Below are 230,686 nucleotides of genomic sequence, written 5' to 3' on the forward strand. Positions count from 1 at the left end.
CGGCTCTACCCCTGCGGCATCGCCACGGCATCGCCACGGCTACGCCGTAGACTTTCACCGTGGTCTCCTGGCCGCGAAAAGCAAGCCGGACCAGGAGTCCCCCGCCCGAAATGAGGGGCGGGCGTGCACCGCATACCAGCCCGCATCCACCGGGTTGGAGCTGGCGTTGCCTGAAGAGGCGTAACGACACCGGTTCCTCTCGTATACCTTCCCGTCTCGCTCACCGGGCCCGACCCATCCGGCAGTCCTGAATCGGCCCGACTTTGTCGAGGCTGCTCCCACCGGTTCTCGGTGATCCCCGAGAACGGCTGCCTCCAGCTTCACCCCACCGCTACGACGGCGAAGCGACGAAGGTCTCCCACCTCCATTCGTAACAACAGCGCCTCGTGGCGCACTGCTCTATGGCAACAATCCGGCACACCCACGGACCCCGCGTCATACCCGTCTACGGGCTCACCCGCACCAATGTGAATAGACGTCACCAAACGGCACCACAATTCTCACCCCTCGGCCCGCGGAAGATACTCCCGCATCAGCTACACCTCTGGCACCCAAGGCTAGCGCCGTGAGCATCGGCTCACGGTGTGTCATGTAGCAGGCGGGCTCGTTGTTGATGAACCGACGTGAATGGGAAGACTTGCGGTGAATGTGGTCAAGAATTCGAACAGTCTCGCACCTCGCAGCGATTCTGCTCTACGAGCTGCGGCGACGGGCAGGGAGACCGCCGACGGCGGACACGGAGACGGCCATGACCATGTCCATCGCCAGGCTCTCCGCGCAGTCGGGTCTGAGGTACCTGTTTAAGACCACGATGATGGATGACGTCTCGCCCGCTCCCCCGGACGCCACAAGCTACTACATGAAGGCCGGCACACCCCAGGGGCGCTGGCTCGGAAACGGTCTGGGCGGCATCACCCGAGCCCGCGGCGACCCAGTCACCGAAACCGATGCCAAAGCCATCTTCGACGAAACCGTCCATCCGGACACCGGCGCTCCCCTGGGCCGCCCGCACGGCCAACCCACACTCGTCCAAAACAGCCAGGGACAAGCCAGCACGCGCCGCGCTGTCGCCGGATTCGATCTCACGTTCAGCGTCCCCAAATCCGTGTCCGTACTTTGGGCACTGAGCCCCAGGTCCATCCAGGACCAGATCCTGCAGACCCACCACGACGCCGTCAACGCGACGCTGGACTGGATAGAAGAGCTCGTCATCCACACCCGCGCGGGACGCAACGGCGTCGCGCGCCTCGACACCCGCGGGGCGATCGCGGCGGCGTTTGACCATTGGGAGTCACGGGCCGGGGACCCGCAGCTCCACACGCACCTGGTCATCGCCAACCGCGTCCAACGGACCACCGACGACGCCTGGGGCACCTTGGACTCCCGGACCCTCTACAAGGCCGCCGTCGCTGCCAGCGAACACTACAACGGACTGCTCTTCGATGCCCTCCACCGCCAGCTCGGGACCGACACCGACATCCGCGAGCCCGCAGCCACCACGCATAACCCGAGTGCGCAGCTGACCGGCGTCGATGACAGCCTGATCCGCGAGTTCTCTCGCCGCTCCCACCTCATCGATCAGGAAACCGACCGCCTCGTGGCCGCATGGACCGCGACCCACGGCACTCCCCCAACGACAACAACCACCATCAAGCTCCGCCAGCAGGCAACCCTCTCTACACGAACCCCCAAAGCCAAGACCATCGCGCCCCTGCACCAACTCTCCGTACAGTGGCAGGCACACGCCGAAGCCAAGGGCTTCGACCCCCGACTCGTGCTGGCCAACACCGTCCGAAGGTCACGTACTGCCCCTTTCCGCTCGTCAGACTTCACCGCCGAGTGGGTGGACGCTGTATCGTCGCTCACCCGGGAGCGCGTCGCCACCAAGCGCGCCACCTGGAACCGGTGGAACCTCCTCGCGGAAGCCGAACGGGTCTGCGCAGCGATCCGCTGCCACACACCGGAAGACCGCAACGCCCTGATCGACGCCGTCGCCACCGCCGCCGAAACCCAATCAGTCCGGCTCAACCACTGCCGCTACAGCGTCCCCGCGGACGCGCAGCCCGATCTGCGCCTCGGGAAACAGAGCGTCTTCGACTTCCACGGTTCCCTTCTCTACACCGACGCGTCGACCGTTGCCTGCGAGGAAGCCGTTATGGCGGCAAGGAACGACGGCGGCGGGCCGGCCATCCGCGCGACCGTCGCCCTGGAGGCACTCGCCGGATACCGACACCACGGCACCTTCGGGCTGCATCAAGATCAGCGGGCTGCCGCTGCTGAGGTACTGCTCAGCGGCAACCGGCTCGACGCCGTCGTCGGCCCGGCCGGCACCGGCAAGACCACCGCGCTCGGCGCGGTCAAGGCAGCGTGGGAAGCAGAATTCGGAAGCGGCAGTGTCGTAGGGCTGGCACCTGCGGCTGCGAGCGCCGAGGTTCTTGGGCGGGAGCTGTCGATGGTCACGGAGAATGTCGCGAAGTGGCTGTTCGAGTCAGTTGGCGAGGGGGCCAGCCACCGGGCCGAGCGGTTCTTCGCCGCCGAAAAGCGGCTAGGTAACTCTGTAGCGAGCAATACCCGTCTGGCGCAAGAAGCCACCCGCTTGGCGGCCGAGCAGAACCGATGGCGGTTCCATCGGAACCAGTTGGTCGTCGTCGACGAAGCCTCCATGGTCTCGACCTTTCAGCTGTCCGCCTTGGTGCATCAGGCCCGGGATGCCGGGGCCAAGGTCCTGCTGGTGGGCGATCCCGGGCAACTGGACGCCATCGACGCCGGCGGTGTTCTCGGCTGGCTGGACCGGCAGGGCAAAACCGCCCGGCTGAGCACTATCTGGCGGTTCGAGCATGCCTGGGAACGGGCGGCGTCGCTGAAACTGCGCGCCGGGGACTTCGCGGCCATCACCGACTACGACGAGCACCAGCGGATCCGCCATGGCGAGTATCTGGACATGGTCGATCAGGCCTACCTGAGGTGGCAATCCGATATCCGGGCGGGAAGGTCGTCGATTCTCATCGGGGCGGATAACGATACCGTCGGTATGCTCAACGAACGTGCCCAGGCCGACCGCGTGATCCAGGGTCATGTGGATGCCGAACAGGCGGTCCTTCTGGGCGACGGAATGCGTGCCGGGCGCGGTGACATGATCATTGCACGCCGCAACGACCGCACAGTTGCCGACAGCAACGGTGACTTCATCCGCAACGGGACCCTGCTCGACGTCGTACGTGTCGGCAGGCGCGACGGCTCCCTTACCGCGGTCCGCAGGGACACCGGTGCCGCCGTCACGCTGCATCGAGACTATGTTGAGTCTGCAGTGGAGCTGGGATACGCGACGACCGCCCACCGATCGCAGGGGCTCACGGTGGACACCGGCCACACCGTCGTCACCCAAGGACGTCTCACACGCGAGCTTCTCTACGTCAGCATGACCCGCGGCCGTTCAGGCAACCACGCGTACGTCAGCGAAAACGACCCAACCGACCACGAACCGCTGGAGCCCTCCTTGCAGCCGCAATGGCAGGAGATCCTCGCCGAAGTGCTCGCGGCAGAAGGCGCCGAACGAACCGCTCACGAAGTCCGCAACGCCGAACAGTCCAGCGCCGATAGCCTGGAACGGCTCAGCGCCGAATACGACTACCTCGCCCAGATCGCAGCCGCCGAAGACCTGACAAGGTTCATCAAGGCGCGCACTCCGGAGATTGATGAGGTGTTGCAACAATCCCCCTCGTGGGGCGCGGCCGTCGCAGCCTGGCGCCGAGCGACGGCGGCCAGCCGGCCCGGCGCTCAGCGGACTGTCACGGCCGCTTTGGAAACAAGCGGCGACGCAAAGGACGTCGCAGCTGTTCTGCACGCCCGGCTCGTCAATTTCTCATCCCGCGTGCCAGCCGGCGATCGTGCCGTCATCCCCGAACCAATTGATACGAACCGGCCCGACCTCGCTGACATGATCAACCAAGTAACCCATAAGATCAGGCAGCGGGCCAAGCAAGTCGCGTCGGCCGCTTTGACGCAGGACACTGAGTGGAAACGAAGACTCGTCGAAGCGCTCCCGCCGAACGTGACCGCGACAGACACCGCCCGCCTGGTCGTCAGGGTTGCCATCTACAGGGACCGCTGGGGTGTCGACGACTCACCCCTCCCTCTGGGACCTGCACCGGCGGACCATGATTGGGAACAGTCATCGCAGTACGAACAACTCAAGCGCGTTGCCGACCGAGCTTCGTCCCAAGCCAACCGGCAACAACGACCCGGCCAATGGCTGGAAGATTCGGTCTCCCGACAGGTCAGCCCCATTACGGTCGGTTGGCAGCTCTGACATCAAAATCACTCTGCTCCTCCGCACGGTCATGCCGTCTGCACCTTTGTCTCCCATGAAGTTGGAACAGAGCCTGGCCGTATGTCAGGTGACCAAGACCACGGAGACTCCAATGACGACGACGCCAAATCGCAAGCAGCCCGTCGAGGTTGACCAACAGTGGCTAACCCCGAAGGAGATCTGCGCACAGCTACAGATCCCCGAACAGACCTTCTACCAGTGGCGAGCCAAGCACATCGGGCCACACGCATACCGCATCGGCAGGCACCTGCGAATCAGCCAAAGCGACTTCGTTGCCTGGCTGTCACTGCACGCAGAGCCGTAACCGGCCCAAAACCTGCACGCGATAAATGAGCAGGTACCCACTGCCCCTCGGAACATGGGGTCTCATCCGCACTGACCGGGCAACAGCAAGAAGTTGGCGAGCACGGGCCAGATACCGGGACCTCGACGGGCAAACGCGAAAAATCGAAGCCCGCGGACCATCCGCCGCAGCGGCACGGCGAAATCTCCAAATCAAACTGCAAAAAAGGCAGACCCAAGGCAACGCCGTCATCAGCGCAACAGACCAGATCCGCGACCTCTCAGAGGTCTACCTGGCAGAGCTGCAACGCTCGGACAAGGCATCGCGGACCAAAGACAAGTACGCGTTCAGCGTCAAGAAGTACATTCTGCCTGGAATCGGCTCTGTCCGCATTGGAGAGACCACGCCAGGCGTCGTGGATCACTTCATTCGAAATGTTGTCGACGCGGCCGGCCCGGCTACGGCCCGCACTTGCGGGGCCGTGTTGTCGTCGATGTTCAAAATCGCGCTGCGCCACGACGCTGTGAGCATCAATCCGGTCCTAGGTATCTCTATCCCGAGAAGTCGGGCGGCAAAGCCTCAAGCTCTGGATCCTGAACAGTTTCTGGATCTGAGGACCAAGCTCATTGCTTGGGAACAAGGATCGGTGCTTGGCCGCACGAGGTCCCAGGAACTCCACCAAATCGCCGACGTCCTCATCACCACCGGCCTACGGCCAGGCGAACTGTTCGCACTGTCCTGGGCTGATGTCGACCTCGAGGCAGACCCACCGACCGTCCATGTCCACGCCACGGTCATCCGTACTTCCACCGGGGGTGTCACCATCCAAGACCACCCAAAATCCGAGCACGGATTCCGCTACGTGACCATACCGCCAAATCTCGCCGAGTCGCTTCGAAGACGACAGCTCAGGCAACGCAGCAACGCCACTGGGAAGCCCTTGGACTTAGTCTTTCCCTCATCCACAGGAACGGTGTGCGATCCGAACAATGTCGGCAAGACCTGGCGCAAAGCGGCTGACGAAATCGGATACTCGTGGGTGACGTTCAAAACGTTCCGCAAGGCCAACGCGACTCTCATCGCACGGACCATGGGCGCCGAAACGGCCGCGTACCAGGCAGGGCACTCCAAGGTGTCAATGACTCGAAAGCACTACGTCGAGGAATACAAAGAAGCGATCGACACACGGGCCGTGCTCGGCGCCTTCGACGCAGCCAACGGGGGACTAGGAGCACCTGGCAAGACCGGTCTCCAAATCTGATTCAGGTGAGTTAAAGGTGAGTCCGGCACCAAAAAGTTCAAATGGCTCTGACCAAAAGCAGTAAACCCGCAGGTCAAAGCCAAACTAAGAGCCCCCTGTCGGATTCGAACCGACGACCCCCGCTTTACAAGAGCGGTGCTCTGGCCAACTGAGCTAAGGAGGCGCGCCCCGGCAGGCCGGAGCTGGTTGCCCCGGCAAGCCGGGGCTGGTGCGCGCAAGCGCTAGATAAGGGTAGCCCAAGACCTCCCGCCCACGGAAATTCCAGCGGGCAGGAGGCCTAGGCCTCGATAACTACTTCTTTGCTGCGACAGCTGCATTCAGGACGGTCATGAAGTCCGCCTTGTTGTCCCATTGCTGGCCGTCGATGAAGACCGTGGGCGTGCCGGAGATCCCGATATTCTTGGCCTCCTGGGTGACCACCTTGACGAACGGCCGGTACGTCTTGTTGTCGATGCAGGAGTCGATGTTGGCCGATCCGGCTTGGGTGGCCAACTTCTTGAGGTCGTTGTCCGAAATGCCCGCACTGCCCTCGGCGGGCTGCTGGGCGTACAGCAGGTCCACGAGTGCCGAGTACTTGTCAGGTGACGTGTTCGCCACACATGCTGCGGCGTTGGCGGCGCGCGAGGAGTAGTTGGTGCTGGAGCTGGCGTCCAGGAAACCGAACGGACGGTACTCCAGAGTGATCTTGCCGTCGTTGCGCAGCTGGGTCAGCTGCTGGCTGTACGTGGTCTCGAAGTTCTTGCAGATGGGGCAGATGAAGTCGATGTAGGCCACAACCTTGACCGGTTTGCCAGCTTCAGCCTCGGCGCCGGGAGCGGTCACGGTGGCGGGCGCGGTGGCCGGGGCCGACGGAAGCGACGCGAGGCTAACGGTGCCGGCGGCCACCTTCGTCACATCGGTGCCCTTCAGCAGCGTCACGCCGCCGTGAACGTTGGCGTTGGCCGGCGTCGGGCCCTGATCGGCGATCGGGGCATTGTTCGCAATGTTCTGGGTGACCACGAGGGCAATGACCGCGAGGATCGCCACGACGGCGACCACAATGCCCCATCCGATGAGCAACTTGTTGCGCTTGTCCTTCTTCAGCTGAGCTTCGCGGATCTCGCGGGCCTTTTCGCGGGCCTGGGCGGTGCGCTCTGCCTTGGACAGGCGTGGTTCGTTTGCGGGGCTCATCAGTTCCTCGTGATTGATCGACGGCGTTGGTTGTAGCAATGGCAACGGGGCCAGTTTACGGGAGAAGACCGGCAGCTTTGCTGGGGTCTTCGACTCCAGTCTGAGGAACGAGCAAGTGTCGTTGATGATTCCCGCCGGTAGGGTGGGAGATGAGTCACAAGCAACCCCAGGGGGCAGCAATGCAAGAAACGGCAAGCGAAAAAATCGACAGCGCACCCGAAGGCAAACAGGCTCCACCGACCCGGAAACACGATTTCATGGTGGTCTCCAACCGTCTTCCCGTGGACCGCTACCCCAGCGATGAGGGGGAAAACAGCGAAGAAGGTTGGCGCCGCTCCCCCGGCGGGCTAGTGACTGCCCTCGCGCCGATGATGACCAAGACCGACGGCGCGTGGGTGGGCTGGCACGGCGCCCCGGACGAAGCGTTGGAACCCTTCAGCCACGGCGGCATGGACCTGATTCCCGTGGACCTCAGCACGGACGATGTTGAGCTCTATTACGAAGGCTTCTCCAACGCCACCCTCTGGCCGCTCTACCACGACGTCATTGCCCCGCCGGAGTTCCACCGAACATGGTGGGACAGCTACCGCCGGGTCAACCGGCGGTTCGCCGACGCTGTCATCCAGCACGCGGACCAAGGAGCCACTGTGTGGGTACAGGACTACCAGCTCCAGCTCGTGCCAAGTATGCTCCGCCAGGCGCGCCCGGACCTGCGCATCGGCTTCTTCAACCACATCCCGTTCCCGCCTCCGGAGATCTTCGCCCAATTACCGTGGCGCCAGGCCATCATCGAAGGCCTGCTCGGCGCTAACCTGGTGGGTTTCCAGCGTCCTAGTGACGCGGCAAACTTCATGCGCTCGGCACGCCGCTTCATTGGCGCAAGCGTCAAACAGCAACAGATCCACGTCAAAGGAACCGATGGCCGGATCACACATATTGCCCGCGCACAGGCCTTCCCGATCTCCATCGCCGTGGATCAGATCAGCGAACTCGCTGAGCGCCCGGACATCATCGATCGTGCCCGGCAGATCCGCCAGGACCTCGGCAACCCCAAAACCATCCTCCTGGGCGTGGACCGCCTCGACTACACCAAGGGCATCCCCCATCGTTTGAAGGCCTTTGAGGAACTCCTCAAGGAAGGACGGCTCACCGTGGAGGACGCCACACTGATCCAGGTGGCGAGCCCCAGCCGCGAGCGCGTGCGGCAGTACAGACTCCTGCGTGAAGAAATTGAAGGCACCGTGGGCCACATCAACGGCAGCTACGACACGATGCAGAACACCGCCGTTCGCTACCTCCACCACAGCTACCCGATCGAGGAGATGGTGGCCCTGTACCTCGCAGCCGACGTCATGCTGGTGACGGCTTTGCGCGACGGCATGAACCTCGTCGCGAAGGAATATGTCACAGCCCGTACCAGCAACACGGGTGCGCTGGTCCTCAGTGAATTCACGGGCGCGGCCGATCAACTCAAGCAAGCACTCCTCATGAATCCGCACGACATCGACGGGCTGAAGAACACCATCATGAGGGCCGTGCACCTGCCCCCGAACGAATCCCGCCGCCGGATGAAGTCCATGCGGAAACAAATCCTCGACCACGACGTCGATCATTGGTCGGCCGAATTCCTTTCGGCCTTAGCAGAAACCGTGGTGCGCGATGACTCCTGAGACAGCAGCTACTCCCCCGCTGAGCCTGACGCCCGAACTGCTCGACGCCGTCCGCAGGATCGCCCGGACCGATCAGCTCTTGGTGGCCATGGACTTTGACGGCACCATTTCCCCGATCGTCGACCACGCCGACGCCGCGCGTCCGCTCAAGCGCTCAGCCGCCGCTTTCGCTGAACTCGCCAAACTACCGAGGACGACGACGGCGCTCATCTCCGGTCGGGCACTGGCCAGCCTGCGGGCGGTCGCCTCCCCTCCCGAGGCAACGCTGCTGATTGGCAGCCATGGCGCCGAGGCCTGGATGGGCCCCGGTTCGGCGGAACTCCAACTGGACGACGCCCAAAGGGATCTCCTTGCCGAAGTCCGCGAGGTCCTGGCCGGAATCTCGCAGGAAGCTCCGGGGACCGTCCTCGAAGACAAGCCTGCCGGCGTCGTACTTCACACCCGGCGAGCCGACGATGATGTGGCGGAGGACGCTGTCGCCGCTGCCCGAGCGGTCCTTGAAGATCGCCCGGGAGTCTTCCTCAAAAACGGCAAACGGGTCCTCGAGACCTCGGTGGTGCACTCCTCCAAAGGCGAGGCCGTCGAGTTCCTGCGCCAGGCCACCTCCGCCACCGGGATCCTTTTCGCCGGCGACGACGTGACCGACGAGGACGCAATCGCCAGGCTTGGCGCCGGCGACGTCGGGGTCAAGGTCGGGCTGGATTTCACCCAGGCCGAGTTCCGCGTCGAGGCCCCTGTCCACGTCGCCGAACTCCTGGAAGCGGTCCTTCGCGAACGTCGCCGCGAAGTCTCGGGAGACTCATCTCACATGTGACATTCGTAACATTTAGGCGAATACCCCGAGCTACTGCCATACTCTAGGTTGTGATGTGGCGCACAACTACCGTGCGGCGTCACTCAGTCTCCCTTGCCCGGGCCTAGCCCAGGGCGGGGAGCCCAACTGAATAAACATGAACCATTCACAACGGATCGTCCGGCACGTACCTGCCGGTGAAGGGATTGATAACTGTGGCAACAGTTACTTTTGATAACGCTACGCGTCTGTACCCGGGCACAGATAAGCCCGCCGTCGATAAGCTCAACATCGACATCGCCGATGGCGAATTCCTGGTCCTTGTTGGACCTTCCGGTTGCGGTAAGTCCACCTCCCTGCGCATGCTCGCAGGCCTCGAGGATGTAAACTCCGGCCGCATTCTGATCGGTGACCGCGACGTCACAGACGTCCCGCCGAAGGACCGCGACATCGCAATGGTCTTCCAGAACTACGCTCTGTACCCGCACATGACGGTTGCGGACAACATGGGCTTCGCACTGAAGATCGCCGGCGTCTCCAAGGAGGAGCGCGCGGAGCGTGTCCGCGAAGCAGCCAAGCTTCTTGACCTCGAGCTTTACCTGGACCGCAAGCCGAAGGCACTCTCCGGTGGCCAGCGTCAGCGCGTTGCCATGGGCCGCGCAATCGTCCGTAACCCTCAGGTCTTCCTCATGGATGAGCCCCTTTCCAACCTGGACGCGAAGCTCCGTGTCCAGACCCGTACGCAGATCGCATCCCTGACCCGCCGCCTCGGTGTTACCACGGTCTACGTGACCCACGACCAGGTCGAGGCCATGACCATGGGTGACCGCGTTGCCGTTCTCAAGGACGGCCTGCTGCAGCAGGTAGATACCCCGCGCAACCTGTACGACCGCCCGAAGAACGTCTTCGTTGCCGGCTTCATCGGCTCGCCTGCCATGAACTTGCTCGAGCTGCCCGTCGTCGACGGCGGCGTCCAGTTCGGTGGCACCGTTTACCCGGTACCGCACGATGTCCTCGAAGAGGCACACGGCAAGACCGTCACGCTCGGTTCCCGTCCGGAAGACCTCGAGACCGTTGGTGCCGGCGAAGGCCTCGAAGTTGAGGTTGACGTCGTCGAGGAGCTCGGCGCCGACGCCTACGTCTACGGCCACACCACGCTTGACGGCAAGAGCCACGACATCGTGGCCCGCGTCGACGGCCGCCGCCCCCCGATGAAGGGCGAGTCCATCTTCGTTCGTCCGCAGTCGGGCCACGTGCACTTGTTCGACACCAAGTCGGGCCTGCGCCTGGGCGACTAGTCCCCACCAGTCCCCTAACCTCGCTCCGCTTCGGCCAGGGAACCCTGCCAGCGTGGGCCCTAATATCGAAGCGACGGCGGCCCTTCCGAGTGGACGGGCCGCCGTCGTCGTTAACAGCAGCCTCCATACGGAAGAATTGACTCCATGACCGAGCAAAGCGGTGCCAAGTGGCATGACGAACCCACCGACTACGCGCAGATCGGCAAACTCCCGCGCACCGAGGCTGCCAGCGCCAATGACATTGCTCCGCCGGCGGGTGTGATCGGATCCCTCAACATCACCGCCGCTGCAGCGGATCCCGAGCTACTGGACCTGCCCTGGCACATCGCACTCGAAGACTGGCCAGCAGCGAACCTGGCCGCCCTGCCGCGCGGTATTTCCCGGCACATCGTCCGTTTCGCGCACTTGGCCGGCTCCGTCATCGCCATCAAGGAAACGTCCGAGCACGTTGCCCGGCACGAATACCACATGCTCCGGAAGCTGGCACGAATGGATGTGCCTTGTGTCGAGCCGGTCGCGGTCATCACCGGCCGCACCACTGTTGACGGCAGGCCCCTGAACCCCGTGCTGGTCACCCGGCACCTCAAGTTCTCCATGCCGTACCGGGCGCTCTTCTCCCAGATGCTGCGCCGTGACACCCTCACAAGGCTTATCGACGCCCAGGCGCTGCTGCTGGTGCGCCTGCACCTGATCGGTTTCTATTGGGGCGACGTTTCCTTGTCCAACACCTTGTTCCGCCGCGACGCCGGCGCGTTCGCCGCGTACCTCGTGGATGCCGAGACGGGCGAGCTGTACCCCGATCTGTCGGTGGGCCAGCGTGAGTACGATCTGGAGATCGCCCGCGTCAACATCGCCGGGGAACTCATGGACTTGCTCGAAGGCGGCCTGATCGAGGAGAAGGTGGACCCGGTGGCAACGTCGGAGCTCATCATGGACTCGTACCGCCGGCTTTGGGCCGAACTCACCGAAAAGGAATCGTTCGAGCTCGGTGAACGCTGGCGCGTCGGAGCGCGCATCCGCCGCCTCAACGAACTCGGCTTCGACGTCGAGGAATACGCCATCAAGACCACGGCGGACGGCTCCACCATCCAGCTTCAGCCCAAGGTCGTCGACGCCGGCCACCACCAGCGGCGGTTGCTCCGCCTCACTGGCCTGGACGCCCAGGAGAACCAGGCCCGCCGGCTGCTCAATGACATGGATTCATTCCGGGCGGACAACAACCCGGACATGGACGAAGAAATCAGTGCCCATACCTGGGTCAGCCAGATCTTCGAGCCCATCGTCCGGTCCATCCCGCGCGACCTCGCAGGCAAGCTTGAGCCGGCGGAAGTGGTCCACGAAGTCCTCGAACACCGCTGGTACATGAGCCAGAAGCAGGACAGCCACATCCCGCTGGCTGAAGCCGTGCAGTCCTACTTGGACACCATCCTGCGCCACCGGCGCGACGAGGCTGCCATCATGCTCAATCCGGACACGGCGATGCTCAAGATCCTTGTAGCTGAAACCGAGGAATCCCGGTACGACGAGGACGAATACCCGGATTCCGACGACTAGCGCTGAGGTTCAGGGCTCCAACGTCTGCGAGAGTCCCCTAAGCACCGGTTCACGCCCGAGCTCGATGTGGGAGTACGCCAGGGTGTAGGCGAGATCGGCCTTGCCGCCGAGGATGGCGTTGCACAGTTCCATGTGCTCGTCGCGCTGGAGTTCGTTGCTGCGGTTGTGCGCGAGCCCGAAGATCCAGCGCATGCGGCCGAACAACGGTTTGACCGATTCGATCAGCAGCCGATTGCCGGACAGCCGCACGATTTCGGCGTGGAACGCCGCACTGAGGCGCACGACGTCATCGGTCCGGTCGTCGTCGATCGCTTGCCTTGTGTCGTCGAGGAGTTCCTGCAGGCGGCCGCCCGGTTCGCCCGCCGCGACGCGGACGGCCGCCATGCGGGCCGCGAACGTTTCCAGGCAGAGCCGTACGTCGAAGAGTTCATTGACGTCGGTGAGCGTCAATTGGCGCACCACTGCGCCCCGGCGAGGGAAGGTTTCCACGAAGCCATCCTGCTCGAGGCGTTGGATGGCTTCCCGCACGGGGATCCGTGAAACGTTGTAGAGCTCGGAGAGCTCCCGTTCGCGCAGCCGCGCGCCCTGTTCGTATCTCCCCGCCACAATTCCCTCAAGAACCAGCTGGTAGACCTGTTCGGCCAGGGCTTCGTCGTCGCGGGTTGTCAACGTTTCGGGCATCGGCTTCGGCCACCCTTCCCTTCCCCATCGTCTTGCGTTCCACCCGAGCATACACGGACGGAAAGAGAGCTTTTTGGTATTCCAGATAGTGCGATATTTGTGATTTACATCCCATCAAACCTGCTCTAGTCTATTTTTGGTATACAAAAAATCCGGAGTCCGCTCCTTGGATCATGAATCGAGCACCCCCGTTGACCCAGCTACAGTCCACCGTCGAAGCTACGGCTGCGAGTCCATCCCCCAGTACGGCCCCGAATAGACCCACCGCCGAGGCGCGATCGCTTCTGGCCACCGCGTGGTTGCGGATCCGTCGCAGCAAGATCGCCTTGTTGAGCCTCTGCGTGGTGGTGGCCATCATGTTGTTCGCCATCCTCGGCCCGCTGCTCAGTGCCATGTCAGGCAACGATCCGTTCACGTCCAACACCAGCCCCGACGTCTTGGACGACCTCCAGACTCCCGGGCTGCCGCTCCCGGGATACATGTACCCCTCGGCCAGCCACTGGCTGGGCGTGGAACCCGGACTGGGCCGTGACCTGTTTGCACGGCTCGCCTCAGCCGCGGGCTACTTCGGCGGCAAGACGGACGCCATCATCAGCCGGATCATGGATCTCTTCCTTGCCTTCCCGCACCTCCTGCTGATCCTTTCGCTGACACCCATCCTGCAGTCACGGTTGCGCGACACCCCGCTGGGCCAAGGCAGCTTCCTTCCCATGGCTTCGCTCGTGATCATTCTGGGCTTCTTCGGCTGGGCATACCTCGCCCGCATCGTGCGCGGCCAGCTGCTGAGCCTCCGCGAGCGCGAGTTCGGGGAGATCTGCCCTCGCCGGCAAACCCACCCAGCGGTTGCGTCTTCCGCACCCGGTGTCCGTTGTTCGGCACCCTGGGCGCGGAACAGCAGCAACGCTGCATTAGCGAAGTCCCGAGACCAGCCAGCGCGGCTGCCCCGGCCTGCCATCACGCAGGTCTGGAATCTGCAGCTCTCGCTGGTGTGCAATAGATCCAACATCAAAGGAGCAATACATTGAACACCCTGATTCGCGCCGTCCGCCCCTGGGGACAAGCATTGAGCGACGTCCTCATCACGGACGGCAAGATCACCGGCGTCGAAGCCCATGACCCGGCGCGAGCGGTTCCTGGCACCACATCCGTCGTCGAGGGCCGCGGCCGCATCCTCGTGCCGTCGTTCTCGGACGTCCATGTGCACCTGGACTCCACCCGCATCGGTCTTCCGTTCCGTGAACACACCGGCGGCCCGGGCGTATGGACCATGATGATGAACGACCGGCAGAACTGGCGCAACGCCGAGATCCCGCTACAGGAACGGGTCAACAACACCCTCGGCCGGATGATCGCTCGCGGCACCACCCGTGTCCGTTCTTATGCCCAGATCGACGTCGATTGCCGCCTCGAGCGTTTCGATGCCGTGATGGCCGCCAAGGAGCAGTTCAAAGGGCAGGCCGACGTCGACATCATCGCGTTCCCGCAGGCCGGCCTCCTCCTTGAGGACGGCACCGTACCCCTCATGGACCAGGCACTCAAGGCCGGCGCCAATGTCATGGGCGGCATCGACCCCTGCAGCCTGGACCGCGACCCCGCCCGCCACCTGGACATCGTCTTCGGACTGGCCGAAAAGTACCAGGTCCCCATTGATATCCACCTCCACGAGCCCGGTGAGCTCGGCGTCTTCAGCACGGACCTGGTCATCGAGCGCACCCGCGCCCTGGGGATGCAGGGCAAGGTCACCATGTCCCACGCGTACCAGCTGGGCAGCGTCTCCGAGGCCACCACGCGCCGCCTCATCGAAGAGTTCGCCGAGCTGGACATCTCCATGGCGTCCGTGGCGCCGGGCTCCGCCGGAGTGGCGGGCCAGCTTCCCATCCCGCTGCTCGCCGAAGCCGGCGTCCGGATGGGCTTGGGCGAGGACGGCCAGCGCGACTACTGGTCCCCCTACGGCAACACCGACATGCTCGACCGCACTTGGCAGCTCGCTTTCACCCACGGCTTCCGCAAGGACGAGCTCATCGAGCACTGCCTCGCGATCGCCACGGTAGGCGGCGCCAGCATCCTTGACCCGTCCGCCACCCGCCTGAAGGGCACGGCACACCGCCCCGGCGTCGAGGTCGGCGACCCCGCCGAACTCCTGCTGCTCGACGGCGAAACGGTCGCCTCCGCCGTCATGGACCGCGGCACCGACCGCACTGTCATCCACCGCGGAAAGGTCGTGGCAGAGCAGCTCGAGCTCGTCTAATTTCCGCACAAAAAAGTGGCCGGTCCCTCGTGCGAGGGACCGGCTCTTTGTTTAAGGCTTAGCGCCCGACGACGGCGCCAGCGTCTGCCCAACTAACTAGCATTTGTTGTCGTTATGGGGGCTCATAACGACAACTACTGCTAGTCAGATGGGCCGAGTGGGAGGCCCGTGCGTGATTTGGTTTGCGCCCTGCCCCCCTGGCTAGCGCCCGACGGCGGCGGGCTCGCCAAGGTGCTCCATCTCGGCGGCTGCCACCGAGACGGCGGGCCCGCGCACGGCGAGGAAACCGGCCACCGCGAGCAGCACCGCTTCCGCGGCCAAGACCCAGAAGGGAACGTCCCAGCCTCCGGACCACTCATGCAGGAATCCCGCCCCCAACGGCCCCAGGGAGGCCAGCGCGAAGCCCCAGCCCTGGCTCATGGCGGATAGGCTGCCGGCGCTCTCTGCCCCTGCCGAGCGGATGACCACCAACGCCATTCCCAGCCCGAAGCCGGCGCTCTGGGCGATTCCCAACAGGCCGACCATGAGGAACTGCAAAGCTACGGGCGCCGTCAGGACTCCTATCAAAGCCGCCGCGACAAGAAGTCCGAGGCCAGGAGCCATGACCTTCAGAACCGCGCGACGCCCAGCGAGAACGGGAGCCAGCAGGCTAGCGGGCAGCCCTGCGACGCTGAACCACGCCAGGAGCCCTGCCGCGTCGGCCGCCGTCTGGCCCTTCGACACCAGGAACACCGCGAGCCACGAGGTAACGGCGAAATACAGCATGGCTTGCAGCCCGAAGAATGCGGTCACGGTCCAGGCCGTCCGTTGCTTCCGCAGCGGGATGGTGCCGGCTTCCCGCGTGGCGACGTCCGCCGTCGTCGTCTCCTGTAGGCCAGCGCCCGACGCCGCTCCGCCGGTCTCGCCGGTCTCGCCGGTCCCGTCGGGACGCCGGGCTGTTTGACCGGCGCGGTGGATCAGCGCGGCCCCTAGCAAGGCGGGGACGGCCCAGACGGCCAGTGCCCCGGCGAGGCTTCCGCCGAGCGTTTGCTGCAGCGGCTGGACGAGCCCGGCGCCGAGCGCCGCCCCCAGCCCGAAGCCCATGGTGCACAGCCCCGTCCACCATCCCGTACCGCGGTTTGCTTTGACGATCTGTGGCGCCAGCACGCTGGCAGTCATGATGGATGCTCCTGCCAGGAAGGTTCCGGGCAGCAACAGTCCGGGCACGAGTACGCGGACAAGCAGCGCGGCGGCCAATGTCAGGAGTGCCGCCGCAACGGCCCTGCCAGTCCCCAGGCGACGGGCCAGCCATGGACCGCAAGGAGCCGAGACGCCGAACGCAAGTACAGGCAAGGCTCCAAGCAGCGGCAGTAAATGCGCGTCGAGTCCGAACCCTGCCTGCAGTTGCCCCATGGTGCCGGCGATGGTCGTAATGGCAGGACGGAGGTTGATGGAGACAAGCGCCAGGGCAACGAGTACCCACGCGGTCCTCCGACCGGCCTTGGCGGAAGTACCGCGGCGCGGCGGCTGTGCTTGTCCCATTGATTGCCTCCCTGGCCCCAATTTGGTATACCAAATAAGATTAGGGGCATCCTTGGGCAAAGTAAACTGCGATGAAAATAGCAGATATGTGTGACGCGAGATCTTGGCGATCAGATTTGGAATACCAACGGCTTAGATGGCCTTGCCAGGGTTGAGGATTCCGGCTGGGTCGAAAAGCTCCTTGATGCGATGCTGCAACTCGCGGATGGGCCCGGGCTGCTCAAGGCCGAGCCAGCGGAGCTTGTACTGCCCCACCCCGTGCTCGCCCGTGATGGTTCCGCCCATCGCCAGCGCGGCATCGATGGAGTCGTCGAGGGCCTTGTTGAGTCGGGTCATGGCGTCCGCGTCCACTTCCATGTCCACCCGGTCCACCCAGAAGGTGGGGTGCAGGTTGCCGTCGCCGGCGTGGGCCACCACCTTGAGCCGGACATCGTGGGTAATGGCCATGGCCTCGAGCGCGGCCACGTAGTCGACAAGCCGTGACCTCGGAACGGCGACGTCCTCGCCTACCCGGTATTCGTTGTCCACTTCGTCGCCTCGACTCGACCGCCGCATCTCAATGAGCCTATCGGCTTCCGCATTCGATTCCGCCGTCACGGCGGCGCCGCCGGCAGCGAGCACTTCCCGCACCAGCGCTGCCTCGGCGGCAGCTCCGAAACCGTCTGTCTGGATCAGCAGCAGCGCCTGTCCACGTTCTCCGAGGTCCGAACCGTACAGTTCGTCGAGCTGGGCCAGCGTTCCGGCGTCGAGCATTTCCATGATGGCAGGCTGGACGCGTGCCCTTCCGACAGCCAGGACGCCGGCCGCGGCACCGCGGAAGTCCGGATAGAAGGCCGCCACGGTCTGTACCTCGCGGGGCAGGTAGCGCAGGCGCACCGTCACGCCCACCACGATCCCGAGGGTGCCCTCCGAGCCCACAAACAACGCCGTGAGATCGTATCCGGCCACACCTTTGAAGGTCTGGTGCCCTGTGTGGATCAGCGAGCCGTCGGCCATGACGACGTCGAGCGCCAGCACAGAGTCCCTGGTCACGCCGTATTTGGCACAACGCAAGCCGCCGGCGTTCGTGGCCACATTGCCGCCGATCGTGGACATTTTGTAGCTCGCGGGATCCGGCGCGTACATCAGGCCGTGTTCACCCGCTGCCGCGTTGAGGTCAGCGTTCACCACGCCAGGTTCGACGACGGCGGTCTCATCATCCGCGTTGAGCTGCAGGATGCGGTTCATGCGTTCCAGGCTGAGTACGATGCACCCCTGGCTGGCATGGGCGCCGCCGGAAACCCCGGTGCCGGCGCCGCGGGCAACAATCGGAACCCCGTGCTTGGCGCAACTGCGCACCGCATGCTGCACGTCTTCAACGCATTCGGCGAACACCACAGCCAGGGGCAGCTGCAAGTCCAAGACTGGTCCCAGGTCTGCCGCATAGCTCGTGCGTGTGTCTTCGTCGACGGCGATTTGCCCTGGAGCAAGGGCGACCGCTAGCTCATCGATGAACTCGTGAGGGCCTTTGCTCTGCTGGATCTGCCCAGAGTGCGGAATCCGCCGGGCCATGACGATCTCCAACCTCGCTTTGTCCTGCGGATACGGCCGGCTTGCACCGGTGTATTCAAATCCATGCCGCTCATAGAACGCCTTCGCGCGGGCGTTATCCTCGTGGACCCCCAGTTCTATCACGCCGGCTCCAAGCTCCGCGCCTGCTACTGCGCAAGCTTCATCAAGCAACTGGTCGGCCAGGCCCAAGCCTCTGTGTTCAGGTGCAACGTAGACGCTGATCAACATAGCTTGTAGAGCCTGGGAAGGATCCTGCGGCTGCTTGACGACCACGCGCATGAGTCCACTGATCCGGCTACCGTCAGTACCGTCATCCGCCACGAGGGTGATGCTCGAGTCGCTCGACATCGTTGCTGCGCGCTCTTGCCATTGAGTGTCAGTCTGGCGCCGAGCGGCCGCGAGGCTCTCGACGTAGGCCATCGGGGTGTCCGACAGCATCTCCAACCGAACGTCGCGAAGCAACCGCCAGTCAGCCGCTTGCAGCCGACGGATTCTATTCACTGCCGCCGCCCATGAACCGGACATAGCGATCAAGAACTCCCGGCCAGTCAGCCGCGTAGTCTGCACGGGTCTGCGCTGGGTGTTCGGCGCCTTCCCAGCCGTCGTGCACCAGGCGAACTTCAGTGCCTCCGTCAACAGCCCGGAAGGCGACTCGAAGTTCCGTAGACCACATCGCGGTACGCCCCGGATACCAGCTCGCATGGAAGGACAACGGCGGCTGCCAATCGTCGATCGTGCCCCAGATCGAGGTACGTCCGTCATCAGCTGTCTCCAGGATCAAATTCTCCTCGAACTCAACGTGCGAACCCGCCCCGTAGACGCTGTGGTCCTCCATCGGCCACCAAAGATGCGGGTGATCAGTGAAGCCCTTGAAAGCATGCGCCACCGGCGAAGGCACGACGACGGTGCACACTACCGGGTCCAGCTCACCGGATTGCTCCGGCTGGGGTTCGGAGTCCGGCGCGAGGTGACTAAAGAGGCTCTCCATGTGCACCAACTTTACCGCCCAGCGACCCCCGCGACTCCGGGCGCGACGCGCTCCCCGCAAACGCCCGCTCACATATAACCGGTTCTGACCGGACGCCGGCTCACATATGCCGGGTCCCGGCCGGACGCCGGCTCACATATGCCGGGTCCCGGCCGGACGCCGGCTCATTTCTGCTGGGGGTGGGTGGGGGCAGGGGGGGCCGCGGTCCGCCTCAAGGGTGAGCGGGGGTGTGGCCCCGAGGGAGTGTCGGAATAACGGTGGATCCGGGGTTGGCCTGACACGCCGGGCTTTGCCTGGCGGGGAGGACTGATCATGAGCGAGACCATGGGTCCCATGGCGACTGAGGTGGATCAGCAAGAGTTGGCGCAGCAGCTCCTGTCCCAGGCCAAGGAACAGGGGTTGGAGCTTGTCGGCCCAGGCGGGCTGTTGAACAAACTGACCAAGAACGTCCTGGAGACCGCTCTGGAAGCGGAAATGGACGAGCATCTGGGATACGGGAAGCACGAGGTGGCAGGTCGCGGGAGCGGGAACTCACGCAACGGCACCCGTACCAAAACCGTGCTGACCGAGATCGGACCGGTGGAAATCGACGTGCCCAGAGACACCGGTTCCACGTTCGATCCCCAGACGGTGAAGAAGCGACAGCGCCGGCTGACCGGTGTGGACGAAATCGTGTTGTCCTTGAGCGCGAAAGGTCTTACAACCGGGGAGATCGCCGCCCACTTCGCTGACGTGTTCGGCGCGAAGGTTTCCAAGGACACCATCTCCAGGATCACCGAGAAGATCGTCGGGGAAATGAGCGAATGGCAGAACCGGCCCCTGGACCGGGTGCTCCCGGCGATGTTCATCGACGCCATCCATGTCAAAGTCCGCGATGGGCAGGTCACCAACCGGCCCATCTATGTCGCTATCGGTGTCACGACCAACGGCGAACGGGACATCCTGGGGCTGTGGGCCGGTGACGGCGGGGAAGGAGCGAAGTTCTGGCTCGCGGTACTGACCGAGATCAAGAACCGGGGCGTGGAAGATGTCTGCATCATCGTCTGCGACGGCCTGAAGGGTCTGCCGGAAGCAATCAATACCGTCTGGCCTCTGGCCGTGGTCCAGACCTGCATCGTGCATTATGCCGACCTTCGGATTATGCCGATGTGGTCGCGGGATCCTTTGCGGGACAGGGGTCTGACGCTGGCGAGGTCGGCATAATCAGAGCCCTTCGAGCCAGGCGATGAGGCTGTCGGGCGGCTGGTATCGGCCGGCCCGGCCGGTGGGTGGTTTGGTTCTGGCCAGGGCCTTCTCCTTGAGTTCGAGGTCTGCGTGTAGGTAGATCTGCGTGGTGTCGACGCTCTCGTGACCGAGCCATAGCGCGATCACGCTGGTGTCGACGCCGGCGTGCAGGAGCCGCATGGCACAGGTGTGCCGGAGCACGTGTGCTGTGATCGTTTTGCCCTGCAGTGATGGGCAGGCGGCGGCCGCTGTGCTGGCGTAGTGGGCGATTCGGTGCTCGATTGCATCGTGGCTGAGCTTCGCGCCGCGGAGGGTCGTGAACAGGGGGTTGTTGGGGTCGCCGTGCTGTTCGTTGATCCAGCCGCGGAGGACGGTGATGGTGCCGCTGGTCAGCGGGGTGATCCGGTCTTTGCGCCCTTTGCCGTGGCAAGCGACGTGCGCGCCGGTGCCAAGGTGCACGTCAGCGCGGGTGAGCCCGGTGATTTCGGAGATCCGTAGCCCGGTCTGAACGGCGAGCAGCAGCAGCGCGTGGTCGCGTCTGCCGGTCCGGGTGGTTCGGTCGCAGGCGGCGAGAAGCGCATTGATCTCGGCCTCTTTCAGGTAGGTGATCAGGGCCCGGTCGAAGCGTTTTGGCGGGATTGCCAGCACCCGGGCGATGCTGGCGGCGTGCTCGGGGTGGGCCATTGCGGCGAACCGGAACAAGGAGTGGATCGCGGCCAGGCGGGCGTTGCGGGTGCGGATGCTGTTGCCCCGGTCGTGTTCGAGGTGATCGAGGAAGCCGGCGATCAACGGTGCGTCGAGATCGGATAGATCCAGTGCTGACGGCGTGAGCCTTGTCTGTGCCGAGGCGTATCCGAGCAGCAGCCGCAGGCTGTCGCGGTAGGCGGCAACTGTGTGTGCGCTGGCGTTCCGCTGCCGGATAAGGCGGTCGGTGAAGAACGCTTCCAAGGTCGGGGCGAGGGCGCTCATGACCGGCCTGCTGACTGGTCGGCGAGGTATGCGTCGAGGCGTTGCCCGGCGAAGGCCATGAGCTCGGGCGATGCGGATAGATACCAGTAGGTGCTGGCCGGATGGACGTGGCCCATCCAGGTGGACAGCAGCGTCAGGCGGGTCTGCCCGTCCTGGCCTGCTGCATAGGCGTCGAGCATCGACCGCACGGCGAAGGAATGCCGAAGGTCGTGGATGCGGGGCCGGCATGACCCGGATCGCGGTCGCAGACCGGCGAGACGGGACAACTGCTTGAACGTGTGGTGGACATTGCAGTAGATCAGTCTGGTTCCCGCCGTGGATACGAGCAGAGCCGACGTCCCGGTCGACGGGGCAAGCCGATCACGCAGCTGCTGGTAGCCGCGCAGCTCGTCTGCTGTCGTTGGGTGCAGCACCAGCGCTCTGGTCTTACCGAACTTCCCAAACCGCACCAGGAGCCGCCGTTGCGTGAGGTCCAGGTCATCTTGGTTCAATGCGATCGCCTCGCCGACGCGGATGCCGGTCACGGCAAGCAAACCGATCAGCGTCGAGAACGTGGCCCGCCGCAATGGGGTGCGTAGCGTGGCCGTCGCGGCGATCAGCCCTGCGATCTCGGCGTCGGAATACAAGTACGGGCTCGCGCGGTGCGGCCGCTGCGGCAGCATGTCCGGGGCTGGGACCTGATGCACCGGATCGAGGGTGCGCAGGTAGGTGGCGAAGCCACGAACCACCGACAACCGATAGGCGTGCCAGTTAGAGTCTGCGTTGGCAGGCAGCCGCGACCAGTCCAGCGCCGCCTCGGTCGTGACGACATCCGCGCCGGCCTGCTCGAGATGATCGAGGAACTGGCGGAGCAGCTTCTCCGGCCGGGCCAACCGGTAACCCAGCGCACGGCGCAGCCCCAGGTAGTCAGCCAATTGCTCATTCAGAAGCCGGCTCATGACAGACCACTGGCCGGGTCGACGGGCCAGGGCCGGACCAGCACGGCCAGAGCCGCGTGGTCGACCTTGGCATAGATCGCCGTGGACATCGCTGACCGGTGCCGAAGGACCTGCCCGACTTCGGTCAGCGGGGCGCCGCTGCGCAGCATCGCGGTGGCAGCGGTATGGCGCAGCCGGTGGGCGTGCATTCTGGGGAGCCCTGCGCGTTGCGCGCCGTCGAACACGATCATGGTCACGCCTCCGGTGGTCAATGGCCGGTGCGGGGCGTGAACACGAACGAAGACGTTGCGTCCCTCGGCGTCGGCAGGTCTGCCCCGGCGAAGGTAAGCCGCGATCGCCGCGCCGATCTCATCGGGCAGTGGCAATCGTTCGGACCGGTTGCCTTTCCCCACTATCACCACCTCACCGCGGCGCCAATCGATATCGTCCAACCCGAGAGCTGCGACCTCGCCAGCGCGCAGGCCCATCCGCGCCAGCAGCAGCATCACTGCGAAATCGCGCCGACCGACCGTGGTGCGCCGATCGCAGCCGGACAGCAAACGCCGCAGTTCGTCAGGCTCGAGTCCTTTCGGCAAGGCTGACAGCCGCCAACCCGCCACCGACGGCACCGCTGTGGCCAGCGACATGGGCACCTGGCCGGTGACATGCAACCAGCCCAGCAGCGACCGCAACGAGCACACGATCAACTTCGCCGACCCGACAGCCCGTCCGGGACAAGCAGTCCGCACGAACCCGGTGACGTCAGCTGCGGTCAGGCCGGCAAGGTCGAGCACCTCACCGCGCAGGCGACCCGCGACGAAAGGCCGCACGCAGTCGACGTAGCCGCGAACCGTGCCCTCGGTAAGACCCCGCTCACGGAGCAGCCAGCCGCGGAAGTCGGCCAACAACTCCTCCACCGGCCCCAACGGAACCTCACGCGGGACAGGCAGCACTCCAAGCGGAACCAGGTAGTCCAGCAGCGGCTGCAACGCCTTGACCGACCGATATTCTCGATAGCCAGCTCCACGTCTCTCGGCCAGGTAACGGTCAAGCACCACCCCATTCAGATCGCCTAGACCGACGCCCGCACCCTGCATCCAACGGTCCAGATGCGCGACGAAACAGACCTGCTGCTCGGCCGAGGCCCGCGAATACCCTTGTCGAAGCAATTGCCCGGCGAACCCTTCGACGTGCGGCTCCAAGGGTCCCCGCACGAACGACCGCAATACCTTGACCATGACGTTCTCCTCTCCACGACGGAAAGGCAAGCATGGATCAGCGCACTGGATTATGCCGACCTTGCCAGGGTCGGGCCCTTGTCCCGCAAAGGATCCCGCGACCACATCGGCATAATCCGAAGGTCGGCATAATGCACGTTATGCCGACGTCGGCATAACGTGCATCTGGTGCGGAACACCTTCCGCTACGCCTCAAGGAAAAGCTGGACCGAAATGGCCCGGGACCTCCGCCCGGTCTACACGGCACCGTCCGAGACCGCGGCCAAGGAACGCCTCGGAGAGTTCGCCGGTAAATGGGGCAAGCAGTACCCGGCGATCATCCGACTGTGGGACAACGCCTGGAGCGAGTTCGTCCCATTCCTGGATTACGACGTGGAGATCCGGCGGGTCATCTGCAGCACGAACGCCATCGAATCCCTCAACGCCCGCTACCGTCGCGCGGTCAGGGCCCGGGGACACTTCCCAACCATCCCGGCCGCCCTGAAATGCCTCTACCTGGCCACCCGGGCACTGGACCCCACCGGGCGAAGCAGAGCACGATGGATTGCACGATGGAAACCGGCCCTGAATGCCTTCGCCATCAGCTTCGAAGGAAAACGGACACTCCCGGCCCCGACCCTGTTATGTGAGCCGGGGTTGGTGGAAACCGGGTCATAGGTGAGCAGGCGTTCGTGGAAACCGGCCCATAGGTGAGCAGGCGTTCGTGGAAACCGGCCCATAGGTGAGCAGGCGTTCGTGGAAACCGGCCCATAGGTGAGCCGGGGTTCGTGGAAACCGGCCCATAGGTGAGCCGGGGTTAGTGGGAACCGGCCCATAGGTGAGCCGGGGTTAGTGGGAACCGGCCCATAGGTGAGCGGGGGTTTGGGGATTTCCCGCCCATAGGTGAGCCGGGGTTGGTGGGAACCGGGTGATAGGTGAGCGGGGGTTTGATATCCCAAACCCCCGCTCTCCTATGTGTCCCCGTTCGGAAACCCCCGCTCACGTCAGCCGGGCCGGGGTTAAATCCGGGGGTGGTTAAATGGGTCAGGCCCCGACACGTGGTGTCGGGGCCTGGCCGTTAATGGTTGTCCGGCGGTGTCCTACTCTCCCACACCCTCCCGGGTGCAGTACCATCGGCGCTGTGGGTCTTAGCTTCCGGGTTCGGAATGGGACCGGGCGTTTCCCCCACGCTATGACCGCCGTAACCCTGTTACCCGTCCCCGCAGGTGCGGGGTGGGAAGACTGGTTACAACATTGTGGTGTTGTTGTTCAGTTGTTTGGTTCCTGGAGCAACGGGTTTGTTGTTCGGGAACCACATAGTGGACGCAAGCAGTGATCGTGTTTGTGTGGTGTAAGTTGTCGGCCTATTAGTACCGGTCAGCTTCAACAGTCTTTAGTCCTGTCTTCCACATCCGGCCTATCAACCCAGTGGTCTGGCTGGGGGCCTCTCACACACGAGGTGTATGGAAATCTCATCTTGAAGCGAGCTTCCCGCTTAGATGCTTTCAGCGGTTATCCCATCCGAACGTAGCTAATCAGCGGTGCACTTGGCAGTACAACTGACACACCAGAGGTTCGTCCGTCCCGGTCCTCTCGTACTAAGGACAGCCCTTCTCAAATTTCCTGCGCGCGCAGCGGATAGGGACCGAACTGTCTCACGACGTTCTAAACCCAGCTCGCGTACCGCTTTAATGGGCGAACAGCCCAACCCTTGGGACCTACTCCAGCCCCAGGATGCGACGAGCCGACATCGAGGTGCCAAACCATGCCGTCGATATGGACTCTTGGGCAAGATCAGCCTGTTATCCCCGAGGTACCTTTTATCCGTTGAGCGACGGCCATTCCACAATGTACCGCCGGATCACTAGTCCCGACTTTCGTCCCTGCTTGAGATGTCTCTCTCACAGTCAAGCTCCCTTGTGCACTTACACTCGACACCTGATTGCCAACCAGGCTGAGGGAACCTTTGGGCGCCTCCGTTACTTTTTAGGAGGCAACCGCCCCAGTTAAACTACCCATCAGGCACTGTCCCTGACCCGGATCACGGGCCGAAGTTAGATGTCCAAAGTGACCAGAGTGGTATTTCAACGATGACTCCACCCGAACTGGCGTCCGGGCTTCAACGTCTCCCACCTATCCTACACAAGCCACTCCGAACACCAATACCAAACTATAGTAAAGGTCTCGGGGTCTTTCCGTCCTGCTGCGCGTAACGAGCATCTTTACTCGTACTGCAATTTCGCCGAGTTTATGGTTGAGACAGCGGGGAAGTCGTTACTCCATTCGTGCAGGTCGGAACTTACCCGACAAGGAATTTCGCTACCTTAGGATGGTTATAGTTACCACCGCCGTTTACTGGGGCTTAAATTCTCAGCTTCGCCTTGCGGCTAACCGGTCCTCTTAACCTTCCAGCACCGGGCAGGAGTCAGTCCGTATACATCGTCTTGCGACTTCGCACGGACCTGTGTTTTTAGTAAACAGTCGCTTCCCCCTGGTCTCTGCGGCCCCGATCCCCTCCCACCAGCAAGTGGTGTTCAAGGTTGGGGCCCCCCTTCTCCCGAAGTTACGGGGGCATTTTGCCGAGTTCCTTAACCATAATTCTCTCGATCGCCTTGGTATTCTCTACCTGATCACCTGTGTCGGTTTGGGGTACGGGCGGCTGGAACCTCGCGCCGATGCTTTTCTAGGCAGCATAGGATCACCGGATCCCCCCATGACGGGGGTCCCATCAGATCTCAGGAACGTCATCAAAGACACAGCGACGGATTTGCCTATCGCTGACCCTACATCCTTAGACCGGGGCAACCATCGCCCGGCCCGGCTACCTTCCTGCGTCACACCTGTTAATACGCTTACCTCCCGGGATCAGGTCCCGCGCTCGGCCAAAACCCGCACACCACAAGGGTGATTGGGCAGGCTCCGGGCGGTTAGTATCCCCCGCTTGGCATGGGCGGTCCTTCGCCGGTACGGGAATATCAACCCGTTGTCCATCGACTACGCCTGTCGGCCTCGCCTTAGGTCCCGACTTACCCAGGGCAGATTAGCTTGACCCTGGAACCCTTGATCATTCGGCGGACGGGTTTCTCACCCGTCTTTCGCTACTCATGCCTGCATTCTCACTCGTGTAGGCTCCACCGCTGGTTTACACCGCGACTTCACCGCCCACACGACGCTCCCCTACCACTCCAGACGACTGAACCACGAAGGCTTGTCTACTATCTGAAATCCACAACTTCGGCGGTGTACTTGAGCCCCGCTACATTGTCGGCGCGGAATCACTTGACCAGTGAGCTATTACGCACTCTTTCAAGGATGGCTGCTTCTAAGCCAACCTCCTGGTTGTCTTCGCAACTCCACATCCTTTCCCACTTAGCACACGCTTAGGGGCCTTAGTTGGTGGTCTGGGCTGTTTCCCTCTCGACTATGAAGCTTATCCCCCACAGTCTCACTGCTGCGCTCTCACTTACCGGCATTCGGAGTTTGGCTGACGTCAGTAACCTTGTAGGGCCCATCGGCCATCCAGTAGCTCTACCTCCGGCAAGAAACACGCAACGCTGCACCTAAATGCATTTCGGGGAGAACCAGCTATCACGGAGTTTGATTGGCCTTTCACCCCTACCCACAGCTCATCCCCTCCATTTTCAACTGAAGTGGGTTCGGTCCTCCACGACGTCTTACCGTCGCTTCAACCTGGCCATGGGTAGATCACTCCGCTTCGGGTCTAGATCACGCCACTACACTCGCCCTATTCAGACTCGCTTTCGCTACGGCTACCCCACACGGGTTAACCTCGCGACGTAACACTAACTCGCAGGCTCATTCTTCAAAAGGCACGCCGTCACAACTACAAGGTTGCTCCGACGGATTGTAAGCACACGGTTTCAGGTACTGTTTCACTCCCCTCCCGGGGTACTTTTCACCTTTCCCTCACGGTACTGGTCCGCTATCGGTCATTAGGAAGTATTTAGGCTTATCAGGTGGTCCTGACAGATTCACACGGGATTTCTCGGGCCCCGTGCTACTTGGGATCCTCTCCAGGCGGCACACAACATTACGGTTACGGGGCTAACACCCTCTCCGGCCGGCCTTTCAAGACCGTTCACCTATGTCCATGCTCTCACCCCACCGGTCCGGCAGAACCAGTACGGAAAGTCCCACAACCCCGCCCATGCAACGCCCGCCGGCTATCACACATGGAACGGTTTAGCCTCATCCGCGTTCGCTCGCCACTACTAACGGAATCACTCTTGTTTTCTCTTCCTGCGGGTACTGAGATGTTTCACTTCCCCGCGTTCCCCCCACGCACCCTATGTGTTCAGATGCGGGTCACCAGATCACGCAAGCGCGTCTGGCGGGGTTTCCCCATTCGGACATCCTGGGATCACCGTTCGGTTATCAACTCCCCCAGGCTTATCGCAGATTCCTACGTCCTTCTTCGGCTCCTAATGCCAAGGCATCCACCGTGTGCCCTTAAAAACTTGACCACACAAGATCAAAAAACTTCTCGAGAGAACCACAGAAACCGCCACACCGCACACCCCGAAGGATGCACACCACGGCCGGATCCAGGTTCATAAAAAGAAATTGCTGTATGACACGAACCAAACCCGAAGGCCGGCCCGTATCAGATGCTCGCGTCCACTATGTAGTTCTCAAACAACAACCCCGTACCACACCCCCCCGCACCCGGCCACCCCCGCCACCAAAGACGAAGAACAACCACGAACGCACGAAGACCATGCAGCCAGGAAACCAGAAACACACAAACCCGCACCACGGAAACCACGCAACCCTCACAGGCCACGCACCCCACGCCACGGCCCTGTTGCCTCAGGACCCAACAGTGTGCCAAACACGAAAACCGGCCACCCCCCACCCGCACCGTTCCAAGACACTCAAAGAGCATCCGTACTAGGGGCGGACAAGAACCAACCGGCCGCTATCTGCTGATATTCCACCCATGAGCACCCACCGCAGAACAGACGCCTGCGCAATGGGCTTTGCTTCCACACACCCCCCAACCAACCATGCGGCCGGACAGGGAGCGATAATGGTGCTCCTTAGAAAGGAGGTGATCCAGCCGCACCTTCCGGTACGGCTACCTTGTTACGACTTAGTCCCAATCGCCGGTCCCACCTTCGACGGCTCCCCCCACAAGGGTTAGGCCACCGGCTTCGGGTGTTACCAACTTTCGTGACTTGACGGGCGGTGTGTACAAGGCCCGGGAACGTATTCACCGCAGCGTTGCTGATCTGCGATTACTAGCGACTCCGACTTCATGGGGTCGAGTTGCAGACCCCAATCCGAACTGAGACCGGCTTTTTGGGATTAGCTCCACCTCACAGTATCGCAACCCTTTGTACCGGCCATTGTAGCATGCGTGAAGCCCAAGACATAAGGGGCATGATGATTTGACGTCGTCCCCACCTTCCTCCGAGTTGACCCCGGCAGTCTCCTATGAGTCCCCGCCATCACGCGCTGGCAACATAGAACGAGGGTTGCGCTCGTTGCGGGACTTAACCCAACATCTCACGACACGAGCTGACGACAACCATGCACCACCTGTAAACCGACCGCAAGCGGGGCACCTGTTTCCAGGCGTTACCGGTTCATGTCAAGCCTTGGTAAGGTTCTTCGCGTTGCATCGAATTAATCCGCATGCTCCGCCGCTTGTGCGGGCCCCCGTCAATTCCTTTGAGTTTTAGCCTTGCGGCCGTACTCCCCAGGCGGGGCACTTAATGCGTTAGCTACGGCGCGGAAAACGTGGAATGTCCCCCACACCTAGTGCCCAACGTTTACGGCATGGACTACCAGGGTATCTAATCCTGTTCGCTCCCCATGCTTTCGCTCCTCAGCGTCAGTTAATGCCCAGAGACCTGCCTTCGCCATCGGTGTTCCTCCTGATATCTGCGCATTTCACCGCTACACCAGGAATTCCAGTCTCCCCTACATCACTCTAGTCTGCCCGTACCCACTGCAGAACCGGAGTTGAGCCCCGGTCTTTCACAGCAGACGCGACAAACCGCCTACGAGCTCTTTACGCCCAATAATTCCGGATAACGCTTGCGCCCTACGTATTACCGCGGCTGCTGGCACGTAGTTAGCCGGCGCTTCTTCTGCAGGTACCGTCACTTTCGCTTCTTCCCTACTGAAAGAGGTTTACAACCCGAAGGCCGTCATCCCTCACGCGGCGTCGCTGCATCAGGCTTTCGCCCATTGTGCAATATTCCCCACTGCTGCCTCCCGTAGGAGTCTGGGCCGTGTCTCAGTCCCAGTGTGGCCGGTCACCCTCTCAGGCCGGCTACCCGTCGTCGCCTTGGTAGGCCATTACCCCACCAACAAGCTGATAGGCCGCGAGTCCATCCAAAACCGCAAAAGCTTTCCACCACCACCGCATGCGCGGAGCAGTCGTATCCGGTATTAGACCCAGTTTCCCAGGCTTATCCCAGAGTCAAGGGCAGGTTACTCACGTGTTACTCACCCGTTCGCCACTAATCCCCCCAGCAAGCTGGAGATCATCGTTCGACTTGCATGTGTTAAGCACGCCGCCAGCGTTCATCCTGAGCCAGGATCAAACTCTCCGTTGAAGTAAAACAAAAACAGACACAACCACAACCACCGGAAATAACGGCAGAAGAGCTGCACAAAATTTGAAACCAGCTGTAAAAAACCAGCCCCACGCCACCAAAGCGACACAGAACCAGCCAAAACAACCAATTCATATAAAATAAATCGGTATCAACAAACTTGGCACACTATTGAGTTCTCAAACAACAGACACACCCGGCACCACCCACACCCCACAGGGTCCAGGATCGCTCCGGAGCAACTTTTCAAACTTACCGGCTGCTTGCCTCCTAGTCAAATCGGCGTTCTTGACTTGATCTTCACGAGGAACTCAGTCAACTTCACCGATCTCCACTGGGGAGCAGCGCGGGTACTAACTATACCACCAGTTCTCCGGGGAGGCAAAAGCCCCGCCAGGCGGCCTGCTGCGCTTCAGCGGTCGTCCGCTAGATCCACGCAAAGGGCCCGGAAACTCAAGGCTTCCGGACCCTTCACCTCAGACAAACACAACAACTACCCCACAGGCGTGAACCAAGAAGCTCCGAGCGGCGGCAAGGTGACGGTCAGTGCCGCAGGCAATCCTTCCGCCCCGGGTGCGGTGGCAAGCAGTTCGCCGCTGTTGATCACGCCCGAGCCTCCGTACACCTCGGCGTCAGTATTGAGTACTTCCTGCCATGCGCCGGCGGACGGGACGCCGAGCACATAGTTCTGGTGCGGGCCTCCCGAGAAATTCACGGCGCACACCAGGGGGTTGCCGTCGTTGTCCCACCGGATAAAGGTCAGTACGTTTCGGTCCGCGTCCGCGCCGTTGATCCACTGGAAACCGCCGGGCTCGTTGTCCCGGACATGAAGGGCCGGCGTCGAGCTGTACAGCGTGTTCAACTCGCGGGTGAGCAACTGGAGTCCGCGATGCGCCGGAATGTCGGCAAGGAACCAGTCGAGCCCGTGCTGTTCGGACCATTCGGCCTCTTGGCCGAATTCGGTGCCCATGAAGATGAGCTGCTTGCCCGGGTGCGCCCACTGGTAAGCCATGAACACCCGGAGGTTGGCAAGCTGCTGCCACCGGTCGCCGGGCATCTTGCGCAGCATCGATCCCTTGCCGTGCACTACCTCGTCGTGGCTGATGGGCAACAGGAAGTTCTCCGTGAAGGCGTAGACCATGGAGAAAGTCACCGTACCGTGGTGCCAGCGGCGGTTCACCGGGTTTTCGGAGATGTACTTGAGGGAATCGTGCATCCAGCCCATGTTCCATTTGAGGCCGAACCCCAGGCCGCCATGGTTGGTCGGCGCGGTAACGCCCGGGAACGCCGTAGATTCTTCGGCGATGGTCACTGCCCCGGGGTGGGTCTTGTAGATCGTGGCGTTGACCTCCTGGAGGAAGGAGATGGCTTCCAGGTTCTCGCGTCCACCGTGGACATTGGGGAACCACTCCCCTTCCTCGCGCGAATAGTCCCGGTAGAGCATGGAGGCCACTGCGTCCACCCGGAGCCCGTCGATGTGGAATTCCTCAAGCCAGTACAGGGCGTTCGCGACCAGGAAGTTCCGGACCTCGGTGCGGCCGAAGTCGAAGATGAGCGTGCCCCAGTCCGGGTGCTCACCGAGCCGGGGATCGGAGTGCTCGTACAGCGGTTCGCCGTCGAAGCGGGCGAGGGCCCAGGCGTCCTTCGGGAAGTGCGCGGGGACCCAGTCCAGGATGACGCCGATGCCCGCTTGGTGCAGCGAATCAACGAGGAACCGGAATTCGTCCGGATGCCCGAATCGAGAGGTCGGAGCAAAGTAGGACGTGACTTGGTAGCCCCATGAACCGCCAAAGGGGTGCTCGGCCACTGGCATGAACTCGACGTGGGTGAAGCCAAGCCATTTCACGTAGTCCACGAGGTCCTTGGCCAGCTCTTTGTACCCCAGGCCAAGGCGCCAGGAACCAAGGTGGACTTCGTAGACGCTCATGGGTGAGTTGTGCGGGTCCTTGTTGGCGCGCGCCGTCATCCAGGCGTCGTCCTTGAAACGGTAGCTGGACTCCACCACGCGTGACGCGGTCAAGGGCGGAACTTCGGTGCCGAAGGCCAGCGGATCGGCTTTCTCCACCCAATGGCCGGCCTTCGTCAGCAGCTCGAATTTGTAGCACGCCCCTGCTACAACGCCCGGGATGAAGACTTCCCAGACTCCTGAAGAACCGAGCGAGCGCAAGGCGTGTTCACGCCCGTCCCAAGAGTTGAAGTCGCCCTTGACGCGGACTGCCTGTGCATTTGGCGCCCAGACGGCGAAGGAGACGCCGTCCACATCGCCGAGCGGGGAGCGGTAGTGCTGGACGTGGGAGCCCAATGTGTCCCAGAGCCGTTCGTGCCTGCCTTCGCCGATGAGGTGCAGGTCCACCTCGCCGACGGTTGGAAGGTAGTGGTACGGATCGTTGATCGTCACCGGCGCGGAATCGCCGTACACGACGTCGAGGCGGTAGTCCGGAACGTGGCCGTGCTGCAGCGGTTCGAGGACCGCCACCCAGATCCCGTCGGTCTCGTGGGTCATCGGTACGGAACCGGCTTCGGTGACCACGGTTACTTCCGCCGCGAGGTGCTTGACGGTGCGGATGGTGACGTGACCGTGGTCGTCAAGGTGAGCGCCCAGCACCGAGTGCGGGGCGTGGTGCGCACCGGCGGCCACCCGGCCCAGGGTTGCGGCGTCCACATACAGCGGGACTCGGGGCCGTTCGGTACGTGCTGAGCCTGTCATTTCCTTACCTTCCGATGTCGCCACGGCATCCGTGCCGGGGCTCGTGTTTCCGAGGAGCTGCCGCGAAGCATTGACCGGAATGGGCAACCAGTCCGGCCTGTTCCGCAGCTCGTAGATCACCTCGTACAAGGCCTTGTCCAGCCACAATGCCACAAACAGCGGCGAGCGGCGGTCAATAGTTCCAGGGGTGATGTCGCTGTAGCCTGCCAGGAAAGCCTCGGCGCAGTCGTCAACCCACGTGGCGGGAACCCGGGCGCCCGGGTTCTCGCGGATGGCCGCGCCGGCGGCGTAGTCGAACGACCGCAGCATCCCGACGACGTCCCGCAGGGGAACGTCGGGAATATTACGGTGTTCGATCGGCCTCAGGGGTTCGCCTTCAAAGTCCAGGATCGCCCACCGGGCCGGTTCTCCCGCAGCGCCAGGCACCAAGAGGATCTGGCCCAGGTGAAGGTCCCCGTGAATGCGCTGCAGCGTCCCGGCCTCCTTCCCCGACAGTTGCGTCAGGAGTGCCTCGAGCTGCTGCTCATGGGGCCCGACGGCGGTGCCCGCCTCAGCCCACGACTGGCGGACGCGCCGGGCTACTTCGGGCGCGATGTCCTGGCCCGGGACGCGTTCCCGGACGGTTCCGAGGGTTTCCGCGAGCCGGAGGTGCACGGTGGCGGTCGCCTGGCCCAGTTGCCGGGCTTCGGCTGTAAAGTCGCTGCCCGATGCCGCGGCGTCGACGGCGAGGCGCCAAGCGTCCTGTCCGCCGGCAAGGAATTCGTGGGCAACGGCGAAATCCGCCGAGGCCGTGCCATGGCGACCCAGGGTTGTCCGTACCTCCCACGTTCCCGTAATCCATCCAAGGGTGGACGGCACTTCCTTCGTACCGGCCGAGGTCAAGGCCGCGCCCACCTCCACCTCGGGGTTCTTGCCGACCGACACGACCCGGAAGATCTTCACGATCGCCGCGGACACGCCGTCGTCGACGATCACCGAAGTGTTGGACTGCTCGCCGGAAGAGACTCGCACGGATCCTGAGGCAGAGGGCAGCCGCAGGCTGCCAGGCACGGTATGTCCGCTCGCGGTGCACTCCCCCTCGCCGGGCTCGGCGGACGCCTGACCCCGGATGAGATCGAGCCATACCGTCACAAAGTCAGGATCGTGGGGCGCGTCGTATACCCAGATAGCCGGATCCTGCTCGCTTGTTCCACCGATCTGGCCCACCAAGGCAGGTGCCAAAGCGGCCGAGGGCGCGGAACGAAAGCTAAGCGGTACTTGGATGATGTCGGTCTGCCTCCCGCCGTCGGCCGTTGCGTAAGCGACGGACAATAGCTGGACCTCCGAGCCTGTGCCAAAGGCGGGCGCGGAAAGGACGAACGAACCGACGAAATCCAGTTCGAATAACCCTGCCTTGACCGGAAACCAGCGCTGCCGGGGCAGCCATTCCTTGAGCAGGGAGGCCAGAACCGTGGTGGGCGCCATGAGACTCATCTCAGCCTTCGATGGAGAGCACTGGGATGGCCTGGGTGTACGGCGAGGAGGCGGTGGAACCCGCCGAACGTATCCGAAGCCAGAAGAAGTCGTGGCTGCCGAGCGTGAGGGTCAGGGAGCCATCGGCGCCGATTCCCGGGAACGGTTGGCCTCCGAACACATCCCTCAAGCCTCTTCCGGCATATTCAGGGATATCCAGAGTGGTAGCAACCGGATGCTGAGACAGGTTGAAAACGCACAGGATCGATTCGGCGTCCTCGCCTTCCGGATTGTCCTCCCGGAGTTCGCGCAAATAGGCAAGGACCACTTCATGGTCTGCCGGAACGTTCCGGTAGCCGCCTAGCCCGAAGGCCGCGTGGTTCCTCCGGACACTCAGGATCTGCCGTGTCCAGCGCAGGAGCGATCCGGAATGGGCCGCTTCGGCCTCGACGTTCGCCATGCTGTAGTTGTAGACCAGCGACTGGATGACGGGCAGGTACAGCTTTCCGGGGTCGGCGTTGGAGAACCCTGCGTTGCGGTCCGGGTTCCATTGCATGGGCGTGCGGACGGCGTCGCGGTCGTCAAGCCAGATGTTGTCTCCCATCCCGATTTCATCCCCGTAGTACAAGAAGGGGCTGCCCGGAAGGGAAAGCAGCAACGCGTTGATCAGTTCGATCTCGGAGCGGGAATTGTCCAGCAGCGAGGCAAGCCTGCGCCGGATCCCGATGTTGGCGCGCATCCGCGGGTCCGGGGCGTACCAGCCCAGCATGGCGGCACGTTCGTCGGAGGTGACCATCTCCAGGGTGAGTTCGTCGTGGTTGCGCAGGAAGGTGCCCCATTGGGCGCCGGCCGGGATTCCCGGGGTGTCCCGCAGCGTCTCGATGATGGGGGCAGCCTTCTGGTCACGGAGCGCATAGTACAGGCGCGGCATGATGGGAAAGTGGAAGGCCATGTGGCATTCCGGTTCTTCCTCCGTGCCAAAGTACTCGACGACGTCGTGCGGCGGTTGGTTGGCTTCGGCGATGATCACACGCCCCGGGTAGTTCTCGTCCACCATCTTCCGAAGGTCCCGCAGGAAACCGTGGGTCGCCGGCAGGTTTTCGCAATTGGTGCCCTCTTCCTCGAAGAGGTACGGGATGGCATCTGCCCGGAATCCGTCAATGCCTTGGTCCAGCCAGAACCTGACGACGTCGTGCAGGGCCTCGACGACCTTGGGGTTTTCGAAGTTCAGGTCGGGCTGGTGGCTGAAGAAGCGGTGCCAGAAGAACTGCCGGCGGATCGGATCGAACGTCCAGTTCGACTCTTCCGTGTCCACGAAGATGATGCGCGCGTCCTGGTACTTCTCGTCGGTGTCACTCCACACGTAGAAGTCCCCGAACGGACCATCCGGATTCTTACGTGACTCCTGGAACCAAGGGTGTTGGTCCGAGGTGTGGTTCAGCGGGAGGTCAATGATGACCCTGACGCCCCTCGCGTGGGCTTCGGCCACGAGCCGCTTGAAGTCGCTGATGGTGCCGAACTCGTCCAACACGGATGTGTAATCGGAAATGTCGTAACCACCGTCGCGCAAAGGCGAATCGAAGAACGGCGGCAGCCACAAACAATCCACCCCGAGCCACTGCAGATAATCCAACTTGTCGATCAGTCCGTGGAAGTCACCGGAACCATCGCCATTCGCGTCCGCGAAGGCCCTCACCAGAACCTCGTAGAAAACAGCCTTTCGATACCAATGAGGGTCATGTTGAAGACCCGGGGCGTTCAGCTCGAAAGTGTTCTTCGGCGTGAAGTACTGATTTTGACCCTGCGGATTAAAGCTCACTAAGGCTACCTCCGGATATTGAGAATGTGTGCCGGTTCTTGATGGGCGTCCAGTCGGACGTAGTTGTACTCGCCCCACTCCCAGCTTTCGCCGCTGACCAAATCATCCACCCAGAATCGTCCGTTGGCGGTGAAGTCGGATGGATCCAGCGAAAGAGCCGAGAGATCCAGGGTCACGGTGCTTTCCCTGATGCCGTGGGGATCGACGTTGACCACGATGATCAAGGTGTCCTTGCTGCCGTCAGGCAAGGTCTTGTGCTTGGAGAACACGATGGTGGCGTCGTCAGTGCTGTGGTGCAAAGTCAGGTTCTGCAGGTCGCCCAGGGCGGGGTGGGCCTTCCTGATGGCGTTGAGCCGCGTGATGTACGGGGCGAGGCTGTGCCCGGAAGCGGCCGCGGCATCCCAGTTGCGGTCCTTGAACTCATATTTCTCGTTGTCGATGTACTCTTCGGCACCGGGACGCGCCACATGCTCGTACAGCTCGAATCCGGCGTACACGCCCCAGAGCGGGCTGGCCGTCGCCGCCAAAGCGGCGCGGATGCGGAACGCGGCCGGACCGCCGTATTGGAGGTATTCGGTGAGGATATCCGGGGTATTGACGAAGAAATTGGGTCGGAAATACGCCGGGGATTCGTGGCTGACCTCCTGGAAATACGATTCCAGTTCGGTCTTGGTGTTCCGCCACGTGAAGTACGTGTACGACTGTTGGAAACCTGCCCGGCCGAGAGCGTGCATCATCGCGGGGCGGGTGAACGCCTCGGCGAGGAAAACGACGTCGGGGTACTTTTTGTTGACCTTGCCGATCAGCCATTCCCAGAACCACACCGGTTTGGTATGGGGGTTGTCCACGCGGAAAATCTTCACGCCGTGGCTCACCCAGAGGAAGACAATGCGCAGGATTTCCTTGGAGAGTCCAGCGGGATCGTTGTCGAAGTTCAGCGGGTAAATGTCCTGGTACTTCTTGGGCGGGTTTTCGGCATAGGCGATGCTGCCGTCAACCCGAGTGGTAAACCATTCCGGATTGGTCTTCACCCAGGGGTGGTCCGGGGCGGCCTGCAGCGCCAAGTCCAGAGCGACCTCGAGGCCCAGCTCATTGGCGCGGGCCACAAACCCGTCGAAATCCTCGAACGAGCCCAATTCTGGGTGGATGGCGTCGTGGCCGCCGGCTTCGGAGCCGATGGCCCACGGCGAGCCCGGATCCTGCGGACCCGGGGTCAAGGTGTTGTTGCGTCCCTTGCGGTGCTGGAAACCAATCGGGTGGATAGGCGGCAGATAGATGACGTCGAAGCCCATGTCCGCAACGGCGTCGAGCCTTTTGGCCGCCGTCGTGAAGTTGCCTGAAGTCCACGTTCCCGTGGTGGGATCGAAAACGGCACCTTCGGAGCGGGGAAAGAATTCGTACCAGGCCCCGCGGCCGGCGAGGTCACGCTCCACGAGGAGCGGGTATTGTTCCGAGACGGTCACGAGTTCACGGATCGGCTGGCGCTCGACGACGGCCACGACCTCTTCGCTGAAGCCGGCGGCAAGGCGCTCCTCGTCAGTCTTCGAAGTATCGGCGAGGCCTTCCGAGGCAGCGCGAAGGATTCGCTTGTCCGCCGCGCTTCGGGCGCTTTCGCCTGCCGCTTCGGCGAGCAGCGCGACACCCTCGGCGAGCATGAGCTCCACATCGATGCCGGCCTCGACCTTCACTTCCGCGTTGTGATGCCACGTGCCATAGCGGTCGTGCCAGGCTTCGATTGCGAAGGTCCAGGCTCCGGGCGTCGTCGGAGTCAGCAGGCCCTCCCAGCGGTCCGTTCCCTTGCCACGCTCACCCGGGGCCGGGGCGAGCCGGACACGTTGGCGTTCTTTGCCTTTGGGGTCCAGCAGGACGGCGCTCACCCCCAGCTGGTCGTGGCCCTCACGGAAGACCGTGGCGCCAACCACCAAATCTTCACCAGGCAAGGCCTTGGCCGGGAACCGGCCTTCCTCGATCACGGGCTGCACGGCCGTGATGGGGAATCTGCCGAATCTAAGACCTTCGGTGATACCGGCCTTCTGCTTGGACTTGGACGCTGAGCTGGATCGCGGTGCTGCAGTAGTGGTCACAACCTCGACGTTAGCGAGAAAAATCACATTTTGCGAAGAGGTACCCCAGACTCTTCCGCGCAATGTGTCATTTACCTAAAAGAAACCGAAAGCTGTTCCTGCCGTCCACCGAGTGGATTAGTGTGACGCTCGTGAAGGCAATTCGAAGGTTTACCGTCCGTACACTGCTCCCCGAGCCGATCCAGCCACTGGCGCGTCTCGCGATGAATCTGCGCTGGTCGTGGCACCGGCCTACCCGTGAACTCTTTGCGAGCCTTGACCAGGAATTGTGGGAGGAGAGCCGTCACGATCCAATAAGCCTCCTCGGGTCAATCAGCCGCGATCAGCTGGACCAACTTGCTTCCAACAATGAACTTGTAGAGCGTGTGCAGCGTGCGGCGGCGAATCTGGACCGGTATCTGAGTGAGCCGCGCTGGTACCAGGGCCTGGGTCCGGATGCTCCGGCGTGCATCGCGTATTTCTCGCCTGAATTCGGGATCACCGAGGTGCTTCCGCAGTATTCCGGCGGCCTGGGGATCCTGGCCGGTGACCACCTGAAGGCCGCTTCGGACCTGGGCGTGCCGCTGATCGGCGTCGGGCTGCTGTACCAGGCGGGCTACTTCAAGCAGTCCCTCTCCCGGGACGCCTGGCAGCAGGAGACCTACCCGGTCCTGGACCCGGACGGCCTGCCCCTGACACTGTTGCGCGAACCGTCCGAAGACGGCACCGGCAAGCCGGTGACGATCTCACTGCCGCTGCCCAACGGACGCAAGCTCAACGCGCACATCTGGCGGGCCGACGTCGGGCGCGTGCCGCTGCTGCTGCTCGATTCGAACGTCCCGGCCAACGACGACGCCGCGCGCGGGATCACGGACCGGCTCTACGGCGGCGGCGGTGACCACCGCCTGCAGCAGGAACTGCTGCTGGGCATGGGCGGGGTGAAGGCCCTGCGCGTCTACCAGCGCCTCACCGGCACCCCGGCCCCGGAAGTGTTCCACACCAACGAAGGCCACGCCGGGTTCCTGGGCATCGAACGCATCCAGGAACTCATGTCCGCCGAAGCCCCGCTGAGCTGGTCCGAGGCCCTCGCCGCCGGACGCGCGTCCACGGTGTTCACCACCCACACCCCCGTCCCGGCCGGCATCGACCGGTTCGAGGCCGTGCAGATCAGGCACTTCTTCGACGCCGGCCTGGCCCCGGACGTCCCGGTGGAGAAAGTCCTGGACCTGGGCCGGGAAAACTACGACGGCGGCAACCCCGCGGTCTTCAACATGGCCGTCATGGGCCTGCGCCTGGCGCAGCGGGCCAACGGCGTGGCCAAACTCCACGGCGTGGTCTCCCGCGAGATGTTCTCCGGGCTCTGGCCAGGCTTCGACCACTCCGAAATCCCCATCACCTCCGTCACCAACGGCGTCCACGTACCCACCTGGGTGGACCCGCGCATCTCTGCCTTGGCCCGCCAGCAGTTTGGAAGCGAGGCCGAGGCCATGGGCCGCTGGGATCTCGCCTACAACGTCAGCGACGAGGACGTGTGGACGCTGCGGCGTCAACTTCGCGTTTCCCTCGTGGAGGATGTCCGGCGTCGGCTCCGGGCGGCATGGAAGAAGCGCGGGGCGGCCGATGCGGAGCTGGGCTGGACGGACACCGTGCTGGACCCGGACGTGCTCACGATCGGTTTCGCCCGGCGCGTGCCCACCTACAAGCGCCTGACCCTGATGCTCCGGGACCCGGCACGCCTCAAGGCGCTGCTGCTGCACCCGAAGCACCCCATCCAGCTGGTCATCGCCGGCAAGTCCCACCCGGCCGATGACGCCGGCAAGAAGATGATCCAGGACCTGGTGAAGTTCACCGACGACCCCGCCGTGAGGCACCGGATCGTGTTCCTGCCCAACTACGACATCGCCATGGCCCGGACCCTGTTCCCGGGCTGCGACGTGTGGCTGAACAACCCGCTGCGGCCCCTGGAGGCCTGCGGCACCTCCGGGATGAAGGCGGCCATCAACGGCTCCCTGAACCTCTCGGTGCTGGACGGCTGGTGGGATGAGATGTACGACGGCGAGAACGGCTGGGCGATCCCGACCGCGAACAACGACGCGTCACCGACCGAACGCGATGACATCGAAGCCGCCGCGCTCTACGAGCTCCTCGAGACCCAGGTGGCACCGCGCTTCTACGGCTCCACGGTCTCCGCGGACGCCGGCGCGGCCGGGCCCTCGCAGTCGGGCCCGGAAGCCGTGCCGACGCACTGGGTGTCCATGATCAAGCACACCCTGGCCCACCTCGGCCCGGCAGTCTCGGCCGACCGGATGCTCCAGGACTACGTCAACACCCTCTACCGCCCGGCAGCGGGGTCAGGACGGCGTGCCGTGGCTGGCTTCTTCAAGGAGGCGAAGGAGCTGGCGGCGTGGACCACCAAGGTCCGCAACGCCTGGCCGCAGCTGATCGTGGAACACGTCGATTCCATCGGCGTCTCCGAAGAACCCCAGATCGGCGACACCCTCCAGGTCAACGCCTACATCGCCCTCCACACCCTGACACCGGACGACGTCAGCGTCGAGGTGGCCTACGGGCGGGCTGAAGAAAGCGATGAGTTGGAGGACATCACCGTGGCCGAACTGAGCTCGTTCGAGGACCTCGGCAACGGGCGCCACCTGTTCACCGGGTCCATCCTGATCAACCGCTCCGGATCGTTCGGCTACACCGTCCGGGTCTTCCCGAAGCACCCCTCCCTGGCCTCGAAGGCCGAACTGGGGCTGATCGTCAACGCGTAGCGACGAGCTGGCCGGACGGGCATCGCCCGCCCGGCCAGTCGAGCTACTGCTGGAAGACCGCTATGACGGCGAGGTCCCGCCCGGAGTAGAACTCGGCGTCTTGGAGGATCTCGCAAACCAACCCGAAGGACCGGTCTGTCCGGTAGGCCGCCGGGACCTGCCAAATCAGGGTGACAGGTGATTGGTCGTCCTCGGACACACTGTCTGCGAAATCGTGGAGTGAATCGTTGAGCGCATCCAGGTCCACCCCGTCGTACTCGGGGAAATCGAGCACCTGGCCGAACACTTCCAGGACGCCCTCCTTGTTTGTTGCCGGCGGCACCATCACGGTGCGGCGGCCGGCGTCGGACACTTGTTCCTTTAGTTCTTCCAGTGTCCACGTGTCTGCCGAATAGATTTTCATGGTTCCTAAGTGCGGTAGATGTTGATGGTGTTGCCTTGGACGACTTCCCGTTCGCCTGCCGCGACTAGCGCTCCTTGCCTACGGTCATTGAGCTCGGAGGTTGTCAGCCTTAGTTCGAACATCCGGCTGCCAGCCCCGGATTCGGCGACCAATTTGGGCAAGACAACTTTCTGGTCATCCTTGTTCCCGTTGATCACGAGCAAGCCCCGGTAGGCACCGCCTTCCGAGCTCACCAAGAGTTGCACAACACGCAGCGAGGGATCGTGCCACCGGGACGCCGTCATCGGCTGGCCCTCCTCATCAAACCATTCCAGGCCCGTTCCCTTGTCCGGGAAACCTTCGTCCTGGGCGTGCAGGAACTCCTTGCGGAGCCGGATCACCCGCTTGGTGCTCCGCAGCATGTCATGCGATTCGGGTGTCTGGGTCCAGTCGATCCATGTCAGGGGGTTGTCCTGGCAATAGGCGTTGTTGTTTCCCTGCTGTGTGCGTCCGAGCTCATCGCCGGCAGTGATCATGGGTACGCCGATGGAGATCATCAAGGTGGTCATGAGGTTCCGTTTGGAAAGGGCACGGGCCGCGAGAATCCTCTCGTTCTCCGTTCGTCCTTCGAATCCGTGGTTGTAACTACGGTTGTCGCCGTGGCCGTCGCGGTTTTGTTCGCCGTTGGCTTCGTTGTGCTTGCGGTCGTAGGACACGAGGTCGGCAAGCGTGAAACCGTCGTGGGCGGTGATGAAGTTGAGGGAGGCGAGCCTCGAGCGCCCCGAAGGTTCAAAGACCCGGGCGGAGCCAGTCAAGGCGTCCGCCAGGACCCCAACGTTGCCGCCGGACATCCCGGCGTCGGCGGCGCCCCGGTCAGAGAGCCAGAAGCGGCGCACGCCGTCGCGGAAGTGATCGTTCCAGTCCACCCAGCCCTTGGGGAACCGTCCGGTCTGCCAGCCGCCGTAGCCCACATCCCATGGTTCGGAAATGAGCTTGGTCTTGGAGATCACCGGATCTTCCGCGATGCGCTTCAGGAAAGGGTGCTCGGGATCGAACTCGTTGCCGGCATTGCGGCATAGGGTCACGGCAAGGTCGAAGCGGAAGCCATCGATGTGGAATTCTTCCGCCCAATAGCGCAGCGATTCAATCGCCAGATCCACTACCTTCGGTTCGGCAAAATTGAGGGTGTTGCCGCAGCCCGTCGTATCGAGGTAGCGGCCGTGGGCATCATGACGGTAGTACCGCTCCTCGCCCAGACCCCTGAAACTGAAGGTGTCTCCGTCAGGCCCGCCTTCCGCCGTGTGGTTGTAGACGACATCGAGGATCACTTCGATCCCCGCCGCATGCAGGAGCTTCACCATGCCCTTGAATTCGTCCTGGACGGCGTGCGGGCCGGCCTGCTGGGCCGCCTGCGTGGCGTAGTCCGCATGCGGCGCAAAGAACGCTGCCGTGTTGTAGCCCCAATAGTTGGTCAGGCCCAAGTACTGCAGGTGCTGCTCGTCCATGTGGAAGTGGATGGGCAGCAATTGCACAGCAGTCACTCCCAATGAGTGGAAGTGCTCGATCATGGCGGGGTGGGCCATCCCCGCGTACGTGCCGCGGAGGTGCTCCGGGATATCCGGATGCAGCATGCTTTGGCCCCGGACGTGAGCTTCGTAGACAATGGTGTCCCGCCACGTCGTGCGCAACGGGCGATCGTCACCCCAGTCGAAACCCGATTCCATCCGCACGGAGGTCAGCAGTTCTCCGCGCTGGTGCACCGCCCGACCGTAGGGATCGAGCAACAGCTGCTCGGCGTCGTCGGCGTCAAAGTCCGGGGCAGGAACGGACAGTGGGAGCGTGTCCTCGTGGACTGCGGCGCGGAAGCCGTACCGGGTGCCGGGCGGCAGCCCGTCGACAATCCCGTGGTGAACGCCGTCCTCAAGTTTGGGAAGCGTGTGGATCTTCCAGGAGTCGCCAGGGGCCTTGTAAGCGATTTCGACTCGAGTAAGTCCGGGGGCCCACACAGCGACGTTGACCCGGTCCGGAGAAGGGGTGTCGCGGTCGGCTTTCCCGGGCAACGGAACACTCAGCCCGAGCGGCGACGGCCGCGAGGCGTCCACTGTAGATGCTGTGTCAAAAATCGGCATAACCATTACTTGAGAGTTTAGTCTCCGACGCCAATTCTCCCCCGCCCGCGGCCCATATGACAGTGCCCATGCCCGGCGGTCTGAACCAGGCCGGCGGCCAGTACGAACGCAAACAGGCCGCTCACCTGCTGAAACGTCGAACCATTCGGCTCGTTGCGCTTTTTGTGAAACCTGTCGTTTGAGCGGATTGTGTCGATTGCGCCGAATACGCCCGCTGCCCGCGGCTGGGTTCGTATCCTCGGCGCGGTCGTTGCATACTTTGGCTATACACCAATGTGGAGGTAATTGTGCGAATCGCCCTTGCTCAACTCATCAGCGGCCGCGAGCTGGCAGACAACCTGCTCCTGTTGGAAGGCTACGCCCGCCGGGCAAAAGAGGGCGGCGCCGAGCTCGTGGTATTCCCGGAAGCGACCATGCGGGCGTTCGGGAATTCCCTGCTCGACATCGCTGAGCCCCTGGACGGGCCGTGGGCCAGCCAGGTGCGGAAGATCGCCCGGGATCTTGGAATCGTGATCGTGGCCGGAATGTTCACCCCCGGGCTGGCCTCCGACGGCGGCAGCAATGGGAAAGTCCGGAACACGCTGATCGCCACCGGGCCCGGGGTGGACACCAGCTACGACAAGATCCACCTCTTCGACGCCTTCGGCTTTGCGGAATCGGATACCGTCGACGCCGGCACCGATCCGGTCACGTTCGACGCCGGCGGCCTCACCTTTGGCCTGGCCACCTGCTACGACATCCGTTTCCCGGCCCTCTTCACCGCTAATGCCGACCGCGGCGCCGATGTGAATATCGTGTCCGCTTCCTGGGGTGCCGGGCCTGGGAAGGCGGAGCAGTGGAAGCTGCTCGCGCGGGCCCGGGCGATCGACACCACGACCTTCGTGCTGGCTTGCGGCCAAGGCGATCCCGCGAGCCAAGGCCGTGAACCCAAGGGTGCAGCGCCTACCGGAGTGGGGCACTCGGTGGTCGTGTCTCCCCTGGGGAACGTGCTGGAAGAGCTCGACGCCGAACCGGGCCTCTTGTTCGCAGAGCTGGACGCCGCCGTCGTCAAGGAAGCGCGGGTCAAGCTCCCGGTCCTGGCGAACCGACACGACTTCTAACTCCGACTTATAAAGCGAACAGCAACGCCCGCTCACCAAAAGTAGTGAGCGGGCGTTGCTGTATTTGGCGCTATAAGTGAGCGGGCGTCCGTTGGAAACACCGTATAAGTGAGCGGGCGTCGGCTGTGCCGCCACCCAACCCGCTACTTCGTGGCGCGCTGCCTTGAGACCTCGTACAGGGAGATGCCCACGGCCATGGAGGCGTTGAGCGATTCCATGGCGGAGTCGATCGGGATGGAGATGATCTGGTCGCAGTTTTCGCGGACCAGGCGGCTGAGCCCCTTGCCCTCGGAACCCACGACAATGCACACGGGATCGGTGGCCAGGGCGAGATCCGGCAGCGAGACATCGCCGTCGCCGTCCAGGCCCAGCACGAAGATGCCCATCTGTTTGAACTGCTTGAGCGCGTTGTTCAGGTTGGCCGCCCGGGCAACGGGGACGCGGACCGCCGCGCCGGCGCTGGTCTTCCAAGCCGAAGCGGTGACGCCGACGGAGCGGCGCTCCGGGACAATCACGCCGTGGCCGCTGAAGGCGGAAACGGAGCGGATGATGGCGCCCAGGTTGCGTGGGTCGGTGATGCCGTCGAGCGCAACGAAGAGGGGCGCGTTGGGGATGTACCCCTTCTTCCACTTTGTGACCGTCTCTTCGGCAAGGTCGTAGGCGTCCTGGTATTCGTACGGCGGGATCTGCAGAACGAGGCCCTGGTGGACGGCGTCTTCGGTCATGCGGTCCAGCTCGGGCTTACCGGTTTCCAGCAGCGGGATGCCACGTTCGGCAGCGAGCTTGAGGGACTCCTTGACGCGGTCGTCCATCTCGATCCGAATGGCAACGTGCAGTGCCTTCGCGGGGATTCCGGCGCGAAGCGCCTCCACCACGGAGTTGCGTCCGGTGACGACTTCCTCAGTAGCGCGGCCCTTCGGGCCTGAGCGGGCGCCCGGGTTGGAGCGGCTGGTGCCCCCGGCCGCGCGCTTGGCCGCGGAGCGCTCGGCAAGCTGCTTGCTCTTGTACGCCTTGTGGTACTCGCGGTCCTCAGCCTTGGGGGTTGGACCCCTGCCTTCGAGGGCCTTTCGACCGTGGCCACCGGTTCCGGTGGTGGGGCCCTTCTTGCTCTTGACAGCCCGGCGACCGTTGTTGGCCATGAATTCCACCCTTGATTGTGTTGAGTACGTCTGCAATCAAGTCTACTGAATCAACTTAAATCGGGACGACGGCGCTTTCTCAATCCCTCTTGAGGCTCCAGCTGGCTCCATCGGCGCCATCCTCGACGGCGATACCGGCTGCCGCGAGAGTGTCGCGGATCGCGTCGGAAGCCGCCCAATCCTTGTTCACCCTCGCCTCGGCGCGAGCCTGCAACTGGGCTTCCACGAGGACCTCAAGGGCCTGGGCAGTCTCGGAGTTCTCCTGGACTTCGCCGCGGACGTCGTTCAATCCAAGCACGGTGGTCATGGCCATCACTGCCCGGAGCGCCTGCTCGGCCCCGGCGTCGTCTCCGGACGCCAGAGCGGTGTTCCCCGCCCGGACAGTCTCATGCAGCGCGCCGAGGGCCTGCGGGACGTTGAGGTCGTCATCCATGGCAGCAGCAAAGGCATCCGGAACGGGGCTCGACTCAGGGTGCGCGGCGAAGTCGCCACCGAACTTCTTGGAAGCCTTCGCAACAAAGCCGTAGATCCGCTCTACGGCCGCCGCAGCCTCCTGGAGCGAGGTGGGCCGGTAGTCCAGGACGGAGCGGTACTGCGCCTGGCCAAGGTAGTACCGGACAACCCGCGGACTGGCGAGCTCGAGCATTTCCGAGGGGCTCACTGTATTGCCCACGGATTTGGACATCTTTTCGCCCTCATACGTGACCATGCCGTTGTGCAGCCAGAAATTGGCGAATCCGTCACCGGCGGCCTGCGATTGTGCCATCTCGTTCTCGTGGTGCGGGAAGCGGAGGTCCAATCCGCCGCCGTGGATGTCGAACTGCTGGCCCAAGTACTTCGTGGCCATGGCGGAGCATTCAAGATGCCAACCCGGCCGGCCCGTTCCCCACGGCGAAACCCAGCTCGCCGTCGTCGGCTCCCCGTCCTTGTAGCCTTTCCACAGCGCGAAGTCGCGCGGGTCGCGCTTCCTGCTGCTGAATTGAGGCTCGACGTCGGCGGCTCCCTGCATGTCGTCGATGTTCTGGCGGGTCAGCGAGCCGTACTTGCTCCAGGAGCGGACGTCGAAGTAGACGTCCCCGGAGTCGTCCAGCGCAGGGTAGGCATGGCCGCGGTCGATGAGCCTTTGAATGAGGGCGTGCATCTCCGGGATGTGGCCGGTGGCACGAGGCTCATAGGTGGGGCGGGAAACGCCCAGGACATCGTAGGCCTGCTCGAATTCCTGCTCGTAGCGGTAGGCCAGGGCCCACCACTCTTCCTCGGCCTTGGCTGTGGGTTCCTCGGCCCAGTCCGGTCCGAAGGACTGCGCCGACTTGGCGAGGATCTTGTCGTCGATGTCCGTGACGTTGCGGACAACAGTGACACGCAGGCCCCGGTATTCAAGCCAACGGGTCAACTGGTCGAAGGCGATCGCGGAACGGACATGCCCCACGTGCGGCATCCCCTGCACCGTGGCACCGCAGTAGTAGACGCTGGCCTTGCCGGCTTCAAGGGGAACGAAGTCGCGGACTTCGGCGGATGCAGTGTCGTAAAAGCGCAGGGTCACCGCTCCAGATTAGCGGATGCGCACCCTCTGGCTTCGTTGCCCACCATCTACCCCTGTTGAGGCGCTATTTAGGCGCTATCGCTTTGGGTCGCTGCGGGCACGGCGTACACGAGGGCCGTGGCGACAGCGGAGATGCCCTCTCCCCGCCCCGTGAAACCCAGGCCATCGCTGGTGGTTGCCGTGACGCTGACGGAAGCTCCTGCGGCGGCGCTGAGGACACGCTGCGACTCCTCACGCCGCGGCCCGAACTTCGGCCTGTTGGCAACGAACTGCACTGCCACGTTCCCGATCTCAAAGCCGGCAGCCCGGACAATCCTGGCCGCCTCCCCCAGCAACTTCACACCGGACGCACCTGCGAATTCGGGACGGTCGGTGCCAAAATGCGTGCCGAGATCACCAATGCCGCAAGCGGAGAAGAGCGCGTCAGCGGCTGCATGGGCAACGCAATCGCCGTCGGAATGCCCGGAAAGTCCGCGCTCGCCCTTCCAAAACAGCCCGCCGAGCCATAGCGGCTGCGGATCGTTGTCGGGTGCGTAGGCGTGCACGTCCACCCCGATGCCTGTGCGCGGCAGAATCATGGCCGCGTTCTTCGGGCCTGCCATCAGCCTTCCACCCAGCGGACTCCGAGCGGCCCTTCCAGCAGGCCCTCCGCAATGATGAGATCCAAAGGCGTGGTGATCTTCAGTGACTGGCTGGCACCGCGGACCGCGTGGACCGGCACGCCCAGGAGCTCGACCAGCATGGCGTCATCCGTGACTGCCGCCGACTGCTCGTCGTCGAACGTGGCGGCCGCCGCGTGGGCGCGCAACAAAGTCTCAAAGTCGAATCCCTGCGGAGTCTGCACCGCACGAAGTTGTTCGCGCGGGGCGGTGCCGGTGACGATCTCCGGCGCGATTCCGGCGTCGTCACCGTCAGTTTCCGCAACCATCTTGACGGTATCCACCACCGGAATGGCGGGGATGACCGCTTTGGCGCCGGACGAGAGCGCCACGGCAACCCGGTGGAAGACCCGCTCGGGAGTCAGCGCGCGCGCGGCGTCGTGAACCAGGACAGCGCGCGTTCCTTCGAGGACCGCCCCAAGGGCGGCGCGGACCGAAGCGGCACGGGTGGATCCGCCGTCGACGACGGTAATCAGCGGGCCGTCAGCGCCCAGTTCCTGCCGGAATTCCTCGCACAGCTCGCGCAACTCCAGGTCCCCTGCGGGGACGGCCACGCAGATCTGGCGGGCAACGTCCGCCGTCGCGACGCCGCGAAGGGCATGCGTGAGGATCGCTTCGCCGCCCAGCGGCACTTTTGCCTTAGGCATGCCGTAGCCAAGCCGCTCACCGGAGCCTGCCGCAACGACGACGACGGCGGTGGCCTCGCGCTGGGATGGTGTAGTCATGCGCCCAAGCCTACGTGGTGGCCACCCGCCCAACTAGCTGGCAGCAAATGTCGTTTTGGGCGCCCAGAACGACATCTATTGCTAGTCAGTTGGGCTTTGGAGCTAGTCAGTTGGGCTTTGGAGCAAAAGGAAACCCCGGCAGCAGGTTGCTACCGGGGCTCAAATCTTTGAATCTCTGTTAGGAAGCCAGAACTTCGTCGAGAACGCTTGCGGCCTTCTCTTCGTCGGTCTTCTCAGCCAGTGCCAGTTCTGAAATCAGAATCTGACGGGCTTTGGCCAGCATTCGCTTTTCACCTGCGGAAAGGCCGCGATCGTGATCACGGCGCCAAAGATCGCGGACGACCTCTGCAACCTTGATGACGTCGCCGGAAGCAAGCTTCTCCAGGTTTGCCTTGTAGCGACGGGACCAGTTGGTGGGCTCTTCAGTGAACTCGGCACGGAGAACGTCAAATACGTGCTCCAAGCCTTCCTTGCCCACTACGTCGCGGACCCCAACAAGGTCTACGTTTTCTGCTGGAACTTCAATGGTCAGATCACCCTGAGCCACCTTGAGCTTGAGATACATTTTCTCTTCGCCCTTGATAGTGCGCATCTTGATTTCTTCAATTTTTGCTGCACCGTGGTGAGGGTAAACTACTGTCTCGCCGACCTCAAAAACCATGTGGACTTTCCCCTTTCCCGCAGACCAGTTTATCACGCTTAAGGCATACGATTGGCACGGAAAGGGGTCCTGAGCCCTGTAAATACGCGGAAAATGGCCTTTTCGGACCTCCGGCACCCTCTTGACGGGAGGGCATAAAAGTGCATTGGACGCAGCGTTCCGGATGAGCCTACTCCTTCTGGAGGGCCGCCACAATGGTGATCGGAATCCTTGTTCCTGCTAGTTTGCCGATAGGCTATGGCTGAAAAGTGTTCCAATGACTCTTAGAGGAGTACGTGTCGTGCGCATTACTGCGATGAACCGTGTCCAGCGCGGCAAACTGGCGATGGCGGCGGCCGCCATCAGCATCGGTCTCTTGTCCGTGACCGGCTGTGGCTATATCAACCCCCAGCAGACCAACGAGCAGTACTCTCCGTCTGACGGCGTCAGGGAAGACCTCGGTTCGCTTCAGCTGCGCAACATGCTCATCGTCTCCACGGATGCCAACAAGCCGGGACGCGTCATTGGTGCCGTGTTCAACACCTCCTCGAGCGATGCAACCCTGACCATCAGTGGTGCCGGCGGGTCACAGGCGACCATTCCGGTCAAGGCCAAGTCCCAGACCTACCTCAACGAGACCACGGACGCCGCGGTTCTGAGCACGAGCGGCGGAGCCCCTGGCTCCATGGCTTCCGTGACCATCAAGACCGGCTCCGATTCCCGCGCCGTGCAGTTCCCGGTCCTGGACGCTTCCTTGAAGGAATACGCGAAGTACCTCCCCACCGCTTCCGCTTCTCCGAGCCCCTCGGTCAGCGGTTCCGCCACCCCGAGCAGCAGCGCAACTCCGGGCAGCAGCGCGACCCCGACTCCGAGCGCAAGCGCCACCGGCCACTAGGCGGCCGGCGGCCTGCGCCGCTTCGGTCGGCAATACGCTGGATCCTCGAAGACAAAAAGGAAGGGCTCCCGATGGGAGCCCTTCCTTTTGCTGTAGCTTCTTACGGCTCGAACTTGTAGCCCAGGCCCCGAACCGTCACGAGGTAGCGGGGAACCGAGGGGTCCGGCTCGATCTTGCTGCGCAAGCGCTTCACGTGGACGTCCAGGGTCTTGGTATCGCCCACGTAGTCGGAACCCCAGACGCGGTCGATCAACTGCCCACGGGTGAGCACACGGCCCGAATTGCGAAGGAGCATCTCCAGGAGTTCGAACTCCTTCAGTGGAAGCGATACCTGTTCGCCGTTGACGCTCACCACATGCCGCTCGATGTCCATCCTCACCGGGCCGGCCTGCACGGTGGAGGTGATGAGCTCCTCCGGCTCGCCTTGCCTACGCAGCACGGCACGGACGCGCGCAACGAGTTCCCTGGAGGAGTACGGCTTGGTGACGTAGTCGTCCGCGCCAAGCTCCAGTCCAACTACCTTGTCGATTTCCGAGTCCTTGGCCGTCAGCATGATGACCGGGACGCTGGAGCGTTGGCGCAGTTGCCGGCAAACCTCAGTGCCAGGAGTTCCCGGAAGCTGCAGGTCCAGCAGGACCAGGTCGGCCCCGTTGCGGTCGAACTCCACCAAGGCATCACTGCCGTTGTCTACAACCTGGACATCGAAGCCTTCTTTGCCCAATAGGTAGGACAGAGGGTCGCTGAACGACTCTTCGTCCTCCACGATCAGAATCCTGCTCAAGCGCCAGCTCCTTGCTCTAGGGCGCGCACAGCGCCCGTCGATTGAATCACGCTTCGGGGCTTCGCCCCGGCGTCGTCGTCCTCCTGGCCTTCCATTTCCGGAAGGCGGATGGTGAAAGTAGAACCTTGGCCGGGCTGGGACCAGACGGTGACCTCGCCGCCGTGGTTGGATACCACGTGCTTGACGATACTCAGGCCCAAACCCGTTCCCCCGGTCTGGCGGGACCTCGCCGCATCCACGCGGTAGAAGCGTTCGAAGATGCGTTCCTGGTCTTCGGGGCTGAGACCCTCGCCCTGGTCTGTGACGGAAATGGCCACCACGCCCTCTTTGGCGCGGACCCCCACTCCCACACGGGTGTTTTCCGGCGAATAACGAATGGCGTTGTCGATCAGGTTCCGTAGGGCGGTCACCAACAGGTCCTGGTCACCGAACACCATTGTTTCCGTTCGGCCCCCCACGACGATCTTGATGTTCTTGAGCTCGGCCGGGAGCTGCGAGCGGTCCACGGCCTCGGAGATCACCGTGTTGATGTCCACGGCGTGCCCTTGCTGTGCCACGTTGGCTCCCTGAAGCCGGGACAGCTCAATGATGTCCTGCACCAGCGCGGCCAGCCTTGTCGATTCCTTGTGCATGCGCTTCGCGAAGCGACGCACGGCTTCTTCGTCGTCGGGGCTTGCCTCGAGCGCTTCCGCCAGAAGGGAGATGGCGCCCACTGGCGTCTTGAGTTCATGCGAGACGTTCGCGACGAAGTCGTTGCGGATCTCTTCGGTGCGGGTGATTTCGGTGCGGTCATCGGCCAGCAGGACGATATATTCCCACCCGAGCATGGCTGCCCGCACCTGCACCACGATGGTTCCCTTGCCCAGTGGGCCGCGGGGCAACTCGTAGGTCTCTTCCAGGATCACGCCGTCGCGCCGCACCTTTGCGGTCATGTCCAGCAACTGCTTGTGCACCACGGTGTGGCCTCTCACGAGGCCGTAGGCGTAGGCCGCGGGACTGGCCCGGACGACGCCGTCGATCGCGTCCACCACGACGAAAGCGCGCCCGACGACGGACAGCACCTCCGCGGCTCCCTCCGGAAGCAGCGGCTCGGTCACGTCCAGGTCAACGATCTTTCGCTGCCGTTCGCTGAGCCTGAACGCGAGCACGCCAAAGACGCCGCACGACAGGCCGACTAGACCTGCGATGACACCGATGAGCACTGGATCCACGGATCTAGCTTATGCGCTCAAAACACTGCAAAATATGGAACGGTCACCAAACAGCCCCGATTCAGCTAACGTTCACCTAAAGGTGCGCAATCGTTCATTGACCACTGCCACCCTTACTAGTTGGACCGTAGTTAGCTGTGATGATTTTCGCGCCGCCAGAAGGGTGCGGAGGAGATTTCCAAGGAGAGGACGCCACCGTGCGCAAGGTTTTTCAGGAGGAGCTCATCCAGGTCGGTGAGGACCTCATTGAGATCTCAAAACTGGTCACTGAGGCGATCCAGAACGCGACCACCGCATTCGAAGGTGCCGACGTAGATCTCGCCCAGGATGTCATTGCCGCCGATGCCCGGATCGATTTCCTGCAGAACGGCCTCGACGAACGGGCCATCGATATCTTGGCCCTCCAGGGCCCTGTGGCAAGCGATCTCCGGATGATTGTCGGTTCCCTGCGGATGAGCGCATCCCTTGAGCGCATGGGTGACCTCGCCCGGCACGTGGCCCAGCTGGCCCGTTTGCGCTACCCGGCCACGGTCATCCCCGAGCAGCTGACGGCAACGTTCAAGGACATGGCCCGCCTCGACCTTGAAATCATCCAGAAGGTCACCCTGCTCCTGGAGTCGCGCGACCTGGAAGTTGCCCGGGACATCCTCAAGCTCAACATCAGGGTGGACGATCTGCACTTGAGCGTCTTCAGGGCCATCGCCGATCCCGCTTGGGCCGAGACAGCCGCCACTACCGTGGATGTGGCCCTCGCCAGCCGCTACTTCGAGCGCTTCGCGGACCACGGCGTCTCGGTTGCCCGCAAGGTGACCTACCTGGTCACCGGTGAATGGCAGCCGGAAGGCTTCTAGCCACGCTCAACGAACAACGACGGCGGCCGGCCCACCTCGCGAGGTGGGCCGGCCGCCGTCGTTTTCTCAAGAGCTTATTTCTTGCCTTGGGCAGCTACAGCCTTGATGGACTCTGCCGCGGCCTCGGGGTCGAGGTAGGTTCCACCGGGGTTGATCGGCTTGAAGTTTTCGTCCAGGTCGTAGACCAACGGGATGCCCGTCGGGATGTTCAGACCGGTGATGTCTTCGTCGCTGATGCCGTCCAAGTGCTTGACGAGGGCGCGCAGGGAATTGCCGTGAGCCGTGACCAGGACTGTCTTGCCAGCCTTGAGGTCTTCCTTGATGTCTGACTCCCAGTACGGCAGGAGACGGACCAGGACGTCCTTGAGGCACTCGGTGCGCGGCAGGGCGTCCCCGAGGCCCGCGTAGCGCACGTCGTTGACCTGGGAGAACTCACTGTCATCGGAGAGGGCAGGCGGCGGGGTGTCGTAGCTGCGGCGCCATTCCATGAACTGCTCTTCACCGAACTCGGCCAGGGTCTGGGCCTTGTCCTTGCCCTGCAAAGCGCCGTAGTGGCGCTCGTTGAGGCGCCAGTCGCGCTTGACCGGGATCCAGCCGCGGTCGGCCTTGTCCAGGGAAATGTTCGCGGTGTTGATGGCCCGCTTGAGCAGGGACGTGTACAGGATGTCCGGGAGAACGTTGTTCTCGACCAGGAGCTCTCCGCCGCGCGCTGCTTCCTCGCGGCCTTGGTCGTTCAGGTCGACGTCCACCCAGCCGGTGAACAGGTTCTTGGCGTTCCAGTCGCTGTGGCCGTGGCGCAGCAGAATCAGCTTGTAAGTCATGGTTTTCATCCTAAGCGATCAGGCCTGGTCGTTGCCGGGCGTTACGTCGCAACGCGGGGTCACTTAGCGCCGATGTTTGCCGGCCGGATGGGCCGTAAGTGACCCCGCGTTGGAGGATAAAGTGGGACGGTGGTGCAAAAAGCGGAGCGGGTGCAGGGAAGGCGCGGTAAACCAGTCGGCAACATCACCAGGGGCACCACCAATCCCAACCGCATGCGCCGTCTGGACCGCTGGTTGGCGGGCCCGCAGGGATGGCGGCTACGCTCCGCCGTCGACCCGTTGGTAGTGGACCTCGGCTACGGCGCTTCCCCGGCCACCGCCGTCGAACTCTTCGAAAGGCTGCAGGCAGTCCGCCCCGATGTCCGCGTGTGCGGGATCGAGATCGAGCCCGAGCGCGTCCGGGTCGCGAAATCCCTGGAAAGGCCCGGGCTCAGCTTCCACGTGGGCGGTTTCGAGGTTCCTGTTCCAGGCAATCCCGTGCTGGTGCGGGCTTTCAACGTACTGCGGCAATACGAGGAATCGGATGTGGCCGGGATCTGGGCGCTGGTGCAGTCGCGGCTGGCACCGCAGGGATTGTTCATCGACGGCACGTGTGACGAAATCGGCCGCAGGGTGACGTGGGTTGCGTTGGATCCGGACGGGCCCTTGAGCTTGAGCCTGTCCATGCGCTTCGGCGGTTTCGAACTTCCCTCCGACGTGGCCGAACGCCTGCCGAAGGCACTCATCCACCGCAATATCCCGGGGGAACGCATTCATGCTTTCCTGAATGCGCTGGACCAGGCCTGGTTGGAAGCCGCACCGCTCGCGTCCTTTGGCAGCAAGCAGCGGTGGACCGCCATGTGCCGATCAATGCGCGACGCCGGTTGGCCCCTTCAGGACGGAACCTCGCGCTGGCGCTTGGGGGAACTGACCGTCGGCTGGTCAGCGGTGGCCCCGGCTTAGGGAGCCGGTGGGGCCCACACCGGCAGGGTTCCCTGAGCGAGCTTGCGAGCTTAGGGAACCGGTTCGGCCCACACCGGCAGGGTTCCCTGAGCGAGCTTGCGAGCTTAGGGAACCGGTTCGGCCCACACCGGCAGGGTTCCCTGAGCGAGCTTGCGAGCTTAGGGAGCCGGTGGGGATCACCAGGGACCGTACGGCCCCTGGTTCCGGCCGCTGTTCCCGATTTCCTTCACCGCAGGACGGACGTCCGCCAAATAGACACACGCTGCCGTGACGGCTGCGATGCCAAAGATGCCGAAGCCACCGCCGCCACCGAGGAGGGAAAGGCCGCCAATCACCGCGGCGACGCCGGTCAGTGCCAGCCAGAAGGTCTTGGTGCGCTTGGATGCCGCTTCAAACGACGAGGGTTTGTGGCGCAGGCAATCGACCAGCGCCCACAGCTCCAAAGCGAAGGCAACCAGTCCCAGAATGAACCAAATTCCATTCTGGATGTTTGAAATCAAAATTTTTCCGTCCACGCCCACAAGCCTAGCGGTCAAGCGACTTGAGCGCTTGCTCCAAATCCGCCCAGAGGTCTTCGACGTTCTCGATCCCGACGCTCATCCTGATCAGGTTGTCCGGCACGCTGAGCGGTTCGGCGGTGTGCCGGCGTCGGCGTTCGATGAGGGATTCGACCCCGCCAAGCGACGTCGCGGGGATCCACAGCTGCAGTGCACGAACCAGTTGATCTGCTGCGTCGGCACCGCTCCGGATTCCGTCTCCGGCCAACTGGATGCACAGGATGGAGCCGAAGCCCTTCATCTGGGACTTGGCACGCTCATGGCCGGGATCGGTGGGCAGGCCCGGGAAGCGGATCGACTCGACGCGCGGGTGGGTGCTCAGCCGCTCGGCCAACGTCGCGGCAGAAGCTTGCGAGCGCTCGATCCGGAGTGCCAGCGTGCGCAGGCCTCGGAGCGCGAGCCACGCCTCGAAGGGGCCCGCGATGCCGCCGTGGATGATCCGGTGGTGAAGGAGTTCCGCTCGCAGCTCCGCATTCGAGGTCACCAAGGCGCCGAGTACGACGTCGGAGTGTCCAGCCAGGTATTTGGTCACCGAATGGAGCACGACGTCGGAGCCCAGACTGAGGGGCTGCTGAACCAGCGGCGTGGAGAAGGTGTTGTCCGTGACCACGATGGCGCCGGCTTCATGGGCGGCGGTGGCCAGTGCCCGTACGTCTGCGATGCCGAGCATCGGGTTGGTGGGGCTTTCAATCCACAGCATGCTGGCGGGTATTCCATCGGCGGGGGCGAGCTGCGCCTTGACGGCGTCGGTGTCCGCGATATCAACGGTCCGCAGTTCAAGGATGCCCTTGGCCGCGAGTTCGGTGGCCATGACGAGCGATCCTGCGTAGCTGTGCGTGGGCATGACCAGGACACCACCGGCAGGCACGAGCGACAACGCGGAACTCACTGCGGCCAAGCCCGAGGCATAGAGCAAACCGGGCAGCTCGGCTCCTTCCAGCTGGGCCAGTGCTTCTTCGAACGGATCCCACGTGGGGTTCGCATAGCGTCCGTAGCCGCGGTCGCCGTCGCTCAGTGCTCCTGTGCCGAAATACGTGGAGGACAGAACAATGGGCGGGTTGACGGGTTGGTCATGGCTTCGTTCGGGACGGCCTGCCGCCACCACCACAGTGTCAGGGGACAGATCTGCGGCGTGTTCTCGGGAAAGACTCATTGCCCCAGCCTACGGCGCGGGGCGCGGGCGTTGGAAAGGTGTTACGGCTCCGTCCCGTCGAGCGGCAGGTTCGGTCCCGCGCAGGTGGGCAAGCGCCGTCGTCGGGCACTGTCAGAGTTCCTCTGTACGCTTAGATCCGTGACTACGCAGCGCCTCAAGCAGGACCAGAGCCCTACGCCGGACCAGCGCCCAGGACTCTTCATCGCCTTCGAAGGCGGGGACGGGGCCGGCAAGTCCACGCAAGCCGCCCGATTGGCTGCATCGCTCGAGTCCCTCGGCTTTTCGGTGCTGCGCACCCGCGAGCCCGGGGGCACGCCGATCGGCGAGAAGCTGCGTTCCTTGGTGCTGGACCACGGCCACGGCACTATCGACCCCCGGACCGAAGCCCTGATGTTCGCCGCATCCCGGGCTGCCCACGCAAGCCAGGTCATCCGCCCGGCCTTGGCGCAGGGTTCTGTGGTGATCACGGACCGCTATATCGACTCCTCCGTCGCTTACCAGGGTGCCGGCAGGGACCTCGGGACCGTCGACGTCAGGCGGCTCAACGAATGGGCTACCGAAGGCCTCGAGCCGGACCTGACAGTGCTCCTGGACGTCCACCCGGGCGACGGCCGGGACCGCAGAACTGCCGGAGACGCTACCGAGGACCGGCTCGAATCGGAACCGGACGATTTCCATGCCCGCATCCGTGCGGCGTTCCTGGAACTGGCGGAGGCCCACCCGGAGACGTACCTCGTGTTGCCCGCCAAGGACGCCGTCGAAAACCTCGCCGCGCAGATCCTCCGGCGTGTGCAGGACTTGCTCGGGAGCCGCGCATGAGCGTCTGGGACGAGCTCCAGGGCCAGGCGCCCGTCGTCGCACAATTGCGCGCCGCCGCCCAAGGCGAAGGCCTCACGCACGCATGGTTGTTCACCGGACCACCGGGTTCAGGCCGTTCCAACGCGGCCAAGGCATTCGCCGCGGCATTGAATTGCGAACAGGATGACGTCGCACTTCGCGGCTGCGGAGAATGCGCATCGTGCCGGACCATCCTGGGCGAAACCCACTCCGACGTGACCTTTGTCCGCACGGAGAAGGTCACCATTACCATCGACGAAGCCCGCCAGTTGGTGTCCAAGGCAGGCGACCGGCCGGCGACGGGCCGTTGGCGCATCATCGTGGTGGAGGACGCGGATCGCATGGCCGAACGCACCACCAACGTGCTCCTCAAGGCCATCGAAGAACCGACGCCCCGGACCATCTGGATGCTTTGCGCGCCGTCGCCGGCCGATGTGCTGGTCACCATCCGCTCGCGTTGCCGCCCGGTGAGCCTCCGGATTCCGCCGGCTGCCGACGTCGCCGCCCTGCTGGTGAGGCGCGACGGCGTCGACCCCGCCATTGCGGACAGGGCCGCCCGCGCTGCCCAAAGCCACATCGGAATCGCGCGTCGGCTGGCCCGCGATCCCGAAGCCAGGGAACGCCGGATGGAGACTGTCCGTTTCCCGCTGGGCCTGCGGGGCGTCACTGCCGCCGTGATGATGGCCGAAAAGCTGGTCAAGATCGCAACGGATGAGGCCAACAGCTCCAACGACGAACGCGACGCCGCCGAGAAGGTCGCCCTGCTCGCGAGCCTGGGCGCTCCGGAGTCGGGCACCCTGCCGCCGTCGATGCGCAGCCAGGTCAGGCAGCTTGAGGACGACCAGAAACGCCGTGCCAAGCGATCCATCACCGATTCCCTCGACCGCACGCTGACCGATCTGCTGTCCTTCTACCGGGACGTCCTGGTCATTCAGCTGGGGAACGCCGTCGAGTTGGTCAACGTTGAACTCAGGAGTGAGCTGGAGGGCTACGCGGCCAGCTCCACGCCAGAGATCACGTTGGCGCGCATGGATGCCATCAACAAGGCGCGAGTGCGGATCACCACGACCAACGTGGCACCGCTGTTGGCCGTCGAGTCCATGGCGAGCAGCCTGATTCAGCAATAGCCGGATAGTTTAGAAATACAGCACGCTTCCCCAGCCTGAGGAGAAACGCATGACCCCCGCACGACGCCGGCCCGCCGGGTCCAGTTCCAGGACACGGTTCCCCTCACTGCGGCGGGCTGCAGCGGCAGTGGCTGCCACGGCCACCGCGAGCCTTCTGCTGAGCGGCTGCGTGTTCTCTGTACCGGCGCCCAATGATGGCGCCAGCAACGGGTCCGGTAACGTCAGCACCCCGGACGCGTCCATCGCAGCCGCAGCGCCGGCAGGACTGGAGAGTTTCTACTCCCAAAGAGTGAACTGGACGTCCTGTGAGCAGGGATTCCAGTGCGCCAACATCCAAGTGCCGGTGGACTATGCCAAACCCGATGGTGGCAGCATCTCCATCGCCGCCATCCGGCTCCAGAGCCAGGGCACGAAGAAAGGCTCGCTGCTGGTGAATCCCGGCGGCCCCGGCGCTTCGGGCTATGACTTCGTCAGGGACGCGGCGAAGACGCACTTCACTAGCAAGCTGCGGTCCAGCTTCAACCTGGTGGGCTTCGATCCCCGCGGCGTCAAGCGGTCGGCGCCGGTGACGTGCCTCAGCGATGCCGAACGGGACGCTTCCCGCGAGAAGGTCTACAACTATGACACTGACCAGGGCGTCGCCGCGGCGCTGGCCGACACGAAGGCCATGAATGCCCAGTGCGTGGAAAAGTCCGGTCCCACGCTGCCGCACATTGACACCGCCAGCTCCGCCAAGGACATGGATATACTCCGCGCCGTGCTGAACGACGCAAAACTCAACTACCTTGGCTTCTCCTACGGAACCGCCCTCGGCGCCACCTATGCGTCATTGTTCCCGAACAACGTCGGCAAGCTCGCTTTGGACGGCGCAGTGGATCCGTCCCTCAATAACGAGGACCTCACCGCGGGGCAGGCCGAGGCGTTCGAAAAGGAGCTCCGCACTTACGTCGCGGATTGCCAGGCAAAGTCCGGATGCCCCATGACCGGCAGCGTCGACAATGGCGTGCAGCAGATCCAGAACCTCATCGCCGACGTCGAGCAGAATCCCAAACGCGCCAAAGACGGACGGCTTGTCACCGGGGCTACGTTCGTCAGCGGTATCTTCACCCCGCTCTACGACAACGAATCGTGGCCTGTCCTGACCCAGGCTCTGGTGGCCGCATTCAAGGGCGACGTGTCGCTCATGCTTCGGATTGCCGACTTCGGCGCGGACCGGGACCCGAACGGCACCTACACGTCGAACACCTCGTTCGCGTTCAACGCCATCAACTGCCTTGACTACCCTATGGTCACGGATACGGCCGGGATGCGTTCCGAAGAAGCGCGCTTGAAGCAGCTCTCCCCCACCTTCGGCTATTACTTCTCCTACACCGGCATCAACTGCAAGGACTGGCCCTATAAGCCGGTACACGCGCCTGCTCCCGTGAAGTACACCGGCAGTGCGCCGATTGTAGTCATCGGAACCACTGGGGACCCCGCAACGCCTGTCGCCTGGGCTGGTTCGCTGCGCAAACAACTCGGCAATGCTTCCCTCGTGACGTGGAAGGGCGAAGGCCACACCGCCTACGGCCGCTCCAACCAATGCGTGTCCGACGCCGTGGACAACTACTTCGTGGATGGGAAGGCGCCTTCGGACGGGACTATGTGCTGAGTGTTTTGGGGGCGCGGCAACCGAAGTGTTGTCCCGGCGTCGATCCCTCTTGATGGCCCGGGGTTCGAAGTGCGTCTTGCCGTCCAGCTCAACGATCAAGAGGCGCTCGACGACGAAATCGACCTCCCCAACCGCACCCAGCAGCGTAGGTGGCGGATTGACGGCTTCCGCGTGGCAGACATCGGACCAAAAGTGGTAAATCGTTGAGGGACCGGCGCTAGAGCCGTGCGGCGTGGGGCTCCAGCAGCGCGGGAAGGTTCTTGACTGAGGGCACGACGGCGGTGGCGCCGGCCGCGCGCAAAGCCGCCTCGGAGTGGAAGCCAGTAAGCACGCCCACCACGGCGGAGGCGCCGGAGCGAACGCCGGACAACATATCCGAGCTCGTGTCCCCCACGACGACGACCTCGCGGACATCGTCCAGGTCAAGGGCCAACACGGCCGTGAGAATCATGTCCGGGTAAGGGCGACCGCGGCCGGCGTCAGCGGGGCACAGGCTGAGATCCGCCTTCCCCATCCACCCCAGCGACTCAAGCACCATGTTCTGGGTGTGCCGGCCGAAGCCCGTAGCAAGGCAGACTTTCACGCCGGAGTCCCGCAACCAGTCGATGGTTTCCTCGGCGCCTGGAATGGCCCGGACGCCGCCGTCGGCAATCAGATCGTCGTAGGCGCGTTCGAAAGCCTTGTTGGCTCTCTCGGCCCGTTGAGCTTCTTCGAAAAGGTGGCTGAAAACGGTCAGCTTGGAAAAGCCCATCGTGTCCCGGGCGTAGCCGAGCATGCTTTCGAAGCGGGGCGAACCAGGCTCGACGCCGGTCTCCTGCAGGGCGAGGGACATAGCACGCTCTGTAAGACCATCGTCGGTAATGGTGGTGCCCACCATGTCCAAGACAGCAAGTCGGAGCCGCTGCGCACGATGTGCCCCGGCGTCGTCCGCGTTGATCCTCTTGCCGCTGTCCATGCTCATGGCGCCCCTTCGCTGGTTGATGACCGAAATCGTGCGGCCACGTTAGTCCGCCCAGCTTGCCCCCGGTCCACGACGGCGGCCTGAACCCGGCGCGACGAGCGGGTGAATTCCGCAACAACGGCGCCACGGTAGCTCCGCACGGGGCTGTTTTGACCCGGACGAGGTGACTCTATTAGAGTTGTATCTTGCGTGATTCAGCCGGTACCCGGCCGATAACGCGGTGCTTCCTTAGCTCAGTCGGTAGAGCGTTTCACTCGTAATGAAAAGGTCATCAGTTCGATTCTGATAGGAAGCTCGAAAAGAACCCCGTATTCCCACTTGTTCAGCGGGAATACGGGGTTTTTCGTTGGCTTGAGGAAAGCCCGGAACACCGGCAGGGCACACTTACGCTTGGCCCGCGTATCGATTCGTGGCACGAGTCTAGACTCGGCCGCCTATGCCCAAGTAGGCATGTGCCGCGCGTTCTTTGTGCGCATTCCTTGCGGTGATTGGCCATGCTTAGGAGATTCAGAACGGGATTAGTCCTGCGCTGCCCAATCAGTGCTGCTAAGAAAGCCCATCACCGGATGCCTTCGAAGAGCCCTGATCCCGGCCGGAGACCCGACTACGAGGAGCCCGAGCGGCAGGTCGCCACTGTGAGCAGTCACAGTGTCCCCGGACCATAGCCCGGCAGGGTCGACGCGGAGAACATAGTTGCAGTAATTCCCCGTCAAGGTGCATTCGCTCGTGCGGGACTTACGTCTATGAATGCGAGTACGCACCCTATATCCTCCGATCAACGTCCACTTATGGGGGAACACAATGAAACGCTGTGGGTTGTGGCGATGCCTGGTTCTATCGATACTTCTCACCACCCTGTTGACATCATGCGGCGACAAGGTCACGGACGGACCGGCAGCTGCGGAGTCAACGGCGAAATCAACCGGCTCAATCCTTGGTTCTACACCCAGCCCCGGGCCAGACGGTGGCACCGTAGCGTGCGTTGACTGGGTCCGGTTCGAGACCGCTCAGGGCCAATATGACAAGGCCAGCATGGTGCTGATCGGAAAGTCTGTAAGGCAGGTCGGCATGAGCAGCATTTACGGTTCAAAGGCCACCACCCACCTTGTTGAAGTCGAGCAGGTACTCAAGGGGAATCCCGGACGGGAGAACCTGCGCATTTCCTCGATGCCCCCGACCTGCTCTGGAAGCGACTCGTATCCGGACGGCGATCCGCTCGACACAGTTGAAAGAGTCATCATTTTTGCGACCAAGGAGGGCGGCGAGTGGTTCACCATGACCCCCGCACAAGGAGTCTTGCCTTTCCCGCAAGGTGCGGAGCTTCCCTTTCATTAGTGACTAGCCCGTGGGCCACGGACTAGTAATCTCAGCTAATCAGCTCAACACGGGCCGGCGTCCGTTAGAGGATCCCATACCGTCCGGAGCTTTGGTCCAGGAGCGCTGGCCGCCCATGATGTCACACGAACATGCGGCAGGATTCGCGTTGACGAGAATCTGCCTCGTGCCAGTTTCGACGGGGTAAATATCGGCGCCGCCGTCGGTTTTCCCATGTCATTCCGTCCGGAGTGCGAGTGGGGGCGGTTTGGCGAACGACGCCGACAACGGGCTGAATCGTTCCCCGCCGCCGTTGCCGTGGACCAAACTGGCGTCGGACCCGTCCGCAAGACGCAGCAGTGGCGGCCTGCGCTCATCGCGGAAGTTCGGGATGGCTGGCTTACTGGCGGGTCTCGAGCTGCCGACGATCCAGTGCGTCAGGTACTGGAGAAAGCGCAGCCCAGAGGTCTGATTCGCTGGCTTGAAGTTCCGGTGGCAGATGCTTCTCGGGAAGGCGGCGGCGTCTGGCGCACGGGCGCATGGAACCTTCGAGATACTCAACGGCTGCTAGCAACAGCGCAGAAGAGACTCCGCTCGGACCGTCGGGCCAGATAGTGCGTGCTTGGCCGGATTGTTCCAGGTCACCAGCCCTGATCCCGATGTCGACGGCCTGCTCGACGCTCAAACGCATAGCGCGTGAGGCAAGACCAGGCTCGCCCAGCCGCCAAAGTTCGCGTGCGACCGATAGCGGGGTGCTCGTGATCGTAAAGGAACCCATGAAGTCAATGATCACCAATTTTCTCGGTATGGGGGCGCATTTCGCAGCGACCTATCCACGGTCAGATGCATATGAGGGTTTCGTCGGCTTCTTGCTGCCGAGCCGTTGCGTCATAGGCTGTCGGAATGAGTGTCCACGCAGCGCAGGCAGCTCTCTTCTACGAAGAGATAGTCAAGAACGGTGAGGTGTTGGGGATCCGCGACGCAGTTGGCATCCCGGCACCGGTCAGCGGGGACGGTGAGCGCAGCATGCCGTTCTGGTCCCTTCGGAGCCGGGCGGAGCAGGTTATCGCGAATATTCCGGCCTACGGAGGTTTCGAGCCGATGGCGATTCCCTTCGACGTGTGGCGTACGCGATGGATCGACGGTCTCGAGGGTGACGGGATTCTCGTGGGCCTCAATTGGACAGGAGCTCGGGCGAGCGGTCATGAGTTTGGTGCTGCGGAAGTGCGCATCCGACTTGGCGCCATCGAGGACAAGGCATGAACGTGGACAACGGGCCGAAGCGATGCATGGACCGCGCTGGCCGTTCTCCACTCCACTACGCGGCGCTGGAAGACGATCCCGAGGCGATAGGGTCGTTGTTTGCCGCGGGGTCATTGCCTGACGTTGTGGACCGCCAAGGCTTCACACCGCTTCATCTCGCGGCACAGGAGTTTGCCCCTGCGGCGGCTGCCGCTCTGATCGATGCAGGGGCAAAGGTCGACGCGGAGAACGTCTTCGGCAACACACCACTTTGGATCGCCGTCTTCAATTCCAAAGGTCGAGGCGAGCTGATCGGGCTGCTCCGCTCCCACGGCGCTGACCCGCTGCACGTCAACGCGAGCGGCCAAACGCCGGTCGATCTGGCGAGGCTCATCGGCAACTACAACGTAGCGCAGTACTTCCGGGACATACGTGAATAACCGCCAGAGCATGCCGGACATCGCTTCCTCATTCGCACTCCGGTTTCAGCCCTTGACGATGGACATCGGCAAGAGGCCCCCCGGCGCGGACGGGGCGATGCTGTCCAGCTGCCATCCATCCGGGGATGCCCGGAACGTAGCTGTCTCCGATACCGAGTAGCCCGACGGGACGTTGCTTGGCCCGTTCGCCGCCGATGCCTGGTGTTCTTCGGTCAGTTCCTTGAAATGGACGCTTGCCGTCGACCCGGTCACCTCCACGGATTCCGCGGTGATCTTCGTCGTGAAGTCCGAGTACCAGAAGCCCTTTGACTTGAACCCGGCCTTTGACCGGGCCACCACCGGAAAGTCCCGCGCGCGCTTGGCACGGTACGCCGTCGTCGTCTGCGCATCCGTCAGGCGGGGAGCCGGTGGAACATCCAGGACGGTGCCGTTCCGGTCCTCGACGGCGGTCTGGATGATGGCCGTGAGCTCGGAGGACGACGGGCTAGGCAGCGATGAGGTCGGTCCCGGTGTGGGCTGCGGCCCGGCCGACTCCTGGCACCCGGAGAGGGCCAACCCCAGCAGCACGGCGATCGCGGCCCCAGTGCGCGGACGCTTCATCCTTGGTCCCCTCGCTGATGTCCCCACAGCCTACCGGCGTTTCGCGAATTCAATGCGTATGTAGCCGAGCTCATCACGTGGGAGGACGGCCGTCACAACACCGCCCCGTCCGAGGGACGCTCCAACCCCGCACACGAGGGGGTCAGTGTCGATCTCCACACCTTGCACTTCGACGCCGTCAATCCGTACGGCCGCCTCACGGTTGGTTGGAGGTCGTCTGGCGTCCCCGGCGAATCGGTCCCAGGCAATACCTCCGGGCCAGTCGCGCCGGTAGCGATTGATGAGGATATGGTTCATGTGTTCAGCCAGCACCCGGGCAGGGGACGAGCGTTCGGAAGGGTCTCGGTGCCAGGTGGTCCGTACGGCCTCCCAGAGCTGGGGGTACCTCATGCGTTGAACCCCTTCAACCAGCCAGACCGGCCGCGGCCAAGGCGGAATGTCTTCGATCGACCTTCGCGTCTGCTCGTCGAGCTCAGCTAGGTTTATCGGGTCGGATCGGTCAGCGGGATTGCGCCACAGTGTGTAGGTGATGCTCGCCGACATCTCGTTGTATCCGCGGGAATCCTGCCCGTACTGGATGCCGACCATATCCGGATCTTCCAGCGAAGGCTGGGGCACAAGTCCCATGACGGGAATGGGCATCAGTTCCAGACGCCGGGCCTGCTCAAGACGCGGATCCGGTGCGTCCTCGGGGATCACTCCGTCGAACCTCACTTGCCGATTGTGCGACGGCCAAGAATGGTTGGCAATACCGCCTTGCCATTCGGCCTGTCGCTGGAGTGACCGAATGACATACACATTCAGAGGTGGCCTTTCGATCCCCGGACGGTTCGGGATCCAAGGGCCATGGGTCATACTCACCATGTGCGCCTCGCAGCTTGAGTTCCGCCCCCGATCCCGGTGGTGGGCGCGCCACTTCTGCCCTTGGCGGCTCGAGCGTTCGGCCGTCCTCGAGATCTATCCAGGGCGTCCGCATTTCATCTTTTCCTGGACTCCGGTGAACTTCCTCGCCAAGGAGAACATGCCGTGGATATTTGTGGCCGAGTGGCCGGAGGGGGTCCTTGGAGCCGCGGACGAGCTTTCCTACCCCGTCCGGCATCAAGAGTAGGTACTTCCCTTTCAATGCTCCGACACACCAGAGGATTCCCGGCCTGCAGGCATGCTTGCACGCCATATCGTAGGCTCGCCTGACACCATTCCAGGCGAAAGAACAGACCTCATGAGCAGTGTTCCTCCCCCTCCCGAAAAGCGCTGGCCGTCCGACGCCCCGCAGATACCTAACCCATACGCACCAGTCCAGCCACGCGCTCCGTTCAGCAAGGCGGCAATAGCGGGTTTCATCATCAGCTGCGTCGGGCTTTTCGTCTTTGCCATGGTGGGCCCGCTCGGGACCGCCATCTCAGGCCTAGGCTTCCGGCGGGCCAGAGAGCGCGGGTTGCGTGGTCGCGGGTTCGCCATCGCGGGCATGATCATCGGTGTCGCCGATCTTGCGTTCTACCTCATCGCGCGGTACCTCCTTCATCCGTGATGCACAGCTGGCCATGTGGCCCTATTTGCCCGCATCCTGCCCGTAGGGTTTGTGTACCCGTGGCCAGGACTTCGGCTGCATGAAGTCCACGAAGCTCCGTGAGCTCGCCGAAGCCGTTGAGACCCGGGGCAAGTAGGCTGCCCGGCGCGCCGGTCGCTTCGAAGTCCAGGCAACAGGATAGAAAAGATGGGCGGGAGCTATTGGCTTCCGCTTGTCGTTCCCCTTTCCGAGGGACAGACTTCCGAGCTCCCGAACACCTGAGGGTCATGAACTTCCGCAATCGTCTCGCCCTGCCCGCCGCATTCCTCTTTACTGCATTGGCCCTCAGTGGATGCCAGCAGGGAACCCACCCCGCCGAACCGATGGCCAAGTCCGCGTCGCCGGCAGTTCCTCAGGCAGTTGCGGCGGCTGGGAACACACCCTCCGGTGCGGCGGCTGCAGCCGTGAAGTCCATCCACTCCCCCGGCGTGGTCGCTACCGACGAGCAGCTTGCCGCCGGACAGTGCTCCGCCAAAGTGGTCGACGCCGCTACTGGCGAGTACCTGCCGGACCCCGAGTGCACTCCGGGGGCCACGGATCCAGCGGTTACCCAGGAGAACATCGACTCGACGATATGCATAAGCGGCTATACGGCTACGGTGCGCCCGCCCGCTTCGAACACGGACAAGGTGAAGGCCGAGAGCCTGCGCGAATACGGCCAGGTCGCAATGAAGACCACGGAATACGATCACCTGATCAGCCTGGAGCTCGGCGGCACCAACTCCGTGTCGAATCTGTGGCCTGAGCCGAACAAGTCGAGCGCCACGGGCACCACAAACCCGAAAGACGCGGTGGAGAACACTCTGCACAAGGCCATCTGCGCTCACAAGGTCACCCTGTCAGCTGCCCAGGAGGCGATCGCCCACAACTGGGTCACTGCCGTCAAAGACCTCGGTTTGTAGCTGCGCGAAGCGCTGACTCCGACGATCAGGGTCGGCAGCTGGGGTATAGTCTCCCCATGCTCTCCATGCGCCGATTTACTTGCCCCCGACCGGGTTCCGGTCGCGAGGGCTCTCAGGCGCGCGCCTAGGTCCTGGCGCTGGATTTGAGTCGGGGGTGGAACCCGCCACTCAAATCCGAACATTAGGACCAGCAATGCCCACTTATCTCAGTCCCTCCGAACTCAACGATGCTTTGACCATCCGGGATCTCTCAAATCCGGACGGCGGGCCGCACGCAATGCAAACACTCTTGCAAGGAGCCATCGACGCGGTCGGCAGCAAATGGGGTGTGCCTGAACGGATCGTTCGACACAGCCCGCTGGTGAGCGTGGCCGACAACTACGACCGCCTGGGGTTCAACGAATCGGACGTGACCAGGGATCAAAGATACTCCCGCTACGTCAGTCCTACAGTGATGCTCCGCAGCCATACCTCGGCTTCCATCGACGAGCTCTGGGCCATCCCCGGTCTTGTCTACCGGCGCGATTCCATCGACCGCACCCACGTCGGCACTCCACACCAGGTGGACTTGTGGCGCGTCAGCTCCCGGGAGCACCTCGCCTCCGACGACCTGAAGAAATTAATCGCCGCCCTCGTGCAAGCGGTCCTTCCGGGGGCGCAATGGCGCGCGGTTCCGGCAGTTCACCCCTACACCAGGGAGGGCTTGCAGGTCGATGTACTCATGGACGGGGAATGGCTTGAACTCGCGGAATGCGGGCTTATGGCCCCGCATCTGTTCTCCGAGGCCGGACTCGACCCTGCAAAATGGTCGGGGCTGGCCCTGGGGATGGGCTTGGATCGGGCCCTGATGCTTCGAAAAGGCATCCCCGACATCAGGTTGCTCAGGTCCACGGACAAAAGAATCGAACAGCAGATGCTGGACCTGTCTCGATGGAAACCGGTCTCGCAGCTGCCCTCAATCCGAAGGGACATCTCGATCGTCGTTCCCGCAGACTTGGACGCCGAAGTGCTTGGAGACCGGGTGCGGACAGCCCTAGGTGAGCAAGCCGAAGACCTGGAAAGCGTCGAGCTCTTGGCGCTGACTGAATCCGGAGAGCTCCCCGCGGCAGCGCGGGAGCGGCTCCGCATCCGCGACGGACAGGCCAACGCCCTCATACGTTTGGTGCTTCGTCCCCTCACCCGGACCATGACGGATCCACAGGCCAACCAGATCCGGGACATTGTTTATCTAGCCCTGCACGAGGGGCCGGCCAAGGAGCTCATCGCGGGATAGAGCACGAGCGGTTCGCTCCGAATGATGCCGGACGCCGAAGGATGTGCCGCTCATCCGGCAGCGGCCGGGACTCGATCCTTGGGTGTTCTACCAAGGAGTTCCCCGAAGGTCGATCGGTCCGGCGGACCACGATGCGGTGGTCTTAGCGGCGGAGCAGATCAGGATCGGAGTATCTGCGGATTCGATGACCGTGGTTCCGTCCAATCGTGAAAGGCACCGCTCTCGCGCTCGGACACGCCGCCAACCGCAGGACTCGTAGAACGTTGCCAAGTCTTCATGACAGCCGAGGTAGGCGAAATCCACGGAGTCTGACGAGACGCAGCGGCCGCCTGGGTCAGTAGCCGCGAGCTCATGCCTGGGACGCGTGCCGGTAGGAGACAATGGCGAATGTGAGGACCCCGGTGACCTCCGCGATTGCCCCAGGGTTCGTCAAGGAGGAAAGAGGCTGCAGAACCCGTAGGCCAAATTGCCCGCACTCATCACAGACGGACCGGACTTGAAATCCAAACCCGAAGCATGCTTAGTATGTAGTAACGGCCGGATCGATCGGCTGCCGAACCAGAGGAGGAAACACCATGGGACTAGGCGACAAGATTGAGAACGCTGCCGAGAAGGCTGGCGGCAAGGGCAAGGAAGCTGCCGGTAACGCCACAGGCGACGAAAACCTGAAGGCGGAAGGCCAGGCCGACCAGGCCAAAGGCGATTTGAAGCAGGCCGGCGAGAAGGTCAAGGACGCTTTCAAGAAGGACTGACCTGACCGTCTAGCGAAGGGCGCATCCCATCAGGGTGCGCCCTTCGCTGTGCCCGCCACTTGATTCCGGAGGCCACTCGAGCGAAAACACTCCGCACACTCACTATTCATGGACGCCGGGCGTCCTCACCGGTATTGTGATCTGCACCCGGCTCTTGCTGACCCGGGAGCTGCGTCAATGGGGTTGCAGCGGAATCACATCTGGGGGATCTGATGACGACGCTGGTACAGTCCGAGGGCGAATTACACCTTCAGGCAGAGGTGAGCACCGCTTCCGACGCGGACGGCGGTGGGGCGTGGTTCAGTTCAGAACATGAAAATGTCAGGGTTGATGACACTGGTGAAGGGGTACTCCGGATCACTTTGCGCCCAGGCCGCCGGATCACCGCAGAGGACGGAGCGCTTATCCGGGAGAGATACCTGGCTCTGACGGGCGGAACGGGCGCCGCGGTGCTGCTGCAGGTCATCGGCGTCGAGTCCGTCAGCCGCGACGCCGTCCGATTCTTCAGTGAGGCCGCCACCATCACGGCCTTTGCGATCCTGGGCAGCACCCCCGTGGACCGTGTCATTGCCCACGGCAGGCACGGACTCCCCGCACCGCAGTGCCCGACCCGGTATTTCTCCGACGAACTAGAAGCCCTGGGTTGGTTGCGCGAACTGCGTGCCGAGCGCGTCCCGGAACTTTCGGAGGACTGAGAGGCACCGGACATCACCTGGTTACCGTGCTGATGCCGCGAAGTGCGGCACCAGCACGGCGTTCAAACTCATCAGGGACCGCTCCGCGTGGAGCGGACCTAAGCGTGGGGCGGACCTAAGCGCCCCCGGTGTGGGCGACGAGGTCGTCATACTTGCCCGCCAGGACGTCTTCGAAGTACACCGACGTCCCGAGAGTTGCCGACACATAAAGCGCCCGCACCGTGGCCAGTGCCGCGGTTGCTTCCTCGACTCCGACCCGCGGATCTCTTCCGAACCGGATGGCTTCCACGACGTCGGCATACTGCTTTTGGTGCGCGGTCTGCAGGTCGTCTGATCCGTCGATGTTGGCTGAGGCATCATGCGCCCCGACCTCAAGTTCGGACTGGTTCCCGGCCCCGGCCATGCCGTAGGAAGATTCTCCCTCTACAGGAGCGTTGTCTGAGGCGTGGAAATACTGCAGCCGATCATTGTCGACAACAGCCGAGCCCTTCTCGCCGTGGACCTGGATCCGGGCGGTGAGTCCGGGATAGGCCGCAGTGGTGCAGTGGATGACTGCCAGGGCGCCCGAGGCGAAGCGGACGGTAGCAACTGCTGTGTCTTCCACCTCGATGCGCTCGTGGGCAAGCAGCGCAGTATGGGCCTGGATCTGAACAGGGGTGCCCAGGAACCAAAGAAGCAAATCAACACTGTGAACGCCTTGATTCATGACGGCCCCGCCGCCGTCGAGCTCCCAGGTGCCCCGCCACTGGCCGGAGTCGTAGTAGTTCTGGGCCCGCCACCACGCCAGCGAAGCCACTCCCGAGGTGATCCTGCCGAAGCGTCCGGACCGGACCGCACGGGCGACGGCGACGCTGGCCGGATCGAATCGGTGCTGGCTGATCACCGAAATGACCTGCCCGGTCGCGGCAGCCGCCGCATCGGCAACGCGCCTGGCGCTGGGCAAGTCCACGTCGATGGGCTTTTCGATGATGACGTGCTTGCCGGCATTCAGGGCCTCAACTGCCAGATCGGAGTGCAGACCGCTTGGCGTACAGACCGCGACAAGGTCGATGTCGGCATCCTTCAGTGCCGCAACCAGCGACGAATACGTCGCCGGACGCGGGTTGTGCAGCTCATTCTCGACCGAGTCTGCCAGTGCAGCCGCGGCTGGCCCAACCGGGTCAACGAGGGCGATGAGCTCCAGATCCTTGTTCTCGGTGATGACCCGGGCATGCTGGCGTCCGATGACTCCGCAGCCGACGACGGCGGTGCGCAGCCGACGGTTGGGCGTGGTTGCTGTGTTCGAGGTGGTCATTTGGTGCTAACTCCGGCTTCAGCGAGGAGGCGGTTGAATGCGCGGCCCGCAACTCCGAACGCCGCAGGTCCGGAAAACCCTCCGAGGTGATGGGTGTTTGCCAGGTGGGGCTCCAAGGACGCGAAGCCTTCGAAACCGTCCGCCTTCAATGCGTTGATGGTTTCGCGGAGTTGGCCGTCGCCATCCCCCGCCGGCATCACCAGGCGGTCATCGGCTCGGGCATCCTTGACTTGCAGATATTCCAGGTAAGGGCGAAGCATGTCGTAGGCCTCGCCAAAGGGCTTGACACCTACCTGAACGAAGTTCGCAGCGTCCCAGGCAACCCGCAGCGCCGGGGAATTAACGGTCGTAATGATGTCCAGGACGCGTTCAGGCGTGTCGCCGTAGATGTCCTTTTCATTTTCGTGAAGGAGTACGACGTCGTGTGCCTGGGCCTCCGCGGCCAACGCACGCATCCGCACCATGACGGCGTCGCGGATGTCTTCGGCGGCGAGGCCGTCCTGTCGATAAAACGAGAAGATCCGGATGTAACGGGTGCCCAGGATCTTCGCGGCACGAATGGCCGCGTGGAGGCGGTCCACCTCGAAGGCGACAGGCGTGGTGATGTCCACTTTGCCTATGGGAGAGGCAATCGCGGACACGCCCATGTTTTGCTCGCGCAGTATTTGGTCCAGCCGGACGAGGTCCTCTTCGGACATCTCGACGATGTTGGTGTCCCAAGCGCTGCGGACTTCGATGTGGTTGGCGCCCAAGGCCTGCAGAACTGCGATCTGGATGAGCGGGTCAGCGCTTATTTCGTCGCCGAATCCAGACAGGGTCCACTGGGTTTGCTTGACGGTCACGTCGTTTTCTCCTTGAGGTAATGCATGGGTGGCAGCCGGTGTGGCTGGCCTACTTGACACCGCCGGCGGTCATGCCGCCGACGAGGAATCGTTGGAAGATGAGATAAAGGATGACCACCGGGGCGGCACAGACCAAGGATGCGGCCATCATTTGGCCGTAAAGGGGAAGCGCCCCGCCCTCCGCGGAGGAACCAAAGATCTGCAGGACAACCGCAACGGTCTGGGTGTTTGGACGGGTGAGGACCGAGGCGAACATGACGTCGTTCCAGCCGAGCAGGAAGGAAAAGACGCCGGCAACCACCAACCCGGGCCAGCTGAGCGGGAAGATGATCCGGAAAAGGACCCCGAGGGAAGAAGATCCGTCGATGCGGGCTGCTTCCTCGAGTTCCTTGGGCAGGCCCCTCAGGTAGGTGACCATGACCCAGGTGGAAAACGGCAGCGCAAATGTCAGGTACGCGAGGAAAAGGCCCCAGTAGGTGCCGATGACCGTGATTCCCAGATAGTTGCCCGCTGAGGCGAAGAGAACAAACACCGGGAGCAGGAGCAGTCCGCCCGGAACGCTTTGAAGACCGATGAGCCCGCGCAGAATGCTGAGGCGGCCCACGAACTCGAACCGGACCAGCACGTAGGCGGTGACGATACCCAGCAACGAGGAAACGACGGCCACAGCGCCGGCGATCATGACGCTATTGATCAGGCCATTGCCCAAGGGCAGCGTGCTCCAGATCTTCGTGTAGTTGTCCAGGGTGAATTCGGTGGGGAAGAATGCCCCTCGGGCGACTTCCACATCGGAGTTCATGGACGAAAACACGATGTATAGCAGAGGAATCCCGACCATGGCGCACAGAAAGATGGTGCCTCCGACCAGCAGAGGTGTCGGAAGCAGCCGGTATACCGCGACATTCTGCCGCCCGGTCTTGCGGGGCGCACTTCCGGTGCGAAGGCCCCCGGAGATCTCCAACGGGACGTCCAACACGACGTCGGGGGTTTTGTTGCTCATTTCTTGCCTCCCGCGTCAGCGCCTGTGTCGAGTCGAACGGCTTTCAGGTAGAAGTAGAGCGGTATGGCGATCAGCAGAAGTGAGATCAGGGCCATCGCCGCTCCCATGCCGAACCGCAAGCTGGTGAAACTCATGCTGTAAACGAGGGTCGGCAAAACCTGCACGTCAAATGGAGCCGGGACGCCGAACAGTAAGAAGGCAAGCGAAAAGTTGTTCATGTGGTGGAGGGTCGCGATAAGGCACGCCAGGGCGACCGGTCCTCGCAAATAAGGGAAGATCACGTAACGCAGCTTCGTCCACCACAGGGCGCCGTCGATGGCCGCCGCCTCGTGGACTTCCTGGTCCACGGATTGAAGGCCCGACAATGCCATGAGGTAAATGAACGGCCAAGCTGCCCACACTTCGACCAGGATCAGTACCCAGAAGCTCGCCGGACCAGTGAGCCATTGACCAGCAGGCAGCCCGACCCCGGTCAGCACCTTGTTGACGATCCCATCGTGCTGGAGCATGGTGCGCCAGAAGCTTCCGACCACGAACGATGGGAGGACGTAGGGAATCAGGAACATCGATCGCACCAGCGACCTGCCGCGATAGGCGTTCTGGGTCGCCAGTGCGGCGTAAACACCGATCGGCACGGTGATGACGGTGGCGATCAGGGAGAAGCCGACGCTGTTGCCGAAGGCGTGAACCAAGTCAGTGGATGTGAACGCTTCGACGAAGTTGTTCAGTCCTACGAAAGGGGCACTGATCCATTTACGGATGGTGTACTGATCCAGCTGAAGCATCGCGATGTAGATGCCCAGGATCAGGGGAACGATGATTATCAGGCCGATCAGGAGCGCACCCGGAGTGAGCATCCACAGCGGCCGGTTTCGTTCGCTCACTGTCCGCCGGCGCTTGGCAGGAGGTTGCCCGCCAAGCTCCGGGGCGCGCCGCAGGGCGGCGTCTTTTTTTACAGTGATGCTCACTTGTTTGACGTCGCCCTGTCGAGGGAGGCTTGGGCGTCCTTCTGGGCCTTGGCCAGTGCAGCCTTGAGATTGGTCTCATTGAAGCTGCCATTGCCAAGATCCGGGCGGGACTGAACGACGACGTTGGTCAGCGCCAGCTGGATGTCGCCCCATGCGCCCGTGAACGGCGTGGTCTTGGCCTTGGATGCCGAATCAATAATCGGGGACAACGAGGGATCCGCGTCCTGGACCTTCTTGGCCGCTGTGGCGTTCGTGGGAAGATCCCCGAACAGCTTGTTGTAGTTGATCTGCTCGTCGTCGCTGGTGAGCAGCTTGATGTACGCAGCGGCGAGGTCCTGGTTCTCCGAGTACTTTGCGATCACCAGGTTGTCACCGGAAATGATTGAGCTCACCGGTTGGCCACCGGAGGGTGCGGAGCTCTGTCCGGGCGGCACGGTCGGCATCACGGCGTAAGCGTATTTGCCCTTCACCGGTGAGGCATCGAACGTGACTTTTGACGATGCCGTGGTCATCAACATCATCGCGGACTTGCCCGCGGCGAAGTCAGCTGCAGCCTGGGTGTCGTTCCAGCCCACTGCGGCCGGGTTGACGACCTTGTCTTTGGTCAGCCAGCCGAAGTACGTTTCATATGCCTTGAGCACCGTGGGGTCATCGATGCGGGCCGTCTTTCCATCCACCAGGGGGTTGCCGGACTGGTTGGCCATGGCCCAGGCAAACTTCCAGGGTGTGTAGTTGTCCGCATATCCGGTCGCGAACCCGTACGTGGATCCGGTGGTCAGCTTCTTGGCCTGATCCAGCAGCCCGTCCCAGGTGTTCGCGGGCTTGTCGAGCCCGGCCTTCTTGAACAATTCGGTGTTGTAGGCAAGAACGTAGGGCCTGGAGGTGAAGGGGACGCCCACCTCGTTCTGGGCGTCGGGACCGGAAATTCCGAGCGTCGCCGGAACGAAGCGATCGCGGCCGCCAACCTTGTTCCACATATTTGAGTCAAACTTCACGAAGGCGTCTGTTGAGTACGCTGTCGGGGTGAAGGTCGTACCCACTGCGTAGACATCCGGGCCCTGGCCTGCGACAACAGAGGTTTGGATCTTCGAGAGCTCATCGTTGGCGTTGGCGAACGTCTCGAATTTCAGGTCAGCGCCGGTCTGCTTCTTGAATGCATCGGCAATGTGAATCTGCCAGGCCTTGTACTGCTCGGCTTTGTTTGTGTTGGCACCGACCAGGACATCCAGGGTCTTGCCCTGGCCGTTGGGGGCGCCGCCGCTCGCGCTTGCGGAGCTGTTGTCGCCACCGCATCCGGTTACTCCTAGTGCTCCCAGCGAAACGAGAACGACCGCGCCAATAAGTCGCGTCCTTGAGTTGTTCATGTCTTCTTAATGCTCCTCGTTGAGTCGCCCCGAGATCTTCGGGGGAACCGGCCAGACAGACCGGATGTTAGCTGGAACACTATGACAGTTGCTGCAACAAGTGCAACGGTTGCCATAAATTGCCATAGTTGCTTCCATGGTCCGTCCTGTCACAGATGGGAAGGGACCACGCAGATGAGAGAAGATGGATTCTCAGAACGCATTGCGGGGCCGCAAGGGGGCAGCACTATGAGCATTAGCGAGGCCGGCGTTGGAACCAGCCCTCTGGGGCGGGGACCGACTATCAGGGATGTCGCCGCTCTCAGCGGCGTGGCCGCCTCCACAGTCTCGCGGGCTTTATCTCAGCCGCATCGCGTCAACCAAGCGACGAGGGAACGCATCGAAGCGGCTGCCCGCGAACTGGGTTACGCGCCCTCCGCATATCCCCGCAGTACCGGCCCGGGCAGGTCCGGAGCCGTCGCCGTCCTGGTTCCGGACATCACGAATCCGTACTTTTTTGACTTCATCCGCAGCACGCAGCACCAACTCAAGACTGCCGGCTATACCCAACTGCTCGTCGACACCGAAGAGGATGTCGAGCTGGAAGCAACGTATCTGGAAGAGTTCCGGGGCTCCGCCGTCGGCTTCATTCTTCCCGCGACCCGTCTCAGCGACGAACAGCTGATCAGCGCCGCCGCCAAATCCCCCTTGGTGACAATAAACCGCAGCACACCCGGTGTCCCCAGCGTGATTATCGATACCCCTTCGGGGGTCCAGCAGGCGATGGAGCACTTGTTTTCACTCGGTCACAGGGATATCGCCTATCTCGCGGGCCCGCCGAATTCCTGGTCCGACGGGCGGCGGTGGGACGCGCTGCAGGAGAGAGCCGAGTTGTTGGGAATCACCATCAGGCGTCTTGGCCCCTATCACCCGAGTACGCGGTCCGGGGCTGCCGCCGCTGACACCCTGCTCAACAGCGGGGCCACTGCTTGCATTGCGTTCAACGACCTGGTCGCCATCGGCGTCCTCGTCCGGCTGAGGGAACGCGGCATCGACGTCCCCAATGAAATGAGCGTCGTCGGATGCGATGACATCTTCGGAGCCGACTTCTGCCAACCGCCCCTGACAACCCTCACCGCCCCCATCGAACAAGCAGGGCGCGTCGCAACGGACATGCTCGTCAGCAGGCTGCGGCCCGGCCGGTCCCAGATGCGCATGAAAGCCGAACTCCCCACCCATCTGACGATCCGCGCCTCCACCGGCCCACCCCTCCGCCCAGCGAGGTGAGCCCACAGCGCCCCCTCTGAGAAACGCGGGGTCACTTACGGCCCATTTGGTGGCGCCGAATGGGCCGTAAGTGACCCCGCGTTGCGAGATCGCGCCTGATTAAGGCAAGAAGACCCCGCACCTGTTCGGTGCGAGGTCTTCCCGTTGAGAAACTAGGCGAAGTCTGAGACGGCCGGGTCCGGTCCGATGCGGCCTTCGGCGCCTCGGTCCAGGCCGTTGATGGCCTCAATGTCGGCCTCATCCAACGTGACGCCGAGTGCTGCGAAGTTTTCCTGGATCCGGGACTCGGTCACGGACTTGGGGATCACGACGTTGCCGATCGCCAGGTGCCAGGCGATAACCACCTGCGCCGGGGTGGCGCCGTACTTGGCAGCGATCTGGGCGATAGTGGCGTTCTCAAGGAGCTCGCCGCCCTGGCCGAGGGGCGACCAGGCCTGGGTCAAAATGCCGCGCGCCGTAGCGAACTCCCGAAGTTCGGCCTGGTTGAAGAACGGGTGCAGTTCGATCTGGTGGATCGCCGGAACGACGCCGGTCTCGTCGATCAGGCGCTGCAGGCCTTCTTTGCTGAAGTTGGAGACGCCAATGGACTTGATGCGTCCGCGCTTCTGGAGCTCGATGAGCGCCTTCCACGTGTCCACGAACTTGTCCTGCTTCGGCTGCATCCAGTGGATCAGGTACAGGTCAAGGGTTTCCAGGCCGAGGCGGTTCATGGACTCTTCAAAAGCCGCGAGCGTGGACTCGTAGCCCTGGTCCGCATTCCACAGCTTGGTGGTGATGAAGATTTCCTCGGGCTTGAGGCCGGAGGATGCGATGGCGCGTCCCACGCCTGCCTCGTTGCCGTAGATCTTGGCGGTATCGATGTGGCGGTAGCCGGCGTCGAAGGCCTGACGCACTACCTTTTCGGCTACATCGTCCTCAACCTGCCACACCCCGTAGCCGAGCTGGGGGATGGAGTTGCCGTCGTTAAAAGTAAGGTTCGGTGACGAAGTCATGGCTTCCATCCTGCCAGCCGCGCACACCGGGTGGCTACGGATTCCGGCCCCTCTAAGCTAGGCGCTTAATAGTTGTTATGTGGGAATAGACGCGTCTGCACCTAAATCCCCAATTAGCCTACGAGCCGGCTTTGGCCCTCAGCAGGCGTTCGGCTTCCTCGACATGCTCGTAAACGGCTTCAGCGCGTCGTCGTACCGAAACGGCTCCTACAGGAACGGGCCCGACGGCGAGACGCAGCATCGCGGCCGCCTCCGCCGTGGTGGCAAGAGAGTTCCCCGCTTTGGACAGCGCGCGATGGACGCCCGCGAGCGATCCAGGAATGTCCAGCCCATCACTGGGCGCTTGGAGTTGGGCCTCCACGCAGATCGCACGCACCCTGGACGACAAGTCCGCCAGTTCGTTCGCAATGGCCACGAGTTCGACGTAAAGCTGTTCGTCTTCTACGCCTTCAAGCACTTGGTGGTACCGGTCAAGGCCGCGATGGAAGCGATCGTGGGCACGGCGCCACAGTCCTTTGCCAAGTTCAGCGTCATCCTTCCGTCCCTGTCGGACGGCCCCAAAGAATCCCAACCCAGCGCTCAGAGGTATTGACCCGGGTGTCGGTCCGGGTCTTCAACGCGAGAAGGTTTGTCGGGTTCCGCTTCCTTGCCGGGAAGGTGGGCACGCTGCGGCTCACCGTTTTCGCCAATAACGACGCCCGGGGCGATCATGGTTCCGGGCGGGAGCTGGCGAAGCTGCAACTGGGCAACAGCATGCTCCCGGGCTGCCTGCTGGGCAGCAATGGCGGTCTGGATTCCATGGAACAACCCTTCGAGCCAACCGACGAGCTGGGCCTGCGCGATCCGTAGTTCGGCGTCAGAGGGCGTGGCGTGTTCAGGGAAGGGGAGGCTGATGCGCTCCAACTCTTCCACTAGTTCCGGTGCGAGGCCCTCTTCCAGCTCTTTGATGGAGCGTTCGTGGATCGCGGCAAGGCGTCCGCGGGCTGCCTCGTCCAGGGGGGCGCTCTTCACCTCTTCGAGGAGCTGGCGGATCATGGTGCCGATACGCATGACCTTGGCCGGTTCGTCGACGAGGTCCTGCAGGGTGCTGCCCTTCTTGGCCCCAGGCTTCCCGTCGGCCTTCGGACCTGCTTCCGATGTGCTCTGTGCCGTGCCAGCGTCCAAGGTTGTGCCCTCCACCGGGAGGTCGTCAAAACTCTCGCCACTGGGTTGAGTGTCGTCCTGATCGCTCATGCGTTCATACTCTCACGGGCCGCAACTCAGCCCAGTGCCTTGAAGAGTATTTCGCCTTCGTCCTTAGCGAAACCACATTTTTCGTAGAAGCCCGTCGCATAGAGGTTGGCCGGGACCCAGACTTCTTCCATCCCGTGTTCACGCATCCACTCCTCCATGACGGCCAAAAGGGACCGGCCGATACCACGGCGGCGCCACTGCGCATGAGTCCCCATTTCCATGAGGAGCAGTTCGGCCCAAGGTCCGGCATTACGACGGCGCTGAATGCAGCAGTGGAGGAATCCCACCGTCTCGCCGCCGAGCTCAGCCAGCCAGAAAAGCACGCCGGGGTCGCCCAGAAAGGAGCGGGCGCCGTCGTACGTCAACGCGCCTGACGGCGCGACTGAAGGATCCTCGTCGAACAAGTTGTCCGTATCTGCCAGACGGATCAGCGCGTCGGCGTCCTCGGGGCCGAGCAGCCGGATCCGGACGCCGGCATTCGTCAATGTTTCGATGTCAGCACCTCCCCTGCGGAGCAGTCTATGCGTTGGGTGTCCCCGTAGAGCGGACGGTTCCGATCATGCCGTTGCTGGCGCCATTGGCCTGCTGCACCAGCCTGGCGTCGCAAAGATCGAGCCAGCGGACCTCCGCCTCGGCATGGAAGATCAAGGAGTCCAGGACGAGCAGCCTGGCCGTATCCGTCACTCTTTGGTTGGCGGCCAGGTCCCTGCGGTCCTGGGTATACGCCTGCAGCTCGCGCAAGGAAATCTCACGTTGGGCCTGGATCAGCGCGGGGACATCGGTGCCCGCCGTCGTGACGGCCAACGCCAGCTTGATGGCCAATTCGTTCCTCGGCGGCGCTCCACGATCCACTGCGGTCGCGAACCATCGACGGATCTCCGCAGTCCCGGCGTCGGTGATGCTGAAAAGCACGTGGCCGCGGCCGTCGTCGCCCTCTTTGCGGACCAAAGCGTCACGCTCCAGGCGGTTCAGGGTGGTGTACACCTGTCCGATGTTCAACGGCCAGACGGCTCCCGTGCGTTCCTCGAACGCCGCTCGCAATTGGTAGCCGTAGCGTGGTTGCTCCTGAAGCAATGCCAGGATGCTGTACCGAATGGACATCGCTCTCCTTCGTGCTGCGGGTTTGGCGGGCGCCGCTAGAGCAGCAGCAAGACCTTGCCCATGTGCTCGCCGGAATCGAAGTACTCGTGGGCTTCGCGGACCTGCTCCAAGGGGAACGACTTGGCCACGAACGGCTTGATCCGGCCGTCGGCCAGCATCGGCCAGACCGATTCACGGACGGCATTCATGATGACACCCTTTTCCGCGACCGGCCGCGGACGGAGCGCCGTGCCGATGATGGCCGCCCGTTTGCTGACCAACTGGCCGAGGTCGAGTTCGCCCTTGACGCCACCCTGCAGCCCGATCACCACCAGCCGGCCGTAGTCCGCGAGTGCTTCCACGTTCTGCTGCAAGTATTTGGCACCGACGACGTCGAGAATGACGTCCGCGCCTTTGCCGCCGTTTTGTGCCTTGAGGCTTTCGACGAAATCTTCCTCCGCGTAATTGATGGCAATGTCGGCCCCGAGGAAGGCTTTCGCGGTTCCGACCTTTTCGGCCGTTCCGGCCGTCGTCGCGACCGTAGCGCCGTACGCTTTGGCGAGCTGGATGGCCATGGTGCCGATGCCCCCAGTGGCGCCGTGGATCAGTACCGTCTCACCGGCCTGCAGCTGCGCAGTCATGATGAGGTTCGAGTAAACCGTTGCGGCTACCTCAGGCAAGGATGCGGCGGTGACCAGATCCACGCCGTCGGGCAATCGCAAAACCTGCTCCGCCGGGACAGCAACCTGCTGCGCATAGCCGCCACCCGAAAGCAGGGCCACTACCTTGTCGCCGACCGAAAACGGCTTGCTCACCTCAGGCCCGAACGCGGCAATCCTGCCGGAGACCTCAAGGCCGGGAATTTCGGATGCCCCCGGTGGTGGCGGGTAGAAACCGCGGCGCTGCTGGACATCCGCCCTGTTCAGACCGGCGGCGACGACGTCGATGAGAACCTCGCCGGGGCCGGGAACCGGAGCAGGGACGTCCCGGATTTCCAGAACCTCGGGCCCGCCCGGTTTGGAGATGTAGACGGCTTTCATAGAGTGCTCCCGATCCCTCGCTCAGTGCAGTTGGCCTTTCAGACACCTTAACCGCGCAAATCGCGGCGACAGGTTTTTGGCGCAGCCAACTCCCTATGAAACACTACTAGGCAGGGAAGGTTGTCCGAGCGGCCTAAGGAGCTGGTCTTGAAAACCAGTGTGCGGTAACCCCGCACCAAGGGTTCAAATCCCTTACCTTCCGCGTGGCGCGACACAGCGCGGCTGAGAGGCCGGTTCATGCGAATCTTTGGATTCCATGGCCGGCCTCTTTTGCGTCAAACCCGCTGGCGGACCCCCGACACACCACGAGGAAACGCCAATGGCCGGTTCCGCGGGCGGAACCGGCCATTGGCGTCGGAAGCTGAAGCAGCCTAGACAGCTACTTCGACGTATCCGTCCACCAGACGGGTGGCGTAGCTTGCGAGCCGAAGTTCGGGGTTAGTGAAGCATTCGCCGGTTTCAAGGTCGTAGACCTCTTTGTGAAGCGGCGAGGCGATGGTGGGACGGCTGCCCCGGGAACCGACGATGCCCCGCGCCATGACGTTGGACAGGGTTGCCGGGTCCTGCTGGGATACCGCCAGGACCTCATCCGGAGTGGTGCGGAAAAGTGCTACCTGCTTCCCTCCAACCAGGGCAGCTTCGCCCCAAGCCGGCTCCAGCTCGTCGATTGCGCAGACGCGGTGCCAGCCGGACGCGGTCGGTGCGCCCATCAGGTTTTGCCGATCCAGAATTACGGTCATTTCAGCCCCTATCGCTAAGCCTGCCGGTCCGGCGGATCCAATTCCGCCAGCCGGCACGGGCCGTTTGCGGCCACAACTTCACGGTAGGCCTGCGATGTTTCGCCGGAATGCAATCAATGTGTCCTGTTCGTAAAGGAGACCTCACATAGCCGCAATCCTCACCGTGATGCCGAAGTTAAGCCCCCGAAACAAAGGGGAAACTGACGCGAAACTGCGTGTCTTTAGTCTGAAGTGACAAGTCGCGGATGACGGTTCTGCGGCACATGCGAAAGGCCGCCAGTGACCGGACATACTTCCCCTTCAGAGAACCCGCGCCGCATTGTTGTCGCGGGCGGAGGCCCTGCGGCCCACCGCTTTGCCGATGCCATGCATACCCGCGGTCTCGAGGGCTGGCACGTCACGGTCCTGACCGAGGAAGCGCATCTTCCTTATGACCGGGTCACGTTGAGCAAGGCGCTCATCGAGGTGGACTGCGACCTCACCCTCGGACACGCGTCAATGTGGGAGCACGAGGCCCTGGACTTGCGCACCGGCGAGCGGGTGGTCAAGATCAACACCGATGCCAAGTCCGTGGAAACCGCGGCCGGCAATAGCTACGAATACGATGCCCTCGTGGTTGCGACGGGTTCGAATGCCGCCTGTCTGCCAATCCCGGGCGCCGAGCTCACCCATGTCTACCGCACCCTCGAAGACGTCTGGGCCATCAACGAAGCAATCACGCAGCTCACGGAAAAGCTGGGCCGCAAGGTCAACGCTGTCACCATCGGCGGCGGTCTCCTCGGTCTTGAATCTGCAGCAGGGACGGAGCGGTTGGGAGCCACCCCGATCGTCATCGACGGCGCGTCCTGGCTCATGGCCACCCAGCTCGACGAAGGCGCCGGCCAGGCACTGGGCCGCCTCATTAAAGACAAGGGCTTCGAAATCCACGGCGGCGTCTTCCCTTCGGAAGTTTTGTCCGACGACGACGGCCAGGTCACCGGTGTCCTCATGGCCGACGGCCGCATCATCGACGCCGACATCGTGATCGTCGCGATCGGGGTCAGGCCGCGCGATGAGCTCTTCCGTGCAGCGGAGGGCGAGGAACAGGTCTTCACGCTTGGCCAGCGCGGCGGTGTTGTCATTTCCGATGCTTGCGAGACCGAGATCCCCGGAGTCTTCGCCATCGGCGAGGTCGCGAACTTCGAGGGCATGTGCCTGGGGCTCGTGGCACCGGCGAACACGATGGCCGAAATCGTCGCGGACCGACTGCACGGCGGACAAGCGACCTTCCCCGGTTTCGACACGGCCACCAAGCTCAAGCTCTCCGGCGTGGACGTCGCCAGCTTCGGCGACGCGTTCGCCAAGACCGAGCACTCCCTGGAAATCGTCTACGCCGACCCCGCCCGCGGCGTGTACCAGAAGATCGTCACCACCGACGACGCCAAGACCCTCCTGGGCGGCATCTTCGTCGGCGACGCCACCCCGTACATGAGCCTGCGCCCCCTGCTCGGCCGCGAACTGCCCGCCGAACCGGGCGCCTACCTCACCGCCGCGGGCGGCGGGGAGGCCCCCGACACCGAACTGCCCGATGACGCGATCCTGTGCTCCTGCAACAACGTCCCCGCCGGGAACATCCGGGACGCGGTCAACGCGTGCGGGACGTGCGAAGGCAACGAGCCGGTCCGCGATGTGCCAGGCCTCAAGGCCTGCACCCGGGCCGGGACGCAGTGCGGTTCGTGCGTGCCGATGATCAAGAAGCTCCTCGAAGGGGAACTGAAGAAGTCCGGCATCGAAGTCTCCAAGGCGTTGTGCGAGCACTTCGAGCTCTCCCGGCAGGAACTTTTCGACGCGATCCGCGTCCTGGAACTGGACTCCTTCGAAGACATCTTGGCCAAATACGGCACCGGAGCGGGCTGCGACATCTGCAAGCCAACCATCGCCTCGATCCTTGCGTCGCAGCATTCCGCGTACGTGCTCGACGCCGGCCGCGGCACCCTGCAGGACACCAACGACCGCGCCCTGGCCAACATGCAAAAAGACGGCACCTACTCCGTGGTCCCGCGCATCCCGGGTGGGGAGATCACGCCCGACAAGCTCGTGGTCATCGGTACGATCGCCAAGAAGTACGGCCTGTACACGAAGATCACCGGCGGCCAGCGCATCGACATGTTCGGCGCCCGCCTCGAGCAACTCCCGGAGATCTGGGGCGAGCTCATTGACGCAGGCATGGAGTCCGGCCAGGCGTACGGCAAGAGCCTGCGCACCGTGAAATCCTGCGTGGGCTCCACTTGGTGCCGCTTCGGGGTCCTCGACTCCGTGGCCATGGCCATCAACCTGGAACTGCGCTACCGCGGCCTGCGCAGCCCGCACAAACTCAAAATGGGCGTCTCCGGTTGCGCCCGCGAATGCGCCGAAGCCCGCGGCAAGGACGTCGGCGTGATCGCGACATCGGAGGGCTGGAACCTCTACGTCGGCGGCAACGGCGGAGCGAACCCCGCCCACGCCCAGCTCCTCGCCGGCGGCCTGGACGACGAGACCCTGATCAAATACATCGACCGCTACTTCATGTACTACATCCGCACCGCCGACCGGCTTCAACGCACGGCCCGCTGGCAGGAAGAGCTCGACGGCGGCCTGGAGCACGTGCGCGAGGTTGTCGTCGAGGACTCCCTCGGCATCGCCGACGAGCTCGAAGCCGCCATGGCCAAGCACGTTGGGTCCTACGAGGACGAGTGGGCGGCGACCCTGAAGGACCCGGAACGCCTCCGCCGCTTCCGCTCCTTCGTCAACGCCCCCGAGCAAGAAGACGAGGCAATCGTCTTCGTCCCCGAACGCGGCCAGATCCGCCCCGCCACCAACGAAGAAAAAAGCGCCGTCTTGATTTCTTCCGCGAGCATCCCCGTCCGCGGAAGGGACTAAGAACGCACCTCGGCGGAGGGCTATGCGGACGGCGAGCTAGGGCGACGGCGCGTGGTCGCCGCGGGCTCCGACCACGCCGCCCCGTGGCTCGCCGTCGGCGTTTTCCAGAAGCGCGCTAAGTCGTTCGACTTGTTCTGCCAACCGGCGGATCTCCTGTTTCATGGGCTCCTCGGCGACTGTCGCGGCCGCCGCAGCTCCGGTTGAGACCTGTTCAACGAGCCACGAGGCAACCGAGGCGGTCACGACGCCCAGGACAGCGATTCCGCAGACCATCAAACCCCCGGCAACGCAGCGGCCCACAACCGTCACCGGGTAGTGGTCCCCATAGCCGACGGTGGTGATGGTGACCATCGCCCACCAGATGGCATCGCCAAAGTTGGTGATGTTGGCGCCCGCGGCGTTCTCCTCAGCATCAAGCACGGCGAGGGCACCGCAATACGTCAGGAGGGCCGCGGACCCAAGGACAAAAGTGAGGATGCGGCCCCGCATGGCGTTTCCGGCGGTACGATGAAGCAGCTTCAGGAGTGTCACGAGCCGCAGCAACCTCAAGGGCCTGAGGACCGGGAGGGCCAAAATCAGCAATTCGTGCAGGTTCCGCACGAACCACTGGGCGCGACGCCGCGCCAGGACGAGGCACATCGCATAGTCCAGGGCAAACACCAGCCAGGTGACCCAGATGATGGTGTCAACGACCGTGGATTGGGCCTCGCTGAGATTGGCGATCACTTGGAATGAATAGGCCACCAGGAACAGCACCGCTGCCGCCACCATGGGCCATTCGGAAACCCGCCGCCATCGCTCTTGAGTCATTGGTCGATATTAGTCACCTACCCCATTAACCGCGTTCACCTGCTGGCACACGGCTGCCTCCCAGCAAACGTTCATCTCCCAGTAACCGGTACTGGCTAGGATCGAACCCATGATTAATATGATCCAGGCCATCGTTATGGGCCTGCTGCAGGGAATCACCGAACTCTTTCCGATTTCCAGCCTCGGCCACAGCGTCATCCTGCCCAAACTGTTCGGTTGGGGCCTGGACCAGAAGGCGCCCGAATTCCTGAACTTCCTCATAGCCACCCACCTGGCTACAGCAATTGTGCTGTTCTTCTTCTTCCTCCGGGACTGGATTGAAATCGCCAAGGGCCTTGGCCGTTCCATCCGGGACCGGAAGATTGCTCCGTCGGACACCTACGCAAAGCTCGGCTGGCTCCTCGTGGTTGGAACCGTGCCGGCCGGAATCATCGGTTTGGTCCTGGAAAAGCCCATCCGGAACCTCTTCGGTTCGCCGCTGATCGCTGCCGCCTTCCTGGTGCTTAACGGTCTCATCCTTTTTGCAGCCGAGCGTCTGCGGACCAGGGACAGCCGCCGTGTAGCAGAACACGCGGCCACCGCAACGGTTTCCGACGCCGAAATCGCCACCCTGCCGTGGAAACGCGCCTTGGCCATCGGAACCGCCCAGGCAGCGGCCCTCATCCCGGGCATCTCCCGTTCCGGCTCGTCTATGGCCGGAGGCTTGCTGTCCGGGATGAACAATGAAAACGCCGCGCGCTTCAGCTTCCTGCTCGCGACGCCAATCATCGGCGCTGCCGCCGTGCTCAAGCTGCCTGAACTCTTCACCCCGGCCATGGCCGACGAGCGTGGAGTGTTCCTGGTGGGCGCGCTGTGCGCGGGTGTCGCGGCATGGTTCGCCACCAAGTTCCTGCTTCGTTTCTTCGAGACCCGGACCTTGACGCCCTTCGCCATCTACTCGGTGGTCGGCGGAGCGATCTACTTCATCCTGATGCTCGTCATGGGCTAGGTTCCGCTGAAGGCATCGAGCCAAGGCATTGAAACTGTCGGAGGCCCCGCATAGGGTTTTGTCTGTCTCCACCACCCACTCATGAAACCGCGGCAACAACCGCGGTAAACGACACAGGAGCAAACATGCCTACGCCTGACATCACCCCCGGTTCGCCTTGCTGGATCGACCTGATGACCTCGGACCCGGAGAAGGCAAAGTCCTTCTACAACTCGCTCTTCGGCTGGACCTACGAGACCGGGGACCAGGAAAAGTACGGCGGCTACATCACGGCCTCGAAGGACGGCAAGATGGTGGCCGGGATCATGCAGAAGCAGGAAGAAATGGCGCAGATGCCCGATGTCTGGTCCACCTACCTGCGCACTGACGACATCAAGGCCACCACCGAAGCGGCCGTCGCCAACGGCGGCCAGGTCTACATGGAACCCATGGAAGTGCCGGACCAGGGAACCATGGCAATGTACGCGGATTCCTCCGGAGCAGCGATCGGTGCCTGGCAGTTCGGCGAGATGAAGGGCTATCAGCTGGCTGCCGAAACCGGCGCACCCGCCTGGCACGAGCTCTTCGCCAAGGAGTACGACTCGGCAGTTTCCTTCTACCAGAACGTCTTCGGCTGGGAAACCACCGTAGTGGGCGATACCCCGGAGTTCCGCTACACCACCCTCGGGGCGGGCGACGACTCCAAGGCAGGCATCATGGATGCCTCCGGTTTCCTCCCGGCGGAGGTCCCGTCCTACTGGGGCGTCTACTTCGCGGTGGACAAGGTCGACGACACCATCGAGCAGGCCGTCTCCCTTGGCGCCACCGTCGTCCAGGCGGCTGAGGACACTCCCTACGGCCGGATGGCCACCCTGACAGACCCGACGGGTGCGATCTTCAAACTCATCCAAAACCAGGCTGCATAGGCCCAACCGCTAGGCGCAGCCCGCCACCCACCAGAGAGCATGCTCTCCCCACGACGCGGGGAGTGGACATATTGGGATTATGTCCACTCCCCGCCTCAAAGGGAGGGCATGCTCTCTCTTGTTTGTGCCGTCACCATATGGCAACCCGGTATTCACCCACGACTGATGAGATGCCGAGCGTGATATCCCCACCGGAGTAAAGCCCGGATCACCGCCCGCCGACGCACACGGCGGGCGTCTTCCACTGTGCCCCACAGGGCCAATTGAAAGTCAGAGCTGATGCATTTCAAAAATGGGAAATTTCTAGTCGGTTTGGTGGTGTCGGCGGGATTGCTTGCAGCCCCGCTCGCCACCGTTCCGGCCTTGGCAGCCGATATACCCCCCACGACGGGCCCGTCGGTGGTGATCAATGAGGCCTATCTCAGCGGAGGCAGCGCCGGAGCTGCTTTCCGCAACAAGTTCGTGGAGCTGTACAACAACTCGGACTCCGCCGTTAGCCTGAACGGCTGGTCGCTCCAATACCGCGCGGCGAGCAACGTCAATCCGCCCACCTTCATCACTCCCCTCACCGGGAACATCCCGGCCAAGGGATACTTCCTCATCAAGGGCGCCAGCAACAGCTCAACCTCGACGGCGGCAGAATTGCCGGCTGCCGACGTCGACGGTTCCGGCACCCTCAACCCCAGCGGAAGTGCCGGAACCATCGTCCTTGCGAAGCAAGGCACTGCAGTGAACCCGCTCCCCACGGGTTCCGTAGTGGGCAACTCTGCCGTAGCCGATCTCCTCGGCTACGGCAGCAGCAACACTTTTGAGACCGCGGCGGCCCTGGCACCGACAAACAACACCGACGTACGGAGCCTGAACCGGAGCAACGGCGCGGACACCAACGACAACGCCGCCGACCTGAGCCTCAGCGCCGCCATCACCCCGACGGCGGCAGGAGCCACAGCGCCTCCGCCCGCCGCGCCCGAGAACAAGACCATTGCGGAAATCCAAGGCACCGGAGCGGCCAGCCCCTTCACCGGTGCCATGGTCACCACCCGCGGCAAAGTCACCGCCGTCTACGCAACGGGCGGATTCAACGGCTACTACGTACAGACCCCCGGAACCGGCGGCGACACTGATCCGGCGGCCAGGACGGCGTCGGACGCAATTTTCGTCTACTCACCGTCCACCGTGGAAAGCACCCAGATCGGCGACTACCTCGAACTCACCGGCACGGTGAGCGAGTTCTCCAACCAGACCCAGCTCACCGCAGACGCAGCTGGAGTGAAGAAGCTCAGCGAAGCCGCGCCCGAAGTCAAGCCCAGCAACTTCGCACTTCCGGCCGACGAAACCACCCGCGAGCGCTATGAAGGCATGCTCCTGGCACCCCAGGGCACCTTCACCGTGACGGACAACTATTCACTGAACCAGTACGGCGAAATCGGCCTGGCGGCAGGGACCTCCCCCTTGGTCCAGCCCACTGCCGTAGCAAACTATGGCTCAGCGGAATACAACGCCGTGGTTGCCGACAATGCACTGCGCGGCATCAAACTCGACGACGGCGCGTCCACCAACTTCCTCAAGGACGCCTCCACGAAGGCACAGCCGCTCCCCTACCTGACCACGAGCAATCCTGTCCGGGTCGGATCGGCTGCGACCTTCCGCACCAACGTGATCCTCGGCTACGGGAACAACGCCTGGAAATTCCAGCCGCTCTCCCAGCTGACCCCGGCCACCGCGGACTCCGTGCAGCCAGTCAGCTTCACCGGTAGCCGTCCCGAGGCCCCGGCCAACGTGGGCGGCAACCTGAAGATCGCTTCCTTCAACGTGTTGAACTACTTCCCCACCACCGGTGACCAGCTCAGCGGCTGCACCTACTACACTGACCGCGACGGAAATCCGATCACGGTCAAGGACGGCTGCAACGCCCGCGGTGCGGCGAACGCCGAGAACCTCCAGCGCCAGCAAGCAAAGATCGTGGCTGCAATCACCAAGTCCGGCGCCGATGTCGTCTCCCTGGAGGAGATCGAGAACTCGGCACAATTCGGCAAGAACCGCGATGATGCCCTGGCGAAGCTGGTGGATTCCCTCAACATTGAAACCCCCGGTATCTGGGACTACGTCCGCACGCCAGCCAATGCTCCCCCGCTGAGCGACGAGGACATGATCCGAACGGCGTTCATTTACAAGAAGGCCAGCGCCGAACCACTGGGTGAGTCGATCATCCACAACGACACTGTCGCTTTCGCCAGCGCACGCAAGCCCCTCGCCCAGGTCTTCAAGCCCGTGGAGGCCAGCGATGAAAAGAAGTTCATCGCGATCGTGAACCATTTCAAGTCCAAGGGCTCGGCAGTAACACCGGACGACACCGACAAGGGCCAAGGCGCCTCCAACGTTGCCCGCACCAAGCAGGCACAGTCGCTCCTGACCTTCGCCGATCAGTTGAAGTCCTCCAAGGGCACCGACAAGGTATTCCTCATCGGCGATTTCAACGCCTATTCCAAAGAAGACCCGATCAACGTCCTCACCGGGGCCGGCTACGCGGACCTGGAAACAAGCACCGGGAAGCACTCGTACCTGTTCGGCGGAATGGTCGGATCCCTCGACCACATCCTCGCCTCTCCCGCCGCCCATGAGGTGGTCACCGGAACCGACATCTGGAACATCAACTCGGTGGAGTCGGTCGCCTTCGAGTACAGCAGGTACAACAACAACGTAGGCAACTACTACGCCGCGGACCAGTTCCGGGCGAGTGACCACGACCCCGTGGTGGTCGGCCTGAACCTGCCGACCACGCCGGCCAGCGTAGACCTGCAGTTCCTGGGCATCAATGATTTCCACGGACGCATCGACAGCAACACCGTCCTGTTCGCCAGCACCATCGAACAACTCCGGGCCGCTGCCGCGCCCGGTTCAACCGCCTTCATCTCGGCGGGAGACAACATCGGCGCGTCACTCTTCGCCTCCGCGGTGGCCAAGGACCAGCCGACCATCGATGTGCTGAACGCGCTTGAGCTCAAAGCGTCCGCAGTGGGCAACCACGAGTTCGACGGCGGATGGGCGGACTTGCGGGACCGCGTCATCGCCGGCGGGAACAACGCGAGGTTCCCAATCCTGGGTGCCAACGTCTACCAGAAGGGCACCACCACACCGGTGTTGCCCGAATACACGGTTCTGGACATGAACGGCGTCAAGGTGGCCGTCATCGGCACCGTGACGCAGGAGACCCCGTCCCTGGTCAGCCCGGCCGGCATCGCGGATCTTGAATTCGGTGACCCTGTGGACGCCGTCAACCGCGTTGCCGCCAAGATCAAGGCCGGCAAGCTGGCCGATGTGATTGTCGCGGAAATCCACGACGGCGCCGGAGCGGGTACCCCGGAAGGTGCCACGATCGAGCAGGAAGTTGCTGCGGGCGGGCCGTTCGCCAAGCTCGTGAAGGAAACCACACCGGATGTGGCAGCCATCTTCACTGGCCACACCCACAAGGAATACGCCTGGGACGCACCAGTCCTTGACGCCAACGGCCTGCCGACAGGCAAGACCCGCCCGATCGTGCAGACGGGCAACTACGGCGAAAACATCGGCAGCATCACGCTGACTGTAGATACCAAGAGCATGGCCGTGACCGCCTATACCGCCGGCAACGTCAAGCGCTCCACAACGGACATGTCCGGAACCTACCCCCGTGTTGCACAGGTCAAGGCCATCGTCGACAAGGCCCTGGCCGATGCCGCCGTCGTCGGCAATCAGCCGGTCGGCGCCGTCACCGCGGACATCACCACGGCGTTCACGCCGGACCCCGCGGGCGGGACTCCCAAGCGCGATGACCGCGCGAGCGAATCCACACTGGGCAACCTGGTGGCGGATTCTCTCGTGGACACCCTCAAGGCACCCGAACTTGGCGGGGCCGAGATCGGCGTCGTGAACCCCGGCGGCCTGCGCAACGAGCTTTACTACGCACCCGACGGCACCATCACGTACGCGGAAGCCAACGCGGTGCTGCCGTTCGTGAACAATCTCTGGACCACGTCGCTGACGGGCGCCAAGTTCAAGTCGCTTCTTGAGCAGCAATGGCAGACCAACGCCGATGGTTCCGTGCCGAGCCGTCCGTACTTGCAGCTAGGCGTGTCCAAGAACGTGAACTACACGTACGACGCCGCCCGTGCTGCGGGCGACCTGATCACCTCTATCTGGGTGAATGGGGCGCTCATCGACCCCGCGAAGTCGTACCGCATCGGAACCTTCAGCTTCCTGGCCGCTGGCGGCGACAACTTCCGGGTCTTCAAGGAAGGCAGCAACACCAAGGACTCAGGACTCGTGGATCGAGACGCGTGGATCAAGTACTTGCAGGCCCACAATCCAGTGTCACCGGACTTCGCCCGCCGTTCCCTTGCAGTCGTAAACACCACGGCAGCAGAGGTGAGGAGCGGTGACGCCATGGCCCTGTCCGTCTCCAAACTGAACCTGACCTCGCTCGGCAGCCCGCAAAACACCTCTCTCAAGGCAATCTTCACGGATGCAAAGGGGGTCGCGACACAACTGGGAACGGTGAGCGTCGCTTTCGGTGCCGCCTCAGTGAACGTCAAGGTACCCGCGGGAGCGGCAGCCGGAACAGGAACCCTGGTGCTGACCGCCGTCGAGTCCGGGACGGTAGTCAAAGCTGCAGTCAAGGTTGCCGCTCCTCTGCCTCCCAAGTGCACTGCACCCGTCATGCCGAGCAAGTGGTACGACGTGCTCGGCTGGATCAAATACGCCTTCGCATGGCTTGAGTACCAGAAGTGCCTTAGGGGCTAGCCGCAGCGCCAACCCCGGATGAGCATGCTCTCCCCCGGCCCGGACGAATGGACATATCAGGTTTATGTCCACTTGTTGGATCGGGCGGGGAGCATGCTCATTTTTCTTGGCGGAGCATGCTCATTTTTCGAGGGGAAGGCCGAGCATGTCCCTGGCGATTTCGTCGGCGTCGCGGAGGGTCCGTTGGCCGCTTCGGTAGCCGGTGCCATCGGAAGGTCGGGCTTCGGCGGCGATGGCCGTCCCCCACTGGGTGGAGGAAAGCTGCAGGCCAAGGGCGTACATCCCCGGAGTCACTGAACCGTTGGCGCCCACCAGCCGGTAGGGGTGCGGCTCGACGTCCAAGCCGGAGGTCTGCACCGGCATTCCCTCGGCAGTCATCATCACTTTGGGCCGCACCAATCCGTCGGCCAGCAATTGACGCAGGAACGGAGAAACACTCACGCCAACGCGGTTCGCGGGAGACATGGCCTCAATCAGGGTCCTGGCTTCCGCGGCGTCGTCGTGCACCCAGGCCGATACCGCGCGGAAGACGCGCTTGGAACGATCAACGCTGAATCGCGGATCCGGGCCAACGAAACTCACGACGCCGGCACGCGCCAAAGCGGCCAACTGTTCGGCGCGGAGGGCGGGAGGACCGCTCGCGAGTCCCTCAACGAAGGATTCGAACCAGCCCCGCAGCTCGCCCACCCACGATTCGTCCGTGATGCCGCCGTCGGCCACGGCGCTCTTCAGGATGGCCCGTCCCGCGTGCAGGGCACCGATGGCCATCTTCACGGGATCTGACTCTCCGAGCGCGGAGCGGCGGGCATCGTCGTCCAGATAGTCGACGACGGCGGCGTCGAGTTCTTTCCTGGACGCGAAGGAATGCCCGGCCAAGGGCGCCGCGAGGCCCAGCAGGTCAAGGCGGCGCGACGCTGCAACGTGGGTGGCAACCAGCTCTGCGACCTGGTTTTCCCATCGCCCGGTGGCATGCGCGTGCGGCTGCAACAAGTCTTCGAGGGCAGCAAGAAACTCGTTCGCATCAAACACGGCCACGGGTTCCGCCACGACCAACGTTGAGTAGTAGGCCCACAGGGCGTCCCGATGCAGGAGGGGCCAAAGATCGTGGTCGAAGCCAGGTTGGATGCCTGCCGCGGCGAAGCGTTCCACCGCGCTCTCGGTCAGATACCGCAAGCGCACGGACTTGGGATAGTACCCGTCCAACCCGGCCTTGGTCCGGTACGGAGTTCCCCGCCTGGATGCCGCGATGATCTTCGGTTCCCTGCCCGAAGGAAAGTACTTAAGCTTCCCCGGGAGACCGTCTTCAGCCGGCACGAATCGTCCCCCGCGGCCTTCCGTCAGCTGGCCCATGACGTCGAAGAAATTCAGGCCCATGCCGCGGACCAGGACGGTTTCCCCGTCCGGCACCAGCACCCAGTCCACGTCGGCAGGTGCGGCGGGCGCGACGTATAGCAGCCCGAGCTCCGACGCCACCTCCCTGAACGAACGCTGCTCCGGGTTGAGCCGGGACTCAAGGTGGCCCAGCGCGAGGACGAGGGAATCCACGGTGAGCCGGGCGCCGTCGTCGAGTTCGACGTCGAACCCTCCGCCCGTGGACACACCCGGCGAACCGTCCGCCGGCCCGCCCGGGAGGGGACGCGCCGCCACGGCGTTGTTCCGGTGGAAGGCGATCTCAACGCCGGCGGGGACACGGTGGAGCAGTTCCTCCAGCGTCGAGCGCAAATACCGCCCGTAAAGGGCACGGCTGGGAAAGTCGTGGGAGGCGAGCACGGCAAGTTCGGCCCGTTCCTCGTCGCTCAGGCCCGGACCGCCACCTGACCGCTGCTTCGCCCGCCACTGCTCAAAGGAGCCCCCGGCCAAAGGCGGCGCGAGTCGTTCGTCCTCGGGGATCAACGTGGGGTAGAACGACTGCGTGTTCATGAGGTACAGCCGGGACTGCTCGGGCTGCCAGACGTGCCCGGGGCCGGCGGGATAGGAGTCGACGACGTCGATGTGCAAGGAACGTGTTTGGGTTTCCGTCGCGGCCCAATTGGCGAGCAAACGCTCCAGCACACTGGTGCCGCGGGGACCTGCCCCGATCAGCCCCACCCGAATGTTCTGCGATTTACCCACGCCCAAGCCTAACTTCTTGTGACTTGCTTCCTTCTCAGAGAGTCACTCTAGGATGAGGGATGACCACCACAGCAGCTGATCAAGCGCCCGCGCCCGACAACGAAACTGCCCAGGGAACCGCAATCACCCCCGAACCTGTCGACGAGAATATTTGGCTCGAAGACATTCATGGCGGGGAACAGCTGGCCTGGGTGCGGGAGCAAAATGCCCGCACCGAAGACTTGCTCGACGACGCCGACTACCCGGCTTTGGAAGCCGGAATCCTGGAGGTCCTGGACTCCACGGACAGGATCGCCATGGTCAACAAGCGTGGCGAGCACTACTACAACTTCTGGAAAGACCAGCAGAACCCCAAGGGCCTCTGGCGCCGGACCACGTGGGAAAGCTACCTCAGCGATGCCCCGGAATGGGACGTGCTGCTCGACATCGACGCACTTGCCGCCGCCGAAGGCGAAGAATGGGTTTTCCACGGCGCCAACTTCCTGCGCCCGGCCGAAGGCGAACCGCACCGCCTCGCCATCATCGCCCTCTCCCCCGACGGCGGTGACGCCAACCGCCACCGCGAGTTCGACGTCGAGACCCGCACCTTCGTGGACCCGGCTGCAGGCGGTTTCGACCTTCCGACCGCGAAGGGCAACGTGAGCTGGCTCGATGCCGACACCCTGTTGGTTGCCACCACCGCCGACGGCCTGCCGAAAACCAGCTCGTCCTACGCGCGCACCGGGGTGAAGCTTCGTCGCGGCCAATCCTTGACTGAGGCGGAGCGGATTTTCGAGATCCCCGAAGACCACATGATGTCCCTCGTCGCCCACGACTCCACCCCGGGTTTCGAACGCACTTTCGCCGTGGACTGGATCGACTTCTTCAACCGGACCACTTCCGTTCTGCATGACGACGCGTGGCTGGCCATCGATGTCCCCACCGACGTCAACCTCAGTTCGCACCGCGAATGGCTCATGTTCCGACCGCGGCAGGACTGGAACGTGGACGGAACCACCTATCCCGCCGGGTCTCTGCTGGCTGCCGACTTTGAGGGCTATCTGTCCGGGGCACGCGATTTCACGATGCTTTTCACCCCGGATGAACACACGTCCCTCCAGTCGTGGAGTTGGACCCGGAACTACCTCCTCCTGAACCTGCTGCACGACGTCTCTTCCGAAATCAGGGTGCTCGACCCGGCCCGCAAGGACTCCGCGGGTGGGTGGGCCTCGACATTGTTGGATGCGTCCCCGCCGCTGCACGATGTGAACGCCTACGCCGTCGACGATGAGGACGAAGTGGAAGGCGACGACGCCGGCAACGACTACTGGCTCGTCGCAACGGGCTTCACCACCCCCACCACGCTCATGCGCGGAACGCTGTCCCCGGGCATCGCCAGCTACACGCTCGACGCAGGCCACGACGGCGGGGTGGCGAGCACGCACGCAGTGGTGAAGTCCTCGCCGTCGTTCTTCAACGAGGCGGACTACGAGGTCCAGCAGCACTTCGCCATCTCCGCAGATGGCACTCGCGTGCCCTATTTCCAGGTGGCGTCCAAAGATCTTGACCTCGACGGCGAGAACCCCACTCAGCTCTCGGGCTACGGCGGCTTCGAAGTCTCTAGGACCCCGGCCTACAGCGGAGCCATCGGGCGCGCCTGGCTGGAACGCCGGACCGAAAGCATCCCGTCCGAAGACGGCTCTGCGGCACATTCACGTGGCGGCGTCTACGTCGTGGCCAACATCCGCGGCGGCGGCGAGTACGGTCCCGCTTGGCACCGCGCAGCCTTGCAGGCGAATCGACACCGCGCGTTCGAGGATTTCGCCGCTGTGGCCCAGCACCTCATTTCGCGGGGCGTCACCAGTCCGCGGCGGCTCGGCTGCGTGGGCGGCTCCAACGGCGGACTGCTGGTGGGCAACATGCTGACCCAGTACCCGGAGTTGTTCGGAGCCATCTCCTGCGGCGTCCCGTTGCTGGACATGCGCCGCTACACCAAGCTTTCGGCCGGCTACTCCTGGATTGCCGAGTACGGCGATCCCGACGTCCCGGAACAGTGGGAGTACATCCGCACCTTTTCGCCGTACCACTTGCTGCGCGACGGCGTGGAGTACCCGGAGACGTTCATCTGGACGGCCACCTCCGATGACCGTGTGGGCCCGGTCCAGGCCCGGAAGATGGCAGCCCGGATGCAGGCAATGGGCATCCCGAACGTGTGGTTCCACGAAGCACTTGAAGGTGGTCACGCCGGAGCATCGGACAACCGTCAGGCAGCCTCACTCCAAGCCCGCAGCCAACACTTCTTGTGGCGGGCGCTTGCGGGCAAGGAGGGCTCGGGGCACTAGCGCCCTCGACGGGGAGCGCCCGACGGCGGCCCGCGCCGAGTCCGACAAGCGGCGGTACGGCGCCCGACGGCGGCCCGCGCGGCCGTTTTGCGCTCGGTGCCCAGTTCTGCGTATCCTTGGTTGGCTAGCAATAGCAACTGGAGACGTGCCAGAGCGGCCGAATGGGCTTCACTGCTAATGAAGTGTGGGGCACAACTCCACCGGGGGTTCAAATCCCCCCGTCTCCGCGTTTGTGATGAGTCGAGACATCCTTCATGGATGAGTCGGGTCATCGGTAACACCCCGGTCTTCGGACCGGGGTGTTTTTCTTTGTCTGGGTTGGTAGCCGCGGGCGGGGTCGATGGTGAGTTCGCGGATGATCTCTCCGGTGGCCGTGTCGCTGATCGTGACGTCCATGTCGTGGATGAGCATCAGGACGTGTTTGCCGGCGTAGGCCCGCCCGATGCCGATGTGGCGGAGCCGTCCGGCGTGGCGGAGGGTGAGTTTCCCGAACCGGTCGACGCGGTCGATGCGGCGGCGCCAGTGGTCTCCTTGTTTCGCTCCGGACGGTGCTGCTTTGGGGGTCGCGGTGTAGGCCTCGTGCGGTGTTCTGCGGTTCAGGGCCCGGTGGGGGCGTTCGTGGTTGTAGATGTGGCGGAACTTGTCCAGTTGTTCGTACAGGTCCGCCAGGGTGTGGGCGCGGGGCTGGCCGGTGAGCCATTTCTTCAGGGTCTGATGGAAGCGTTCGATCTTTCCCTGGGTCTGCGGGTGGCTGGGTGAGCCGTTTTTCTGGGTGATGCCCAGGGCGTGGAGCTGGTGTTCGAAGGCGTTGCGCCCCCCTTTTCCGCCGGCCAGGCGGGTGGTGTAGACCATGCCGTTATCGGTCAGGGTCCAGGCCGGCAACCCGTGTTCCGCGGCGGCGGCCAGGAAGGTGGACACCACCGCAGTGACGGTGACGGGCGTGAACGCGGCGCAGGCGAGCAGGTAGCAGGAGTGGTCATCGAGGAAGTTCAAAATCTCGGTATCGGTCCCGTCGGCCAGGGCCCAGTGGGTGAAGTCGGACTGCCAGGTTTCGTTGGGCTGGTGCGCCTCGAAGCGGTGCAGGGAGGACTTCGGGCGTTTCTTCGGCTCCGGGGCGATCAGGCCCGCGGTGTGCAGGATCCGGCGGATCGTGGAGATCGACGGCGCGTGTAGTCCTTCACGTCCAAGGTGCCAGGCGATCGTCACGGGCCCGGCGTCCAGGCCGGCAGCGTCCAGTTCCCGCCGCAGGGCCTGGACCCGGCCGGTGACAGCGTCGGTGGTTCGGCGCGGGTTGCTCAGCGGGCGTTTGGACCGGGGCTCGACGGCGTCGATGCCCCCTTCGGCTTCGCGCCTGAGGAGTTCATGGACCCAGCGGCGGCTGACTCCATAGCGGCGGGCCGCATCCGCGACGCTCAGGCCCTGGTCACGGACTGCAAGGACGATCACTTTCTGCTTCGACATGAAACATGCTCGCCGCGCCCGGGGCGTGAACGATGTCCCGACTCACCGGTGAAGCGTCAACCGGGAACGATGACCCGACTCATGTGTGAACTATGTCGTGAAACTACACACCCCCGTCTCCGCGTTTTGGCCCCGGTCCCTGACCGGGGCCTTTTGCGTTCCTCGGGCCCTCAGCGGCCTGGGTCTTCAACGGCGGCGGCGGGGAAGGTTCATGTCTCCGACTCTTTGAATTCAGCTCGCGCCAATAACCTCGTCCGGGTAACGGAGACCAACGACGAGGAGAGATTCATGCGTTCAATGACGAAGTTCGCGATCGCAACGGTTGGGGCCGTCCTGCTGTCGACCACGTTGCTCACGCCGCCGGCACTGGCGGCCAGCCCCGGTAACAACGCGGGACAAGACGGCTCCAACGGCAACGGACACCAAGGCAATACCGAGGGCTTCAGCTTCGGCGTCATCGGCGACGTGCCCTACGGTAACGCTGAAATCCAAGCCTTCCCCTCCTACATTCAGGACCTGAACGCGCACAAGGAACTGAGTTTTGTAGCACACGTGGGCGATATCAAGAACGGATCGTCCCAGTGCACGGACCAGTACTTCCAGGCCATCAAGACGAACTTCGACAGCTTTACTGCCCCTCTCGTCTACACCCCGGGTGACAACGAATGGACTGACTGCCACCGAACGAACAACGGTGCATACAACCCCCTGGAGAGGTTGGCCAAGGTGCGGGAAGTCTTCTTCCCGCAGCCAGGTGTCACGCTTGGTTCGCCGATGCAGGTGAAGTCACAGGCAAAGGAAGGCTTCCCGGAGAACGTCAGCTTCCGCAAGCATGAGGTCGCCTTCACTGCCGTCAACATTCCGGGCAGCAACAATTCAATGCTGCCTTGGACGGGACTCGGCCAGACCCAGCCCACCGCCGCCCAACTTAACGAGGTACAGCAGAGGACCGAGGCTGATATCCAGGAGTTGAGGGATACCTTCCGGAAGGCGCGGAACACCGGTGACCGGGCCGTCGTCGTGATGACTCAGGCGGACATGTTCGACCCGACAGTCGCGGCCCCTTCCCAGGCGGATTTTGGTGCTTTCAAGCCCCTGGTGCAGACCTTGATCGAGGAATCGAACTCGTTCGGCGGCCCGGTCTACCTGATCAATGGCGACAGTCACGTTTACAACCAAGACCACCCCCTCGCTGCCGGTTCCACATGGCTGTCTTTCTACGGCCAGGCCACAGCAGCGAAGAACCTGACCCGAATCACCGTGGATGGATCCAACAATGCCAAGGACTGGCTGAAGGTCACGGTCAACCCGGGTGAAGCAACGAGCGTCATGTCGTTCGACCGGATCCCGTTCACGCACCCGGCGTCCTAGCTAAACGATCCAAGCAAGACGGCGGACGGCCGAGAGTCGCCGGGATCTCCCGTATGGAAGTTCCGGCGACTAACGTCCTCGAAGGCCTCAGCCCCGCCGTTTCTCGGGTTTACTCACAGCACTGCGGCTGACTTCAGCGCCGGCGTGGCGGTGCAGCATCAGGCTGTCTATTGTGCTCAACAGCATCACGGCAGCCATGGCGAGGAAGGCGCCACGGTACGCCGAGGAAGGGCCGTCGCCGAAGAGCGACACATGGTCGAAGAGGCGCAGGAAGAGTGCACCCACTGCAATGCCGGCGCCCGCGGCCAGTTGCACCAACGTGGCTGATACTGCGTTGGCCGAGGGAAGCTCCCCCGGGACGATATCCGCATACTGCACCGAGGCGTACGCCGAGAATCCGATCGAGCGGAAGGCTCCGCTGGCCAGGAGCAAGGCAAAAATCAACGGCTCCGGGGTCCCTGCGTTGAGCGCTGCACAAGCGGCAAAGGTGACTGCTGAAGCGAAAGAGGCGAAGACCAACACGGGCTTGAAGCCGAACCGCCGAATGATGGGCGTCGTGGCAGGCTTGATGCCGATGTTGCCGATGAAAACCGCAGCCACCATGGCACCGGATTTGAGCGGATCCCAGCCAAAGCCGTCCTGGAACAACAGCGGCAACAGAAAGGGCACCGAGCTGATAGTCAGGCGATAGACGAACCCTCCGGTGGAGGTGGCCCGGAACGTGCGAGTGGCGAAAACCCGGAGATCGAAGAGCGGAGTCTTGGCTTTGAGCATCCACCAGGCCGCTCCGGCCAAAGCCAGTGCTCCGGCCAACAGCACAGCTGCCGGGACCACGCCCGCGCCGTGGCCGCCAACCCCTTCAAGGCCTACAACAAGCGATCCTACGCCGAAGGTGGTGAGCGTGAGCCCCCGCCAGTCGAGCCGCCGGCCAGCATCGCCTCCCGTACGCGGAACCAACCTCAGGGCTGCGATGAACGCAGCAAGCCCCAGCGGTACGTTGATCAGGAAGATCCAGTGCCAGGAAAGATAGGTAGTGAACGCTCCGCCCACAAGCGGCGCCAAGACGGGGGCCAGCAACCCGGGCCACACCAGGAACGCGGTGGCTCGGAGGAGCTCCGACTTGGGCGTGCCCCGCAGCACTACGAGAGTCCCGACCGGCACCATCATGGCCCCGCCGGCCCCCTGTGCCACCCGGCTCAAGGTCAGCAGGGTGAGGTCCTGGCTGGCCGCGCACAACAGCGACGCCACGGTGAACACTGCGATCGCCAGGCAGAAGATCCGGCGTGCCCCAAAGCGTTCTGCGAGCCAGCTGCTGAGCGGAATTCCCATGGCCACAGTCACCAGGTAGGCAGTCATCGTGACGTTGACATCGGCCGAGACCACTTTGAAGTCGGCCGCGATGCTCGGCATGGCCGTAGTAAGGACAGTTCCGTCCAGGAACTCCATGAAGAAGGTGGCGGCAACCAGCAAAGCGAGCCGCGGCTGCCACTTGGATCCGGACTGGACGTCCGGGACCGCGCCGGTCACGCTGCTTGACCGAGGACGAGAGGCAACACCGATCCTGCCCCCGCTTGCCTGAGGGCGCGGCCGGCAACGGTCATGGTCCAGCGGCTGTCCGCGAGGTCGTCGACCAAGAGAATGCCTTGACCGCCCAGCGACGCAAGGTTCTGTCCAAGTTCCGGACCCACCACGAGGCGCTCCCAGACACCGGCCAGCCGATAGGCGCTGTTGCCACCGCGCCCGCCCGTGGGTCCGCCGTGCTGGAGTTGGAGGGAACCCAGGTACGGCATCTGGCCGATGCCGGCTATGCCGCGGGCCAAGGATTCGACCAGCGCCGGCTTGTTCCTGGAGGGGATGCTCACGACGGCTGCCGGACGGCCTTGGCCACTCCACCCCGTGGACCGGCCGTCTCCGGCGGACCATTCGCGCAAGACCTGTACGCAAGCCTGCAACATGGCCGGTTCAACCTCGCGGTCAGCTGCGCCGGCGGCAAAGAGCTCACGGAGGGCACCACCCCAGCCGAGATCGGTCAGGCGGGCCAGGACGCGCCCTTCGGCCAGCAACTCCTCCGGCTTGATCTTGCCTTTCACCGTGACGCCGAGCCGATCCATGCCACTGGGCCATTGAAGCCGTGGTTCCAGCGCAAGACCCGCGCGCCGAAGCGTCTGCCCGGCGGCGTCGGCGGCGGCAGCTGCCACGTCCGCCGGGAACCACCTGCCGGCGCAATTGTCGCAGCGGCCGCATGCACGCGCGGACTCGTCGTCCAGGACCGCGGTGATGTATTCCATGCGGCATCCGGCGGTCTCTTGGTAAATCACCATGGAATCCTGCTCGTCCACCCGGGCCTCGGCGATCCGGGCGTAGCGCTCGGCGTCGTAGATCCACGGACTTCCAGTGGACCTCCACCCACCGCCCACGCGCTCCACCGCTCCATCCACGGCGAGCACCTTCAGCAGGAGTTCCAAAGGCGTCCGGCGCAGGTCCACCCGTGCTTCGAGGGCCACCGTGGACAAGGCAGAGCTGGATTCGGCCAAGACGTCGAGGACGGCTGCGGCCTTTTCCTCCGAGGGCATTGAAGCAGTCGCAAAGTACTGCCAGATCTCGCGGTCCTCGGATCCAGGCAGGAGGAGCACATCGGCATTTGCAGCGCCACGGCCGGCGCGTCCGACTTGCTGGTAGTAAGCAACGGGCGATGACGGGGCACCAAGGTGGATGACGAACCCGAGATCCGGCTTATCGAAGCCCATGCCGAGCGCCGATGTGGCAACCAACGCCTTCACTTGGTTGTCCTTGAGGAGTTGCTCGGCCCGTTCACGATCCGCGGGGTCCGTCCGCCCGGTGTAGGACAGGACGTGGTGGCCTGCCTCGGAGAGCAGCCGGGCGGTGTCTTCAGCGGCAGAAACGGTCAGGGTGTAGATGATTCCGCTGCCTGGCATGTCTGCAAGATGGGTCAGCAACCAGCCAAGGCGATCCCGCGAGTCGGCGAGCTTCAAGACACCCAGCCGCAAGGACTCCCGGCCAAGCTCACCTCGGATGGTCAGCACTCCAGCGCCGAGCTGTTCTTCGATGTCATGGACCACCCGGGAGTTGGCCGTGGCCGTGGTGGCCAAGACGGGAACGCTGCCAGGCAATTGCTCGATGAGATCGGAGATGCGCCGATAGTCGGGACGGAAATCGTGCCCCCAGTCCGAAATACAGTGTGCCTCGTCAATCACCAGGAGACCGGTACGGCGGATGAGCTCGGGAAGCTGGTTTTCCCGGAAGGAAGGATTCGTGAGCCGCTCCGGCGAAACCAGAAGGACATCCACTTCGTCCGCGGCCAGTTGTTCGCGGACATTGTCCCACTCAAGCTGATTGGCGGAGTTGATAGCTAAGGCCCGCACCCCGGCACGTGCGGCTGCCGCCACCTGGTCCCGCATCAGTGCGAGCAGCGGCGAAACGATGAGGGTGGGCCCTGCGCCCCGGCGCCTCAACAACAACGACGAGACGAAGTACACAGCCGACTTGCCCCAGCCTGTCCGCTGCACCACCAATGCGCGCCGTCCGGCGTCGACGAGGGCCTCAATCGCCTCATACTGGCCGTCGTGAAAACGGGCGTCCGCATTTCCCACAAGCTCCTTCAATACTTCAAGGGCCTGCAGCCGGGTGGTGGACTGATCAGCTGCGAGTAGGGCGGAATCCGGGTTGTTGGGCATGGCTTCAGTATTCCAGCACCCGCAGACAGCCAGAACCCGGGACGTCATCTATGTGGACAAACGTTTTCCACATAGATGACGTTCCCGCACAGCGACGACCTCGCTCCACAGTAAGATTGAGCGCGTGACTAGCGAGCAGAACAATACATTTGACCTCTCGGCTTCCTTCAAGGCCTATGACGTTCGGGGGATCGTCGGCGAATCCATCACCTCCCACATCGTGGAATCCGTCGGCGCGGCCTTCGTCGACACCCTCGGCCTCGCCGGGGAAACTGTGCTGGTTGGCGGCGACATGCGTCCGTCGTCTCCCGAATTCATCAAGGCATTCGCCGACGGCGCCGCTCGCCGCGGCGCCGATGTCCAGCTCCTGGACCTCATCTCCACCGACGAGCTCTACTACGCTTGCGGTGCCCTGAATGCGGCCGGCGCCACTTTTACCGCGAGCCACAATCCCGCCGAGTACAACGGCATCAAGATGTCCAAGGCCGGCGCCCAGCCGATCTCCTCCGAAACAGGCCTCAAGGAAATCCAGGCGCTGGCGGAGAAGTACCTCAACAGCGGAAGCATTCCGGCTGCGGATGTCCAAGGCAACATCGGCACCCGCGATGTCCTGAAGGACTATTCCGAGTACTTGCGCAGCCTGGTTGACCTCAAGGGCTCCCGTCCGCTGAAGATCGTCGTTGACGCCGGAAACGGCATGGCCGGGCTGACCACTCCCGCGGTGCTTGGTGACCAGTTGCTTCCTGCCCTGCCGTTCGAGATCGTCCCCCTGTACTTTGAGCTGGACGGCTCGTTCCCTAATCACCCCGCCAATCCGCTTGAGCCCGAAAACCTGCGCGATCTGCAAGCCGCAGTGATCGAGCACGGTGCGGATATCGGCCTGGCGTTCGACGGTGACGCCGACCGTTGCTTCGTGATTGACGAGAAGGGCGAACCAGTATCCCCGTCTGCCATCACCGGAATGGTTGCGCGCCGGGAAATCGCCCGAGCACAGGCGGCGGGGGAAAAGACCCCCGTAATCATCCACAACCTTCTGACCTCGCGGGCAGTCCCGGAGCTCGTGGCGACGGATGGTGGCAGGGCCGTGCGCACCCGTGTGGGGCACTCGTTCATCAAGGCAGTCATGGCCGAAGAAGGAGCCGTCTTCGGCGGCGAACACTCGGCGCACTTCTACTTCCGCGATTTTTGGAACGCGGACACCGGCATGCTCGCGGCCATGCACGTCTTGGCGGCATTGGGCGAGCAGGACGGCCCACTGTCCGATCTTGGCCGTCAGTACGAGCCATATGTCTCTTCCGGCGAAATCAATTCCGAAATCGAGGACAAGGCAGGAGCCATCGAGCGGGTCCGTGCCGATTTTGCTGGCGAAGACGTCGACGTGGACTACATGGACGGCAGCACCTTCACGGCGAAGGACGGCAGCTGGTGGTTCAATCTTCGTCCGTCCAACACGGAGCCTTTCCTGCGCCTGAACGCCGAGGCGAAGGATGTTGCAACCATGGAAAAGGTACGGGACCGCGTCCTCGCACTGGTCCGGTCCTAGCCGGCAGCCCCGAAGGCGGACAGCAGCATGGATTCCCAGATCAACGGCCTCGAAAGCACACAGGAAAACGAACTCCGCGAAGTGCGTGAAACCCTTGGGGCCGCCTTGGCAACAGCGCAGGAACACCTGGAACAAAACGGTGGGTTCCTGCCCTTCGCCGTCACACTCGCGGAGGATAACGAACTCCGGATCGTCTTCGTAACGCCCGGAGAGCCGGACGACGAGGGAAACGTCGACACAGAGTCGATGCTGGCAGACATCCTCGAATTACTGCGCCAAGGCCGTGACGAATACCGCGCGGTGGCGATTGCCAACGACGTCATCCTTCCGGAACACGGCTCGGACGGGATCCACGCCGCGGCTGAGCATCGCAGCGGCGGTCTCCTCGCAGCCGTTGTCCCGTATGTCCAGACCGCCGAAGGCTTCAGCTTTGACAACGCAGAAGTCGACACCAATGAACCCCTCGTATGGGTGGACTAGACCTTACTCCGTAAGCTTGAGGGCATGAAGATCAATGCCTTCGCGGATGTGAGCCTGCGTGCGCTCCTGGTTCTCTCGTCCGCGCCCGCAGGAGAACTCCTGACGACCCAGAACATCGCAGACGCCGTAGGGACTCCTTACCACCACGTCAGCAAGGCCATCGTCCGGCTGAGGGAGCTCGGCCTCATCGACGTCGAGCGCGGCCGAAACGGCGGATCACGGCTCAGCGCCGCCGGACAGCAGGCCACTGTTGGCCACATCCTGCGTGAACTGAATAACAGGGCCGACCCCGCCGAGTGCCAATCCGTACATGGCGACTGCCCGCTGATTACTGAATGCGGCCTGCGGCATGCCCTGGCCCGCGCGAGGGAAGCCTTCTACCGCGAGCTGGACGACGTCGTCGTGTCCTCGCTGCCGCGCCTTCGGCAGATGGTGCCGGCATTCCAGACGATCGGGTTACGCCCCGGACTGTAGACCCGGCTTATGGCGGGCCTCTGTCATCTTCGGGCGGTCGATTAGGCAAATACTTCTACGACGTGTAGAAATTAGTTATAGATACTTGCATTCCAAATACAAGTATTGATCCCGGTCCGTATGCGTCCCACGGGCCACTACGACAGGAGTACCTATGCTCTCGGACAAGTCCTTCCCCGTCATCGAGGCCACTTTGCCGCTCGTCGGCGCCCGGATTGGTGACATCACCCCCAAGTTCTACTCCCGACTCTTCGCTGCGCACCCCGAACTGCTCGATGGGCTGTTCAGCCGTTCGAACCAGCGCTCCGGCAACCAGCAGCAGGCCCTCGCTGGAAGCATCGCCGCCTTTGCAAGCCATCTGGTGAGCAACCCCGGAACCCTGCCGGAGACAGTTCTGTCCCGCATTGCACACCGCCACGCTTCCCTGGGGATCACCGAGCCACAGTACCAAGTGGTCTACGAGCACCTCTTCGCCGCCATCGCGGAAGACCTGGCCGAAGTCATCACCCCTGAAATCGCCGAAGCCTGGACAGAGGTCTATTGGCTCATGGCGGATGCGCTGATCAAGCTCGAAAAGGGACTCTACGCAGCGCAGGCCAATGGCAAGATGTGGAGCCCCTGGAAGGTCGCGTCGAAGACTCCTGCCGGCACCGGGTCGACGACCTTCACCCTGGAGCCAGCCGACGACACGCCGATTACTGAAGCTCTGCCGGGCCAGTACATCAGCGTCAAGGTCACACTCCCCGACGGCGTGCGCCAGGTCCGCCAGTACTCGCTTTCCGGCAACGCCGGCACCAGCCGCAGCTTCACGACAAAAATCGACGACGGCGGCGAGGTCTCGCCCGTGCTGCACAACACCGTTCGGGTGGGTGATGTCCTGGAGATCTCCAACCCCTATGGCGAGATCACGCTCAAGGAGGGCAACGGTCCCGTGGTCCTCGCCTCGGCGGGCATCGGCTGCACGCCCACGGCTTCCATCCTGCGCTCGCTCGCCGATTCCGGCTCCGACCGCCAAGTGCTGGTCCTGCACGCGGAGAGCAATCTGGACAGTTGGGCGTTGCGCGGCCAGATGACGGACGACGTCGAGCGCTTGGATGGTGCGGAACTCCAGCTCTGGCTGGAGGAACCGCAGGCCGGGTCCAAAGCGGGCTTCATGTCACTGCGCGAACTGGACCTCCCAGCCGATGCCTCGCTGTACCTCTGCGGACCGCTGCCGTTCATGAAGCACATCCGCAACGAAGCCATCAACGCCGGAATCCCCGCCACAAGGATTCACTACGAAGTCTTCGGACCGGACATCTGGCTCGCCAACTAACTAGCAGTAGGCGTCGTTTAGGGGCCCCAAAACGACACCTACTGCGAGTCAGTTGGGCGGCCCAACCAGCAACAACGGCAGCATTACCTCGTCCACCACGTGCACCAAATAGTCGTCATCGATCGGCACTCCAGAGAAGATGAACCGCTGCCGCAGCAAGGCGGGGCCGGCCTCGATCCTTGTCTCCGTGACCACGCTGGGATCGCATTCGCCGCGGGCCGCGGCCTGCTCAATGATGGCTCGCATGGTCTTGGCTACGTTGCCGCGGGCGTACTCCTGGACCTCAGCAGCCACAGCCGGATTCTGCAGCGCCTCCCCCAAGAGCCCGCGCATTGCTTGCCCCACGGCCCCTTCGAGTTGTTGGGCGACGAGCCGCAGGATCGCCAAGGCGTCTTCGCGCAGGCTGCCGGTGTCCGGCGCGGACGCCGTGCCGGGCATGGCATCGTAGGCTGCCTCAAGCACCAGGGCCGCGCGTCCGGGCCACCGCCTATAGAGCGAAGCTTTACTCGCCCTTGCGCGCTCGGCCACACTGTCCATGGTCAACGCCGCGTAGCCGGATTCGGCGATCTCTGCCAGGACCGCCTCGAAAATCGCACTGTTCAGGGCCGCCCCGCGCCGGCGCGGGAGCTTCCGGTGGTCCCGGTTCCCCGGCATCTCAAGGTCTCTCCGCCGAAGCGGCCGGCAGGACTACCCCCAGGGTTCCGTCCACGAGCACTTGCTGCCCGTCAGTCAAGGCGCTCGTGCCCGAACCGGTGCCCATAACTGCCGGAATTCCGTATTCCCTCGCAACGATCGCCGCATGCGAGCCGAGCCCGCCGGCGTCCACCACAACCGCGGCGGCCCGTTGGAACAACGGTGTCCAGGCCGGATTGGTGTACGGGCACACGAGGACCTCTCCGCTGCGCAGCCGTCCGAACTCGGCCGGTCTACGGATCACCCGGACCGGCCCGGTCGCTTGGCCGCGGCTCGCTGCCGTGCCGGAGAGGAGGACCCCTTCCACCTTGCGCCCTCGGCGGCTCTGACGGCTCTGACGGCCTCCGCCGAAGAGCAAAGCCGGATCGAGCAGCGGGATGCCTTCGAGTTCGCGCCGCTTTGCCTCGCGAGCCAGTACCAGCGGCCGGAAACGGTCACGGAGTGAAGCCGGCAGCGCGCCGTCGTCGTTGTCTGTGATGGACTCCAGTTCCTCGAACCGCAGGTGATAGATCTCCTCGGACTCATCGATGACGCCGGCCATCACCAGTCGGCGGCCGAGCTCCCGGTAGGCCCGGCGGATAGGCGGGATGGCTTTGGTGGCGTAGAAGTGGCTGTCCTCGCGGAAAGCCATTCCGGCTTGGGCGGACTCGACGGCGGCGAGCACCCTGCGCCGCAGCGGTTCGAAGCGGAGAGCCGGATGACGTTTCAATTCCGCAAGCGCAATCCCGCCCTGGTCGACTGTTTGGGGCCGCTCTCCAGACAAGGCCTTCACGAGACCAAGAACCACCTCGGGGGCATCAGACCACGTGGGCGAACTGCTGAGGACAACGCTTGTGGTTTCGCGGTGGCCGTACTCGAGCTGGAACGCCTTGAAGGCCTCGAGGAAAGCGCGATGTTCGGGCTCATTTTCCAGCAACTCCAGGAGCTCACGGGGTCCTGCATCACGTAACGCGCGGGACAGCCCGGGATCGTCCGCCGCGATGGAAGCGAGCCGTTCAAGGGCCCGGTTCGCCTGGCTCGTGCGGGATTCCGCCCCCGCGATCAGCGCAGGCGCAAGCTTGATCTTGCCCAAGAGCAGAAGCATGAAACGCATTTTCAGCACCGGCACCGGAATGCCGGGCAGGTAGGAGACCCTCAAGTCCGTAATGCCCTGCATCGCCGCGAAGCATTCCCCGGCAAATGCAACCACCGCACGCCACCGCAGCGGGCCGAGGTCCTTGCCGTTCAGCCTTTCAATGTTGTTGATAAACAGGGAGAAACGAGGATCCTGGGTCCATGCGCCGGCTTTGAATCGCCTCGACCGGCGCAGCAAGGACACCGGCGCGGCAAGCGTTCGGATGGTCGCGCGCGGCACAGGCGGGATGAGCTGCACCACTACCCCGTCTTCCTCCGGCAACAACTCCTCCACTGTTGGGAACACCACGCCCACGCTCCCGGCCATGCCGTGCAGCATCGCAAGGATCCCCCGACTCATCCAGCCGGATACGTCCAAAGGATAGGGCCGCTCCTGGAACATCTCGATGAAGAACGGCCCCACCCGACGTTGGACCGCGTTGAGGACGGGCGGTTGGGGCGGGAGAGCGGTCATCGGCCGTGACTGCAGTACGTACAGCGTTCCGCCGGCGGCCGCCCACTCGATGTCCTGAGGCCGGCCGAAATGCTGCTGGGCTTTGTTTCCCTGCATGGCCAACTCCGCCAATTCCTTCGCGGCGAGCCCTGGTTTCGTGCTTTGCATACCGGAGCTTTCTCGCGTGCCGCTGCCCTCAGCCGCGCTGATCACTACCTCGCGGCCACCCGGCGTGAAACCCAGCACTTTCCCCGAGGCGTCCAGGACATAGTGCTCCGGGGTCACCCGCCCGGAGACCACGGCCTCGCCCAGCCCGGGGTTCGCGTCCACCACCATCTCACCGCGCTCACCCGTGACCGGGTTCGCGGTAAACAGGACACCCGCCATGGCGGCCGGCACCATTTTTTGCACGACGACGGCGATGGCCACCTCGTGCGGATCAATTCCCTGCCGTCGGCGATAAGCCATGGCCCGGTCCGTCCACAACGATGCCCAGCAATTGGCGACGGCCTGGACAACACCGTCCCCGCCCAGCACGTTGAGATAGGTGTCCTGCTGACCGGCGAACGCGGCTCCCGGAAGATCCTCCGCCGTGGCGCTCGACCGGACCGCGACCGCCCCGCCGCCCAGCTTCGCATAGGCATCGAGGATCTCCTGCCGCAACCGGCCGGGCATTTCCGCCGCGGCGAAAAGTGCCCGGAGGGCCGCATCGCCGTCACCGCCGGTACCGTCGCCGCCGTCGGGCGCACCGCCGTCGGGAGCTTCATCAGGCCCGACGGACAGGAAACCGCTCAGTGCGGCACCCACGTTCGTTTCCGCCAGAAAGGAGGAGTACGCGCCCGTGGTGATAATAAATCCCGGCGGCACTGGAAACCCTTGACGCACCAATTCCCCCAGCGCGGCACCTTTTCCACCGGCAATGGCGACATCCCCGACGCCGAAATCGGCCAAGGGGGCGGTAGCCTGCTGGGCCGTTTTGGGCCCGTCACGCGGTTCTGAAGGCAGAGTGGACTCTTCTGTGTGCGGCTGGGAATCGTCCATGGCCCGGACCCCCGAAATAGAGAACTGTTGGTTCTCTAAAAGCTACGCTCGCGCCAATCGCGGCACAATGCTCCCGATTCGGCTGCTCCAAGATGGGGGAAACGACGACGACGGTCCAGCACCGAGGTGCGGGACCGTCGTCGTAAGCCTGCAGGTGGTCTAGGCCAGGCGGGCCTTCAGTCCGTCGAGCTCAGAGAGGAGCGCAGCCGGCAGGGAACCGCCGAACTTTGCGTACCATTCTTCGATCGATGCCAGTTCGGTCTTCCACTCGGAGGCGTCGACGCGCACTGCGGCTTCCACCTCGGCGGGGGTCATGTCCAGGCCTTCGAGATCGATGGACTCGCCGGTCGGCACGAAGCCGATGGGAGTCTCGACGGCGTCGGCCTTGCCTTCAAGGCGCTCGATGGCCCACTTGAGGACGCGGGCGTTGTCACCGAAGCCGGGCCAGGCGAAGCCACCCTCGGCAGTGCGGCGGAACCAGTTGACCAGGAAGATCTTGGGCAGTCGCTCCAGGTTCGCCTTGGCAGACAGGTTGACCCAGTGGTTCAGGTAGTCGCCTGCGTCGTAGCCGATGAACGGCAGCATGGCCATGGGATCACGACGCACAACGCCAACGGCACCGGCCGCAGCAGCGGTGGTCTCGGAGGACAGCGTGGAACCCATGAAAATGCCGTTGGACCAGTCTCGGGCCTCGGTGACCAGCGGGATAGTGGTCTTGCGGCGGCCGCCGAAGAGGATCGCGGAGAGCTCAACGCCGTCGGGGCTGAAGTATTCCTCGGCGAGCATGTCGATCTGGTCGATCGGGGTGCAGAAGCGGGAGTTCGGGTGTGCCGCCGGCTTGTCGGAGTCGGGGGTCCAGGAGTTGCCCTGCCAGTCAGTCAGGTGCGCCGGAGTTTTCTCCGTCATGCCCTCCCACCACACGCCGCCGTCGTCGGTCATCGCGACGTTGGTGAAGATGCTGTTGCCCTTGGCGATGGCACGCATGGCGTTGGGGTTGGTGCCCCAACCGGTGCCGGGAGCGACGCCGAACAGGCCGGCCTCGGGGTTGACGGCGCGGAGCTCGCCCTCCTTGCCGAAGCGCATCCAGGTGATGTCGTCCCCGAGGGTCTCGACCTTCCAGCCCTTGATGGTGGGGTCGAGCAGCGCAAGGTTGGTCTTGCCGCAAGCGGAGGGGAACGCCGCAGAAATGTAGTAGGTCTTCTGCTCAGGCGAAGTCAGCTTCAGGATGAGCATGTGCTCGGCCAGCCAGCCTTCGTCGCGGGCCATGACGGATGCGATGCGCAGGGCGTAGCACTTCTTGCCGAGGAGGGCGTTGCCGCCGTAGCCGGATCCGAAGGACCAAATGGAGCGCTCTTCCGGGAAGTGCACGATCCACTTGTCGGGGTTGCAAGGCCATGCGACGTCGGCCTGGCCGGCTTCCAACGGAGCGCCCAGGGAGTGCAGCGCGGGGACGAAGAAAGCGTCGGTCTGCGTGATGCGCTCAAGGACGTCGGTGCCGATGCGCGCCATGATGCGCATCGAGGCAACAACGTAGGCCGAGTCGGTGATCTCGACGCCGAACTTCGGATCTTCGGCATCCAGGTGGCCCATGACGAACGGAATGACGTACATGGTGCGGCCGCGCATGGAGCCGGCGAACAGCCCGCGCAGCTTCAGCTTCATCTCGGACGGAGCCATCCAGTTGTTGGTGAAGCCTGCGTCGTGCTCCTTCTCGGAGCAGATGAAGGTCTGCTCTTCGACACGGGCTACGTCCGCGGGATCAGAGAATGCAGCAAATGAATTGGGGAAGAGTTCTTGGTTCAGTCTCTTCAGGGTGCCGGCCGCGACAAGTTCGTCGGTCAGCTTCTTGTTTTCAGCTTCACTGCCGTCAACCCAGTGGATGCGGTCCGGCTGTGTCAGCTCGGCTACTTCCTCCACCCAGGCCAACAGGCGTGCATGCGTAGTAGGTGCCTTCTCAAGCAACGGCAGTCGCGCCAGATCGCCCATCGTGGTTCCCTTCCTCGGGTTCAGTGGTGTGTCCTAAATGCTAGGGGTCGCGGAGTAGACCAATCTGGGTTCGGACGTGGGATCTCTTGACCATTTCGGAGCAAAACCCCTAAAAATCAAGGATCCGCGTCACGGATACGCCAAATTTAGTGACTAAGGTCACATAGACCGGTCTAGTTAGGCAGATTACACCGCATCGATTTGGCACCAACAGGGATCTCGCGTAAAGTTTATTGAGGTTCGAGGGGGGAACGAGTTTGAAACTCCCGAGAATCACCAAGATGCGCCCATAGCTCAGCTGGATAGAGCGTCTGTCTACGGAACAGAAGGCCGGGGGTTCGAATCCCTCTGGGCGCACAATGTGATGAGTCGAGACATCCTTCATGGATGAGTCGGGTCATCGGTAACACCCCGGTCTTCGGACCGGGGTGTTTTTCTTTGTCTGGGTTGGTAGCCGCGGGCGGGGTCGATGGTGAGTTCGCGGATGATCTCTCCGGTGGCCGTGTCGCTGATCGTGACGTCCGTGTCGTGGATGAGCATCAGGACGTGTTTGCCGGCGTAGGCCCGCCCGATGCCGATGTGGCGGAGCCGTCCGGCGTGGCGGAGGGTGAGTTTCCCGAACCGGTCGACGCGGTCGATGCGGCGGCGCCAGTGGTCTCCTTGTTTCGCTCCGGACGGTGCTGCTTTGGGGGTCGCGGTGTAGGCCTCGTGCGGTGTTCTGCGGTTCAGGGCCCGGTGGGGGCGTTCGTGGTTGTAGATGTGGCGGAACTTGTCCAGTTGTTCGTTCAGGTCCGCCAGGGTGTGGGCGCGGGGCTGGCCGGTGAGCCATTTCTTCAGGGTCTGATGGAAGCGTTCGATCTTTCCCTGGGTCTGCGGGTGGCTGGGTGAGCCGTTTTTCTGGGTGATGCCCAGGGCGTGGAGCTGGTGTTCGAAGGCGTTGCGCCCCCCCCTTTTCCGCCGGCCAGGCGGGTGGTGTAGACCATGCCGTTATCGGTCAGGGTCGAGGCCGGCAACCCGTGTTCCGCGGCGGCGGCCAGGAAGGTGGACACCACCGCAGTGACGGTGACGGGCGTGAACGCGGCGCAGGCGAGCAGGTAGCGGGAGTGGTCATCGAGGAAGTTCAAAATCTCGGTATCGGTCCCGTCGGCCAGGGCCCAGTGGGTGAAGTCGGACTGCCAGGTTTCGTTGGGCTGGGGCGCCTCGAAGCGGTGCAGGGAGGACTTCGGGCGTTTCTTCGGCTCCGGGGCGATCAGGCCCGCGGTGTGCAGGATCCGGCGGATCGTGGAGGTCGACGGCGCGTGTAGTCCTTCACGTCCAAGGTGCCAGGCGATCGTCACGGGCCCGGCGTCCAGGCCGGCAGCGTCCAGTTCCCGCCGCAGGGCCTGGACCCGGCCGGTGACAGCGTCGGTGGTTCGGCGCGGGTTGCTCAGCGGGCGTTTGGACCGGGGCTCGACGGCGTCGATGCCCCCTTCGGCTTCGCGCCTGAGGAGTTCATGGACCCAGCGGCGGCTGACTCCATAGCGGCGGAGCCTGTCAAGTTGTTTGTGTAGGAGGACCGTTGTCTTAGTTGTTCAGGTAGGGCCTAAGCCGGTCGGGGTAGTTCAGGATAAGGATCCCCAGGGCTTCGTTCCATCCTGGGGTGAAGGTGCCTTCGATGAGCTTGTGGACGGTTTTGGAGCGGTTGTCGCGGGTCTTGCTGTCCATCTTGGCCCGTTCGCTGGCGCGTTTGTCCTCGATGTTGCAGATGGCGAGCCAGAGTAGCTTTACCGCTGCCTGGTCGTTGGGGAAGTGCCCGCGGTTCTTGATGATCTTGCGCAGTTGGTAGTTCAGCGACTCGATCGCGTTGGTCGTATAGATGATGCGTCTGAGTGGTGGCGGGAACGCCAGGAACGGTGTGAATTTCTCCCAGCTGTTGCGCCAGGTTCGGACCGTTGCCGGGTATTTCCGTCCCAGATCGGAGGCCTCGAACTCGTCCAAGGCGTCTTGGGCGGCGTCGGCCGTCGGGGCGGTGTAAACCGGGCGCAACGCGGCGGCGACCTTTTTGCGGTCCTGGTAGCCGATGAAGCGCATCGAGGCCCGGATCAGATGCACGTTATGCCGACGTCGGCATAACGTGCATTATGCCGACCTTCGGATTATGCCGATGTGGTCGCGGGATCCTTTGCGGGACAAGGGCCCGACCCTGGCAAGGTCGGCATAATCCAGTGCGCTGATCCATGCTTGCCTTTCCGTCGTGGAGAGGAGAACGTCATGGTCAAGGTATTGCGGTCGTTCGTGCGGGGACCCTTGGAGCCGCACGTCGAAGGGTTCGCCGGGCAATTGCTTCGACAAGGGTATTCGCGGGCCTCGGCCGAGCAGCAGGTCTGTTTCGTCGCGCATCTGGACCGTTGGATGCAGGGTGCGGGCGTCGGTCTAGGCGATCTGAATGGGGTGGTGCTTGACCGTTACCTGGCCGAGAGACGTGGAGCTGGCTATCGAGAATATCGGTCGGTCAAGGCGTTGCAGCCGCTGCTGGACTACCTGGTTCCGCTTGGAGTGCTGCCTGTCCCGCGTGAGGTTCCGTTGGGGCCGGTGGAGGAGTTGTTGGCCGACTTCCGCGGCTGGCTGCTCCGTGAGCGGGGTCTTACCGAGGGCACGGTTCGCGGCTACGTCGACTGCGTGCGGCCTTTCGTCGCGGGTCGCCTGCGCGGTGAGGTGCTCGACCTTGCCGGCCTGACCGCAGCTGACGTCACCGGGTTCGTGCGGACTGCTTGTCCCGGACGGGCTGTCGGGTCGGCGAAGTTGATCGTGTGCTCGTTGCGGTCGCTGCTGGGCTGGTTGCATGTCACCGGCCAGGTGCCCATGTCGCTGGCCACAGCGGTGCCGTCGGTGGCGGGTTGGCGGCTGTCAGCCTTGCCGAAAGGACTCGAGCCTGACGAACTGCGGCGTTTGCTGTCCGGCTGCGATCGGCGCACCACGGTCGGTCGGCGCGATTTCGCAGTGATGCTGCTGCTGGCGCGGATGGGCCTGCGCGCTGGCGAGGTCGCAGCTCTCGGGTTGGACGATATCGATTGGCGCCGCGGTGAGGTGGTGATAGTGGGGAAAGGCAACCGGTCCGAACGATTGCCACTGCCCGATGAGATCGGCGCGGCGATCGCGGCTTACCTTCGCCGGGGCAGACCTGCCGACGCCGAGGGACGCAACGTCTTCGTTCGTGTTCACGCCCCGCACCGGCCATTGACCACCGGAGGCGTGACCATGATCGTGTTCGACGGCGCGCAACGCGCAGGGCTCCCCAGAATGCACGCCCACCGGCTGCGCCATACCGCTGCCACCGCGATGCTGCGCAGCGGCGCCCCGCTGACCGAAGTCGGGCAGGTCCTTCGGCACCGGTCAGCGATGTCCACGGCGATCTATGCCAAGGTCGACCACGCGGCTCTGGCCGTGCTGGTCCGGCCCTGGCCCGTCGACCCGGCCAGTGGTCTGTCATGAGCCGGCTTCTGAATGAGCAATTGGCTGACTACCTGGGGCTGCGCCGTGCGCTGGGTTACCGGTTGGCCCGGCCGGAGAAGCTGCTCCGCCAGTTCCTCGATCATCTCGAGCAGGCCGGCGCGGATGTCGTCACGACCGAGGCGGCGCTGGACTGGTCGCGGCTGCCTGCCAACGCAGACTCTAACTGGCACGCCTATCGGTTGTCGGTGGTTCGTGGCTTCGCCACCTACCTGCGCACCCTCGATCCGGTGCATCAGGTCCCAGCCCCGGACATGCTGCCGCAGCGGCCGCACCGCGCGAGCCCGTACTTGTATTCCGACGCCGAGATCGCAGGGCTGATCGCCGCGACGGCCACGCTACGCACCCCATTGCGGCGGGCCACGTTCTCGACGCTGATCGGTTTGCTTGCCGTGACCGGCATCCGCGTCGGCGAGGCGATCGCATTGAACCAAGATGACCTGGACCTCACGCAACGGCGGCTCCTGGTGCGGTTTGGGAAGTTCGGTAAGACCAGAGCGCTGGTGCTGCACCCAACGACAGCAGACGAGCTGCGCGGCTACCAGCAGCTGCGTGATCGGCTTGCCCCGTCGACCGGGACGTCGGCTCTGCTCGTATCCACGGCGGGAACCAGACTGATCTACTGCAATGTCCACCACACGTTCAAGCAGTTGTCCCGTCTCGCCGGTCTGCGACCGCGATCCGGGTCATGCCGGCCCCGCATCCACGACCTTCGGCATTCCTTCGCCGTGCGGTCGATGCTCGACGCCTATGCAGCAGGCCAGGACGGGCAGACCCGCCTGACGCTGCTGTCCACCTGGATGGGCCACGTCCATCCGGCCAGCACCTACTGGTATCTATCCGCATCGCCCGAGCTCATGGCCTTCGCCGGGCAACGCCTCGACGCATACCTCGCCGACCAGTCAGCAGGCCGGTCATGAGCGCCCTCGCCCCGACCTTGGAAGCGTTCTTCACCGACCGCCTTATCCGGCAGCGGAACGCCAGCGCACACACAGTTGCCGCCTACCGCGACAGCCTGCGGCTGCTGCTCGGATACGCCTCGGCACAGACAAGGCTCACGCCGTCAGCACTGGATCTATCCGATCTCGACGCACCGTTGATCGCCGGCTTCCTCGATCACCTCGAACACGACCGGGGCAACAGCATCCGCACCCGCAACGCCCGCCTGGCCGCGATCCACTCCTTGTTCCGGTTCGCCGCAATGGCCCACCCCGAGCACGCCGCCAGCATCGCCCGGGTGCTGGCAATCCCGCCAAAACGCTTCGACCGGGCCCTGATCACCTACCTGAAAGAGGCCGAGATCAATGCGCTTCTCGCCGCCTGCGACCGAACCACCCGGACCGGCAGACGCGACCACGCGCTGCTGCTGCTCGCCGTTCAGACCGGGCTACGGATCTCCGAAATCACCGGGCTCACCCGCGCTGACGTGCACCTTGGCACCGGCGCGCACGTCGCTTGCCACGGCAAAGGGCGCAAAGACCGGATCACCCCGCTGACCAGCGGCACCATCACCGTCCTCCGCGGCTGGATCAACGAACAGCACGGCGACCCCAACAACCCCCTGTTCACGACCCTCCGCGGCGCGAAGCTCAGCCACGATGCAATCGAGCACCGAATCGCCCACTACGCCAGCACAGCGGCCGCCGCCTGCCCATCACTGCAGGGCAAAACGATCACAGCACACGTGCTCCGGCACACCTGTGCCATGCGGCTCCTGCACGCCGGCGTCGACACCAGCGTGATCGCGCTATGGCTCGGTCACGAGAGCGTCGACACCACGCAGATCTACCTACACGCAGACCTCGAACTCAAGGAGAAGGCCCTGGCCAGAACCAAACCACCCACCGGCCGGGCCGGCCGATACCAGCCGCCCGACAGCCTCATCGCCTGGCTCGAAGGGCTCTGATTATGCCGACCTCGCCAGCGTCAGACCCCTGTCCCGCAAAGGATCCCGCGACCACATCGGCATAATCCGAAGGTCGGCATAATGCACGACGCAGGTTTGCACGGTGGCTTCTGGCCACGTTGCCGCGACGGCTTCGGGGAAGCCGGTGAGCCCGTCGCAGCAAACGATGAGGACGTCCCTGACGCCGCGGTTGGCCAGTTCAGCGCAGACCCCGGCCCAGAACTTCGCTCCCTCGGCGGCCTCGACCCGGATGCCCAGGACGTGCTTGATGCCGTCCATGTCCACGCCGACGGCGATGTGCGCGGCGCGGTTCTGGACCTGATGGCCGTCCCGGACCTTGATGATGATTGCATCCAGATAGAGAATCGGGTACAGCGGGTCCAGCGGACGCTTCTGCCATTCCAGCACCTCTTCGAGGACCTCATCGGTGATCTTGGAGATGGTCTCTCGTGAGAGTTCGGTGCCCAAGGTCGATTCCAGATGGTGGGCGATGTCCCGGATCGTCATGCCGCCGGCGTACAGACTCACGATCATGTCATCCAGGCCTCCGGTGCGGCGGGAACCCTTGGGAACCAAGCGCGGAGTGAACGAGCCATCACGGTCCCGTGGGATGGCCAGATCCACGTCACCGGCCGAGGTACCCAGGGTTTTGGGATAGGACCCGTTGCGCGAGTTCGGAAGGAAACGCCCGACCGGGTCACCCTTGTCATATCCCAGGTGTCCCGACAACTCGGCCTGCAGCCCGCGTTCCAGGGAGGCTTTGATCAGCTGCTGGATGAAGCCATCCTTGCCATCGAGCTCCAGCTGACCGAAATCAATCTGCGCCATCAGCTCATCAAAGGCACCAGATGCCTTGAACGCATCCATGCTGCCGGCAGCCGCGGCCCGCACAGCCAATTCCTCCGGAGTCACTTCACGGGGTTCAGTCATGGCCACAATGATTCTCCAATCACCTAGCGACTACAGCCCTCCCACACAAACAATCTGACACCCTCTAGCGGCGGGCCGCATCCGCGACGCTCAGGCCCTGGTCACGGACTGCAAGGACGATCACTTTCTGCTTCGACATGAAACATGCTCGCCGCGCCCGGGGCGTGAACGATGTCCCGACTCACCGGTGAAGCGTCAACCGGGAACGATGACCCGACTCATGTGTGAACTATGTCGTGAAACTACACACCTCTGGGCGCACAAATGAAGACCCGCACCGGGCCCGGTGCGGGTCTTTTTTCGTTAAATTCCGGGCCCGGGTTTGGTTTGCCGCAGCGCCCTCCCCTGTGCTCCGCGTTGCCCGCGCCTTCCTGACCCTCTTTGGCGCGCCACGGCCACCAAATGACGAGACCGGCGGTGTCGCAAGTGCTTTCCCAAACCAAACAAGGTCAGGAAGGCACAGGGCGCCGTCACCCGACCGCACAAAAGCCAAGGGCCGCCGTCGTACTTCATGAAAAAGTACGACGGCGGCCCTTGAGCTTGGGTGCCAGGCCTTAGACTGCGACGGCCTCGCTGATTCGACGGCGGATTCCGTCGAAATGACGGTTGAGGAGTTCGGCAGCCGCGGTCTTGTCCCCGGTAGCGACGGCGGTGTAGATGCTTCGGTGCATGGCCGCGGTTGCTACAAGATCTTCGTTGGCGGAGCCGATCTCCACATGGATCTTCCGGTAGACCTTCCAGAAAACGCCCATGAGGTTGATGAGGAGCTCGTTGTTGAGCGGCTCGAACAGCCGGCGGTGGAACTCGGCGTCGGCGGCTACGAAGTTCTCGCCAGCGTGCGCGAGCTCCTCCATCTGCTTGACGGCTTCTTCGATCAGGGCGAGCTGTTCGGCGGTCATCACGTCCATGGAAGAGCCGATCAGTCCCGATTCGAGGGCCTGGCGCACGTCCACGAGTTGCAGGGCCTCGAGCCCTTGGTGGCGCAGCGACAAGCGGCCCCGGAACGTCAGGCCGTCGGCGAGCGCCTCGAAGTTGCTGGGGGCGACGAACATGCCAAAGCCGTGGCGGATCTCGATGACCCCCAGGGCCTGCAGCACTTTCAGGGATTCGCGCAGGGTGTTGCGCCCTACCCCCAGAGCCACGGAGAGTTCATTTTCCGTGGGCAAAGGATCGCCCGCCTCGAGCTCGCGCTCGAGGATCAACTCCATAATGTCCGACTGGAGGGCCCTGAGCCGGGCCTGTGCGCTGAACCGCGCCTGCGGAACGACACCGGAAGTGGTCATGGCTCTCCTTGCAAAAGTACTCATCCTCGGCCGGACCCTTTCAGGACCGGGGACAAGGAATCAGTGCAGTGTTAATGTTGAGGTGAGCCTAGCGCCCACCGTGGATATAGTGCTTCGCAACATACAATATCGGATGTCCCATCTCCTTGATAGATGTTCGCCTTTATTTTTGACCGAGCCCCAGGCTGAACCTCGCAAGGCGAAACCCGGCGCCGCGCCCGTCGGGAGCACCCCGCGAGGAGCGTCGCGGCCGCTCGCCGGGCCGCTAGTGATCCAGATCTCGCTTGACGACTTCATGTGACCACCCTTACAGTTTCTTTACGAGCATCGGATGTCCTACATCCGATAACCAGAAAACTTGAATGGTGAGGCATCTTATGAGCAACACGATTAACAACCTGCCGCTGGTCAGCGACGCCAGCCGACGCAACTTCCTCAAGCTGACCGGGGCGATTGGAGCCGCGGCAGCGTTCACGGCCAGCCTGTCCGCATGTGGCGGTCCTGCCTCCACCACCACGGGCGCAGCAAACAACACTGCGACCGTCAACAAGGACCTCACCATCGAGGCAGGCATCTCCTATGCCTTGTCCACGGGTTTCGACCCGATGACGTCCTCCGGCGCCACGCCGCAGGCCGCCAACCTGCACGTCTTCGAAGGCCTCGTGGAACTCCACCCCGCCACCCGCGAGCCCTACAACGCGCTGGCAGCGAGCGACCCCAAGAAGGTCAACGACACCACATATCAGGTGACCATCCGCGACGGTGCCAAGTTCCACAACGGCACCCCTGTCACCACCGACGATGTTGTCTACTCCTTCACCCGCGTGATGGACCCGGCCAACAAGTCCTTGTTCTCCCAGTTCATTCCATTCATCAAGGACGTCAAGGCCCTCGATGCCAAGACGGTCGAGTTCTCGCTGAAATACCCCTTCCCGGGCTTCGGACCGCGAATCTCCGTGGTGAAGGTGGTTCCGAAGGCGTTGGCATCAGCCGACCAGAAGGGATTCGATGCCAAGCCCGTCGGCTCCGGCCCTTACAAGCTGATCTCGGCAGTCAAGGACGACAAGATCGTCTTCGAAGCATTCGCTGACTACAACGGCCCCAAGCCGGCACTCGCCAAGGGCATGACGTGGCTGCTGCTCTCGGACGCGGCAGCCCGTGTCACGGCAGTGCAGTCGGGCCGCGTCCAGGCAATCGAAGACGTCCCCTACCTGGACATGGACGGGCTCAAGTCCAAGACCCGCGTTGAGTCCGTGCAGTCCTTCGGCATGCTGTTCCTGATGTTCAACTGCGCCAAGGCCCCGTTCGACAACAAGCTGGTGCGCCAGGCACTCCACTACGGACTGGACAAGGACGCCATCATCAAGAAGGCCTTGTTCGGCAATGCGAAGGCTGCGTCGTCGTACTTCCAGGAGGGCCACCCGGACTACGTCAAAGCCAAGAACGTCTACTCCTACGATCCCCAGAAGGCCGCGGACCTCCTCAAGCAGGCCGGCGTGAGCAACCTCGAATTCGAGCTGCTCACCACGGATACCGCTTGGGTCAAGGACGTTGCTCCGCTGATGCTGGAATCCTGGAACAAGATCCCGGGCGTCAAGGTGACCGCAAAGAACCTCCAGTCCGGCGCCTTGTACTCGGACAGGGTCGGCAAAGCCGACTTCTCCGTGGTCGCGGCCCCGGGCGACCCCTCCGTCTTCGGCAACGACGCAGACCTGCTCTTGAGCTGGTTCTACTCGGGCGCCACCTGGATGGCCAAGCGCGCCTACTGGACCACTCCGGAAAGCGCCACCCTCCAGGGCCTGATGGATAAGGGCTCGCAGGCCGCAGCCGCCGATGCGAAAAAGATCACCGGCCAAATCGTGGATCTCGTCTCCGATGAAGTCCCGCTGTACCCGCTGTTCCACCGCCAGCTCCCCAGCGCTTGGGACGAAAAGAAGCTCTCAGGCTTCAAGCCGCTGCCCACCACGGGACTGTCCTTCATCGGCGTCGGCCGCACCTCCTAGACACACCCACCCCAACTAGCTCGCATTTGTTGTCGTTTAGACGGCTCAAAACGACAACTACTGCGAGCTAGTTGGGCGAGGCGCACCCCTTAGAAGCACTACCCCGCGAGACCGCCACTGGGTCCCCGCACCAAAGCAACCGGAGAACAAATTGGTCATGATATTGCGTCTGCTTGGACGCAGGCTCGCAGCGTTGCCCCTGATGATCCTGGGCATCACGCTGCTGGTCTTCCTCGTCCTTCAAGCAGCCCCAGGCGACCAGGCCAGCTCGGCCCTCGGCGAAGGCGCCAGCGAGGCCGCCAAACAGCAGTACCGCCAGGACAACGGCCTGAACGATCCCCTGTTCGTCCAATACTTCCGTTTCCTCGGCCGACTCCTGCAGCTCGACCTTGGCGTGACTACACCGCCGTCCAAGTCGGTGGCAAGCATGATCGCCTCAGCCTTCCCGCTGACCCTCCAGCTGACCTTCCTCGGCGTGATCATCGCCGTCGTCCTGTCTTTGGTTTTCGGCATCATCGGCGCCCTTTACCGCGACAAATGGCAGGACCAGCTGGTCCGGATCTTCTCCATCGCAGCCATCGCCACCCCGTCCTTCTGGCTTGGCATCCTGCTCATCCAGTGGTTCGCGCTCGGTGACAACCCGCTGTTCCCCTCGGGTGGAATCGCGACGCCGGAGTCCGGCTTCGGCGGCTGGCTCAACTCGATGGCGCTCCCGGCCCTCGCGCTCGGCATTCCGGTCTCCGCTTCCCTGATCCGCGTGGTCCGCACGTCCATGGTGGAGGAACTGGACCGTGACTACGTCCGCACAGCCATCGGCAACGGAGTCCCCTACCGCGAGGTGGTTTCCCGGAACGTCCTGCGCAACGCGCTCGTGACTCCGGTGACCGTGCTGGGACTCAGGATCGGCTACCTCCTGGGCGGCGCCGTCGTCATTGAAATGATCTTCGCCCTTCCGGGCATGGGCCAGCTGATCCTCAACGGCATCACCAACCTGGACGTCAACCTGGTCCAGGGCGTGGTCCTCACCATCTCGGTCACCTTCGTTCTAGTGAACATCGTGGTGGACCTCCTGTACCTGCTCATCAACCCCCGAATCAGGACGGTATAGCCATGCGCAGCAAACTTGCTGAACGGCTCAGCGCCCCGGGCGTCCGCTTCAAGTCCCTCCCTTGGGGATCGCGTTTTGCCCTCTTGTTCCTCGTGGTCATCGCCCTCGCGGCGATCTTCGCGCCGGTCATCGCGCCACACGATCCCCTGGAAACGTTCATTCCGGCGCAAGCTCCGGACGGCGACCACTTCTTCGGCACCGACCGCCTCGGCCGTGACGTCTTCTCCCGGCTCCTTTACGGCTCACAGTCCTCGCTCATGATCGGCCTCGGCGCAGTGGCCCTCGCGATCGCCGTCGGCGCCGTGCTTGGTTCGCTCGCCGCGACGTCCGGCAAGGCCGTCAGCGAGATCATCATGCGCCTCATGGACATCCTCATGGCGTTCCCGGGCATCGCCCTTGCAGCCGTACTCCTGGCCGCGTTCGGCAACTCGGTCCCCACCATCATCGTCGCGATCGCGATCATCTACACCCCGCAGCTCGCCCGCGTGGTCCGCGCCAACGTGCTCTCCCAATACGGCGAAGACTACGTCCGCGCCGAACGAGTGATGGGTGCAAGCCGCCCCTACATCCTCCTCAAGCACATTGTCCGCAACACCGCGGCCCCGGTGCTGGTTTTCGCCACGGTCATGGTGGCCGACGCCATCATCCTCGAAGCCTCGCTGTCCTTCCTCGGCGCCGGTGTTCAGGATCCCGCGCCGTCCTGGGGCAACGTGATCTCCTACGGCCGCAACCTGGTCCTGTCCGGCGGCTGGTGGGCAACCACCTTCGCCGGCCTCACCATCCTGCTCACCGTGCTTGCGTTGAACATCCTCGCCGAGGGCCTCACCGATGCCATGGTGAACCCGAAGCTGCGCAAGGCACCTGTTGTGAAGGACGACGACGGTGCTGGCGCTGCCTTTGCGGGCGCGGCAGTGACGGGCGCCGCCGTCGATACCGAGATCGCGACGTCGGTAGCCCAGTCTTCCGTGGTCGAGCAGCACGAGCTCGACGGCGTTCGCGCCGCCAACGGCGATCCGCTCTCGGAAGAGGACTACGCGGCGTCCGTTCTGAATGATCCGAAACTCGCAGCAGAGAATCCCCACGCGCTACTCGACAAGGAACTTGAGCTCCTCGCATCCATCGAGGCCAAGCGCACGGACCGGCTCGCCCAGGTCCCCGCCGATGCCCGGAACGTTCTGGAGGTCAAGAACCTGTCCATCCGCTTCCCCGGCCGCTTCGGCGAAACCGCGATCGTGGACAACGTCTCCTTCACCGTCCGCGAAGGGGAAACCATGGGCTTGGTGGGCGAATCCGGTTGCGGCAAGTCCATCACGTCCCTCGCGATCATGGGCCTCCTGCCAAAGACCGCCGAGATCACCGGGTCCATCACCTTCGATGGCAAGGAACTCCTTGATTCCGGCTCGAAGCACAGCAATGCCAAGGCCTACCAAGGCCTACGCGGCGAACAGATCGCAATGGTCTACCAGGATGCTCTGAGCTCGCTCAACCCGTCCATGAAGATCAAGGAGCAGATGACCCAGCTGACAAGGCGCGGCGGCCGCAAGACCCCCGCCGAGTTGCTGGAAATGGTGAAGCTCGATCCCGTCCGCACGCTTGCCAGCTACCCGCACGAGCTCTCCGGCGGGCAGCGCCAACGCGTACTGATCGCCATGGCGCTCTCCCGCTCGCCGAAGATCGTGGTGGCAGACGAACCCACCACCGCGCTGGACGTCACCGTCCAGAAGCAGGTAGTGGAACTGCTCAACGAACTGCGCGAACAGCTCGGCTTCGCCATGATCTTCGTCAGCCACGACCTCGCCCTCGTTGCCTCCCTCGCACACCGGATCACGGTCATGTACGCAGGACAGGTAGTGGAATCGGCACAGGCTTCCGAGCTCCTGCAGAACCCGCGGCACGAATACACGCGCGGTTTGCTGGGCGCTGTTCTTTCGATCGAGGCCGACGCCGTCCGCCTCCACCAGATCCCCGGCACCGTTCCCTCCCCGCGCGATTTCGCGTCGGGCGACCGCTTTGCGGCCCGTTCGTTGAGGCCCGACGCCGATCCAAACCAGCCATTGGTCCTCACGGCTATTGAATCAGCCAGTGGCGGAGCGGACCGGGACCACTACTGGGCTAGCCACCTCAAGGAGGATGCAAAGTGAGTGTTTCAACCGGCAAGCCGGTCATCGAGCTCAAAGACGTCAAGGTCCATCACCGGGCCCGCACCGGCGGCCTCTTCCGGCCCAACATCGTCAAAGCCGTCAACGGCGTGGACTTCAGCATTAGCCGCGGCGAAACGGTGGGCATCGTCGGCGAGTCCGGCTGCGGCAAGTCCACGCTCGCGTCGGTGCTCGTGGGACTCCAAGCCCCGACGTCGGGCGAGGTCCTGTTCCACGGCAAGCCGGCTATCAAACGAAACGCCCGGATGCGCAAGGAATTCGGACGCGCCGTATCGGTCGTCTTCCAGGACCCGGCCACGGCCCTCAATCCGCGCATGACCATCCAAGACATCCTCACCGATCCCCTGCAGGTGCACGGCATCGGCAACGCCGCGTCCCGCTCGGCCAAGGTCAAGGAACTGCTGGCCCTCGTCGGTTTGCCGCAATCGGCTGCCGAGGTCACGCCGTCGCAGGTTTCCGGCGGCCAGCGCCAGCGCGTGGCCATCGCCCGCGCCCTCGCCTTGGACCCGGACATCATCGTGGCGGACGAGCCGACGTCGGCCCTCGACGTTTCGGTCCGTGCCCAGGTCCTGAACCTGCTGTCCGACCTGAAAACCCAGCTGAACCTTGGCATGGTGTTCATTTCGCACGATATCCAGACCGTCCGCTACGTCTCCGACCGCATCTGCGTCATGTACTTCGGACAGATCGTCGAGGAAGGCCCGGCCGCCCAGGTCTTCGACAACCCGAGCAACGACTACACCAAGAAGCTGCTCGGCGCCGCGCCCAGCCTGCTCCACACCTAAGTTTTTCCCATCAAGATCCAAGCAACGGAGATTTCTATGTCTACTCAGTTCCAGGGCGTCATTCCCCCGGTCATCACCCCCCGCCACGCAGACGGCCGCGTTGACACCGCGTCCCTGAAGAACGTCACCAAGCACCTGCTCGACGGCGGCGTGTCCGGCCTCTTCGTGTTGGGCTCCTCGGGCGAGGTCCCCTACATGACCAACGAAGAGCGCGAACTCGTTGTCTCCACAATCGCCGACGCGAACGCCGGCGCCGTACCCCTCATCGTGGGCGCCAACGAACAAACCACCAACCGCGTCATCGAAGAAGCACGCAAGGTTGTGGACCTCGGCGCCGACGCAATCGTGGTCACCTCCATGTACTACGCCATCGGCAACGCCCAGGAGACCGAAACCCACTTCCGCAGCATCCACGCTGTCGTGGACAAGCCGATCTTCGCCTACGACGTCCCCGTCCGCACGCACTTCAAACTTCCGACCGACCTCCTGGTCCGCCTGGGCCGCGACGGCGTCATCGCGGGCGTCAAAGACTCCTCCGGCGACGACGTCTCCTTCCGCCAACTCGTCCTCGCAGCCAAGGACATCCCCAACTTCGACATCTTCACGGGCCACGAAATAGTAGTGGACGGCGCCCTCCTCGCCGGCGCCCAAGGCGTAGTCCCCGGCCTCGGCAACGTCGACCCCGCCGGTTACCGCCGCCTGTTCGACGCCACCCAAGACGGAGACTGGACCGCAGCCGCCGCCGAACAAGACCGCCTGGCCGACCTCTTCGACATCGTCTACACCCCCAACGGCCGCGTCTCCGGCGGGGCAGCAGGACTAGGTGCCTTCAAGACGGCCCTCCAAATCATGGGCATCATCGAATCCAACACCATGAGCGCCCCCATGCTCTCCCTGAACGCCGAAGAAGCCTCCGCAATCCGCACGATCCTCGAGCGCAACGGCCTGGTCTAAGGTTCGCAGGCTCGCCTCGCCTGAGCGGGGTTGCCTCGCATCATTGTGCTGCCGGTCTTCACCTTTGTGGGTTGCCGAGCGTCACCTTTCGTGGGTTGCAGTGGTCGGGTCCTGCCGGCGGACCAGTTTTGCCGTCCCTTAGACACCTCCCGCCATGCAGCTCCGGTCGCTAAGCGACCTGCGCAGCATTCTGGTCGGCGATGCGGGACTACACAAAACCGTCCCTCCGGCACTCGGGCGATTGCGGAACCTTTTCGGGCGGTCCACTTTGGGTCCGCACTGTGCCGCCGCAGGCGGCAGTCGGCGGCAGGTCCCGATCGGTGAGTCGACAGTTCGCAGCGTCAGGTGAGTCGATCGCCTGAGGTGCCGGGCCGGGGTCTTGCGTAGGCGCGCATCGCCGACCAGAGTCGTCTGAAGGTCGCCCAGCGACCGGAAGACGACGTCGGGAGGTGTCTAAGCGCCGGCAAGGCAGCGGTTTGGCGCCGCCGCAACCACACCTAACCTGAGCACAGACAAAACGTACGGTCCGCGCTGACTCAACCGCAGCAAACACGTGACCGAGCAACAATGAAACCCAGCAATCGAACGATCCGGAGGACAAACATGATGTACGTGGTCGGGGTTGATCTTGGTGGGACGAAGACTGCCGCTGGGGTTGTGGGGGCCGATGGGGAGGTGTTGTTTTCGGAGCAGATTCCTACGCTGAATCGGGATGGGGGCGACGCTATTTTGCGGGCGACTGCGGCGCTCGTGGGGCGGCTCATGCGGCGGGCGGCGGGCGAGGGAATCGACGTCGGGCGTGTTGGTGTGGGTTCTGCCGGGGTCATCGATGCCGTGAATGGTGAGGTGGTTTCGGCGACTGATGCGATTCTGGGGTGGGCCGGGACAAGGTTGACGGCCGGGCTGGCGCAACTCCTCGGCTTGCCGCGGGGATCGGTCAGTGCAGTCAACGATGTGCATGCGCATGCTTTGGGTGAGGCATGGCGTGGGGCGGCTGCGGGGTCTTCGAGTTCGTTGATGGTGGCTTTCGGGACAGGTGTGGGCGGCAGCTTTGTGCTGGACGGCTCTCCTGTTTTGGGGCACCACTATGTGGGTGGGCACGTGGGGCATTTTGCTTCGCCGTACGCCTATCACGAGGGCAAAGCCCTCCCCTGCGTGTGCGGCGGCTCGGGCCACGTCGAGGCGATCGCCTCGGGGCCGGCCATCCATGAGTCGTTCATCCGTTTCGGCGGTTCCTCCGAGGTCGCGGACACCCGTGCCGTATTTGCAGTGGCTCGCGACGGCGATAGTGCAGCCGCGGCTGACAGTGCTGCCGCCATCAAAGCCATCGGGGCGGGCGCGGGTGCTGCCGGGCAGGCGATCGGCGGGCTCGTCAACATCCTCGACCCGGAGACGGTAGTGGTTTCCGGCGGTCTCGCAGATGCGGGAGATTTCTGGTGGAAACCCATGGAACGCGCCCTGCGCAAAGAGCTTATGGGCCCGCTTGCTGACATTCCCGTGCTTCGCGCGGCGCTAGGCAATACCGCGGCGATTGTGGGCGCAGCCAAACTCGTCCTGAACTGACACCAAACCACCCGAACACCCTCGCAAGGAGACACCTCATGATCCTGACCCCCGATGACCTCGAAGCCCTCCGCTCGCAGTTGATCGTCTCCTGCCAGGCCTACCCGGGCGAACCCATGCGCGATCCGCGGACGACCGGCCAGGTTGCCGCGTCGGCGGTTATCGGTGGTGCCGCCGCGGTCCGGGTCCAGGGCCTCGCGGATGTCCAGTTCACCCGCACAGCTGTGGAGGTTCCGGTGATCGGGCTCTGGAAGGACGGGCACGACGGCGTGTTCATCACCCCGACGCTCCGGCACGCCCTCGCCGTCGCGAATGCCGGCGCACACGTCGTGGCGATCGACGGCACCCGACGCCCGCGTCCCGATGGCTTGACCCTCAAGCAAACCGTCGATGGAATCCATGCTGAATCGCATACCTTGGTCATGGCTGACTGCGGTTCCTACGCTGATGCTGTGGCCGCCGTCGAAGCCGGTGTTGACCTGATCGGCACCACGCTGGCCGGGTACACCGGGGAACGTGCCAAGACAGACGGCCCCGATCTCGAGCTTCTCGCGGAGATCGCCGGCGCCGGACTAGGCAAGCCGCTCATCGCCGAGGGCCGCATCCACACCCCCGCACAAGCCCGCCAGGCCCTCGACGCCGGTGCGTTCGCCGTCGTCGTCGGCACCGCCATCACGCATCCGGCGAGCATCACCGGCTGGTTTAAGGGCGCAATGCACGCCTGATCAAGCAGAATCCGTCGCCGCATCCCTGATCCCCGCCGGTGTCCGGGCGTAGGCTTCTCCCATGGCTGACGAGAATATCCGGGAATTCGATGTCATCGTGATCGGCGCCGGGACGGTGGGTGAGAACGTTGCAGACCGAGTGGTCCGGGGCGGCCTTACCGCGGCCATCGTTGAGGCTGAACTCGTCGGAGGGGAATGCTCCTACTGGGCCTGCATACCGTCCAAAGCACTCCTTCGGCCTGGAACCGCGCTGCACACAGCACAATCAGTGCCCGGAGCATCGGACTCCGTCACGAAGGTCCTGGATCCCGCGCCGGTCCTGAAGTACCGGGACTACTTCACCAACAAGTGGCAGGACGACGGCGCGGTGCAGTGGCTCGTGGACTCCGGCATCGAACTCATCCGGGGCCGGGCGCGCATCACGGGCCCGCGCGAAGTCCAAGTGGACGGCAAGGACGGCAACAGCTACTCGCTCAAGGCCCATCACGCCGTAGTGGTGGCCACCGGATCCACACCACTCATCCCGAAAATCGACGGCTTGCGCAACGTCCCCTACTGGACAACCCGCGGCGCCACCTCGGTGCAGCAAATCCCCAAGCGGTTCATCGTCCTTGGCGGCGGTGTCGCCAGTGTGGAGCTTGCCCAAGCGTTTGCCCGTTTGGGCTCGTCGGTTTCGATCGTTGCCCGAGGCCGGCTGTTGAGCGCGTTCCCGGAGGAAGCCGCCAATCTGGTTGCCGCGGGGCTTCGGGCCGACGGCGTCGATCTCCACCTTGGGACAGACACCACGCTCGTCGAACACAACGCGGACCATGCCTTCAGCGTCACCCTGGGCGACGGGACAGTCTTGAACTCCGACCAGTTGCTGGTGGCGACCGGTCGGCGGCCCTCCCTGGACAATTTGGGACTCGAAAACGTAGGGCTCGACGCCGAGGAGGGCAAGCCTCTGCGCCTCACCACGGACTCGAGCGGCTTGGTTGAGGGTGCCGCGAGCGACGGCACCAGCGGGCTGTGGCTTTACGCGGCCGGCGATGCTGCGGGATCGGTCTTCCTCACCCATCAGGGGAAGTACGAGGCCCGGGCAACCGGCGACGCCATCGTGGCCCGCGCCAAGGGAACCCTCCACGGCGACCCTAAGCCCTGGAGCGCCCTCGCAAAGACGGCCGACGAATACGCGATACCCAGCGTGGTCTTCACGGATCCGGAAGTGGCATCCGTGGGCCCGAGCCTCAAGCAGGCGCTGCAAAAGGGCATCAACGCAAGCTCGGTGGAACTCCCCATCAACGTGTCCGGCTCCCAGCTGCATTCGGAAAATTACGAAGGCTGGGCGCAACTCGTGGTGGACGAGGACCGGAAGGTGGTGGTGGGCGCGACGTTCGCCGGGCCCGGAGTAGCCGAGCTTTTGCACGGCGCAACCATCGCGATTGTGGGCGAAGTGCCGTTGGACCGGCTGTGGCATGCGGTGCCGTCGTTCCCGACCATCAGCGAGGTGTGGCTGCGCCTCTTGGAGAAGTACGGACTGTGAGGACTCATGGACATTTCTCCCGATAGGCGCGCGCTGCTCAAGACGATCGGGCTTGGAGCGGCCGGCGTAGCCAGTATTTCGGTACTGTCGGCTTGCACTGGTGAATCCGCACAGCCCGCGTCACAAGCGTCGGCCGCACTGCTCCCGGCCCCGCCGGGGCAGATCGAACCGCTTCTGGACAGGGCGAAGGTCAACGGCGCCTTGAGCAAGCTCGACGGTTTGATCCAAGACGCCATGGAGAAGACCGGATTGCCCGGGATGGCGGTGGCCGTGGTGTACCGGGACGAGGTGGTGTACTCCAAGGGCTTCGGCATCCGGGAGGTCGGGAAGCCGGAACGGATCGGTTCTGACACGGTCTTCAAGCTCGCTTCGGTATCCAAACCCTTGGCGTCAACCGTGGTGGCGGGCGTGGTGGGGCGGCAACTCATCAAATGGACCGACTCCGTCATTGAATCCGATAAGGACTTCTCGCTCAAGGATGACTACGTCACGCGAAATGCCACCTTTGCCGACCTCATGTCGCACCAGAGCGGCCTGAAAACAGCGTCAGGTGATCTGCTGGAAGACCTCGGATTCGACCGGGCATACATCCTCAGCCACCTCAACCAGGAGCCGCTTGATACCTTCCGGTCCAGCTACAACTACAGCAACTTCGGCTACACGGCAGGCGGTGAGGCAGCTGCCAAAGCAATGAAAATGTCTTGGGAGGATCTGGCGGACGAGATCCTTTTCCGGCCGCTCGGCATGTCCGCAAGCAGTTACCGCAACTCGGACTATGAGAAAGCGTCGGACAAAGCCGCCATCCATGTGCCCCTAGGGAACAAGCAATGGGCAGCGAAGTACCACCGCGACGCCGACTCCGAGGCCCCGGCCGGGGGTGCGAGTTCCTCGGTCCGGGACCTCGCCCAGTGGCTCCGGCTGCAACTCGGCAACGGCAGCTTCGGCGGCAAGCCGGTTATCGATCCGGCTGCACTCCAAACGACCCATGTTCCGCATGCGGTTTCGGGCCCAGCATCCTCTCCCGCCGCGCGCTCCCGCTTCTACGGCCTGGGATGGAACGTCACCTATGACGACCAGGCACGTGTCCAGCTAGGGCACTCCGGAGCGTTCAATCTTGGCACCGCCACCGCTGTTGCCATGCTCCCTGGGGAGCAGCTAGCCATCGTGGCCCTGACTAACGGACGTCCGCAGGGCATTCCCGAAGCAATCACCGCAGGTTTCCTGGACGCAGCGCAGCACGGCGCACCCACAGTCGATTGGCTGGCATTTACCGCTGGTGTGTTCAAGCAGATCGATGACTCCGAGAAACCGAAGGTCGACTACACCAAAGTTCCCTCCAACCCTGCTCCGGCCCGAGCAAACATTGCGTACACAGGCACGTATGCCAACCCCTACTACGGCCCGCTCGAGGTCCTCGACCAGGACGGAAAGCTGGCCCTCAGGATGGGACCGGCCGGCAGCCCGACCACCTTCCCGCTCGTCCACTTTGACGCCGACACTTTCAGCTTTGAATCTATCGGAGAGAACGGCAATGGCCTGGCCGGGGCAGTTTTTGCCGGGGGCAGCAGCCGCGCACCCAGTGTCACGCTCTACTTTTACGACAGGACAGGACTGGGAACCTTCACGCGGGCCGAGTAGCCGCCCAAACTCTATTTGAACTGACTGGTCAGTTCAGTTACGATTGGAGCAGATAACAGGTTCTGCGAAAGGTCCAATTGTGCTGTCTGCACAGCAACTCCAGATCGACGGCCGCCGGGACGATCTCCTGCCTCCCACTTCCCTCGAAGCCAGGCGCGGGGAACTCCTCCTGGTCAGCGGCGACGGTCAGGACCAGCGCACCGCGTTGGCGCTTGCGCTGAGCGGCCGGATGAAACCCAGCAAAGGCCTCCTGAGCTGGGACAACTCGACGAAGACCAAGAAAGTCCGGGCCGCGAGCGCCCTGATTGACGCTCCCGGCGTCAACGAGCCGGAACAGCATTTGAGCGTCCGCGACCTCGTCACCGAAGACCTTTCCCTCATCCCCCGCCGCTACCGTGGCGCCCTCCTCAGCAAGCCGTGGCTCAAGGTCAACCGCTTCGAGGACATCGCCGGGCTCTGGATTGAGCAGCTCCCTGCCGACCGGCGCCTCGAGCTGCTGACTGCCCTGGCCCTCGCGGACCCTGCCCTTGACCTCCTGGTGCTCGACTCCCCGGACCGGCACAGCGCAAACACCGCAGACTGGCTCCCCCGCCTTGAGCAGTTGGCGTACGACGCCGGGCGGCCGCTCGCCGTCGTCGCGGTCGTTTCTGCCCTCCCGGACAGCTGGGACGGACCGGCCGCGGTGATCGGCAACTCGGTCGCGCATACTGCACCGGCCGAACCGCCCGCCGAACCCGCCGACGACCCGCAAGAAGATCCCGAAGAAGTACCCGAAACCCTGCAAAGGACCGCAAAGTGACTGTTCTGCGGCTGGCCCGCTCCGAACTCAAGCGCATGACCGGCGGGCTCCTGCCTAAGCTGACCATCCTCGCCCTGACCATGGTGCCCCTGCTCTACGGAGCCGTGTACCTTTACGCGAACTGGGATCCTTACGGCAATCTCAACCAGATCGACGCAGCCTTGGTCGTCGAAGACGCGGGAGCCCAGCCGGCCAACGGTCCCGAACTGCAGGCGGGCCAGAAGGTTGCCGACAGCCTCGTGCAGAGCCACGTTTTCAACTGGCAGCGAGTGACCACCGCGGCCGAAGCCGACGCCGGCGTGGAATCCGGCAAATACGCCTTCGCCCTGAAGATTCCAAAGGACTTTTCCGCCAACCTGGTCTCGCCGGGCAGCTTCGACGCCGCCAACCAGGCGATGCTCAACGTCACCACCAACGACGCGAACAACTATCTCCTCAGCACCATCGTCGACAAGCTCACCACCGCGGTGCACTCCACCGTGGCCAAGGAAGTGGGCGAGGAAACCGCCAACCAACTCCTCACGGGCTTCGGCACCATCCACGCTTCCATCGTCAAGGCGTCCGACGGCGCCTCCCAGCTCGCCGATGGCGTCGGCAAGCTCAGCGACGGCGCGGCCACCCTCCAGAACGGCACGAGCAAGCTCAGCAGCGGCGCGTCCGAGCTACTGGCGGGCCAAAATAAGCTGCGCGACGGCGCCAATCAGCTGAACGGCGGCGCCGGGCAGCTCAGCGCAGGGCTCACCGAACTGAAGAACAAGACCGCATCCCTTCCGGCCGACTCACAGAAGCTCGCCGACGGCGCCGCCCAAGTAGCCGCCGGAAACGCGCAGTTGAACGCGAAAGTCCAGGACGTCGTCGGGCAGCTTTCAGCGTTCGACGCCGGGGCGCGGGACCGCGTTGTCGCCTCCAACGCGCGGCTCGTGTCCTCCGGGGTCATCACGCAGGACCAGGCGAACAAGATCCTGGCAGACTTCGACACCGCCGCCGCGTCCGGCCCGGTCACCGACGCCAAAGCCAAGATCTCGGCCGATGCCGCCCAGATCCAGCAGCTTTCCGACGGATCGGCTGCGGTCAGTGCGGGCGCCGCCAAACTTGCCGGTGCCACGCCGGCACTGACGGGCGCCATCGGCCAGGCCTCGGCAGGCGCGGACCAGCTCAGCTCCGGCGCCGCGACGCTGGCCGCGGGTGAACAGTCTGCCGTCAACGGCACGGCGGCCCTCGCCGACGGTGCGGCAAAGCTCGACGACGGCGCGGCGCAGCTTGCCAGCGGTGCCGCGACGGCCGCGGACGGATCCCGCACCTTGGCGAGCGAGTTGGCGAAGGGCGCAGGCAAGGTCCCGAACCCGAACGACGCCCAAAAGAGCGAGGTGTCCAAAGTGATCGCGGATCCTGTGGCGGTCAGCAACGTCTCGCAGGCCAAGGCAGGGTCCTACGGTGCGGGCCTGGCCCCGTTCTTCCTGACGCTGTCCCTTTGGATCGGTGTGTTCATGCTGGTCCAGGCGATGCGTCCCATCACGCAGCGGGCCTTGGCCTCGAACGCTCCGTCGTGGAAAATCGCCGTCGGCGGTTGGCTGCCGTTCTTCGTGGTGTCCGTGCTGCAAGCAAGCATCCTCACCCTCGTGGTGGACCTGGGGCTGGGCCTCAACGCGGCGCACCCGGTGTGGATGTGGTTGTTCATGCTGGCCGCGGTCATGGCATTCACGGCCCTGATCCAGGGCATCGTGGCTTTGCTGGGGACTCCCGGAAAGTTCGTGGTGTTGATCCTGCTGGTCCTGCAGTTGGTGTCTTCCGGCGGAACGTTCCCGTGGCAAACCACCCCCATGCCGCTGCACGTGGTGCACGAGATCATGCCAATGGGCTACGTTGTGACCGGGATGCGGCATTTGATCTATGGCGGCGATTTGTCCATGATCTGGCCGATTGTCCTGGGCCTGCTTGGCTACACTGTGCTGGGAGCCGCGCTTTCCACGCTGGCCGTCCGTAAGCACAAGTTCTGGACCCTCAAGACCCTGAAGCCGGAGATCGCCGTATGAGCATGCAAGAGCCGGAGGCCCTCGGGTTCCCGGAGAAGAAGCTCCGCCCGGCCCGCACGAACGCGACCAAGCAGCGCCTCTTCGACGCTTCCATGGAGCTGATCGGCGAGCGCGGCGCAGCGGGGGTCACAGTGGACGAGATCGCGGCCGCAGCCGGAGTGTCCAAGGGAACGGTCTACTACAACTTCGGCAGCAAGTCCGATCTGATCGCCCAGTTGCTGCGCCACGGCGTCGACATCATGCTCGGCAGGCTCCAGACCATCGAAGGCCTGCACGCCGATCCGCTCGAGGCCATGGAGGCCATGCTCGGCCAGGCCATGGACTTCATGGACGACTACCCGTCCTTCGCGCGGCTCTGGATCAGCGAGAACTGGCGGACGCCCAGCGAATGGGGCAAGCTCTTCGTCGAACTCCGCACCGAGTTGCTGGCCGTGATTGGCTCAGCCATCGAAAAGGTCGCCACCACGTACACCGTGGATACGGGCATTGCCCGGGGCAGCCTCGAGGCGGCGATGTTCGGAGCGATCTTCGTGGTGGGCCTTGACCGGCAGACGTACAACCCCGAGCGCACCCGCGAGCAGAGCATTGCGGCCATCATGACTATCATGCGCGGCTACGTACTGCGGTAACGGTATGGCAACTGGCGCGTCTTGGGGCGTGGCGCTGCCTGCCCGTCAGGGATGATTAATCCCATGCGTCACATGGGGAACAGTGGAAAGCTAGCGATCATCTCTGCCGTGGTGTCCGCTGGTTTGCTGGTACTCCTCGCCATCACCCTTGACGAAACTGTGATGTACATCTTCCTTGGGGTCCTGGCGATCGGCTATCTGGCGTGCGTCGCCGAGGTTTTCACCCGCCGCAGGTACTTCATGCTGGTTCTCGGAGCCATCTCGACGATCTTCTTCATCGCGTTCGGAATCGCATTTCTGCGCATGTGGGGCCTCGCCTTCAACCAGGACGAGAACGCCCTGGGCAGCGCAGTGAGCACCAAAGATTCGGACATCTACTTCTACCTCGCCGCGCTTGCCGGCTGCAGCTCCCTGCTGAGTTTGTTCCTGGGGGCGGTATGGCCATCCCGCCGTGCGAAGGCGGCGGCCCGGCCTGTTGCCCGCCGGCCGGCGTCCCGGCCTGCTTCGCGTCCTTCCCCGGCACCCGCCAGGCCCGCCCAGCGGCCGGCGGCCCGTCCGGCGTCGGGGGCTGTGAAGCGCCCGGTCCAGAGGAAGCCGGCAACCCCTGCCAAGCGCCCGACGTCGGGGTCCCTTCCTCCGCGATCGCCGGCTCAGCGCAGGCCGGCACCCAAGCGCTGACGTACTTCGGGCGCCGCCAGATCCCCGGGCTTCGCGCGTCGCTGCAGCACGGCAGTCGCCACGCCGCCCAGCAGGAGGAGGCCGCCAGCCAGTTCCGCCGTCGTCGGGACCTCTGAGATGAGCAGCCACGCCGCGGTCATTCCCACCACCGGGACCAACAACGTGAAGGGCACCACGGCCGAGCTCGGGTAGAGGCTAAGCAGCCGGTTCCAGATCCCATAGCCCACCAGCGACGCGAAAATGGCGGTGTACAGGGCGCTCAAGATGGTCGCCGGCTGAAGGTTGGTGAGGGTCCCGACGACGGCGGCCGGCCCGTCCACGATCAGCGACAAGCCCGCAAGCGGCAACGGGACAACCGCCCCGGACCAGACCACCAGCCCCAGTCCCGAGGCCGCCTTGGCCCTGCGTGCGATGATGTTTCCCGCGGCCCAGGACAACGCCGCTGCGAGCACGATCATGAGCGGCACCACCGGGGCCACCAAGCTACGACCCACCGCTACGAGGGCAAGCCCTGCGACACCCAGAACCACTCCGGTCAGTTGGCGCTTGCTCGGCCGCTCACCGAGGAACCGGGCCGCCAAAAGCACTGTCAGGAGCACTTGCGCCTGGAGCACAAGCGAGGCGAGCCCGGCAGGCATCCCGAGCGCCATGCCCAGATAGAGAAGGCCGAACTGCCCGGCGCTCATAAAGAGCCCGACGCCGATGATCGCCTTCCAGCTGACGTCCGGTTTGCGGACGAAGAAGATACAGGGGAACACCACCAGCAGGAAACGGATGGCGACGAACAGCAGCGGGGGCACGTCGGCCGAGCCGCCGCTCCCGTTGCCGCCATTCCCGCTTGCGGGGTGTAGGCCAAAGTCGATCGCGACGAAATTCAGGCCCCAAAGGACGGCGACAAGGACGGCGAGTGCTGAGTGTCGGATATTCACGATTCAACTCTGACAGTCAAGAGGATGAAGCACCAGCGTTGAATTCTGCATTCAATCATGTACGTTTGCTTCATGATTGAGATTGCGGCGCTACGGGCCCTCGTAGCAGTTGAACAGCAAGGCTCGGTAGTGGCGGCCTCGGAAGCCATGGGCTTCAGCCCCTCGGCGGTCTCCCAGCAGATCAAGAAGCTCGAGAAGCAGAGCGGTGTCACGGTCCTGGAGCGGCATGGCCGCGGCGTACTGCTGACCGACCGCGGCATGGCATTGGCCGAGTACGGACGCCGGATCCTGGGCGAGTTGGAGGAGCTACAGGCCACCTTGCTCGCCGACCCAGCGAAGCCGAGCGGAGTGCTTCGGCTCGTCGGGTTCTCGACGGCCTGCCGCGGGCTGGTGGGGCCGATGCTGCGGAAACTTGGCGCAGATCAGGCTGTTGCCATCGCTTCGGCAGCGGGGAGCTCCGGGCTTGGCGGCTCCGGGCTTGAAATCCGGGTGGTGGCCGAGGACCCGCGCGAGGCCGTCCAAAGGGTCGCAACCGGTGAAGCCGATCTCGGCGTCGTGCACAACTGGCACTCAGTGCCCTTGGTGATTCCGGAGAACATGGTCCACGAGGACCTCTGCCTCGACACCGCCGACGTCCTGCTGAACTCAGCCCACCGGCTGGCCGGCCGGACCGCCGTCGAGCCCTCCGACCTGGTAGACGAACGCTGGATCAGCACGCCGGCCGGCGCCATCTGCAATGAGGCGTTGCTGGCGATCCTCGCAGGCCTGGGGCGGGTGCCGGATATCCGCATCTACGACCCCGACTTTTCCACGCACATCGCAATGGTCCAGCAGGGTGTTGCGGTGGCGCTCGTGCCCCGGCTCGGCAGGCCCGAGCTCCCCTCTGGAGTGGTGGCGGTGCCCGTGGTCAACCCGATGCAGCAGCGCCAGGTGGGAATCGTGTACCGGAAGACCATGACGGCAAGCCCCAGCATCCGCCACGTCGTGCGCTTGCTGCAGGATGTGGCCGCGGGCCTCGGGGCGGGCTAGCCCGGACTACTTCTTTGGGCGCGGAACTGCGAAGTGCGTCAGCCGTGCATCCTGGCCATCGAGTTCAGCCCACGGCTTTTCGAGTTCCATCACGGTCATGGCGCTCGTGGGGTAACGAGTTGCGGCGTCCATGTAGGCGTCGTGGTCCGAGTCGCGGGAAGCCAAGTGCATCGCGAGGTCCTGAACACCGGGCATATGGGAGAAGATCATGAGCGTGGTGACGGTTTCCGGCACATGGTTGATGACGGTCAACATGCGCTGCGCGGAGGCGGCGTACAGGCCGTCCTCGAGTTTCGGCGTCGGGGCCTTGTCCCCCAGCTCGCTGCACACCCAAGTGCAGGTCTGCCGGGTCCGCAGCGAGGACGAACACAGGATGAAGTCCGGAATCACGTGGTGCTTGAGGAGCCATTTCCCGGCAAGGGGAGCCTCCCGGTGGCCACGCTCGGCAAGGGGGCGCTCATGGTCCGGCACCCCGAGAGGCCAGTCCGACTTCGCATGCCGCATGATCACCAGCCGCTTAATGTGATGCTCGCTCATCCCCCCACCCTACTATCCCAACTGACTCGCATTTGTTGTCGTTTTGACGCCTGTAAACGACAACAAATGCGAGTCAGTTGGGTGGGCCGCGGGGAAGCGAAAGCGCCCGCCCCCTAGACAGGGAGCGGGCGCTTTGAGCTGGTTGAGACTAGATCGAGTATTCCGGAGCGGCCCAGACGATGACCTCGGGGTGCTCGTAGAAGCGGTAGCCCTGGCCGCGCACCGTGCGGACCGTGTTTGCGAGGCGCCCGAGCTTGGAGCGGAGGCGCCGGATGTGGACGTCGATGGTGCGCTCGTTGGGGACCTCTTCGGCGTTGCGCCACAGGCCCTCGAGGAGTTCATCGCGGCCCACGGTGCGGGTGCCGTTCTCGACGAGGTAGTTGAGGAGCTCGAATTCCTTGAACGTGAGGTTCAGCGATTCGCCGTCGAGGTGCACTTCACGACGGGCGAGGTCGATCAGGACGCCGGACGGGCGGGCTTCCTGGGCAGGCTGCGGGCGGAGCGCCTCGGCGCGCTGGCGGTTGCCAACGGTCGGGTCACCGAAAGTCGAGCGGACGACGTCGAGCGCGGAACCGGGCGCACTGGCTGGGGCTACCGCGACGGCGGCATAGCTCTCGGCGCCGGAAACGAGGGACTGCGCGTAGGCCCGGATTTCCTGGGCAAGCTTGGCGATGGACGTTCCGGCGGCCGCAGCGGTGTCTTCGTCGATGCCCATGTAGAGCACGAACCCGCGGGCCACATTGTCATTTGCAACGGGACGGATGGAACGGTCCGCTGGCGCCAGGACGGGCGTGGGTGCAGTCATCGGCGAGGCCTCGTTGGCGGGAACAGCGCGGAGCTGGCCATAGGAGTTGGGGTTATAGCCCTGGGGGACGTAGCCGGGCGCCTGGCTGCCACCCTGCGGTGCGGGCTGGGCGTAGGCCGGGCGGTTGCCGAAGCCGGGACGCAGGCCGGCGTTCGACGCGGCCTTATTGGCGTTACGGACGGAGATGTGGACGTATCCGGATGCAACTGACATGGATTGCTTACCTCAAAGTGAATAGCCGTCATCGCGGCTTCGAATGCTGGTCTGGTCCCCGCAATGAGATGGGGAGGGGCGCCCGACGCTGGGCAGGGGGCGAATGCCTGAAACCTCTTTGGGTCTGAAGTTAGGCATGCATTCGACAACAGCTCATCGAAAAACCAGCGGGTGCGCTGGGCTCGATCGCTGCGGCTGCAGATGCTGTTGAGTTCTTGTTCACATTTGAAGTGTGCAACGTAACAAAGGGAACTTGCAAGTAACAAAGGACCGAACCGTCCACATTTTGAGACGAATCGGACTATTGTGCCGCACATCACAATTCAGACATGTCCAAATGTGACTCGTTCTCGTTCGTCATACTGGCCTTTGTGCACGAAATATTCGAATAAAATTTGATGGAAAGATCATTCCTTGAATCTTAAGTCACGTCATGCGCTTGCCTTTGAATCTCGAGATATGAAACAACCCTTGTCCAATCGTGGGTCTGCGTCCTGTGAAAATTCTTTGGCAAATCGTCTGCTAGGTCCCTTGCAATCGCCCCGGAGACACGCCGTGCTCGCATTGGATGTCGTTTTGAAAGCCCGTAACGACATCAGCTCCGTGGGCCCACGCCGCCAGGGTTCCCTGGCCGTGGGGCCACGCCGGCGAGGGTCCCTGCCTGTGGGGCCACGCCGGCGAGGGTCCCTGCCTGTGGGGCCACGCCGGCGAGGGTCCCTGCCTGAGCTTGCGAAGGCTGGGAGCCGGTGGGGACTTGCGAAGGCTGGGAGCCGGTGGGGACTTGCGAAGGCTGGGAGCCGGTGGGGACTTGCGAAGGCGAGGGTGGCCGTGGGGACTAGTTCGTGGTGCCGGTTCCTTGGGTGCTCGAAGTGGTGGCAGTGACGATCTGGATGGACTGCGCCGTGTACTTGTCCGATTCCTTGAGCGCGGTGACCCTCACGCTGGATCCGGATTTCACATCGGCGAGGGTCAGGGTGGTGCCAGTGGTTCCGCTTCCGCGTTGCCGCATGCCCTCAGCTACCACGACGTCAGTTCCCAGCGCATAGCTGCGGGTGAATCCGTCGTCGCTCTTCACGGTCATGGAACTCGCCGAGATGTCAGTGACTGTACCCAGCTGGCCCGCCATGGTGACGTAGCTGCCGTTCTGGAGGACCACATACTCGGAGTGGACCGCAGCGTTCAGGCCGCCCATGCCAACGCCGAGCCCTCCCGGGCCTGCGTTCGTCCCACCTGGGCCGCCGAACCCGCCCTGGCCGTTCTGCCCGGCCCCCGGTCCCTGCGCGTTGGTGGTATCTGCTGCCGCGGTCCCGTTTCCGGCGGCGTAAGCACCGGCCCCTGCCGCCGCAGCCACCACGACCGCGACGCCGCCAACAATGAGCCCCTTCTTCAGGCTCCAATTCTTGAAAAACGAAGGCCGGGACTGTCCGGAGTTGTATTGCTGCGGAGCACCCCACCCGGCGGCTGGCTGCCCAGGCTGCTGGTTCACCGGCGGTTGCGGAGCACCCCACCCGGCGGCTGGCTGCCCAGGCTGCTGGTTCACCGGCGGCTGCGGAGCACCCCACCCGGCGGCAGGCTGCCCAGGCTGCTGGTTCACCGGCGGCTGCGGAGCACCCCACCCGGCGGCAGGCTGCCCAGCACCAGGCTGCGCAGAATCGTCAAGGGGGCGGATCACCGGCTGCGGGTGCCCGCTCTCCGGCTCGGAACCAAGTACGGAGGGGTTGTTTTGCTGATCCATGGTCTTCTCCATCGAAATCGAGGCTGTTTGGTCGTGCGTGTTCTTGTCCCAAACAGCGTCAGTCTCTTTGCTGTGCATTGGCTGTGTCGAACTGCAGGCTTGCCTGTGACCTGCCGCTCGGTATGGTGTCGGATTCTGCTGGAACCGGAACAACCTCCCGACAGGTGGCTAGGCTGGGACTCACAGGGTGCTCACAGCAACGGCAAAGCACTGGCAAACCGGCAGATTGGAGAGTTGTCCCATGGCATCCTCGCACTCCATGACCAATAACCTACCGCAGCTCAGCCACCCGGACGGTTCTCCAATCCGCGCCCTTGTGGTGGACGACGAACCCAGCCTCGCCGAGCTCATGAGTATGGGCTTGCGCATGGCGGGTTGGTCGGTGGCCGTGGCGGGCGACGGTCCCGCTGCGGTAAAGCTCGCCAAGGATTTCCGCCCGGATGTCCTGGTGCTGGATGTGATGCTTCCGGGGTTCGACGGCGTTGAGCTGCTGGGCAGGATCCGCGCCTTTGCGCCTGAGGTGCCTGCGCTCTTCCTCACGGCGAAGGATGACGTGCAGGACCGCATCGTCGGGTTGGCCGCCGGCGGCGACGACTATGTCACCAAGCCGTTCAGCATGGAGGAAGTCCTGCTGCGCCTGCACCGCCTGGTCCAACGCTCGGGAGTGGCGGCGATGGACACGGCCGAACTGGTTGTAGGTGACTTGACCCTGAACGTAGACACACGAGAAGTTACTCGCGGAGGCGAAGACATTCCTCTCACGGCGACACAGTTCGAGCTCCTCCGCTACCTCATGGAGAATCCCAAGCGCGTGGTCAGCAAGGCCCAGATCCTTGACCGCGTGTGGGACTACGATTTCGGCGGGCAAGCCAACATCGTGGAGCTTTACATCTCATACCTGCGCAAGAAGATCGAGGCCAACCACCCGCCCATGATCCACACGGTGCGCGGAGCAGGCTACGTCATCAAGCCCGCCGAATAGCCGGGGCTCCGAATGTCCGCACTCTCGGGTATCCCCCGTCAGACCGACCACAGCTGGTTCAATCCTTCAACCTGGCACTTGCGCACGCGCTTGATCCTTCTCTCCATGGCACTCCTCGTGGCCATTTGCGGTGCCGTCGGTGTGGTCAGCTACGCCTCCATGGATGTGTTCCTCACGAAACAGCTGGACCAGCAATTGGCGCAGGCCTCCCATGGCCGCCCGCCGCAAGGCAACCCTGGCGGCCGACCGGACCCCTTGGACCCCCGGGGCCAAAGCATCGGCACCCTGAATGCGCGTATTCTCGCAGGTCAGGTGAGCACCGATGCTGGATTCCTGTCCTCTGATGCCACCCGTGCGCCGTTGTCGCCCAGCGACGCTCGAATCCTGTCGGCGCTCCCCTCCGATGGCCGCCCGGTTGATCGCACCCTGTCCAATGGCGGCTACCGGCTGGTGGCCACCGAAACTCCCTACGGCGATGTTGTCATCACGGGGCTGCCGCTCGCCTCGAAAGAGGACACCGAGGCCTCACTCGTCTGGACCATGGTGCTGGTTTCCTTGGGCGGACTGGTCCTGATCGGGCTGGCCGGAACCGTGCTGATCCGCCGGACCATGCGCCCCTTGGAGCAGCTCTCCGACGTCGCCACGAAGGTGTCGAAGCTTCCGCTCGACGCCGGTGAGGTGGCACTCGCTGTGCGCGTTCCGGCGTCGGCGGCCCACCCGAGCACGGAAGTGGGAAGCGTCGGCCACGCTTTGAACTTGATGTTGGACAACGTGTCCAGCGCCCTAGAGGCGCGCCAGCAAAGCGAAACAAAGGTGCGCCAGTTCGTGGCCGACGCTTCACACGAGCTGCGCACTCCGCTGACCGCCATCCGCGGCTACACCGAGCTCTTGCGCATGACGGAGACGTTCACCGAGGACGGGCGCAAGTCGCTGGGCCGGGTGCAGAGTCAGTCGGAACGCATGACCACCCTCGTGGAGGACCTCCTCTTGTTGGCCCGGCTGGACGAAGGGAAGGCCCCCGAGTTCACCGATGTGGATCTCACGCAGTTGGTGATCGAAACCGTCAGCGACGAGAAAGTCATGGCCCCCGAGCACATCTGGCAGCTCAAGCTCCCGGACGAGCCTCTCACGGTCCGCGGCGACACCACTCAACTCCACCAGGTTTTGGCGAATCTGCTCTCCAACGCCCGTAAACACACGGAGGCGGGAACCACCGTGGTCACCGGCGTCATGCGCTCTGCCGACGGCAGCGCAGTGGTGACCGTGACTGACAACGGGCCGGGCATCCCGCCTGAATTCCAAGGCAGGATCTTCTCGCGCTTTGCCCGTGCCGACGCCGCCCGCTCCGGTTCCGAGGGCACGTCCGGGCTCGGCTTGTCGATCGTGGAATCCATTGTCCAGGCGCATGGCGGCACGGTCGAAGTGGCCTCGCGGCCCGGACGGACGGAGTTCGCCGTGCGTCTTCCGGCGCTCAGGACCGCCACGGCCTGAAAGGCCGCTCTGGCGGGCGCGACGCCGGTGCGCGGCGAGCGCAAGTCGACGCACCGACGTCGTGATCTCCGTTACCTAAATGTGACTTAAGTAAGATCCTCCTGTACCGTCGAATGGGTGCGCTGGATCATTCCGGCCACCGCCGGGTAGGCGCCGAGCTCTGCCACTCCCCGGTGCCCATCAGTCCAGGCAGAGACGGGGGACCCAGGTCTCCGGGCAAGCGCTCATGTTGAGCCAGCCCTAGGGGTGAAGCCGTACCGCCACGTTCCGCTGTGGCCACGGCCGGATGACCTCATCCGAATCCGACAGCTAACTCCGCAGGCGTCGAGAGGCAATCACCATGTCTGATTCAAGGAATCAGTCGCGCCCTGTTGCGCGCCACCGCGGCGAACCTGCCCGGAATAACAAGTCACGCTCCACTTTGAGGCGTGCCGCGTCGAACCTCGGCACCGGCCAGCGCATGGCAGTTGTTGCCGGCGTCGTTGCCGTGTTCCTCGGTGCAGGTGCCGCCACCCAGGCCGCCGGTCAAGCCATCAATACCCAGGACATGACCCGCACGTCCGAATCCCGCACGGCAGACCACTCAGCCACGCCGTCGGCCACAGCCACGCCGTCGGCGAGCGCGAGCCCCAAGGCCAGCGCCACGCCGACGCCGAGCCAGGCACCCGCCCCCGCTCCGGCCGCCGTCGCGGCCCAGGCTGCCGCACCGGCCGCGCCCGTGGCACCCCCTGCCCCCGTTGCACCCGCAGCTCCGGCAGCCCCGGCCGCACCCGTCGCCGTCGATGATCCCTCCGGCGCCCAGGCTTATGCCGCAAGCATCCTTCCCTCCTACGGTTGGGGACAGGGCGAGATGTCAGCCCTGATCACCTTGTGGAACAAGGAATCGGATTGGCGCACCACTGCCACCAACTCCTCCAGTGGCGCTTACGGCATTGGGCAGTCGCTGCCGGCCGAAAAGATGGCGTCCGAAGGCGCCGACTGGCAGACCAACTACCAGACGCAGATCCGCTGGGGCCTGAACTACATCAAGGAACGCTACGGATCGCCGTCCGCGGCATGGTCCTTCCACTTGGCCCATAACTGGTACTAAACCAAGAGCCACGCGCAAAATACATCGAGGTCCGTCCCTTCGGGGGCGGCCCTTTGCGTTCTTTGGCCAGGCATGTGAATTGCCACGCGGGTGGCGCATCCACAGCCACGTCACAGGTTCCGCCTAAAGCCTTCATATTCTGCAACGGCACTGTGGATACATGACGCTCATCGAATCCACCTCCGGAACCCTGAAGGACCCCGCGGTGGTGCCGCCGGGCCTTCCCATCAAGGCTAAGACCCCCGTCCAACGCAGCGGACGGCGTGCCCCGGTGGACACCCACACCGCCGTCCCCGTCCTCGATGTCACCATCCCCGTCTTCAACGAGGAGCGCGACCTCGAAGAGTGCCTGCGCAGGCTACACGGCCATTTGCGCGAATCCTTCCCGCATGGCTTCCGCATCACAGTGGCGGACAACGCGAGCACGGACAGCACCTTGAAAATCGCGGAGCGCGTGGCCAGGGAACTGCCTGAGCTCGCGGTTGTCCATCTTGAGGAGAAGGGACGCGGCAACGCCCTTCGCAAGGTGTGGCTCGCATCGCCGTCGCCGGTTCTGGCGTACATGGACGTGGATCTTTCCACGGACCTCGCCGCACTGGCGCCCCTTTTGGCGCCGCTCATCTCCGGCCATTCGGACCTCGCGATTGGCACACGTCTCACACGCAACTCGCGGGTTGTCCGCGGCCCCAAGCGCGAGTTCATTTCGCGCAGCTACAACCTGATGCTGCACTCGTTCATGGGCGCCCGCTTCAGCGATGCCCAGTGCGGCTTCAAAGCGATCCGGGCAGACGTCGCACAGCAGATCCTCCCCCACACCATGGACAACTCGTGGTTCTTCGACACTGAGCTCCTGGTCCTCGCCGAACGCTGCGGCCTCCGGGTCCACGAAGTTCCCGTTGACTGGATCGACGATCCCAATTCTAGCGTCGACGTGGTACGCACCGCCCTGGCCGACGTCCGCGGCATGGTCCGGCTCACCCGGGATCTCGTCTCGGGCCGCATCCCCATTCCGGAATTGCGAGCAGCGCTTGCACGCGGGCCGCTCCCGGCGTCGTCCCGCACCGCCGAGCAGAACCCGCGCAGCAGTCTTTTCGGACAGCTGGTCCGGTTCACCGCGATCGGCGCTGCGTCCACCCTCGCCTATGTGCTCATCTTCCTGTTCTGCCGCGGATTCATGGACCCGCAGCTGGCCAACTTCCTGGCGCTGCTCGTCACGGCCATCGCAAATACCGGCGCCAACCGGCGCTTCACCTTCGGCATCCAGGGCGGCAATCCCGTTCGGCACCACTTCGAGGGGCTGATTGTGTTCGGGATCGGCCTCGCACTCACCTCCGGGGCACTCGCCTTGGTGCACAGCACGACGACGCCGGACCGCTGGGGCGAGCTCCTCACCGTGGTCGCAGCGAACCTCGCCGCCACTGCGGTCCGCTTCCTGTTGTTCCGACTTTGGGTCTTTCGGCAGCCTGCTGCGCAGGCAACTGCACCCACCACACAAGCCAAACCTCGCACAGAAACGGCAGCATCATGACCTCCACGATCACTCCTGCAAGCACGGGCCCGGCAGGTGCCGAGCTTCCTGCCGCCGTCGGGACCGCCCCGGCACCGCCGGGCCGTCACTCGACCGGCCCCGCAACCCCCGATGCCACGCCCCGCTGGACGCGATACGCCTTTGGCCGGCAGCCCCGCTGGGTGCGGCCATCCGCTGCCGGGCTCCTCGTAGCCACCGCCTTCCTGTATCTCTGGAACCTCGCGGCCACCGGCTACGGAAACTCCTTCTACGCCGCGGCCATCCAGGCCGGCACCAAGGACTGGACCGCGTTTCTGTTCGGTTCCCTCGACGCCGGCAATGCCATCACCGTCGACAAGCCCCCGGCTTCATTGTGGATCCCTGCTTTGGCGGGCCGGATCTTCGGCTTCTCGCCCCTGAGCATGCTGGTTCCCGAGGCGTTGATGGGCGCCGCCGCCGTCGGCTTCCTCTATTTGACAGTCAAGCGGGTCTCCGGACCAGGCGCTGGCTTGTTTGCCGGCGGCGCTTTGGCACTGACCCCGGTGGCGGCGCTCATGTTCCGCTTCAACAATCCCGACGCCATGCTGACCCTGTGCCTGGTACTCGCGGCCTATTTCACTACCCGTGCCATCGAACGGGCAGGCTGGAAGTGGCTAGCCGCAGCCGGCGCCGTGGTGGGCCTCGCGTTCCTGAGCAAAATGCTGCAGGGTTTCCTGATCGTTCCAGGACTGGGACTCGCGTACCTCTGGGCCGCACCCACCCCGTTGCGGCGGAGGTTGCTGCACCTGCTCGGCGCATTGGCCGGTATCGCAGTAGTGGCCGGCAGTTATGTCGCTCTGTTCCAGCTGACCCCTGCTTCAGCACGTCCTTACATGGCAGGTTCGCAAACCAACAGTTTCCTTGAGCTGACGTTCGGCTACAACGGGCTGTCCCGCATCACCGGCTCGGGCGAAGGGACGCCCGGCGGAGGCGGCGCCCCTGCAGGGGGCGGCCTCGGCGGGTTCGGCGGCGGTGGCGGCAACAGCGGTTTCGGTGGAGCTGCCGGGATCGCCCGCATGTTTGGCACGAGCTTCGGCGCCGAGGTCTCCTGGCTTCTCCCTGCTGCGCTGATTCTGCTGGCAGCCGGCCTGTGGTTCACCCGCCGGGAAGCGCGGGCCTCCCGCACCCGTTCCGCGCTCATTCTCTGGGGCGGCTGGCTTCTGGTCACGGCTGGCGTCTTCAGCTTCATGAGCGGCATCGTCCACCCCTACTACGCGGTAGCTCTCGCACCGGCAATCGCAGCCTTGGTGGGCATTGGCAGCGTTGAGCTGTGGCGCGGCCGCGGGTATTGGCCGGCCAGGATCGTCCTGGCCGCGGTAATCCTCGGTAGTTCGGCCTGGTCCGCGGTGCTCCTGGGCCGCGACGCCTCATGGCTTCCGTGGTTGCGCATCGTGATCGTCGTCCTGGGCGTCGTGGCGGCCGCGGCAATCCTGCTTCGCCTCGACTCACTGCGGCCGGCGGGCCGGTTCCGGAACGCAGCGGCTGCGGCCGTCGTCGTCGTTTCCCTTCTGGCAGGCGGCCTCGGAACCGCGGCGTGGACGCTCGCGACGGCGGCTACCGCGCACTCCGGTTCCATCCCGACGTCGGGACCCAGCGGTTCCGCGATGGGCGGCTTCGGAAACCGTGCTGGAGGGTTCGGCGCAACCGGCGGCGCGGGTCAGGCGGGAGGACCCGGTTCCGAGGGAACGGCCGACGCCGGACTGACCGCGCTGCTGACATCCACCAACACGAAGTGGTCGGCGATCGTCTCCGGTGCCACCCAAGCCGCGAGCCTTGAGCTCGCGACGAACACCAATGTGATCGCACTCGGTGGCTGGAACGGCGGAGATCCCTACCCCACGCTGGCACAATTCCAGGACATGGTGGCGAAGGGACAGATCGGCTACTACATCGCAGGAGGAGGCATGGGTGGCGGCGGCGGATTCGGAGGCCAGGGCGGCAATTCCGAGGTAGCCTCCTGGGTACAGGCCAACTTCCAAGCCCAGACTGTGGGCGGCTCCACCGTCTACAAGCTGACAAAGTAGATTCCGATGACCACTTCCTATTCCACAGACACGGACTCCAAGGCAGGGCAGTCGTCTCCGCCGTCGCGGTTGGTGGATCCTACGGAAACGGCCGCTCCCCGGGGAGGGGACGGCCGCGCTCGGCCGGGCCTGACCCGAGAGTCCCGCCCCAACCATGGCCCGCATGCCCTGCGTCACGGCGTGGAGCTCGGCATTGTCCTCCTTGCAACTGCGGTCCTGTATCTCTGGAACCTCGGCGCTTCCGGCTGGGCCAACCCGTTCTATTCGGCCGCGGCCCAGGCCGGTTCGCAGAATTGGGCCGCGTGGTTCTTCGGATCCTCCGACGCGGCCAACTCCATCACGGTGGACAAGCCTCCTGCGTCGCTCTGGATCATGGGCCTCTCGGTAAGGATCTTCGGGCTAAGCTCCTGGAGCATCCTGGTTCCCGAGGCACTCATGGGTGTTGCGACGGCATGGCTGCTTTATCTGGCAGTCCGGCGGGCCGCGGCCCCCGCCACCGGCGATCGGCGGCTCGCCCACCGGGCCGGGCTGCTGGCCGCCGTCGTCATGGCCATCACGCCGGTTGCCACCCTCATGTTCAGGTTCAACAACCCGGACGCCCTGCTGGTGCTGCTCATGACGGCCGCCGGCTACGCCACGCTTCGGTCCGTCCAGGACAACAAGTTGCGTTGGCTCCTGCTGGCGGGAGTGTTCCTGGGCTTCGGTTTCCTGACCAAGCAACTCCAGGTCCTTCTGGTGGTTCCTGGATTTGCGGTGGCGTATGTGGTTGCGGCGCCGGGCGGAGTGGGGCGCCGCCTGCTTCGACTGCTTGGGGCGGGGGCGGCCATGGTGGTCTCGGCCGGCTGGTGGCTCGCCGTCGTCGAACTCATTCCCGCGAACATGCGGCCGTACATCGGCGGCTCCCAGAACAACTCGATCCTGGAACTGACGCTCGGTTACAACGGCCTGGGCAGGCTCAGCGGCCAGGAGACCGGCAGCGTGGGAGGCGGCAACGGCTGGGGAGTTCCCGGGCTGTTCCGCATGTTCAACAGCGAGTTCGGCGGCCAGATCGCGTGGCTCCTGCCCTCCGTGTTGGTCCTCGGGGCCGGGCTGCTGTGGCTGGGCCGCCGTGCCCCGCGTACGGATTCCGTCCGGGCTTCGGTGATCGTGTGGGGCTCGTGGGTCCTTGTCACCGGACTGGTATTCAGCTTCATGGCGGGCATCATCCATCCCTATTACGGAGTAGCCCTGGCTCCGGGCATCGCCGGGCTCGCGGGCCTGGGCGGTGCGCTTTTGTGGCAGCACCGCGCGCAGCTCGTCGCCGCGGTCATGCTCGCCGCAGCAGTGGCCGCAGCGGGATTCACGGCCTTCGGCCTCTTGGGCAGCACCACCGTGTATGGTCCGTGGCTGCGCTGGGCGGTGCTCTTTGGCGCCTTGGCAGCCGCGGCCGGGCTGCTGCTCTCGGGACGCCTCGCCTCCCGCATCCTTCAGCGCACGACGGCGGTACTCGCGCTCGTGGCCTCCCTCGCCGGCCCCCTGGCGTACTCGATCTCCACCGCCTCCGTGACGCACAGCGGCGCGATCCCCAGCGCAGGTCCAACGATTACGTTCGGCGGCTTCGGAGCAGGTGGTTTCGGCGGCCGGGGCGGCTTCGGACAAGCCGGCCAAAACAACGCAGCCCAGAACAACCCGCCCCAGACCCTCCAGCAGCCGGGCGCCCTGGGCGGTGGCTTCGGCGGGAACCGGCAAGGCGGTGGCATGGGCGGCCTGCTCGGTGCCACGACGCCGTCGTCGGGAATGGTTGCCGCGCTCAAATCCGGCGCCTCGAACTACACGTGGGCGGCCGCCGTCGTGGGTTCCAACAACGCCGCCGGCTACCAGCTGGCCACCGAACTGCCCGTCATGGCGGTTGGGGGCTTCAACGGTACGGACCCGTCCCCCACGCTTGCACAGTTTCAGCAACTCGTGGCACAGGGCAAGATCCACTACTTCATCGCAGGCGGGACCATGCAGGCGAACAGCGGATCGGAAGCTCCTGCACAGATCGCGCAGTGGGTGGCTGCGAACTTCCAGGCACAGAGCATCGGCGGGACCACGGTGTACGCACTGGCTGGTTAGGTCCGGGGGCTGGGTGACCGACGCCCTGAAACCTCCAGACGGGCTGTGGCAACGATCGAGGAATATCGGCGATCTGCCATAGCCCGTCTGTTGCTGTCCTCCGGGCCAACCTTGTCACCGTCGAAGTCCTTGGTGCGGCGGCGGGGGCCCGGAAGAAGACTTTCAAAAAGACCCTTGTTTTGCAAACGTTTGCAGAGAAAAGTGGACGCCACTGCAGATCCCATTTCCAAGCTTTCGTTGCATCAAGGAGGATGTATGTATTTCGCTGACTGGCTCGTTTTAGGGGCCTATTTCGTGGTCATGATAGGGATCGGCTGGTGGGCCAAGAGCAGAGTGAAAAACGCTGCCGACTTCTTCACAGCGGGCGGGAAGATGCCGTGGTGGCTGGCAGGGATTTCCCACCACATGTCCGGATATTCGGCTGCTGTCTTCGTGGCGTACGCCGCCATCGCCTACACCACCGGTTTCGCGCTATATGTCTGGTGGGCGCTCACCATCACCATCGCCTGCCTTGTTGGCGCTTTCTTCTTCGCCCCGCGCTGGCCGCGTCTCAGGCAGCGCTTGGGGATCATCTCCCCGCTCGAATACCTGGCCACGCGCTACAACCTGCCCGCGCAGCAAGTACTGGCTTGGTCCGGTGCCGCATTGAAAATCTTCGACGTTGCGGCCAAGTGGGCAGCCAGTGCGATCCTCCTGAACGTGTTCGCCGGGGTTCCGATCGCCGTTGGCATCCTGATCGTCGGCGGGGTCACGCTCATCTATTCGACCATCGGCGGCTTGTGGGCCGACGCATTGACGGATATGGGCCAATTCATCATCCAGTCCGTAGCCGGCGTTGCGATGCTCATCTTCGCCGTGGCCAAGCTTGGGGGCGTTTCCTCGATCGCGGGAATCTGGTCCCGTCTGCCCGCCTCCCACTCGCAGCCATTCGCAGGTGATTACACCATCGGGTTCTTCCTCGCCTACTGCCTCATCAGCACGATTTCCTACAACGGAGGTACGTGGAATCTCGCTCAACGCTTCATTGCCGCTCCGTCCGGCTCAGCGGCCCGCAAATCGGTCCTGCTTTCGGGCGCCCTTTATCTCGTGTGGCCGCTGGTCCTTTTCTTCCCCATGTGGGCCGCGCCACTGATCCTGCCAAATCTGACGCACCCCGATCAGGCTTACGCGCTCCTGACCCAGCAACTGCTGCCAGCCGGCCTGGTCGGCTTGGTCGTCGCAGGAATGTTCTCACACACCATGGCCATGACCTCTTCGGACGCCAACGCGATTTCCGCCGTCGTTATCAGGGACATCATCCCTGCATTGCGCGGTTCCCGGCAGCCGCTGACTTCGCGTGCGGAACTCCTGGGTGGCCGGATTTCCACGTTCCTGTTCATCGGTTTGTCCATGGTCATTGCCCTTAGCGCGGATTCATTCGGCGGCGTCCTGGGCCTGATAATCCTCTGGTTCGGGGCCTTGGTGGGGCCGATCGCCGTTCCCATGCTGCTGGGGATGCTGCGGCCATTCCGGCGCTGCGGTCCCTCGGCAGCCTTGTTCTCCTGGGCCACCGGTTTGATCGTTTTCGCACTCGCAAAGTACGTTTTGGCCGCTCCCATCGCGAGCCTGGGTACGGCCAGTGCGCAGACAATCAACGTGGCCGCCCCGGTGCTTGCCTCCGCGATCGTCTATTGCGTCTTCGGCTGGCTGCGCCCTTGGCACAACGAGGCTTCCGACGCCCTTGTCGAGTCCCTTGACCGCGACCTTGAGCCGGCCACATCGTTCCCAGTTGAAAGCGCCGTCGCATGAGCGCCATCGGGTCCGAAATACGTGATCAGCTGCTTAAGGACGTCCTCCCCTGGTGGCTTGAGAACGCAGTCGACAGGGAGAACGGCGGGGTTTTCACGTGCTTTTCCAACTCAGGGCGATTGCTTTCGAACGAAAAATATACGTGGTCCCAAGGCCGCTGGGCTTGGCTCTGCTCAAGGATTGCGCTGGACAGCGAGGCCGGAATCATCGGGGAAAATCCCCGGCCGTGGGCCGCTCTGTCAATTGAGACCGCCAGGTTCATCCAAGCCCACGCCATCCTGGACGGCAGCATGACGGCATACCGCACATCGGCTGAGGGGCAGGCGCTGCCGTCCGGTCCGCAAGGGGAGGTCGCGGTCAGCGTCCTGGCCGACCTCTTTGCCGCCTTGGGCCTGGCGGGCGCGGCCCGGCTTCCCCAAGCCGCAGGCCGGGAACGTGATGAGTGGCTGCAATCAGCCCATGCACTTCTCGCCCACGCCGAAGAAAGGATCGAGGCGCGGAGCGCTCCGTCCGAGCCTTACCCCGTCCGGGCGGGGTTCAAGGACGCGGCAGGGTTGATGCTACTGCTGAACGTGGGCGCCCAACTGCATTTGGCCAGCGGCTCGGCCGAAAGCGCTCAAACAGCCGGCGCCGCACTTTCCCAGCTCCTCGGCGACGCGAACTCCGAAGGCATGTGGAAGGCCGGCTCCTGGTGGGAATACCGGCCTGACAGCAGCGATGACCTGGACACGCTCCTGGCCCGGCACCGAACCCCCGGTCACCTGCTGGAGATGCTCTGGATGGTCATGGAAGCCGTCGAGATCATGCCTGAACTTGCACCTCATATTCCGGACTGGCTACCGGACCTTGCCGTCCAGGCCCTGGAAGTGGGCTGGGACGAGCAGAAGGGCGGTGTTTTCCGATACGTCGACAGCACCGGGGCAGAACCGCGGGGCAGGCTCTTCAGCAACGACCCCTACGAGACCCTCGTGACCCAAACGTGGGACACCAAGCTCTGGTGGGTCCAGGTGGAGGCCCTTTACGCAACCAGGCTGCTCGCCGAACGTTTCGGGCGTCCAGACCTCCTGGACTGGCATGAGCGGATCTGGACCTACACTCTCGACACATTTCCGGACCCCTCCGGCCAGGAGTGGCTGCAGATACGCGACCGCGAGGGGAAACCCCTCGACAAGATCGTGGCGCTGCCCGTCAAGGACCCCTTCCACATCGCCCGATCACTCCTCCTGACCACTGAACTAGAAACCCGAAGGACACACACGTGACAGCACAGACCACTTACAGCCCCGCCGTTTCCACGCACCCGGACCGGGCAGCCTTGGGGAAACACGCCGGCCAGCATGCGGCGGAAACGCTACGCAGGGCGCTCCGGAACCAGCGGGAGGTCCGGCTGATGCTTGCAGCAGCTCCCAGCCAGGAGGCAACGCTTCAGGCGCTCGTCCAGGAACCCGGTATCGATTGGAACCGCATAACGTGCTTCCATATGGACGACTACCTCGCGCTCGAGGCCGACGCACCCCAAGGGTTCGGAAACTGGCTGCAACGAAAGTTCTTCAGCCACCTTCCCCCGACCACCTTTCACCGCATCAACCCGGGGAACCCCGCCGAAGCCGAGGCACAGCGCTATGGCACGCTGATGGGCCACGATCCCTTTGACCTCGTGCTGCTCGGACTGGGAGTCAACGGCCATCTAGCCTTCAACGATCCCCCGGCAGACCTCGCCGACCTGCTGCCAGCCCGCGTCATCAACCTGGACCACGTCAGTCGCCAGCAACAAGTGGACGAAGGTCATTTCGCCAGTTTCGACGACGTTCCGCAGCGCGCGATCACGGTCTCCATCCCACGATTGCTGCACGCCTCCGAAATCATCGCCTCCGTGCCCGGCCGTGCCAAAAGGACAGCCGTGCACAACACGCTGAACCAGTCGGTCAGCGGCGACCACCCCGGTACTGCCCTGCGCACGCACCCAAACGTCACCATCTACCTCGACGCCGAATCCGATCCGCGATGAACGCAAGTGAGCAGCTCTCGCAGGACTACCTCGGAAAAATCACCGAGCTCCTCGGGCGAATCCGTCTGGAAGAAGCCGAAAACATCAGCGTCGCGGCGGGCACTCTCGCGGCCCAGGTGGCCAAGGACGAACTGGTCCACATCTACGGTCCCGGCGGTCATTCGAACCTGGCAAGCCAGGAAGTGTTCTTCCGGGCAGGCGGACTGATGCACGTCTCCGCCATTTTGGACGAAGGCACCTTGCTCTCCAGCGGCGCCCTCCGCTCAATGGCCATGGAACGGACGCCGGGTTACGGCCGGATCGTCATTGAGGACGCGGGCCTCGGACCAGGGGACCTCTTGATCCTGGTCAACGCGTACGGCATCAATAGTGCGCTCATCGACGCGGCCCTGACAGCGCGTGGAAGATCGGTCAAGACCATCGGAGTTTCCTCGCGGGAGCACGCAGAGGAAACAGCCAGTGACCATCCCGCACGGCATCCGCAAAAACTGAACCTGCACGACGTCGTCGACCACCACATCGACACGAAGGTTCCGGTCGGGGACGCTGTCATGACGGTTCCCGGGGCGGTCGAAAAGACGGCCGCCGTGTCCACGTTCGCCAACGCCTTCACCCTGAACTGGCTCATGATGTCCACCATCAGCAAGCTGAACGAAGTCGGCATTGAGCCGCCATTGTGGAGATCAGGAAATGCTCCCGGCGGGGACGAAGCCAACCAGCAGTTCATTTCACGTTTCAAAGGACGGGTACGCAAGCTGTGACACACCCCAAAAAGATCGTGGGCAAAGACCCGCACCGGGGGATCAACATAGAAATCGCCTACGACACGACCATCCTGTCGGTGCGGGAGATCGACCCTGACCAGGGGCTGCCCGTCATCGCGCCGGGATTCATCGATGGCCAGGTCAACGGTTACGGCGGAATGGATGTCAATGCCCCCGACATCACGCCGCAAACCATCATCAACTTGAGCGCGGAGCTGGCGAAGCTGGGCGTCACGACATGGGTGCCGACCATTGTTACAGCGTCCGAAGAGGCAATCACCGGCGCGCTCGAACAGATCAAGCGGGCCTGCGACATTGATCCAAGCACCAGGTCAGCCATCCCCTGCGTCCATATCGAAGGCCCCTTCATCTCGGACCAGGACGGTCCCCGGGGCGTCCACGACGCCCGCTTCGTTCGCCCGTTGGACGTTGAGGAGGTCCGGCGCTGGCTTCGCGCAAGCGGAATGGTCGGCATCGTCACCGTTTCTCCGCATACCCCCGACGCGCCGGTCCAGATCGCCCAAATCCGCGAACTCGGCGTCGAAGTGGCCATCGGACACACGCACGCGAGTCCTGAACAGATCACGGCTGCCATCACCGCGGGAGCCAGCCTGGCGACCCATCTGGGCAACGGAATCGCCACTACATTGCCCAGGCACCCGAATGCCCTGTGGACCCAGCTCGCTGATGACCGCCTCACGGCGGGACTCATAGCGGATGGCCACCACTTGCCCGGCGATACGCTGAAAGTCATGATCAGGGCCAAGACCCCCGAACGCGCTTATCTGGTTTCGGACAGCACCGCACTGGCCGGCAGCGAGCCTGGCCGCCACCGCACTTCCGTGGGCGGCCTGGTGGACCTCGCTCCCGGTGGGAGGCTCTCCCACGTGGGCACGGATCTGCTCGCAGGGGCCGCCGCGACCCTCCCGGACGGTTTCCGCAACGTGATCCGAAACGTCGGCCTGGATCTATCGGAAGCCCTCAAAATGGTGACGTCCACGCCCGCCCGGGTGATCCCGGGTACCCGGCCTGGGCTCGGCCACCTTCATGTGGGTTCCCCGGCAGACTTTGTCCTGATCACCGCGGACTTACCCGAAGCCGGGACCATTTCCGCGGTTATCCAAGGCGGTCGAAAGGTATCGGGCGAACCGGAATGAGTACCAGCCAACCCCAGCAGGGGGTCCTGCGGGTGGGCGCCGTCGTCGTCGAGATCTCGCCGCCGGTTGGGACGCCGATGGCCGGATTCGCAGCGAGGACGGAACCGAGTACCGGCGTCCACGATCCCCTGACCGTCCGGGCGCTGGCTGTCGATGACACCTGCTGGATCACTGTGGATGTCTGCGGCCTCCATGAAGACACGTGCACGCGGATCGCACACGACTTGCCAGTTGCGCCGGAGCGTGTGGCAATCACCGCGACGCATACCCACGCAGGTCCGTGCGTCATGCCGGGCCGGCTCGGGGGCCATGACCCGGCGCTCTTGGAGGAGATCGTCCTGGCTTGCCGCGAGGCCACGGAGGCTGCCGTGGCCTCCCGGCGGCCGGCGACCCTGCGGTACGGCGAATCGCGGGGAGTGGATGTTGCCAGGAACCGCCGCCATCCTGAACGCACCGTGGATCCGCCGGTCCAGCTTGCCTCTTTCAGCGACGCAGCCGGACAAATGATTGCCTGGCTGGTTCTCTATCCTTGCCACCCGGTAGTTCTGGGTCCGGAAAACCGGCTCATCAGCGGCGATTACCCGGCGTTCACCAGGAGCGTCCTGGAGGAGCGTTACCCCGGCTCGGTTGCACTTTTCCTGCCCGGGACCCCCGGGGACATCAACTCCGGCCATGCTGCTGACGCGTCGTACTCGCTATCCGGCTCAGCTGGCAGGACGATGGGGCAGGCGCGCAAGATCGGAGAACATGTCGCCGCATCCGTGTTGAGTACCCCGCTGCTGCCCGTCTTTGGTTCCGGTTCCCGGCAGACCACGGCAGCCCGGAGGACCATCAGCGTCGCAATGAATTCGCGCGACGCCGTTTCGCCCGCCGAGTTGAGCCGGCAGTGGGGGGCCGACGCGGTTTCGGCCGATCCGGGCCGGCGATCCCTTCTCAACGTGTGGGTGCAATGGGCCAATGACCGCAGTCCCGAAGAGGAAATGTCCTGGGACGCCCCGCTGAGCGTCTTCAACTGGCAGGGCCTGACCCTCGTAGGATTACCCGGAGAACCATTCCTGGCCGCAACGGAAGCCATCGCCTCCCGCGTCGAGGGGCCCGTCTTCGTCACCGGCTACACCAACGGGTGCCCAGGATACTTCCCAACCGCTGATGAATATGACTTCGGAGGATACGAGGTGGAGGACGCGCACCGCTACTACGGCATGCCGGCCCCCTTCGCGCCTGGCAGTGCCGAAGCGCTGATCCAGGCCGCGTTGGAACTCGCGGGTGAGCTCCAATGACGGGACGTCCAACCATCACCCAGCTGGCGGCCGAACTCGGCATCGCTCCCTCAACCGTGTCGAGGGCCTTTACCCGGCCAAACCTGCTCAAGCCGGAGACGGTGGCAATGGTTCAAAAAGCGGCCGAAGCCGCCGGGTACGTACCGAACCATCACGCACGCGCCCTCTCGACAGGACGCGCCGGCGCCATCGGACTCATCGTGCCGGACATCGCCAACCCATTCTTCCCTCCTCTGGTCCGGGCGGCCCAAAACTATGCGAGCGACCTCGGGCTATCCGTGTTCTTGGCGGATACGGATGAAGACCCCACCCGGGAAGACCGCCTCATCTCACGGATGGCACCCCAGGTCGAAGGGTTGATCGTCGTGTCTTCCCGGCTCGTTTCGTCCCGCATCCGGCAGATCGCCGATTCCCAGCGCGTGGCCTTCATCAACCGCGATATTCAGGAGACCTACCGGATACTCCTGGACACCAGCGCGGCCATCCGCTCCGCGCTGACGCACCTGTCCGAGCTCGGCCACCGCAGCATCGCCTACGTCGGCGGGCCACCACAATCATGGGCAAACAAGCAGCGTCGCTCGGCTGTGGACAACTTCTCGAAGGCCCATGCCCTCGAGGTGACGCATTTCAGCGCGGATCCGGGCACCTACGAAGCCGCGAAGGCTCTCAGCGATTCGGTGGCAGCGTCCGGAGCCACGGCAGTCATCGCTTTTGACGACGTCATCGCGCACGGCCTAATGGGCGGATTCGCTGCCGCAGGCGTGGACGTCCCGAAGGACTTGAGCGTCATCGGATGCGACGACACCCTAGCAACCACAACGTTTCCTGCCCTTTCGACGATCGCGGTCAACGTCGGTGCAGCAGCCCGACGCGCCGTCGCCGCTCTCTCCGAGAACCCAGGCTCAACCAGCCTGACCGGGGCGAGGATCATCTTCGAGGGAACCCTCGTCCTCAGGGGGACGACAGGACCCGTCCGGCCCGCATCCAGCCCGCTGACGCTAGAACCGGAGCTCGATTACCCGGCGGCCCGAAGCGTCCAGACCGGCCGTGGCAGTGACCGCTGAGTAGTCCGTGATCTGCCACAGCCCATCCGCCGCCTCGCCGCCGGCGTTGCCCACCACCACGGTCCGCATGCCGGCCGCAAGGGCGGAAGCGATACCCGCCGGGGCATCTTCGAAGACGACGACGTCGGCAGGCTCGGCACCCAGCAGCGCGGCTGCCCTGAGGTAGCCTTCCGGGTCAGGTTTGCCGCGGGTCACTGCCTCGGAGGTGACAGTGGTTGCGGGCATCTCGAGTCCGGCTGCCTGCATGCGCACCCCGGCGAGGATCCGATCGGCCGAGGTGACCATTGCGACGGTATCGGCAGGCAAGGACCGCAGCAGTTCCGCTGCTCCGGGCAACGCCACGATTCCGTCCGTCCGGGTCCGTTCCATCTCGCCGAGCTCCTCCGCGAGCGCGTCGAGGTCAGCTCCGGCCGGGGCGAAACGGCGCACCGTGTCCTTGGCCTGGACCCCGTGTGAAGTCCGCAGGATCTCTTCGATGTCCAGTCCGTACCGGCCGGCGAATTCGCTCCACACTTGCTCCACGATGGCGGTGGAGTCCACCAAGGTTCCGTCCATATCGAAGAGGACAGCCCGGACGGTCAGGGTCTTCACGGCTTCAGCAGGCAGGTTCATCCATCCATCCTGCCGTTGAAGGTGGTCCGCGGCCCAACTCTTACGGTGTGAGTCCTAGCTGTTGGGCCTGTTGGGGATGTACTGGACGGCCCACTTGTTGCCGTCCGGATCGGCGAAGTACACGAAGTGGCCCCAATCCTGGATGTCGATGTCGCTGACTTCCACGCCGTTGGCCTTGAGTTGGCTGTGGGCCTCCTGGATGTCACCCACCACCATCTGCAGGCTGGGGGCGGTGCCTGGAGGGGCGTCGTTCAGGCCCTCGCCGATGCAGATGGAGCAGGCCGAGCCAGGCGGAGTCAGCTGGACGAAGCGGATGCCGTCCATGGGCCGCTCGTCGTAGTCGGCGTTGAAGCCCACTTTGTTGACGTAGAAATCCTTGGCGCGGTCCACATCGGACACAGGGACAAACACAAGTTCAAGTTTCCAGTCCATGCGCCAAAGGCTATCGGCGGAGCCCGAAAACCGGTAGGGGGCGGAGCACAACGCGGGGTCACTTACGGCCCATGTTGCTGCTCGAATTGGGCCGTAAGTGACCCCGCGTTGACGAGTTCGACGGCGGCGCCTCCCCAGGTGCCCACGCCGGCTTCTGCTTGAGCCGCCAGGCTGCGTGCGCCGGCGCGGGATGGAAGGAGCCACGCCACCACGGTGGCAAGGACCAGCACGGATGCACCCACGTAGACGGCGGGAATGGCCGCGTCCACATAGCCCGTGGGCGTGAGTTTGCCGCCGGCTCCCGTGAAGACTGCCGTCAGGACGGCTACGCCCAGTGCTACCCCGATCTCCCGGAGCGTGGAGTTGGTGCCGCTCGCCTTCGCGTGGTCCTCGGCGCGCATGTTGGCGAGAACCGCCGTCGACATCGGGGCGAAAACCAGGCCCATGCCGATTCCTGCCGCAATGAAGCCTGGCACCAGGGTTTCGTACGGGACGGTCGCGGAAAGGACCCCGGCCAGCCAGAACATGCCCGCTGTGAGCAGCGCGAGGCCCGCGATCATCAGGGTCCTGGTGCCAAGCCGCGGTGCCAGCAGGCCCGCCAGCGGTGCGACGAACATGGGGGCCAACGTCCAGGGCATCGTCATGACGCCGGCTGCGAGGGGTCCGTGGCCCTGCACCACCTGCAGGAACTGGATGAGGATGAAGACGGACCCGAAGATCCCGAAGCTGAAGGTCAGGCCGATCAGGTTGGCCACGGTGAAGCTGCGGTCGCGGAACAGCCGGAGCGGAAGCAACGGCGCGGCGACCCGGGATTCCCACAGAACGAAGGCAAGCAGCAGGACCCCGCCACCGATCAAGCCGACGAGGACTTCGGCACTGGACCAGCCGGCGTCGTTCCCTCGGACAATGCCGAAGACGAGCGCCAGGAGGCCCAGTCCGGAGAGAAGAAGGCCTACGACGTCGGCGCGGACGCGTGCGCCGAAGCTGTTCGGCAGCGCGAAGAGCGCCAGCGGAATCGACACGATGCCGATAGGCACGTTGAGCCAGAAGATCGCCTCCCAGCTCCAGCCTTCCACGACTGCGCCTCCGATGAGCGGTCCCAGGGCGACACCCAGGCCGGAGACTCCACCCCAGATGCCGATGGCGAGCGGGCGCAGCTTGTCGCTGACCGAACCCACCAGCAGGGTGAGCGATAGCGGCATGAGCGCCGCGGAACCAACGCCCTGGACGGCGCGGGCAGCAATGAGCTGCCACGGATCGGTGCTGACGGCTGCCGCTGCGGAAGCGAGGGTGAAGATGGCAAGGCCCGCGATGAACACATGGCGGCGGCCAAAGCGGTCCCCCAGGCCGACGGCCAGCAACATGAACGCCGCGAAGCTCAGGGAGTACGCATTGACGATCCACTGCAGTTCTTCGACGCTCGCGCCGAGGGCCTTGTGCATGACGGGCAGTGCGTTGGTGACCACCAGGTTGTCCAGGGTGGCCATGAAGACGGGCAGGGAGGCCGCCACAATGGCCAGCCAGACGGGAATAGTGCGTTTCATGATGGCTCCACGGGGTCGCTGAGATGCCGCTATTTTTGGGATGTTGTAATCGAATGATTACTTAAAGCCAAAGTTAGTTATCGACTGATAACATGTCAAGTGTGGTGAAGAAAACAATGGGCACAGGCGCCCCTGGAACGGACTCAAGCAGCCAGGCAACTGCCGAACGCATACCTGCGGCGCAACGGCGTGAACTGATCCTGGAAGCCGCCACGGGCGTCTTCGCCGAGCGCGGCTACGCCGGTTCCACCACAGACCAGGTGGCAAAGGCTGCGGGCATCAGCCAGCCGTATGTCGTGCGGATGTTCGGCACCAAGGAGACCCTGTTCCTGGAGGCCCTGGACCGCGCCCACGGCAAGTTGATGCGCGCGTTTCGCGACGTCATCGCGGCCTACGACGCCGGAGAACTCGCCGAAGAATTGCAGCACCTTGATCCTGCCGCCGGCAGCGGCCGTCCGGAACAGCTCAAGCAGCTCATGGCCATCGCCTACGCGGATCTGGTGGAGGACCGCGGGATCCTCATGATGCTGATGCAGGCTTTCGTGGCAGGCCATGAACCCGCCATCGGGGCACGGGCGCGGGAAGGATTCCTGGACATTTATCGCCTGGTGCGGGACGAAGCGGGGCTGTCCCCCGAAACCTCCCGCGACTTCCTTGCGCAGGGCATGCTCATGAACACCCTGATCGGCATCCGGCTGCCGGAAGTCTACGAGCAGGACGAGACCGCGGAGGAGTTGCTTGAGTGCACCCTGCGGTCCAAACTTCCCATGGTGCTCAAGGCAAGCAAGGCCCAGCGCCGGGTGGGTTAGTAGCTAGCCGCCGAGACCGTGGGCTGCGGGCCCACGCGGACGGACTCGCTAGCCGGCCACGCCGTAGAGGCGGTCTCCGGCGTCGCCCAGGCCCGGAACGATGTAGGCCTTTTCGTTGAGCCTCTCGTCGATCGAGGCGAGGACGATCTTGACGTTGGCGTCGGAAAGCTCTTCTTCGAGCTTGGCCAGGCCTTCCGGGGCTGCGAGCAGGCAGATGCATGTGACGTCCGAAGCGCCGCGCTTGAAGAGGAACTTGATGGCTTCGCGCAGGGTGCCGCCAGTGGCGAGCATGGGGTCCAGCACGAAGATCTGGCGGCCCGTCAGGTCCTCGGGGAGGCGCTCGGCGTAGGTGATGATGTCCAGGGTTTCTTCGTCGCGGGCCATGCCCAGGAAGCCCACCTCGGCAGTGGGAACCAGCTTGGTCATGCCCTCGAGCATGCCGAGGCCTGCGCGCAGGATGGGAACCACAAGCGGCGTCGGCTTCGTGAAGGCGGTACCGATCGCCTTGGTGACCGGGGTTTCGATCTCTACCGCTTCGGTCCTGACCTCGCGGGTGGCCTCGTAGGCCAGCAAAGTGACGAGTTCTTCGGTGAGTTGCCGGAAGACCGGTGAAGGAGTGTTCTTATCCCGCAGAACGGTGAGCTTGTGAGCGACCAGCGGGTGGTCCACGACGAGTGTGCGCATGACTCCAAAACTATCATTGAGGCATGAGCACCAACGAGCCTTATCACGCAGAGCACGCGGCCTGGATGGGTCTGGCCCTGGACGAGGCCCGGCTGGCGCTGGATACGGAGGATGTGCCGATCGGCGCTGTCGTTTTGGGACCCGACGGCGGCGTGCTGGGTGCCGGGCGGAACGAACGGGAAGCGCACGGCGACCCGACCGCGCACGCCGAGATTGTCGCCATCCGTGAGGCGGCCGCCGCCCTGCAACGCCACGCCCTGGAGCTTGGCGAAGGCGGAGACGGCTGGAGACTCGAGGACTGCACCCTCGTCGTGACGCTGGAGCCCTGCGCAATGTGCGCCGGAGCCATTGTGCTGGCACGGATTCCGCGGGTGGTCTTCGGCGCCTGGGATGAGAAGGCCGGTGCCGCCGGATCCGTGTTCGATATTTTGCGGGAACGCAGGCTCAACCACTGGGTGGAGGTCTACGCGGGCGTGCGCGAAGAGGAATGTTCAGCCTTGCTCCGGGATTTCTTCGCAGCCCACCGGAAGTAACAGCCATCCGGGATCCGCCTACCGTTTGATTATCCAGACGTTACGCTAACCTGATATGGCAACAGTTCCATACGCAGTCGTCCATGTCTGCGGCCTTCAGAAACGACCGATAATGACGCACAGCGGCGGGCGAAAGTCCATTTCATATGTCTTTCCCATCTTCAACGAGTCCGGAAACATCCGTCGCCTTTATGACGTGATCTCCGAAACTACAGCAGGCCTCGACTACGATATCGAGCTTGTTTTCGTCAACGATGGCAGCAAAGACAATTCCCTGGAGCTGCTTCGGGACCTGCAGATGACGGACCGCCGCATACTGGTCATCGATTTCGCTCGTAATTATGGCCACCAGGTCGCCGTAACAGCGGGCATCGACGCAGCAACCGGCGATGCCGTGATCATCATGGACAGCGACCTCCAGGATCCTCCAGAAGTCAGCCTGGAACTGATCTCTCGGTGGGAGGAGGGGTTCGATGTCGTGTATGCGCAACGCCGGACTCGCAAAGACACCACGTTCAAGAGGTTCACCGCTTGGGCTTTCTACGTAATGCTCAGGCGCATTGCATCAATCGAAATCCCGGCCAATACGGGTGATTTTCGGCTGCTTGACCGCGTAGTAGTTGATGAAATAAAGAAATTCCGCGAACACGACCGCTTTATTCGCGGGATGGTCAGCTACGTTGGATTCAATCAGGCCGCCGTCCAATTTGACCGCGACGAACGCCTCAATGGAAAGTCCGGATATCCGCTGGGAAAGATGCTCAAATTGGCCGCGGATGGCGTCTTCGGTTTCTCCACGTTCCCCCTCACCTTGATCTCCAGAATCGGCATGATCACAGCGTTGCTGAGCGTCGTTGGCATCGCGTATGCCGTGCTCATGAAGGTGTTTTCTCCGAACACCGTGGTGGAAGGATGGACGTTCATTGTCACGTCGATCCTCTTTGTGGGCGGCTTGCAGCTCATCATGCTCGGCATCCTGGGTGGATACATCGGGCGCATCTACACGGAGGTTCAGAACCGGCCGTTGTACGGGGTCCGGGCCATATACGGCGCCACCGACCGCAGAGCAACACCGGCCATCTCGGAAGCGGAGGCGGAATGAAGTCGCCCCGTGCAAGGCTGCTCGAATCCACGGGAAAGTTTGCCGTGGTAGGCATTGTCAACAATATTGTCGGGTACACGATCTTCGCTGTCCTGTCCTTGCTTGGGACGCCTGCTATTCCAGCTATGGCCGTCAGTTACTGCACCGGAATGGTCATCAGCTACTTTGGCAACCGGTCCTTCACCTTTAAGCACGAGGGCAAATCGGGACCCGCGATCCTCAGGTTCCTCGTAGTCAATGCCGCAGGTTTTACGCTGAACGCCGCACTGTTGTGGTTCTTCGTGGATGTCGCCAGAATGCCCCAACTCCTGGTTCAGCTGTTCGCGATCGCTTGCGTAGCTACGCTCACCTACACCTTGATGCGTCTTTGGGTTTTCCACGAGAGCAAAGTTCAGCCGGAGGCATCCAATGCCTGAGACCCAAGCCCGGCCCGTCCTCGAGGCTCCAGAGCAGGCCGTTACGCGGAACCCGCCCAAAGTGAAGTTGTCGACGTGGATCTGGCTCGGTTCCGCGGTGTTCGCGGCTCTGGTTTCCGGATTCATCGCGCCGACCCTGATGCCGTCCCGGGCATTCCAGATACTGGCCGCGTTCGGCGTCTTCATAGCTGTGGTTGGCGCCCGGACCACGTTCGGATTCTACTCGGAGTTGGCCTGCCGGATCCGCGGATGGCGCGAAGAACCCGTTAGGCACCATAAGCTGTCCGCAGCCCCTGGCCTGATCTTTTGCGGAATGCTCGCCTTCATACTGCTTGGGGTGCTGTTCTGGCCCTCCCCGCACATCGCCAACTACAACTATGCGCTTACGGGTTGTGGCGCCTTGTTCGTGCTCTTCGTTCTTCCCCCGTTGTATAGAGCCTCAGCGGCTTTTGGCCGCCGACTCGAAACCGCGCCGCGATGGGTCCGTCCCGCATTCCTCTCTGTCGCCATGATCCTTGCCCTTTTGGTGCAGTTGAGGCTCGGGTACGCGTTGCAGGTCATGCCCGGGTGGGACGCTGGCGCGGTTGCAGAGAGCGCGTTCGGCGTCGCCGATGGCAGCAAGTCCACCATCTACGACTACTTCAACATGTACCCGAACAACCTGGCGATCACGGTCGCGCTCACGAGGTACTCCCAAGTGATGGTGGCCCTGGGTGTCCCCTCGGGCGGGCTCCTCTACGCGGCGATCGTCCTCAATTGCGTGGTGTTGTGCACGGCAATCCTGCTCACCTATTTGTGTGCACGGCAACTTGTCAACGAAGGTGCCGCCGTCTTCACGCTTCTCCCATCTGCGCTGTACCTCGTGCTCTCCCCGTACATCTCAGTTGTCTACTCCGACAGCGTGGGCATTCTCTTTCCAGTGTTGCTCTTATACATCCATCTCAAGGCGGTGCGGGCGGGCAGGTGGCAGGTCAAACTTGTCCTTTGGACGCTGCTTGGCGCCGTCACGGCGGTGGGTTATAACCTCAAACCGACCGCCGCATTCGCAACCGCAGCGATAGTTGGTGTTTACGCACTCGAATATCTTTTCCGCAACAAGAGCGCCCTGCATAAGTTGCGTGCGTTGGCAGGGGTTCTGGTGGCGACGGCAATCGGGTTCACCGCCACAAACACGGCAATGTGGGTAGACATCAAAGCCCAGTCTTATGTCGGTTTCAACGTCGATCAGAACACCAAGGCCTTTCCGTGGACGCATTTCCTCATGATGGGAGCAACCGGGATTGGCGCGTTCACGCAATCGGATGTGAACGCCACTGCGGCGATTCAAGATCCAACTGAGCGCTACCAGCACGGCCTTGAAGTGTACGCCCAGCGCGTAACGGATATGGGATATCCGGGCTACCTGCAATTCATTGACCGCAAGGCCGTGTGGACGTTTGGCGATGGGAGTTTTCATACCTGGGGAGAAGGACTCCTTTTGAATCAGAAGGATCCCTTCCCGATCAAAGATCCGCTCAGCAACCAGATCAAGGACTACCTCTGGGGAAACGGCGCCCACTTTGACCTGATGACAGGCGTCTGGCAGTCCGGTTGGCTGGCATTGCTCTTCCTGGTCGCAATGCCCATGCGCGTGCGGTCACCGCGGCTTCTGACGTCCAGCGCAGCAATCATGCGTTGGTCTTTGCTCGCGTTGACTCTATTTCTCCTGTTTTTCGAAACGCGGCCACGATACCTCTACCTGTACGTTCCGTTCTTCATTCTTCTGGCAACGCTGACCCTCAGCGCGCTCACAACGCCGTCTCACGGGCGGAGATCCATTCTTGCCGATACGTCTACGAATCCCGATGAAAAGGCGCCCTTGAAATTGTGAGGTGTTGGACGTCAGATGGTCTCAGGCAGCACATCTGAGGAGGACCTCATGACCGTCTCTTTCAACCACACCATCGTCTACGCGACGGACAAACGCCGTTCGGCGGAGTTCCTCGCCAAGGTACTTGGCCTGCCGAGTCCGCAGCCCATGTGGTCCTTCATGACTGTGTCCTTTGCCCATGGAGTAGCCCTCGATTTCGCCACGGCGGACCGGCCCGTCTCGCCGCAGCACTACGCGTTTCTGGTCAGTGAGGACGACTTCGACGGGATCTTCGCGAGGATCCAGGCCGAGGGAATCCCCTATTGGGCGGACCCTGCGCGGTCCCGCGCCCAGCAGATCAACCACAACGACGGCGGACGCGGCGTCTACTTCGCGGATCCGGACGGGCATTTCCTGGAGGCAATCACGCGGCCATATGGATCGGGTGCCGCATGAGTTCCCCGGTGCGGGTCACGGCCATGGTGACCGGCCGCGTCCAGGGCGTCGGTTTCCGCTACTCGACAATGCACCAGGCCCGAATGCTCGGACTGACCGGGGAGGCGGCCAACCAGTTGGATGGCTCGGTGCAGGTGATCGCCGAAGGTGATCGCGAAGCCGTCGATTCCCTGCTGGAATGGCTGCAATCCCGGGATGCCCCGGGCCGCGTAAAACACGTGGATGCCACCTTCACGCAAGCCACCGGGGAGTTCTCCGGATTCTGGGTGGACTGAACCTGCCCCAAGCGAAGCCCGGTGTCAGGCGTTCGCGGCGTTCGCCTTGTCCAAGGCGTCGATGCGCTTCTGCCGCGATGCCGGTGAGTCCAGGCTGAACGAGCGGAAATCCCCGAGGTCCTCGCGGATCCAGCTCTCCACCTCACTGATCCGCTGCGTGACGGCCGCGCTGGGCTTGTCAAACGTCCAGGCGGCGATCCGCTCCTTGCCCGGATCGTATTGCCACAGCCCGATGATCCTTCCCCGGTCCAGGATCGGGTGGTCGGACAGGTCAGCCTGAAGCGCCAGCGTGGTGTCCATAACCTTCCGGCCCCGATCCCGCTCGGCGAGCATGTCCGCCGAGTTCCTGCGCAACAGCACCAAAGAGTCCGTCCCGGCCAGAAGCTGGATCTGCTCCTCCCGTGGTGCCGTAAACGCGGAAAGGTGCTCGACGTCGTCGGGCAGCATCCAGAGCGACTCGCCTGCCTCCGTGGTCACTTCGACGGCGCCGACGGCGGCCAGCGCCGCCTTGCTCTGCGCGACGGTGAAACCCGTTAGCCATTGGCTCTGCTTGAACGTCGCTCCGCCGGTCCAGCGCAGATACCGTTCGATCAAAAGCGCGCGGGCGGCGTCGTCGTCGAGGGAGCTGGGCGGCAGCGCCCATGAGGTGTAGGCGTAGCGTTGCTGGTCGAGGCGGCCATTGACGGGGACGCGACGGATGCGTCCGTCGGCTTGGAGGAGGCCCAGCGCGGTGGGGAGGGTGGTTGACGCACCCTTCTTCTTGCCTTCTTCGCCAAGGCTGCGGACGGACTCGCCAAGCTCGTCCCTGAGCTGCTTCGGGTCCATGGGGTCGCTGGATTCCATGAGGGTGTGCAGCACTTGCTCTTCGAGGAGGGTGATCTCACCGCGTTCGACGCCGAGCCGGGCCAGGACCTTGAATGGCGCCGCCGCGGCCTCCCGGCCGACTTGGAGTCCCCACGCAAAGTCCTTTCGGCCGAGGACGTAGGTGCAACCGCGGGCCGTGGGGAGCTCGTGGATTCTCAACTCGGCGACGTCGCGATCGACCTGTTCGCGCCGGATCCCGGCCCGGGCGAAAAGCGTCAGGTAGGGGTTGGCGCCGCCCACGGAGCGGGCCCAGCCGGCGCGGTCCAGGACTTCCTCGGACGTCTTGCCGGCGAAGGAACCGTCCAGGCCCTGTCGGTGCCACGCCCAGGCGCGAAGGAGTTCCGAGGTGAGTGTTTGGGTCGAAAGCACGGCGGACGTCATGGCCCCATTCTGCACCGTTTGTCCGCCATCCGGGGCAGTCCCGCGCTAGCTATCGCCCGAAATCCAGCGAGAAGCCCGCCCAGGCGTCGGGATGTTCCCGGAGGACCACGTCGACGCCGGCGAGCGCACCGCCGTCGTCGCTCCCGCGGACTTTCGCCGCGACCGCCTCAGCGATGAAGCGGGCCAGCACTTCCGTCGTCGTGAGCTGTCCGGAGAGGTCCGGGTGCTCGTCGAGGTTCTTGTAGTTGAGGCCTGCCAGCACCTCGTCCAGGATGGTTCCGGCGGCGCCGATGTCCAGCACGATCGCGTCGTCGCTCAGTTCCGCCCGGCGGAACGTCATCTCGGCGACGAAGGTGGCTCCGTGGAGTCCCTGCGCCGGGCCGAACGACTCCCGCGGGAGGCTGTGGGCGATCATGAAGTGGCGGCGGACGGTGAGGCTGAACATGGTTAGCCCTTCTTGGTTTTGGGGTAGTTGATGACTCGGCAAAGATCGTCCAGCTCGCCGTTTTCCAGGCCGTTGAAGACCTCCGGCAGCTCCTCGAACTGCGATTCTCCCGTGAGGAACGCGTCGAACACGGGGTCCCGCAGCAGGGAAACCGCCAGCGCCAGCCGCTCGCTTGAGGTGCGGCGGTGCCGGCGGGAACGTGCAACCACTCCAACCTGGCTGGCTCGGATGGAGAGGCGCCGGGCATGGAAGTCCTCCCCCAGCGGCAGGGAGACCTTCCGGTCCCCGTACCAAGACATCTCAATGATCTCGCCCTCGTCACCCGCGAGCTGCAGGCTACGGGCCAGTCCTTCGTCCGTGGCCGAGCAATGGAACACGATGTCGCAGTCCTGTTTTGCATCGTCCGGAAGCGCAAACTCCACGCCCAGGGATTCCACGAACCCGTGCTTCCCCGGATCCGTTTCCACGAGTTGCAAGCGCTGCAGCGGGAAACTGCGCAGCAGTGCTGCGGTCATGCCGCCCACCAGTCCGGCACCGACGACGGCGATCCGGTCACCAAGGCGGGGTCCGGCCTCCCAGAGGGCGTTGAGGGCGATCTCGGCGATGCCGGTGAGCACAGCGCGGCGTGCAGGCACGCCGTCGGGAATTCGGGTGAGTGAAGTGAGCGGCACGACGTAGCGGTCTTGGTGCGGGTGCAGGCAGAAGACGTTCTGGCCGATCCAATCTTCGGGGCCTTCCTCAACGACGCCAACCGACAGGTAGCCAAACTTGACCGGCGCCGGAAAATCCCCGGTTTGATGGGGTGCCCGCATCTTCTTCGCAACCCGAGGCGGGACGTGCGCTTCATGGACCACGAGCTCTGTTCCCCGGCTGATTCCCGAGTACAAAGCTCGGACCATCGCCTCGCCCTGGCCCAGGGCCGGAAGTTCCTCGCTGCGGAGCTCACCTTGGCAGGGGCCCACCGTCCAGTAGGCCAGGGCCGATTGGGGGTGCGTGTTCTGGGGTGCGTTTTGTGGAAGAGTCATCGTGCTTGCGAATCTAGTCCTGCGGCTGCGATTGGGGAAGCGAAGGCTACTTACTAAGTGGGCACCGACCGGCCGTTTTGGGGAACAGGCCTTCACTCCGGTACCCTATTTCAGTTGGTGACGTGTCCGAGCGGCCGAAGGTGCAACACTCGAAATGTTGTTTGGTGTAAAAGCCAACGTGGGTTCAAATCCCACCGTCACCGCCAATGAAAACCCCCGGGAAACCGGGGGTTTTCTGCATTCTCGGGGCGTGGTGGTGCGGGCTTCGCCGACCAAGCTGCCGCAGCGCGTCGAGCAGGGAGCTGATCGCTTTCGTGTATCTCAGGGCGTCAGAGGAGACAATGACTACCTCCAGAGGACACTGGCGATTCCGGCGGAATAGCCTCCGTGGCAAGGCGGCGATAGTTGAGGCGTCGGTAAGTGGCGGCCTAGCATCGTCGTATGGGCCTCCTAACGTTCAGTATCAACGTCACCCTGGATGGTTGCGTCGACCATCGGGAAGGCATCGCCGACGACGAGACGCACGCCTACTTCACCCGCCTTATGGACGAGGGGGGCGCAATGCTCTGGGGCCGCACCACCTACGAGATGATGGAGAGCTACTGGCCAGCGGTCGCCCGCGGCGACGAGGACGCGCCGCCCGCGATGCGCGAGTGGGCGCTCAAGCTGGAGGCCAAGCCGAAGTACATTGTGTCGTCGACGCGAAGTGACTTTCCGTGGACCAACAGCCACCACGTCGTGGGCGACCTGCGGACGGCGGTGCAGGATCTCAAGGATGCGACTCCCGGCGGGGTGCTCGTCGGCAGCGGCAAACTTGCCACAGGGTTGGACCAACTGAATCTGATCGACGAGTACAAGTTCCTTGTCCATCCCAGGATTGCCGGCCACGGTCCCACGCTGTACCAAGGCGGGCTGCCTAGCACCCGATGTCTCGACCTGATCTCGGCGGAGCCGCTTAGCAACGGCGCGGTCGCCTTGCACTATCGACGGGCTGATTGAGGGTGGCTGTCCGTCGCGGGTGAGCTTCGGCTGAAAAGACCGTGCGCTCGTTAAGGTAGAACCAGATGCGGGCGGTGCCCTTCGCCGTCGGCTTGTGCTGCCAGCGCTCGTAAGTCGCGCAACCCCGCTCGATGACGCCGAGTTCGCCCTTCTTGGCCGCGGCCACAGTTACGGCCGCTCCACGGTCGCGTCATCGTCAGGCCGCTCGAGGTCGGCGCTGCCGAGCCCGGCGGCTACCGCCGCGGCCGTCTCTTTCCAGCTGGTCGGCTCGGCAATGGCGAGGTGCGGCTGGTTGGTTGAGAAAGGAGACGCTTGACCTCCTCAGATCTACTCGTGTAGCTTCAGAAAGAATGTTAGCCGGGTCACACTCAAGAAGGTCACCGAAAGCCCCCGGGGCCCGAAAAGAGATGACCAGCCCATGAAGATCCCAACGTCAGCCGGGGACCGTCCAAGCCTGTCCATACTTGGCGCCCGCACCCTCGGTAACGCCCTGGGCTCCGGACGAAACTCACTGAACGCCCTTCGCCTGGTATTCGCAGCAGCCGTGATCGTCTCGCACTCCTGGTGGCTGGGCGGCTACGGCCCGGAACCTTCGCTTTACGGGATCAAGCTCGGCACGGCAGGCGTCATGGGCTTCTTCGCCATCTCCGGCTATCTCATCACCGTCAGCGCCGAACGCTCGGACACTGTGCTGGAGTACGCCGCAGCCCGGCTCGCCCGCATCTATCCGGCCCTCGTGGTCGCCGCGCTTGCTGTTGCCTTCGTGGCAGCACCGCTTGGCGCCCTCCTGACCCACGGAACTTACGATCTGCGCGGAGCTTTGGCCTTCCTCGGCGCCGCCCTGGCGCTCAGCGTCGGCGTTATGGACACGCCCGCCATAGGGACGTCCCTCTGGGGCAACAACGACCGCTTCGACTGGAACGGCCCCCTATGGACTCTCACCTGGGAGGGGCTGTGCTACGTCATCATCGCCATCGTCGTGTTCCTGCTCCGCAGGCTTCCAGGGAGCAGGCGAGGCACGGCCACCGCAATTTTCCTGCTCTTTGCCGCATCCACCGGAGCAGTCTTCGGAAAGCTCCTCGCCGGCAGCTTGGGGCCGAACCGCACCGAATTCGCCCTCCCGCTGCTCGCAATCTTCATGGCAGGGTCCCTCCTTGCCACCCAGAGGCACCGGGTCCTCATCGGTGCGGTGCCAAGCCTTCTCGCCGTACTGGCCGTCTTGGGCGCCCTCGCCACGGGCTACGGCACAGCCCTCGCCCCACTGCCGTTTGCCTACCTCGTCCTGTCGATAGGTTCAATCGGCAGCGCGTCCGCCATCGGGTCACGATATGACATCTCCTACGGGATCTACATCTACGGGTGGCCAATCCAGCAACTCCTCGCAGCCGCCCACACACCGGCACACGTTCCCGTGCTCGGCTTTGCTGCACTCGCTCTCGTTGCGGCCTGGCCACTCGGTTTCCTGAGTTGCGTGGCCGTCGAGCAGCCAGCCCAGCGGGTCCGACGCGCTCTCGTGAGCCGCCTCGCCGCCCGCGTGGCCAATTAGAACAATCCGCTTAAACGCTTGATCAACGGATCACCATCAGTTACTCTTGCCGTGATTAAGCGTTTAATCAAAAGTCCTTGACTCCACCACAAGCTCCCCCGCCTGCTCAACAACGCCGTGTGCAGAGGCTCGTCGCAGAGCCATCGGCGGTCGAGTAGTCCTCACAGACCCGGAGATTTTATGGCCCACCCAGCAAGGAAGCTGGCGAAGAGGGCGAGCATGCCCGCCCTCTTCGCCGCGCTCACGATGTTCTTCACGACCACCATAGTTACTGCCGACATTCCCGGCGCGGGAGCCGTCGGCAGCGCGACCGCACCGACAATGCGCGCCATATACCACATGACTCCCCCGTCAGGATGGCTGAGCGATCCTCAGCGGCCCATCTATCTCAACGGCAAGTACAACCTGTATTACCTTCATAGCAACCAGGACAACGGCCCTGGCGGCTGGCGACATGCGACGTCGTCGGACACTGTGGTGTTCAACGACCAAGGCGACTCCCTTCCGCTCCAGAGCAATTTCCCCGTATGGACCGGCTCCTCCGTGATCGATACGAACAACACCGCGGGATTCGGGGCCGGAACCGTCGTCGCGCTCGCCACGCAACCCGCCGACGGCGACGCGTTCCAGCAATCGCAATACCTCTGGTACTCGACCGACGGCGGGTCCACCTTCACGCAGTACGGCGCACCGGTCATCGCCAACCCGGACGCTTCGGACTGGTTCCGCGACCCGAAGATCGTTTGGGACGCGGCGCACTCTACGTGGGTAGCGGCGATCGGCCGCGCGCAGAAAATCACGTTCTACACCTCGCCGGACCTCAAGACCTGGACACACCAGACGGATTTCAGCTACACCACGCCGAATATCGGCGGCGTTGAGTGCCCGGATATCTTCCAGATGAAGGCCAACGACGGTTCGTGGCATTGGATCATGGCCGGGAGCATGCAGGGTGACTACAGCGGCAAGCCGGACACGTACGCATACTGGACCGGCACGTGGAACGGCTCGGCGTTCGTCGCAGACCAGACGGACCCGCAGTGGCTCGACTGGGGCTCGGACTGGTATGCCTCGGTGACGTGGCCGGACGCCGCGAATCCCGACGCTTCCCGTTACGCGATCGGCTGGATGAACAACTGGCACTACGCCCCGCACACCGTGCCGACTGACGCCACCGACAACTACAACGGCCAAATGTCCGTGGTGCGTCAGCTCAGCCTCAAGTCCGAGGGCAGCGGTGTCTACAGCCTTCTATCCCAGCCGACGCCAAATCTGGCCAACTACGCCACAAAAACCGTGAAGCCCGCCAACGCAACGGTCAATGGACGGACATCCCTCGACTACCATGGCTCGGCTTACGAGCTCGACGCGGACGTCAGTTGGACCACGCTGAACAACGTCGGTATCTCCGTCGGCGAGAACAAGGACGCCAGCCGGCACACGAACATCGGGGTCTACGGGGGCAACCTTTACGTCGATCGCTCCGCGCAGGACCAAGTGCCGTACTCCTTCGGGACGTACCAGCAGTCCCAGGCGCCGCTCGCTTCGGGTGCAACGTCCGTACATCTCCGGATCCTTGTGGACCACGGCAGCGTGGAGGTCTTCGCCGACGACGGCCGGATCGCCCTCTCGAACCAGGACTTCTTCACGTCGTCGGACACGGGGATCTCCCTCTACACGATCGGCGGCAGCGCCGACTTCGCCAACCTTTCGATCACGGAATTCGCCAACATCACCGAACAGGCGAATCCCGCGGCGCCCTACGCGGACTTCGAGGGCAGCAGCTATGGCCCATGGACGACGGCGGGCACGGCCTTCGGTTCCGGGCCCGCCACCGGCGCGCTCCCCAACCAGCAGCCCGTCACGGGCTACCTCGGGAACAAGCTCGTCAACAGTTTCAACGGCGGCGACGCGTCGACCGGAACGCTGACTTCGCCGTCGTTCACCATCGGCCACTCGTACGTCAACTTCCTCTCAGGAGGCGGGAACAACCCGAGGCCCTCGGATGTCTTCGCCGATTTCGAGGGCGCGACGTGGGGTGCCGGCTGGACGGCGTCGGGCAGTTACGTTGGTCAAGGCCCGACGGCGGAATCCCTCCCGAACCGGCTCGGCTCCAAGGTCCTCGATACGTACGCCGGAGGGGGTGATGCCGCCACGGGCGCGGTCACGTCGCCGACATTCACGATCACGCGGGACTATATCGATTTCCTCATTGCCGGAGGCAATCACCCCTGGGGCCAGTCAGGTGCCGCTGCGGTGAACCTCCTCGTCAACGGGCAGGTAGTCCGCACGGCGACGGGCCAGAATTCATCGACGATGTCGAACGTTAACTGGGACGTCCACACGCTCGTGGGACAGAAAGCCCAAATCCAGGTCATCGACCACGCAAGCGGATCCTGGGGCCACCTCATGGTGGATCAGATCGTATTCAGCAGCATGCCGAACGCGGTTGGCGGTGGGCCGGACAATCAGACCACGGTGAATCTCGTCGTCAACGGGCAGGTCGTTCGCACCGCAACGGGCCAGAACAGCGAGCACCTCGCATGGACGTCGTGGAACGTCTCCGACCTCATCGGCCAGAGCGCCCAGCTCCAGGTGGTCGATAACGGCACGGGAAGCTGGGGCCATGTCCTGCTGGACCAGGTCATCTTCGAAGACATCCCGGCCGCCTAGCTCGCTCGGCTTGTCCGTCCTGACCTTCTTGCCGCTCGAAAGCCCTAAAATGACGCGGCTCGCCGTGTCGTAAGCGCTTTCCCAAACGAAAGAAGGTCAGGACGGCGCGTCGGTTTGTGCCTAAGCTGGGCTCATGGGGAGCAACTCACTGACGACGCCGGATGCGCGGCGCCTCCTCGCCGCACTGGCAAACACCCAAGCCCGGAGGGTCTTCGCTGAGATCAGCGTTGGCGGTACCCCGGGCAGTTCGCTCTCGCCAGCGAAACTCGAACGGGCGCTCGCGCTCCTGGACCAAGCAGGGCTGGTCGAAACGGTTGAGACCGAAGGCGATGTTCGCTACCGCATCCGCGAGCATGCCTTCCGGGACGCGCTGGCGAGCCTTTCGTCGGCACCCAGCCCGTCCGGCGTCGAGCGCTTCTTGACCTCGGATGGCCGCATTGATCGCTATCCGGCGAGGGAGGCAGACCGACTCAAGGTTCTCGCCTGGGTTGCGACGCGCGTCCTCCAGACCAGCGAGCGGGTGGCGGAACGGGAGCTTAACGAACGCGTCGCCCGGTTCACCGGAGACGTGCCCATGCTCCGGCGGTACCTTGTTGACTCCGGCATCGTGAGCCGCACGCCCGACGGCTCGGCCTACTGGCTGGCCCTCGAAGAAGACGCCGACGGCGGCCGCTAGAGGTCCCTGGCATTCGCCAGAACGGGAAGCTTGCCCCGGACTTCTTCCACAACAGACGGATCGATGTCCACGATGGCGAGTTCCGGCATTTCCCCGAGGGCGGCGACTACGACACCCAGTGGCGAGATCACAGCGCTGTGCCCGATGCCTGTGGGCGCCGTGTCTGTGGAGGGGAGGCCGACGCTCGCGGGATCGCCTTGGCCGCACGCCACGACGAAGGTGGTGCTGTCCACTGCGCGGGCCCGCACCAGCAGTTCCCACTGCTCTGCTTTGCCTTCGCCGGCGCCCCATGAGGCGCAGACGATGTTGACCTGCGCTCCTGCCCGTGCGTTGGCGGTGAAGAGTGCGGGGAAACGAACGTCGTAACACGTGGCAAGGCCAAACACGGTGCCGTTGAGTTCGAAGGTTACAGGCGACGTGCCGGCGTCGACCGAATCAGACTCCGCGAAGCCGAATGCATCAAAGAGGTGGATCTTGTCGTAGGACGTGTCAATCCCGCGGCCGGTGACCAAGAGGGTGTTCCGGACCCGTCCGCCCTCGCCGGGGGTGAACATTCCCGCCACGACGGCGATATCCAGCTCCCGTGCAAGGCTGCGGACCGCTGCGGCCCACGGCCCGTCCAGCGGTTCGGCGATGTCGGCCAGGCTGTTGCCGAAGGCGCGCATGGCTGCTTCAGGAAAGACAACGAGTTCGGCTCCAGCAGCCTTGGCCCGGGTGGCGTATTCTCGGATCAGTTCCAGGTTGGCGGCCACATCGGCCCCGGTGATGATTTGTGCCACGGCTAAACGCATGAATTTACTCCAGATTGTTGTATACATGATGTATGCGAAAAAGTTCGGGGACTGCGGCGTCCGGCCGCGAGAAGGCGTACGCGTACCTGCGTGAAAATATCCTGATCGACCCCGAGGTGCAGGGGAAGTTCCTGAATGAGCAGGAACTGGCCGCGGAAATCGGCGTATCGCGTACGCCGGTGCGTGAGGCGCTCTTGCTGCTGGTCTCGGACGGTTTGGTGGAACTGATTCCCCAGCGCGGAGCTTACGTTCCCCCGGTGACCGGCCGGGAAATGTCCGAATTGATGGAACTGCGCGGGATCCTCGAAAGCCACGCCGCCCGCTTGGTCATCGAGCAGGGACGTGTCCCCGCCGGGACGATGCAGGAAACCCTTGACCTGCAGGCAAAGCTTCCCGAGGAACTGAGCCCGGAGGCGGCCCGTGAGTTTATCCGTCTGGACACCCTGTTCCACCAGCAGCTCATCGACGCGGCGGGCAACGAGCTCATTTCCCGGACGTACAGTAAGCTCCACGTCCGGCAAATTTTGGTGGGAGTCTCCGCGCTGTTCCGTACCGGAGGCCGCCGCGAGCAAGTGTGCGCCGAACATCAGGACATACTCGACGCCCTGATGTCCGGCGACGCGGCGACGGCCCAGAAGGCCATTGACCATCACCTCGCGGTGACCCGGGACATCCTGCTCCGGACTTGAGACGGCCTTCGCCCCCCCCCCCCCCCCAGCGCAGCTCGCTGAGATCCTCACGATTCCTCCGGACGGCCAGCGTCAGCGCGTTTCCGCGCCGGCGGACGGTCGGCTTCCTGCCGCAGATCCTTCGAGCAGCAGACGGTAGTCCTCATCCTCCACGGTGTTGGAGTCCCGGCCGAGCGCCAAGCCGACTACGGTGACGACGGCGGCTAGGGCCACATAGATGGCAACCGGAATCCAGGTGCCGAACTGGGACAGCAACAGCGTGAACATCAAGGGTGCAATGGCGCCCCCGATCACGCCGGCAAAGGTGTAGGCCAGCGAACTTCCGGTGGACCGCAGCCTCGGGGAGAACTGTTCCACGATGAAGGCGGCCTGCGGTCCGTACATGAAGGAGTGCGCCATGAGACCCAGGACGATTCCCACGATCAGCAGTGGCTCGCTGTGCCCGCCCAGGATGCCGAAGAAGACGAAAGTCCAGACGGCTCCAACCACTGCCGCAATCCCGTAGACGAGGCGCCGGTTGAAGCGGTCGGAGACGGCTCCGGCAAGCGGGATCATGAACAGCTGAAACGCCGAGCCGATCAACACGGCAGTGAGGACCTGGCTGCGGTCATAGCCAAGCGTCTGGATCCCGTAGCTCAGGGTGAAGACGGTGAACAGGGCGTAGAGCACGTCCGGGCCTACCCGGCACAGGGTGGCGGCGACGAGCGGCCGGAGTTCCTTGCTGAAGACCTCACGGACCGGAGCGTTGGGCTGCTCACCGTGCGCCTCGATGGCCTTGAAAATCGGGGTATCTTCAAGCTTCAGCCGAATCCAAAGGCCGAACCCGACCAGCACGGCCGAGACCAGGAAGGCGATGCGCCAGCCAAAGCTGATGAACTGCGCTTCACTGAGGGTAACGGTCAGGACGGCCAGCGTCCCGTTGGCCAGGAGGTTGCCGGCCGGCGGTCCGACCTGGGCCGCGGAAGCCCAGAACCCGCGCCTATGGGGATCGCCGTACTCGCTGGAGAGCAGCACTGCGCCGCCCCATTCGCCACCGACCCCCACGCCCTGGGCGAAGCGCAGCAATACCAAGATGATCGGGGCCGAGATGCCGATGCTGCCGTAACCAGGCAGCACCCCGATCAGTACGGTGGCGACGCCGATGATCATCAGCGTTGTCACCAGCACCTTTTTGCGGCCGATGCGGTCACCGAGCCGTCCGAAAATGATGCCGCCTACAGGACGGGACACATAGCCCACGGCATAGGTGGAGAACGCCAGGATGGTCCCGGTCAAGGGATCCGATGACGGGAAAAAGACGATGGGGAATACGACGGCGGCCGCGGCGGAGTAGACAGCAAAGTCGTACCACTCGAGCGCGGTGCCGGTGAGGCTTGCGGCAAAGGCCCTGTACAGGCCTTTGGGATGCATCGGCTTTCCCGGACGCGGCGCTGCGCCGGAAGCCGGAACTGGAACGTTGGCCATGGGTTTCCTCCACGAGAAGTTTACGGTGACGCCTGCCACACTGGCGTTAAATGTATACATTACGCATACTGGATGTACATTGGCGACTGTTTCCGGTTTCCGATCTGAAAAATTTCTCCAGCAGGACACGCAAAGGATGGACAGAAAATGACGACTCTGAGCTTTGAACTTCCCGATGGCACCACGAGGAACGTCCAGGTCAAGCACCTCCTGAACGCCGGCTACGCGGGACGCGAGCAGGAAGAAGTGCAGGCCCACATCGCCGAACTGGCCGAACTTGGCGTTCCCGGCCCCGCGACCACGCCGGCGCTGTACCCCGTGTCGCCATACTTGGCCCAGCAGGTTTCGGAAGTCCGCGTCCAGCACGGCAGGACCTCGGGTGAAGCCGAATGGGCCCTGGTGATCACTGATGAGGACGTGCTCCTGACCGTGGCGTGCGACCACACCGACCGCGAACTCGAGGTCCACGGGGTGGCTTGGAGCAAGAACGCCAGCCCGGACGTGTTGGGGCGCAAGGCCTGGCGCCTGGATGATGTCCGCGACCATTTGGACAAGATCACGCTCAAGGGGTGGGTGGGCGACGGCGAAACGCCGGACACCCTTATCCAGGACAGCTCGTTGGAGGCGCTCCTCAGCCCTGACTACTGGCTCGAGGTCCTGGCGGAGCGCGGCCTGAACCAGCCGGGCACGGTCCTCATTTCAGGCACGGTGGCAATGAAGCATGGGGTTGACCAGTTTGCCCGCAGCTGGAAAGTGGAAATGAGCGATCCGGTGACCGGCACGTCGGTGGACGCCCAGTACGTTGTGGAGCGGATGGCGAAGCCCATCGGCTGAGTCCGGCTCCGCCGTCGTTCAGCCGTCTCCATTGTGGGCGCCCGAAACCGGGCTTACGCTGGGAGAGGCACAAGCGGTTGGCATTACTACCGCGTTGAGAGGGCGCTGCATGGACGGCAATTCCATCACCGACACCTTCCACCGGCCCCTGAGGGACCTGCGGATTTCCGTCACGGACCGATGCAATTTCCGTTGCGTGTATTGCATGCCCAAGGAGATCTTCGGGCGGGATTTCGTTTTCATGCCCCGGGATCAGCTGCTGACGTTTGAGGAAATCACCCGGCTGGCGTCGATCGCGGTGGGGCACGGGGTGCGCAAGATCAGGCTGACCGGCGGGGAACCCCTGCTGCGGAAGGACATCGAGGAATTGGTCCGGATGCTGGCCCGGTTGCGCACCCCCGACGGGCTGGCACCGGACCTGGCCATGACCACGAACGGCTCGGTCCTGGCGCAGAAGGCACAAGCCCTCAAGGATGCCGGGCTGAACCGTGTGACGGTCTCGCTCGACTCACTCCGGGAGGAGACCTTCCAGGCCATGAACGACGTCGGCTATCCCGTGGCGAAGGTCCTTCACGCCGCTGACGTTGCCCAGGCCGCGGGACTGGGGCCGGTGAAAATCAACATGGTGGTCAAGCGCGGCACGAACGACCAGGACATCCTTCCCATGGCGAGCCATTTCAAGGGATCCGGGTTCGTCCTGCGGTTCATCGAGTACATGGACGTGGGGGCGTCCAACGGCTGGAAAATGGATGAAGTGGTGCCCTCCGCCGAGATCCTGGCCCGCATCGGGGCGGTGTTCCCGCTGGAGCCAGTGGCGCCCAACTACCCCGGCGAGACCTCGGATCGCTGGCGCTACGCGGACGGCAGCGGCGAAATCGGAGTCATTTCCAGCGTGACCCAGGCCTTTTGCCGCGGCTGCACCCGGGCCAGGCTATCTGCAGACGGGAAGTTGTTCACGTGCCTTTTCGCCACAACCGGCACTGACCTAAGGGCTCTCCTGAGGGGCGGCGCGTCCGACGTCGAGCTTTCGACGGCGTTGTCCGCCCTGTGGGGTGGCCGTACGGACCGCTACTCGGAACTGCGCAGTTCGCACACGCCGAAAGACCCCACGGCACACAAGATCGAGATGTCGTACATCGGCGGGTAGCCCAGGCGGACCGCATCACCCGAGGCTCCCCCGCAGCCCGGCCAGTGACCCTATGCTGGTGCCATGACGCAGACGTCGATCAGTTCCGCCACAGCGCTGGCCGAAATGCTGGCCGCCACCGGCTACCTCGCCGACGAGGGCCTGGCCACCATTGGCTACCTCGCCCTGAGCATGGAACGGCCGCTTCTGCTGGAGGGCGAACCGGGCACCGGCAAGACCTCCCTCGCCGAAGCGCTGGCGGAAGGGTTCGGACTGCCGCTGATCCGCTTGCAGTGCTATGAGGGAATCGACGCGTCGCAGGCGCTATATGACTGGGACTTCACTGCCCAGATCCTGCATCTGCGCAGCGTGGAGGCCAGCAGCGGCGCGGGAATGGGTGCGGGTTTGAGCGTGGCCGAGCTGGAAAGCTCGCTCTACGACAAACGGTTCCTGCTGGCCCGGCCCATCCTTAAGGCATTGCAGCAAAGCCCGGCCGTGCTGCTGATTGACGAAATCGACCGGGCTGACGACGAGTTCGAGGCGTTCCTCCTGGAGGTGCTCTCGACCTACCAGGTCTCCATCCCCGAGTTCGGCACGGTCAAGGCTGATACCCCGCCGATCGTGGTGCTCACCTCCAACCGGACCCGCGACCTGCACGACGCGCTCAAACGCCGGTGCCTCTACCACTGGATCGACCACCCCGGGCTGGCCCGCGAAGTGGAAATTGTGCGCACCCGGCTCCCCCAGGTGCCCGCGCTCCTGGCCGAGCAGGTGGTGCGCGCCGTCCAGCAGATCCGGGTCACTGACGACGTGCTCAAGCCTCCCGGAGTGGCCGAAACCCTGGACTGGGCCCGTGCGCTGCACCAGCTCGGCCGGGCCGAGTTTGACCTGGCCTCGGCCGCGGCCAGCATCGGCGCGCTGTGCAAGTACCGCGAAGACACCGAGCGGGTCTCGGCGGCCCTGGCCCGGATGCTCGGCTGAGCCCATGCCACTCGCAGGAGGGAGCCCCCCGGCAGGCCAGAGCGCAAGCCAGGGCACAGGCCACAGCGCCGAAGAGATCCTGTTGGCCTTTGCTGCCGCGGTACGCGCGGCAGGCGTGAAAGTGACCGCGGACCGCTCGCTCAGCTTCGTCGACGCCGTTGGCAGGCTCGCCGTGGACCGCCGCTCGGATGTGTTCTGGGCCGGCCGCGCCACGCTTTGCGCCTCCCCGGAGGATTTGCCCGCCTACCAGCGGACGTTTGAGGCCTGGTTCGCCGTGGAACATTCCGCCGCGCAGCAGCTCGAAACCTCGGCGACGTCCGTCAGCGCCGCCGCTTTGGACGACGACGGCGGCCCGGAAGGTGGGCGGGAACAGTTGCGGGCACTCGCCAGCCGCCGGGAGTTGCTGCGGCACCGCGATATAGCCGTCCTGGACGACGCGGAACGCGCACTGCTGCACCGGATGTTCGAGGAGCTGCAGGTCCGCTTGCCCACCCGGCAGACCCGGCGCAAGCACCTCGACCGGCACGGCGACGTCGACCGCGTACGGACCCTGCGCGACCAGCTGCGCCGCGGCGGGGAACCGGGGCCGCTGCGCCGCGCCCGTGCTCCGCGCAAACCCCGCCGGACGGTCTGGTTGATCGATGTTTCGGGTTCGATGACACCCTACGCGGACAGCCTCCTGCGCTTGGCCCACCGGGTAGTGGAAGCCGCCCCGCGCCAGGTGGAGGTATTCACGATTGGAACCCGGCTGACCCGTGTGACCGGCGCCCTTCGGGTTCCGGACCCGGACAATGCCCTGGCCCTCGCCGGCCGCACCGTCCCTGACTGGTCCGGCGGAACCCGGCTTGGAGAGGTGTTGCGAGCATTCAACGACCGCTGGGGCCAGCGCGTGATGGTGCGCGGCGCCGTCGTCGTGATTGCCAGCGACGGATGGGAGCGAGGCGACCCGGCACTGCTGGGACGCCAGGCCGAGCGGCTGCATCATCTGGCGAGGCGGATCATTTGGTCCAATCCGCACCGCGGCAAGGCGGGGTACGAGCCCCTGCAACGGGGAATCAGGGCGGTGCTGCCGCACGTTGACTTCTTTATAGGGGGGCACTCAATGCAGAGTTTCGAGGAGTTGTTGGACGTGGTTGCCAATGCGTGAGGTCTTGGACGATCTGGTCGCCGCCATGGCGGCCGGCCACACTGTAGGACTCGGAACGGTGGTGCGGACCTTCCGCTCCGCACCGCGGCCGGCCGGCGCCGCGATGATGGTCGACGCCGACGGCAGTGCGGTGGGCTCGGTGTCCGGCGGGTGCGTCGAAGGAGCGCTCTACGAACTGGCCACCAAGGTGGTCGAATCGGGCAAGCCGGTGCTGCAGCGCTACGGCATCAGTGACGACGCCGCGTTCGAGGTCGGCCTGACCTGCGGCGGGATCCTGGACATTTTTGTGGAGCCGGTCTCCACTGAGAACTTCCCGGAACTGGCCCAGGTAGCGGACGACGTCGGCGCCGGCCGCCCGGTTGCCATCGTCACTGTGATCGAACACCCCGATCCGGCCTGGCTGGGCCGCCACCTGGTGGTCCGCCCTGACGGGTTCGTCGGTTCCCTCGGCAGCGAGCGTGCCGACCATGCGGTATCCGACGACGTCCAAGGCCTGCTCGCCGCGGGCCGCAACGCCACGCTCATGTACGGACCGGACGGGCAGCGGCGCGGGGAAGGCATGCGCGTTTTCGCCCTCAGTTTCGCCCCGCAACCGCGGATGCTGGTGTTCGGGGCGATCGACTTCGCCGCCGCCGTCGCGAAACAAGGCACCTTCCTGGGCTACCGGGTTACGGTCTGCGACGCACGCGCGGTTTTCGCAACGGCTGCCCGGTTCCCGCAGGCGGACGAGGTGGTGGTGGAATGGCCGCACCGCTACCTGCAGGCGCAGATCAGCGCCGGCCAAGTCGATGAACGCACCGTGATCTGCGTACTGACCCACGACCCGAAATTCGACGTGCCGCTGCTGGAGTTGGCGCTGCGCCACAACGTGGCGTACGTGGGGGCGATGGGATCCCGGCGCACGCACCACGATCGCTTGGAACGGCTGCGCGAAGCGGGCCTGAGCGAGGCCGAATTGGCCAGGCTTTCCAGCCCGATCGGCCTGGATCTGGGGTCCCGCACTCCGGAGGAAACGGCCGTCTCCATTGCCGCCGAGATCATTGCCCTTCATTGGGGTGGCGGGGGCGGAAGATTGAGCACCATGGAGGCCCGGATCCATCACGAACCCACGGTAGAAGCGGACCATGAGGATGCGGGGTACGAACTCAATCCGAGCTAGGGCGCTCACCTCCTCCGAGGAGTAACCTGTGTCACATCAGGACTGGATGCCGGGCAGTGTGCTCGTCTCCAACGCGACAGGAGATCCCAATGGCGAGTTCCAAGACGATCACCGTCGAAGTCGATGATGTGAGCTACACAGACGATGTCGAGCCACGATTGCTGCTGGTCCAGTACCTGCGCGAACGGCTTGGCAAGACCGGCACATTGATCGGCTGCGACACTACCAACTGCGGCGCCTGCACCGTCCATCTGGACGGAGTCAGCGTCAAATCCTGCACCATGTTCGCGGTTCAGGCAGACGGCCACAACGTCACCACCATCGAAGGCCTGGCCCGGGACGGCAAGCTCGCCCCGCTGCAGCAAGCCTTCCACCAATGCCATGCGTTGCAATGCGGCTTCTGCACGCCCGGCATGATCATGCAGTCGGCATCCCTTCTCGCCGAGAACCCGCATCCCACCGAGCAGGAAATCCGGGACGGCCTTGAGGGGAACCTTTGCCGGTGCACCGGGTACCAGAACATCGTTGCCGCGGTACAGGCCGCCGCTGACGGAACGGTTTCCGCGGACAGCACCGTGTCCGCAGACAGCGACGAGACGGAAACGGCAGGTGTGGCATGACCATCGCCGAAATCGGCAGGCCCCGACTCCGCAAGGAAGACGCCCACCTCATCACCGGACGCTCCAGGTACACGGACAACATGACGCTGCCCGGCATGCTGCATCTGGCCATGGTCCGGAGCCCGTTCGCCCATGCGACGATCACGTCGATCGACGTTTCCGCAGCGAAGTCTTCGCCCGGCGTCGTCGCCGTACTTACCGGAGACGACGTGGCCGCGGAACAGGGCAGCCTGCCGAACGTCTGGCCTGTGACCGCCGAGCAGAAGGCGCCCGCGTTCCCATCGATCGCCGTCGACGAGGTGGCCTTTGCCGGCGAGGTAGTGGCCTGCATCGTTGCCCGCAGCGCCGCAGCGGCGCGGGACGCCGTCGAACTCGTGGACGTCAGCTACGACGAACTTCCGGTGGTCCTGGATCTGGAGGAGGCGTTTACGGACAAGGTGCTCGCCCACTCCAGCTTGGAGTCCAATCTGTCGGCGACGTGGGTGTTTGACTCGGGCGAGGCAGGCACAGGCAAGCCGATCGCCGAGGTGCTCATCGAACGCACCTTTTATCAACAGCGCCTCATCCCGGCTTTCATGGAACCGCGCTCGATCGTGGTTGACCCTACAAGTGAGCAAATCACCATGTGGTCGTCCACTCAGATTCCCCATATCCTGCGGCTGATTCTGACATTGACGCTGGGAATCCCGGAAAGCAAGCTGCGTGTGATCGCCCCCGACGTGGGCGGTGGTTTTGGCGGAAAACTGACGGTGATCCCGGAGGAATTCATCACCCTCATGGCAGCCCGACGTGTCGGCAAGCCCTGCAAATACACTGAAACCCGCAGCGAATCGCTTCAGTCCGGGCATCACGGCCGGGCCCAAGTGCAGAAGGTGAAGCTCGCGGCGACGAAGGACGGAATCGTCACCGGGCTGGACATCCAGCTGCTGGCGGACATGGGCGCCTACCTGGGCATTATCGGCTCGGGAGTCCCGATCCTGGGCGCGTTCATGTACAACGCCATCTACAAGTTCCCGGCGTACCGACTGGAATGCAACAACCTCTTCACCAACAAGGCGTGGACGGGCGCTTACCGGGGCGCAGGCCGGCCGGAAGCAACCTTCGCTATCGAGCGCTTGATGGATGAACTCGCCGTCGAACTGGGCATGGACCCCCTGGAAGTGCGGAAGAAGAACTGGATCAACCACGAGGAATTTCCCTTCACCACTGTCACTGGGCTCGAATACGACAGCGGCAACTACGAGGCGGCCACGGCGAAGGCGCTGGAGCTCTTTGGCTACGACGAGCTCCGGGCTGAGCAGGCCAGGCGCCGCGAGGCCAACGATCCCGTCCAACTCGGCATCGGCATCTCCACGTTCACGGAAATGTGCGGCCTGGCTCCGTCCCGAGTGCTTGGCGCGCTCAGTTACGCGGCCGGCGGCTGGGAGCATGCCCAGGTGCGCGTGCTGCCCACCGGCAACGTCGAGGTGGTCACGGGCACATCCCCCCACGGTCAGGGTCACGAAACCGCCTGGAGCCAGCTCGTGGCTGACAGGCTCGGCGTGACGTTCGAAAATGTCGAAGTGCTCCATGGTGATACCCAGGTCTCCCAGCGCGGCCTGGACACCTACGGCTCCCGCTCGCTGACCGTCGGTGGCATGGCGGTGCTGGCCGCTGCAGACAAGGTGATCGAGAAGGCCAAGGTTCTGGCGGCGCACATGATGGAGGCCAGCGAAGAGGACATCGAGTTCACGGACGGCAAGTTCAGCGTGAAGGGCACTGATCAATCCACGGCATTCGGTGAAGTCGCCTTCGCCGCCTTCTCGGCGCACAACCTGCCAGAAGGGTTTGAGCCCAATCTGGACTCGGACGCCACCTTCGACCCGCAGAGCTTCTCCTTCCCGCACGGCACCCACCTGGCCGCCATGGAAGTGGACACCGAAACCGGGCACGTCACCATCCGCAAGTACGTTTGCGTGGACGACGTCGGGGTGGTGGTCAATCCGCTGATTGTGGAAGGCCAGGTCCACGGCGGCCTGGCGCAGGGAATCGCGCAGGCCCTCTATGAGGAGGCCGTGCACGACGACGCGGGGACCCTGGTCACGGGCTCGTTCGTGGACTACCTCGTGCCCAGTGCGCCGGATCTGCCGCACTTCACGACGGCGCGTACCGAGACGCCGTCCACCACCAATCAGTTGGGGGCAAAGGGAGTCGGCGAGGCGGGAACCATCGCCTCGACGCCCGCCATTGTCAACGGAGTGCTGGACGCGGTGCGGCACCTTGGAGTGAAGGACATCAAGATGCCCTGTACGCCGTCGCGCGTATGGGCCGCCCTTGAAGAAGCCAAGACCACCGGAGGTGTGCAATGATTCCGAGCGCATTCGATTACGCCGCTCCGGCTACGCTGGCGGAGGCGCTGAGCGTGTTGGCCGACGCCGGAGACGACGTGAAGCTGCTGGCCGGGGGCCAAAGCCTGATCCCCGTGATGAAGCTGCGCCTGGCCGACCCAGCCATGGTGGTCGACTTGGGCCGGATCGGGGAGCTGTCCGGGGTCCGCGACGACGGCGACGCACTGCTGATCGGAGCCATGACGACCCACCACCAGATCGCCACCGACCCTCTGATTGCCGAGCACGTGCCGTTGCTGGCCAAGGCCGCGGCGACGGTCGCGGATCCGCAGGTCCGCCACCGCGGCACGTTCGGTGGCGCTCTGGTGCACGCCGACCCGGCGGGTGACATGCCCGCGCCGGTGCTGGCCGCGGACGCGACGTTCATCCTGAACGGTCCTAACGGGGAACGCCGGGTGGCAGCGGCGGACTTCTTCCAGGGGTACTTCACCACCGCCGTTGACGACGGCGAGATCCTCACCCATATCCGGGTGCCGAAGTACACCGGATGGGGTGCGCACTATGAGAAATTCACCCGCGTGGCCCAGCAATGGTCCATCGTCTCAGTGGCCGCCATGGTCCGGGTGGAAAGCGGCACCATCGCCGAGGCCAGGATCGGCCTGACCAACATGGCCAGCACGCCCTTGCGGGCGACCGCCGTCGAACAGGCACTCGCGGGTGCCCCGCTGACCCGGGAAGCGATCGCCACCGCGAGCGCACACGCAGCCGAAGGGACCGATCCCGCCAGCGACCTCAATGGGGACGCGGCCTACCGCCGCCACCTGGCCGGGGTCCTGACCAAGCGGGCCGTCCTCGCGGCCGCCGGACTCTAGCGGAAAACGGACGGAGGCAGACGTGGAACTCAAACATCACTTCGTGGTTCCCAGTTCGCTGGAGGACACCTGGCATTCGTTCAACCAGCTGGAAGACATCGCGCCCTGTTTCCCGGGGGCGACCCTTACGTCCGTGAGCGGCGAGCAGTTCACCGGAACGGTCAAGGTCAAGCTCGGCCCGATCGCCATGATCTACACCGGCACCGGTGAATTCCTCGAGCGCAACCAGGAGACGCATACGGTGGTCATTTCGGCCACCGGGAAGGACAAACGCGGTAACGGCACGGCTGGCGCCACCGTGACGGCAGTGCTGACGCCCGAGGTCGACGGCACCTCCGTGGACGTGACCACCGACATGAACGTCACCGGGAAACCGGCCCAATTCGGCCGGGGCGTCATCCAGGACATCTCGGACAAGCTGCTGGACCAGTTTGTCCAGTGCGTGATCGGGAAGGCGGGCGGCGGGGCTCCGAGCGATACCGAGACCGACGCCGGAGGGTCGGCTGCGTCGGCAGAGTCCGGGACGGCTGGGGCAACGGAGCCCGGGGAGCCTGATGCCGCGACTGCGGCCGGGCCCGCCGGCGTCGGCCCCCCCGCCGCGGGTCCTGCAGCACCGATGGCCGGGCCCCCGGCGTCGCCCGTGCCTGCGGCCGCAGTCGGAACCGCGACGCCGTCCGCGCCGTCGTCGGAATTGGATCTGGGCTCGGCCGTGTGGCCGGTGCTGGTTCGTCGTTTCGGCCCCGTGCTTTGCGCCGCCGCTGCCGTGATCTTGGTGGCTTGGCTTGTCCGGCGACGTGGACGGGACTGAACGCGCTATTTGGGCTGTATTGATGCTGGTTCTCGGGCAGCGCGGCGCGCTTGCCGCGCCCCTCGGCGTGTCGATATCATCAGGGTGGGTTATGCAGCGGCCCTCGGATCTCTTTCCATGGAGCGACCCCATGACCCGCCGGACACCCCTCTCTTCCAACGCTTCTTGCGTGTCTGCCCACATGCCTGGAGCCGCGCTGTGAACGCGCTACTCACCGCATGCCTGGCGGGCGAACTGGACCCAATCCAGGGGCTTGCGAAGTTGTCTGTTGCGGAGCTCAACTTTTTGGCCGACGCCCTCTTCAGGCTGCTCGACGTCGGGAAGCCTGAGTTCGGGGTCAAGTCCTGGTACGACGCGGTACTGGATGAGTTGGCTGCGCGCGGCGAGCGGTCCGCGCGCGGTGGGGGTCCTACGCCCGATGAGCGGACCGCCGTCGACGTTTCCTTGGGCTAGTCTTCCAGCGCCGCGGAGGCTAAAGCGGCGCTGGCACTCTCTGCCCCTGGTGCTTGCCGGTCTGCCAGTTCGCGCACGACTATTTTCAATTCCTGCCTGAACATCGACGTATCGATCGACACTTGGGCGAGAACCTGCCGTTCCGACTCCGCCGCCCGCTCAAGCGCTTCCCTGCCTGCGTCGGTCAGTGAAACGACGTGCGCCCGGCGGTCCTCGGAATTTCGACTGCGGCTTACGTGGCCGTGGGCCTCGAGCCTGCTGAGGGTTTGCCCCATGGTCTGGGCCTGCACGCGCACGATCTGCGCCAGCGTGGTCTGGGTGATGGGGCCAGTGGCTGCAAGGACCTCCAGCGCGATGACACCGGCGTGGGTGAGGCCGATCGCCCTGAGATTCTCGTCCCAAGCGTGTTCCACCAGCCGGGCCGCTGTAGACAGCAACCTTCCGGTGGGCCAACGCTCGATGTCCGGCATATGTCTCATTGTAGCCGTGAGGGCATTTTGCCGGGGGTTCGGGGGGTAACTCGTCCTGCGGCGGTCGGCCGTGAAGAGGGATGCAGTCTTCGAATTGGGTAGGCTGAGCCAAAATTGTCTTCGATTGGGGCTGCTGATGTTTGGGTTGAGCCGGTGTCGCCCTTGATTCGGCGGGGCGAAGCCGTTTCGTGGGGCAAAGCATATTTCGCCGTGCAGGCGATTGCCGGTTTCTTGTGGTGGGCCGCGGTTTTCCTGTCGCCGGTGGTGCGCGAGTCGACTCTGGGTAACCTCGACCCGGTTGCGGTTGCTGCCCTCGACATTCCTTTGTTCGTCGCGGCGTCAGCCGTGGCGGCGTTTGGTGTTAAGGCCGCTGCGGTGGTGAGTACAGGCTGGACGGGTGTTGTCGCCGTCGCACTGACGGTGTATGCCACCGTCACAACCGAAGCGGGCTGGGGCGTGCTCGGCATGGGCGCTGCGACTGCGGGTTCGCTGATCGCGCTCTGCTTTGTCTTGCTCGGGCGTGTACCTACCGGGTGGATCATCCGCGGTCCGTTCGCATTCCGTCCCGCAATCCCCCGCCCCACCGCCGCAAGCCACGTGGCCTCGACATTCGGGCAAATTGTCCTCTTCTGGGGCTTCTTCCTGGCGGCGATTCCGTTCGCCGTCGCTTTTCTCGAAGGGCGCTGGGCGGTGGCACTCCCGTTTCCGTCGTTTGCAATTCCTGTCGGCATCGCGGTTCTGGTACTCGCCAGCGTCCTTGGCATCTCGGCGGCTGTAGCGATGTCGACGTTGGGAAACGGCACGCCGCTGCCATCGGCAATGCCGAACCGCCTGGTCATCGCAGGTCCGTATCGCTGGATCCGGAATCCTATGGCGGCCGCGGGCATCCTCCAAGGCGCGGCAGTCGGTGTCCTCCTGCAGTCATGGCTCGTGGTGGCCTACGCCGTCGTTGGTTCGCTGGTGTGGAATTACGTTGTCAGACCGCTCGAGGAATCTGACCTGGAGGAACGGTTCGGCGAAGAATTCCGGCAATACCGCGACGCCGTGCGCTGCTGGGTACCGCGGGTGTCGAAGGCTTCATCTTAGATTGGCCGCGCCGTAGGCCAGCCGCGCCGGGTAGTCGTAGATCACAACGCTGCCGATAACCGGCGTGTTGGCCCATTGTTGGCTGCCTATTTCGTACTGCTGGTCTCCCTGGCTACTTTTTAGCGCACCCAGCTCATACATAACGGTCGACGTCAGGCCGGGTTCGCCATTCGCGCCGAGGCTCAGAGTCCCCGGGCTGAGGAACACCCGGAGGTCTTTGCTGTTTTCCGTTGCAAAGTCTTTCAGTTCCAGAATTGCTCCGGAACTCCCTGATTTCTCCCGTGAATACTTCCGCGTCGATGATCTAAGCACCAGTATGGTGGGTGCATAACGCAACCACTGATCTGAAGGGACCTTCACCATGGCTGTTCGAGTTGACCTGAATATCTCGCTGGATGGTTTCGCCACGACCACCGACGCAACTCCGGAGAATCCGTTCGGGTCGGATTGGGGCCGCCTGGTTGACGCATATACGTCCACCCGCACGTTCCGTGAGCGGGTTCTGCATGACACCAGTGGAGAAGGTACGTCCGGCGTCGACGACAAATACGCCGCGGCCTACTTCGAGGGGATCGGAGCTGAGATTATGGGTGCCGGAATGTTCGGGTTCCATAACTTCCCCGATGACCCCGAGTGGAAGGGCTGGTGGGGCGACGAGCCTCCGTTCCGCGTCCCGGTGTTCGTCCTCACTCACACGCCTCGCGCTGCCATCACGATGGCCGGCGGTACAACTTTCCACTTCGTAGATACCAGCCCCGAAGAAGTGCTTGAACGAGCGCTGAGTGCGGCGGGTGAAAAGGACGTACGTATCGGAGGGGGCCCTACCGTTGTGCGCGACTATCTCAGTGCTGGACTTGTCGACCGGCTGCATGTCGCGATCACACCGATCCTGCTCGGTAGTGGAATACGGCTTTGGGACGACCTCCGGGGGCTGGAAAGCGACTACACGGTCACGTCAGAGACCGCCGAAAGCGGCATCATCCACGTCACCTTCCACCGCTAAGCCCACACGGGATCGGCTGATTGCGTCTACTCGCGTTTGAGCGTGAGTGCCAGGCTGGGAACCGCGAAGGACAGGAGAAAGATCGGCAGGGGGCTCTTCCCGCTGCACCGGAACCTGGCGATCTCGCCCTCGGCGACGTCGAAAGACCTGGTCCGGCTCGAATTTCGGCCATTTCGGACGTGAAGGGTGTGACGTCCCGGTTCGAGCGTGATGTCGATCGTCTTGTTCAGTTCGACAGTCCCGGCACTTTTCCCGTCGACGATGGCCTCATACGTGCCGCGACGGACTTCCACCCCGATGGCCCTGTGCGTCAGTTTGAGCGTTGCAGTCATTCTGATCCCCTCCTGCGTCCTGGCCCTCGGCCAGCCAGCGGCGGCGAGCCGTTCGCCGTCGTACATCCGGGCCGGTCACGTCGACCGCTACTGCTTCAGCGGCGCGATCTGTATTTGCTTCGCGAGCGAGTAAGCGGTCGGAAGATCGCTGTCGCTTTCGACGAAGACACGGCCGATAGCGAGTGCGGAATCGGTTGGCGAAGAAATCTGCGTCATGCCGTTCGGAACGGTTCCCTTCCAACCGGGCCCGCTGAGGAGAAAGTCGCCGGCTTTGGTTCCTGTCGTGCGTTTGCCGACGTAGGCAAAATTGGTGCTTTTCGACGAGTCGGTGAACTGCACGCTGAAGTAACGGCCGGACATGTCCGGTATGTGGAGGACTTGCGGCCCTTCGCTCAAGTCGAGCCAGCCACCGACGTAGAGCAAGTCGTCGGCTCCGGTTGCCATGAGGCTCCCGCGCGACGTCGACGGCGAAGAGGTGCCGGGCACGGCGTAAAGCGTGTTGACGGGGATCGGGCCCTCACCGAACCCGTGCTTGAGAATCGCCCTCTTGAATCCGTTGACCGTGAGTCGCGGCCAGAGGTAGATGAACGCGGGCGCGCCGAGCCCCCATACGATAACCGCAGCCATGACGAGTGGAATGATCCCGTCCCCGTTGGCGATCCGCCTGTAGATGACCCACGCGAAGACCGCCAGAATGACGGCGGTAAGCGGGCGTCCGTACTTCAAGATGAGGCGGTTCATTTCAATGCGCCCTGACAATGCTCGGCAATTGGTACGTGCCGTCGAGAATCGCCGCGCCGGGCAGATACACCCGGAACATCAGCTTGAACTTCCCGGAAGGAGTGGGCAACCAGTTCTGCTCGTAGCCGCTCGGAGCCTCATGCTGGAGCTCGGAGCCTCATGCTGGAGATAGATGTCGACAGAACCGTCGGCGTTCTGCACGAGAGGGGAACGGTCGCCAACGCTGTAGCGATGAGTGGGATTATCCACCATGTACCCGACGGTATCGGTCGGGGTGAGCGACCAGAACGCATCATGCGGCGGGAGTTTCCCGGGAGGAAAATGCAGGACATATCCATTCCCGCCGCTCAGCGTTTGCCCTGAGCCATCCACCGTGGTCGTCCAGTACGCGGCCTCTTCAAACACATTGACGACGGGCAGGGCCTTGGCGCAGGCGGCCCGCACGAGGACTCCGTTGCCAGGCTGGCCGCATTTCCGGATGGCACTCCAACCGTTGACAGTCGTTGTGACCGCCCTGCCCACGGCATTCATCACGAGGATCGCCGTCAAGAACGCCAGCACGGCACCGAGAATCAATCCTTGCACCACACCGGACTGTGAGAACCACGCGAGGGCATTTGCCATAACCGCAAACTACCACTGCACTGTGTGGTTGGGTGGTGTTCGCACCAAACCGTCGAGCGGAGACTCTGCGAGGCGTCCTCAGCCGCCCAACATCGGCGATGGCGCGGAGTACCGGCAACCTCTCGAGTGCATCGTGGCCGTCAGACTTCGACGGCTAGCGGAATACCCAACCCTGTGCTGACGGCTTCGTCGATGGTCCTGAAACTCTGAAGGCCTAATTCCCCGACCGGCTGCACCGGCCCTGGAAGGTCATTGCCGAGTTCGTCAACGTACTTCCGGAAGAAAGGTTCACGATCACGCCGTCACAGACAACCACGCGCAGCCGTCTGGATCGTCCGGGAAGCTGCCCGTCAGGGTTGCAGAGGCGCAAAAATCCGCGCAATCCCGGGGTGAGCGAGCCCGCCCCGGCGGATCCAGGGGATTGGGGCGAATTGATTCATCTGATGAGATACGCAGAGTATTACTTTACACAAGGCAGCTTATCGGCTAAAAGTCAGGCTAGTTGATGGCCTGATATCAGGCTATAATTCCCAGCATGAGAACGGTACCGCTCAGCGAAGCCAAGGACAAGCTGTCCGCCCTCGTGGAGGAAGCAGACACGACGCACGAGATCATCCAGATCACCCGGCACGGGCACCCGTCAGCGGTGCTGATGTCCGCCGATGACCTGGAATCCCTGCAGGAGACCATCCACTGGCTCTCGCAGCCGGGCATCCGCGAAGACCTGGACCAGGCCCGGCGCGACATCGTCGAGGGCAACACGACCAGCGGCGCAGACCTCCGTCGTGAATTCGGGCTGCCACCGCGGTGACCGACGCAAAATCCACCGCTTCCGCCCCATGGAACGTCGAGGTCACCAGCCCGGCACTGAAGGGTTTCCGGCGGCTGCCGGAGAAAGCAGCAACCGCGATCATCGAATTCGTCACCGGCGCACTTGCCGAGAATCCCCACCGGCTCAGCAAGCCCCTCACGAACGAACTGCTCGGACTCCGCACGGCACGGCGCGGCGACTACAGGGTGCTGTTCACCCTCGACATCGAAGAGCGCATCCTCTACGTCCACCGGATCGAACACCGCTCCGACGTCTACAAACCGCGTTAGCCGAACTCCTCGAGGAAAGACTTGCCATTGTGCGGCCTCTCCACCAACTCAGTCCGAAGAAACGTCCATTATCCTTCGCGAGCCGAAGAGGGTTAGCTACAGAATATGAGAGCGGCGCCCGCGGACAAGAAACTGTGCCCCCACCACCAAACTAACCCACAGGCTCACCGGCACCATAGACGTATCGGGGACGGCCGAAACACACTCACCAAGTCTGCCCGCATACCGCTCCACAGCACTAGAAGGCTGACCGATCCAGGTTCCCGGCACGCATATTTTCCACCCCCACGACGGAACGAAACTCCTCGGGAACTAACCCGAAACCGGCAGCACCCGCGCGCCCCCTCCAGCCGAGGGGACGCTCCTCGTTCCCCGTTCACTCGGGGCCTCCCCGCAGGGGAACACCCCCCAGGCCCACCACCCCAGCTTTCCACAGATGGGTGTCAGTCAAATTCGGGTTATCCACGGCTGGATAGGGTGCCGTTGGGGTGGAACCCTGACGGCCGTAGCGGTGGATAACTTACGGAGATTGTCCTCGTTGTGGCAGTGGAATCGCCGCCTCCTGAAGCGCAGCCGCCGATTGGAGGAACATAAACCTGACGGTTGCAGTGCGTCCCATGCGAGGCCGGCCCGAGGCCGACCGTTGATCTCCTCCGCGGCAGGACCGACTTCGACCTGTTGGACTGCGCTGAAGCCAACTCTCTTACAAAAGTATTGGCGGAGTTGGTGGACGACATGACGTGCGGTCGTTCTGCGGTAGTGCGCTGGAAGTGATCCGAGCCGAGATCTTCGAATAGTGTGCCGTTGGTGAGCATGTGCCGGATGGCGTAGGCCAAAGGTCTTCGGACCGGCGACGGCGCCCCGCATGCCGCCACGGTCCGGTGCGCGGCGCACTCGGAGGAAACTGTCCGGGACTGGACGGCACTCCCCCGCTGGGGTTTCCGGGTCTATGCTGGGTTTCCCGGTTGCGCCGGCTCGCCCAGGCGCTCCGAACTGCTACTGAGAGCGAAGGTCCATGAGCGGTTCCGAAGCAGTCCTGGCAGGCCTTGAAGCGGAGCTCGGCTGGATCCGGGATACGTACATCGATCTGCATAGGCACCCCGAGCTGAGCCTCGAGGAGCAGGAGACTTCGAAGCTCGTCGAGGGGAAACTCACCGCGTTCGGCTATGCCGTAACACGCCTCGGGGGCACCGGCGTCGTCGGGATCCTCGCAAACGGGGACGGCCCAACGGTGCTTGCCCGCGCGGACACGGACGCCCTGCCAGTCACCGAGGATACGGGGCTGCCTTATGCGTCGGCCGTGGACGGGGTCATGCACGCGTGCGGGCACGACCTCCACGTCGCTGCCCTGGTCGGCGCGGCCAAGCTCATGTCCGACGGGCGCACAGCCTGGTCCGGGACGTACATCGCGCTGTTCCAACCGGCCGAAGAGATCGGGGCCGGATCACAAGCAATGGTCGACGACGGACTCGTGGCCAAAGTGCCGCGGCCCGACGTCGCCTTCGCCCAGCACGTGATGCCGATCCCGGCGGGGATCGTGGCCACTACAGCCGGCCCCGTGCTGTCGGCCGCGGATTCGCTCAAGATCACCGTGTACGGGAAGGGCGCGCACGGCTCGATGCCGCACATGTCAGTTGACCCCGTGGTACTGGCCTCCTCGATCGTGCTCAGGCTGCAGTCCATCGTCTCGCGCGAGACGAAGCCTGGTGACTTCGCCGTTGTCACGGTGGGGGCGCTCAACGCCGGAGCGACGTCGAACATCATCCCGGACCGCGCCACCCTCCTGCTCAACATCCGCACTTACGACACCCAGGTCCGTGCGTCCGTCCTCACTGCCATTGAGCGGATAGTCAGGGGCGAGTGCTCCGCCGCCGGATCACCGCAAGACCCCGATTTCGAGTACTACGACCAGTTCCCGCTCACCAGCAACGACGCGGCCGTGACAGAAAAGGTCCGGGCCGCATTCTCCGCCCATTTCGGGGCGGACTCCGTGCGCCAGGCCCACCCGCAGACAGCGTCGGAGGACTGCAGCCGCATTCCGGACGCCTTCGGCGTGCCATACACGTTCTGGCTCCTCGGCGGCGCGGACCCCGAAACCTACCGGGCCGCCGTCGAACGCGGGACAGTAGCCCGGGACATACCGGCCAACCACTCCCCGCTGTTCGCGCCGGTGATCGACCCGGCCCTGTCCATCGGCGTCCAAACCCATGTGGTCGCCGCACTGTCGTACCTCTCCAATTAGGAGCAAGACCATGAGCACCGCCCAGTCCGCGGCCACGACCGGGACTCAGTGGAAACCGAACGACGCATGGTTGATCGGCATCGTCTTGGCTGTCATCAACTTCTGGCTGTTCGCACAGACCCTGCTTAACGTCATCCCAGGTATCCAGGGATCACTGGGGATCGAACGGACCCTGGGGAATCTGGCGGTGTCTATCACTTCGCTGTTCTCCGGCATTTTCATCGTGGTTGCCGGCGGGCTGGCGGACCGGCTGGGGCGGGTCAGGTTCATGAACGTCGGCATCTACCTGAGTATTCTCGGGTCCCTCCTGATTGCGCTGACTCCCGAGAACGCCGGTGGGCTCACTGCGGCGGCGTTGCTCGGTGGCCGCGTCGTTCAGGGATTGTCTGCGGCGTGCATTATGCCTTCCACCATGGCCCTGGTGAAGAACTATTACGAGGGAAAGGAGCGCCAGCGTGCGCTGTCCTTCTGGTCGATCGGCTCGTGGGGAGGCTCGGGCTTCTGCGCCCTCTTCGGCGGCCTGATGGCGACATCGTTCCTGGGCTGGCGGTCGATCTTCTGGATCTCGATCGCGCTCTCGGTCATCGCACTATTCCTGCTGCGTCGCACCCCGGAATCCGGGTCTGCCGGGAAAGCCGGCGGAAGGTTCGACTGGGGCGGCATGGTGAGCCTCATCATCGCGCTCGTGGCGTTGAACGTGTATATCTCGCAGGGCCCGCGGATCGGCTGGCTCAGCTGGACCGGAATCGGGCTCATCGTTGCCGCGGTCGTGGCTGCACTCGTCTTCTTCGGAATCGAGACAACTAGGAACAACCCAGTCCTGAACCTGAAGCTTTTCGGCAACTCGACGTTCGCCGGAGCAACCCTCTCGAATTTCCTGCTCAATGGTGCGGCCGGGACGCTGATCGTCTCCCTCGGCCTGGTCCAGGTGGCCGCAGGCTTGTCCTCATTGCAGTCAGGTCTGCTGACCCTCGGCTACCTCGTGGCGATCCTGGCAACCATCCGCGTCGGGGAGAAACTGCTTCAGCGCTTCGGCCCCAAGCGGCCCATGATCTGGGGAAGCGCGATCGCCGGCGTCGGAATCCTGTTGACGTCAATGACGTTCACCCTCATCGGGCAATACATCGTGTTGGCAGTCATCGGCTTCACCTTGTTCGGTATCGGTCTTGGCTTCTACGCGACACCCTCCACGGATGCGGCACTCTCGAACGTACCCGACGACGAGGCCGGTGCCGCCGCCGGCATCTACAAGATGGCCTCCTCGCTGGGCAACGCGATCGGCGTCGCCGTCTCCGCGGCCCTGTACGTCGCGGCCCAGTCCATGGACCCGGCCACCATCAGGTCCTGGGGCCTGTTCATCGGCAACCAGGAGAACGTCGGCCTCAGGTTCGGCGGTGCCGTGGGTATCCTGTTCAACCTCCTCATGGTAGTGATCGCCATCATCGCCATCATGGTCACCGTTCCGAACGAGCGGACAGCCAAACGGCCCGAGGTCCCCGCGACGCCATCGATCGGAAGCTGACTATGAGCTGAGTCAGCACGGATGTATCGGAAGATCCCCGGGGAGACCGTGTGGACGGGTCCGGTGTGAGGTTGACCGTAATGGTTTTGTCCCTACTGCGTCGAACACGAGCATCACTTCCCGGTCGAGCTGGCCACGTGTTCGCACGTTCCCATTCAACCGCTCGTGGCTGCCCGTTCAGGAGATGACCATCAGGGTTGGACGCGTGCGCGGGCTGCCAGGCCATCGGCCCCAAGGAAACCAACGTCCGGCTCTCCTCATGTTGTTAGGGAAGAGCCTGCACATCCCGGGGTCGCGCAACAGGGCCATGTCATCGATGCTGTCCGCCCCGGCAACCATCCCGGCCACGAGCGAGGCGACCTTCAGCGCGGCATTCGCGCCCTTGTCCTTCGGCAGCGACAGCCATTCATCGGCCGGTTCCTGCAACCCGGCGTCGAGGGCCAACGTCGTGCCCCAATTGCCCCTTTCAGTCCATGCCTACGCGTGGTAAGACATCTATATGTCCCAACATGATGCGTTCACCGGGCTCCCGATTGAACTCAACGACGGGCAAACTCGCCGGTGGGGAGCGATATTGGTCAAGGCTGTCTTTACGATCCTGGTGGTCGGCGTTGTCCTGTCGGCGATCCTCTGGGCAGCCATCAGTAGCGACATGGGTGCACTGATCCTGTCCGCCACATTCGCGGCGTGCGCGGGCCTGCTGGTCATTCGGCAGGCACTTCGGGCAGAACGGGGGTAGTGCATGCTTGAGCAGGGCATCACCTACAACACGACCATGGCGATGGTCGCTGGTGCCATCATGCTGTTGGCACTCGTCTTCCTGCGAGTGGTCCAGCAACCTGGTCGCAAAACGATCGACGGATGGGCCTGGATGTTTGCAGCCCTCGGGTTGTTTTTGGCCGTCACCGGCACTCACATGACCCTCACGTGGCCACTGAAACAGATTCCCGTTCCCGGCGTCCCCTGCTGTGCGGTGGACAACCTCACCTTCGGTGAACCCGCCATGTTCTTTGGCTTTCTGGTGTTCTTCGGGGCCATAGCGTTGCTGCGTGCCGAGAGAACCGCCGTCGACCGCGGGGGGCAGCTCGAGCTCGTGGCCACCGTCCGGCCGTTCCTGTACGCGGGTGCCTTTGGCGGCATCGGGCTCATCATGATCGCCGTCGCCGGACTCGAGTTCGGGATGTGGCATCCCCCGAAGGAGGAACCGATTGCTGGGATGCTGGCGGGCTCCATCCTGGAAGCTCTCTACATGGCGTTCGCCTACGCCATCACTGGCGTCGCCGCGATCACGGCCCCGTTCGCTCCTGAGAATCGCGTGGTGGCCTGGGTCTTCGCTGTGTCGCTGTTCATCGCAGGAATGATGTGGCTGTTCCTCAGCATCACCGTCTTCTACGGACACGTCGGTTTCTTCCCGCACTAAGCCTTGATCCACCCATCTGCCTGGGGGATGACCTGTAACCGGTTTGAGCGGATTTGCCTGACCCAGCAGGAGCAGACGATGGTGACCACCTCCACGCTGGTCGCCCTAGGCACCGAGCTCCAGCTGAAGCTGCACATCAACACCGGCTTCACCGTGGGCCTGACGAAGATCGTCGGTGCGCTGATCCGTCGCATCCCTATATCGGGTTCCGGCGGGTGCTCAACACCCTGACGCTTGTCAAGGAGGTCATCGCAGAGCGAGGCCTCATCCCGGAAGCCGGCGCCGTCTAAGGACTTAACTCCGGCGTCAAGCCGGGGAACCCTGCCGACGCCGCCTCCATGGCGCCTACGTTAATGCCCTTTCCTCATCGACTTGGTACCACATAATGCATCGGGGAGTGCTCGAAGCAACCTGCATGGGGGCGTAGGCTGGCCGGGACTCTGGTAATCGTCGCGGCATAGCCGGGGCAGGCAACAGTACGGGACGGGACGCATGGACATCGAGGATGTGGACCTGGTGGTGGTCGGCGGCGGAAAGGCCGGGAAAACCCTGGCCCTGGACCTGGCCCGGGCCGGCAGGAACGTCGCCATGGTCGAACGCTCGATGATCGGGGGGACGTGCATCAATGTTGCCTGTATCCCCACCAAGACCCTCATCAACAGCGGCCGGGTCCTGGAAACCATCCGTCGGGCCGCCGAATTCGGCATTTCCGGGGCGGAGGACCCGCAAATGGACCTCAAACTGCTACGCCACCGCAAGGAAGACGTCGTGGACACCATGGTCGAGGGCCAGCTGTCCTCCTTCACCGGCTCGGGCATGGACTTCATCCTCGGCGAGGCAAAGTTCGTCGCTCCCCGGACGGTCGAGGTGACCCTGCGCGACGGCGGCGTGCGAACGTTGCGCGGAGCCGACGTCGTCCTGAACCTGGGCACTGAGCCGCTCCTGCCGGCCATCGAAGGCCTGGCGGAGTCGAGGGTGCAGACCAGCAACACCCTGCTGGAGCTGGAATCGCTGCCGGAGAGCATCATCGTGCTGGGAGGCGGATACGTCGGGTGCGAATTCGCGGACCTGCTCAACACCATCGGCGTCAGGGTCACCCTTGTCCAGGGCGGGGGACAACTGCTCGCCCGGGAGGACGCGGACGTTGCCGCTGCTATCGAGCAGAACTTCACCGACGCCGGTATCGCCGTGCGGTTGGGGGCCAGGGCGCACAGGATGGCCCGCGCCGCAGACGGCACTGTCACGCTCACGCTCTCCTCCGGTGAGACCCTGAGCGCGGAAGACATCCTGGTGGCGGTGGGACGCAAGCCAATGACCGGCGGCGCGAACCTCGAAGGTGCCGGCGTGGAACTTGACGACCGCGGATACATCCGGGTGGACGGTCAGCTGCGCACGACTGCCGACGGAGTGTGGGCAGCGGGTGACGCCGCCGGAACACCCCAGTTCACACACGCCTCCTATGACGACTACCGCGTGCTCAAGACCAATCTGGCCGCAAGAACCGGCGCCGGCCAGCCGCGCAGCACCGACGGCCGGCTGATTCCCTACTGCGTGTTCACCACCCCCGAGCTCGGCCGGGTAGGCCTGAGCGAGCGGCAGGCCCGAGACGCCGGCCACACCGTCCGCATCGCGAAAATGCCGGTGACGGCCGTTCCCCGGGCCCGAACCGTGGGACATCTGGAAGGCTTCTGGAAGGCGGTCATTGACCGCGAAACGAACAAGATCCTGGGTGCCGCCCTGCTGGGAACCGAAGCCAGCGAAGCCATCGCAGTGGTGCAGATGGCCATGCTGGCAGGGCTGGACTACACCGCCGTGCGCGACGCCATCATCACGCATCCCACCATGGCCGAGGGCCTGACCCTGCTGTTCACTCCAGCCTACCTCGAAGACTGAACAACGCCCGGCACGGCTCAGGAATTCGAAGTTGTACGGATCTTTCGCGATCTGCTGGGCCAGTTCGGACTCCTGGGCAACAAGCTGTTGCGCAATTGGCCCTTCCTGCCACGCGCCCGCAAAAGTCGTCATGCATCAAGCGGTTCAGAGTAGCCGACGGGCAAGCCCAGGTCGCGGGAGTCAGTCATGCGCCCCACGGTAATCGGAGACCCCGACAATTTCCCTTCTCAGTTAGGAGTCGTCCGCTCTGTCCAGAAGGGGTAGCCCTAACCGTTCAAATGACCTAACGCCCCTGCCTCGGACGACGCCGGTACCAAGCAACAAAGCCCCACAGTGCGACGATCAAACACACGGCCGCGACAATCCCCCGCCACCAAATAAAAGGTTGCCAAAGTCCGAATATCAGGGCCCAAACAAGGAGAACACCGCTGACGTCGAGTCGTGGGGCTCGGATCTTCACGGAGGCTCTCCTTCTTCCAACTGTCTTTGTCCAGGAGCGCAAGCGCCAAAGACCAAGAATACTTTCCCAGTAGCCCGACGTCGGACGCGGACCGCGGCGCATCCGTCGCCGGGGCGCCCCCGCTACCGAGACGCGCCCACTCTTCCCCGCGCAAATTCCAGTGACACCACCGCTACGGACGACCATACTGGGAGCATGAGCGTCAACACCCGCCGCACAGCGGAAGGCGCCGCTGTTGCCAACCCGGCCCCCACCGCCCCCGCTGCTCCGACAGAACCAACCGCACCGGTCACCCCAACCACCGGTCCCATCACCCGTGAAGAACTGCAACTAGCTTCGCGCAACCACGCCATGCCGTTGGAGATGCTCCGATGGCCTGTCACACCGCTGGGCATGCACTATCTCCTGGTCCATTTCGACGTTCCCCAGATCGATCCCGTTTCGTGGCGGTTGAATATTGGCGGGCTCGTGGACCATCCGCACGAGTACACCCTGCCTGACCTCCAGCACCGCGAGCGCCGCACCCACGCCGTCACGATGGAGTGCGCCGGCAACGGCCGCTCGCGGCTGGAACCGCGGCCCGTGAGCCAGCCATGGGACCAGGGTGGAGTGGGCACCGCCGAGTGGACCGGTACCCCGCTCGCTCCGTTGCTGCTCGACGCCGGTGTGTCGCCGGACGCCGTCGAGCTCGTCTTCACGGGCGCGGACCGCGGGATCCAGGGCGGCGTGGAGCATCAGTACGCGCGCAGCCTGACCCTCGCGGAAGCAATGTCCGACGACGTCCTGCTCGCCTATGAGGTCAACGGCCAAGCCCTGCCACCGCAGCATGGCTACCCCGTCCGCTTGCTCGTCCCGGGCTGGTACGGGATGACGAGCGTCAAATGGCTGCAATCCATCGAGGCAATTGACCACAGCTTCGACGGTTACCAACAGCTCGACTCTTACCGCTATACCCAAGATGCAGACGATCCCGGCGAGCCCGTCCAGCGGATCAAGGTCCGCTCCCTCATGGTTCCGCCCGGCGTTCCCGATTTCTTCACGCGGCAACGCACCGTGGAGGCGGGACCGGTCCAACTGAGCGGCCGGGCCTGGTCCGGGAAAGGAACCGTGGACAGCGTGGAAGTCTCTGTGGACGGGGTCTGGGAGCAGGCCCAACCTCAACCTCCAGCCGGGCGGCATGCGTGGCGCGGATGGACATTCACGTGGATCGCAACTCCCGGTTCCCACGAGTTGGCATGCCGTGCGACGGATTCCACCGGGCAGATCCAGCCCGGGACGCCGGAGTGGAACTATCAAGGCATGGGAAACAACGACATCCAACGGCTGACGGTGACCGTCCGGGAGTAACCGGCCCGCGTGAACGCTGAAGCCGGGCCGTTGACCGTGTGCAACGGCATGAGTACTGTGAGTCCACTATCCATCCGCGCCCTGGAGGCAACAATGGGCGGCACTTCCAAGAGCAACGCCGACTACGAGTTCCTCACTGTCTGGCGCGTCGCGGGGACCCCGCGTGAGGTCATGGATATTTTGGGCGACGCCGGAACACTGCCACGCTGGTGGCCCTCGGTGTATCTGAGGGTTGTTCCGTTGGATCCGGGAAATGCCGACGGTACGGGAAAAGCCTTCTCCCTGCACTCCAAGGGCTGGATGCCGTACACGCTTCGCTGGAGGTTCACGGTCACCGAACCCATCACGGAGCGAGGTTTCGCGATCGCGGCGAGCGGCGACCTGCATGGGACCGGGCGGTGGACTTTCGAACAGGACGGCCCCGAAACCGTGGTCACCTACGACTGGCGGCTCAGTACATCGAAACCACTGCTCCGACGACTAAGCTGGCTGCTCAAGCCCGCTTTTGCCGCGAATCACCACTGGGCGATGGCCCGCGGCCAAGAAAGCCTCGCCCTTGAATTACGACGGCGACGCCCCGGCACGGACCTCTCCAAGGTCCCCCGTCCGGCGCCGCCTACGTTTGCAAACCGATACCGCTGGCCAAGGAGTACAACGCATGCCTGACGATAACAAAGGCGAAGTCCGCTGGTTGCCGGAGCCCGAGGACCAGGACTACCCGAGCGCCGCAGACTACCTTTCCCTCCTGGAATCCGACCACGTGGTGGCCTCGGTCGTCGCCGCCCTCAAGGAGGCGCCCATCCAGCACCGCAAAGCCAAGGACATTCTCCGGGCCGCCCGCCTTGCGTTGCTCCCGGAAGATAACGCCCACGTGGCCTCGGACCTGAAGAAAATCAAGGAGGGCAAGAAGCTCTCGCCCATCCTTATGGTCCGGGGAGATCTGGCCACGGGCATGCCCGCGCAGGTAGCCGACGGCTATCACCGCGTGTGCGCAAGCTACTACACGGACGAGAACACGGACATTCCGCTGAAACTGGCTGATGCACCCCGGTAACCACCGCAGGCCAACCGCCATGCCTGGAGAAGGAGGAACGTGTCGTTCTTTCAGCTTGCGCTGATCGCCGCAGTCGCGCTCCTCGGGCCGCTCCTGGCGCTGCCGCGGAAATGGCACCTTCCCGTTGTGCTCGGGCAGTTGCTGGCGGGCATCGTGATCGGACGCACGGGTCTGGGACTGGTGGACTCTTCGGATCCCACCTTCACCTTTGTAGCCGACGTCGGGTTCGCCCTCATCATGTTCGTGGCCGGGACGCACGTCCCCGTGCGGGACAAAGCCATCCGCCCTGCCCTGGGTAGCGGCGCCCTGCGCGCCGGCGTCGCCGCGGTGCTGGCCGCCGTCGTCGGAGTCGTCATCGCTTTCGCCTTCGGTACCGGACATGCTCCCCTTTACATCGTGCTGCTCGCTTCCTCCTCCGCAGCACTGGTCTTGCCGATCGTCGACTCGCTCCGGCTGACAGGGCCGAAGGTCCTGACGACGACGGCGCAAGTGGCGATCGCTGACATCGCTTGCATTGTGGCGCTTCCGTTAGCCGTTGATCCGCCTAACGCGGGCCGGGCGGCCGTGGGGGCATCCGTCGTCGCGGCATGCGCGCTGGTTTTGTTCTTTGTGCTTCGGTGGCTGGAGAACAGCGGCAACCGCGGACGGTTGCACGACATATCCGAAGACCGGAAGTTCGCCTTGGAACTGCGGATCCAATTGGCCCTGCTCTTCGCACTTTCCGGACTCGCGGTTCTGGGCCACGTCTCCATCATGCTGGCCGGGTTCTCCTTCGGCCTGGTGGTCTCCGCGGTGGGCGAACCCCGTCGCCTGGCGCATCAGCTTTTCGCCGTGAGCGACGGTTTCCTGGGTCCAGTGTTCTTCGTCTGGCTGGGGGCATCGCTTGACCTGCGGACCCTCGCGGGCAGCCCACGGATGATCCTCCTCGGGATCTGCCTTGGCTTCGGAACGCTGCTGGTGCACGGAAGCCTCCGGGCCCTCGGCCAGCCCCTGCCGCTCGCAGTACTGGCCTCGTCCCAATTGGGAGTACCGGTTGCAGCCGCCACCATTGGCTCCCAATTGCACTTGCTGGAACCAGGAGAAGCCGCCGCCATGATCCTCGGTGCCCTCATCAGTATCGGGGCAAGCACCATCGCCGGCTCGAGGGCGGCACGCAGCTTTTCGGAAGCCGCGCCGGGTCCGGCAGGCGAGGGGCCAAAGAGCGAGGGCCCGGCAGGCAAGCCGTCGGAAGGTGGTCCGGCAATAACTACCTGATTCCCAAACCCACGGCGGGCTTCCACGCGAAAAATGACCGGCATGCTGTTCGGAACGAGGTCTTCGCCGCTATCCACCGGCAGAAGCCTCGAATTGACACTACTTTTCTCTGTAAAGCGAATGCTTATGAGGCAGTCCAGGACCGGAACATCATCCTGTGCGTTTGGGAATCTTCATCGTCATGGGGGCTTCAAGTAGCCGACTACGCGCTTTGGGCTGTCCAGCGACGTCTGGAGGAGCGTGAATGCTCGTGGTTCGAGCCAGTGGTCCAGCCCCAGTTGAAGTCTTACTTTTTTCCCTGGGGTAGGGCAAGATAAAGGCCAGCTATCCAGGAAACCCCGGAAGACATCCCATGGACGTCTTGTCACTTACCGCAATCAGCCTATCTGAGATCAACAAGAAGAAACACTTTCGGGCGGAGACGCGACCGAAATCCGCGGACTAGAGGACCTTGTATGGAGCTACCGCGACATGGGTCGGTGCTGCCAACAAAGCCCCTGATCTCGCCTACGCGGCGTCGGGTAACGTCAGTACGGTAGTTATGAGCCCGGGAAGTAAAGGAGTGGCCGTGGGCCGGAAAGCGAAAAAACCAAAGGCCCGTGGCGGGCATGTCAAGGCAGTGCCTTCGGCCCCCAAAATGCCCTTGCAGTTGGTCCTCAACCATCGCGTAGTCGACTCCTTCACCCCGGATTTCGTTCACTGGTTCGAGAGATTTGGGGACGCCCCGGACGCCCTGAGGTGTCTGCAGATAGTCAAGCTGTTCATCACGGCAAACCACGCGATCAGCGAGGAAAGCTCCGCAACGAGCTTCGACCCTGGCAGTTTGGACGACGCCGCCCTTGCCCTTGCCGACATGCTTGACGGGTCTGACATCGATGACGAGTCCGACATCGATGAGGCCTTGGCCATGATCTACGATTACCTGCACCTTTACGTTGACTTCCTCTCTGAGACGGGCCGCTGGACCGGTACCGAGGAGGAATATTTGGTCGTCCATATGTTCCTCACTGAAGAGACTGCCGGGGATTTGGACCTTCCTGGCGACATGCCGGAACTCTCCGACGAAGAGCAGGACCGGGCGTTCCAGGAACTCCCCGTTCTCCAGTTGACCGGACGTTTGCTGGAGTGGATTGGAGCCGGAAAGGACGTCACCAGCACTGGCGTGCTCCGGCTGAAAGACATTGAAGGTGGTGCCGGAGCGGTAGGAGTGAAAGCCAGGGGGAGAAAGACCGGGAAAGGGCCTCTCCCGGAGGGCGAAGGCGCGGCCGAAGCCGATCCGGAGTCATTTGAAGTCGGCTCCATGCACGAAGTTCCCGTGCTTCGCGAAATCTGGGCCGCACTGGTGGACATCGATGTCCTGTCGATTGGATCAACGCGTGCAACCCCCGGCGCAGGCGCCGAATCGTGGCACTCCCCGGACCTGGATTCGAGGCTTCAGACTCGGCGTGAGTTGCTCACGGTATTCCTCGCGAGTGCCGTGATGGATTCGGGCAGCATGTGGGAGGAAGGTCCACGGGACAATGCAACCCTGGCCAGGGTCCTGCTGAGGGGAGCCACCGGAGAGCCCGTCAGTGCGGAGGAACTCAAGGCTGCGGCAGAGGACGAATCGGTGGGCGGCGCGTTGCCCGCTTTCGAGGCGCTGCGGGCGCTCCGCGAGCTGGCCACCCTCGCCGATCTTGGCCTCGTCGACGCGGGCACCCACTATACCGTTCCCCCGGTGGTCATCCAGTGTGTGATCCCGGCGCTCGCCCTGGTTCTTACGATGGAAGGCAATTTCGAGCCGGGCCCGGTCCACCCAGGCGAGCAGAGCCCGTCACACGACCCATCCGACAGCGGCGCGGCCACGAACCACCGGTAGAATTGCGGGGTTGACCAGCCCGAACTGGACGGTCAACCGCCCGCTTGAACGCTACCGAGGGAGGAACCCGTGCGCGCATCGCATGCCCGGACGCCCTTCCATGCCATGCGTTCGGGCGCTCTGGCGGTCGCCGTTGTTGCCCTCGCGGCAGGGGCCCACGTGCTCTCCGGCGGTGCGCTTCCCGTCGCGCCGGTCTTGTTGGCCGTCCTCGCGTTGACCGGGCTCGTCACCACTCTTGCCACCCGGTTCAAGCTCGGATTCCCGGTCATTGCCGCGCTTCTGGGAGCCGGCCAGCTGGCCTTGCACGAAGCCTTCACGGCATTCGGTCCGCTTACCGTACCGGCTCCGGGATCACCTGGACACCATCTGGCGGCCGAGCACCTTTCCCCGCCGCTGGGCGCTGAAACAGTACATTTTCACGAGGTCGACACTCCGCTCAGCTGGTTGATGTTGACGGGGCACGCCCTCGCCACTGCCGCTTCGGCATTGCTCCTTGCCAAGGGCGAGCAGGCACTGTGGCAGCTCGAAGCCTGGCTCCGGCCCTTCCTGCAGCTCATATGCCTGATCTTCAGGCCCGACGCCGGCAGCGCAGCTGTTGCGTTCAGCGCACCTGCCGTATTCGTCCCCCGCCCGTGGCGGAACCTCAGGCAAGACAGCAGACGCGGCCCGCCCGCCGTCGTCGTGCTTTCCTGACTCCGCCCGGCACCGCCTTCAACTGGTGACGGGCACATCCCCGCACTTTGGCGCTTTCGCGCGCCCGTTGAAAGGCAACAACCATGAACAACTCCTCACTCCGCCGCGCCCTCTCCGCCACCGGAATCGCCGGCGGCACCGCCGCACTGATGATGGCCGGCCTCGCAGGCGCATCTGCGCACGTCTCCATCAACCCGGACAAAACCGCCGCCAACTCGTACGCGCTGCTGACCTTCGGCGTCCCGCACGGTTGCGACACCTCGGGCACCACCAAGCTGACCATCAACCTCCCCGAGGAACTGACGGACGCTACGCCCACGGTGAATTCCAACTGGACGGTCGAGAAGGTGACGCAGACGCTGCCCGAACCCAAGAAGCTGGCCGACGGCACCTCGATCACCAAGCGCACCAGCCAGATCGTCTACACGGCCAAGGCTCCGCTGGACCCGCATTTGCGCGACGCGCTGGTCTTGTCCGTGAAGCTGCCCGACACCGCCGGCAAGACGCTCTACTTCCCCACGCTCCAGAACTGCGAGCAAGGGCAGACAGACTGGGCTGAAATCCCGAAGGACGGCCAGGACCCGCACTCGCTGAAGGCTCCGGCTCCGTCGGTGTCCGTGACAGCCGCAGATGCGGCCGCGGGTGATGGTCACATGGCTGCGTCAATCTCCACTGAGCAGGCAGCTTCCGTGACCGACGACGGCTCACAGGCACGCAGTTGGGCGGGCCTGATCGCCGGTGTGGCCGGGCTGGGGCTGGGTGGCGCGGCCTTCTTCCGCAGCCGCTCCGCCAAGGCTTCAGTGTCCAAATAACGGCTCCGCTGGGTCGGCGTCCGGAACATCACGATCCGGACGCCAATCCGGCGCCGCTGCCGCGCCGCAGTTGACTCCGGCAAATGACGACGAAAAGCTGTGCGCATGACGAATATGCGAGTCAAGAACGGTCTCCTGCTCACGATGGCAGCAGCCTCGGTATTCCTGCTCTCCGGCTGCTTCCAAAGCCAGGCCCAGCCCTCGGGCTCAGCCGTACCCAGCGACACGGCTTCAGCCTCGTCGTCACCGTCGGCCTCGGCCTCAGCCTCAGCCTCAAGTACTCCTACTTCAAGCGGCAGCGCCACGCCATCGAGCACCGGGACGACGGCATCCGGCGTCGCGCTCTGCAAGGCGGGCTCGCTGACAGCTTCTGTCGACTCCACAGGGGGCGGAGCGGCAGGCAGCGTCTACATGAAACTCATCCTGACCAACTCCGGCACGGAACCTTGCGTCCTCAATGGCTTCCCGGGCGTCTCACTCACGTCTGGAGCCACGGGCGATCCGATCGGCGCGGCCGCCGCGCGGGACGACTCCCAGCCTGCGACACAAGTGGTTCTTGCTCCCGGGAAGGCCGGTTTCGCCCAACTCCGCTACACCCAGGCCGGGAACTACCCCGAATGCACCCAGACCCCTGCCGCCGGTTTCCGGGTTTACCCACCGGAGGACACCGCTTCGCTTTTCATCCCGCAGCAGCGTACGGGCTGCAGTAACACCAATATCAATCTCCTGAGCGTCCAGGCGTTCCAGGCGGGGTAGGCGGGTTCAGTCGGGGTAGGCGGGTTCAGCGCCTGAGCCTTATCCTGCGCTGTTCCTGATTGTGTCAGTGCCGTGAGGCATGATGGAGGAATGCAGGAGCAGGAGCTACCGGGCGGTCCGGGCCATATGGCCATGGGCCGTTTCAGCCTTGCCACGCGCGAGTGGTTCCTCGGTGCTTTTTCCGCGCCCACACCTGCCCAGGATGGTGCATGGAAAGCCATTTCTTCCGGATCGCACGCCCTCGTGGTGGCACCTACTGGTTCCGGCAAGACGCTCGCAGCATTCCTGTGGGCGCTGGACCGGCTCTTGTCCGTGTCGCCGGCTGCTTCACCGGAAGCCCTTCCTGGTCTTAAGGAAACAAGCGGCCGCGCCCGTGCCCGAGCCCCCAAGCGCAAGACCCGTGTCCTGTACATCTCGCCCCTCAAAGCACTCGGCGTCGACGTCGAACGGAACCTCCGCTCGCCGCTGATCGGCATCACCCAGACCGCCAAACGGCTCGGATTGCCGGCCCCGCTTGTGAGCGTCGGCGTGCGCTCAGGAGATACGACGACGGCGGACCGCCGCGCGCTGCTGAGCCACCCGCCGGACATCCTCATCACCACGCCCGAGTCCTTGTTCCTCATGCTGACGTCCAAAGCCCGGGAGACTCTCAGCGAGGTGGACACCGTCATCGTCGACGAGGTCCACGCAGTTGCAGGCACCAAGCGTGGCGCGCACCTCGCAGTTTCATTGGAACGGCTTGATGCGTTGCTGCCGAAACCCGCCCAACGGATCGGCCTCTCGGCCACCGTGGAGCCGCGCGAGCTGGTTGCACAGTTTCTAGCGGGCTCGGCCCCGGTGGAAATCGTCGCGCCGCCATCGCACAAGAACTGGAACCTCAGCGTCAGCGTTCCTGTGGAGGACATGTCGGACCTGGCGGGAGCTGCGGGCGCCTTCGACTCCGGGCCAGCCTCCGGACTTCAACCGCAAGCGTCCATCTGGCCGCATGTCGAGGAGAAGATCGTTGATCTTGTGCTGTCGAAGCAGTCCACCATTGTGTTTGCCAACTCCCGGCGTCTCGCGGAGCGACTCACGGCCCGGCTGAACGAGATCTACGCTGAGCGCCAGCTCATGGCGGCGGACGTATTTTCTGCCGCGTCGGATTCGGTTCTGGACTCACGGCTAGCCGATTTCGGAGGGCCGTCCGGGGGGCCGGGTCCCTCGGGGCTGCCGTCCTCGACGGCGACGCCCGCCCACATGATGGCCCAGGCCGGAAGCACGAGCGGCGCCGATCCGGTCCTGGCCCGTGCGCACCACGGTTCCGTATCCAAGGACCAGCGGGCACTCATCGAGGACGACCTCAAGTCCGGACGGCTGCGGTGTGTCGTAGCGACGTCATCCCTGGAACTCGGCATCGATATGGGTGCCGTGGACTTGGTGGTCCAGGTCGAGTCGCCGCCGTCGGTGGCCAGCGGACTCCAGCGGGTAGGCCGCGCCGGCCACCAAGTGGGTGAGATTTCCGAAGGCGTACTCTTCCCCAAACACCGGGCAGACCTCGTCCACACCGCCATCACCGTGGAACGGATGTTGAGTGGGAAGATCGAACGCCTCCACGTTCCCGCCAACCCCTTGGACATCCTCGCCCAACAAACGGTCGCCGCCACCGCTCTGGGAAGCATCGATGTCGAGGAATGGTTCGCCACCGTCCGCCGGTCCGCTCCGTTCGCCACCCTGCCACGCTCGGCTTTCGAAGCCACCTTGGACCTCCTGGCTGGACGGTATCCATCGGACGAATTCGCCGAACTCCGGCCGCGCATCATCTGGGACCGGAACGCCGGCACCATCGAAGGCCGCCCGGGAGCACAGCGCCTAGCCGTGACCTCGGGCGGAACCATCCCCGACCGCGGACTCTTCGGCGTCTACATCATCGGCACCGAGACCGAAGGCTCAGGTTCTGGCTCTGCTTCTGGATCCGGCCAGAACGGTGCGGCGTCTGCACAGGAGCCCAGTCCGGCGTCGCGCGCTGCCAAAGGCGGCCGACGCGTCGGTGAGCTCGACGAAGAAATGGTCTACGAATCACGCGTCGGGGACATCTTCGCCCTGGGTGCCACCAGCTGGAAAATCGAGGACATCACGCACGACCGCGTCCTTGTCTCGCCCGCCTTCGGCCAGCCTGGAAAACTCCCCTTCTGGAAAGGCGATTCCCTGGGCCGGCCGGTGGATCTCGGCCGGGCACTCGGAGCATTCGTGCGTGAACTTTCCGCTTCGGACCAAGGTCCAGCGCTGGAACGCTGCAAGGCCAGCGGGCTGGACGACTTCGCCGCCGGCAACCTGCTTCAGTATCTGGGCGAACAGAAGCAGGCCACGGAAGTCGTCCCCAATGACCGGACACTCGTCGTCGAACGGTTTCACGACGAACTCGGCGACTGGCGGGTCGTCCTGCACAGCCCCTTCGGCATGCCGGTCCACGCACCGTGGGCCCTCGCCGTCGGACAGCGGCTCCAGCAGCGCTACGGGCTGGACGGTTCCGCCATGGCCGCCGACGACGGCATCGTGCTGCGGGTTCCGATGATGGAGGACGAACCGCCCGGGGCTGAGCTGTTCCTGTTTGATCCGGAGGAACTTGAGCAGATCGTGACGGCGGAGGTTGGCGGCAGTGCCTTGTTCGCCTCCCGCTTCCGCGAGTGCGCCGCGCGTGCGCTGTTGCTGCCGCGGCAGAATCCTGGGAAAAGGCAGCCCCTCTGGCAGCAACGGCAACGCTCGGCGCAATTGCTGGACGTCGCCAAGAAATACCCTTCGTTCCCCATCGTCCTCGAAACCGTGCGTGAATGCCTGCAGGATGTCTACGACCTCCCGGCGTTGAAAGACATTGCCGCCTCGATCGAGCGCCGGGAACTGCGTTTGGTTCAAACCACCACGCAGCAGCCCTCCCCCTTCGCCAAGTCGCTGCTCTTTGGGTACGTGGCCCAGTACCTGTACGAGGGCGATTCCCCGCTCGCCGAACGCAGGGCCGCGGCTTTGGCCCTCGACTCCACGCTCCTGAACGAGCTCCTGGGCAGGGTGGAACTGCGCGAACTCCTCGACGCGAAGGTCATCGAGGCCACGGAACTCGAGCTCCAGCGGCTGGCACCGGGCCGGCGGGTCCGTGGCATGGAAGGCGTCGCCGACTTGCTGCGCCTGCTGGGCCCCCTGAGCGTCGAAGAAGTGGCTGCCCGTTTACAGCCCGAAGGGGTGGAAGCCTCCCCGGATGGTTCCCTGGATCTGCCCGCGTTGCAGCTGGCGGCCGGAGCGCATCTGGCTGCGTTGCGCAAGGCCAACCGCGCCCTCACCGTGACCCTCAGCGGCGTTGAACGATTCGCAGCCATCGAGGATGCGGCCCGGCTGCGGGATGCCATCGGCGTTCCGCTGCCCATGGGAGTGCCGCTCGCCTTCGTCGAACCCGTCCACGATCCACTCGGGGACCTGGTCTCCCGTTACGCGCGGACCCACGGACCGTTCACGGCCGAGGAAGCTGCTGCGAGGCTGGGACTGGGTGTCGCCGTCGTGGGCACCGCACTGAAGCGCTTGGCGGCGGACGGCCGTGTTGTTGAGGGCGAGTTCCGCCCGCACCCGAGTGCGCCGGACACGGTTCCCGGTGAGGGGGCCGAGTTGTTGGAGGCGCCGGAACTCCCGGCTGTGCCGATCCGCGGAGTCCCCTTTAGTAGCGAGTGGTGCGATTCCGAAGTGCTGCGCAAGCTTCGGCGTCGTTCACTGGCCGCGCTGCGCGCCGAAGTGGAGCCGGTGGACGCTGCCGCCTACGGCCGGTTCCTCCCCGCCTGGCAAAACGTGTCCGTGCCCTCTGCCGGCCGTTCCCGGGGTGCCCCGGCGCTACGCGGGCTGGACGGCATCATGACCGCCGTCGATCAGCTCTCCGGCGTGCCTGTTCCGGCGTCGGCCTGGGAGCCTTTGGTGCTGGCCAGCCGGATCTCCGACTATCAGCCGGCAATGTTGGACGAGCTCATGGCGGCAGGCGAAGTCTTGTGGTCCGGAGCCGGCTCGCTGCCCGGGAACGACGGCTGGATCAGCCTCCATGTGGCCGAAGCCGCGGAACTGACGCTCAACCCGGACCCTGATTTCGAGCCCGGCGATTCCCAACTCCGCCTTCTGGAATACCTGCAGACCGGTGGGGGCGCCTATTTCTTCCGGCAACTCACCGAGGTTGCGGGCGGCATGGATGCGGTGCTCAGCGACGACGCCGTGGTCGCCGCACTGTGGGATCTCGTCTGGGCCGGCCGCATCACAGGCGACACTTTCGCCCCCGTCCGTGCGATGATCGCAGGCGGCCGCACGGCACACAAGCAGCCCGCCCGGCCGCCGCGGGCCAGGTCCCTGCGCATGAGCAGGCTCGGCCGCTCGCACGGCACGGGCTTGATGGGGTCGCCGGGACTGACGGGTGGTCGGTATGGCTCGGTCACCGGAACAGCTCCGACTCCCCCGCTCGCCGTCGGGCGCTGGTCGGCGTTGCCGGCTCCTGAGCTCGACCCCACGATCCACGCGCGCGGCACCGCCGAACTCCTCCTCGACAGGTACGGCATCGTGACCCGGGGCTCCGTCATGGTGGAGAACATCGTGGGCGGATTCGGGCTGATGTACAAGGTCCTCGCGCGCCTCGAAGAAGCAGGGCGGTGCCGTCGCGGCTACTTCATCGAGCACCTCGGAGCCGCCCAGTTTGCCGTGCCGGCCACTGTGGACCGTTTGCGCTCCTTCACGGAGGATGCCCAACTCGCCAAGGCCGAGCCTGTCGCCTTGGCCCTGGCCTCCACGGATCCCGCCAACCCGTACGGCGCGGCCCTCCCGTGGCCCGCGTTGGCAGTCGACGCCGGATCGGGTCACCGTCCGGGGCGGAAGGCAGGGGCCTTGGTGGTCATGGTCGACGGTGCTTTGGTTTTGTACGTCGAACGCGGAGGGAAGACCCTGCTCACTTTCAGCCATGACGACGCCGTCCTGGCGGCCGCCGCTGCGGCGCTCGTAGGCGTGGTGCGGCGGGGAGCAGTGGACAAGTTGATCATGGAAAAGGTCAATGGCCATGACCTCCTGGACACCCCCGTGGCTTTTGCCCTTGCGGCCGCCGGAGCGTACTCCACGCCGAAGGGTTTGAGGATCCGTGCCTGAAACGGGGATCCGTGCCTGAGGGCGACTCGATCTGGCGGGCTGCCGCGGAGCTGCACAAGGCCCTTGCCGGGCAGACGCTTGTCTCCTCTGACTTCCGCGTGCCTAGGTTTGCCACGCTGAACCTGGCCGGATGGACCGTGTCCGAAGTGGTGCCACGCGGAAAGCACTTACTCATGCGCTTGCTGGAGCCGACTGCGGGTTCGGCCGCCCCCGGATCGGCGGGGACCGGGAGCGCCGAGGCCGGATCGGCTGCGGCCTCGCCGGACGAGGCCGGATCGGCGGCGGCCGCACGGCCCCGGCGTGCCCTGACCATCCACTCGCACCTGAAAATGGAGGGAAGCTGGCAGGTCTATGCCCCCGGCGGCCGCTGGAGGAAACCCGGCCACACGGCCAGGTGCGTCCTCCGCACGGCGACGGCCGACGTCGTCGGCTTCTCTTTGGGAATCCTGGAAGTTATCCCGACCCCGGACGAGTCGCGCGTAGTGGGGCACCTTGGCCCGGACCTGCTAGGGCCGGGCTGGGACGCCGAAGAGGCCTTTCGTCGGCTGCGGGCCGCACCGGACACTCCGATCGGCGTCGCACTGTTGGACCAGCGGAATCTCGCCGGCATCGGCAATATCTACCGTTGCGAAGCGTGTTTCCTGGCTGGGGTGCATCCGGCCTCGCCGGTGTCGGCTGTGAAGGATCTGGCGGCGATGCTGACGGAGGCGAAGGGCCTGCTCGAGGCCAACTTAGGACCGGGCCGAAGGATGACGCGTGGCACCGCGTTCCCTGGAGTCCGGGGGATTCCCCGCTCCGGCTATTGGGTGTATGGCCGCGAGCACCAGCCGTGCCTTCGGTGCGGTACGCCCATTCGCCGCGGGCTGCTGGGACCGGCGTCGGGGTTGGAAGACCGGACCATCTACTTCTGCCCGAAGTGCCAGCCCGGTCCTTGACGCTGGAGGAATCGCGCGGCTGACGCTGCCCAATCCGCGTGGCGAAACCGAAATTCGCTGGTGTATCCGCGTCACGGCGCGGCCGGCACCGCTTCCACCGGACTCTGGGGAGCCTTCACCGGAACCGTGAACAGGGGCAGCAACAGTTGCACCACCGGTCCAATGGCCAAGGCATAGACAACGGTTCCCACGCCGACGGACCCACCCAGCAGCCAGCCCACACCGAGAACAACAACCTCGATCAACGTGCGTGACAAGCGCACGGACCAGCCCGTGCGGCGGGCAAGTCCCGTCATGAGTCCGTCGCGGGCACCCGGTCCAAGGCGTGCGCCGATGTAGCAAGCGGAGGCGATGCCGTTGAGGACCACGGCGCCGGCGAGCATGGCGATCTGGCCACCCAGGTGCGAGAACGCGGGGATCAGGGCCAGGCCGATGTCCGCGAAGACACCCACGAGCACGGCGTTGGCGAGGGTTCCGAAGCCAGGCATCTGCCGCAGCGGTATCCAGAGAAGAAGAACGAGGAAGCTGACAACCACCACGACCGTGCCGATGCTCCACCCGATCTTCCCGGCGACGCCCTGGTGGAACACGTCCCAGGGATCCAGGCCAAGGCCGGCCCGGATGAACATGGCCAGGGAAATCCCATACATTGCGAGGCCGATCAGGAGCTGGGTGATTCTGCGGGTCATCATGAAACCATGCTCCCCGAAAACTGGCATTGCTTTCCATAGCCAGTTTGCAATACTGGTCTTATGCCCGGATCCCTGAACCCCACAGCCATGGTGCGTCTCCTCGGCCCGTGGAACACTGGCGCCGCTCCCGCGTATCGCGAGCTTGCCGACGTCGTGCGCCTTTTGGTGATGGACGGGCGCATCCCGCTCGATGTCGCGCTACCGAGTGAACGCGCGCTTGCCGTCACGTTGGGCGTCAGCCGGACCACCGTTACCGCCGCGTACGCCAGCCTGCGCGAGCAAGGTTTCCTCAGCGGCGGCCAGGGCAGCCGGGGCCGGACGGGCATTCCGCACCGGACGGTTCCCGTCAGCGGACCCGGTCTGGCGGTTCCGGATGGGATTCTCGACCTCGCCTATGCTTCATTGCCGGCCACGGGTGAAGTGGTGCACCGCGCATTCGCTGATGCGCTGATTGACCTTCCGGCGTTGCTGCCCGGTTTTGGCTACGACGCGGTCGGCCTTCCGAGCCTCCGGGAAGCCATCGCGGACCGCTACACGGCAGCCGGCATCCCCACCACGGCCGCCCAGATACTGGTGACTTCGGGGGCCCAGCACGCACTGAACATTATCTTGAAGACCCTCGCCGGGCGGCAGCAGAAGGTCCTCGTAGAGCATCCCAGCTACCCCAACGCTCTCGACGCAATCCGAGCTTCGGGCTCCCGCACGGTTCCGGTGCCGATGCCGCCTGCCGCGGAGCCGACGTCGGGCGGTGGCGGGGAGTCGACGTCGGGCGGCTGGGATATCGACGGCATGGTGGCGACGATGCGCCACCAACGCCCGGCCATGGCCTACCTCGTGCCGGACTTCCACAACCCCACTGGGCGGATCATGTCCAACCTTCAGCGCCGCCGCCTGGTCCGCGAGGCGGCAGGAACGGGCACTGTCCTGGTGGTGGACGAGACCCTGCGGGAGCTGAACCTCGACGTCGTCAGCACCTCGCCGCTCGCGGCGTTCAGTCCGGCCGTGGTGACCATCGGTTCGCTCAGCAAATCCCATTGGGCCGGGCTCCGGACAGGGTGGATCCGCGCTGAAGTGGACCTGATCAGCCGCTTTGTGCAGACCCGGACGACGATGGATCTGGGCGGCCCTATCGTCGAGCAATTGGCGGCGGCTCGGCTGCTCCGGGCCTTCGCTGAACCGCTGGACGCCAGGCTTGCGGAGCTGCGGCGGAACCGGGAAGCGCTCCTTGGACTACTGGCCGAGCACCTGCCCGATTGGCACGTGGAGCGTCCGCGCGGCGGGCTGACGGCATGGTGCAGGTTGCCCACGCCGTCGAGCACCGCGCTCACGGTCGTCGCCCCGGACTTCGGCGTGCGGCTGGCCGCAGGTCCGCGCTTCGGCGTCGGCGGGGCTTTCGAGCACTTCATGCGTGTCCCGTACACGCTCGCGCCGGCCCAGCTTGAGACGGCGGTGCTGGCACTGCGCGATGCCCAAGCCAGGATCGACGCGTCGCCGCAGCTCCGGAGGACCTTGAAGGCACCCAAGGAAGCCGCCGCCGTCGCGTAGCGCGCGTTACTCGCCGCCCAACTGGCTCGCATTTGTTGTCGTTTTGGAGGCTCAAAACGGCATTAACTGCGAGTCAGTTGGGTTGCCCGGCACCCATGCGCTGCTTGGCGGTGTTGGTGCCTGGACCGACCGGGACATGCGAGGTGGCTTTGGCCAGGCCAAACTGCGGCATGCCGCTGTAGACCACCTCAATTCCCGACGCCGGCACCTGGTAGGTTTCGTGCCAGACCCCAATGTCACCGCTTCCCGAGACTTCCTTCATGAAACGTCGCCAGGGCCCCAAATGCGGCGAGTCCCTGTCCGCCGCGAAGCGCCTGAGATGCTCGGGGCTCTCCCAATAGCTGAGCAGCATGGTGGTGCGCCCAAACCACTGTTCACAGCCGAGCAATCCGGACTCGGGATGTGTTGCGAGATGGCGGAGCATGGTGGGCATTGCCGATGCCACGCGCGCCACTTTGCCGATCTTCCACCACCGATTGGCCCGCATTCCGATAAGGAATACGGTCACCGACTCGCGCCCGGTGTCCGCCGTGAAGCGTCCGGGGAAGACTTCCTGTGCCATGTGAATCCTTCGGTCTGGGAACGGTAGCTCAAGTTCCGTTCATCGAGTTTCATAACGTCGTTATGAAACAATGTTATGAAACACTTGTAGGTATGGCAAGACCCATCGTTCATGACCAGCTCGTCCGGCAGCGGCTTCTTCAGGTAACGGCCGAACTTGTCGACCGGGATGGCCCCGCGCGGGTCACTCTCCGGGACGTCGCCGCGACCGCCCAGACCTCAACCACCGCGATCTACTCGCTTTTCGGGGGCAAAGCACAGTTGCTGACGGCCGCCGTCGACGACGGATTCCGCTCCTTCGGCGAATCGCAACGGCTCGCTGAAAGGGGTGGGCTCCGAGGCCTGGGCCTCGCCTACCGTTCCTGGGCGCTGGAACATCCGGCTCTATACCGGCTCATGTTTGGCGGCGCACTTGCCAGCTATGTGGACTGCAGCCCGACGCCGGCAGTCGCCTCGGAAGCCATGCTTCCCCTCATGGAAGCCGTGACCGCCTCGCAGAAAGCGGGGACCGTTCGGGATGCCGAAGCCGCGACGATCGCCATGTCCATCTGGGGACAGGTCCACGGCCTCGTGAGCCTGGAACTGGCGAACATGAATGACTCCGGAACCGACTGGGAAGGGATCTACGACGCGGCGCTGGATGCTGTGGCACGCGGCTGGCAGCCTGAGCCAGATTCGCTTCCCCAGCCCAACTGACTCGCAGTTGTTGTCGTTTAGAGGGCTCAAAACGACGTTAACTGCGAGTCAGTTGGGTGGGCCGGGGGTTAGGCGTACACCTTCTCCAGGAACCCGCCCCAGGCCTTGGCGGTCAGTTCGGAATCACCGTTGCCGCCGAAATCGTGCACCGTCATGCCAACGGGCGCCCCGAAGGAGTTTCGGCCGAAGAAGCGGTAGAGGGTGTCGGCCGTGCGCAGGCCCAGGAAGTGCTGGTTGGAGAAGTCGAGCTCCCCGCTCAGCCGCCCGACGCCGTCGACGTCCACCTCAACCGTTGAACCCTGCGCAACACCGTCCACGCCGAGGGCCTTCTTCAGGCGCACGAAACCGTCGGGGGTCTGCGAGGCCGCCGGGCCCTGGATGTCGGTGAAGACCACGGGCTTGCCGTCGAAGTACTGAAGGTACTGGCCCAGGGTGTGCAGGTAGAACTCGGTGTGCTTGCTGGCGCCGTCGTACTGCCCCTCCCAGTTGTCCGCGAAGATGCCGCTGTGGACATAGTGCAGCTTGGCCCGGCCGCCGTCGAGCGGTTCGAGGACATGCTCCAGCTGGTTGAACCAGCCGTCCGGCCCGTCCATCCGCGTCACAAGGTGGCTGGGGTACTCGTCGACGGTTTTCACGGCCGGCCACTGATCGGTGGGAAACATCCAGGCCGAGGTGTCCTGCGTGACAGCCTGCCAGACCCGTTCAGGAGTGCCGGGCAGTTCGGTGTCGGCCACGATTTCGAATTCACGGTTGTCAGTCATTGTCCTGTTCCTTTTCTGGAGAGTGCTGCGTGTTTGTCTTGAGTGCGGGATGAAGTACGACGACGAGCCGGTGCTTGCGTGCGCCGCTCGCCGCTGCGGAAGCGCCACCGTCGTGGTATTTGTCCACGAGCCGGGTCACCGCGACGCCGAGTTCCTCGGCAAAAGCGGCACGGTCCGCCGCCGATCGGAAGGTGATTTCACCGTCGATCGCGAAGCTCGCAAGCTTCTTCTTCGCCGCGGCCGCGCCCGCAATCAGCTTGCCCATCTCCTGGACCGTCCGGGCCGCGAGGGCCAGGAGCCAGAAGGCGGAAAAGCGATCCGAGAAGCGTCGGGGATCCGGCGCCACGGATGCAAGCGCCACCGGCGAGATCAGGTACGACGCTGCCGTCGCGCGCAAAACGCGTTCGGTGACGTTGCCCTTCTTCCGTTCCTCCACAAGCTCAACGAGCCCATGACGCTCAAGGGCCTTGAGGTGGTAGTTGACTTTCTGCCGGGGCAGGCCCACCTTGATCGCCAACTGCGTGGCGGAACCGGGCTCGACAAGCTCCTGCAGAATACGGGTGCGGATCGGGTCCAGCGACGCTTCCGCCGCGGCGGGATCCTCGATCACTTCGATGTCCAACATGCTTCCATTCTGCCCGCCGACAACTTTTCTTGTCAAGAACTTTTTAATCGTCGGAGGTTGCGGACCGCCGTGCGGACGCCGTCGCTGAGGCCGTACCTGAGGCCGTACCTGAGGCCGTACTGGGCTGTACCGCAGCGGTCAGCGAAGGAGTACCCTGCGGGTATCACTGTCCGTGAGGTGCAAGATGAGCTTCAATAGTCCGCCCGCTGGGTCCGGGGCCGATCGGCCACTCGGGCATCGCAGGGGGCGGATTCGGGCCTGGGCGTTACGGCGCCCCGCACTCGCTGCCTTGTCGATCGTCGCGGTCATCGCGCTTGTGGGCGCCGCCGTCTTTTTCGGCTCCTCTTGGTCCCGGTCATTGGTGGCGGCCGGGAGCCCGGCCGGCGGGGAGTCCGGCTCCTCTGCGGTGGATCCGGGGATCTCGAAGATCCAGCATGTCATCGTCATCATGCAAGAGAACCGCTCGTTCGACAGCTACTTCGGGACGTTCCCCGGAGCTGACGGGATTCCGATGCAGAACGGTTCCCCTGCGGTGTGCGTCCCGGATCCGGCCAATGGCTCGTGCGTGAAACCGTACTACGACCCCTCTGACCGGAACTCCGGTGGCCCGCACAGCCAGAGCAATGCCACTGCGGACATCGACGGCGGGAAAATGGACGGCTTCATCGCGCAGGCCGAGAAGGCCTCGACGAACTGCGCACCGAACGCCCCAGCCTGCGCGGGCGGCAACCAAAGCGACGTGATGGGCTACCACGACGCGCGTGACCTGCCCAACTACTGGGCGTATGCCGAGGACTTCACGTTGCAGGACCACATGTTCGAACCCAACGCCTCCTGGAGCCTGCCCGAGCACCTGTACATGGTCTCGGAATGGTCGGCCAAATGCAGCCGGGCGGGCGACCCGCAATCCTGCGTGAACGCCCTCCAGAATCCCGGCAGTCCACCGGACTTCACCACCTCGATCCAGTCCACCCTCATCGGCAAATGCCGGGCCGGCCTGCAGAACAAGGCCTGCCAGGATGCGCTCACTGCAGCCGGGATCACCCCGGATATTGCCGCGCAACTGCACGCCCTCATTACGCAAAACTGCGCGGGCTCGGATTCCTATGCGAGTTGCCAGGCCGCCATCGACAAAGCAACACTCCCTGAAGCGCTTAAGCAAAAGCTGCTGGCGGCCGCCAAGCTGCTTGCTCCCCCTGACTACGCCTGGACCGATCTGACCTACCTGCTGCACAAACAGAACGTGCCCTGGGCCTACTACGTCTTCAACGGCACCGAACCCGACTGCCAAGACGATGCAGCCATGTCCTGCGCTCCCGTTGCCCAGAATGCGAAGACGCCGGGCATCTGGAATCCGTTACCCTACTTCGACACCGTGAAACAGGACGGACAGCTAGGAAACATCCAGTCCCTCACCAACTTCTACACCGCGGCCAAGAACGGTACGTTGCCTGCTGTGAGCTGGATCGACCCCACCGGAGCCGTCAGCGAGCACCCCCCGGCGCTCATCAGCACCGGGCAGGCTTACGTCACGGGCCTGATCAATGCCGTCATGTCGGGCCCGGACTGGAACAGCACCGCCATCTTCCTCTCGTGGGATGACTGGGGCGGCTTTTACGACCACGTCACCCCGCCTACCGTCGACCAAAACGGCTACGGACTCCGGGTCCCGGGAATCGTCATCAGCCCCTACGCCAAACAAGGCAACATCGACCATCAAATCCTCAGCCACGACGCCTACGCCAAATTCATCGAAGACGACTTCCTGCACGGCCAACGCCTAGACCCGGCCACCGACGGACGGCCAGATCCCCGGCCCGGCGTCCGCGAGGACAACCCCCAGCTCGGCAACTTGGTGAACGACTTCAACTTCAACCGGCAGCCCATCAAGCCCGTCATCCTGCCGGGCGGGACGACGTACTAGGTGTTTGCGGCCCCGGTAGAATAGACCAGTGATGCAATCCCCCCTTCCAGTGCGCGACGGCGTCAACGCCACCCGTCTGCGCCTCCCGGACGAGGGGCCTTGGGACACCGCGATGGACTACATGATGCACCGCTGGGGCCATATCGACCCCCAAGGCATCGAGGACAGGTTCGACGCCGGCGAAATCGTGGGCGAAGGCGGCGCGCCCCTTGACCGCGGTACGCCCCTCGAAGAACACACTTTCATTTGGTACTACCGCACGCTCCCGCCAGAGACCCGGATGCCGGTGGAGATCAACATCCTGCACCAGGACGAGCACCTCATGGTGGTCGACAAGCCCCACTTCCTGCCCACCACCCCAGGCGGGACGTACATCCAGGAATCTGCGCTCGTCCGGCTCCGGAACCAGTTGGACCTGCCAGACCTCATCCCGATGCACCGGCTCGATCGCATGACCGCCGGCGTGTTGCTCCTCTCCACGAACCCGGAGACCCGCGGCAAGTACCAGGTGCTCTTCGAGAAACGGCAGGTGCAGAAGGAGTACGAGTGCGTCTCTGCCGCGGCACCCGCCGCAGGGTTTCCCGCCGTCGACCTTCCCGCCGTCGTGCGCAATCGCATGACCAAATCCCGGAGCTACCTCCTCGCCGAAGTGATCGACGGCGAACCCAACGCGGAGACCCGCATTGAGCTGCTGAGAACGTTCGACGGCGGCACTCACGACGGCGCCCCCGCTCGCCGAGCGCTGTACCGGCTTGAGCCCCACACTGGCAAGACCCACCAGCTCCGCGTGCACATGGCTTCGCTCGGGCTGGGAATCGTGAACGACGCGTTCTACCCCGAACTGCTGGACAAAGCCCCGGACGACTACTCCAAGCCGCTCCAGCTGCTGGCGCGCGGCATCCGATTCGTTGACCCCATCAGCAAGCAGGCCGTGGAGTACCGGAGCCGACTCGAGTTGAGCGAAGCCCACCCGGCCTGACGCTCGCTCACATATGGAGGCTTTTTCTCGAACGCTCGCTCGCATATCTGTCGGTGACGGTCGAAAACTGAGCCACCCGTTCCAAACGATTGGGTGGGTGATCACAGTGGGGGAGTGTCGGATCCACCGTTAAACGGACACTCCCGATATCTGCACGAGGGCTGGGCAAAAGGGGCGGCACAAGTGAGCGAGCGTCCGCCCAAACACCCACACAAGTGAGCGAGCGTCGGGAAAGGAGCGGGTGCCCTGCGCCGCGGCGCCGAAACAATGGCGCGTTCCCGAGTTGCCAAGCGGACCGGGCGTATATGCTCAGTTTTGCCGGCCCGACGACCGAGGGCGGTGTTCGGTCTCGCGAAAAGGAACCAGATGGCCCACGCTGAAAACGAAGTCTCGATCAACCGCCCCGCAAACGACGTCTACGCCTTCCTGGCGGACGGGCTGAACAATAAGCTGTGGCGTCCGGGCGTAAAGACGGTCTCCCTCGCAAGCGGAGAAGCAGGCAACAAAGGTGCCGTGTACTCCCAGACGATGGCTGGCCCCGGTGGCCGCACGATCGCCGGCGACTACGAGATCATCGCAGCCCAGCCGGGCAAACGACTCGATTTCCAGGTCATTGCCGGCCCCGCCCGACCAACAGGATCCTTCACGCTGGACGAGAACAACGGCAGCACGACCGTACGCTTTGCCTTGGATCTCCAGCCCAAGGGCTTCATGAAGCTCATGGGGTCGATGATCACCAAGACCATGGAGTCGGAAGTCGGGCAACTGGGGCAGTTGAAGTCCGTGCTTGAGGCGCAGTCTGCCTGACGCCACCCGCGAAAGCGCGCGCCACCTGAAAAGGCCACCCGCGAAAGCCCGCGGCTTCCCTCACCCTTCCGAAGGCCCGAACACGCTCCGGAATACGTCCGTCGTCTCCGCACTGAACAGCACAAACTCGACGAGTTCCAGCCCACTGGAGCTTTCGACGGCGAACCGGCTGACGGCGTCGAGCGCTACTGTGGCGACGTCGCGCGCGTCCCAGCCGTAGACACCCGCGCTGATTGCGGGGAAGGCAACGGAACCCGCCCCGAGGGATGCTGCCACTTTCAGGCTTTCGAGGAAACACGACGCGAGCAGTTCCGGATCGTTCTGTCCCATGTGGCGGTTAGGACCCACGGTGTGGATCACCCATCGGGCAGGCAATTTGAATCCGGGGGTGGCCACGGCTTGGCCCACCGGCAGTCCATGCGGGTACCGCTCGCGCACCTCCATGCACGCGGCCAGGAGTTCCCTGCCCGCCGCGCGATGGATCGCGCCGTCCACTCCCCCGCCACCCATCAACGACGAGTTGGCAGCGTTGACGATCGCGTCGACGTCGCGCGTGGTGATGTCACCTTGCAGGATTTCGAGCCGCATGGCGCCAGTCTTGCACGACACTCCGGCGGATGCACCAAAGTGGGGTAATTTGTGCCCATGGACATCACCACCGCCGATGGCTGGGGAGCCGCGATCTATGTCTGGATCATCCCCATGGTGGTGGGCGACGCGATCTTCCCGCCCATCCCGTCCGAGATGCTGGTGATCACGGGTGGCGCGCTGGCCGCTGAGGGCCGGGTCAACCTGTGGCTCGTGGGTCTGATGGCCGCCGTCGCCTCCTGGCTGGGCGACATGATCGTTTTCCAACTGTTCAAGCGCCGTCTGGGACATGTCCTGGACCGCTGGGCCTGGGGCCGCAAAGTCCATCAGGGCATCCACCGGGCCATCGCCAGGGCCGGGCGCTCCTCCACCTACGGCGCGATCATCGGCGCCCGGTTCATCCCTGGCGGGCGGCTTGCTGCGTCGGCCGCTTCCGGGATCGCCGAGGTTTCCTCCCGCGGCTTCAGCCTCTGCGCTGGCTTGGGCGGGCTGTTGTGGGCCACGTGGCAGACGGGGCTGGGTTACTTTACGGGCTCGACGACGAAGCTTCCGTTCTGGGCGAGCTCACTGATCGGCGTCGGCGTGGGGCTGCTGATCGGCGTCGTGGTGGGCGTGATCGTCACGCGTCGCCGGGGTGACCGCTCGCCGGTGGACGAGCCGGGCGAGCCGCCGCACCTTTAGGCGCGTCCCGATGTCGGGCTCAAACCGGCGACCATTTCCCCCGCTTGCGGCGCAGAACGTAAAGGTTCCCAGTGAGCGCTACGCGTTCGACGGCGTCGCGCATCATGGCTGCCGACGCGCGGGCCTCGCGGTTCTCACCGGGATAGTCGCGCGGCTCCACCAGGAAGCGGAGGCTGATCTGGGCGACGCCGCCAACAATGTCCAGCTGGTTGGATTCGACATGGTGCCGCGTTTCCAGGGCCTCAAGCGCAGCGGCCATTACAGACTCCGGCGGATTGCCTGGCTTGAGCCCGGTGATCTTCAACTTGGTCTGGAACGACGGCATCTATCAACCCTAAACGCTCGCTCACCTATGGCGCTCCCGCCGGAAACGCCGGCTCACATGATGTGAGCGAGCGTGCGCCAAAAGACCCATATAAGTGAGCGAGCGTCTGAAGGGCAGAAAACGGCTATCCGGTGTTGCGGAGGCCGGCGGCCACGCCGTTGACGGTGATGAGCATGGCCCGCTGGAGGCGTTCGTCGATCTCCGCGCCGGAAATGGAGGCTTCGCGGACGCGGCGCAACAACTCCACCTGTAGGTAACTGATGGGGTCGAGGTATTGGTCGCGGATTTCGAGGGAACGCTTGAGCGTCGGCTGCGCTTCCAGGAGCTCGGTTTCGCCGCTCAGGAGTTCCACCTCGGCAACCGTGAGATCGTACTCAGCGCGGATTGCCTTGAACAGGTGATGCAGCTCTTCCGGAACCAGCGAAGACACGTAGTGCCCGGCGATGTCCATGTCCGTCTTGGCCAGCGTCATCTCCACGTTGGAAATCACGGACTGGAAGAAATGCCAGCGCTTCATCATCTCTGCGAGCTCGGCGGTGTTGCCTGCCTCGCGGGCGGCCTTCAGGCCTGAGCCCACGCCAAACCAACCCGGAACGATCTGCCGCGACTGGGTCCAACCGAACACCCACGGAATGGCCCGAAGACCGCCCAGTCCGGCGCCGGAATCAGGACGCTTGGACGGGCGCGAGCCGATGTTCAAGGAGCCGAGCTGCTCCACCGGCGTCGAGGCCAGGAAGTACGAAGGCAGGTCCGGGTCGTCGATCAGAGAACGGTACTGGGCAAACGCGGCGTCGGAAATGATCTCCATGACGTGGCCGTAGCGCTCGCGCTCGTCGTCCGAGGTGCGCGGGGTGCGGTGCAGCGCGGAACCCTGCATCACGGCGGCAAGGGAGAGCTCCAGGTTTTCGCGGGCGAGCTCCGGCAAGGAGTACTTGTCCGAGATGACTTCGCCTTGCTCGGTGAACTTGATGGCGCCTTCGAGCACGCCGTTCGGCTGGGCCATGATGGCGTCGTAGGTCGGACCGCCACCACGGCCCACGGAACCGCCGCGGCCATGGAACAAGCGGACGTTCACGCCGTGCTTGGCGGCGACGTCGCGCAGCTTCCGCTGGGTCTTGTGGATCTCCCATTGGCTGGTCATGACGCCGGATTCCTTGTTGGAGTCCGAGTATCCCAGCATGATCTCCTGGACATCCCCACGCAGCCGTACGAGCGAGCGATAGGACGGATCGGAGAGCAGCAGGTCCACGATTTCGGCCGAGGCGCGCAGCTCCTCCACGGTTTCCAGGAGCGGGGCGAAGCCGATCTTGGCATACGGAGCTGCGCCGAACAGGTCGATCAGTCCGGCTTCGCGGGCCAGCACCGCGGCGGCCAGGACGTCGTCCGCACCGCGCGTCATGGAGATGATGTAGGTTTCGACGACGTCGGGCCCGTACGTCTGGAGCGCGTGGCGGATGCTGCGGAAGACGTCGTAGGTGCGGTCGCCGTCGCCGTCGAGCTTGATGGGGTGGCCGGACAGCGGTCGGCGCGAAGCCAGCTCCGCGCTCAGCCGTTCGAAGCGCTCGGCGCGGCTCAACTCGCCGTAGGGAGTTCCGACGCCGATCCGGTCCACCAACTGCCCGACGGCGTCGTGGTGGTAGTCGGCGTGTTCACGGATGTCGAGGGTCGCCAAGTGCAGCCCGAAGGAAGCGATCGCGCGGCGGACCCGCGCCAGGGCGCCGTCGGCCACGAGCACAGCCGAGTGCTTGCGCAGCGAGGCTTCCAACAACTCGAGCTCTGCCAGGAGTTCAGAGGTGGAGGCGTAGTCGCGCCCGGGTTCGTGGTGGCTCGATGCGGACACACGGCGGCCCGTGTTGATGAGCTTGGCCTTGATGCAGGTCAGTTTGAGCCGGTATGGCTCCTGCGCGTTCAACTCAAGGATGCGCTTGTCCAGGCCGGGCAGGTTCTTGAGGTCGACGGCGATCGAGTCCAGGAGGTCCTCTTCCGCCTCCACGAGGGCGGTGGAGTTGGAGAGGACGGAGATCAGTTCGTCAATCATCGAGATGCTGATCCGCACGGCGTGCTGGTTCTGCAGCTGCAGGATCTCTCGCGTGACGGAAGCGGTGACGTTCGGGTTGCCGTCGCGGTCTCCGCCGATCCAGGAACCGAAGCGGATGGGAGCGTTGTGCGCCGGCAGCACAACGCCGTGCTCGGCGAGCAGCTCGGAAAGGTCCGTGAGCATCTCCGGCATGGCATCGGTCAGGATGCTGCTCAGGTAGTAGATGGCGTTGCGGGCCTCGTCCACGGGAGTGGGGCGGACTTGGCGCAGTTCGTCGGTCTGCCACATCTGGTCGATAATCTCGGCGAGCTGGCGGTCCTGTCGGCGGCGCGCGGCCGTGCCCTCAACAGTGGATTCGGCCAGGACGTCCGAGAGCTTGCGGATCTTGTCCAGTACTGAACGCCGCGAGGCTTCGGTGGGGTGCGCCGTAAAAATAGGACGGACGTCCAGTTCGTTGACCACGTCCTGCAGGGCCTGGGTTCCAGCTTCGTCGGCGATCTCGGCCACGGCTTTGGCCAACCAGCCGTCCTTTTCCTGGCGGGTGCGCAGTCCGCGGACGCGGTGCACTTGCTCGGCGGCGTTGGCGAGGTGGAAATAGAACGCGAAGGCGCGGACCAGCTCAGTGGCTTCCTCAAGGGGCAAGGAGGCGAGCAACTCGCGGACCTGGGCGACGACGTCGTGCGCGCTCCACGGACCCGTGGCGTCAGCGCCGCCGCGGGCGGCTTCCTTGGATTCCTTGGTGAGCAGGCGCACTTGCTCGACAAGCTGGAGCAACTCGGGGCCATGCTGGCGGACCAACGACTCTCCGAGAAGCGTGGAGACGCGACGGACATCGGCCCGCAATTCCGCGGCAAGGTCGGTGCTGAGATGTGCAGTGTCAACCATGAAAAATACCTTCTGGCGTTGGGTGTGGCCCGTACACTGCGCTGGATACTGTGAGCCGGATTACTAATATTCCTAGGGAATCTTACCCAAAGCTCTTGCGGGGGTGGCAATCCGTCTCAAATGTTGTCATGCTCACTCTGCACTTCCGCCCTGCCCGCCCCAACTGACTCGCAGTTGTTGTCGTTATCAGCCCTCAGAACGACATCAAATGCGAGTCAGTTGGGTTCCGGGAATGGTGGTGGCCGGTGCATGGTTAAGGCAACGACAGATCCCGAGCCGCTGGAGGAACCATGAGTGCAACAGCCCCCGCAAGCAACGTCCAGCTGGAACGCTGGCAGCGTTTCCGCAACGGCCGCAACGCCGCCCTCGCGGCGGACCACGGCTGGCTGACCCTCACCTCCTTCCAGTGGCTCGAATCCGAACCTGCCGCCGTCGAGCTCGTCCCGGGGCTTTGGTCTACGGACGGCACGACGGCGACACTCACCGCGGGCCCGGCCGACGGACTCACGCTCGTGGAGACGGGAGCTCCTGTGGACGGGACGATTTCGGCCACCCTCCAGGACGAGGAATCGCTCATGTGGGTGCAATTCGGCGGCTCGGATGGCACGGAAGTGGTGGTGGAACTTGCCATGCGGGCGGACAAGTACGCGATCCGCACGAGGGACAACTCCTCGCCCGTACTGACGGAGTTCGACGCCGTTCCCACCTTTGACTACAACCCGGACTGGGTGCTTGAGGGCCGCTTCGAGGCCTACCCTGAGCCGGTGGATGTACCCATCGGAACAGCCAACCCTTTGGTGGACGGGGTGCATCGATCCGTCGGCGAGGTCGTATTCCGGGCGCCTGGCCTTCCCCACGAGATCCGCCTGCACGCCGAGGCCGAGAAGCTCGGAGCCCTCACCGTCACTTTCCACGACGAAACGAACGGCAACACGACGGACGAATGGCGCAAGCTGGCCGTCTCGCGCCCCCGGCCCGACGGTTCCGTAGTCCTCGACTTCAACCGCGCCATCAACTACCCGAGCGCCTTCACCCCGTATGGCACGTGCCCCATGCCCGTGGCAGGAAATTCGATCGACGTGGCGGTCGAGGCCGGAGAGAAACTGCCGGCCGGCCGGATCGTCTAACCAAACGCGTTACATCTCCCCCGATGCACGGTACACTCTTCTTGGAAAGCGCTTACCAAGCGCCCTGAAACGACACCGACGTCAGCAGCCCCGCCTCCCGGGGACAGATGAGGAGAGCCATGGGCACCCTGTCCACGCCCGTCCCGGCAGAATACAAACAGCC

General features: G+C 64.0%; 191 protein-coding genes, 6 tRNA genes, 3 rRNA genes, 7 pseudogenes and 1 riboswitch (1 of these 208 running past the window's edge). Of the genes and pseudogenes, 124 read left to right on the forward strand and 83 right to left on the reverse strand.

Translation table 11 applies throughout. From position 1 onward, the window contains the following. Positions 1–646: 646 nt before the first annotated feature. The 3 genes from mobF (at position 647) to ACSVHC_RS07450 (ending at position 5,874) form a co-directional block, all read left to right on the forward strand. Positions 647–4,309, forward strand: coding sequence for a MobF family relaxase (gene mobF / locus ACSVHC_RS07440; protein WP_439180766.1), 3,663 nt, complete (start codon positions 647–649; stop codon positions 4,307–4,309). A gap of 112 nt (positions 4,310–4,421) precedes the next feature. After that, a complete protein-coding gene (locus ACSVHC_RS07445) occupies positions 4,422–4,634 on the forward strand; it encodes a helix-turn-helix domain-containing protein (RefSeq protein WP_439180767.1) in 213 nt (70 codons plus the stop codon). Between the two features lie 25 nt (positions 4,635–4,659). Continuing rightward, on the forward strand, positions 4,660–5,874 hold the full coding sequence (locus ACSVHC_RS07450; protein WP_439180768.1) for a site-specific integrase: 1,215 nt from the start codon (positions 4,660–4,662) through the stop codon (positions 5,872–5,874). A gap of 89 nt (positions 5,875–5,963) precedes the next feature. Here ACSVHC_RS07450 and ACSVHC_RS07455 read toward each other — a convergent pair. Together ACSVHC_RS07455 and ACSVHC_RS07460 are read right to left on the reverse strand one after the other, a co-directional pair. After that, a tRNA-Thr gene (locus ACSVHC_RS07455) sits at positions 5,964–6,037 on the reverse strand. A 128-nt stretch (positions 6,038–6,165) separates the two neighbouring features. Beyond that, positions 6,166–7,044 (reverse strand): DsbA family protein, encoded by an 879-nt coding sequence (locus ACSVHC_RS07460; protein ID WP_437772465.1) that lies wholly within the window; start codon positions 7,042–7,044, stop codon positions 6,166–6,168. Between the two features lie 179 nt (positions 7,045–7,223). Between ACSVHC_RS07460 and ACSVHC_RS07465 the strand changes: the two genes are divergently transcribed. From ACSVHC_RS07465 to ACSVHC_RS07480, 4 genes are all read left to right on the forward strand, one after another. Further along, complete coding sequence (locus ACSVHC_RS07465) at positions 7,224–8,714, forward strand: alpha,alpha-trehalose-phosphate synthase (UDP-forming) (protein ID WP_439180769.1); 1,491 nt, start codon at positions 7,224–7,226, stop codon at positions 8,712–8,714. Further along, positions 8,704–9,528 (forward strand): trehalose-phosphatase, encoded by an 825-nt coding sequence (gene otsB / locus ACSVHC_RS07470; RefSeq protein WP_437772463.1) that lies wholly within the window; start codon positions 8,704–8,706, stop codon positions 9,526–9,528. The genes ACSVHC_RS07465 and otsB overlap by 11 nt, the downstream gene beginning before the upstream one ends. Before the next feature lie 194 nt (positions 9,529–9,722). Next, positions 9,723–10,805 (forward strand): ABC transporter ATP-binding protein, encoded by a 1,083-nt coding sequence (locus ACSVHC_RS07475; RefSeq protein ID WP_234751365.1) that lies wholly within the window; start codon positions 9,723–9,725, stop codon positions 10,803–10,805. Positions 10,806–10,949: 144 nt separating this feature from the next. Next, entirely contained in the window at positions 10,950–12,359 is a 1,410-nt protein-coding gene (locus ACSVHC_RS07480; RefSeq protein WP_439180770.1) for a DUF4032 domain-containing protein, read from the forward strand. Positions 12,360–12,368: 9 nt separating this feature from the next. Here the strand turns inward: ACSVHC_RS07480 and ACSVHC_RS07485 are convergent, their stop codons facing one another. Then, entirely contained in the window at positions 12,369–13,040 is a 672-nt protein-coding gene (locus ACSVHC_RS07485; protein WP_439180771.1) for a GntR family transcriptional regulator, read from the reverse strand. Between the two features lie 173 nt (positions 13,041–13,213). On the opposite strand from ACSVHC_RS07485, the gene ACSVHC_RS07490 reads away from it, so the two are divergent. Then, positions 13,214–14,065 (forward strand): ABC transporter permease, encoded by an 852-nt coding sequence (locus ACSVHC_RS07490; RefSeq protein WP_437772460.1) that lies wholly within the window; start codon positions 13,214–13,216, stop codon positions 14,063–14,065. Continuing rightward, entirely contained in the window at positions 14,062–15,288 is a 1,227-nt protein-coding gene (locus tag ACSVHC_RS07495; protein ID WP_437772459.1) for an amidohydrolase family protein, read from the forward strand. Before ACSVHC_RS07490 ends, ACSVHC_RS07495 begins: the two co-directional genes overlap by 4 nt. 201 nt (positions 15,289–15,489) lie before the next feature. Here ACSVHC_RS07495 and ACSVHC_RS07500 read toward each other — a convergent pair whose 3' ends face one another. The 4 genes and pseudogenes from ACSVHC_RS07500 to ACSVHC_RS07515 all read right to left on the reverse strand — a co-directional run bounded on the left by ACSVHC_RS07500 (position 15,490) and on the right by ACSVHC_RS07515 (position 19,348). Continuing rightward, entirely contained in the window at positions 15,490–16,809 is a 1,320-nt protein-coding gene (locus ACSVHC_RS07500; protein ID WP_437772458.1) for an MFS transporter, read from the reverse strand. Between the two features lie 132 nt (positions 16,810–16,941). Next, a complete protein-coding gene (locus tag ACSVHC_RS07505; RefSeq protein ID WP_439181379.1) occupies positions 16,942–18,360 on the reverse strand; it encodes an FAD-binding oxidoreductase in 1,419 nt (472 codons plus the stop codon). 54 nt (positions 18,361–18,414) lie between these two features. Continuing rightward, positions 18,415–18,885, reverse strand: a pseudogene (locus tag ACSVHC_RS07510) (GNAT family N-acetyltransferase); the annotation flags it as partial. After that, positions 18,854–19,348 (reverse strand): SRPBCC domain-containing protein, encoded by a 495-nt coding sequence (locus tag ACSVHC_RS07515; protein ID WP_437772457.1) that lies wholly within the window; start codon positions 19,346–19,348, stop codon positions 18,854–18,856. The gene ACSVHC_RS07515 and the pseudogene ACSVHC_RS07510, both read right to left, overlap by 32 nt. Before the next feature lie 324 nt (positions 19,349–19,672). On the opposite strand from ACSVHC_RS07515, the pseudogene ACSVHC_RS07520 reads away from it, so the two are divergent. Next, positions 19,673–20,470: pseudogene (locus ACSVHC_RS07520) on the forward strand (IS256 family transposase); the annotation flags it as partial. A gap of 81 nt (positions 20,471–20,551) precedes the next feature. Here ACSVHC_RS07520 and ACSVHC_RS07525 read toward each other — a convergent pair. The 3 genes from ACSVHC_RS07525 to ACSVHC_RS07535 are packed head-to-tail and all read right to left on the reverse strand — an operon-like array spanning position 20,552 to position 23,696. Beyond that, a complete protein-coding gene (locus tag ACSVHC_RS07525) occupies positions 20,552–21,541 on the reverse strand; it encodes a tyrosine-type recombinase/integrase (protein ID WP_439180392.1) in 990 nt (329 codons plus the stop codon). Beyond that, positions 21,538–22,479, reverse strand: coding sequence for a tyrosine-type recombinase/integrase (locus ACSVHC_RS07530; RefSeq protein ID WP_439180391.1), 942 nt, complete (start codon positions 22,477–22,479; stop codon positions 21,538–21,540). The genes ACSVHC_RS07525 and ACSVHC_RS07530 overlap by 4 nt, the downstream gene beginning before the upstream one ends. Further along, positions 22,476–23,696 carry a tyrosine-type recombinase/integrase gene (locus ACSVHC_RS07535; RefSeq protein WP_439180390.1) on the reverse strand — a complete coding sequence of 407 codons (1,221 nt, stop codon included), beginning with the start codon at positions 23,694–23,696 and terminating at the stop codon, positions 22,476–22,478. The genes ACSVHC_RS07530 and ACSVHC_RS07535 overlap by 4 nt, the downstream gene beginning before the upstream one ends. Positions 23,697–23,855: 159 nt before the next feature. Here ACSVHC_RS07535 and ACSVHC_RS07540 point away from each other — a divergent pair. Next, positions 23,856–24,353: pseudogene (locus tag ACSVHC_RS07540) on the forward strand (transposase); the annotation flags it as partial. A 409-nt stretch (positions 24,354–24,762) separates the two neighbouring features. On the opposite strand, the gene rrf reads toward ACSVHC_RS07540, so the two are convergent. From rrf to ACSVHC_RS07570, 6 genes are all read right to left on the reverse strand, one after another. After that, positions 24,763–24,879 (reverse strand): 5S ribosomal RNA (rrf, locus tag ACSVHC_RS07545). Positions 24,880–25,021: 142 nt separating this feature from the next. Beyond that, positions 25,022–28,159, reverse strand: a 23S ribosomal RNA gene (locus tag ACSVHC_RS07550). A 580-nt stretch (positions 28,160–28,739) separates the two neighbouring features. Next, positions 28,740–30,262, reverse strand: a 16S ribosomal RNA gene (locus ACSVHC_RS07555). The 16S, 23S and 5S rRNA genes sit together here, the layout of an rRNA operon. Positions 30,263–30,755: 493 nt before the next feature. Then, positions 30,756–34,442, reverse strand: a complete 3,687-nt coding sequence (locus tag ACSVHC_RS07560) for a 1,4-alpha-glucan branching enzyme (RefSeq protein ID WP_437772455.1) — start codon at positions 34,440–34,442, stop codon at positions 30,756–30,758. A 1-nt stretch (position 34,443) separates the two neighbouring features. After that, complete coding sequence (treS, locus tag ACSVHC_RS07565) at positions 34,444–36,240, reverse strand: maltose alpha-D-glucosyltransferase (RefSeq protein ID WP_437772454.1); 1,797 nt, start codon at positions 36,238–36,240, stop codon at positions 34,444–34,446. A 5-nt stretch (positions 36,241–36,245) separates the two neighbouring features. Continuing rightward, a complete protein-coding gene (locus ACSVHC_RS07570) occupies positions 36,246–38,324 on the reverse strand; it encodes an alpha-1,4-glucan--maltose-1-phosphate maltosyltransferase (RefSeq protein ID WP_437772453.1) in 2,079 nt (692 codons plus the stop codon). A 131-nt stretch (positions 38,325–38,455) separates the two neighbouring features. Between ACSVHC_RS07570 and glgP the strand changes: the two genes are divergently transcribed. Continuing rightward, entirely contained in the window at positions 38,456–41,074 is a 2,619-nt protein-coding gene (gene glgP, locus ACSVHC_RS07575; RefSeq protein WP_439180772.1) for an alpha-glucan family phosphorylase, read from the forward strand. Positions 41,075–41,117: 43 nt separating this feature from the next. On the opposite strand, the gene ACSVHC_RS07580 is transcribed toward glgP, so the two are convergent. After that, positions 41,118–41,477: a barstar family protein gene (locus ACSVHC_RS07580; RefSeq protein ID WP_437772451.1), complete on the reverse strand. Its 360-nt coding sequence runs from the start codon at positions 41,475–41,477 to the stop codon at positions 41,118–41,120. Between the two features lie 5 nt (positions 41,478–41,482). Continuing rightward, positions 41,483–43,591 carry a glycogen debranching protein GlgX gene (gene glgX, locus ACSVHC_RS07585; RefSeq protein WP_437772450.1) on the reverse strand — a complete coding sequence of 703 codons (2,109 nt, stop codon included), beginning with the start codon at positions 43,589–43,591 and terminating at the stop codon, positions 41,483–41,485. A gap of 281 nt (positions 43,592–43,872) precedes the next feature. Here glgX and ACSVHC_RS07590 point away from each other — a divergent pair, with 281 nt between their 5' ends. Then, the gene (locus tag ACSVHC_RS07590) at positions 43,873–44,685 is read left to right on the forward strand and encodes a carbon-nitrogen hydrolase family protein (protein ID WP_437772449.1); all 813 of its coding nucleotides are present in this window, start codon (positions 43,873–43,875) and stop codon (positions 44,683–44,685) included. A 143-nt stretch (positions 44,686–44,828) separates the two neighbouring features. On the opposite strand, the gene rlmB is transcribed toward ACSVHC_RS07590, so the two are convergent. The 5 genes from rlmB to ACSVHC_RS07615 all read right to left on the reverse strand — a co-directional run bounded on the left by rlmB (position 44,829) and on the right by ACSVHC_RS07615 (position 49,412). Further along, positions 44,829–45,824: a 23S rRNA (guanosine(2251)-2'-O)-methyltransferase RlmB gene (gene rlmB / locus ACSVHC_RS07595; RefSeq protein WP_437772448.1), complete on the reverse strand. Its 996-nt coding sequence runs from the start codon at positions 45,822–45,824 to the stop codon at positions 44,829–44,831. A gap of 79 nt (positions 45,825–45,903) precedes the next feature. Continuing rightward, positions 45,904–47,367, reverse strand: a complete 1,464-nt coding sequence (cysS, locus tag ACSVHC_RS07600) for a cysteine--tRNA ligase (protein ID WP_437772447.1) — start codon at positions 47,365–47,367, stop codon at positions 45,904–45,906. Positions 47,368–47,435: 68 nt separating this feature from the next. After that, entirely contained in the window at positions 47,436–47,945 is a 510-nt protein-coding gene (ispF, locus tag ACSVHC_RS07605) for a 2-C-methyl-D-erythritol 2,4-cyclodiphosphate synthase (protein WP_439181380.1), read from the reverse strand. A 23-nt stretch (positions 47,946–47,968) separates the two neighbouring features. Continuing rightward, on the reverse strand, positions 47,969–48,751 hold the full coding sequence (gene ispD / locus ACSVHC_RS07610) for a 2-C-methyl-D-erythritol 4-phosphate cytidylyltransferase (RefSeq protein WP_437772446.1): 783 nt from the start codon (positions 48,749–48,751) through the stop codon (positions 47,969–47,971). Positions 48,752–48,929: 178 nt separating this feature from the next. After that, positions 48,930–49,412, reverse strand: a complete 483-nt coding sequence (locus tag ACSVHC_RS07615; RefSeq protein ID WP_011690592.1) for a CarD family transcriptional regulator — start codon at positions 49,410–49,412, stop codon at positions 48,930–48,932. Positions 49,413–49,707: 295 nt separating this feature from the next. Between ACSVHC_RS07615 and ACSVHC_RS07620 the strand changes: the two genes are divergently transcribed. Next, positions 49,708–50,286, forward strand: a complete 579-nt coding sequence (locus tag ACSVHC_RS07620; RefSeq protein ID WP_437773956.1) for a hypothetical protein — start codon at positions 49,708–49,710, stop codon at positions 50,284–50,286. Positions 50,287–50,386: 100 nt separating this feature from the next. Here the strand turns inward: ACSVHC_RS07620 and ACSVHC_RS07625 are convergent, their stop codons facing one another. Next, positions 50,387–51,067, reverse strand: coding sequence for a response regulator transcription factor (locus ACSVHC_RS07625; protein WP_059388662.1), 681 nt, complete (start codon positions 51,065–51,067; stop codon positions 50,387–50,389). After that, the gene (locus ACSVHC_RS07630) at positions 51,064–52,269 is read right to left on the reverse strand and encodes a sensor histidine kinase (RefSeq protein WP_437773955.1); all 1,206 of its coding nucleotides are present in this window, start codon (positions 52,267–52,269) and stop codon (positions 51,064–51,066) included. The genes ACSVHC_RS07625 and ACSVHC_RS07630 overlap by 4 nt, the downstream gene beginning before the upstream one ends. A 206-nt stretch (positions 52,270–52,475) precedes the next feature. Here ACSVHC_RS07630 and phoU point away from each other — a divergent pair, with 206 nt between their 5' ends. Further along, positions 52,476–53,129, forward strand: coding sequence for a phosphate signaling complex protein PhoU (phoU, locus tag ACSVHC_RS07635; RefSeq protein WP_284753411.1), 654 nt, complete (start codon positions 52,476–52,478; stop codon positions 53,127–53,129). Positions 53,130–53,203: 74 nt separating this feature from the next. On the opposite strand, the gene ACSVHC_RS07640 is transcribed toward phoU, so the two are convergent. Further along, positions 53,204–53,950 carry a phosphoglyceromutase gene (locus tag ACSVHC_RS07640; RefSeq protein ID WP_437772445.1) on the reverse strand — a complete coding sequence of 249 codons (747 nt, stop codon included), beginning with the start codon at positions 53,948–53,950 and terminating at the stop codon, positions 53,204–53,206. Between the two features lie 129 nt (positions 53,951–54,079). On the opposite strand from ACSVHC_RS07640, the gene ACSVHC_RS07645 reads away from it, so the two are divergent. Next, entirely contained in the window at positions 54,080–54,892 is an 813-nt protein-coding gene (locus ACSVHC_RS07645; RefSeq protein WP_439180774.1) for a class I SAM-dependent methyltransferase, read from the forward strand. Positions 54,893–55,068: 176 nt separating this feature from the next. On the opposite strand, the gene ACSVHC_RS07650 is transcribed toward ACSVHC_RS07645, so the two are convergent. Both ACSVHC_RS07650 and ACSVHC_RS07655 read right to left on the reverse strand, forming a co-directional pair. Next, positions 55,069–55,407 (reverse strand): DUF2516 family protein, encoded by a 339-nt coding sequence (locus ACSVHC_RS07650; RefSeq protein ID WP_234758806.1) that lies wholly within the window; start codon positions 55,405–55,407, stop codon positions 55,069–55,071. Between the two features lie 10 nt (positions 55,408–55,417). Then, a complete protein-coding gene (locus ACSVHC_RS07655; protein ID WP_437772443.1) occupies positions 55,418–56,602 on the reverse strand; it encodes a trans-sulfuration enzyme family protein in 1,185 nt (394 codons plus the stop codon). 138 nt (positions 56,603–56,740) lie between these two features. Here ACSVHC_RS07655 and tmk point away from each other — a divergent pair, with 138 nt between their 5' ends. The 3 genes from tmk to ACSVHC_RS07670 are packed head-to-tail and all read left to right on the forward strand — an operon-like array spanning position 56,741 to position 60,217. Next, the gene (gene tmk, locus ACSVHC_RS07660; RefSeq protein WP_437772442.1) at positions 56,741–57,421 is read left to right on the forward strand and encodes a dTMP kinase; all 681 of its coding nucleotides are present in this window, start codon (positions 56,741–56,743) and stop codon (positions 57,419–57,421) included. Then, a complete protein-coding gene (locus ACSVHC_RS07665; RefSeq protein ID WP_437772441.1) occupies positions 57,418–58,566 on the forward strand; it encodes a DNA polymerase III subunit delta' in 1,149 nt (382 codons plus the stop codon). The genes tmk and ACSVHC_RS07665 overlap by 4 nt, the downstream gene beginning before the upstream one ends. A gap of 49 nt (positions 58,567–58,615) precedes the next feature. Continuing rightward, on the forward strand, positions 58,616–60,217 hold the full coding sequence (locus tag ACSVHC_RS07670) for an alpha/beta hydrolase (RefSeq protein ID WP_439180775.1): 1,602 nt from the start codon (positions 58,616–58,618) through the stop codon (positions 60,215–60,217). Positions 60,218–60,434: 217 nt separating this feature from the next. Here ACSVHC_RS07670 and ACSVHC_RS07675 read toward each other — a convergent pair whose 3' ends face one another. Next, entirely contained in the window at positions 60,435–61,178 is a 744-nt protein-coding gene (locus tag ACSVHC_RS07675) for an HAD-IA family hydrolase (protein WP_437772439.1), read from the reverse strand. Positions 61,179–61,400: 222 nt separating this feature from the next. Between ACSVHC_RS07675 and ACSVHC_RS07680 the strand changes: the two genes are divergently transcribed. Both ACSVHC_RS07680 and ACSVHC_RS07685 read left to right on the forward strand, forming a co-directional pair. Then, positions 61,401–61,473, forward strand: a tRNA-Thr gene (locus ACSVHC_RS07680). Between the two features lie 773 nt (positions 61,474–62,246). Continuing rightward, positions 62,247–62,513 (forward strand): hypothetical protein, encoded by a 267-nt coding sequence (locus ACSVHC_RS07685; RefSeq protein WP_437772438.1) that lies wholly within the window; start codon positions 62,247–62,249, stop codon positions 62,511–62,513. Between the two features lie 379 nt (positions 62,514–62,892). On the opposite strand, the gene ACSVHC_RS07690 is transcribed toward ACSVHC_RS07685, so the two are convergent. Next, the gene (locus ACSVHC_RS07690; protein ID WP_437772437.1) at positions 62,893–63,270 is read right to left on the reverse strand and encodes a hypothetical protein; all 378 of its coding nucleotides are present in this window, start codon (positions 63,268–63,270) and stop codon (positions 62,893–62,895) included. A gap of 125 nt (positions 63,271–63,395) precedes the next feature. Between ACSVHC_RS07690 and ACSVHC_RS07695 the strand changes: the two genes are divergently transcribed. Further along, the gene (locus ACSVHC_RS07695; protein WP_437772436.1) at positions 63,396–63,755 is read left to right on the forward strand and encodes a DUF2750 domain-containing protein; all 360 of its coding nucleotides are present in this window, start codon (positions 63,396–63,398) and stop codon (positions 63,753–63,755) included. Continuing rightward, positions 63,752–64,174: an ankyrin repeat domain-containing protein gene (locus ACSVHC_RS07700; RefSeq protein ID WP_437772435.1), complete on the forward strand. Its 423-nt coding sequence runs from the start codon at positions 63,752–63,754 to the stop codon at positions 64,172–64,174. The genes ACSVHC_RS07695 and ACSVHC_RS07700 overlap by 4 nt, the downstream gene beginning before the upstream one ends. Positions 64,175–64,219: 45 nt before the next feature. Here ACSVHC_RS07700 and ACSVHC_RS07705 read toward each other — a convergent pair whose 3' ends face one another. Together ACSVHC_RS07705 and ACSVHC_RS07710 are read right to left on the reverse strand one after the other, a co-directional pair. After that, positions 64,220–64,774, reverse strand: coding sequence for a hypothetical protein (locus tag ACSVHC_RS07705; RefSeq protein ID WP_439180776.1), 555 nt, complete (start codon positions 64,772–64,774; stop codon positions 64,220–64,222). A 30-nt stretch (positions 64,775–64,804) separates the two neighbouring features. Continuing rightward, the gene (locus ACSVHC_RS07710; protein ID WP_439180777.1) at positions 64,805–65,488 is read right to left on the reverse strand and encodes a hypothetical protein; all 684 of its coding nucleotides are present in this window, start codon (positions 65,486–65,488) and stop codon (positions 64,805–64,807) included. 73 nt (positions 65,489–65,561) lie between these two features. Here ACSVHC_RS07710 and ACSVHC_RS07715 point away from each other — a divergent pair, with 73 nt between their 5' ends. From ACSVHC_RS07715 to ACSVHC_RS07740, 6 genes are all read left to right on the forward strand, one after another. Beyond that, positions 65,562–65,882 (forward strand): hypothetical protein, encoded by a 321-nt coding sequence (locus ACSVHC_RS07715; protein ID WP_437772432.1) that lies wholly within the window; start codon positions 65,562–65,564, stop codon positions 65,880–65,882. 111 nt (positions 65,883–65,993) lie between these two features. Then, a complete protein-coding gene (locus ACSVHC_RS07720) occupies positions 65,994–66,302 on the forward strand; it encodes a DUF4190 domain-containing protein (RefSeq protein WP_439180778.1) in 309 nt (102 codons plus the stop codon). Between the two features lie 266 nt (positions 66,303–66,568). Beyond that, positions 66,569–67,243 carry a hypothetical protein gene (locus ACSVHC_RS07725; RefSeq protein ID WP_437772430.1) on the forward strand — a complete coding sequence of 225 codons (675 nt, stop codon included), beginning with the start codon at positions 66,569–66,571 and terminating at the stop codon, positions 67,241–67,243. 193 nt (positions 67,244–67,436) lie between these two features. After that, positions 67,437–68,516: a PheS-related mystery ligase SrmL gene (srmL, locus tag ACSVHC_RS07730; protein ID WP_437772429.1), complete on the forward strand. Its 1,080-nt coding sequence runs from the start codon at positions 67,437–67,439 to the stop codon at positions 68,514–68,516. Positions 68,517–69,091: 575 nt separating this feature from the next. Further along, entirely contained in the window at positions 69,092–69,268 is a 177-nt protein-coding gene (locus ACSVHC_RS07735) for a CsbD family protein (RefSeq protein WP_236815163.1), read from the forward strand. A gap of 212 nt (positions 69,269–69,480) precedes the next feature. Further along, complete coding sequence (locus tag ACSVHC_RS07740; RefSeq protein ID WP_437772428.1) at positions 69,481–69,963, forward strand: DUF7793 family protein; 483 nt, start codon at positions 69,481–69,483, stop codon at positions 69,961–69,963. 115 nt (positions 69,964–70,078) lie between these two features. Here ACSVHC_RS07740 and ACSVHC_RS07745 read toward each other — a convergent pair whose 3' ends face one another. From ACSVHC_RS07745 to ACSVHC_RS07765, 5 genes are all read right to left on the reverse strand, one after another. Further along, a complete protein-coding gene (locus ACSVHC_RS07745) occupies positions 70,079–71,257 on the reverse strand; it encodes a Gfo/Idh/MocA family protein (protein WP_437772427.1) in 1,179 nt (392 codons plus the stop codon). Next, the gene (locus ACSVHC_RS07750) at positions 71,254–72,099 is read right to left on the reverse strand and encodes a sugar phosphate isomerase/epimerase family protein (protein ID WP_437772426.1); all 846 of its coding nucleotides are present in this window, start codon (positions 72,097–72,099) and stop codon (positions 71,254–71,256) included. The genes ACSVHC_RS07745 and ACSVHC_RS07750 overlap by 4 nt, the downstream gene beginning before the upstream one ends. Positions 72,100–72,148: 49 nt before the next feature. Continuing rightward, positions 72,149–72,937 carry a carbohydrate ABC transporter permease gene (locus tag ACSVHC_RS07755; protein WP_437773954.1) on the reverse strand — a complete coding sequence of 263 codons (789 nt, stop codon included), beginning with the start codon at positions 72,935–72,937 and terminating at the stop codon, positions 72,149–72,151. Positions 72,938–73,095: 158 nt separating this feature from the next. Then, on the reverse strand, positions 73,096–74,067 hold the full coding sequence (locus ACSVHC_RS07760; protein ID WP_437772425.1) for a carbohydrate ABC transporter permease: 972 nt from the start codon (positions 74,065–74,067) through the stop codon (positions 73,096–73,098). Next, on the reverse strand, positions 74,064–75,431 hold the full coding sequence (locus tag ACSVHC_RS07765; RefSeq protein WP_437772424.1) for an ABC transporter substrate-binding protein: 1,368 nt from the start codon (positions 75,429–75,431) through the stop codon (positions 74,064–74,066). Before ACSVHC_RS07765 ends, ACSVHC_RS07760 begins: the two co-directional genes overlap by 4 nt. A 228-nt stretch (positions 75,432–75,659) precedes the next feature. Here ACSVHC_RS07765 and ACSVHC_RS07770 point away from each other — a divergent pair, with 228 nt between their 5' ends. Continuing rightward, positions 75,660–76,697 carry a LacI family DNA-binding transcriptional regulator gene (locus ACSVHC_RS07770; protein WP_437772423.1) on the forward strand — a complete coding sequence of 346 codons (1,038 nt, stop codon included), beginning with the start codon at positions 75,660–75,662 and terminating at the stop codon, positions 76,695–76,697. Positions 76,698–76,849: 152 nt separating this feature from the next. Here the strand turns inward: ACSVHC_RS07770 and ACSVHC_RS07775 are convergent, their stop codons facing one another. From ACSVHC_RS07775 to ACSVHC_RS07800, 6 genes are all read right to left on the reverse strand, one after another. Continuing rightward, on the reverse strand, positions 76,850–77,689 hold the full coding sequence (locus ACSVHC_RS07775) for an aldo/keto reductase (protein ID WP_437772422.1): 840 nt from the start codon (positions 77,687–77,689) through the stop codon (positions 76,850–76,852). A 118-nt stretch (positions 77,690–77,807) separates the two neighbouring features. Then, positions 77,808–78,260, reverse strand: coding sequence for a hypothetical protein (locus tag ACSVHC_RS07780; protein WP_437772421.1), 453 nt, complete (start codon positions 78,258–78,260; stop codon positions 77,808–77,810). Positions 78,261–78,268: 8 nt separating this feature from the next. Continuing rightward, complete coding sequence (locus tag ACSVHC_RS07785) at positions 78,269–78,922, reverse strand: bacterial proteasome activator family protein (RefSeq protein WP_437772420.1); 654 nt, start codon at positions 78,920–78,922, stop codon at positions 78,269–78,271. 26 nt (positions 78,923–78,948) lie between these two features. Continuing rightward, positions 78,949–79,407, reverse strand: coding sequence for a GNAT family N-acetyltransferase (locus tag ACSVHC_RS07790; RefSeq protein WP_437772419.1), 459 nt, complete (start codon positions 79,405–79,407; stop codon positions 78,949–78,951). A 34-nt stretch (positions 79,408–79,441) separates the two neighbouring features. Continuing rightward, positions 79,442–80,023 carry a PadR family transcriptional regulator gene (locus tag ACSVHC_RS07795; protein WP_437772418.1) on the reverse strand — a complete coding sequence of 194 codons (582 nt, stop codon included), beginning with the start codon at positions 80,021–80,023 and terminating at the stop codon, positions 79,442–79,444. 35 nt (positions 80,024–80,058) lie between these two features. Then, on the reverse strand, positions 80,059–81,042 hold the full coding sequence (locus ACSVHC_RS07800; protein ID WP_437772417.1) for an NAD(P)H-quinone oxidoreductase: 984 nt from the start codon (positions 81,040–81,042) through the stop codon (positions 80,059–80,061). A gap of 114 nt (positions 81,043–81,156) precedes the next feature. Here ACSVHC_RS07800 and ACSVHC_RS07805 point away from each other — a divergent pair. Next, positions 81,157–81,244 (forward strand) — tRNA-Ser (locus ACSVHC_RS07805). Positions 81,245–81,413: 169 nt separating this feature from the next. On the opposite strand, the gene nirD is transcribed toward ACSVHC_RS07805, so the two are convergent. Next, positions 81,414–81,782: a nitrite reductase small subunit NirD gene (gene nirD / locus ACSVHC_RS07810; RefSeq protein ID WP_437772416.1), complete on the reverse strand. Its 369-nt coding sequence runs from the start codon at positions 81,780–81,782 to the stop codon at positions 81,414–81,416. A gap of 279 nt (positions 81,783–82,061) precedes the next feature. On the opposite strand from nirD, the gene nirB reads away from it, so the two are divergent. After that, complete coding sequence (gene nirB, locus ACSVHC_RS07815) at positions 82,062–84,680, forward strand: nitrite reductase large subunit NirB (protein WP_439180779.1); 2,619 nt, start codon at positions 82,062–82,064, stop codon at positions 84,678–84,680. 36 nt (positions 84,681–84,716) lie between these two features. Here nirB and ACSVHC_RS07820 read toward each other — a convergent pair whose 3' ends face one another. Next, complete coding sequence (locus tag ACSVHC_RS07820) at positions 84,717–85,490, reverse strand: potassium channel family protein (RefSeq protein ID WP_439180780.1); 774 nt, start codon at positions 85,488–85,490, stop codon at positions 84,717–84,719. Positions 85,491–85,599: 109 nt separating this feature from the next. On the opposite strand from ACSVHC_RS07820, the gene ACSVHC_RS07825 reads away from it, so the two are divergent. From ACSVHC_RS07825 to ACSVHC_RS07835, 3 genes are all read left to right on the forward strand, one after another. Beyond that, positions 85,600–86,478, forward strand: coding sequence for an undecaprenyl-diphosphate phosphatase (locus ACSVHC_RS07825; protein ID WP_437772413.1), 879 nt, complete (start codon positions 85,600–85,602; stop codon positions 86,476–86,478). Positions 86,479–86,603: 125 nt separating this feature from the next. Continuing rightward, positions 86,604–87,383 (forward strand): VOC family protein, encoded by a 780-nt coding sequence (locus ACSVHC_RS07830; RefSeq protein WP_437772412.1) that lies wholly within the window; start codon positions 86,604–86,606, stop codon positions 87,381–87,383. A gap of 279 nt (positions 87,384–87,662) precedes the next feature. After that, complete coding sequence (locus ACSVHC_RS07835; RefSeq protein ID WP_439180781.1) at positions 87,663–92,162, forward strand: ExeM/NucH family extracellular endonuclease; 4,500 nt, start codon at positions 87,663–87,665, stop codon at positions 92,160–92,162. A 120-nt stretch (positions 92,163–92,282) separates the two neighbouring features. Here the strand turns inward: ACSVHC_RS07835 and ACSVHC_RS07840 are convergent, their stop codons facing one another. Then, positions 92,283–94,274 (reverse strand): FAD/NAD(P)-binding protein, encoded by a 1,992-nt coding sequence (locus ACSVHC_RS07840; protein ID WP_437772410.1) that lies wholly within the window; start codon positions 94,272–94,274, stop codon positions 92,283–92,285. Positions 94,275–94,333: 59 nt separating this feature from the next. Here ACSVHC_RS07840 and ACSVHC_RS07845 point away from each other — a divergent pair, with 59 nt between their 5' ends. Further along, positions 94,334–96,595, forward strand: coding sequence for a prolyl oligopeptidase family serine peptidase (locus tag ACSVHC_RS07845; RefSeq protein WP_437772409.1), 2,262 nt, complete (start codon positions 94,334–94,336; stop codon positions 96,593–96,595). Between the two features lie 139 nt (positions 96,596–96,734). Beyond that, positions 96,735–96,822, forward strand: a tRNA-Ser gene (locus ACSVHC_RS07850). A gap of 25 nt (positions 96,823–96,847) precedes the next feature. Here ACSVHC_RS07850 and ACSVHC_RS07855 read toward each other — a convergent pair. After that, positions 96,848–98,056 carry an IS481 family transposase gene (locus tag ACSVHC_RS07855; RefSeq protein ID WP_439180782.1) on the reverse strand — a complete coding sequence of 403 codons (1,209 nt, stop codon included), beginning with the start codon at positions 98,054–98,056 and terminating at the stop codon, positions 96,848–96,850. A gap of 288 nt (positions 98,057–98,344) precedes the next feature. Between ACSVHC_RS07855 and ACSVHC_RS07860 the strand changes: the two genes are divergently transcribed. After that, positions 98,345–99,427 (forward strand): metallophosphoesterase family protein, encoded by a 1,083-nt coding sequence (locus ACSVHC_RS07860; RefSeq protein WP_437772407.1) that lies wholly within the window; start codon positions 98,345–98,347, stop codon positions 99,425–99,427. An 87-nt stretch (positions 99,428–99,514) separates the two neighbouring features. Here the strand turns inward: ACSVHC_RS07860 and ACSVHC_RS07865 are convergent, their stop codons facing one another. Together ACSVHC_RS07865 and ACSVHC_RS07870 are read right to left on the reverse strand one after the other, a co-directional pair. After that, positions 99,515–100,954, reverse strand: coding sequence for an MFS transporter (locus tag ACSVHC_RS07865; RefSeq protein WP_437772406.1), 1,440 nt, complete (start codon positions 100,952–100,954; stop codon positions 99,515–99,517). Continuing rightward, a complete protein-coding gene (locus ACSVHC_RS07870) occupies positions 100,951–103,122 on the reverse strand; it encodes a RecQ family ATP-dependent DNA helicase (RefSeq protein WP_439180783.1) in 2,172 nt (723 codons plus the stop codon). Before ACSVHC_RS07870 ends, ACSVHC_RS07865 begins: the two co-directional genes overlap by 4 nt. A gap of 124 nt (positions 103,123–103,246) precedes the next feature. Here ACSVHC_RS07870 and ACSVHC_RS07875 point away from each other — a divergent pair, with 124 nt between their 5' ends. The 4 genes from ACSVHC_RS07875 (at position 103,247) to ACSVHC_RS07890 (ending at position 106,934) form a co-directional block, all read left to right on the forward strand. Next, entirely contained in the window at positions 103,247–104,665 is a 1,419-nt protein-coding gene (locus tag ACSVHC_RS07875; protein ID WP_437772404.1) for a phosphomannomutase/phosphoglucomutase, read from the forward strand. Between the two features lie 27 nt (positions 104,666–104,692). Beyond that, a complete protein-coding gene (locus ACSVHC_RS07880) occupies positions 104,693–105,145 on the forward strand; it encodes a hypothetical protein (protein ID WP_437772403.1) in 453 nt (150 codons plus the stop codon). Between the two features lie 24 nt (positions 105,146–105,169). Continuing rightward, positions 105,170–105,619: an RrF2 family transcriptional regulator gene (locus tag ACSVHC_RS07885; RefSeq protein WP_437772402.1), complete on the forward strand. Its 450-nt coding sequence runs from the start codon at positions 105,170–105,172 to the stop codon at positions 105,617–105,619. A 154-nt stretch (positions 105,620–105,773) separates the two neighbouring features. Continuing rightward, on the forward strand, positions 105,774–106,934 hold the full coding sequence (locus ACSVHC_RS07890; protein ID WP_437772401.1) for a globin domain-containing protein: 1,161 nt from the start codon (positions 105,774–105,776) through the stop codon (positions 106,932–106,934). Between the two features lie 48 nt (positions 106,935–106,982). On the opposite strand, the gene ACSVHC_RS07895 is transcribed toward ACSVHC_RS07890, so the two are convergent. The 3 genes from ACSVHC_RS07895 to ACSVHC_RS07905 all read right to left on the reverse strand — a co-directional run bounded on the left by ACSVHC_RS07895 (position 106,983) and on the right by ACSVHC_RS07905 (position 112,221). After that, positions 106,983–107,588, reverse strand: a complete 606-nt coding sequence (locus ACSVHC_RS07895) for a TetR/AcrR family transcriptional regulator (protein ID WP_437772400.1) — start codon at positions 107,586–107,588, stop codon at positions 106,983–106,985. A 1-nt stretch (position 107,589) separates the two neighbouring features. Further along, a complete protein-coding gene (locus ACSVHC_RS07900; RefSeq protein ID WP_437772399.1) occupies positions 107,590–110,235 on the reverse strand; it encodes a PEP/pyruvate-binding domain-containing protein in 2,646 nt (881 codons plus the stop codon). A 159-nt stretch (positions 110,236–110,394) separates the two neighbouring features. After that, positions 110,395–112,221, reverse strand: coding sequence for a phosphoenolpyruvate carboxykinase (GTP) (locus tag ACSVHC_RS07905; protein ID WP_437772398.1), 1,827 nt, complete (start codon positions 112,219–112,221; stop codon positions 110,395–110,397). Positions 112,222–112,504: 283 nt separating this feature from the next. On the opposite strand from ACSVHC_RS07905, the gene ACSVHC_RS07910 reads away from it, so the two are divergent. Next, positions 112,505–112,578 (forward strand) — tRNA-Arg (locus ACSVHC_RS07910). Positions 112,579–112,602: 24 nt separating this feature from the next. Here the strand turns inward: ACSVHC_RS07910 and ACSVHC_RS07915 are convergent. After that, positions 112,603–113,747, reverse strand: a pseudogene (locus ACSVHC_RS07915) (IS481 family transposase); the annotation flags it as partial. Between the two features lie 37 nt (positions 113,748–113,784). Further along, positions 113,785–114,312: pseudogene (locus ACSVHC_RS07920) on the reverse strand (transposase); the annotation flags it as partial. 159 nt (positions 114,313–114,471) lie between these two features. Here ACSVHC_RS07920 and ACSVHC_RS07925 point away from each other — a divergent pair. The 3 genes from ACSVHC_RS07925 to ACSVHC_RS07935 are packed head-to-tail and all read left to right on the forward strand — an operon-like array spanning position 114,472 to position 117,616. Next, entirely contained in the window at positions 114,472–115,692 is a 1,221-nt protein-coding gene (locus tag ACSVHC_RS07925; protein WP_439180390.1) for a tyrosine-type recombinase/integrase, read from the forward strand. Then, complete coding sequence (locus tag ACSVHC_RS07930) at positions 115,689–116,630, forward strand: tyrosine-type recombinase/integrase (RefSeq protein WP_439180391.1); 942 nt, start codon at positions 115,689–115,691, stop codon at positions 116,628–116,630. Before ACSVHC_RS07925 ends, ACSVHC_RS07930 begins: the two co-directional genes overlap by 4 nt. Further along, the gene (locus tag ACSVHC_RS07935; protein ID WP_439180392.1) at positions 116,627–117,616 is read left to right on the forward strand and encodes a tyrosine-type recombinase/integrase; all 990 of its coding nucleotides are present in this window, start codon (positions 116,627–116,629) and stop codon (positions 117,614–117,616) included. Before ACSVHC_RS07930 ends, ACSVHC_RS07935 begins: the two co-directional genes overlap by 4 nt. 81 nt (positions 117,617–117,697) lie before the next feature. On the opposite strand, the pseudogene ACSVHC_RS07940 reads toward ACSVHC_RS07935, so the two are convergent. Further along, positions 117,698–118,483 (reverse strand): annotated as a pseudogene (locus ACSVHC_RS07940) (IS256 family transposase); the annotation flags it as partial. A 617-nt stretch (positions 118,484–119,100) separates the two neighbouring features. Then, on the reverse strand, positions 119,101–119,829 hold the full coding sequence (locus tag ACSVHC_RS07945; protein WP_437772397.1) for a FadR/GntR family transcriptional regulator: 729 nt from the start codon (positions 119,827–119,829) through the stop codon (positions 119,101–119,103). Positions 119,830–120,191: 362 nt separating this feature from the next. Here ACSVHC_RS07945 and ACSVHC_RS07950 point away from each other — a divergent pair, with 362 nt between their 5' ends. From ACSVHC_RS07950 to ACSVHC_RS08010, 13 genes are all read left to right on the forward strand, one after another. Further along, a complete protein-coding gene (locus ACSVHC_RS07950) occupies positions 120,192–121,832 on the forward strand; it encodes an ABC transporter substrate-binding protein (protein WP_437772396.1) in 1,641 nt (546 codons plus the stop codon). Positions 121,833–121,983: 151 nt separating this feature from the next. Beyond that, entirely contained in the window at positions 121,984–122,940 is a 957-nt protein-coding gene (locus tag ACSVHC_RS07955; RefSeq protein WP_269995006.1) for an ABC transporter permease, read from the forward strand. 2 nt (positions 122,941–122,942) lie between these two features. Further along, positions 122,943–125,081 (forward strand): dipeptide/oligopeptide/nickel ABC transporter permease/ATP-binding protein, encoded by a 2,139-nt coding sequence (locus tag ACSVHC_RS07960; RefSeq protein ID WP_437772395.1) that lies wholly within the window; start codon positions 122,943–122,945, stop codon positions 125,079–125,081. Continuing rightward, positions 125,078–125,884, forward strand: a complete 807-nt coding sequence (locus ACSVHC_RS07965) for an ATP-binding cassette domain-containing protein (RefSeq protein WP_437772394.1) — start codon at positions 125,078–125,080, stop codon at positions 125,882–125,884. The genes ACSVHC_RS07960 and ACSVHC_RS07965 overlap by 4 nt, the downstream gene beginning before the upstream one ends. Before the next feature lie 36 nt (positions 125,885–125,920). After that, positions 125,921–126,838, forward strand: a complete 918-nt coding sequence (locus ACSVHC_RS07970) for a dihydrodipicolinate synthase family protein (protein ID WP_437772393.1) — start codon at positions 125,921–125,923, stop codon at positions 126,836–126,838. A 603-nt stretch (positions 126,839–127,441) separates the two neighbouring features. Further along, entirely contained in the window at positions 127,442–128,401 is a 960-nt protein-coding gene (locus tag ACSVHC_RS07975; protein WP_437772392.1) for an ROK family protein, read from the forward strand. A 38-nt stretch (positions 128,402–128,439) separates the two neighbouring features. Further along, entirely contained in the window at positions 128,440–129,126 is a 687-nt protein-coding gene (locus ACSVHC_RS07980; protein WP_437772391.1) for an N-acetylmannosamine-6-phosphate 2-epimerase, read from the forward strand. 61 nt (positions 129,127–129,187) lie between these two features. Continuing rightward, complete coding sequence (locus ACSVHC_RS07985; protein WP_437772390.1) at positions 129,188–130,648, forward strand: dihydrolipoyl dehydrogenase family protein; 1,461 nt, start codon at positions 129,188–129,190, stop codon at positions 130,646–130,648. Between the two features lie 6 nt (positions 130,649–130,654). Further along, positions 130,655–132,286 (forward strand): serine hydrolase, encoded by a 1,632-nt coding sequence (locus ACSVHC_RS07990; protein ID WP_439180784.1) that lies wholly within the window; start codon positions 130,655–130,657, stop codon positions 132,284–132,286. A gap of 79 nt (positions 132,287–132,365) precedes the next feature. Then, a complete protein-coding gene (locus ACSVHC_RS07995; protein ID WP_437772388.1) occupies positions 132,366–133,085 on the forward strand; it encodes an ABC transporter ATP-binding protein in 720 nt (239 codons plus the stop codon). Next, on the forward strand, positions 133,082–135,118 hold the full coding sequence (locus ACSVHC_RS08000) for a YhgE/Pip family protein (RefSeq protein ID WP_437772387.1): 2,037 nt from the start codon (positions 133,082–133,084) through the stop codon (positions 135,116–135,118). The genes ACSVHC_RS07995 and ACSVHC_RS08000 overlap by 4 nt, the downstream gene beginning before the upstream one ends. After that, on the forward strand, positions 135,115–135,747 hold the full coding sequence (locus ACSVHC_RS08005; RefSeq protein ID WP_437772386.1) for a TetR/AcrR family transcriptional regulator: 633 nt from the start codon (positions 135,115–135,117) through the stop codon (positions 135,745–135,747). The genes ACSVHC_RS08000 and ACSVHC_RS08005 overlap by 4 nt, the downstream gene beginning before the upstream one ends. 63 nt (positions 135,748–135,810) lie before the next feature. Then, complete coding sequence (locus tag ACSVHC_RS08010; RefSeq protein ID WP_437772385.1) at positions 135,811–136,425, forward strand: hypothetical protein; 615 nt, start codon at positions 135,811–135,813, stop codon at positions 136,423–136,425. Here the strand turns inward: ACSVHC_RS08010 and ACSVHC_RS08015 are convergent. After that, the gene (locus ACSVHC_RS08015; protein WP_437772384.1) at positions 136,398–137,354 is read right to left on the reverse strand and encodes an EamA family transporter; all 957 of its coding nucleotides are present in this window, start codon (positions 137,352–137,354) and stop codon (positions 136,398–136,400) included. The genes ACSVHC_RS08010 and ACSVHC_RS08015 overlap by 28 nt on opposite strands. Positions 137,355–137,426: 72 nt before the next feature. Between ACSVHC_RS08015 and ACSVHC_RS08020 the strand changes: the two genes are divergently transcribed. Continuing rightward, complete coding sequence (locus ACSVHC_RS08020) at positions 137,427–138,383, forward strand: LysR family transcriptional regulator (protein ID WP_437772383.1); 957 nt, start codon at positions 137,427–137,429, stop codon at positions 138,381–138,383. A 6-nt stretch (positions 138,384–138,389) separates the two neighbouring features. Here ACSVHC_RS08020 and ACSVHC_RS08025 read toward each other — a convergent pair whose 3' ends face one another. The 3 genes from ACSVHC_RS08025 to ACSVHC_RS08035 form a co-directional block, all read right to left on the reverse strand. After that, complete coding sequence (locus tag ACSVHC_RS08025; RefSeq protein ID WP_437772382.1) at positions 138,390–138,920, reverse strand: SixA phosphatase family protein; 531 nt, start codon at positions 138,918–138,920, stop codon at positions 138,390–138,392. A 148-nt stretch (positions 138,921–139,068) separates the two neighbouring features. After that, positions 139,069–139,938: a winged helix-turn-helix domain-containing protein gene (locus ACSVHC_RS08030; protein WP_234752433.1), complete on the reverse strand. Its 870-nt coding sequence runs from the start codon at positions 139,936–139,938 to the stop codon at positions 139,069–139,071. Between the two features lie 835 nt (positions 139,939–140,773). Continuing rightward, positions 140,774–141,673 carry a hypothetical protein gene (locus ACSVHC_RS08035; RefSeq protein ID WP_437772380.1) on the reverse strand — a complete coding sequence of 300 codons (900 nt, stop codon included), beginning with the start codon at positions 141,671–141,673 and terminating at the stop codon, positions 140,774–140,776. Positions 141,674–141,914: 241 nt separating this feature from the next. On the opposite strand from ACSVHC_RS08035, the gene ACSVHC_RS08040 reads away from it, so the two are divergent. The 13 genes from ACSVHC_RS08040 to ACSVHC_RS08100 all read left to right on the forward strand — a co-directional run bounded on the left by ACSVHC_RS08040 (position 141,915) and on the right by ACSVHC_RS08100 (position 158,964). Beyond that, complete coding sequence (locus ACSVHC_RS08040) at positions 141,915–142,655, forward strand: response regulator transcription factor (protein WP_078106594.1); 741 nt, start codon at positions 141,915–141,917, stop codon at positions 142,653–142,655. A 12-nt stretch (positions 142,656–142,667) separates the two neighbouring features. Continuing rightward, positions 142,668–144,146 carry a sensor histidine kinase gene (locus tag ACSVHC_RS08045; RefSeq protein ID WP_437772379.1) on the forward strand — a complete coding sequence of 493 codons (1,479 nt, stop codon included), beginning with the start codon at positions 142,668–142,670 and terminating at the stop codon, positions 144,144–144,146. A 164-nt stretch (positions 144,147–144,310) separates the two neighbouring features. After that, positions 144,311–144,484: riboswitch (cyclic di-AMP (ydaO/yuaA leader) on the forward strand. Between the two features lie 2 nt (positions 144,485–144,486). Continuing rightward, positions 144,487–145,236 (forward strand): aggregation-promoting factor C-terminal-like domain-containing protein, encoded by a 750-nt coding sequence (locus ACSVHC_RS08050; RefSeq protein ID WP_439180785.1) that lies wholly within the window; start codon positions 144,487–144,489, stop codon positions 145,234–145,236. Between the two features lie 160 nt (positions 145,237–145,396). After that, positions 145,397–146,764 carry a glycosyltransferase gene (locus tag ACSVHC_RS08055; protein WP_437772377.1) on the forward strand — a complete coding sequence of 456 codons (1,368 nt, stop codon included), beginning with the start codon at positions 145,397–145,399 and terminating at the stop codon, positions 146,762–146,764. Next, complete coding sequence (locus ACSVHC_RS08060) at positions 146,761–148,806, forward strand: ArnT family glycosyltransferase (RefSeq protein WP_439180787.1); 2,046 nt, start codon at positions 146,761–146,763, stop codon at positions 148,804–148,806. The genes ACSVHC_RS08055 and ACSVHC_RS08060 overlap by 4 nt, the downstream gene beginning before the upstream one ends. A 6-nt stretch (positions 148,807–148,812) precedes the next feature. Continuing rightward, a complete protein-coding gene (locus ACSVHC_RS08065) occupies positions 148,813–150,903 on the forward strand; it encodes an ArnT family glycosyltransferase (protein WP_439180788.1) in 2,091 nt (696 codons plus the stop codon). Positions 150,904–151,158: 255 nt separating this feature from the next. Then, positions 151,159–152,691, forward strand: a complete 1,533-nt coding sequence (locus tag ACSVHC_RS08070) for a sodium:solute symporter family protein (protein WP_437772374.1) — start codon at positions 151,159–151,161, stop codon at positions 152,689–152,691. Continuing rightward, positions 152,688–153,953 (forward strand): AGE family epimerase/isomerase, encoded by a 1,266-nt coding sequence (locus ACSVHC_RS08075; RefSeq protein ID WP_437772373.1) that lies wholly within the window; start codon positions 152,688–152,690, stop codon positions 153,951–153,953. Before ACSVHC_RS08070 ends, ACSVHC_RS08075 begins: the two co-directional genes overlap by 4 nt. Next, on the forward strand, positions 153,950–154,699 hold the full coding sequence (locus tag ACSVHC_RS08080; protein WP_437772372.1) for a 6-phosphogluconolactonase: 750 nt from the start codon (positions 153,950–153,952) through the stop codon (positions 154,697–154,699). Before ACSVHC_RS08075 ends, ACSVHC_RS08080 begins: the two co-directional genes overlap by 4 nt. Then, positions 154,696–155,460: a sugar isomerase domain-containing protein gene (locus ACSVHC_RS08085; RefSeq protein ID WP_437772371.1), complete on the forward strand. Its 765-nt coding sequence runs from the start codon at positions 154,696–154,698 to the stop codon at positions 155,458–155,460. Before ACSVHC_RS08080 ends, ACSVHC_RS08085 begins: the two co-directional genes overlap by 4 nt. After that, a complete protein-coding gene (locus tag ACSVHC_RS08090; protein WP_437772370.1) occupies positions 155,457–156,620 on the forward strand; it encodes an N-acetylglucosamine-6-phosphate deacetylase in 1,164 nt (387 codons plus the stop codon). Before ACSVHC_RS08085 ends, ACSVHC_RS08090 begins: the two co-directional genes overlap by 4 nt. Next, positions 156,617–157,900: a neutral/alkaline non-lysosomal ceramidase N-terminal domain-containing protein gene (locus ACSVHC_RS08095; RefSeq protein ID WP_437772369.1), complete on the forward strand. Its 1,284-nt coding sequence runs from the start codon at positions 156,617–156,619 to the stop codon at positions 157,898–157,900. Before ACSVHC_RS08090 ends, ACSVHC_RS08095 begins: the two co-directional genes overlap by 4 nt. Further along, entirely contained in the window at positions 157,897–158,964 is a 1,068-nt protein-coding gene (locus tag ACSVHC_RS08100; protein ID WP_437772368.1) for a LacI family DNA-binding transcriptional regulator, read from the forward strand. The genes ACSVHC_RS08095 and ACSVHC_RS08100 overlap by 4 nt, the downstream gene beginning before the upstream one ends. On the opposite strand, the gene ACSVHC_RS08105 is transcribed toward ACSVHC_RS08100, so the two are convergent. From ACSVHC_RS08105 to ACSVHC_RS08115, 3 genes are all read right to left on the reverse strand, one after another. Then, entirely contained in the window at positions 158,899–159,576 is a 678-nt protein-coding gene (locus ACSVHC_RS08105; RefSeq protein ID WP_437772367.1) for an HAD-IA family hydrolase, read from the reverse strand. The two genes, ACSVHC_RS08100 and ACSVHC_RS08105, sit on opposite strands and share 66 nt — an antisense overlap. 54 nt (positions 159,577–159,630) lie before the next feature. Beyond that, positions 159,631–160,008, reverse strand: a complete 378-nt coding sequence (locus tag ACSVHC_RS08110; protein WP_439180789.1) for a VOC family protein — start codon at positions 160,006–160,008, stop codon at positions 159,631–159,633. 62 nt (positions 160,009–160,070) lie between these two features. After that, positions 160,071–161,552, reverse strand: coding sequence for an MFS transporter (locus ACSVHC_RS08115; RefSeq protein WP_439180790.1), 1,482 nt, complete (start codon positions 161,550–161,552; stop codon positions 160,071–160,073). A 101-nt stretch (positions 161,553–161,653) separates the two neighbouring features. Between ACSVHC_RS08115 and ACSVHC_RS08120 the strand changes: the two genes are divergently transcribed. Then, a complete protein-coding gene (locus ACSVHC_RS08120; RefSeq protein WP_437772365.1) occupies positions 161,654–162,361 on the forward strand; it encodes a TetR/AcrR family transcriptional regulator in 708 nt (235 codons plus the stop codon). Positions 162,362–162,409: 48 nt separating this feature from the next. Here the strand turns inward: ACSVHC_RS08120 and upp are convergent, their stop codons facing one another. Continuing rightward, positions 162,410–163,045 (reverse strand): uracil phosphoribosyltransferase, encoded by a 636-nt coding sequence (gene upp, locus ACSVHC_RS08125; RefSeq protein ID WP_236815028.1) that lies wholly within the window; start codon positions 163,043–163,045, stop codon positions 162,410–162,412. Between the two features lie 23 nt (positions 163,046–163,068). On the opposite strand from upp, the gene ACSVHC_RS08130 reads away from it, so the two are divergent. The 6 genes from ACSVHC_RS08130 (at position 163,069) to ACSVHC_RS08155 (ending at position 167,676) form a co-directional block, all read left to right on the forward strand. After that, on the forward strand, positions 163,069–163,578 hold the full coding sequence (locus ACSVHC_RS08130) for a nucleoside deaminase (RefSeq protein ID WP_345451423.1): 510 nt from the start codon (positions 163,069–163,071) through the stop codon (positions 163,576–163,578). 112 nt (positions 163,579–163,690) lie between these two features. Further along, a complete protein-coding gene (locus ACSVHC_RS08135; protein ID WP_437772364.1) occupies positions 163,691–164,680 on the forward strand; it encodes a glycosyltransferase family 2 protein in 990 nt (329 codons plus the stop codon). Beyond that, entirely contained in the window at positions 164,677–165,096 is a 420-nt protein-coding gene (locus tag ACSVHC_RS08140; protein ID WP_437772363.1) for a GtrA family protein, read from the forward strand. The genes ACSVHC_RS08135 and ACSVHC_RS08140 overlap by 4 nt, the downstream gene beginning before the upstream one ends. Further along, positions 165,089–166,966 carry a glycosyltransferase family 39 protein gene (locus tag ACSVHC_RS08145; protein ID WP_437772362.1) on the forward strand — a complete coding sequence of 626 codons (1,878 nt, stop codon included), beginning with the start codon at positions 165,089–165,091 and terminating at the stop codon, positions 166,964–166,966. Before ACSVHC_RS08140 ends, ACSVHC_RS08145 begins: the two co-directional genes overlap by 8 nt. Positions 166,967–167,014: 48 nt before the next feature. Beyond that, positions 167,015–167,401, forward strand: a complete 387-nt coding sequence (locus ACSVHC_RS08150) for a VOC family protein (protein WP_437772361.1) — start codon at positions 167,015–167,017, stop codon at positions 167,399–167,401. Next, the gene (locus ACSVHC_RS08155; RefSeq protein WP_437772360.1) at positions 167,398–167,676 is read left to right on the forward strand and encodes an acylphosphatase; all 279 of its coding nucleotides are present in this window, start codon (positions 167,398–167,400) and stop codon (positions 167,674–167,676) included. The genes ACSVHC_RS08150 and ACSVHC_RS08155 overlap by 4 nt, the downstream gene beginning before the upstream one ends. Before the next feature lie 24 nt (positions 167,677–167,700). Here the strand turns inward: ACSVHC_RS08155 and ACSVHC_RS08160 are convergent, their stop codons facing one another. From ACSVHC_RS08160 to ACSVHC_RS08170, 3 genes are read right to left on the reverse strand one after another with little or no spacing between them, the layout of a single operon-like run. Next, a complete protein-coding gene (locus ACSVHC_RS08160) occupies positions 167,701–168,921 on the reverse strand; it encodes a DNA glycosylase AlkZ-like family protein (RefSeq protein WP_437772359.1) in 1,221 nt (406 codons plus the stop codon). A gap of 49 nt (positions 168,922–168,970) precedes the next feature. Further along, entirely contained in the window at positions 168,971–169,366 is a 396-nt protein-coding gene (locus ACSVHC_RS08165; protein WP_437772358.1) for a 6-pyruvoyl trahydropterin synthase family protein, read from the reverse strand. A gap of 2 nt (positions 169,367–169,368) precedes the next feature. Beyond that, positions 169,369–170,391, reverse strand: a complete 1,023-nt coding sequence (locus tag ACSVHC_RS08170; RefSeq protein ID WP_437772357.1) for a zinc-dependent alcohol dehydrogenase — start codon at positions 170,389–170,391, stop codon at positions 169,369–169,371. A gap of 116 nt (positions 170,392–170,507) precedes the next feature. Between ACSVHC_RS08170 and ACSVHC_RS08175 the strand changes: the two genes are divergently transcribed. From ACSVHC_RS08175 to ACSVHC_RS08195, 5 genes are all read left to right on the forward strand, one after another. Next, positions 170,508–170,597, forward strand: a tRNA-Ser gene (locus ACSVHC_RS08175). A gap of 235 nt (positions 170,598–170,832) precedes the next feature. Then, positions 170,833–171,390: a dihydrofolate reductase family protein gene (locus ACSVHC_RS08180; protein ID WP_437772356.1), complete on the forward strand. Its 558-nt coding sequence runs from the start codon at positions 170,833–170,835 to the stop codon at positions 171,388–171,390. 418 nt (positions 171,391–171,808) lie between these two features. Next, positions 171,809–172,936, forward strand: a complete 1,128-nt coding sequence (locus ACSVHC_RS08185; protein WP_437772355.1) for an acyltransferase family protein — start codon at positions 171,809–171,811, stop codon at positions 172,934–172,936. Positions 172,937–173,155: 219 nt separating this feature from the next. Beyond that, positions 173,156–175,609: a glycoside hydrolase family 32 protein gene (locus ACSVHC_RS08190; RefSeq protein WP_439180792.1), complete on the forward strand. Its 2,454-nt coding sequence runs from the start codon at positions 173,156–173,158 to the stop codon at positions 175,607–175,609. 133 nt (positions 175,610–175,742) lie between these two features. After that, the gene (locus ACSVHC_RS08195; protein WP_437772353.1) at positions 175,743–176,285 is read left to right on the forward strand and encodes a DUF2087 domain-containing protein; all 543 of its coding nucleotides are present in this window, start codon (positions 175,743–175,745) and stop codon (positions 176,283–176,285) included. Here the strand turns inward: ACSVHC_RS08195 and ACSVHC_RS08200 are convergent. Then, positions 176,282–177,076 (reverse strand): carbon-nitrogen hydrolase family protein, encoded by a 795-nt coding sequence (locus tag ACSVHC_RS08200; RefSeq protein ID WP_437772352.1) that lies wholly within the window; start codon positions 177,074–177,076, stop codon positions 176,282–176,284. The two genes, ACSVHC_RS08195 and ACSVHC_RS08200, sit on opposite strands and share 4 nt — an antisense overlap. A 32-nt stretch (positions 177,077–177,108) precedes the next feature. On the opposite strand from ACSVHC_RS08200, the gene ACSVHC_RS08205 reads away from it, so the two are divergent. Further along, positions 177,109–177,765, forward strand: coding sequence for a GntR family transcriptional regulator (locus ACSVHC_RS08205; RefSeq protein WP_437772351.1), 657 nt, complete (start codon positions 177,109–177,111; stop codon positions 177,763–177,765). Positions 177,766–177,837: 72 nt separating this feature from the next. Here ACSVHC_RS08205 and ACSVHC_RS08210 read toward each other — a convergent pair whose 3' ends face one another. Further along, a complete protein-coding gene (locus ACSVHC_RS08210) occupies positions 177,838–179,229 on the reverse strand; it encodes an MFS transporter (RefSeq protein WP_437772350.1) in 1,392 nt (463 codons plus the stop codon). A gap of 147 nt (positions 179,230–179,376) precedes the next feature. Here ACSVHC_RS08210 and ACSVHC_RS08215 point away from each other — a divergent pair, with 147 nt between their 5' ends. The 10 genes from ACSVHC_RS08215 (at position 179,377) to ACSVHC_RS08260 (ending at position 189,556) form a co-directional block, all read left to right on the forward strand. Continuing rightward, positions 179,377–180,063, forward strand: a complete 687-nt coding sequence (locus ACSVHC_RS08215) for a DUF2848 domain-containing protein (protein WP_437772349.1) — start codon at positions 179,377–179,379, stop codon at positions 180,061–180,063. Between the two features lie 109 nt (positions 180,064–180,172). Then, positions 180,173–181,210 (forward strand): GTP 3',8-cyclase MoaA, encoded by a 1,038-nt coding sequence (moaA, locus tag ACSVHC_RS08220; protein ID WP_437772348.1) that lies wholly within the window; start codon positions 180,173–180,175, stop codon positions 181,208–181,210. A gap of 63 nt (positions 181,211–181,273) precedes the next feature. Beyond that, positions 181,274–182,170 (forward strand): AAA family ATPase, encoded by an 897-nt coding sequence (locus ACSVHC_RS08225; protein ID WP_439180794.1) that lies wholly within the window; start codon positions 181,274–181,276, stop codon positions 182,168–182,170. Between the two features lie 4 nt (positions 182,171–182,174). After that, the gene (locus tag ACSVHC_RS08230; protein ID WP_437772346.1) at positions 182,175–183,317 is read left to right on the forward strand and encodes a vWA domain-containing protein; all 1,143 of its coding nucleotides are present in this window, start codon (positions 182,175–182,177) and stop codon (positions 183,315–183,317) included. Continuing rightward, positions 183,310–184,476, forward strand: a complete 1,167-nt coding sequence (locus tag ACSVHC_RS08235) for an XdhC family protein (RefSeq protein WP_437772345.1) — start codon at positions 183,310–183,312, stop codon at positions 184,474–184,476. The genes ACSVHC_RS08230 and ACSVHC_RS08235 overlap by 8 nt, the downstream gene beginning before the upstream one ends. A gap of 89 nt (positions 184,477–184,565) precedes the next feature. Then, complete coding sequence (locus tag ACSVHC_RS08240; protein ID WP_437772344.1) at positions 184,566–185,096, forward strand: (2Fe-2S)-binding protein; 531 nt, start codon at positions 184,566–184,568, stop codon at positions 185,094–185,096. Then, positions 185,093–187,444 (forward strand): xanthine dehydrogenase family protein molybdopterin-binding subunit, encoded by a 2,352-nt coding sequence (locus ACSVHC_RS08245; RefSeq protein WP_439180796.1) that lies wholly within the window; start codon positions 185,093–185,095, stop codon positions 187,442–187,444. The genes ACSVHC_RS08240 and ACSVHC_RS08245 overlap by 4 nt, the downstream gene beginning before the upstream one ends. After that, positions 187,441–188,295 carry an FAD binding domain-containing protein gene (locus ACSVHC_RS08250; RefSeq protein ID WP_437772342.1) on the forward strand — a complete coding sequence of 285 codons (855 nt, stop codon included), beginning with the start codon at positions 187,441–187,443 and terminating at the stop codon, positions 188,293–188,295. Before ACSVHC_RS08245 ends, ACSVHC_RS08250 begins: the two co-directional genes overlap by 4 nt. Before the next feature lie 22 nt (positions 188,296–188,317). After that, positions 188,318–189,103 (forward strand): SRPBCC family protein, encoded by a 786-nt coding sequence (locus ACSVHC_RS08255; protein ID WP_437772341.1) that lies wholly within the window; start codon positions 188,318–188,320, stop codon positions 189,101–189,103. Positions 189,104–189,301: 198 nt separating this feature from the next. After that, the gene (locus ACSVHC_RS08260; protein WP_437772340.1) at positions 189,302–189,556 is read left to right on the forward strand and encodes a hypothetical protein; all 255 of its coding nucleotides are present in this window, start codon (positions 189,302–189,304) and stop codon (positions 189,554–189,556) included. Here the strand turns inward: ACSVHC_RS08260 and ACSVHC_RS08265 are convergent. Beyond that, the gene (locus tag ACSVHC_RS08265; protein WP_437772339.1) at positions 189,553–190,026 is read right to left on the reverse strand and encodes a MarR family winged helix-turn-helix transcriptional regulator; all 474 of its coding nucleotides are present in this window, start codon (positions 190,024–190,026) and stop codon (positions 189,553–189,555) included. The genes ACSVHC_RS08260 and ACSVHC_RS08265 overlap by 4 nt on opposite strands. Positions 190,027–190,179: 153 nt before the next feature. Between ACSVHC_RS08265 and ACSVHC_RS08270 the strand changes: the two genes are divergently transcribed. After that, positions 190,180–191,112 (forward strand): methyltransferase family protein, encoded by a 933-nt coding sequence (locus ACSVHC_RS08270; protein ID WP_437772338.1) that lies wholly within the window; start codon positions 190,180–190,182, stop codon positions 191,110–191,112. On the opposite strand, the gene ACSVHC_RS08275 is transcribed toward ACSVHC_RS08270, so the two are convergent. Further along, positions 191,104–191,475, reverse strand: coding sequence for a DM13 domain-containing protein (locus tag ACSVHC_RS08275; RefSeq protein ID WP_437772337.1), 372 nt, complete (start codon positions 191,473–191,475; stop codon positions 191,104–191,106). The genes ACSVHC_RS08270 and ACSVHC_RS08275 overlap by 9 nt on opposite strands. On the opposite strand from ACSVHC_RS08275, the gene ACSVHC_RS08280 reads away from it, so the two are divergent. Next, positions 191,474–192,115, forward strand: coding sequence for a dihydrofolate reductase family protein (locus ACSVHC_RS08280; protein WP_437772336.1), 642 nt, complete (start codon positions 191,474–191,476; stop codon positions 192,113–192,115). The two genes, ACSVHC_RS08275 and ACSVHC_RS08280, sit on opposite strands and share 2 nt — an antisense overlap. A gap of 26 nt (positions 192,116–192,141) precedes the next feature. Here ACSVHC_RS08280 and ACSVHC_RS08285 read toward each other — a convergent pair whose 3' ends face one another. The 4 genes from ACSVHC_RS08285 to ACSVHC_RS08300 all read right to left on the reverse strand — a co-directional run bounded on the left by ACSVHC_RS08285 (position 192,142) and on the right by ACSVHC_RS08300 (position 193,812). Beyond that, a complete protein-coding gene (locus tag ACSVHC_RS08285; RefSeq protein WP_437772335.1) occupies positions 192,142–192,447 on the reverse strand; it encodes a hypothetical protein in 306 nt (101 codons plus the stop codon). An 87-nt stretch (positions 192,448–192,534) separates the two neighbouring features. Then, positions 192,535–193,188: a DUF1254 domain-containing protein gene (locus ACSVHC_RS08290; RefSeq protein ID WP_437772334.1), complete on the reverse strand. Its 654-nt coding sequence runs from the start codon at positions 193,186–193,188 to the stop codon at positions 192,535–192,537. Position 193,189: 1 nt separating this feature from the next. After that, the gene (locus ACSVHC_RS08295; RefSeq protein WP_439180797.1) at positions 193,190–193,297 is read right to left on the reverse strand and encodes a hypothetical protein; all 108 of its coding nucleotides are present in this window, start codon (positions 193,295–193,297) and stop codon (positions 193,190–193,192) included. Beyond that, positions 193,267–193,812 (reverse strand): DUF1214 domain-containing protein, encoded by a 546-nt coding sequence (locus ACSVHC_RS08300; RefSeq protein ID WP_439180798.1) that lies wholly within the window; start codon positions 193,810–193,812, stop codon positions 193,267–193,269. Before ACSVHC_RS08300 ends, ACSVHC_RS08295 begins: the two co-directional genes overlap by 31 nt. Before the next feature lie 535 nt (positions 193,813–194,347). Here ACSVHC_RS08300 and ACSVHC_RS08305 point away from each other — a divergent pair. The 4 genes from ACSVHC_RS08305 to ACSVHC_RS08320 all read left to right on the forward strand — a co-directional run bounded on the left by ACSVHC_RS08305 (position 194,348) and on the right by ACSVHC_RS08320 (position 198,677). After that, positions 194,348–194,623, forward strand: a complete 276-nt coding sequence (locus tag ACSVHC_RS08305) for a type II toxin-antitoxin system Phd/YefM family antitoxin (protein WP_345450542.1) — start codon at positions 194,348–194,350, stop codon at positions 194,621–194,623. Continuing rightward, positions 194,620–194,913, forward strand: a complete 294-nt coding sequence (locus ACSVHC_RS08310; protein ID WP_437772332.1) for a type II toxin-antitoxin system RelE family toxin — start codon at positions 194,620–194,622, stop codon at positions 194,911–194,913. Before ACSVHC_RS08305 ends, ACSVHC_RS08310 begins: the two co-directional genes overlap by 4 nt. Before the next feature lie 1,015 nt (positions 194,914–195,928). Next, positions 195,929–197,155 carry an amidohydrolase gene (locus ACSVHC_RS08315; protein ID WP_439180799.1) on the forward strand — a complete coding sequence of 409 codons (1,227 nt, stop codon included), beginning with the start codon at positions 195,929–195,931 and terminating at the stop codon, positions 197,153–197,155. 10 nt (positions 197,156–197,165) lie between these two features. After that, positions 197,166–198,677 carry an MFS transporter gene (locus ACSVHC_RS08320; RefSeq protein WP_437772330.1) on the forward strand — a complete coding sequence of 504 codons (1,512 nt, stop codon included), beginning with the start codon at positions 197,166–197,168 and terminating at the stop codon, positions 198,675–198,677. A 270-nt stretch (positions 198,678–198,947) separates the two neighbouring features. Here the strand turns inward: ACSVHC_RS08320 and ACSVHC_RS08325 are convergent. Further along, a pseudogene (locus ACSVHC_RS08325) lies at positions 198,948–199,121 on the reverse strand (IS1380 family transposase); the annotation flags it as partial. A 55-nt stretch (positions 199,122–199,176) separates the two neighbouring features. Here ACSVHC_RS08325 and ACSVHC_RS08330 point away from each other — a divergent pair. The 14 genes from ACSVHC_RS08330 to ACSVHC_RS08395 all read left to right on the forward strand — a co-directional run bounded on the left by ACSVHC_RS08330 (position 199,177) and on the right by ACSVHC_RS08395 (position 216,289). Further along, complete coding sequence (locus tag ACSVHC_RS08330; protein ID WP_437772329.1) at positions 199,177–199,416, forward strand: hypothetical protein; 240 nt, start codon at positions 199,177–199,179, stop codon at positions 199,414–199,416. 3 nt (positions 199,417–199,419) lie between these two features. Beyond that, entirely contained in the window at positions 199,420–200,097 is a 678-nt protein-coding gene (locus tag ACSVHC_RS08335; protein WP_439180801.1) for a DUF981 family protein, read from the forward strand. Between the two features lie 78 nt (positions 200,098–200,175). Next, positions 200,176–200,328, forward strand: a complete 153-nt coding sequence (locus ACSVHC_RS08340) for a carboxymuconolactone decarboxylase family protein (protein WP_437772326.1) — start codon at positions 200,176–200,178, stop codon at positions 200,326–200,328. 261 nt (positions 200,329–200,589) lie between these two features. Further along, positions 200,590–201,990 carry a dihydrolipoyl dehydrogenase family protein gene (locus ACSVHC_RS08345; RefSeq protein ID WP_437772325.1) on the forward strand — a complete coding sequence of 467 codons (1,401 nt, stop codon included), beginning with the start codon at positions 200,590–200,592 and terminating at the stop codon, positions 201,988–201,990. 655 nt (positions 201,991–202,645) lie between these two features. Continuing rightward, positions 202,646–203,797, forward strand: a complete 1,152-nt coding sequence (locus ACSVHC_RS08350; protein WP_439180802.1) for a sulfite oxidase — start codon at positions 202,646–202,648, stop codon at positions 203,795–203,797. 93 nt (positions 203,798–203,890) lie between these two features. Further along, positions 203,891–204,463, forward strand: coding sequence for an SRPBCC family protein (locus ACSVHC_RS08355; protein WP_437773951.1), 573 nt, complete (start codon positions 203,891–203,893; stop codon positions 204,461–204,463). Then, positions 204,456–204,851, forward strand: a complete 396-nt coding sequence (locus ACSVHC_RS08360; RefSeq protein ID WP_437772323.1) for a hypothetical protein — start codon at positions 204,456–204,458, stop codon at positions 204,849–204,851. The genes ACSVHC_RS08355 and ACSVHC_RS08360 overlap by 8 nt, the downstream gene beginning before the upstream one ends. Before the next feature lie 39 nt (positions 204,852–204,890). Then, entirely contained in the window at positions 204,891–206,105 is a 1,215-nt protein-coding gene (locus tag ACSVHC_RS08365) for a cation:proton antiporter (RefSeq protein WP_437772322.1), read from the forward strand. A gap of 568 nt (positions 206,106–206,673) precedes the next feature. After that, positions 206,674–207,963 (forward strand): hypothetical protein, encoded by a 1,290-nt coding sequence (locus ACSVHC_RS08370; protein ID WP_439180803.1) that lies wholly within the window; start codon positions 206,674–206,676, stop codon positions 207,961–207,963. A gap of 69 nt (positions 207,964–208,032) precedes the next feature. Further along, entirely contained in the window at positions 208,033–208,656 is a 624-nt protein-coding gene (locus tag ACSVHC_RS08375) for a hypothetical protein (RefSeq protein ID WP_437772320.1), read from the forward strand. An 83-nt stretch (positions 208,657–208,739) separates the two neighbouring features. Then, a complete protein-coding gene (locus ACSVHC_RS08380) occupies positions 208,740–209,468 on the forward strand; it encodes a YcnI family copper-binding membrane protein (protein WP_437772319.1) in 729 nt (242 codons plus the stop codon). A gap of 105 nt (positions 209,469–209,573) precedes the next feature. Then, complete coding sequence (locus ACSVHC_RS08385) at positions 209,574–210,224, forward strand: DUF4232 domain-containing protein (protein ID WP_437772318.1); 651 nt, start codon at positions 209,574–209,576, stop codon at positions 210,222–210,224. Between the two features lie 90 nt (positions 210,225–210,314). After that, positions 210,315–215,354, forward strand: coding sequence for an ATP-dependent helicase (locus tag ACSVHC_RS08390; protein WP_437772317.1), 5,040 nt, complete (start codon positions 210,315–210,317; stop codon positions 215,352–215,354). Between the two features lie 11 nt (positions 215,355–215,365). Further along, positions 215,366–216,289 carry an Fpg/Nei family DNA glycosylase gene (locus ACSVHC_RS08395; protein WP_437772316.1) on the forward strand — a complete coding sequence of 308 codons (924 nt, stop codon included), beginning with the start codon at positions 215,366–215,368 and terminating at the stop codon, positions 216,287–216,289. A 71-nt stretch (positions 216,290–216,360) separates the two neighbouring features. Here the strand turns inward: ACSVHC_RS08395 and yczE are convergent, their stop codons facing one another. Continuing rightward, entirely contained in the window at positions 216,361–216,981 is a 621-nt protein-coding gene (yczE, locus tag ACSVHC_RS08400; protein ID WP_439180804.1) for a membrane protein YczE, read from the reverse strand. Positions 216,982–217,041: 60 nt separating this feature from the next. On the opposite strand from yczE, the gene yczR reads away from it, so the two are divergent. Beyond that, the gene (yczR, locus tag ACSVHC_RS08405) at positions 217,042–218,526 is read left to right on the forward strand and encodes a MocR-like transcription factor YczR (protein ID WP_437772314.1); all 1,485 of its coding nucleotides are present in this window, start codon (positions 217,042–217,044) and stop codon (positions 218,524–218,526) included. Positions 218,527–218,599: 73 nt separating this feature from the next. Here yczR and ACSVHC_RS08410 read toward each other — a convergent pair whose 3' ends face one another. Next, entirely contained in the window at positions 218,600–219,088 is a 489-nt protein-coding gene (locus ACSVHC_RS08410) for a DUF4188 domain-containing protein (protein ID WP_437772313.1), read from the reverse strand. A gap of 92 nt (positions 219,089–219,180) precedes the next feature. On the opposite strand from ACSVHC_RS08410, the gene ACSVHC_RS08415 reads away from it, so the two are divergent. Continuing rightward, on the forward strand, positions 219,181–219,783 hold the full coding sequence (locus ACSVHC_RS08415; RefSeq protein ID WP_437772312.1) for a TetR-like C-terminal domain-containing protein: 603 nt from the start codon (positions 219,181–219,183) through the stop codon (positions 219,781–219,783). A gap of 68 nt (positions 219,784–219,851) precedes the next feature. On the opposite strand, the gene ACSVHC_RS08420 is transcribed toward ACSVHC_RS08415, so the two are convergent. After that, positions 219,852–220,544, reverse strand: a complete 693-nt coding sequence (locus tag ACSVHC_RS08420; RefSeq protein ID WP_437772311.1) for an SRPBCC family protein — start codon at positions 220,542–220,544, stop codon at positions 219,852–219,854. Next, positions 220,537–221,169 (reverse strand): ArsR/SmtB family transcription factor, encoded by a 633-nt coding sequence (locus ACSVHC_RS08425; RefSeq protein WP_437772310.1) that lies wholly within the window; start codon positions 221,167–221,169, stop codon positions 220,537–220,539. Before ACSVHC_RS08425 ends, ACSVHC_RS08420 begins: the two co-directional genes overlap by 8 nt. 184 nt (positions 221,170–221,353) lie before the next feature. On the opposite strand from ACSVHC_RS08425, the gene ACSVHC_RS08430 reads away from it, so the two are divergent. The 3 genes from ACSVHC_RS08430 to ACSVHC_RS08440 all read left to right on the forward strand — a co-directional run bounded on the left by ACSVHC_RS08430 (position 221,354) and on the right by ACSVHC_RS08440 (position 224,879). Further along, positions 221,354–223,093 carry an alkaline phosphatase family protein gene (locus ACSVHC_RS08430; protein WP_439180806.1) on the forward strand — a complete coding sequence of 580 codons (1,740 nt, stop codon included), beginning with the start codon at positions 221,354–221,356 and terminating at the stop codon, positions 223,091–223,093. Between the two features lie 31 nt (positions 223,094–223,124). Further along, complete coding sequence (locus ACSVHC_RS08435; protein WP_437773950.1) at positions 223,125–224,072, forward strand: RluA family pseudouridine synthase; 948 nt, start codon at positions 223,125–223,127, stop codon at positions 224,070–224,072. A 366-nt stretch (positions 224,073–224,438) separates the two neighbouring features. Next, positions 224,439–224,879: an SRPBCC family protein gene (locus tag ACSVHC_RS08440; RefSeq protein WP_437772308.1), complete on the forward strand. Its 441-nt coding sequence runs from the start codon at positions 224,439–224,441 to the stop codon at positions 224,877–224,879. Positions 224,880–224,939: 60 nt separating this feature from the next. Here the strand turns inward: ACSVHC_RS08440 and ACSVHC_RS08445 are convergent, their stop codons facing one another. Beyond that, on the reverse strand, positions 224,940–225,467 hold the full coding sequence (locus ACSVHC_RS08445) for an O-acetyl-ADP-ribose deacetylase (protein WP_437772307.1): 528 nt from the start codon (positions 225,465–225,467) through the stop codon (positions 224,940–224,942). Positions 225,468–225,524: 57 nt separating this feature from the next. On the opposite strand from ACSVHC_RS08445, the gene ACSVHC_RS08450 reads away from it, so the two are divergent. Continuing rightward, the gene (locus tag ACSVHC_RS08450) at positions 225,525–226,148 is read left to right on the forward strand and encodes a DedA family protein (RefSeq protein ID WP_437772306.1); all 624 of its coding nucleotides are present in this window, start codon (positions 225,525–225,527) and stop codon (positions 226,146–226,148) included. 19 nt (positions 226,149–226,167) lie between these two features. Here ACSVHC_RS08450 and ACSVHC_RS08455 read toward each other — a convergent pair whose 3' ends face one another. Beyond that, positions 226,168–226,473 carry a hypothetical protein gene (locus tag ACSVHC_RS08455; RefSeq protein WP_437772305.1) on the reverse strand — a complete coding sequence of 102 codons (306 nt, stop codon included), beginning with the start codon at positions 226,471–226,473 and terminating at the stop codon, positions 226,168–226,170. A 124-nt stretch (positions 226,474–226,597) separates the two neighbouring features. Beyond that, complete coding sequence (gene ppc / locus ACSVHC_RS08460; protein ID WP_437772304.1) at positions 226,598–229,396, reverse strand: phosphoenolpyruvate carboxylase; 2,799 nt, start codon at positions 229,394–229,396, stop codon at positions 226,598–226,600. Between the two features lie 290 nt (positions 229,397–229,686). Between ppc and ACSVHC_RS08465 the strand changes: the two genes are divergently transcribed. Both ACSVHC_RS08465 and ACSVHC_RS08470 read left to right on the forward strand, forming a co-directional pair. Beyond that, positions 229,687–230,523, forward strand: coding sequence for a DUF1684 domain-containing protein (locus ACSVHC_RS08465; protein ID WP_437772303.1), 837 nt, complete (start codon positions 229,687–229,689; stop codon positions 230,521–230,523). Between the two features lie 119 nt (positions 230,524–230,642). Continuing rightward, positions 230,643–230,686, forward strand: the start of a protein-coding gene (locus ACSVHC_RS08470) for a DUF6807 family protein (RefSeq protein ID WP_437772302.1). Its footprint extends 2,062 nt past the window's final position; 44 of the gene's 2,106 nt are visible here — the first part of the coding sequence; the start codon lies at positions 230,643–230,645; its stop codon lies off the right edge, out of view.

It is taken from the genome of Arthrobacter sp. KNU-44 (assembly GCF_051843155.1).
GTDB lineage: Bacteria > Actinomycetota > Actinomycetes > Actinomycetales > Micrococcaceae > Arthrobacter.

Excerpts from the sequence above, each read along its gene's own strand:
- mobF (WP_439180766.1), top strand. The coding sequence starts at position 647 with ATGTGGTCAAGAATTCGAACAGTCTCGCACCTCGCAGCGATTCTGCTC.
- ACSVHC_RS07445 (WP_439180767.1), top strand. The coding sequence starts at position 4,422 with ATGACGACGACGCCAAATCGCAAGCAGCCCGTCGAGGTTGACCAACAG.
- ACSVHC_RS07450 (WP_439180768.1), top strand. The coding sequence starts at position 4,660 with ATGAGCAGGTACCCACTGCCCCTCGGAACATGGGGTCTCATCCGCACT.
- ACSVHC_RS07460 (WP_437772465.1), bottom strand. The coding sequence starts at position 7,044 with ATGAGCCCCGCAAACGAACCACGCCTGTCCAAGGCAGAGCGCACCGCC.
- ACSVHC_RS07465 (WP_439180769.1), top strand. The coding sequence starts at position 7,224 with ATGCAAGAAACGGCAAGCGAAAAAATCGACAGCGCACCCGAAGGCAAA.
- otsB (WP_437772463.1), top strand. The coding sequence starts at position 8,704 with ATGACTCCTGAGACAGCAGCTACTCCCCCGCTGAGCCTGACGCCCGAA.
- ACSVHC_RS07480 (WP_439180770.1), top strand. The coding sequence starts at position 10,950 with ATGACCGAGCAAAGCGGTGCCAAGTGGCATGACGAACCCACCGACTAC.
- ACSVHC_RS07485 (WP_439180771.1), bottom strand. The coding sequence starts at position 13,040 with ATGCCCGAAACGTTGACAACCCGCGACGACGAAGCCCTGGCCGAACAG.
- ACSVHC_RS07490 (WP_437772460.1), top strand. The coding sequence starts at position 13,214 with ATGAATCGAGCACCCCCGTTGACCCAGCTACAGTCCACCGTCGAAGCT.
- ACSVHC_RS07500 (WP_437772458.1), bottom strand. The coding sequence starts at position 16,809 with ATGGGACAAGCACAGCCGCCGCGCCGCGGTACTTCCGCCAAGGCCGGT.
- ACSVHC_RS07505 (WP_439181379.1), bottom strand. The coding sequence starts at position 18,360 with ATGGCCCGGCGGATTCCGCACTCTGGGCAGATCCAGCAGAGCAAAGGC.
- ACSVHC_RS07515 (WP_437772457.1), bottom strand. The coding sequence starts at position 19,348 with ATGGAGAGCCTCTTTAGTCACCTCGCGCCGGACTCCGAACCCCAGCCG.
- ACSVHC_RS07525 (WP_439180392.1), bottom strand. The coding sequence starts at position 21,541 with ATGAGCGCCCTCGCCCCGACCTTGGAAGCGTTCTTCACCGACCGCCTT.
- ACSVHC_RS07530 (WP_439180391.1), bottom strand. The coding sequence starts at position 22,479 with ATGAGCCGGCTTCTGAATGAGCAATTGGCTGACTACCTGGGGCTGCGC.
- ACSVHC_RS07535 (WP_439180390.1), bottom strand. The coding sequence starts at position 23,696 with ATGGTCAAGGTATTGCGGTCGTTCGTGCGGGGACCCTTGGAGCCGCAC.
- ACSVHC_RS07560 (WP_437772455.1), bottom strand. The coding sequence starts at position 34,442 with ATGAGTCTCATGGCGCCCACCACGGTTCTGGCCTCCCTGCTCAAGGAA.
- ACSVHC_RS07580 (WP_437772451.1), bottom strand. The coding sequence starts at position 41,477 with ATGAAAATCTATTCGGCAGACACGTGGACACTGGAAGAACTAAAGGAA.
- glgX (WP_437772450.1), bottom strand. The coding sequence starts at position 43,591 with ATGGTTATGCCGATTTTTGACACAGCATCTACAGTGGACGCCTCGCGG.
- rlmB (WP_437772448.1), bottom strand. The coding sequence starts at position 45,824 with ATGGCCAACAACGGTCGCCGGGCTGTCAAGAGCAAGAAGGGCCCCACC.
- ispF (WP_439181380.1), bottom strand. The coding sequence starts at position 47,945 with ATGATTCTGCCGCGCACAGGCATCGGGGTGGACGTGCACGCCTACGCA.
- ispD (WP_437772446.1), bottom strand. The coding sequence starts at position 48,751 with ATGACTACACCATCCCAGCGCGAGGCCACCGCCGTCGTCGTCGTTGCG.
- ACSVHC_RS07615 (WP_011690592.1), bottom strand. The coding sequence starts at position 49,412 with ATGGTTTTTGAGGTCGGCGAGACAGTAGTTTACCCTCACCACGGTGCA.
- ACSVHC_RS07620 (WP_437773956.1), top strand. The coding sequence starts at position 49,708 with ATGAACCGTGTCCAGCGCGGCAAACTGGCGATGGCGGCGGCCGCCATC.
- ACSVHC_RS07640 (WP_437772445.1), bottom strand. The coding sequence starts at position 53,950 with ATGACTTACAAGCTGATTCTGCTGCGCCACGGCCACAGCGACTGGAAC.
- ACSVHC_RS07655 (WP_437772443.1), bottom strand. The coding sequence starts at position 56,602 with ATGAGTCTTTCCCGAGAACACGCCGCAGATCTGTCCCCTGACACTGTG.
- ACSVHC_RS07665 (WP_437772441.1), top strand. The coding sequence starts at position 57,418 with ATGAGCGTCTGGGACGAGCTCCAGGGCCAGGCGCCCGTCGTCGCACAA.
- ACSVHC_RS07670 (WP_439180775.1), top strand. The coding sequence starts at position 58,616 with ATGACCCCCGCACGACGCCGGCCCGCCGGGTCCAGTTCCAGGACACGG.
- ACSVHC_RS07675 (WP_437772439.1), bottom strand. The coding sequence starts at position 61,178 with ATGAGCATGGACAGCGGCAAGAGGATCAACGCGGACGACGCCGGGGCA.
- ACSVHC_RS07685 (WP_437772438.1), top strand. The coding sequence starts at position 62,247 with ATGAGCAGCATTTACGGTTCAAAGGCCACCACCCACCTTGTTGAAGTC.
- ACSVHC_RS07690 (WP_437772437.1), bottom strand. The coding sequence starts at position 63,270 with ATGGGTTCCTTTACGATCACGAGCACCCCGCTATCGGTCGCACGCGAA.
- ACSVHC_RS07695 (WP_437772436.1), top strand. The coding sequence starts at position 63,396 with ATGAGTGTCCACGCAGCGCAGGCAGCTCTCTTCTACGAAGAGATAGTC.
- ACSVHC_RS07700 (WP_437772435.1), top strand. The coding sequence starts at position 63,752 with ATGAACGTGGACAACGGGCCGAAGCGATGCATGGACCGCGCTGGCCGT.
- ACSVHC_RS07705 (WP_439180776.1), bottom strand. The coding sequence starts at position 64,774 with ATGAAGCGTCCGCGCACTGGGGCCGCGATCGCCGTGCTGCTGGGGTTG.
- ACSVHC_RS07715 (WP_437772432.1), top strand. The coding sequence starts at position 65,562 with ATGACATACACATTCAGAGGTGGCCTTTCGATCCCCGGACGGTTCGGG.
- ACSVHC_RS07720 (WP_439180778.1), top strand. The coding sequence starts at position 65,994 with ATGAGCAGTGTTCCTCCCCCTCCCGAAAAGCGCTGGCCGTCCGACGCC.
- ACSVHC_RS07725 (WP_437772430.1), top strand. The coding sequence starts at position 66,569 with ATGAACTTCCGCAATCGTCTCGCCCTGCCCGCCGCATTCCTCTTTACT.
- srmL (WP_437772429.1), top strand. The coding sequence starts at position 67,437 with ATGCCCACTTATCTCAGTCCCTCCGAACTCAACGATGCTTTGACCATC.
- ACSVHC_RS07735 (WP_236815163.1), top strand. The coding sequence starts at position 69,092 with ATGGGACTAGGCGACAAGATTGAGAACGCTGCCGAGAAGGCTGGCGGC.
- ACSVHC_RS07740 (WP_437772428.1), top strand. The coding sequence starts at position 69,481 with ATGACGACGCTGGTACAGTCCGAGGGCGAATTACACCTTCAGGCAGAG.
- ACSVHC_RS07745 (WP_437772427.1), bottom strand. The coding sequence starts at position 71,257 with ATGACCACCTCGAACACAGCAACCACGCCCAACCGTCGGCTGCGCACC.
- ACSVHC_RS07755 (WP_437773954.1), bottom strand. The coding sequence starts at position 72,937 with ATGGTCGGGATTCCTCTGCTATACATCGTGTTTTCGTCCATGAACTCC.
- ACSVHC_RS07765 (WP_437772424.1), bottom strand. The coding sequence starts at position 75,431 with ATGAACAACTCAAGGACGCGACTTATTGGCGCGGTCGTTCTCGTTTCG.
- ACSVHC_RS07770 (WP_437772423.1), top strand. The coding sequence starts at position 75,660 with ATGAGCATTAGCGAGGCCGGCGTTGGAACCAGCCCTCTGGGGCGGGGA.
- ACSVHC_RS07775 (WP_437772422.1), bottom strand. The coding sequence starts at position 77,689 with ATGACTTCGTCACCGAACCTTACTTTTAACGACGGCAACTCCATCCCC.
- ACSVHC_RS07785 (WP_437772420.1), bottom strand. The coding sequence starts at position 78,922 with ATGAGCGATCAGGACGACACTCAACCCAGTGGCGAGAGTTTTGACGAC.
- ACSVHC_RS07795 (WP_437772418.1), bottom strand. The coding sequence starts at position 80,023 with ATGTCCATTCGGTACAGCATCCTGGCATTGCTTCAGGAGCAACCACGC.
- ACSVHC_RS07800 (WP_437772417.1), bottom strand. The coding sequence starts at position 81,042 with ATGAAAGCCGTCTACATCTCCAAACCGGGCGGGCCCGAGGTTCTGGAA.
- nirD (WP_437772416.1), bottom strand. The coding sequence starts at position 81,782 with ATGACCGTAATTCTGGATCGGCAAAACCTGATGGGCGCACCGACCGCG.
- ACSVHC_RS07820 (WP_439180780.1), bottom strand. The coding sequence starts at position 85,490 with ATGACTCAAGAGCGATGGCGGCGGGTTTCCGAATGGCCCATGGTGGCG.
- ACSVHC_RS07825 (WP_437772413.1), top strand. The coding sequence starts at position 85,600 with ATGATTAATATGATCCAGGCCATCGTTATGGGCCTGCTGCAGGGAATC.
- ACSVHC_RS07830 (WP_437772412.1), top strand. The coding sequence starts at position 86,604 with ATGCCTACGCCTGACATCACCCCCGGTTCGCCTTGCTGGATCGACCTG.
- ACSVHC_RS07835 (WP_439180781.1), top strand. The coding sequence starts at position 87,663 with ATGCATTTCAAAAATGGGAAATTTCTAGTCGGTTTGGTGGTGTCGGCG.
- ACSVHC_RS07845 (WP_437772409.1), top strand. The coding sequence starts at position 94,334 with ATGACCACCACAGCAGCTGATCAAGCGCCCGCGCCCGACAACGAAACT.
- ACSVHC_RS07855 (WP_439180782.1), bottom strand. The coding sequence starts at position 98,056 with ATGTCGAAGCAGAAAGTGATCGTCCTTGCAGTCCGTGACCAGGGCCTG.
- ACSVHC_RS07860 (WP_437772407.1), top strand. The coding sequence starts at position 98,345 with ATGCGTTCAATGACGAAGTTCGCGATCGCAACGGTTGGGGCCGTCCTG.
- ACSVHC_RS07870 (WP_439180783.1), bottom strand. The coding sequence starts at position 103,122 with ATGCCCAACAACCCGGATTCCGCCCTACTCGCAGCTGATCAGTCCACC.
- ACSVHC_RS07880 (WP_437772403.1), top strand. The coding sequence starts at position 104,693 with ATGGATTCCCAGATCAACGGCCTCGAAAGCACACAGGAAAACGAACTC.
- ACSVHC_RS07885 (WP_437772402.1), top strand. The coding sequence starts at position 105,170 with ATGAAGATCAATGCCTTCGCGGATGTGAGCCTGCGTGCGCTCCTGGTT.
- ACSVHC_RS07890 (WP_437772401.1), top strand. The coding sequence starts at position 105,774 with ATGCTCTCGGACAAGTCCTTCCCCGTCATCGAGGCCACTTTGCCGCTC.
- ACSVHC_RS07895 (WP_437772400.1), bottom strand. The coding sequence starts at position 107,588 with ATGCCGGGGAACCGGGACCACCGGAAGCTCCCGCGCCGGCGCGGGGCG.
- ACSVHC_RS07900 (WP_437772399.1), bottom strand. The coding sequence starts at position 110,235 with ATGGACGATTCCCAGCCGCACACAGAAGAGTCCACTCTGCCTTCAGAA.
- ACSVHC_RS07905 (WP_437772398.1), bottom strand. The coding sequence starts at position 112,221 with ATGGGCGATCTGGCGCGACTGCCGTTGCTTGAGAAGGCACCTACTACG.
- ACSVHC_RS07925 (WP_439180390.1), top strand. The coding sequence starts at position 114,472 with ATGGTCAAGGTATTGCGGTCGTTCGTGCGGGGACCCTTGGAGCCGCAC.
- ACSVHC_RS07930 (WP_439180391.1), top strand. The coding sequence starts at position 115,689 with ATGAGCCGGCTTCTGAATGAGCAATTGGCTGACTACCTGGGGCTGCGC.
- ACSVHC_RS07935 (WP_439180392.1), top strand. The coding sequence starts at position 116,627 with ATGAGCGCCCTCGCCCCGACCTTGGAAGCGTTCTTCACCGACCGCCTT.
- ACSVHC_RS07945 (WP_437772397.1), bottom strand. The coding sequence starts at position 119,829 with ATGACCACTTCCGGTGTCGTTCCGCAGGCGCGGTTCAGCGCACAGGCC.
- ACSVHC_RS07950 (WP_437772396.1), top strand. The coding sequence starts at position 120,192 with ATGGTGAGGCATCTTATGAGCAACACGATTAACAACCTGCCGCTGGTC.
- ACSVHC_RS07960 (WP_437772395.1), top strand. The coding sequence starts at position 122,943 with ATGCGCAGCAAACTTGCTGAACGGCTCAGCGCCCCGGGCGTCCGCTTC.
- ACSVHC_RS07970 (WP_437772393.1), top strand. The coding sequence starts at position 125,921 with ATGTCTACTCAGTTCCAGGGCGTCATTCCCCCGGTCATCACCCCCCGC.
- ACSVHC_RS07975 (WP_437772392.1), top strand. The coding sequence starts at position 127,442 with ATGATGTACGTGGTCGGGGTTGATCTTGGTGGGACGAAGACTGCCGCT.
- ACSVHC_RS07980 (WP_437772391.1), top strand. The coding sequence starts at position 128,440 with ATGATCCTGACCCCCGATGACCTCGAAGCCCTCCGCTCGCAGTTGATC.
- ACSVHC_RS07985 (WP_437772390.1), top strand. The coding sequence starts at position 129,188 with ATGGCTGACGAGAATATCCGGGAATTCGATGTCATCGTGATCGGCGCC.
- ACSVHC_RS07990 (WP_439180784.1), top strand. The coding sequence starts at position 130,655 with ATGGACATTTCTCCCGATAGGCGCGCGCTGCTCAAGACGATCGGGCTT.
- ACSVHC_RS08005 (WP_437772386.1), top strand. The coding sequence starts at position 135,115 with ATGAGCATGCAAGAGCCGGAGGCCCTCGGGTTCCCGGAGAAGAAGCTC.
- ACSVHC_RS08010 (WP_437772385.1), top strand. The coding sequence starts at position 135,811 with ATGCGTCACATGGGGAACAGTGGAAAGCTAGCGATCATCTCTGCCGTG.
- ACSVHC_RS08020 (WP_437772383.1), top strand. The coding sequence starts at position 137,427 with ATGATTGAGATTGCGGCGCTACGGGCCCTCGTAGCAGTTGAACAGCAA.
- ACSVHC_RS08025 (WP_437772382.1), bottom strand. The coding sequence starts at position 138,920 with ATGAGCGAGCATCACATTAAGCGGCTGGTGATCATGCGGCATGCGAAG.
- ACSVHC_RS08030 (WP_234752433.1), bottom strand. The coding sequence starts at position 139,938 with ATGTCAGTTGCATCCGGATACGTCCACATCTCCGTCCGTAACGCCAAT.
- ACSVHC_RS08035 (WP_437772380.1), bottom strand. The coding sequence starts at position 141,673 with ATGGATCAGCAAAACAACCCCTCCGTACTTGGTTCCGAGCCGGAGAGC.
- ACSVHC_RS08040 (WP_078106594.1), top strand. The coding sequence starts at position 141,915 with ATGGCATCCTCGCACTCCATGACCAATAACCTACCGCAGCTCAGCCAC.
- ACSVHC_RS08045 (WP_437772379.1), top strand. The coding sequence starts at position 142,668 with ATGTCCGCACTCTCGGGTATCCCCCGTCAGACCGACCACAGCTGGTTC.
- ACSVHC_RS08050 (WP_439180785.1), top strand. The coding sequence starts at position 144,487 with ATGTCTGATTCAAGGAATCAGTCGCGCCCTGTTGCGCGCCACCGCGGC.
- ACSVHC_RS08055 (WP_437772377.1), top strand. The coding sequence starts at position 145,397 with ATGACGCTCATCGAATCCACCTCCGGAACCCTGAAGGACCCCGCGGTG.
- ACSVHC_RS08060 (WP_439180787.1), top strand. The coding sequence starts at position 146,761 with ATGACCTCCACGATCACTCCTGCAAGCACGGGCCCGGCAGGTGCCGAG.
- ACSVHC_RS08065 (WP_439180788.1), top strand. The coding sequence starts at position 148,813 with ATGACCACTTCCTATTCCACAGACACGGACTCCAAGGCAGGGCAGTCG.
- ACSVHC_RS08070 (WP_437772374.1), top strand. The coding sequence starts at position 151,159 with ATGTATTTCGCTGACTGGCTCGTTTTAGGGGCCTATTTCGTGGTCATG.
- ACSVHC_RS08075 (WP_437772373.1), top strand. The coding sequence starts at position 152,688 with ATGAGCGCCATCGGGTCCGAAATACGTGATCAGCTGCTTAAGGACGTC.
- ACSVHC_RS08085 (WP_437772371.1), top strand. The coding sequence starts at position 154,696 with ATGAACGCAAGTGAGCAGCTCTCGCAGGACTACCTCGGAAAAATCACC.
- ACSVHC_RS08095 (WP_437772369.1), top strand. The coding sequence starts at position 156,617 with ATGAGTACCAGCCAACCCCAGCAGGGGGTCCTGCGGGTGGGCGCCGTC.
- ACSVHC_RS08100 (WP_437772368.1), top strand. The coding sequence starts at position 157,897 with ATGACGGGACGTCCAACCATCACCCAGCTGGCGGCCGAACTCGGCATC.
- ACSVHC_RS08105 (WP_437772367.1), bottom strand. The coding sequence starts at position 159,576 with ATGAACCTGCCTGCTGAAGCCGTGAAGACCCTGACCGTCCGGGCTGTC.
- ACSVHC_RS08110 (WP_439180789.1), bottom strand. The coding sequence starts at position 160,008 with ATGGACTGGAAACTTGAACTTGTGTTTGTCCCTGTGTCCGATGTGGAC.
- ACSVHC_RS08115 (WP_439180790.1), bottom strand. The coding sequence starts at position 161,552 with ATGAAACGCACTATTCCCGTCTGGCTGGCCATTGTGGCGGCCTCCCTG.
- upp (WP_236815028.1), bottom strand. The coding sequence starts at position 163,045 with ATGCGCACACTCGTCGTGGACCACCCGCTGGTCGCTCACAAGCTCACC.
- ACSVHC_RS08130 (WP_345451423.1), top strand. The coding sequence starts at position 163,069 with ATGAGCACCAACGAGCCTTATCACGCAGAGCACGCGGCCTGGATGGGT.
- ACSVHC_RS08135 (WP_437772364.1), top strand. The coding sequence starts at position 163,691 with ATGACGCACAGCGGCGGGCGAAAGTCCATTTCATATGTCTTTCCCATC.
- ACSVHC_RS08140 (WP_437772363.1), top strand. The coding sequence starts at position 164,677 with ATGAAGTCGCCCCGTGCAAGGCTGCTCGAATCCACGGGAAAGTTTGCC.
- ACSVHC_RS08145 (WP_437772362.1), top strand. The coding sequence starts at position 165,089 with ATGCCTGAGACCCAAGCCCGGCCCGTCCTCGAGGCTCCAGAGCAGGCC.
- ACSVHC_RS08150 (WP_437772361.1), top strand. The coding sequence starts at position 167,015 with ATGACCGTCTCTTTCAACCACACCATCGTCTACGCGACGGACAAACGC.
- ACSVHC_RS08155 (WP_437772360.1), top strand. The coding sequence starts at position 167,398 with ATGAGTTCCCCGGTGCGGGTCACGGCCATGGTGACCGGCCGCGTCCAG.
- ACSVHC_RS08160 (WP_437772359.1), bottom strand. The coding sequence starts at position 168,921 with ATGACGTCCGCCGTGCTTTCGACCCAAACACTCACCTCGGAACTCCTT.
- ACSVHC_RS08165 (WP_437772358.1), bottom strand. The coding sequence starts at position 169,366 with ATGTTCAGCCTCACCGTCCGCCGCCACTTCATGATCGCCCACAGCCTC.
- ACSVHC_RS08170 (WP_437772357.1), bottom strand. The coding sequence starts at position 170,391 with ATGACTCTTCCACAAAACGCACCCCAGAACACGCACCCCCAATCGGCC.
- ACSVHC_RS08180 (WP_437772356.1), top strand. The coding sequence starts at position 170,833 with ATGGGCCTCCTAACGTTCAGTATCAACGTCACCCTGGATGGTTGCGTC.
- ACSVHC_RS08185 (WP_437772355.1), top strand. The coding sequence starts at position 171,809 with ATGAAGATCCCAACGTCAGCCGGGGACCGTCCAAGCCTGTCCATACTT.
- ACSVHC_RS08190 (WP_439180792.1), top strand. The coding sequence starts at position 173,156 with ATGCCCGCCCTCTTCGCCGCGCTCACGATGTTCTTCACGACCACCATA.
- ACSVHC_RS08195 (WP_437772353.1), top strand. The coding sequence starts at position 175,743 with ATGGGGAGCAACTCACTGACGACGCCGGATGCGCGGCGCCTCCTCGCC.
- ACSVHC_RS08200 (WP_437772352.1), bottom strand. The coding sequence starts at position 177,076 with ATGCGTTTAGCCGTGGCACAAATCATCACCGGGGCCGATGTGGCCGCC.
- ACSVHC_RS08205 (WP_437772351.1), top strand. The coding sequence starts at position 177,109 with ATGCGAAAAAGTTCGGGGACTGCGGCGTCCGGCCGCGAGAAGGCGTAC.
- ACSVHC_RS08210 (WP_437772350.1), bottom strand. The coding sequence starts at position 179,229 with ATGGCCAACGTTCCAGTTCCGGCTTCCGGCGCAGCGCCGCGTCCGGGA.
- ACSVHC_RS08215 (WP_437772349.1), top strand. The coding sequence starts at position 179,377 with ATGACGACTCTGAGCTTTGAACTTCCCGATGGCACCACGAGGAACGTC.
- moaA (WP_437772348.1), top strand. The coding sequence starts at position 180,173 with ATGGACGGCAATTCCATCACCGACACCTTCCACCGGCCCCTGAGGGAC.
- ACSVHC_RS08225 (WP_439180794.1), top strand. The coding sequence starts at position 181,274 with ATGACGCAGACGTCGATCAGTTCCGCCACAGCGCTGGCCGAAATGCTG.
- ACSVHC_RS08230 (WP_437772346.1), top strand. The coding sequence starts at position 182,175 with ATGCCACTCGCAGGAGGGAGCCCCCCGGCAGGCCAGAGCGCAAGCCAG.
- ACSVHC_RS08235 (WP_437772345.1), top strand. The coding sequence starts at position 183,310 with ATGCGTGAGGTCTTGGACGATCTGGTCGCCGCCATGGCGGCCGGCCAC.
- ACSVHC_RS08240 (WP_437772344.1), top strand. The coding sequence starts at position 184,566 with ATGGCGAGTTCCAAGACGATCACCGTCGAAGTCGATGATGTGAGCTAC.
- ACSVHC_RS08245 (WP_439180796.1), top strand. The coding sequence starts at position 185,093 with ATGACCATCGCCGAAATCGGCAGGCCCCGACTCCGCAAGGAAGACGCC.
- ACSVHC_RS08250 (WP_437772342.1), top strand. The coding sequence starts at position 187,441 with ATGATTCCGAGCGCATTCGATTACGCCGCTCCGGCTACGCTGGCGGAG.
- ACSVHC_RS08265 (WP_437772339.1), bottom strand. The coding sequence starts at position 190,026 with ATGCCGGACATCGAGCGTTGGCCCACCGGAAGGTTGCTGTCTACAGCG.
- ACSVHC_RS08280 (WP_437772336.1), top strand. The coding sequence starts at position 191,474 with ATGGCTGTTCGAGTTGACCTGAATATCTCGCTGGATGGTTTCGCCACG.
- ACSVHC_RS08275 (WP_437772337.1), bottom strand. The coding sequence starts at position 191,475 with ATGGTGAAGGTCCCTTCAGATCAGTGGTTGCGTTATGCACCCACCATA.
- ACSVHC_RS08285 (WP_437772335.1), bottom strand. The coding sequence starts at position 192,447 with ATGACTGCAACGCTCAAACTGACGCACAGGGCCATCGGGGTGGAAGTC.
- ACSVHC_RS08290 (WP_437772334.1), bottom strand. The coding sequence starts at position 193,188 with ATGAACCGCCTCATCTTGAAGTACGGACGCCCGCTTACCGCCGTCATT.
- ACSVHC_RS08300 (WP_439180798.1), bottom strand. The coding sequence starts at position 193,812 with ATGGCAAATGCCCTCGCGTGGTTCTCACAGTCCGGTGTGGTGCAAGGA.
- ACSVHC_RS08305 (WP_345450542.1), top strand. The coding sequence starts at position 194,348 with ATGAGAACGGTACCGCTCAGCGAAGCCAAGGACAAGCTGTCCGCCCTC.
- ACSVHC_RS08315 (WP_439180799.1), top strand. The coding sequence starts at position 195,929 with ATGAGCGGTTCCGAAGCAGTCCTGGCAGGCCTTGAAGCGGAGCTCGGC.
- ACSVHC_RS08320 (WP_437772330.1), top strand. The coding sequence starts at position 197,166 with ATGAGCACCGCCCAGTCCGCGGCCACGACCGGGACTCAGTGGAAACCG.
- ACSVHC_RS08330 (WP_437772329.1), top strand. The coding sequence starts at position 199,177 with ATGTCCCAACATGATGCGTTCACCGGGCTCCCGATTGAACTCAACGAC.
- ACSVHC_RS08335 (WP_439180801.1), top strand. The coding sequence starts at position 199,420 with ATGCTTGAGCAGGGCATCACCTACAACACGACCATGGCGATGGTCGCT.
- ACSVHC_RS08340 (WP_437772326.1), top strand. The coding sequence starts at position 200,176 with ATGGTGACCACCTCCACGCTGGTCGCCCTAGGCACCGAGCTCCAGCTG.
- ACSVHC_RS08345 (WP_437772325.1), top strand. The coding sequence starts at position 200,590 with ATGGACATCGAGGATGTGGACCTGGTGGTGGTCGGCGGCGGAAAGGCC.
- ACSVHC_RS08350 (WP_439180802.1), top strand. The coding sequence starts at position 202,646 with ATGAGCGTCAACACCCGCCGCACAGCGGAAGGCGCCGCTGTTGCCAAC.
- ACSVHC_RS08355 (WP_437773951.1), top strand. The coding sequence starts at position 203,891 with ATGGGCGGCACTTCCAAGAGCAACGCCGACTACGAGTTCCTCACTGTC.
- ACSVHC_RS08360 (WP_437772323.1), top strand. The coding sequence starts at position 204,456 with ATGCCTGACGATAACAAAGGCGAAGTCCGCTGGTTGCCGGAGCCCGAG.
- ACSVHC_RS08380 (WP_437772319.1), top strand. The coding sequence starts at position 208,740 with ATGAACAACTCCTCACTCCGCCGCGCCCTCTCCGCCACCGGAATCGCC.
- ACSVHC_RS08385 (WP_437772318.1), top strand. The coding sequence starts at position 209,574 with ATGACGAATATGCGAGTCAAGAACGGTCTCCTGCTCACGATGGCAGCA.
- ACSVHC_RS08390 (WP_437772317.1), top strand. The coding sequence starts at position 210,315 with ATGCAGGAGCAGGAGCTACCGGGCGGTCCGGGCCATATGGCCATGGGC.
- yczE (WP_439180804.1), bottom strand. The coding sequence starts at position 216,981 with ATGATGACCCGCAGAATCACCCAGCTCCTGATCGGCCTCGCAATGTAT.
- yczR (WP_437772314.1), top strand. The coding sequence starts at position 217,042 with ATGCCCGGATCCCTGAACCCCACAGCCATGGTGCGTCTCCTCGGCCCG.
- ACSVHC_RS08410 (WP_437772313.1), bottom strand. The coding sequence starts at position 219,088 with ATGGCACAGGAAGTCTTCCCCGGACGCTTCACGGCGGACACCGGGCGC.
- ACSVHC_RS08415 (WP_437772312.1), top strand. The coding sequence starts at position 219,181 with ATGGCAAGACCCATCGTTCATGACCAGCTCGTCCGGCAGCGGCTTCTT.
- ACSVHC_RS08420 (WP_437772311.1), bottom strand. The coding sequence starts at position 220,544 with ATGACTGACAACCGTGAATTCGAAATCGTGGCCGACACCGAACTGCCC.
- ACSVHC_RS08425 (WP_437772310.1), bottom strand. The coding sequence starts at position 221,169 with ATGTTGGACATCGAAGTGATCGAGGATCCCGCCGCGGCGGAAGCGTCG.
- ACSVHC_RS08430 (WP_439180806.1), top strand. The coding sequence starts at position 221,354 with ATGAGCTTCAATAGTCCGCCCGCTGGGTCCGGGGCCGATCGGCCACTC.
- ACSVHC_RS08435 (WP_437773950.1), top strand. The coding sequence starts at position 223,125 with ATGCAATCCCCCCTTCCAGTGCGCGACGGCGTCAACGCCACCCGTCTG.
- ACSVHC_RS08440 (WP_437772308.1), top strand. The coding sequence starts at position 224,439 with ATGGCCCACGCTGAAAACGAAGTCTCGATCAACCGCCCCGCAAACGAC.
- ACSVHC_RS08445 (WP_437772307.1), bottom strand. The coding sequence starts at position 225,467 with ATGCGGCTCGAAATCCTGCAAGGTGACATCACCACGCGCGACGTCGAC.
- ACSVHC_RS08450 (WP_437772306.1), top strand. The coding sequence starts at position 225,525 with ATGGACATCACCACCGCCGATGGCTGGGGAGCCGCGATCTATGTCTGG.
- ACSVHC_RS08455 (WP_437772305.1), bottom strand. The coding sequence starts at position 226,473 with ATGCCGTCGTTCCAGACCAAGTTGAAGATCACCGGGCTCAAGCCAGGC.
- ppc (WP_437772304.1), bottom strand. The coding sequence starts at position 229,396 with ATGGTTGACACTGCACATCTCAGCACCGACCTTGCCGCGGAATTGCGG.
- ACSVHC_RS08465 (WP_437772303.1), top strand. The coding sequence starts at position 229,687 with ATGAGTGCAACAGCCCCCGCAAGCAACGTCCAGCTGGAACGCTGGCAG.